This window comes from Asaia sp. As-1742 (assembly GCF_011753235.1).
Classification (GTDB): domain Bacteria; phylum Pseudomonadota; class Alphaproteobacteria; order Acetobacterales; family Acetobacteraceae; genus Asaia; species Asaia bogorensis_B.
Window position 1 is genome coordinate 111,351 of the sequence record NZ_VWWA01000002.1, and the last position, 230,686, is coordinate 342,036.

The 230,686-nt window shown below is 59.4% G+C and carries 198 protein-coding genes, 1 pseudogene and 1 riboswitch (2 of these 200 only partly in view); of the genes and pseudogenes, 89 read left to right on the forward strand and 110 right to left on the reverse strand.

What is annotated here, in order from left to right; all coding sequences use genetic code 11:
- The 4 genes from mtnC to F3J08_RS03260 all read left to right on the forward strand — a co-directional run.
- Nucleotides 1–333 carry the 3' portion of an acireductone synthase gene (mtnC, locus tag F3J08_RS03245; protein ID WP_166928426.1) on the forward strand. The gene continues 360 nt to the left of window position 1, outside the view, so 333 of the gene's 693 nt are visible here — the last part of the coding sequence; the start codon falls outside the window, past its left edge; it ends in the stop codon at nt 331–333.
- Entirely contained in the window at nt 330–1,259 is a 930-nt protein-coding gene (locus tag F3J08_RS03250; protein ID WP_166928427.1) for a bifunctional riboflavin kinase/FAD synthetase, read from the forward strand. The genes mtnC and F3J08_RS03250 overlap by 4 nt, the downstream gene beginning before the upstream one ends.
- A 37-nt stretch (nt 1,260–1,296) precedes the next feature.
- Nucleotides 1,297–1,692, forward strand: a complete 396-nt coding sequence (locus F3J08_RS03255) for a fosfomycin resistance glutathione transferase (protein WP_166928657.1) — start codon at nt 1,297–1,299, stop codon at nt 1,690–1,692.
- A gap of 123 nt (nt 1,693–1,815) precedes the next feature.
- A complete protein-coding gene (locus tag F3J08_RS03260; RefSeq protein WP_122040401.1) occupies nt 1,816–2,028 on the forward strand; it encodes a hypothetical protein in 213 nt (70 codons plus the stop codon).
- 44 nt (nt 2,029–2,072) lie between these two features.
- On the opposite strand, the gene F3J08_RS03265 is transcribed toward F3J08_RS03260, so the two are convergent.
- Nucleotides 2,073–2,594: a hypothetical protein gene (locus F3J08_RS03265; protein ID WP_166928428.1), complete on the reverse strand. Its 522-nt coding sequence runs from the start codon at nt 2,592–2,594 to the stop codon at nt 2,073–2,075.
- Nucleotides 2,595–2,710: 116 nt separating this feature from the next.
- Between F3J08_RS03265 and ileS the strand changes: the two genes are divergently transcribed.
- The 4 genes from ileS to mutL are packed head-to-tail and all read left to right on the forward strand — an operon-like array spanning nt 2,711 to nt 8,647.
- Nucleotides 2,711–5,599, forward strand: a complete 2,889-nt coding sequence (gene ileS / locus F3J08_RS03270) for an isoleucine--tRNA ligase (protein WP_166928429.1) — start codon at nt 2,711–2,713, stop codon at nt 5,597–5,599.
- Entirely contained in the window at nt 5,596–6,177 is a 582-nt protein-coding gene (gene lspA, locus F3J08_RS03275; protein WP_166928430.1) for a signal peptidase II, read from the forward strand. Before ileS ends, lspA begins: the two co-directional genes overlap by 4 nt.
- Before the next feature lie 43 nt (nt 6,178–6,220).
- A complete protein-coding gene (locus F3J08_RS03280; RefSeq protein ID WP_166928431.1) occupies nt 6,221–6,757 on the forward strand; it encodes a DUF3035 domain-containing protein in 537 nt (178 codons plus the stop codon).
- Between the two features lie 9 nt (nt 6,758–6,766).
- The gene (gene mutL / locus F3J08_RS03285) at nt 6,767–8,647 is read left to right on the forward strand and encodes a DNA mismatch repair endonuclease MutL (protein ID WP_166928432.1); all 1,881 of its coding nucleotides are present in this window, start codon (nt 6,767–6,769) and stop codon (nt 8,645–8,647) included.
- Nucleotides 8,648–8,730: 83 nt separating this feature from the next.
- Here the strand turns inward: mutL and F3J08_RS03290 are convergent, their stop codons facing one another.
- From F3J08_RS03290 to F3J08_RS03305, 4 genes are all read right to left on the reverse strand, one after another.
- On the reverse strand, nt 8,731–9,465 hold the full coding sequence (locus F3J08_RS03290; protein ID WP_166928433.1) for a YfdX family protein: 735 nt from the start codon (nt 9,463–9,465) through the stop codon (nt 8,731–8,733).
- Between the two features lie 125 nt (nt 9,466–9,590).
- On the reverse strand, nt 9,591–10,496 hold the full coding sequence (locus F3J08_RS03295) for a DMT family transporter (RefSeq protein WP_122040394.1): 906 nt from the start codon (nt 10,494–10,496) through the stop codon (nt 9,591–9,593).
- Entirely contained in the window at nt 10,496–12,514 is a 2,019-nt protein-coding gene (parE, locus tag F3J08_RS03300) for a DNA topoisomerase IV subunit B (protein WP_166928434.1), read from the reverse strand. The genes F3J08_RS03295 and parE overlap by 1 nt, the downstream gene beginning before the upstream one ends.
- Nucleotides 12,515–12,578: 64 nt before the next feature.
- Complete coding sequence (locus F3J08_RS03305) at nt 12,579–13,136, reverse strand: hypothetical protein (protein WP_240149107.1); 558 nt, start codon at nt 13,134–13,136, stop codon at nt 12,579–12,581.
- 362 nt (nt 13,137–13,498) lie between these two features.
- Here F3J08_RS03305 and F3J08_RS03310 point away from each other — a divergent pair, with 362 nt between their 5' ends.
- Nucleotides 13,499–14,035 (forward strand): hypothetical protein, encoded by a 537-nt coding sequence (locus tag F3J08_RS03310; RefSeq protein WP_122040392.1) that lies wholly within the window; start codon nt 13,499–13,501, stop codon nt 14,033–14,035.
- 131 nt (nt 14,036–14,166) lie between these two features.
- On the opposite strand, the gene F3J08_RS03315 is transcribed toward F3J08_RS03310, so the two are convergent.
- Nucleotides 14,167–14,616, reverse strand: a complete 450-nt coding sequence (locus F3J08_RS03315) for an Rrf2 family transcriptional regulator (RefSeq protein WP_122040391.1) — start codon at nt 14,614–14,616, stop codon at nt 14,167–14,169.
- Nucleotides 14,617–14,745: 129 nt separating this feature from the next.
- Here F3J08_RS03315 and cysK point away from each other — a divergent pair, with 129 nt between their 5' ends.
- Nucleotides 14,746–15,747, forward strand: coding sequence for a cysteine synthase A (gene cysK / locus F3J08_RS03320; protein ID WP_023979356.1), 1,002 nt, complete (start codon nt 14,746–14,748; stop codon nt 15,745–15,747).
- A 121-nt stretch (nt 15,748–15,868) separates the two neighbouring features.
- Here cysK and F3J08_RS03325 read toward each other — a convergent pair whose 3' ends face one another.
- The 9 genes from F3J08_RS03325 to gltX all read right to left on the reverse strand — a co-directional run bounded on the left by F3J08_RS03325 (nt 15,869) and on the right by gltX (nt 27,662).
- Nucleotides 15,869–17,008, reverse strand: a complete 1,140-nt coding sequence (locus tag F3J08_RS03325) for an OmpA family protein (RefSeq protein ID WP_166928659.1) — start codon at nt 17,006–17,008, stop codon at nt 15,869–15,871.
- 319 nt (nt 17,009–17,327) lie between these two features.
- Nucleotides 17,328–17,645 (reverse strand): DUF1491 family protein, encoded by a 318-nt coding sequence (locus F3J08_RS03330; protein ID WP_240149108.1) that lies wholly within the window; start codon nt 17,643–17,645, stop codon nt 17,328–17,330.
- Nucleotides 17,646–17,656: 11 nt separating this feature from the next.
- Nucleotides 17,657–19,291: a S41 family peptidase gene (locus F3J08_RS03335; protein WP_166928435.1), complete on the reverse strand. Its 1,635-nt coding sequence runs from the start codon at nt 19,289–19,291 to the stop codon at nt 17,657–17,659.
- Between the two features lie 189 nt (nt 19,292–19,480).
- Nucleotides 19,481–22,210: a type I DNA topoisomerase gene (gene topA, locus F3J08_RS03340; RefSeq protein ID WP_166928436.1), complete on the reverse strand. Its 2,730-nt coding sequence runs from the start codon at nt 22,208–22,210 to the stop codon at nt 19,481–19,483.
- A gap of 41 nt (nt 22,211–22,251) precedes the next feature.
- Entirely contained in the window at nt 22,252–23,379 is a 1,128-nt protein-coding gene (dprA, locus tag F3J08_RS03345; RefSeq protein WP_166928437.1) for a DNA-processing protein DprA, read from the reverse strand.
- 6 nt (nt 23,380–23,385) lie between these two features.
- On the reverse strand, nt 23,386–24,036 hold the full coding sequence (gene plsY, locus F3J08_RS03350) for a glycerol-3-phosphate 1-O-acyltransferase PlsY (protein ID WP_166928438.1): 651 nt from the start codon (nt 24,034–24,036) through the stop codon (nt 23,386–23,388).
- The gene (locus tag F3J08_RS03355) at nt 24,036–25,325 is read right to left on the reverse strand and encodes a dihydroorotase family protein (RefSeq protein WP_166928439.1); all 1,290 of its coding nucleotides are present in this window, start codon (nt 25,323–25,325) and stop codon (nt 24,036–24,038) included. Before F3J08_RS03355 ends, plsY begins: the two co-directional genes overlap by 1 nt.
- On the reverse strand, nt 25,322–26,263 hold the full coding sequence (locus F3J08_RS03360; RefSeq protein ID WP_122040384.1) for an aspartate carbamoyltransferase catalytic subunit: 942 nt from the start codon (nt 26,261–26,263) through the stop codon (nt 25,322–25,324). The genes F3J08_RS03355 and F3J08_RS03360 overlap by 4 nt, the downstream gene beginning before the upstream one ends.
- A complete protein-coding gene (gene gltX / locus F3J08_RS03365; RefSeq protein ID WP_166928440.1) occupies nt 26,256–27,662 on the reverse strand; it encodes a glutamate--tRNA ligase in 1,407 nt (468 codons plus the stop codon). Before gltX ends, F3J08_RS03360 begins: the two co-directional genes overlap by 8 nt.
- Nucleotides 27,663–27,991: 329 nt before the next feature.
- Here gltX and F3J08_RS03370 point away from each other — a divergent pair, with 329 nt between their 5' ends.
- Both F3J08_RS03370 and F3J08_RS03375 read left to right on the forward strand, forming a co-directional pair.
- On the forward strand, nt 27,992–29,062 hold the full coding sequence (locus F3J08_RS03370; protein ID WP_166928441.1) for a purine nucleoside permease: 1,071 nt from the start codon (nt 27,992–27,994) through the stop codon (nt 29,060–29,062).
- Nucleotides 29,063–29,119: 57 nt separating this feature from the next.
- Nucleotides 29,120–31,234, forward strand: coding sequence for a ComEC/Rec2 family competence protein (locus F3J08_RS03375; RefSeq protein ID WP_370458657.1), 2,115 nt, complete (start codon nt 29,120–29,122; stop codon nt 31,232–31,234).
- 3 nt (nt 31,235–31,237) lie between these two features.
- Here the strand turns inward: F3J08_RS03375 and F3J08_RS03380 are convergent, their stop codons facing one another.
- On the reverse strand, nt 31,238–32,488 hold the full coding sequence (locus F3J08_RS03380) for a sodium:proton antiporter (protein ID WP_062165348.1): 1,251 nt from the start codon (nt 32,486–32,488) through the stop codon (nt 31,238–31,240).
- Nucleotides 32,489–33,304: 816 nt separating this feature from the next.
- Here F3J08_RS03380 and F3J08_RS03385 point away from each other — a divergent pair.
- On the forward strand, nt 33,305–35,011 hold the full coding sequence (locus tag F3J08_RS03385; protein ID WP_166928442.1) for a Hint domain-containing protein: 1,707 nt from the start codon (nt 33,305–33,307) through the stop codon (nt 35,009–35,011).
- 209 nt (nt 35,012–35,220) lie between these two features.
- On the opposite strand, the gene nth is transcribed toward F3J08_RS03385, so the two are convergent.
- On the reverse strand, nt 35,221–35,913 hold the full coding sequence (nth, locus tag F3J08_RS03390) for an endonuclease III (RefSeq protein ID WP_240149109.1): 693 nt from the start codon (nt 35,911–35,913) through the stop codon (nt 35,221–35,223).
- A gap of 154 nt (nt 35,914–36,067) precedes the next feature.
- Here nth and F3J08_RS03395 point away from each other — a divergent pair, with 154 nt between their 5' ends.
- Together F3J08_RS03395 and F3J08_RS03400 are read left to right on the forward strand one after the other, a co-directional pair.
- Nucleotides 36,068–37,843, forward strand: a complete 1,776-nt coding sequence (locus F3J08_RS03395; protein ID WP_370458666.1) for an ABC transporter ATP-binding protein — start codon at nt 36,068–36,070, stop codon at nt 37,841–37,843.
- Nucleotides 37,844–38,120: 277 nt separating this feature from the next.
- Nucleotides 38,121–38,750 carry a LysE family translocator gene (locus F3J08_RS03400; protein WP_166928443.1) on the forward strand — a complete coding sequence of 210 codons (630 nt, stop codon included), beginning with the start codon at nt 38,121–38,123 and terminating at the stop codon, nt 38,748–38,750.
- On the opposite strand, the gene F3J08_RS03405 is transcribed toward F3J08_RS03400, so the two are convergent.
- The 4 genes from F3J08_RS03405 to F3J08_RS03420 all read right to left on the reverse strand — a co-directional run bounded on the left by F3J08_RS03405 (nt 38,733) and on the right by F3J08_RS03420 (nt 41,891).
- Nucleotides 38,733–39,449 (reverse strand): hypothetical protein, encoded by a 717-nt coding sequence (locus F3J08_RS03405; protein ID WP_166928444.1) that lies wholly within the window; start codon nt 39,447–39,449, stop codon nt 38,733–38,735. The two genes, F3J08_RS03400 and F3J08_RS03405, sit on opposite strands and share 18 nt — an antisense overlap.
- Nucleotides 39,450–39,470: 21 nt before the next feature.
- Nucleotides 39,471–40,094 carry an RdgB/HAM1 family non-canonical purine NTP pyrophosphatase gene (rdgB, locus tag F3J08_RS03410; protein ID WP_166928663.1) on the reverse strand — a complete coding sequence of 208 codons (624 nt, stop codon included), beginning with the start codon at nt 40,092–40,094 and terminating at the stop codon, nt 39,471–39,473.
- A 20-nt stretch (nt 40,095–40,114) separates the two neighbouring features.
- Nucleotides 40,115–40,876, reverse strand: coding sequence for a ribonuclease PH (gene rph, locus F3J08_RS03415; RefSeq protein WP_166928445.1), 762 nt, complete (start codon nt 40,874–40,876; stop codon nt 40,115–40,117).
- A gap of 226 nt (nt 40,877–41,102) precedes the next feature.
- Entirely contained in the window at nt 41,103–41,891 is a 789-nt protein-coding gene (locus F3J08_RS03420) for an MOSC domain-containing protein (RefSeq protein WP_122040377.1), read from the reverse strand.
- Between the two features lie 102 nt (nt 41,892–41,993).
- Here F3J08_RS03420 and hrcA point away from each other — a divergent pair, with 102 nt between their 5' ends.
- Both hrcA and F3J08_RS03430 read left to right on the forward strand, forming a co-directional pair.
- Nucleotides 41,994–43,040, forward strand: coding sequence for a heat-inducible transcriptional repressor HrcA (hrcA, locus tag F3J08_RS03425; RefSeq protein ID WP_035444483.1), 1,047 nt, complete (start codon nt 41,994–41,996; stop codon nt 43,038–43,040).
- Between the two features lie 114 nt (nt 43,041–43,154).
- Complete coding sequence (locus F3J08_RS03430) at nt 43,155–43,385, forward strand: bacterioferritin-associated ferredoxin (protein WP_122040456.1); 231 nt, start codon at nt 43,155–43,157, stop codon at nt 43,383–43,385.
- 182 nt (nt 43,386–43,567) lie between these two features.
- Here the strand turns inward: F3J08_RS03430 and bfr are convergent, their stop codons facing one another.
- Nucleotides 43,568–44,059, reverse strand: a complete 492-nt coding sequence (gene bfr / locus F3J08_RS03435) for a bacterioferritin (RefSeq protein WP_023979379.1) — start codon at nt 44,057–44,059, stop codon at nt 43,568–43,570.
- A gap of 344 nt (nt 44,060–44,403) precedes the next feature.
- A complete protein-coding gene (locus F3J08_RS03440; RefSeq protein WP_166928446.1) occupies nt 44,404–46,251 on the reverse strand; it encodes a DEAD/DEAH box helicase in 1,848 nt (615 codons plus the stop codon).
- 253 nt (nt 46,252–46,504) lie between these two features.
- Here F3J08_RS03440 and F3J08_RS03445 point away from each other — a divergent pair, with 253 nt between their 5' ends.
- From F3J08_RS03445 to F3J08_RS17370, 3 genes are all read left to right on the forward strand, one after another.
- Complete coding sequence (locus tag F3J08_RS03445; RefSeq protein ID WP_166928447.1) at nt 46,505–48,667, forward strand: FUSC family protein; 2,163 nt, start codon at nt 46,505–46,507, stop codon at nt 48,665–48,667.
- A 174-nt stretch (nt 48,668–48,841) separates the two neighbouring features.
- Nucleotides 48,842–49,411, forward strand: coding sequence for a sugar phosphate isomerase/epimerase (locus F3J08_RS17365; protein ID WP_205206693.1), 570 nt, complete (start codon nt 48,842–48,844; stop codon nt 49,409–49,411).
- Nucleotides 49,408–49,803: a sugar phosphate isomerase/epimerase gene (locus tag F3J08_RS17370; protein WP_205206695.1), complete on the forward strand. Its 396-nt coding sequence runs from the start codon at nt 49,408–49,410 to the stop codon at nt 49,801–49,803. Before F3J08_RS17365 ends, F3J08_RS17370 begins: the two co-directional genes overlap by 4 nt.
- A 62-nt stretch (nt 49,804–49,865) precedes the next feature.
- Here the strand turns inward: F3J08_RS17370 and F3J08_RS03455 are convergent, their stop codons facing one another.
- Nucleotides 49,866–50,513 carry a class I SAM-dependent methyltransferase gene (locus F3J08_RS03455; protein WP_166928448.1) on the reverse strand — a complete coding sequence of 216 codons (648 nt, stop codon included), beginning with the start codon at nt 50,511–50,513 and terminating at the stop codon, nt 49,866–49,868.
- 140 nt (nt 50,514–50,653) lie between these two features.
- Nucleotides 50,654–51,280, reverse strand: a complete 627-nt coding sequence (locus tag F3J08_RS03460) for a hypothetical protein (protein ID WP_166928449.1) — start codon at nt 51,278–51,280, stop codon at nt 50,654–50,656.
- Nucleotides 51,281–51,390: 110 nt separating this feature from the next.
- Here F3J08_RS03460 and dapF point away from each other — a divergent pair, with 110 nt between their 5' ends.
- The 6 genes from dapF (at nt 51,391) to F3J08_RS03490 (ending at nt 60,482) form a co-directional block, all read left to right on the forward strand.
- A complete protein-coding gene (gene dapF, locus F3J08_RS03465; protein ID WP_166928664.1) occupies nt 51,391–52,191 on the forward strand; it encodes a diaminopimelate epimerase in 801 nt (266 codons plus the stop codon).
- Entirely contained in the window at nt 52,188–53,432 is a 1,245-nt protein-coding gene (mtaB, locus tag F3J08_RS03470; RefSeq protein WP_166928450.1) for a tRNA (N(6)-L-threonylcarbamoyladenosine(37)-C(2))-methylthiotransferase MtaB, read from the forward strand. The genes dapF and mtaB overlap by 4 nt, the downstream gene beginning before the upstream one ends.
- Before the next feature lies 1 nt (nt 53,433).
- Complete coding sequence (gene ftsY, locus F3J08_RS03475; protein WP_166928451.1) at nt 53,434–54,381, forward strand: signal recognition particle-docking protein FtsY; 948 nt, start codon at nt 53,434–53,436, stop codon at nt 54,379–54,381.
- Nucleotides 54,382–54,939: 558 nt separating this feature from the next.
- Nucleotides 54,940–57,669, forward strand: coding sequence for a TonB-dependent receptor domain-containing protein (locus tag F3J08_RS03480; protein ID WP_408863202.1), 2,730 nt, complete (start codon nt 54,940–54,942; stop codon nt 57,667–57,669).
- A gap of 189 nt (nt 57,670–57,858) precedes the next feature.
- On the forward strand, nt 57,859–58,671 hold the full coding sequence (locus F3J08_RS03485; RefSeq protein ID WP_166928452.1) for a hypothetical protein: 813 nt from the start codon (nt 57,859–57,861) through the stop codon (nt 58,669–58,671).
- Entirely contained in the window at nt 58,668–60,482 is a 1,815-nt protein-coding gene (locus F3J08_RS03490) for a ShlB/FhaC/HecB family hemolysin secretion/activation protein (RefSeq protein ID WP_166928453.1), read from the forward strand. The genes F3J08_RS03485 and F3J08_RS03490 overlap by 4 nt, the downstream gene beginning before the upstream one ends.
- Before the next feature lie 26 nt (nt 60,483–60,508).
- On the opposite strand, the gene F3J08_RS03495 is transcribed toward F3J08_RS03490, so the two are convergent.
- The 3 genes from F3J08_RS03495 to gap form a co-directional block, all read right to left on the reverse strand.
- Nucleotides 60,509–61,033, reverse strand: a complete 525-nt coding sequence (locus F3J08_RS03495; protein ID WP_122040366.1) for a hypothetical protein — start codon at nt 61,031–61,033, stop codon at nt 60,509–60,511.
- Between the two features lie 166 nt (nt 61,034–61,199).
- Nucleotides 61,200–62,417 (reverse strand): phosphoglycerate kinase, encoded by a 1,218-nt coding sequence (locus F3J08_RS03500; RefSeq protein ID WP_122050608.1) that lies wholly within the window; start codon nt 62,415–62,417, stop codon nt 61,200–61,202.
- Nucleotides 62,418–62,443: 26 nt separating this feature from the next.
- The gene (gap, locus tag F3J08_RS03505; RefSeq protein ID WP_035444442.1) at nt 62,444–63,463 is read right to left on the reverse strand and encodes a type I glyceraldehyde-3-phosphate dehydrogenase; all 1,020 of its coding nucleotides are present in this window, start codon (nt 63,461–63,463) and stop codon (nt 62,444–62,446) included.
- Nucleotides 63,464–63,634: 171 nt separating this feature from the next.
- Here gap and F3J08_RS03510 point away from each other — a divergent pair, with 171 nt between their 5' ends.
- Both F3J08_RS03510 and F3J08_RS03515 read left to right on the forward strand, forming a co-directional pair.
- Complete coding sequence (locus F3J08_RS03510; protein ID WP_146926520.1) at nt 63,635–64,120, forward strand: hypothetical protein; 486 nt, start codon at nt 63,635–63,637, stop codon at nt 64,118–64,120.
- A gap of 209 nt (nt 64,121–64,329) precedes the next feature.
- The gene (locus F3J08_RS03515) at nt 64,330–65,247 is read left to right on the forward strand and encodes a formyl transferase (RefSeq protein ID WP_166928454.1); all 918 of its coding nucleotides are present in this window, start codon (nt 64,330–64,332) and stop codon (nt 65,245–65,247) included.
- Nucleotides 65,248–65,421: 174 nt separating this feature from the next.
- Here the strand turns inward: F3J08_RS03515 and F3J08_RS03520 are convergent, their stop codons facing one another.
- Entirely contained in the window at nt 65,422–66,825 is a 1,404-nt protein-coding gene (locus tag F3J08_RS03520) for an RtcB family protein (RefSeq protein WP_166928455.1), read from the reverse strand.
- A gap of 185 nt (nt 66,826–67,010) precedes the next feature.
- Between F3J08_RS03520 and F3J08_RS03525 the strand changes: the two genes are divergently transcribed.
- On the forward strand, nt 67,011–68,585 hold the full coding sequence (locus F3J08_RS03525; protein ID WP_166928456.1) for an RNA repair transcriptional activator RtcR family protein: 1,575 nt from the start codon (nt 67,011–67,013) through the stop codon (nt 68,583–68,585).
- A gap of 131 nt (nt 68,586–68,716) precedes the next feature.
- Here F3J08_RS03525 and F3J08_RS03530 read toward each other — a convergent pair whose 3' ends face one another.
- The 3 genes from F3J08_RS03530 to F3J08_RS03540 form a co-directional block, all read right to left on the reverse strand.
- Nucleotides 68,717–69,784, reverse strand: a complete 1,068-nt coding sequence (locus F3J08_RS03530; protein ID WP_166928457.1) for a thioredoxin family protein — start codon at nt 69,782–69,784, stop codon at nt 68,717–68,719.
- 85 nt (nt 69,785–69,869) lie between these two features.
- The gene (locus F3J08_RS03535; protein ID WP_166928458.1) at nt 69,870–71,336 is read right to left on the reverse strand and encodes a PLP-dependent aminotransferase family protein; all 1,467 of its coding nucleotides are present in this window, start codon (nt 71,334–71,336) and stop codon (nt 69,870–69,872) included.
- Nucleotides 71,337–71,351: 15 nt separating this feature from the next.
- Nucleotides 71,352–72,005: an FMN-dependent NADH-azoreductase gene (locus F3J08_RS03540; RefSeq protein WP_166928459.1), complete on the reverse strand. Its 654-nt coding sequence runs from the start codon at nt 72,003–72,005 to the stop codon at nt 71,352–71,354.
- A gap of 197 nt (nt 72,006–72,202) precedes the next feature.
- Between F3J08_RS03540 and F3J08_RS03545 the strand changes: the two genes are divergently transcribed.
- Nucleotides 72,203–72,655 (forward strand): carboxymuconolactone decarboxylase family protein, encoded by a 453-nt coding sequence (locus F3J08_RS03545; RefSeq protein WP_166928460.1) that lies wholly within the window; start codon nt 72,203–72,205, stop codon nt 72,653–72,655.
- A 249-nt stretch (nt 72,656–72,904) separates the two neighbouring features.
- Here the strand turns inward: F3J08_RS03545 and F3J08_RS03550 are convergent, their stop codons facing one another.
- On the reverse strand, nt 72,905–73,390 hold the full coding sequence (locus tag F3J08_RS03550; RefSeq protein ID WP_166928461.1) for a hypothetical protein: 486 nt from the start codon (nt 73,388–73,390) through the stop codon (nt 72,905–72,907).
- 205 nt (nt 73,391–73,595) lie between these two features.
- Nucleotides 73,596–75,026 (reverse strand): YdiU family protein, encoded by a 1,431-nt coding sequence (locus F3J08_RS03555; protein WP_166928462.1) that lies wholly within the window; start codon nt 75,024–75,026, stop codon nt 73,596–73,598.
- A gap of 222 nt (nt 75,027–75,248) precedes the next feature.
- On the opposite strand from F3J08_RS03555, the gene F3J08_RS03560 reads away from it, so the two are divergent.
- Complete coding sequence (locus F3J08_RS03560) at nt 75,249–76,667, forward strand: lipopolysaccharide biosynthesis protein (protein WP_166928463.1); 1,419 nt, start codon at nt 75,249–75,251, stop codon at nt 76,665–76,667.
- 41 nt (nt 76,668–76,708) lie between these two features.
- Here F3J08_RS03560 and F3J08_RS03565 read toward each other — a convergent pair whose 3' ends face one another.
- From F3J08_RS03565 to F3J08_RS03595, 7 genes are all read right to left on the reverse strand, one after another.
- Nucleotides 76,709–78,109 carry a hypothetical protein gene (locus tag F3J08_RS03565; protein WP_166928464.1) on the reverse strand — a complete coding sequence of 467 codons (1,401 nt, stop codon included), beginning with the start codon at nt 78,107–78,109 and terminating at the stop codon, nt 76,709–76,711.
- Nucleotides 78,106–79,263, reverse strand: a complete 1,158-nt coding sequence (locus F3J08_RS03570) for a hypothetical protein (RefSeq protein ID WP_162922335.1) — start codon at nt 79,261–79,263, stop codon at nt 78,106–78,108. The genes F3J08_RS03565 and F3J08_RS03570 overlap by 4 nt, the downstream gene beginning before the upstream one ends.
- Nucleotides 79,256–79,810 (reverse strand): hypothetical protein, encoded by a 555-nt coding sequence (locus F3J08_RS03575; protein WP_166928465.1) that lies wholly within the window; start codon nt 79,808–79,810, stop codon nt 79,256–79,258. The genes F3J08_RS03570 and F3J08_RS03575 overlap by 8 nt, the downstream gene beginning before the upstream one ends.
- The gene (locus F3J08_RS03580; RefSeq protein ID WP_166928466.1) at nt 79,807–80,715 is read right to left on the reverse strand and encodes a hypothetical protein; all 909 of its coding nucleotides are present in this window, start codon (nt 80,713–80,715) and stop codon (nt 79,807–79,809) included. Before F3J08_RS03580 ends, F3J08_RS03575 begins: the two co-directional genes overlap by 4 nt.
- Entirely contained in the window at nt 80,712–82,340 is a 1,629-nt protein-coding gene (locus F3J08_RS03585) for a hypothetical protein (protein ID WP_166928467.1), read from the reverse strand. The genes F3J08_RS03580 and F3J08_RS03585 overlap by 4 nt, the downstream gene beginning before the upstream one ends.
- A 276-nt stretch (nt 82,341–82,616) precedes the next feature.
- Nucleotides 82,617–82,892 (reverse strand): hypothetical protein, encoded by a 276-nt coding sequence (locus F3J08_RS03590; RefSeq protein ID WP_122040349.1) that lies wholly within the window; start codon nt 82,890–82,892, stop codon nt 82,617–82,619.
- A 122-nt stretch (nt 82,893–83,014) separates the two neighbouring features.
- A complete protein-coding gene (locus F3J08_RS03595) occupies nt 83,015–83,860 on the reverse strand; it encodes an aldo/keto reductase (RefSeq protein WP_166928468.1) in 846 nt (281 codons plus the stop codon).
- A gap of 183 nt (nt 83,861–84,043) precedes the next feature.
- Here F3J08_RS03595 and F3J08_RS03600 point away from each other — a divergent pair, with 183 nt between their 5' ends.
- Both F3J08_RS03600 and F3J08_RS03605 read left to right on the forward strand, forming a co-directional pair.
- A complete protein-coding gene (locus tag F3J08_RS03600; RefSeq protein ID WP_166928469.1) occupies nt 84,044–85,066 on the forward strand; it encodes a cupin domain-containing protein in 1,023 nt (340 codons plus the stop codon).
- A gap of 330 nt (nt 85,067–85,396) precedes the next feature.
- On the forward strand, nt 85,397–86,812 hold the full coding sequence (locus F3J08_RS03605) for an L-serine ammonia-lyase (RefSeq protein ID WP_166928470.1): 1,416 nt from the start codon (nt 85,397–85,399) through the stop codon (nt 86,810–86,812).
- A gap of 83 nt (nt 86,813–86,895) precedes the next feature.
- On the opposite strand, the gene F3J08_RS03610 is transcribed toward F3J08_RS03605, so the two are convergent.
- The 3 genes from F3J08_RS03610 to F3J08_RS03620 all read right to left on the reverse strand — a co-directional run bounded on the left by F3J08_RS03610 (nt 86,896) and on the right by F3J08_RS03620 (nt 89,771).
- Complete coding sequence (locus F3J08_RS03610) at nt 86,896–87,675, reverse strand: acetoin reductase (RefSeq protein ID WP_166928471.1); 780 nt, start codon at nt 87,673–87,675, stop codon at nt 86,896–86,898.
- 153 nt (nt 87,676–87,828) lie between these two features.
- Nucleotides 87,829–88,275 (reverse strand): DNA polymerase III subunit chi, encoded by a 447-nt coding sequence (locus tag F3J08_RS03615; protein ID WP_166928472.1) that lies wholly within the window; start codon nt 88,273–88,275, stop codon nt 87,829–87,831.
- A complete protein-coding gene (locus F3J08_RS03620; RefSeq protein WP_166928473.1) occupies nt 88,272–89,771 on the reverse strand; it encodes a leucyl aminopeptidase in 1,500 nt (499 codons plus the stop codon). Before F3J08_RS03620 ends, F3J08_RS03615 begins: the two co-directional genes overlap by 4 nt.
- Nucleotides 89,772–89,969: 198 nt before the next feature.
- On the opposite strand from F3J08_RS03620, the gene F3J08_RS03625 reads away from it, so the two are divergent.
- Nucleotides 89,970–90,755 carry a sulfite exporter TauE/SafE family protein gene (locus tag F3J08_RS03625; RefSeq protein ID WP_023979414.1) on the forward strand — a complete coding sequence of 262 codons (786 nt, stop codon included), beginning with the start codon at nt 89,970–89,972 and terminating at the stop codon, nt 90,753–90,755.
- A 10-nt stretch (nt 90,756–90,765) separates the two neighbouring features.
- Here the strand turns inward: F3J08_RS03625 and F3J08_RS03630 are convergent, their stop codons facing one another.
- From F3J08_RS03630 to F3J08_RS03650, 5 genes are read right to left on the reverse strand one after another with little or no spacing between them, the layout of a single operon-like run.
- Nucleotides 90,766–91,200, reverse strand: a complete 435-nt coding sequence (locus F3J08_RS03630) for a molybdenum cofactor biosynthesis protein MoaE (protein WP_205206697.1) — start codon at nt 91,198–91,200, stop codon at nt 90,766–90,768.
- Nucleotides 91,201–91,202: 2 nt separating this feature from the next.
- Nucleotides 91,203–91,472: a MoaD/ThiS family protein gene (locus tag F3J08_RS03635; protein ID WP_240149111.1), complete on the reverse strand. Its 270-nt coding sequence runs from the start codon at nt 91,470–91,472 to the stop codon at nt 91,203–91,205.
- A complete protein-coding gene (gene moaC, locus F3J08_RS03640; protein ID WP_166928475.1) occupies nt 91,465–91,965 on the reverse strand; it encodes a cyclic pyranopterin monophosphate synthase MoaC in 501 nt (166 codons plus the stop codon). The genes F3J08_RS03635 and moaC overlap by 8 nt, the downstream gene beginning before the upstream one ends.
- Before the next feature lies 1 nt (nt 91,966).
- Nucleotides 91,967–93,040: a GTP 3',8-cyclase MoaA gene (moaA, locus tag F3J08_RS03645; RefSeq protein WP_166928476.1), complete on the reverse strand. Its 1,074-nt coding sequence runs from the start codon at nt 93,038–93,040 to the stop codon at nt 91,967–91,969.
- Nucleotides 93,030–94,256 (reverse strand): molybdopterin molybdotransferase MoeA, encoded by a 1,227-nt coding sequence (locus tag F3J08_RS03650; RefSeq protein WP_166928477.1) that lies wholly within the window; start codon nt 94,254–94,256, stop codon nt 93,030–93,032. Before F3J08_RS03650 ends, moaA begins: the two co-directional genes overlap by 11 nt.
- Before the next feature lie 491 nt (nt 94,257–94,747).
- On the opposite strand from F3J08_RS03650, the gene F3J08_RS03655 reads away from it, so the two are divergent.
- The 22 genes from F3J08_RS03655 (at nt 94,748) to cobJ (ending at nt 120,809) form a co-directional block, all read left to right on the forward strand.
- Nucleotides 94,748–95,869 (forward strand): HlyD family secretion protein, encoded by a 1,122-nt coding sequence (locus F3J08_RS03655; RefSeq protein WP_122050635.1) that lies wholly within the window; start codon nt 94,748–94,750, stop codon nt 95,867–95,869.
- Complete coding sequence (locus F3J08_RS03660) at nt 95,866–97,446, forward strand: DHA2 family efflux MFS transporter permease subunit (RefSeq protein WP_166928478.1); 1,581 nt, start codon at nt 95,866–95,868, stop codon at nt 97,444–97,446. Before F3J08_RS03655 ends, F3J08_RS03660 begins: the two co-directional genes overlap by 4 nt.
- Before the next feature lie 62 nt (nt 97,447–97,508).
- A complete protein-coding gene (locus F3J08_RS03665; RefSeq protein ID WP_240149141.1) occupies nt 97,509–99,062 on the forward strand; it encodes an efflux transporter outer membrane subunit in 1,554 nt (517 codons plus the stop codon).
- Nucleotides 99,063–99,158: 96 nt separating this feature from the next.
- Nucleotides 99,159–100,664 (forward strand): glucose-6-phosphate dehydrogenase, encoded by a 1,506-nt coding sequence (gene zwf / locus F3J08_RS03670; protein ID WP_166928479.1) that lies wholly within the window; start codon nt 99,159–99,161, stop codon nt 100,662–100,664.
- 161 nt (nt 100,665–100,825) lie between these two features.
- Entirely contained in the window at nt 100,826–102,634 is a 1,809-nt protein-coding gene (locus tag F3J08_RS03675; protein WP_166928480.1) for a glycoside hydrolase family 15 protein, read from the forward strand.
- A gap of 272 nt (nt 102,635–102,906) precedes the next feature.
- Nucleotides 102,907–103,362: an NADH-quinone oxidoreductase subunit A gene (locus F3J08_RS03680; RefSeq protein ID WP_031241229.1), complete on the forward strand. Its 456-nt coding sequence runs from the start codon at nt 102,907–102,909 to the stop codon at nt 103,360–103,362.
- Nucleotides 103,363–103,364: 2 nt separating this feature from the next.
- Nucleotides 103,365–104,006: an NADH-quinone oxidoreductase subunit B gene (locus F3J08_RS03685; protein ID WP_023979422.1), complete on the forward strand. Its 642-nt coding sequence runs from the start codon at nt 103,365–103,367 to the stop codon at nt 104,004–104,006.
- A 13-nt stretch (nt 104,007–104,019) separates the two neighbouring features.
- Nucleotides 104,020–105,798 carry an NADH-quinone oxidoreductase subunit C/D gene (gene nuoC, locus F3J08_RS03690; protein ID WP_370458658.1) on the forward strand — a complete coding sequence of 593 codons (1,779 nt, stop codon included), beginning with the start codon at nt 104,020–104,022 and terminating at the stop codon, nt 105,796–105,798.
- Entirely contained in the window at nt 105,785–106,294 is a 510-nt protein-coding gene (nuoE, locus tag F3J08_RS03695; RefSeq protein ID WP_023979424.1) for an NADH-quinone oxidoreductase subunit NuoE, read from the forward strand. The genes nuoC and nuoE overlap by 14 nt, the downstream gene beginning before the upstream one ends.
- Nucleotides 106,294–107,610 (forward strand): NADH-quinone oxidoreductase subunit NuoF, encoded by a 1,317-nt coding sequence (gene nuoF, locus F3J08_RS03700; protein WP_166928481.1) that lies wholly within the window; start codon nt 106,294–106,296, stop codon nt 107,608–107,610. The genes nuoE and nuoF overlap by 1 nt, the downstream gene beginning before the upstream one ends.
- 13 nt (nt 107,611–107,623) lie before the next feature.
- Nucleotides 107,624–110,335 (forward strand): NADH-quinone oxidoreductase subunit NuoG, encoded by a 2,712-nt coding sequence (nuoG, locus tag F3J08_RS03705; protein ID WP_166928482.1) that lies wholly within the window; start codon nt 107,624–107,626, stop codon nt 110,333–110,335.
- Nucleotides 110,332–111,294 (forward strand): NADH-quinone oxidoreductase subunit NuoH, encoded by a 963-nt coding sequence (gene nuoH, locus F3J08_RS03710; protein WP_166928483.1) that lies wholly within the window; start codon nt 110,332–110,334, stop codon nt 111,292–111,294. The genes nuoG and nuoH overlap by 4 nt, the downstream gene beginning before the upstream one ends.
- Before the next feature lie 13 nt (nt 111,295–111,307).
- A complete protein-coding gene (gene nuoI / locus F3J08_RS03715; protein ID WP_166928484.1) occupies nt 111,308–111,820 on the forward strand; it encodes an NADH-quinone oxidoreductase subunit NuoI in 513 nt (170 codons plus the stop codon).
- A 2-nt stretch (nt 111,821–111,822) separates the two neighbouring features.
- Nucleotides 111,823–112,326, forward strand: coding sequence for an NADH-quinone oxidoreductase subunit J (nuoJ, locus tag F3J08_RS03720; RefSeq protein ID WP_023979430.1), 504 nt, complete (start codon nt 111,823–111,825; stop codon nt 112,324–112,326).
- 1 nt (nt 112,327) lies between these two features.
- Entirely contained in the window at nt 112,328–112,639 is a 312-nt protein-coding gene (nuoK, locus tag F3J08_RS03725) for an NADH-quinone oxidoreductase subunit NuoK (protein ID WP_023979431.1), read from the forward strand.
- Entirely contained in the window at nt 112,608–114,482 is a 1,875-nt protein-coding gene (gene nuoL / locus F3J08_RS03730; protein ID WP_231944577.1) for an NADH-quinone oxidoreductase subunit L, read from the forward strand. The genes nuoK and nuoL overlap by 32 nt, the downstream gene beginning before the upstream one ends.
- Complete coding sequence (locus F3J08_RS03735) at nt 114,479–115,981, forward strand: NADH-quinone oxidoreductase subunit M (protein ID WP_346426169.1); 1,503 nt, start codon at nt 114,479–114,481, stop codon at nt 115,979–115,981. Before nuoL ends, F3J08_RS03735 begins: the two co-directional genes overlap by 4 nt.
- Complete coding sequence (locus F3J08_RS03740) at nt 115,981–117,429, forward strand: NADH-quinone oxidoreductase subunit N (RefSeq protein ID WP_166928485.1); 1,449 nt, start codon at nt 115,981–115,983, stop codon at nt 117,427–117,429. Before F3J08_RS03735 ends, F3J08_RS03740 begins: the two co-directional genes overlap by 1 nt.
- Nucleotides 117,430–117,554: 125 nt before the next feature.
- The gene (locus F3J08_RS03745) at nt 117,555–118,658 is read left to right on the forward strand and encodes a hypothetical protein (protein WP_166928486.1); all 1,104 of its coding nucleotides are present in this window, start codon (nt 117,555–117,557) and stop codon (nt 118,656–118,658) included.
- Between the two features lie 38 nt (nt 118,659–118,696).
- On the forward strand, nt 118,697–119,332 hold the full coding sequence (locus F3J08_RS03750) for a precorrin-8X methylmutase (RefSeq protein ID WP_166928668.1): 636 nt from the start codon (nt 118,697–118,699) through the stop codon (nt 119,330–119,332).
- Entirely contained in the window at nt 119,329–120,051 is a 723-nt protein-coding gene (locus F3J08_RS03755; RefSeq protein WP_166928487.1) for a precorrin-2 C(20)-methyltransferase, read from the forward strand. Before F3J08_RS03750 ends, F3J08_RS03755 begins: the two co-directional genes overlap by 4 nt.
- On the forward strand, nt 120,048–120,809 hold the full coding sequence (gene cobJ / locus F3J08_RS03760; RefSeq protein WP_166928488.1) for a precorrin-3B C(17)-methyltransferase: 762 nt from the start codon (nt 120,048–120,050) through the stop codon (nt 120,807–120,809). Before F3J08_RS03755 ends, cobJ begins: the two co-directional genes overlap by 4 nt.
- A gap of 28 nt (nt 120,810–120,837) precedes the next feature.
- Here the strand turns inward: cobJ and F3J08_RS03765 are convergent, their stop codons facing one another.
- Entirely contained in the window at nt 120,838–121,581 is a 744-nt protein-coding gene (locus tag F3J08_RS03765; protein ID WP_166928489.1) for a cobalt-precorrin-6A reductase, read from the reverse strand.
- Between the two features lie 3 nt (nt 121,582–121,584).
- Between F3J08_RS03765 and cbiE the strand changes: the two genes are divergently transcribed.
- From cbiE to cobM, 3 genes are read left to right on the forward strand one after another with little or no spacing between them, the layout of a single operon-like run.
- Nucleotides 121,585–122,820: a precorrin-6y C5,15-methyltransferase (decarboxylating) subunit CbiE gene (cbiE, locus tag F3J08_RS03770; RefSeq protein ID WP_240149112.1), complete on the forward strand. Its 1,236-nt coding sequence runs from the start codon at nt 121,585–121,587 to the stop codon at nt 122,818–122,820.
- Nucleotides 122,817–123,200, forward strand: a complete 384-nt coding sequence (locus F3J08_RS03775) for a cobalamin biosynthesis protein (RefSeq protein ID WP_162922333.1) — start codon at nt 122,817–122,819, stop codon at nt 123,198–123,200. The genes cbiE and F3J08_RS03775 overlap by 4 nt, the downstream gene beginning before the upstream one ends.
- Nucleotides 123,197–123,994: a precorrin-4 C(11)-methyltransferase gene (cobM, locus tag F3J08_RS03780; RefSeq protein ID WP_122040323.1), complete on the forward strand. Its 798-nt coding sequence runs from the start codon at nt 123,197–123,199 to the stop codon at nt 123,992–123,994. The genes F3J08_RS03775 and cobM overlap by 4 nt, the downstream gene beginning before the upstream one ends.
- Nucleotides 123,995–124,106: 112 nt before the next feature.
- Here cobM and F3J08_RS03785 read toward each other — a convergent pair whose 3' ends face one another.
- Together F3J08_RS03785 and F3J08_RS03790 are read right to left on the reverse strand one after the other, a co-directional pair.
- Nucleotides 124,107–124,490 carry a helix-turn-helix domain-containing protein gene (locus F3J08_RS03785; RefSeq protein WP_122040322.1) on the reverse strand — a complete coding sequence of 128 codons (384 nt, stop codon included), beginning with the start codon at nt 124,488–124,490 and terminating at the stop codon, nt 124,107–124,109.
- A gap of 86 nt (nt 124,491–124,576) precedes the next feature.
- A complete protein-coding gene (locus F3J08_RS03790; RefSeq protein ID WP_166928491.1) occupies nt 124,577–125,497 on the reverse strand; it encodes a LysR family transcriptional regulator in 921 nt (306 codons plus the stop codon).
- A gap of 88 nt (nt 125,498–125,585) precedes the next feature.
- Between F3J08_RS03790 and F3J08_RS03795 the strand changes: the two genes are divergently transcribed.
- From F3J08_RS03795 to F3J08_RS03810, 4 genes are all read left to right on the forward strand, one after another.
- On the forward strand, nt 125,586–126,299 hold the full coding sequence (locus F3J08_RS03795) for a pirin-like bicupin family protein (protein ID WP_166928492.1): 714 nt from the start codon (nt 125,586–125,588) through the stop codon (nt 126,297–126,299).
- 146 nt (nt 126,300–126,445) lie between these two features.
- Nucleotides 126,446–126,712: a metal-sensing transcriptional repressor gene (locus F3J08_RS03800; RefSeq protein ID WP_122040320.1), complete on the forward strand. Its 267-nt coding sequence runs from the start codon at nt 126,446–126,448 to the stop codon at nt 126,710–126,712.
- Between the two features lie 12 nt (nt 126,713–126,724).
- Complete coding sequence (locus F3J08_RS03805) at nt 126,725–127,918, forward strand: efflux RND transporter periplasmic adaptor subunit (RefSeq protein WP_166928493.1); 1,194 nt, start codon at nt 126,725–126,727, stop codon at nt 127,916–127,918.
- 7 nt (nt 127,919–127,925) lie between these two features.
- Complete coding sequence (locus tag F3J08_RS03810) at nt 127,926–131,021, forward strand: efflux RND transporter permease subunit (RefSeq protein WP_166928494.1); 3,096 nt, start codon at nt 127,926–127,928, stop codon at nt 131,019–131,021.
- On the opposite strand, the gene F3J08_RS03815 is transcribed toward F3J08_RS03810, so the two are convergent.
- Nucleotides 131,006–131,386 carry a VOC family protein gene (locus F3J08_RS03815; RefSeq protein ID WP_166928495.1) on the reverse strand — a complete coding sequence of 127 codons (381 nt, stop codon included), beginning with the start codon at nt 131,384–131,386 and terminating at the stop codon, nt 131,006–131,008. The genes F3J08_RS03810 and F3J08_RS03815 overlap by 16 nt on opposite strands.
- A gap of 259 nt (nt 131,387–131,645) precedes the next feature.
- A complete protein-coding gene (locus F3J08_RS03820) occupies nt 131,646–133,814 on the reverse strand; it encodes a TonB-dependent siderophore receptor (RefSeq protein WP_240149114.1) in 2,169 nt (722 codons plus the stop codon).
- 160 nt (nt 133,815–133,974) lie between these two features.
- Here F3J08_RS03820 and F3J08_RS17105 point away from each other — a divergent pair, with 160 nt between their 5' ends.
- Both F3J08_RS17105 and F3J08_RS03825 read left to right on the forward strand, forming a co-directional pair.
- Nucleotides 133,975–134,211 carry a hypothetical protein gene (locus F3J08_RS17105; RefSeq protein ID WP_240149115.1) on the forward strand — a complete coding sequence of 79 codons (237 nt, stop codon included), beginning with the start codon at nt 133,975–133,977 and terminating at the stop codon, nt 134,209–134,211.
- A 666-nt stretch (nt 134,212–134,877) separates the two neighbouring features.
- Entirely contained in the window at nt 134,878–136,968 is a 2,091-nt protein-coding gene (locus F3J08_RS03825) for a S46 family peptidase (protein WP_166928496.1), read from the forward strand.
- Nucleotides 136,969–137,262: 294 nt separating this feature from the next.
- Here F3J08_RS03825 and F3J08_RS03830 read toward each other — a convergent pair whose 3' ends face one another.
- Nucleotides 137,263–138,126 carry an SDR family oxidoreductase gene (locus tag F3J08_RS03830; RefSeq protein ID WP_166928497.1) on the reverse strand — a complete coding sequence of 288 codons (864 nt, stop codon included), beginning with the start codon at nt 138,124–138,126 and terminating at the stop codon, nt 137,263–137,265.
- A 205-nt stretch (nt 138,127–138,331) separates the two neighbouring features.
- Complete coding sequence (locus F3J08_RS03835) at nt 138,332–139,702, reverse strand: NAD-dependent succinate-semialdehyde dehydrogenase (protein ID WP_166928498.1); 1,371 nt, start codon at nt 139,700–139,702, stop codon at nt 138,332–138,334.
- A 200-nt stretch (nt 139,703–139,902) separates the two neighbouring features.
- A riboswitch (cobalamin riboswitch) is annotated at nt 139,903–140,118 on the forward strand.
- Between the two features lie 153 nt (nt 140,119–140,271).
- On the opposite strand from F3J08_RS03835, the gene F3J08_RS03840 reads away from it, so the two are divergent.
- Nucleotides 140,272–141,306: a HoxN/HupN/NixA family nickel/cobalt transporter gene (locus F3J08_RS03840; protein ID WP_166928499.1), complete on the forward strand. Its 1,035-nt coding sequence runs from the start codon at nt 140,272–140,274 to the stop codon at nt 141,304–141,306.
- 62 nt (nt 141,307–141,368) lie between these two features.
- Here the strand turns inward: F3J08_RS03840 and F3J08_RS03845 are convergent, their stop codons facing one another.
- The 8 genes from F3J08_RS03845 to frc form a co-directional block, all read right to left on the reverse strand.
- Nucleotides 141,369–143,750 (reverse strand): TonB-dependent receptor domain-containing protein, encoded by a 2,382-nt coding sequence (locus F3J08_RS03845; RefSeq protein ID WP_370458659.1) that lies wholly within the window; start codon nt 143,748–143,750, stop codon nt 141,369–141,371.
- Between the two features lie 168 nt (nt 143,751–143,918).
- On the reverse strand, nt 143,919–144,668 hold the full coding sequence (locus F3J08_RS17110; RefSeq protein WP_240149143.1) for a TonB-dependent receptor plug domain-containing protein: 750 nt from the start codon (nt 144,666–144,668) through the stop codon (nt 143,919–143,921).
- A 476-nt stretch (nt 144,669–145,144) separates the two neighbouring features.
- Entirely contained in the window at nt 145,145–146,449 is a 1,305-nt protein-coding gene (locus F3J08_RS03850) for a hypothetical protein (RefSeq protein WP_240149116.1), read from the reverse strand.
- A gap of 667 nt (nt 146,450–147,116) precedes the next feature.
- Nucleotides 147,117–147,425, reverse strand: a complete 309-nt coding sequence (locus F3J08_RS03855; RefSeq protein ID WP_166928500.1) for a GNAT family N-acetyltransferase — start codon at nt 147,423–147,425, stop codon at nt 147,117–147,119.
- A complete protein-coding gene (locus F3J08_RS03860; RefSeq protein ID WP_166928501.1) occupies nt 147,422–148,153 on the reverse strand; it encodes a YoaK family protein in 732 nt (243 codons plus the stop codon). The genes F3J08_RS03855 and F3J08_RS03860 overlap by 4 nt, the downstream gene beginning before the upstream one ends.
- Nucleotides 148,150–149,373, reverse strand: a complete 1,224-nt coding sequence (gene yfdE, locus F3J08_RS03865) for a CoA:oxalate CoA-transferase (RefSeq protein ID WP_166928502.1) — start codon at nt 149,371–149,373, stop codon at nt 148,150–148,152. The genes F3J08_RS03860 and yfdE overlap by 4 nt, the downstream gene beginning before the upstream one ends.
- A 9-nt stretch (nt 149,374–149,382) precedes the next feature.
- Nucleotides 149,383–151,116, reverse strand: a complete 1,734-nt coding sequence (gene oxc, locus F3J08_RS03870) for an oxalyl-CoA decarboxylase (RefSeq protein WP_166928503.1) — start codon at nt 151,114–151,116, stop codon at nt 149,383–149,385.
- Nucleotides 151,117–151,230: 114 nt separating this feature from the next.
- Complete coding sequence (gene frc, locus F3J08_RS03875; protein ID WP_166928504.1) at nt 151,231–152,541, reverse strand: formyl-CoA transferase; 1,311 nt, start codon at nt 152,539–152,541, stop codon at nt 151,231–151,233.
- Between the two features lie 384 nt (nt 152,542–152,925).
- Between frc and F3J08_RS03880 the strand changes: the two genes are divergently transcribed.
- From F3J08_RS03880 to F3J08_RS03890, 3 genes are read left to right on the forward strand one after another with little or no spacing between them, the layout of a single operon-like run.
- Nucleotides 152,926–154,632 carry an NAD(P)-binding protein gene (locus F3J08_RS03880; protein WP_166928505.1) on the forward strand — a complete coding sequence of 569 codons (1,707 nt, stop codon included), beginning with the start codon at nt 152,926–152,928 and terminating at the stop codon, nt 154,630–154,632.
- 23 nt (nt 154,633–154,655) lie between these two features.
- Nucleotides 154,656–158,279: a pyruvate:ferredoxin (flavodoxin) oxidoreductase gene (nifJ, locus tag F3J08_RS03885; RefSeq protein WP_166928506.1), complete on the forward strand. Its 3,624-nt coding sequence runs from the start codon at nt 154,656–154,658 to the stop codon at nt 158,277–158,279.
- A gap of 59 nt (nt 158,280–158,338) precedes the next feature.
- A complete protein-coding gene (locus F3J08_RS03890) occupies nt 158,339–159,304 on the forward strand; it encodes a bifunctional enoyl-CoA hydratase/phosphate acetyltransferase (protein WP_166928507.1) in 966 nt (321 codons plus the stop codon).
- A 668-nt stretch (nt 159,305–159,972) separates the two neighbouring features.
- Here F3J08_RS03890 and F3J08_RS03895 read toward each other — a convergent pair.
- The 6 genes from F3J08_RS03895 to F3J08_RS03920 form a co-directional block, all read right to left on the reverse strand.
- Nucleotides 159,973–160,665 carry a response regulator gene (locus tag F3J08_RS03895; protein ID WP_166928508.1) on the reverse strand — a complete coding sequence of 231 codons (693 nt, stop codon included), beginning with the start codon at nt 160,663–160,665 and terminating at the stop codon, nt 159,973–159,975.
- A gap of 126 nt (nt 160,666–160,791) precedes the next feature.
- Nucleotides 160,792–163,515, reverse strand: a complete 2,724-nt coding sequence (locus F3J08_RS03900; protein ID WP_166928509.1) for a sensor histidine kinase KdpD — start codon at nt 163,513–163,515, stop codon at nt 160,792–160,794.
- A gap of 103 nt (nt 163,516–163,618) precedes the next feature.
- Nucleotides 163,619–164,239, reverse strand: a complete 621-nt coding sequence (gene kdpC, locus F3J08_RS03905) for a potassium-transporting ATPase subunit KdpC (protein WP_166928510.1) — start codon at nt 164,237–164,239, stop codon at nt 163,619–163,621.
- Nucleotides 164,240–164,249: 10 nt separating this feature from the next.
- On the reverse strand, nt 164,250–166,367 hold the full coding sequence (kdpB, locus tag F3J08_RS03910) for a potassium-transporting ATPase subunit KdpB (protein ID WP_166928511.1): 2,118 nt from the start codon (nt 166,365–166,367) through the stop codon (nt 164,250–164,252).
- A 14-nt stretch (nt 166,368–166,381) separates the two neighbouring features.
- A complete protein-coding gene (gene kdpA, locus F3J08_RS03915) occupies nt 166,382–168,088 on the reverse strand; it encodes a potassium-transporting ATPase subunit KdpA (RefSeq protein WP_166928512.1) in 1,707 nt (568 codons plus the stop codon).
- A gap of 2 nt (nt 168,089–168,090) precedes the next feature.
- Entirely contained in the window at nt 168,091–168,180 is a 90-nt protein-coding gene (locus tag F3J08_RS03920) for a potassium-transporting ATPase subunit F (protein WP_023978830.1), read from the reverse strand.
- A gap of 589 nt (nt 168,181–168,769) precedes the next feature.
- Between F3J08_RS03920 and F3J08_RS03925 the strand changes: the two genes are divergently transcribed.
- Nucleotides 168,770–168,931 carry a DUF3309 family protein gene (locus F3J08_RS03925; protein ID WP_023978831.1) on the forward strand — a complete coding sequence of 54 codons (162 nt, stop codon included), beginning with the start codon at nt 168,770–168,772 and terminating at the stop codon, nt 168,929–168,931.
- A gap of 94 nt (nt 168,932–169,025) precedes the next feature.
- Here the strand turns inward: F3J08_RS03925 and F3J08_RS03930 are convergent, their stop codons facing one another.
- Nucleotides 169,026–169,802: an AraC family transcriptional regulator gene (locus F3J08_RS03930; protein WP_166928513.1), complete on the reverse strand. Its 777-nt coding sequence runs from the start codon at nt 169,800–169,802 to the stop codon at nt 169,026–169,028.
- Nucleotides 169,803–169,874: 72 nt separating this feature from the next.
- On the opposite strand from F3J08_RS03930, the gene F3J08_RS03935 reads away from it, so the two are divergent.
- Nucleotides 169,875–170,576: a DUF4410 domain-containing protein gene (locus F3J08_RS03935; RefSeq protein WP_166928514.1), complete on the forward strand. Its 702-nt coding sequence runs from the start codon at nt 169,875–169,877 to the stop codon at nt 170,574–170,576.
- A 32-nt stretch (nt 170,577–170,608) separates the two neighbouring features.
- Here F3J08_RS03935 and F3J08_RS03940 read toward each other — a convergent pair whose 3' ends face one another.
- Nucleotides 170,609–173,026, reverse strand: coding sequence for a penicillin acylase family protein (locus F3J08_RS03940; protein WP_166928515.1), 2,418 nt, complete (start codon nt 173,024–173,026; stop codon nt 170,609–170,611).
- 72 nt (nt 173,027–173,098) lie between these two features.
- Nucleotides 173,099–174,301, reverse strand: a complete 1,203-nt coding sequence (locus tag F3J08_RS03945) for an FAD-dependent oxidoreductase (RefSeq protein WP_166928516.1) — start codon at nt 174,299–174,301, stop codon at nt 173,099–173,101.
- 260 nt (nt 174,302–174,561) lie between these two features.
- Between F3J08_RS03945 and F3J08_RS03950 the strand changes: the two genes are divergently transcribed.
- Together F3J08_RS03950 and F3J08_RS03955 are read left to right on the forward strand one after the other, a co-directional pair.
- Entirely contained in the window at nt 174,562–175,743 is a 1,182-nt protein-coding gene (locus F3J08_RS03950) for a serine hydrolase (RefSeq protein ID WP_166928517.1), read from the forward strand.
- A 2-nt stretch (nt 175,744–175,745) separates the two neighbouring features.
- The gene (locus tag F3J08_RS03955; RefSeq protein WP_240149117.1) at nt 175,746–176,636 is read left to right on the forward strand and encodes a LysR family transcriptional regulator; all 891 of its coding nucleotides are present in this window, start codon (nt 175,746–175,748) and stop codon (nt 176,634–176,636) included.
- 15 nt (nt 176,637–176,651) lie between these two features.
- On the opposite strand, the gene dacB is transcribed toward F3J08_RS03955, so the two are convergent.
- Nucleotides 176,652–178,181: a D-alanyl-D-alanine carboxypeptidase/D-alanyl-D-alanine-endopeptidase gene (gene dacB / locus F3J08_RS03960; RefSeq protein WP_166928518.1), complete on the reverse strand. Its 1,530-nt coding sequence runs from the start codon at nt 178,179–178,181 to the stop codon at nt 176,652–176,654.
- 5 nt (nt 178,182–178,186) lie between these two features.
- Complete coding sequence (locus F3J08_RS03965) at nt 178,187–181,114, reverse strand: TonB-dependent siderophore receptor (protein ID WP_166928519.1); 2,928 nt, start codon at nt 181,112–181,114, stop codon at nt 178,187–178,189.
- A gap of 252 nt (nt 181,115–181,366) precedes the next feature.
- On the opposite strand from F3J08_RS03965, the gene F3J08_RS03970 reads away from it, so the two are divergent.
- A complete protein-coding gene (locus F3J08_RS03970; protein ID WP_205206699.1) occupies nt 181,367–182,458 on the forward strand; it encodes a catalase family protein in 1,092 nt (363 codons plus the stop codon).
- A gap of 89 nt (nt 182,459–182,547) precedes the next feature.
- Nucleotides 182,548–182,943: an MAPEG family protein gene (locus tag F3J08_RS03975; protein ID WP_166928520.1), complete on the forward strand. Its 396-nt coding sequence runs from the start codon at nt 182,548–182,550 to the stop codon at nt 182,941–182,943.
- A 156-nt stretch (nt 182,944–183,099) separates the two neighbouring features.
- Here the strand turns inward: F3J08_RS03975 and F3J08_RS03980 are convergent, their stop codons facing one another.
- From F3J08_RS03980 to F3J08_RS03990, 3 genes are all read right to left on the reverse strand, one after another.
- Nucleotides 183,100–183,462 carry a pentapeptide MXKDX repeat protein gene (locus F3J08_RS03980; RefSeq protein WP_166928521.1) on the reverse strand — a complete coding sequence of 121 codons (363 nt, stop codon included), beginning with the start codon at nt 183,460–183,462 and terminating at the stop codon, nt 183,100–183,102.
- A gap of 108 nt (nt 183,463–183,570) precedes the next feature.
- On the reverse strand, nt 183,571–184,320 hold the full coding sequence (locus F3J08_RS03985) for a molybdopterin-dependent oxidoreductase (protein WP_166928522.1): 750 nt from the start codon (nt 184,318–184,320) through the stop codon (nt 183,571–183,573).
- Complete coding sequence (locus F3J08_RS03990) at nt 184,317–184,940, reverse strand: cytochrome b/b6 domain-containing protein (protein ID WP_166928523.1); 624 nt, start codon at nt 184,938–184,940, stop codon at nt 184,317–184,319. The genes F3J08_RS03985 and F3J08_RS03990 overlap by 4 nt, the downstream gene beginning before the upstream one ends.
- Nucleotides 184,941–185,103: 163 nt before the next feature.
- On the opposite strand from F3J08_RS03990, the gene msrB reads away from it, so the two are divergent.
- Genes msrB through F3J08_RS04010 form a run of 4 tightly spaced genes read left to right on the forward strand, consistent with a single transcriptional unit; the run spans nt 185,104 to nt 187,557 of the window.
- Nucleotides 185,104–185,565 (forward strand): peptide-methionine (R)-S-oxide reductase MsrB, encoded by a 462-nt coding sequence (msrB, locus tag F3J08_RS03995; protein ID WP_062164583.1) that lies wholly within the window; start codon nt 185,104–185,106, stop codon nt 185,563–185,565.
- Between the two features lie 8 nt (nt 185,566–185,573).
- Nucleotides 185,574–186,365, forward strand: a complete 792-nt coding sequence (gene msrA, locus F3J08_RS04000; RefSeq protein WP_240149118.1) for a peptide-methionine (S)-S-oxide reductase MsrA — start codon at nt 185,574–185,576, stop codon at nt 186,363–186,365.
- 30 nt (nt 186,366–186,395) lie between these two features.
- Entirely contained in the window at nt 186,396–186,926 is a 531-nt protein-coding gene (locus tag F3J08_RS04005; RefSeq protein ID WP_255493436.1) for a sigma-70 family RNA polymerase sigma factor, read from the forward strand.
- Nucleotides 186,913–187,557: an NrsF family protein gene (locus F3J08_RS04010; RefSeq protein ID WP_166928525.1), complete on the forward strand. Its 645-nt coding sequence runs from the start codon at nt 186,913–186,915 to the stop codon at nt 187,555–187,557. Before F3J08_RS04005 ends, F3J08_RS04010 begins: the two co-directional genes overlap by 14 nt.
- Before the next feature lie 48 nt (nt 187,558–187,605).
- Here F3J08_RS04010 and yghU read toward each other — a convergent pair.
- The 8 genes and pseudogenes from yghU to F3J08_RS04050 form a co-directional block, all read right to left on the reverse strand.
- A pseudogene (gene yghU, locus F3J08_RS04015) lies at nt 187,606–188,491 on the reverse strand (glutathione-dependent disulfide-bond oxidoreductase).
- Nucleotides 188,488–189,204 carry a glutathione S-transferase family protein gene (locus F3J08_RS04020; RefSeq protein WP_166928526.1) on the reverse strand — a complete coding sequence of 239 codons (717 nt, stop codon included), beginning with the start codon at nt 189,202–189,204 and terminating at the stop codon, nt 188,488–188,490. The pseudogene yghU and the gene F3J08_RS04020 overlap by 4 nt, the downstream one beginning before the upstream one ends.
- Before the next feature lie 106 nt (nt 189,205–189,310).
- Nucleotides 189,311–190,060, reverse strand: coding sequence for an SDR family NAD(P)-dependent oxidoreductase (locus tag F3J08_RS04025; RefSeq protein ID WP_166928527.1), 750 nt, complete (start codon nt 190,058–190,060; stop codon nt 189,311–189,313).
- A gap of 150 nt (nt 190,061–190,210) precedes the next feature.
- Nucleotides 190,211–190,627 (reverse strand): carboxymuconolactone decarboxylase family protein, encoded by a 417-nt coding sequence (locus F3J08_RS04030; protein WP_166928528.1) that lies wholly within the window; start codon nt 190,625–190,627, stop codon nt 190,211–190,213.
- Nucleotides 190,628–190,694: 67 nt separating this feature from the next.
- Nucleotides 190,695–191,369 (reverse strand): peroxiredoxin-like family protein, encoded by a 675-nt coding sequence (locus F3J08_RS04035; protein WP_062164577.1) that lies wholly within the window; start codon nt 191,367–191,369, stop codon nt 190,695–190,697.
- A gap of 112 nt (nt 191,370–191,481) precedes the next feature.
- Nucleotides 191,482–192,585, reverse strand: coding sequence for an alkene reductase (locus F3J08_RS04040; protein WP_166928529.1), 1,104 nt, complete (start codon nt 192,583–192,585; stop codon nt 191,482–191,484).
- Nucleotides 192,586–192,615: 30 nt separating this feature from the next.
- Nucleotides 192,616–193,251 carry a glutathione S-transferase family protein gene (locus tag F3J08_RS04045; protein WP_166928530.1) on the reverse strand — a complete coding sequence of 212 codons (636 nt, stop codon included), beginning with the start codon at nt 193,249–193,251 and terminating at the stop codon, nt 192,616–192,618.
- Complete coding sequence (locus F3J08_RS04050; protein ID WP_158625400.1) at nt 193,244–193,405, reverse strand: hypothetical protein; 162 nt, start codon at nt 193,403–193,405, stop codon at nt 193,244–193,246. The genes F3J08_RS04045 and F3J08_RS04050 overlap by 8 nt, the downstream gene beginning before the upstream one ends.
- A 118-nt stretch (nt 193,406–193,523) precedes the next feature.
- Between F3J08_RS04050 and F3J08_RS04055 the strand changes: the two genes are divergently transcribed.
- Nucleotides 193,524–194,408, forward strand: a complete 885-nt coding sequence (locus tag F3J08_RS04055) for a LysR family transcriptional regulator (protein WP_166928531.1) — start codon at nt 193,524–193,526, stop codon at nt 194,406–194,408.
- Nucleotides 194,409–194,911: 503 nt separating this feature from the next.
- On the opposite strand, the gene F3J08_RS04060 is transcribed toward F3J08_RS04055, so the two are convergent.
- Nucleotides 194,912–195,436: a hypothetical protein gene (locus F3J08_RS04060; RefSeq protein WP_166928532.1), complete on the reverse strand. Its 525-nt coding sequence runs from the start codon at nt 195,434–195,436 to the stop codon at nt 194,912–194,914.
- Between F3J08_RS04060 and F3J08_RS04065 the strand changes: the two genes are divergently transcribed.
- The 3 genes from F3J08_RS04065 (at nt 195,413) to F3J08_RS04075 (ending at nt 200,814) form a co-directional block, all read left to right on the forward strand.
- The gene (locus tag F3J08_RS04065; RefSeq protein ID WP_166928533.1) at nt 195,413–197,662 is read left to right on the forward strand and encodes a hypothetical protein; all 2,250 of its coding nucleotides are present in this window, start codon (nt 195,413–195,415) and stop codon (nt 197,660–197,662) included. The two genes, F3J08_RS04060 and F3J08_RS04065, sit on opposite strands and share 24 nt — an antisense overlap.
- 130 nt (nt 197,663–197,792) lie before the next feature.
- The gene (locus F3J08_RS04070) at nt 197,793–200,240 is read left to right on the forward strand and encodes a dynamin family protein (protein WP_166928534.1); all 2,448 of its coding nucleotides are present in this window, start codon (nt 197,793–197,795) and stop codon (nt 200,238–200,240) included.
- A gap of 40 nt (nt 200,241–200,280) precedes the next feature.
- On the forward strand, nt 200,281–200,814 hold the full coding sequence (locus F3J08_RS04075; RefSeq protein ID WP_166928535.1) for a hypothetical protein: 534 nt from the start codon (nt 200,281–200,283) through the stop codon (nt 200,812–200,814).
- Nucleotides 200,815–201,121: 307 nt separating this feature from the next.
- Here the strand turns inward: F3J08_RS04075 and F3J08_RS04080 are convergent, their stop codons facing one another.
- The 5 genes from F3J08_RS04080 to F3J08_RS04100 all read right to left on the reverse strand — a co-directional run bounded on the left by F3J08_RS04080 (nt 201,122) and on the right by F3J08_RS04100 (nt 205,265).
- Nucleotides 201,122–202,162, reverse strand: coding sequence for a YafY family protein (locus F3J08_RS04080; RefSeq protein WP_205206700.1), 1,041 nt, complete (start codon nt 202,160–202,162; stop codon nt 201,122–201,124).
- Nucleotides 202,163–202,693: 531 nt separating this feature from the next.
- Nucleotides 202,694–203,767, reverse strand: coding sequence for a flagellar biosynthesis protein FlhB (locus F3J08_RS04085; protein ID WP_166928536.1), 1,074 nt, complete (start codon nt 203,765–203,767; stop codon nt 202,694–202,696).
- A gap of 35 nt (nt 203,768–203,802) precedes the next feature.
- A complete protein-coding gene (locus F3J08_RS04090) occupies nt 203,803–204,588 on the reverse strand; it encodes a flagellar biosynthetic protein FliR (protein WP_023979284.1) in 786 nt (261 codons plus the stop codon).
- Nucleotides 204,589–204,641: 53 nt separating this feature from the next.
- Nucleotides 204,642–204,917 (reverse strand): flagellar biosynthetic protein FliQ, encoded by a 276-nt coding sequence (locus F3J08_RS04095; RefSeq protein ID WP_023979283.1) that lies wholly within the window; start codon nt 204,915–204,917, stop codon nt 204,642–204,644.
- A gap of 12 nt (nt 204,918–204,929) precedes the next feature.
- The gene (locus F3J08_RS04100) at nt 204,930–205,265 is read right to left on the reverse strand and encodes a flagellar hook-basal body complex protein FliE (protein ID WP_023979282.1); all 336 of its coding nucleotides are present in this window, start codon (nt 205,263–205,265) and stop codon (nt 204,930–204,932) included.
- Between the two features lie 404 nt (nt 205,266–205,669).
- Between F3J08_RS04100 and F3J08_RS04105 the strand changes: the two genes are divergently transcribed.
- Nucleotides 205,670–206,101: a hypothetical protein gene (locus F3J08_RS04105; protein ID WP_122040271.1), complete on the forward strand. Its 432-nt coding sequence runs from the start codon at nt 205,670–205,672 to the stop codon at nt 206,099–206,101.
- A 63-nt stretch (nt 206,102–206,164) separates the two neighbouring features.
- On the opposite strand, the gene F3J08_RS04110 is transcribed toward F3J08_RS04105, so the two are convergent.
- Nucleotides 206,165–207,148: a flagellin gene (locus F3J08_RS04110; protein WP_062165239.1), complete on the reverse strand. Its 984-nt coding sequence runs from the start codon at nt 207,146–207,148 to the stop codon at nt 206,165–206,167.
- Between the two features lie 339 nt (nt 207,149–207,487).
- Between F3J08_RS04110 and F3J08_RS04115 the strand changes: the two genes are divergently transcribed.
- Both F3J08_RS04115 and F3J08_RS04120 read left to right on the forward strand, forming a co-directional pair.
- Nucleotides 207,488–209,815, forward strand: a complete 2,328-nt coding sequence (locus F3J08_RS04115) for a glycosyltransferase (RefSeq protein ID WP_166928537.1) — start codon at nt 207,488–207,490, stop codon at nt 209,813–209,815.
- 138 nt (nt 209,816–209,953) lie between these two features.
- Entirely contained in the window at nt 209,954–210,682 is a 729-nt protein-coding gene (locus tag F3J08_RS04120) for a glycosyltransferase family 25 protein (protein ID WP_166928538.1), read from the forward strand.
- A 61-nt stretch (nt 210,683–210,743) separates the two neighbouring features.
- Here F3J08_RS04120 and F3J08_RS04125 read toward each other — a convergent pair whose 3' ends face one another.
- Complete coding sequence (locus F3J08_RS04125; protein ID WP_062165239.1) at nt 210,744–211,727, reverse strand: flagellin; 984 nt, start codon at nt 211,725–211,727, stop codon at nt 210,744–210,746.
- Between F3J08_RS04125 and F3J08_RS04130 the strand changes: the two genes are divergently transcribed.
- From F3J08_RS04130 to F3J08_RS04140, 3 genes are all read left to right on the forward strand, one after another.
- A complete protein-coding gene (locus F3J08_RS04130) occupies nt 211,711–212,004 on the forward strand; it encodes a hypothetical protein (RefSeq protein WP_166928539.1) in 294 nt (97 codons plus the stop codon). The two genes, F3J08_RS04125 and F3J08_RS04130, sit on opposite strands and share 17 nt — an antisense overlap.
- Before the next feature lie 606 nt (nt 212,005–212,610).
- On the forward strand, nt 212,611–213,456 hold the full coding sequence (locus F3J08_RS04135; protein ID WP_166928540.1) for a MotE family protein: 846 nt from the start codon (nt 212,611–212,613) through the stop codon (nt 213,454–213,456).
- 81 nt (nt 213,457–213,537) lie between these two features.
- Nucleotides 213,538–213,900 carry a flagellar biosynthesis regulator FlaF gene (locus F3J08_RS04140; RefSeq protein WP_240149119.1) on the forward strand — a complete coding sequence of 121 codons (363 nt, stop codon included), beginning with the start codon at nt 213,538–213,540 and terminating at the stop codon, nt 213,898–213,900.
- A gap of 39 nt (nt 213,901–213,939) precedes the next feature.
- On the opposite strand, the gene F3J08_RS04145 is transcribed toward F3J08_RS04140, so the two are convergent.
- From F3J08_RS04145 to fliF, 16 genes are all read right to left on the reverse strand, one after another.
- Nucleotides 213,940–214,284, reverse strand: coding sequence for a hypothetical protein (locus tag F3J08_RS04145; RefSeq protein WP_162922324.1), 345 nt, complete (start codon nt 214,282–214,284; stop codon nt 213,940–213,942).
- Between the two features lie 137 nt (nt 214,285–214,421).
- Nucleotides 214,422–214,844: a chemotaxis protein CheD gene (locus F3J08_RS04150; protein ID WP_240149120.1), complete on the reverse strand. Its 423-nt coding sequence runs from the start codon at nt 214,842–214,844 to the stop codon at nt 214,422–214,424.
- A 137-nt stretch (nt 214,845–214,981) separates the two neighbouring features.
- Nucleotides 214,982–215,371, reverse strand: coding sequence for a response regulator (locus F3J08_RS04155; RefSeq protein WP_023980065.1), 390 nt, complete (start codon nt 215,369–215,371; stop codon nt 214,982–214,984).
- A 79-nt stretch (nt 215,372–215,450) separates the two neighbouring features.
- Entirely contained in the window at nt 215,451–216,542 is a 1,092-nt protein-coding gene (locus F3J08_RS04160) for a chemotaxis response regulator protein-glutamate methylesterase (protein WP_370458660.1), read from the reverse strand.
- Nucleotides 216,494–217,333, reverse strand: coding sequence for a protein-glutamate O-methyltransferase CheR (locus F3J08_RS04165; protein WP_166928542.1), 840 nt, complete (start codon nt 217,331–217,333; stop codon nt 216,494–216,496). Before F3J08_RS04165 ends, F3J08_RS04160 begins: the two co-directional genes overlap by 49 nt.
- Nucleotides 217,330–217,800, reverse strand: coding sequence for a chemotaxis protein CheW (locus F3J08_RS04170; RefSeq protein ID WP_023980062.1), 471 nt, complete (start codon nt 217,798–217,800; stop codon nt 217,330–217,332). Before F3J08_RS04170 ends, F3J08_RS04165 begins: the two co-directional genes overlap by 4 nt.
- Nucleotides 217,801–217,839: 39 nt before the next feature.
- Entirely contained in the window at nt 217,840–220,161 is a 2,322-nt protein-coding gene (locus F3J08_RS04175; RefSeq protein ID WP_166928543.1) for a chemotaxis protein CheA, read from the reverse strand.
- 15 nt (nt 220,162–220,176) lie between these two features.
- Nucleotides 220,177–220,560: a response regulator gene (locus F3J08_RS04180; RefSeq protein ID WP_122040249.1), complete on the reverse strand. Its 384-nt coding sequence runs from the start codon at nt 220,558–220,560 to the stop codon at nt 220,177–220,179.
- A gap of 2 nt (nt 220,561–220,562) precedes the next feature.
- Nucleotides 220,563–220,847, reverse strand: coding sequence for a hypothetical protein (locus tag F3J08_RS04185; RefSeq protein WP_166928544.1), 285 nt, complete (start codon nt 220,845–220,847; stop codon nt 220,563–220,565).
- Nucleotides 220,847–222,406 carry a methyl-accepting chemotaxis protein gene (locus F3J08_RS04190; RefSeq protein WP_166928545.1) on the reverse strand — a complete coding sequence of 520 codons (1,560 nt, stop codon included), beginning with the start codon at nt 222,404–222,406 and terminating at the stop codon, nt 220,847–220,849. The genes F3J08_RS04185 and F3J08_RS04190 overlap by 1 nt, the downstream gene beginning before the upstream one ends.
- A gap of 588 nt (nt 222,407–222,994) precedes the next feature.
- The gene (locus F3J08_RS17490) at nt 222,995–225,178 is read right to left on the reverse strand and encodes a methyl-accepting chemotaxis protein (protein ID WP_166928546.1); all 2,184 of its coding nucleotides are present in this window, start codon (nt 225,176–225,178) and stop codon (nt 222,995–222,997) included.
- Between the two features lie 502 nt (nt 225,179–225,680).
- Complete coding sequence (gene fliP, locus F3J08_RS04200; protein WP_370458668.1) at nt 225,681–226,424, reverse strand: flagellar type III secretion system pore protein FliP; 744 nt, start codon at nt 226,422–226,424, stop codon at nt 225,681–225,683.
- 489 nt (nt 226,425–226,913) lie between these two features.
- Nucleotides 226,914–227,267 carry a flagellar motor switch protein FliN gene (fliN, locus tag F3J08_RS04210; RefSeq protein WP_370458661.1) on the reverse strand — a complete coding sequence of 118 codons (354 nt, stop codon included), beginning with the start codon at nt 227,265–227,267 and terminating at the stop codon, nt 226,914–226,916.
- Nucleotides 227,268–228,011, reverse strand: a complete 744-nt coding sequence (locus F3J08_RS04215; RefSeq protein ID WP_166928549.1) for a hypothetical protein — start codon at nt 228,009–228,011, stop codon at nt 227,268–227,270. It lies immediately after the preceding gene.
- Nucleotides 228,011–229,060: a flagellar motor switch protein FliG gene (locus F3J08_RS04220; RefSeq protein WP_240149121.1), complete on the reverse strand. Its 1,050-nt coding sequence runs from the start codon at nt 229,058–229,060 to the stop codon at nt 228,011–228,013. The genes F3J08_RS04215 and F3J08_RS04220 overlap by 1 nt, the downstream gene beginning before the upstream one ends.
- On the reverse strand, nt 229,057–230,686 hold the 3' portion of the coding sequence (fliF, locus tag F3J08_RS04225; protein ID WP_122040243.1) for a flagellar basal-body MS-ring/collar protein FliF. It continues 35 nt past the right edge of the window; 1,630 of the gene's 1,665 nt are visible here — the last part of the coding sequence; its start codon lies off the right edge, out of view; it ends in the stop codon at nt 229,057–229,059. The genes F3J08_RS04220 and fliF overlap by 4 nt, the downstream gene beginning before the upstream one ends.

Consider the following 230,686-nt stretch of genomic DNA (forward strand, 5'->3'; position numbering starts at 1 on the left):
TACTCTTCGGGCTCCGCCAGCGCGCAGCGCCTGCTTTATGGCTATTCCGATGCGGGTGATCTGACAGATCTGTTCGAAGCATTTTACGACCTCGATATCGGCGGCAAGAAGATTGCCGAAAGCTATCGCGAGATTGCTGCCCGTGCAGGTGTTGCCCCCGAAGAGATCCTGTTCCTTTCCGATATAGGGGCTGAGCTCGACGCCGCTCTTGAGGCCGGGCTCACGGTGTGCCAGCTTGTTCGTGCCGAGGATGGCACCCAGCCTCATGCAGGTGTTCGTCAGGCTATCGACCTGGCAGGTGTCAGCCGACAGTTCGAGCTGCCGGGTTCATGACCCTGTACGAGAACTGGACGGCGATACCCGCAAAAGCCCGTGGTGCCGCCGTAGCTCTCGGTAATTTCGATGGTGTGCATCTCGGGCATGTCCATCTTCTCAGATCCCTCCATGGTGCGCGGCCCGATCTGGCGCTTGGGGCAGTCACCTTCGAGCCGCATCCACGCGAGTATTTTCGTCCTCAGGACCCACCCCTGCGTCTCATGCTGCCCGAGACAAGAGCCCTCTTTCTGCATGAGCAGGGCGTACGCTCCATCTTCCAGCTACCGTTCGATGCCGATTTCAGTCATCTGAGCCCGGACCAGTTCGTCGAGGATGTGCTTCACAACGCGCTGGGCGTGCAACATGTGGCGTGCGGGCCTGACTTCGCTTTCGGCCATCGCAGAGCGGGCAATATCGACTACCTTGCGCGCAAGCTCGAAACGCTCGGTATCGGGCTGACTGTGGTGCCGCCCCTGACTGATATCGGCGGTCCTTTTTCGTCCTCACGAATCCGGCGTCTGCTTCAGGAAGGCTACCCCGAGCGCGCTGCTGAGGAGCTTGGTCGGTCATGGTTCATCCGGGGCGAGGTCACCCATGGGGACAAACGCGGGCGCCTTCTTGGTTTTCCTACGGCCAATATTCCCCTTGGACGGCATATTGAACCCGCACGTGGTGTTTATGCCGTGACAGTGCGCCACCCTGACGGAAGGGTCAGTCCGGGTGTCGCGAATATCGGACGCCGTCCGACAATCAATGACGGGCAGGAAAGTCGGCTTGAAGCGCATCTTTTTGACCTGAATGAGGATCTCTACGGTCAGACGCTTGAGGTCAGCCTGCACAAGCTTCTGCGTGATGAGCGTCGGTTCAACGGCCTTGACGAACTGAAGGCACAGATTGCCGAGGATGCTGCAAGCGCACGTCTCGTGCTTTCCGCCCTTCCTTGATTGAACACGCGAGCCCCTGGGTTTGTCTGACAGAAGTCTGATCAGGGGCATCAATCACGTGACGCTCTGTGTTCGCGATCTTGATCGGTCGATCCCGTTTTACCGCGATCTTCTTGGCTGCGCCCTTCGTGAGAGATGGGAGAAGGGAGCGTATCTCGAGGCTGGCTCCCTTTGGCTTTGTCTTGAGTTGCTGCCTGACTCTCAAGCCATTTCCCGGCGTGATGACTCCCATCTGGCTTTCACTGTCGACCCCGCAGGATTTGCCCCAATGTGTGAGAGGCTCTTCGGCAGGGTGACGCTGTGGAAGCAGAACAGAAGCGAAGGCGATTCGCTCTATTTTCTCGATCCTGATGGTCACAAGCTCGAAATCCACGTGGGATCGCTGTCGACCCGTTTGCAATCGCTCCATGCCGCATCAGGCGGGGATCATTGAATGATGACCCCGACAAGGCAGAGTCTAAGGAGGACTTGCCTGTTTTGTGAAGTTTTTGATGTTTTATCTCACATGACATGATGTTATAGATTACCCACGGTTAATGAGGCGTGGGAGGCTGTCATGTTCGGTGCGATGCAAATGTATCAGATGCAGGCAATGGAACAGCATATTGCCCAAAAAGAGAACCGCCGCCGTGAAAGCGTTTCACGCTTGGTGCGCCTGCGCGATTTCCTGCGGCAGGACTTGGCTTCACTTGGTGAGCAGATCGACACGACACTCGATGCTGTCTGCTCCGGGCCCGGCCTTCCGACGACGAGAATTCGCCGCTCGTAAGGCCGATAGAGCGCAGGCTGGCGTTGTGATCGGGGTGCGCCTGGTCAGTTGACGATTGTGCATGAAAACGGGGTCTGGAGAACGCGATAAAATTCCTTGCCATGCAGGAAAAAAATCAGCCTTAGCGACACGTTGCCGTCCATCAGAAACTTCAGATTGGTGTTGCAGTAACGATTGGCTGTCGCGTCATAGAGAAGCTGTTTGAGCTTGTCTTTGGAGAACGCCTGAATACAGTTGTCAGCCTCCCGGGTCAGTTCGATTTCCTCAACGAGGATCCGCCCATCGCGACTGGCCGCCGTGATCGTTTCCATCTCATTTTCATAAGCGGGCGCTTTTTTGTTGAGAACGGCAACCACCCTGTCGATCTGCCCGATCGTGATTTCAGTATCGAATTTGAACTCTCCAGCACGAGATTCTGTACATGCCAGGCATGACACGATTGAAAGAGCGAGCAGGATAAGGTTCTTCATCGGATTTTCCCGTATTTTCAGTAATGGTAACATCAAATACAGATTGATGACATGCCTCCTGACAGTGAAGGCAGCGTATATCGTCGACAGATCCATTCCTTGGCTGACCGTTATCCAGCCCCGATCATCGCCGCATTGCACCTCGGCACTTGACCCGTGCGCCTCCCTATTCGCATAACTCCCGGTTCCCTGACTCCGTCGATTGATCGAAAATGCCTGATTCCAAAAGCCAAGATCCTCAGGACCGTTATCGCGACACGGTCTTTCTGCCCCGTACCAGCTTCCCGATGCGTGGCAATCTGCCGACGCGTGAGCCGGAAATTCTGGCGCGCTGGGAGTCGATGGGGCTGGATGAGAGCATTATCGAGGCAGGCAAAGGCAAGCCGGTTTTCACCCTGCATGATGGCCCGCCCTATGCAAACGGTCACCTGCATATCGGTCACGCCCTGAACAAGATCAACAAGGACGTGATCAACCGTGCCCAGCGCATGAATGGCGCCCGCGTGCGCTACGTGCCTGGCTGGGATTGTCATGGTCTGCCGATCGAATGGCGTGTCGAGGAAGAATACCGCAAGGCAGGCAAGAACAAGGACGATGTGCCTGTTCTGCAGTTCCGCGCCGAATGTCGCGAGTATGCGCGTCGCTGGCTCGACATCCAGGCCGAGGAATTCAAGCGTCTGGGCGTGCAGGGCGAGTGGAAGAACCGCTACGCCACCATGGATTTTTCATCCGAATCTGCCATCGTGGGCGAGATCGGCAAGTTCCTGCTGAATGGCGGACTGTATCGCGGCCTGCGCCCGGTCATGTGGAGTCCGGTCGAGAAGACCGCGCTTGCCGAAGCCGAGATCGAATATCACGACATCACCTCCACCACGATCCATGTAGCCTTCCCCATCGAGGCAGATCCGACGCCCGGTCAGGCTCTTCAGGGGGCTTCTGCGGTTATCTGGACCACCACGCCTTGGACGATTCCGGCCAATCGCGCCATCGCCTATGGGCCTGAAATTGCCTATGTCGTACTGCGTGCCGACATCATGGAAGAGGACAGCCTCGTTGCTCCCGGCTCACGTTTTCTGGTCGCGGAAGAGCGCGTAGGCGATTTCTGCAAGCAGGCCGGTATCCAGGACCATCACATTCTCTACACTCTGCCCGGTGAGGCGCTCGAGGGCACGATCTGTGCCCACCCGCTGCGTGGCTGTGGCTATGAATTCGACGTGCCAATGCTGCCCGGCGAGTTCGTAACGACCGATGCCGGTACGGGCCTTGTGCACATGGCCCCGGCTCATGGTCAGGACGACTTCCTGCTGACACGCCAGTACGGCATTGAAGTGCCCGAACTGGTGCAGGATGACGGCACCTATGCGCCGTGGGTTCCCCATTTTGCCGGTATCCACGTGTTCAAGGCGGCTGACCCGGTCTGCAATGCCCTGACCGAGGCGGCGCAACGCTGGGCTGCCAATGGCGATGCCGCTGCGGGCCTCGTGGCCCGGTCGAGCATCGTGCACTCCTATCCGCATTCATGGCGCTCGCGTAAGCCTATCATCTTCCGCGCCACCCCGCAGTGGTTCATCCGCATGGATGGCGATCAGGCCCTGCGTCGCAAGGCGCTGGATGCGCTGGCAGATGTCACCTTCGTGCCGGAGGCCGCTCGCAACCGCCTCACCTCCATGATCGAACAGCGCCCTGACTGGTGCATCAGTCGTCAGCGTGCCTGGGGCGTGCCGATTGCCGTTTTCGTGGAAAAGAGCACGGGCGAGGTGCTGCGCGATCCGGCGGTCATGCAGCGTATCGTGGATGCCATGGCCGAGCACGGTGCCGATATCTGGTACAGTGCTGACCCCGCCACCTTCCTGGGTGAGGGACGTGACCCCGCGCAATACGAACAGGTGTTCGACATCGTCGATGTCTGGTTCGAAAGCGGCTCGACCCATAGCTTCGTGCTGGGTCAGGACGGCCTGAACTTCCCGGCCGATCTCTACCTTGAGGGCTCCGATCAGCATCGCGGCTGGTTCCAGTCCTCGCTGCTCGAGAGCGTCGGCACACGTGGTGTGGCCCCCATGAAGGCCATCGTCACCAACGGCTTCGTGCTCGATGAGCAGGGCCGCAAGATGTCGAAGTCGCTGGGCAATGTGATTGCGCCCAAGGAAGTGACCGACAAGCTCGGCGCGGATATCCTTCGCCTCTGGGTTGTCAATTCCGACAGCAACGAAGACCTGCGTATCGGTAACGAGATCCTCAAGCAGCAGGGTGAACTTTATCGTCGCTTGCGCAACACGCTGCGCTGGCTGCTGGGCGCACTCGACGGGTTTACCCCTGAAGAGGCGGTACCTTTCGAGCAGCTTCCCGAACTGGAGCGCTATATCCTGCATCGCCTGAGCGATCTGGGCGGTCTTCTCAAGCAGGCGGTCCAGACCCATCAATGGGTGGGCGTGTATCCGATGCTGCACGGATTCTGCACGACCGATCTTTCGGCCTTCTATTTCGACGTGCGCAAGGATGCGCTCTATTGCGACGCGCCATCTTCACTACGTCGTCGTGCTGCCCGCACCGTGCTCGATATCCTGCATCGTGCCCTTGCCACCTGGCTTGCGCCGGTTCTGGTATTCACGGCTGAAGAAGCCTGGACATCGCGCTTTGGCGAAGAGAGTTCGGTGCATCTGCAGGCATTCCTCGAGCCCGATCCCGCTTGGCATGACACGGTGCTGGGCGAGCGCTGGAACCGTATCCGTGCTCTGCGCCGCGTCATCACGACCGAGCTTGAGGGCGCGCGTCGGGGTGGCGTGATCGGCTCGTCTCTCGAAGCCCGTCTCAGCCTGCCTCTGACCGAACAGGAACAAGCCGTATTCGGCGACGTGGACTGGGCCGAACTCGCCATTGTCTCGCAGGCCGATATCCAGCTCCTGACCAATGTGCCGTCGCTCTATATCGATGACAGCGCCACCACCGAGCACGAGGGCGTTGTCAGCGCTCATCCGGGGCCGGGTGTGGGCGAGGCAGAGGGCAGCAAGTGCCTGCGTTGCTGGCGTGTCCTGCCTGAAGTCGGGAGCCAGACGGCCCATCCGGGTCTCTGCCTGCGCTGTAGCGATGTGGTGACAGCGTGAAATCAGCCAAAGTCACGCTCTCCTTCGGTCGGCCGGCAACCTTGCTGGCCGGTCTGGCAGCGTTCATCATCGTGCTTTGCGCCGATCAGGGCAGCAAATGGTGGATCCTGAACGTCTTTGACCTTCCCGCAAAAGGGAGCGTGGTCATTGCGCCGGGGCTGAACTTCACGATGGTGTGGAACCACGCCGTGACGTTTGGCATGCTCGGCGGCGTCGGCCGTTACGGGCCGTTACTGTTTTGCACAGTGGCTCTTGTCGCCGTCTTGGCCCTGCTATGGCAGACATTACGTACATCGCGCATGGTCGTGGCCATTGCCTCGTCTGCCATCGCCGGCGGCGCGGTCGGGAATGTCATCGACCGTATGCGCTTTGGCGCTGTGGTCGATTTCATTCATGTCCATGCCTATGGCTGGAGCTGGTATGTTTTCAACGTTGCCGATTCGGCCATAGATTGTGGTGTTGTCGCCTGGGTGATCGACTCCATTCTGGCGGATCGTCGCCAGGCAGCCGTCGGCGGAAAGCCTTCACCTGTTTCGGGTGGCGCCTCCGATCATGGTTCGGTACATCGCGAGCATTGATCTCTTGTCGATGCCGAAACGCTCATTTAGGATCGGGTCCGATATGGCTCAGCTTTTCCTTCCGTCCGTCCTCCGCGTGCTGCCGGTTCTCGGCCTGACAGCGCTCCTTCCGGCCTGCTCCGGCTCTGACGTCTCGCGCGCGTTCGGTCTCGAACGCTCGATGCCGGATGAGTATACGGTCACGACCCGCGCCCCGCTCTCCATGCCGCCGTCAGAGCAGTTGAGTCTGCCGGGACAGGGTGACCATACAGCGGAGGAAAACCCCCGCATGCAGGCACTCGAAACCCTCTCGCCCAATGCGGCTCTGCACACCACCTCCGGTAGCAACAGCGCTGGTCAGCAGGCTCTGGTCGGTCAGGTGGATCAGGCATCGAAGGCCCCCAACAATGCCGAGCTCGGCGCTGCCGGTGCTGGTCTGACTGATGAACTCATGTTCTGGCGTGGTGGCAATGCAGGCAGCGTTGTCGATAGCGAAGCAGAAAACCGCCGTATCCAGCGTGCTTCGGCTCTGGGTCAGACCCCCTCCACCGGTGCCACGCCTACCAAAAAGTCGAAGAGCGCATTCCTCGGCGTCTTCTGATGCCAAGTCATGACGCCGTCTGAGCGACCCCAGCTTCAGCCCAGACTACGCCGCCTTTCCAGCCATGTGATCGATCTGATCGCGGCAGGCGAGGTGGTGGAGCGTCCGGCTGCTGCCCTGAAAGAGCTGGTCGAGAATGCGCTTGATGCCGGCGCGACCCGTATCGAGGTTGCTCTGGCCAGTGGCGGGTGCGACCACATCGAGGTTCTCGATAACGGTTGTGGCATGTCGCCCGATGACATGCTCATGGCTGTCGAGCGACACTGCACCTCCAAATTGTCCGATGAGACACTGACCCGTATCGTCACGCTCGGCTTTCGTGGTGAAGCCTTGCCCTCCATCGGAGCCACAGCCAGACTGAGCCTGACCTCACGGTCGCATGATGCCGATACCGCATGGCAATTGCGCCTTGAAGGCGGTGTCCTGACCCCTCCATCCCCCGCGCCCGGTGCACCCGGAACGCGTGTGGTTGTGACCGATCTGTTCTTTGCGACACCAGCACGACGCAAGTTTCTCAAATCTGCCCGCGTGGAGGGCAGCCATGCCGAGGCGGTCATGCGCCGACTGGCGCTGTCAGCCCCGCATTGTGCCATGCGTTTCACGCTGGATGAGCGTCTGGTGTTCGACTTCCCCGCCCACTCGACTATCGCCCGCGTTCAGGCGGTTCTGGGCGAAAGCGACTCCCTGATCGCACTGGATGAGGAGCGTAATGGCCTGCATCTGAGCGGTTTCATCTGTGGGCCTGCGGCAACGCGGGCCACGGCAGCCGCCCAGTTTCTGATCGTGAACAACCGCCCGGTTGCTGACCCGCTGATGAAGACGGCCATACGCGTCGCCTATCGACCCGTCATCGAGCCGGGACGTCATCCTGTTCTGGCCTTGCATCTGCAACTGCCTCATGACCGCGTCGATGTGAACGTGCATCCGTCCAAGACCGAACTGCGTTTTGCCGATGAGGCGGATGTACGCGGTCTGATGATCGGTGCCATGCAACGCGCTCTGGGGCACGGCGCGGGTGAGGGCGGCGTGAGGATACGTTTTGCCGCTCCGTCGCGTCAGGCCATCCACTATCCACCGCCCGACCCGATGCGCCTGACGCCGGGTTTTCTGGCAAGCCATGCCGCGCTCACCGGAAATGGCGCTCCCACGGCAACGGGGTCTGTCAGCCCGTATGGCGGCTTTCAAGAGCCGGACAGTTCTCCGGATGACCGCTCACTCGTCGCGCCGCTGAATGTGTTCGAACCGTCATCCCGCCCGCTGGTTCAGCCAGATGCCGCTCAAATGGCGCGCTTTCCCCTCGGCGCGCCAGTCGCACAGGTTTTCGACACCTATATCCTTGCTGTCGGTCAGGATGGCGATCTGATTCTTGTCGATCAGCATGCCGCTCATGAACGTCTGACCCATGAGAAACTGCTGGCTCAGTACACCAGTGGGTCGCTCAAGGCGCAGCGCCTCCTGCTTCCTGAGGTCATCGATCTGCCGCCCGGTCAGGCGGGCAGACTCATGGAATGGAAAGGGGCGCTCGAGGCACTGGGACTGGAGATCGAATCTTTCGGGGGGGGCAGCGTGCTGCTGCGCACGATGCCCGTACTACTTCAGGGTGGTGACGGGAGCGCCTTGCTGCGCGATCTTTCCGAGGAACTGGCGGCAGATCCCGACCTGACGCCGGGGGACAGTGCGGCTCTGGAGCGTCGTATCGATGCCGTGATTGCCCGCATGGCATGCCACGGCAGCATTCGCGCCGGGCGACGGCTACAGCAGGACGAGATGGCGGCGCTCCTGCGACAGATGGAGCAGACGCCGCGCGCGGGTACGTGCTCTCATGGTCGGCCAACATGGCTGCGTCTTGGACGGGACGAGCTGGAAAAGCTCTTCGGCCGGATACGCTAGACTGACCTTCGTTTCCGGAAACCCTGCCCCGTATGCCCTGCCAGAGCACGGGCGTACGGGGTAGAGTGCCCCGGGGCAGGGGATCAGGAGGGGCTATGAGCCATCTTGTGACGCTTGGCGGCAGACGGATGTGTGACTGCCACGACATCACCGGAAACGAACAGGATTGAGTCGACAGCGTTCTGCAGCGCATCGGCAGCCGATTTCGTATCGCCGCCATCCATGAATACGGAAGCGCGATGCACGTCGCCCGAGATCATCTCCAGCGGCGCCAGAGCCACAACGTACTGCACGCTTGTGCCGACAACCTGAAGATCCTGATTGACCAGCTTCGTGTCACCTGCCTTGAGATGCTGGTTCGCATTGGCAAGAGCGGTCTGCTGCGCCGGGGCCAGCGTGTCGGTCACGGCATATTCGCCGCCAACAGGCAGCCAATGCAGGGGCACGCCACTGGCAGCAACACGCTTGGGCATGCCGTGGCTCGGCACAGGTTGCATGGCATCCTCGGCCTTGATGAAGGCCTTGCTATCCTTCGCAGCCTTATCCAGACGGGCCTCGGCATCGTTGATCAGGCTTTGTGCCTGCCCGTTCTGATTATTTGTCAGGGCCTGTTGCGCCAAAAGGATGTTAGCAAATGCCTTCTGCCCGTCTTTGGACAGGCGACCGAAGTCACGGGTGGCATTCACCTGCTCAGCCTTCATCATGGCAACGCTGCGGGCGGAGCTATCATCACCGGGGGCTGCGGCAGAAGCCGGTGTAACAGCAAACCCGGTGGACAGTGCAACAAGGGCAGCACCCGCACTCATCAGTCGACGCATCAGTAATCTCCTCAATACATATCCCGCAAAGCGGAATTTCGAGGATCAGAACGATGTCTTGAGCAGCTTGTTGCATGACAAGGCCGTTAACACGACGCCATCATAGCGCGGATGTCTGTGTTTCTTCAGGTGGGAGGAACGGTTTCGCCATCCGGAGGGGGCTTACGCGAGGTCAAAACATTGCCTGCGGAAGCCCCCGCAATGCACAGCACCCCCATCCATCGCGCCACGGAGAGTGATTCACCCAGCAGCAGAAGGCCGGAAATGGAACCCAGCACGGGCTCCAGACTAAGAAGGATACCCAGATCCCTCGGCCCCAGGCGCCGCATGGCCATCATGTCGAGAATATACGGCACGGCGGAGGAGAGAACCGCCACACCCACGGCCTGCATCCCCTGATGCGGATGCGTGATGGCAGGGGAGATGGCCGGTATCAGCCAGGGCAGCAGCAGGATGCCCGCTGTGGTCATTCCCAGTGTCGTGGCCTGTGCCGCGGGCATGACACGTCCGATACGTGTTCCTGTCAGGATGTAGACGACCCAGCCAACGGCGCTAGTGAGCGCTGCGATCACGCCAATCGGGTCCAGATGGCCTTCTACATGGTCAGGGCGCAGCAGCAGATAGAGGCCACCCAGAACCATACCCGCCCATAGCAGATCGAGCAGGCGACGTGAGCCGATAAGCGCAAGCGAAAGCGGTCCCATGAACTCGAAGGCAACGACGAGACCAAGCGGCAGTCGCACCAGAGCGATATAGAACGCGAAATTCATGACCGCCATCGAGGCGCCATAAGGCAGCAGCAGCTTCCACATGCCCGGTTTGAGCACGGACGGGCCGGGTCTCATCACGGTGAGCAGAATGACGGCGGCCAGACAGACGCGTAGCCCCACCATACCTTCCGCACCAAAAAGCGGAAACAGGCTCTTGGCGAGCGCCGCGCCAACCTGAAAGGAGGAAATTCCACCAATCAGAAGGGCGAGGCCACCAAGTTTGTCGAGACGGGTTGAAGTGGGGTGATCGAAAGCAGCCATCAGACGTCGAGCAATTCCGCCGTGCGGGCGTGCTCCTGAATGAAGCGAAAGCGCAGTTCAGGCTTGCGTCCCATCAGGCTCTCCACGCGATCGCTCGTGAGTGCCCTGTCCTCCGGCGGGGTCACAACGCGCAGCAGCGTGCGCTTGGCCGGGTCCATGGTTGTCTGCTTCAAATCCTTCACGGGCATTTCGCCAAGCCCCTTGAATCGCGAGATCTCGACTTTTGCGCCTTGTTTGAAGTCGCGCTTGAGGCGGCGCACGCGGTCATCATCATCCATCGCATAGACGGTCTTGGCCCCATGCGTCAGGCGGTAAAGGGGCGGCTGGGCGAGGTAGAGATGGCCCTTGCGCACCAGATCGGGCATTTCGCGGTAGAAGAAGGTCATGAGCAGAGATGCGATATGGGCTCCATCCACGTCAGCATCGGTCATGATGATCACGCGTCCATAGCGCAGTCGGGCGACATCGAAGCTGGAGCCCGATCCACAGCCAAGCGCCTCGACCAGATCGCGCAGTTCCTGATTGGCCTTGAGCTTGTCCGCCGTGGCCGAGGCCACGTTGAGAATCTTGCCACGCAGCGGCAGCACCGCCTGCGTTTCACGATCACGGGCCTGACGGGCTGAACCACCAGCCGAGTCGCCCTCGACGAGAAAGATTTCAGTGTCGGCGGCATTTTCGCGCGTGCAGTCTGTCAGCTTGCCGGGCAGGCGCAGGCGACGCGTGGCGCTCTTGCGCGGTGTGTCCTTGCTTTCGCGTCGGCGCAGACGCTCTTCGGCGCGTTCGATGATGAAGGCCAGAAGATTATCCGCCTGAGCCGGGTTGCCGCCCAGCCAGTGATCGAGCCGGTCGCGCAAGGCGCCTTCAACGAGGCGGCTGGCTTCCTGCGTCGTCAGCTTTTCCTTGGTCTGGCCCTGAAAATGCGGGTCACGAATAAAGACCGAGAGCTTGACCGCCAGCGCACCGAGCGCATCTTCCGCCGTTACTGCCGCCGCACGCTTCATGTTGCGGCTCTCACCCCAGGCGCGCAGCCCCTTGACGAGAGCCGATCTGAAGCCGGCCTCATGCGTACCGCCCTGAGGGGTTGGAATGGTATTGCAATAGGAGGTCATGCTCGACGCTCCCTGCTCCAGAAACGCCACGGCCCATTCCAGCTTGCCCCCGGTCCGGCCATCAGCCGCCTGGGGCAACTCTGCCTCACCCGCCCAGACCGGTGCCAGCAGGGCGGGGCTGGCACCCAGCTCTGCATTCAGGCTGTCTGCCAGACCATTGGGAAAGTGAATGGTCGCCTCGGCCGGTATCTCGTCTCCCGCCTTTAGCAGCGAGGGATCGACACTCCACCGGATCGTGACACCGCGAAATAGCGCCGCCTTGGAGCAGCAGAGGCGATAGAGCCGCAGAGGGGAGAAGCTGAGCCCGCCGAAAATCTCGGGATCGGGGGAGAAGCGTATGGTGGTCCCTCGGCGATTGGGTGCATTGCCAACCTGCTGGAGCGCCGTCACGGGTTTGCCGCGGGCGTAATCCTGACGCCATAGCAGCTTTTCGCGGGCGACCTCGACTTCGAGCCGGTCCGAAAGGGCATTGACCACTGATGAGCCAACGCCGTGCAGACCGCCCGACGTGTCATAGGCCTTGCCCGAGAACTTGCCACCTGCGTGGAGTGTGGTGAAAATCACCTCCAGGGCCGAGCGGTCGCGAAATTTGGGATGGGGATCGACCGGGATGCCGCGACCATTGTCGCGCACCATCAGCAGATGGGGCCCCTCAAGGGCAAGATCGATGACGCTGGCATGGCCTGCCACAGCCTCATCCATCGCATTGTCGAGAATTTCGGATGCAAGATGATGATAAGCGGTGTCGTCGGTTCCACCGATATACATGCCCGGGCGCCGTCTGACCGGTTCGAGCCCTTCCAGGACTTCAATCTGGTCAGCGCCATAATTTTCCGGCACGGGGGCCTGCGCGGCCTTTCTAGGCCGACGCACGGGCTTTTCATCGCTCTTGAAGAGGTCGTCGTTCATATTGCGTTCTTGACGGCCTCGCCGGGGCGTCGTCAAGCGCCCCGTGCAGGAAGAGGATCAGATTTTAGGCGCGTGTCTTGCGATGGGTGCGCCGTGTGGTGGTGCTGCGGCTATGGGAGACTGCTTCGGGGGCCGAGCAGGTTTCGAACGAGGCCGGCTGAACCACGTCCTTCGCATCGGCGTAATGCGCAAGATCGGCACCATCATCGAGGGCATCGACCTCGTCGAACATCGCGACCCGCTGCTGACAGAAGATCGTACCTGCCTTGAGGCCGCCTTCCGACTGCACATTGGCAAGCTGCGTGATGTAGTCGTCATGCGCCTTCATGGCGTTACGGCCATAGGCTGACTTGAAATAGGTGTTGAGGCGTTCTTCCTCGGCAGCCAGCTTGGGGCGGAACTTCGCTACGAACGCGTTGTAGCGGTCCTGTGCGCTGCACGAGAGCGCCGTGACCATCAGTTCGCTCTTGAGACCCTGCACATTGAAGGCTTCATGGGCGGGGGACTCGCTGCACCCGGCGGCGTAAGCAGCACCGGAGGCGAAAAAGCTGCCAGCAATAAAGGCGCAGGCGGTGAGACGCGCAAACGGGCGCAGGAGGCGTTGCCGGGCTGAAAACGACATCAAGAGACTCCACAAGGGCAGAAACTGGAAAGCCGGAGATTCTCCGGGCAGGGCAGGCATGTGGCGGGCCAGATCAGGAGGCACGCGGGAATACGGAACTTTATCCGATTATGTCGCAGCAATTGCGGCGAGAAAATGCTCGCAGGCAAGCGTTTAGACTGATTCGGTGAAAAAAAACCCGCGCACCCTTTTCTTTTGATTCGGGCCCTGCTTCCCCCTTCCTGTGGGGCGCGGCTTGCGCTAGGGCCTTGGATGAATTTGTTTTCAGGTGCGTGAAACACGCTCCTGAACATCTTGTGTCGGGCCTGCTGGTGCAAAACAAGGCAGAATCGATTTTCGATGACATGTGATCAGTGGAGTTGATGGTGCGACTGCGTGGTTCTGCAATTACTCTCGTTTCGGCCCTGACCCTGGCGGCCTGCGCACAAAAGCCTGTTGTACAGCGCGTCGTGCCCCCCAATCCCTTCGGCTATCAGAAGGTCTCTGCTGTCTGTAAGACGACGCCGGTCAAGACAGCCGCTGATGGCAGCATGTCCGTCGATATGACAGTCCGTAGCGATGACGGGCTCTGCGCTCTTTCTGTTCAAAAGCCAGGGAATACGAATTACCGCTCCTTTGGCGTGTCACCTGCGCCAGAGCACGGCAAGGCCTTCATCTACAACTTCGATGACCATACCTATGTGACGTATACGCCCAGCACGGCCTATGCGGGCAAGGACAGCTTCACGGCGATCCTGATCCCCGGCGGTACCGAGCCGCGTACGAAGCTGACCGTCAACGCCATGGTCGATGCAACCGGCGTGACCGTTGCTGCCCCGCCAGCGCCTGTTCTGGCCCCTGCGGCCAAGAAGCCGGTTGCCAAGCGTACAGCGACACGCCGCAAGAGCAGCAAGAAGTAAGGGTTAGAGCCGGGGGGCTTTTCCGGGAGCCCCCACCGGTCGAACCTTCCATAGGCGGTGTCAGCCCGCAGGCCTGAGGGCGGCGGGATTGTTTTCCCCGGCGTGTTATCAGCCCCGACCCTGAGTTTTCTTCAGATCGAAAATGAAATCGGCTCGTGGACGGGCCGTCGGAGGCCTGCAGCCTCGGCGCGGCGCACCATTTCCTCAAGGGTCAGTGCGGCCATTTCACTGCGAACCGTCTCATCCAGAACCTGCCAGCATGGCTCGATAACGCTGCGAAAGAGCGCTCCCTGAGCGGTCTCCTCGGTCCCGGTATCTTCCGATACAACCACGCGGACAATCTCATCGAGGCCAATATCGCGTTGTGGCCGCCCCAGGCGATAGCCACCACGGGGCCCACGCACGCTTTCCAGCAATCCCGAGCGTGATAGAGCCTGAAGCAGGGGCTCGATCCCACGGCGGGCCAGCCCTGCGCGTTCGGCGATATCCCCACCGCTCACCAGGCTTGAGCGCCCTGCATGGAAGGCCACATCGACCATGATGATCACGGCAACCATCGCCCTGTCCCTGCGGAGATACATGCAGATTTTTCCTCAATGACAAATTACGCGTAATATAGCAGTTATTGCCTGCAAATCACAGACCGGCATCGCAGGAAAGCCGACATTGCAGGAAACATCGTCCTGCCATCTGATACGAGGGACCCAACTATGACCATTCGACACGAAAAGGACGAGGCGCGTGGTTTTGCATCGCGCTATGCCGCACCGAGGGGTCGTGTCTATGAGTCGATTCTGGAAACGGTGGGCGGTACGCCGCTGGTGGCCGTGCCGCGCCTGACCGAGGCTGACAAACTTCACGCCCGGTTGCTGCTGAAACTGGAATTCTTCAACCCGCTTGGCTCGGTAAAGGATCGTATCGGCCTTGCCCTGATCCAGCAGGCCGAGGCCCGGGGCGACATCACACCGGGGCGTACCGTTCTGGTGGAACCGACCTCAGGTAATACCGGTATCTCCCTGGCTTTCGCCTCGGCGGCTCTAGGCTACAGGCTGATCGTGACCATGCCGGAAAGCGCCTCGATCGAGCGACGCAAGATGCTGCGCATGATGGATGCCCAGCTTGAACTGACGCCTGCGGCGCGCGGCATGGCCGGGGCCATTCTTCGCGCGGAAGAACTCGTCGCCTCGCTGCCCGATGCCTGGATGCCAAGCCAGTTCGATAATCCCGCGAACCCGGAAATCCATGCCCTGACCACCGCCGAGGAGATCTGGGAGGATACGCAGGGCAAGGTCGATCTGGTGGTCGCAGGTGTCGGCACAGGTGGCACACTGACCGGGATCGCCCGCACCTTGCGTCCCAGAAAGCCCGAAATGCAGTTCTGGGGCGTCGAGCCCGCCGAAAGCGCCGTGCTGAATGGCGATGATCCCGGCCCGCATGGTATCCAGGGTATCGGTCCTGGCTTCTGCCCGAATACGCTCGACTCCTCACTGCTCGATGGCGTTCTTGCGGTGTCCGAGCGCGATGCGATGGCTGCGGCCCGGCGCTGTGCACGCATTGAGGGCATTCCCATCGGTATTTCTTCCGGCGCCTCGCTCCATGCAGCTCTGGCGCTGGCACAGCGCGAGGAAAACGCCGGCAAGACGATCGTCTCGATCGTACCGTCCTTTGCGGAACGCTACCTCTCGACGTCGCTCTTCAACGGGCTGGTCTGATCACCAGGCATAAAAAAGCCCTGAAACCGCCATGCGGCTCAGGGCTTTTTTATCGTCATTCGATCATGTCCGTAGCACGTCGATCCATCACGCGGCCCCTCAGGCAGCGTGATGGCCCTGATCAGTGCAGGATGATCTCTACACGGCGGTTCTGCGGTTCACGCGTGTTGGGGCCGGTCTGGACAAGCGGGTTGCTTTCACCATAGCCCTTGACCGCAATCAGCCCACCGGCCACGCCGTCACGGATCAGCTCAGCACGCACGGCATCGGCACGACGTTGTGAAAGCTTAAGGTTGTAGCTGGCACCACGGGCGCCCGGATGAGCCGCGCTGTTATCCGTGTAGCCATTCACCTCAATGCGGGTCAGCTGCGTGTGGGTTGAGTTCTGCGCGGCCGTGCCGACAATCGAACGCGCCCTGTCCGTCAGATCCGCACGATCCCAGTCAAAAAACACCAGATAGCTGCGGGCCGGTGCTGGGGCGGGCGCTGTCATGACGGGAACACTGCGCGGCGGCGGCGGGGCAGGATTGAACTCGTAGCGCAGGCCCAGCAGCAAGGAATGGTTGAAATCATTGCGGGTGACACGATTGCCATCCATCGCCCCTGCAGGGCGTGGGGTGTCGTAACCACCAATGCTGCCATACCCCGTTGCGTGATGGCCGTTGGGGCCAAGCAGCGAATAGAAGCGATACTCGGTGGTGAAAGACAGACCGACGGCGAAAGGTACGGGGAAGGACAGGCCGAAGATGCCCTGATAGGCAAAATTGCTCGTTGTCCCGCCAATTTTCTGGCTAAGATAGTTGTTAGGTGCCCGCACCGAGGCGTTCATGGCCTGCCAGCCATAGCCGATACCAGCGCCGAAATAGGGATAGACCCAGTTGGCACCGATATCCATATCGAACAGGGCATTGGCCATCACGCCATAACCCTGCTGACGACCACCTGCTGCCGAAGGGAAGTAGCTGGACTTGAACTGCTGCAGGCGATTGTTGCGGTAATTGCCTTCGACTTCAACGCGAAAGCCGTTACCAAGACCCCAGCCGACCGAGCCCAGCCCTGTTACACCAGCGTCATAATGGTCACGACCGCTCGGCAGAACAGGTGACAGACGCACGGTCTGATCCTGGTTGAAGCTCGCGCCACCGGAACCAGCCACATACAGGCCCTTGACGACCTGTGCCTGGGCGGGGGCTGCAGCGAGGGTGAAACCGACAAATCCAAAGCCGGCCAGTGCTGTCAGACTCTGCCCATGTCGGCGCATGAGGCGGGAGAAGGATCCGACCACCTGCCGGACATCGTAAAACGGGCGGCAAACGGCTTTACCGCGCGTTCGGTGTTCCAGCGTCATATCGTCTTCTCCATCCTTTTCACGCGGCAGACTGAGAGCAGGCCAGTCTCCTGGCCGTCCGCAGCGATCTGAATGCCGTCTTTTCGCTGAACTGTCATCCCTGTGCAACGCATGTTTCCTCTCCCGGTGCGTTCACCAAGTGAGGCACTTCCTTCTTCCTGCCCCGAGTGTGGGATGGCTGCAACACTCCTCGTGACGATGGCTTGTCGCGTGTGCCGCCCGTAAGACTGACTCAGCCTCCGCGATCTGGCAGGATATGTTCTATGGGCTCGTCTATGCTCCCGAGGGTGAACTCAAGAACCCACAGGTCAGGATCATAACGTTTCTGGCGCTCGAGATAGGCGTCCAGCGCGAGGGGATCGCTCATGCAATGACGCTCCCAACCCTGTCCCAACCCCGCAACACGTAGCACTGCAAGGCGGTTCTCCTTGTCAGTCAGTACAATCAGCAGCGCCCCGGCATCTTCATCGCCTCGCTTGAGCATCATCGCGCCATGACCCTGACTTTGCACGAGCCGCATGAGCGCGCGCGCCCAAAGGCCTGTTTTCAAGCGGGCTTCCGTCACGGTGAAGCGTCGTCCATATCATCTGGCATGGCGGCCAGGGCAGCGCGATAGCTCGCGGGTCGATGCAGGAGCAGGGCAGCTGTATCGAGGTCCGTATCTGTGCCAAGAGCTGCAGGGCAGTGACGACGGATATCGAGAATTCTCGACACGCTGACCGGAAAGCGGATTTCGCGACTGGCTCGTACGGTGTCGGCATCCTGCAATCTGCCCTGCGCAAGAGCGCCCAGCTGTTGTTCCAGGGAGAAGGCTCCGCGCGATGTGCAGATCTGTGGCGTAACACCCAGTCCCTGCAGCGGCCAGCCAAGCGGTGCCAGCACGCGGCTCCATGTCACGAACAGCTCGCCGCCATCAGGCATCTGGCCAATGGCCTGCACCAGGCCTTTGCCGAGGGTTGCGCTGCCAATCACAACTGCGCGTCGATGATCGGACAGGGCAGCTGCCATGATCTCGGCCGCGCTGGCCGTTCGTCCATCGACCAGAACCGTGATGGGCAGGCCATGTGTCATGTCACCGCCCTGCACCGCCCAGATATGGTTCGATTTCGGATCCCGCCCTTTCGTGACAACGGCAATGCCCTGATCGAGAACCAGCGCAGTCGCGGTCACGGCCTGTTGCAGTACTCCGCCGCGATCACCACGCAGATCAAATATCAGCCCGACCAGCTTCTTGTCCTGCAGGGCCTGATCGATATTCTGGCTCAGTTCCTCGGCTGTATCCGATGAAAACGACGAGATACGCATTACGGCGATATGGTCGTGAGTACTGGCAAACACTGTCTGGGGCGGCACGATCTGACGATCGAGGCGCATGATCGCCCCATGACGCCCGGGATCGGCCAGCAGCAGCTTGACCTTGCTGCCGGGTGCGCCAACCAGCCAGCTTTCCACGCTCGCCGGGTCCTGGTTTCGAGTCGATTTCCCGTCAACAGCGAGGAGCTTCTGACCAATGTTTGCTCCAGCTGCCCAGGCTGGCCCATTGGCGTTGATCGCCCCGATCACCAGCGCAGTACCGTCCCGCACCAGTGAGATGCCGACCCCTGCCACATCACCTGCGCGGTTTGCGCGGTCGTTACCGGCGGATGAAGGCGCTACATAACGTGAGTAGGGGTCAAGGTGGTTGAACAACTCGTCAAAAAAGCTCTGTAGCAGGGCGTCGCGGCCGGCGCTCCTCAGCGCGGGTGAGGCACGCCATGCCGCATTCATGATCGAGACCAGAACACGTATCCAGTCGCCTGTCTCGTTTTCGCCCGGCTCGCGGAACTCCGCGATGGTTTTCTGGCTCAGGCTCAAACGAATGAGCGGCGCTTCACGCGGTGCTGGCGATGGCTCCTCAATCGTTATGGAGGGATCGATCGCTGTCAGGCCATCAAGGCCCCATAGGCTGTACGTGCGGCTTGAATGGGCATCCAGAGTTCGTGGTGTGAGAAACCGGAATGCGCTCGACAGGACAGAAGCAAGGAGTCCCGTATCCAGCGATCGAGAAGTCTGGGCGTTGCTGGCTACAGGATCCTGCGCACTCTGCGACAGGGTCGCTTGCGCAAGTTCTGTCTGGGGAGCGCCTCTTGAACGAGAGTGGGCGGCTTCAGCGGGATATGGTCCAGCCAGAGTGGCAAAGGCAACGGCCAGCCCCATTGCGCCCACAAGCCCTCGTGAGGGCGCGCCAGTCAGGAAAGGAACGTTGTTCAGAGCCGGTGACCTTGACCATCAGGGCGATGGCTTCCCCCATCGAGTGCCGCTTTAACGGTCCTGCCTGGACCGCGAAAGGGAGCCTAACAGGGAGAGCGACGTTTTTGCCACGGTCTGTGGCATCAAAAACGCAAATTACGCGGCGTCATCACCATCTGTTGTCCTTGAAGCGCGTGATTTCCTCGCTGGTTTCTCACCCCCCGCCTTTTCTGGGGCTTTTTTTCTGGCGGGTGCCGCCTTTTTGGCTGCCGGTTTCTTGGCGGCAGCTTTCGGCGCGGCCTTCTTGCGAGGCGTGGCCTTTTCGGTCGCTGCGTCGCCCGACGCGGCTTTGGTCGTGGTCTTGCGTGTGGTCTTGCCCTTGGCCTTCAGGGGTTTCCCCTTTTCAGCCAGAAGCGCCAGAGCCTCATCGAGGGTCACGTCATCCATCATCTGGCCCTTGGCCAGATTGGCCACGACCTGCCCATGCTGCACGTAAGGGCCAAATCGTCCCTTGCGGACCATCACGGCCTCGCCGTCCTTGGGATGAGCACCGAGATTGCGAATCGATGCCAGCTTTTTGGCCAGCGAGTCGATGGCGCGATTGAGCCCAACCGTCAGCACGTCATCGTCGGCATCAAGCGTACCGAAAATGGACCCCATCTTCACATAGGGGCCAAAACGCCCCAGCCCGGCCTCAATCATCTCGCCGGTTTCAGGGTGAGGGCCCAGCTTGCGCGGCAGGGAGAGAAGGCCGATCGCCTTGTCCAGCGTCAGCTTGTCGCCCTCCAGCCCCTTGGGAATGGTGGTGCGCTTGGGCTTGATCTTCTTGTTTTCGGGGTCGGCCTCGCCGCGCTGGATATAAAGCCCGTAGGGGCCGCGGCGCACGGTCACTTCCTCACCCGTTTCCGGGTCCTGACCGAGGCTCTTCATTCCCTCCTTGAGCGTCTCGCCCTCAGCGCCATCTTCGGCCACGAGGCGACGGGTGAACTGACAGGTCGGGTAGTTCGAGCAGCCGATAAAGGCCCCGAACTTGCCAAGACGCAGCCCCAGGCGCCCCGTGCCACAGGCCGTACACTGCCTTGGGTCACCGCCATCTTCACGCGCGGGGAAGAAATGCGAGCCCAGATCCTCATCGAGCGCATCGATGACATCCGAGATCTTGAGGTCCTTGGTCTGTGCTACGGCCGCCGAAAAATCGCGCCAGAACGCAGCCATGATGTCGTGCCAGTCGGCGCGACCATCGGAGATGTCATCGAGTTGTTCTTCGAGCGTCGCCGTGAAATCGGTGTCCACGTAGCGTTCAAAGAAGGAGGTCAGGAATGCCGTGACCAGCCGGCCGCGATCCTCGGGAATGAAGCGCCGCGCATCCAGACGCACATAGTTGCGGTCGCGCAGAACGGTCAGGATCGAGGCATAGGTCGAGGGACGGCCAATGCCGATTTCTTCCATACGCTTGACCAGACTGGCTTCCGAGAAGCGCGGCGGCGGCTGGGTGAAATGCTGGTCAGCCTCGACACCACGGGTCGAGAGCGCGTCGCCCTCGCTCATGGCTGGCAGGACACGACCCTCATCCTCATCCGATTTGGTATCGTCACGCCCCTCGCTATAGAGCTTGAGATAACCGTCAAACGCGATGATCGAGCCATTGGCGCGCAGAATGGTGCGCTGCGCGGCATCGGACAGATCGACCACAACCTGATCGAGCTCTGCCGACTGCATCTGTGACGCGACGGCGCGTTTCCAGATCAGCTCGTACAGGCGCATCTGTTCACCCGAGAGATGCCGGGCCATTGACTCAGGCGTGCGCGTGACATCGGTGGGGCGAATAGCCTCATGCGCTTCCTGCGCATTCTTGGCCTTGCTGGTATAGACGCGCGGTTTTTCCGGCAGATAGGGCGCGCCGTAACTGCTTCCGATCATGTCGCGGATGGCGTGGACGGCTTCGGCCGCCATCGTCACACCATCGGTACGCATATAGGTGATCAGACCGACCGTCTCGCCGCCCAGATCGACACCTTCATAGAGCTGCTGGGCAGCACGCATGGTCGATTGCGCGCTCATGCCGATCTTGCGCGAGGCTTCCTGCTGCAACGTTGAGGTGGTGAAGGGCGCGGGCGGGTTGCGTCTGGCCTTCTTGCGCTCGACGGAGCGGACCTTGAAGCCTATTGAGGCGACGAGATCGCGCGCCGCATGGGCTTTCTCGGCATTGTCCAGATCGAACTGATCGAGCTTGCGGCCATCAAGATGCGTCAGCCTTGCCGAAAAGGCAGCGTTGCGCGGTGTCGCGAAAGACCCTGTGACCGACCAATATTCGCGGCTTTTGAAGACCTCGATCTCGGCCTCGCGCTCGCAGATCAGACGCAGCGCAACGGACTGTACGCGACCGGCGCTGCGGCTGCCGGGCAGTTTGCGCCACAACACGGGCGAGAGGGTAAACCCGACCAGATAATCGAGCGCACGGCGGGCCATATAGGCATCGATCAGAGGCTGATCGAGCGCACGCGGATTCGCCATGGCCGTCTGCACGGCTGATTTGGTGATTTCATTGAAGGTGACGCGCTGCACGTTCTTGCCGCGCAGCAGGTTCTTCTCTTCCAGTGCGGCACGGACATGCCAGGAAATGGCCTCGCCTTCGCGATCCGGGTCAGTGGCGAGATAGAGCGTATCGGCGTTCTTGACCGCTTTCGCGATAGTGGCGATCTGCTTCGCCCCACGCTCATCGGTCTGCCAGTCCATGGCGAAATTCTCGTCAGGCCGCACGCTGCCGTCTTTGGGCGGCAGATCGCGGACATGGCCGAAGGATGCCAGAACGATGAAATTATCGCCCAGATATTTGTTGATGGTCTTTGCCTTCGCCGGGCTTTCGACCACTACGACATCAGTCATCTCTACTCCAGAACCGCTCCGGCCTGTTCGTAACCGTTGGGTCAGGCTGTCAGGACAACCTGCCCCCCGGGAAGGAAGGTCGCTGTGCCGCCAAGTTCGAGTTCTGACAGGGCGGACAGCACCGTGGAAACCGAGAACTGGCAGTGCGCCACGATATCGTCAACTGCCACAGGCGTCGGAGAGAGAAGCTCACATATTCTTTTTTTGACGTTCTCGGGGTCCGGAGGCGGTGAAAACCCTGCGCTTTCGGGCTCTGAAAAGCCTGGCAGACCTGTCCAACGAGGTTCGATACGGGTGCGGGCGCCGCTTTCGATCTGGTTCAGGACATCCTGCGCCGTCTCGGTCAGAATCGCGCCCTGTCGCAACAGGTCGTTGCCACCGCGTGAGCGTGGGTCGAGTGGTGAGCCCGGAACGGCAAACACGTCCCGTCCGTAATCGAGGGCAAGGCGGGCGGTGATCAGTGTGCCTGAGCGCATCGCGGCCTCGATCAGGATGACACCCAGAGAGAGGCCGGCGATCAGACGGTTGCGTCGCGGGAAGTGACTGGCTTGGGGAATCGTACCGAGAGGGGCCTCGGTCACAACGCAGCCCCGTTCAGCAATGGCGCGATAGAGTGCCTCGTTTTCGGGGGGATAGAAACAGTCGAGGCCGCCCGCTGCGGCACCAACCGTCATGCCCTGATGCAGGGCCGCACGATGAGCGACAGTATCGATCCCGCGGGCCAGGCCCGACACGATCACGCAGCCCTCTTGGGCAAGAACCCCGCTCAGGCTCTCGGCAATGCGCAACCCTCCGGCTGAGGCATTGCGTGCGCCGACAATTCCAATGGCCTTCTGTGACAGTTTTTCAGCCTGGCCCCATAGGCTCAGAACGGGGGGAGCATCGGTAATGCGTGAGAGGAGGGTGGGGTAGTCCGGGTCGCCAAGAAGCAACATGCGCCCACCGTGTTGCGCCAGCCTCTCCTGCTCAGCTTCGACACTGTCTCTCGTCGGGATGGCAATGGTGGCGCGCCGTCCCACCTTGCGCACGCGTTCGGGCAATGCCTCGATGGCGGCGCTGGCAGTCCCGTGCTCATTCATCAGCCGTCGGAAGTTGACGGGGCCGATGCCATCCGTGCGGGCCAGGCGCACAATGTCGAGCCGTTCATTTCCCTGGGGTACGGCCGACATGATGGGTCAGATTTCCCGCTTGGTCTGGGGCGGCGGGTCAATATTGATTCGCGATTCCCGCCCCGTGAGCAGACGTCGGATATTACTCGTGTGACGCAGGAGAATGATAAGTGTCAGGATGAGTGTCGCGATGGAAAGCGGGCTGTGCAAGGGCTGTTCACTCAGCGGGGCCATGATGAACGGTGCCACGGCAAAAGCAGCCAGCGCCCCTGCTGATGAGATATGGGAGAGTTTGGCAACCGCCAGCCAGACCAGACAGCAGGCAATGCCCACGGGCCAGCACAGGGCAAACAGCGCCCCCAGCCCGGTCGCAACGCCCTTGCCCCCGCGAAAGCCAAGCCAGACCGGAAAGCAATGGCCAATCACGACACAGACTGCGGCGACAGCCATACCTGTCTGGATGCCGCCATCAAGCAAAAGCCGGACCAAGAGCACCGCCAGTGCCCCCTTGAGTCCGTCGAGCAGCAGGGTTGCCGCAGCCAGACCTTTGCGACCCGTGCGCAGGACGTTCGTCGCGCCGATATTGCCCGAGCCGATCTTGCGTATGTCACCCGCCCCGCCGACACGGCTGATCAGCAACCCGAAAGGGATGCTGCCCAGCAGATAGGCGATACCGGCACACAGCAGGAAAGGTGGCGTGAGCAGATGATGGATCATCAGGCAGCACCATCAAAAACGCGGTGCCCGTTCTTCCATGTCCCCAGCACACGCCCCTTGAGACGCTTGCCATCAAAGGGTGTGTTCTGCGCCCGTCCGGGCTGTTCGCCCGCTTCAACCACCCATTCAGCTGCGGGGTCGAACAGGCACAGATCGGCGCTTGCGCCGTCGTCCAGCGTTCCGGCATCGCTGCCCAGCAACCGGGCAGGGCGGCGGGTGAGCAGCGCAATGAGTTGCGTCAGGGTAAGCACGCCGTCATGCACCAGAGACAGACCGACACCCAGCAGCGTGGTCAGGCCTGTCCCGCCTGCGCAGGCCTGAGCGAAAGGCAGGCGCTTGTCATCGGCGTCCCATGGCGCATGGTCCGAGGCAATGGCGTCGATTGTCCCATCCGCGAGCGCCGCACAGACCGCCAGACGGTCCTCTTCTGCACGCAACGGAGGCGAAAGCTTGGCGTAGGTACGAAATTCGCCAATCGCCTCTTCATTCAGCGCAAAATAGGGGGGCGCCGTGTCGCAGGTAATGGCCAGACCCCGGGCCTTGGCCTGACGGATCAGATCGAGCCCTTCGCCGGTCGAGACATGGCCGAAATGCAAGGGGGCGCCGGTCATTTCCGCAAGACGGATATCGCGGGCAATCAGAATGGCCTCAGCAGCGGCAGGTATCTGGGGCAGGCCCATGCGGGTTGCCAGTGCTCCCGCCGTGGCAGCGCCCCCTTTTGCCAGAGACGGGTCTTCCGGGTGCTGCACCACCAGAGCGCCAATCCCCTTGGCATAGGCCAGAAGCTGGCGCATGCGCTTGGTGTCGGCAATGGCATGAATACCATCGGTAAAGGCAACCGCCCCGGCTTCGCGCAACATGCCAAGCTCGGCCATTTCCTCACCCTTGCAGCCCTTGGTGAGCGCGCCGTAGGGCAGGATGGTGACGAGGCCTGTTTCCTCGCCACGGCCACGCAGCAGGCGCACCAGAGCGGGCTCGTCGATGGCAGGTTTGGAATTGGGCAGGGCCGCCAGCGTTGTCACGCCACCGGCAACCGCGGCGCGGGCGCAGGAGGCGATGGTTTCACGATATTCAAAACCCGGCTCGCCGATCGCAACACGCATATCGACCAAGCCGGGGCAGAGAACCGCGCCCTGACCATCGATACTCTGGGCCCCTTCCGGCGCACCTTCGGCGCCAGCCTTGTCACGCCCCGCGATGCAACCATTTGAAATGCGCAGGCGCGAAAGCGACTCCTGACCCGTTACCGGATCGATTAGCCGGACATTTTCGAAAATGAGATCGGTCATGACGCTGTCCGCATACGTGAGAGTCGGTCGAGCACAGCCATGCGCACGGCTACGCCCATTTCGACCTGTTCCTGAATGACGCTCTGCGCTGAGTCCGCCACGTCCGAGGCAATTTCGACACCACGGTTCATCGGACCCGGATGCATGACCAGTGCGCCGGGTTTCGCCAGGGCGAGGCGGCGGCTGTCGACGCCATAGAAACGGAAGAACTCACGAGCACTCGGCACCAGCCCGGCGCCCATGCGCTCGCGTTGCAGGCGCAGAGTCATGACCACATCGGCATCACGCAGGCCGCTTTCCATATCGTGATGGATCGTGACCGAACCCAGCGAAGCCATCGCCGCAGGAACGAGGGTGGGCGGTCCCACCAGACGCACCTTGCTGCCCATGGCGGTCAGCAGATGGATGTTCGAGCGCGCGACACGGCTATGGCCGACATCACCACAGATCGCGACAGTCAGCCCGCTGAGTGTGCCAAGATGGCGCTTGATGGTCAGGGCATCGAGCAGGGCCTGTGTCGGGTGCTCGTGCATGCCGTCACCGGCATTGACCACACTGGCCTCGACCTTCTGGGCCAGCAGGGCTGGCGCACCTGAGGCCGCGTGACGGACCACCAGCAGGTCGCAGCGCATGGCGTTGAGCGTGGCCGCCGTGTCGAGCAGCGTCTCGCCCTTGTTCACCGAGGAGGTGGCGACCGTCATATTGATGACATCCGCCCCCAGACGCTTGCCCGCCAGTTCGAAGCTCGTGCGTGTGCGGGTGCTGTCCTCGAAGAACATGTTGATCACCGTCCGGCCGCGCAGCGCATCACGCGGTGCGGTGCGTGAACGGCTCAGCAGGGCATAATTGGCCGCGAGATCGAGATAGGGGGTGATCTCTTCGGCGCTCATGCCCTCAAGGCCGAGCAGATGATGCCGTCGGGTGAGCGTGTCAGCCATGCGCGATCGCGGCTCCTATACGGGCCAGAACCTCGTCCCGGCCAAGGGCTTGCAGTGTCAGGTCGATACCGGGCGATACCGTGCTGCCGGTCATGGCCGCACGCAGGGGCTGGGCAACCTGACCCAGCTTGATGGCTTTCGCCTCGGCGAATTCGCGAAGTGCGCCATCAATGGCCGACGCTTCGAATGGCTCCACCAGAGCGAGGGCCTGCGCCACACCGCGCAGCACATCCTTGCCTTCTTCCGAAAGCTGCTTCTGTGCCTTGGCGTCATAGGTAAAGGGCAGGGAACGACCCAGAAACGCCGCGCTGTCGGCGAGGTCTGTCAGAAGCTTGGCGCGCTCCTTGAGGCCCGGCATCAGCGTCAGCACGCGGGCGTGCAGCGCATCATTCACAGTCACATCCTCGCGTTCCTTCAGGCGTGCGATCACATCGTCGGTCAGACGTGCATCATCGGCCTCACGCATATAGACACCGTTCAGATGCGTCAGCTTGACGTAATCCATGCGTGACGGCGAGCGACCGACGCCATCCAGATCGAACAGACGGATCTGCTCTTCACGGTTGAGGATCTCGGCATCGCCATGCCCCCAGCCCAGACGCAGCAGGTAATTGCACAGCGCCTCCGGCAGAAAGCCCTCATCGCGGAATTCGACCACTGACTGTGCGCCATGACGCTTGGACAGCTTCGCGCCGTCCGGTCCGTGAATGAGCGGCAGATGGGCGAAATGCGGCAGATCCCAGCCCATGGCGCGATAGATCATCGCCTGACGAAACGTGTTGGTCAGATGATCGTCACCACGGATCACATGGGTGATCGCCATATCATGGTCATCGCACACCACGGCATGCAGATAGGTGGGTGTGCCATCCGAGCGAAGGATGATCAGATCATCCATTTCGGCATTGGCGACGCGGACCTCGCCCTGGACCAGATCGTTGATAATTGTCTCACCCTCGCGCGGTGCCTTGAGGCGCACGGCGAAAGGCGCTCCCTCGGGAGCTTCAGAGGGATCACGGTCACGCCACATGCCGTTATAGCGCGGTGGCTGGCCGTTCGCGATTGCGTCCTCACGCATCTGCTTCAGTTCGTCTGCCGTGCAATAGCAGCGATAGGCCAGACCTTTCTCGAGCAGTTCCTGCGCCACTTCCGTATGGCGTCCCTGACGCGTGGACTGGAATACAGGCTCCTCATCCGCCGTGATGCCCATCCAGGCCAGCCCTTCGAAAATCACATCCACCGCGCGCTGCGTCGAGCGCTCGCGATCCGTGTCCTCGATTCTGAGCAGGAATTGCCCACCGTGATGGCGGGCGAAGAGGAAATTGAACAGGGCCGCACGGGCATTGCCGATATGCAGCAAGCCGGTGGGAGAGGGGGCAAAGCGTGTGCGAACGGTCATGGCGGCTGCATAGCATGATTGCGTTCGCCACACTACCGGATGGCGATTTGTTGTCCGGGTATCATGAGAGGTAAGTCATGCCTCATGAGTGTGCTGTCTCATGCCCCGCCAAAGGACAGTCACCCTTATGGAAACCTGTCTGGTGAAAATCTGGCACAGGGGAGGCTCGCCCCTCCCGGGCAGCGGGGCAAGCCCCGTGGATGCTGCGGATTGCCGGGTGCCTTGCAAGGGGCATATCGGCCAGATGTCTGCCGGGTCAGGTTCCAGATCGAAGCAGTATCCTGCGAACAGTATTTGCAGAAACCTGTATTCGATGTAACGATCCCGATATGAAAAAACGATTGCTTCCCGCCTGCCTCGCATCTCTCGCCTGCGTTCTCGATCTGGGGGTGGCGTCTGCCCATGCTGCACCCGTCGCACCGCGCGTCATTATTGTCGCAGGCTGGGAAAACGGTGCAGATACAGGTGATGCGCCGGGCGAATATCAGGACTGGGTCGAGCGTGAGCATCTGAGCGAGACAGTGCCGGTGCGTGGCGTGAAGGAGCCCATTCTGCGGCGCAATAACGACGGGGTATATGGCATTGTGCTGCGCTCCGGCCCGTCGGAACTCATGGCTCTGGCGCTCGACCCGGCATTTGACCTGAAAAAGACCTACTGGATCTTCACCGGCATTTCCGGCGTGAACCCCAATGTGGCCTCGGTCGGAAGCGTGGCCTGGGCGCGCTGGGTGGTGGATGGCGATGCCTTGCGCGAACTCGATGACCGCACCATTCCCAAGGACTGGCCCTATGGGCTTTACGCCATTGGGGCAGATCGCCCGAACACCCTGCCGAAAGATCCCAATCACTATGGCTCGGTGACGGATGTCGCGCAGTTGACCAAGGCCTATGCGCTCAATCAGGGTCTGGCGCGGTGGGCCTATGGTCTGAGCAAGGATGTCAAATTGGCCGACGACCCGGAAATTGCCCGCCGACGCGCAGCCTGGCCTGCGAGCCTTCCTGCCAGCAAGCCCCCGATGATCCTGATGGGCGAGACCTTGGGGGCCTTGCGCTACTGGCATGGCGAGGCACGCAATGACTGGGCGCAGGACTGGGTGAAACTCTGGACGAAAAACCAGGGCGTTTTCGTCATGACCAATGAGGAAAGCCAGACCAACCAGAAGCAGATGCGCCTGCTGGCAAAATGGGGCTATGTCGATCCGGACCGGGTGATGGTGCTGCGTTCGGGCTCCAACCCTTCCATGCCGCCCCCGCATGTTTCCCTGACCCAGTCGATGGGCGATGAAGGGCCCGGCCAGAATATCGCTTTCGACAATAATGAGCGTGTCGGGGCACCTGTCGTGGCGGAGCTGGTCCGTCATTGGGATCACTATCGTGACCATGTGCCCTCCGCCCCCTGAAGGTGCAGGACAGGGTACCTTTGACAGGTGTGCCTTGCCCTGTCGGGGCAGGGGGATGTGACGCTTTCCCGCCTTGCCGGGTCTCTTGAGAACATTCTGCTCTCGCAGGGGCGCGGGCTTGCAGCCTGGCTTGCCGTAGCATGGGCCGCAGGATGCCTGATCTATTTCCTGCCCCGTTACGAGCCCGGTTTCTGGTGCGCCAGTGCCTGCGTTCTCGCGGGGCTGGGCATAGTGCTGTCAGGGTGGTCCCGTATCAGTGCCAGAAGCCTTGGCTTCGTCATGGTGATGGCTGGCGCGGGGTTTCTGCTGGCGCAGGTGCAGGCAGGGCGGCAGCCTCCCATGCCTGCGCTTCCCTCACTGGCCGTCGTGTTGCATGGCAGGGTGATCGATGTCGCTACGACCACAGAGCCTGGCCAGATCCTTCAGCGCTTGCGCGTAAGAGATGCCGTGTTCGAGAGCGGGGTCGATATCGGCATGGCCCCGCTACAGCGGGATTTGCTGCTCTTTACCCATGAGGGCCAGACCTATGTTCCGGGCATGGTGCTGCGCCTGCGGGCTGTATTGCATCCGCCCGACTGGCCGGATTTCCCCGGTGCGCGCGATCGGCAAAGAGAGGCGTGGTTCGATGCGCTCGCCGGGTCCGGTCGGGTGCTGGGCGTGCCAGAGATCATCGCTGCACCGCAGGGCTACAGGCTGGGGCGCTGGCGCGCCTCGATCACGTCAGAAATCATGCACCACCTCGAAGGGCAGCGCGCCGCCATTGCCGCTACCCTGCTGGCCGGGCATGGCGAGGGGATAAGCCAGCAGACCAGACAGGCCTATGCGGCATCGGGGCTGGCCCATATCCTTGCCGTAGCGGGGCTGCATCTGGGTCTGGTCATGGGCGCCCTCTTTGCGGCTGTGCGGATGGGGCTCGTCCTTTGGCCGTGGCTCGGCCTGCGTCTGCCCTGTCGGGAAATCGCTGCTTTCGCGGCGCTGGCAGGGGGGGTGATCTATGTGGCGCTCACTGGGTTCCATCTGCCAGCCTTGCGCAGTCTGGGCATGGCGGGTCTGGCAACCCTTGCCCTTCTCAGCGGGCGTCGCGTGCTCTCCATGCGCTCGCTGGCTCTGGTGGCGCTGGTCCTGCTCATGGCGTCTCCGGTGCTGGTGCTCGATCTGTCATTCCAGATGTCGTTTGCAGCCGTCATGGCCCTGATTGCGGGCTACGAAGCTATGCGGCCGTGGTTTGTCCGGCGAGCCGAACAGGGGCATCAGGGCGGCATCGGCCATCATCTCGTGTTGCTTTCCTTCACCAGTGCGTTGGCGGGAGGGGCGACTCTTCCACTCGTCATGGCGGGCTTTGGCAGTTTTCAGCCCTGGTTCATCCTGGCCAATCTTGTTGCGGTGCCGATAGCGGCATTCTGCATCATGCCCGCAGGGCTGTGCGCGTTGCTGCTCATGCCATTGGGGGGCGCTGGTGCGCCTCTCTGGGTCATGGGCCAGGGGATCGGGCTGGTTTCGTCATTGGCAGCCCATGTTGCAGCATGGCCAATGGCTCATATCGCTGTGCCCCATATGCCTTGCTGGGCCCTGGTCCTGTATATGGCCGGGCTGGTAATCCTGTGCCTCTGGCGTGGCAAGGCCCGTTTCATGGGGCTGTCTCTCATGCTGACCGGAGTTGCGTCACCGCTTTGTTTGTCAGCGCCTGTGCTGCTTGTCTCGCCCGATGCCGGTCTCATTGCTTTCCGACAAGGGAATGCCTGGGTTGCAGGGCCGCATGGCAGCCTTTCGGCCCATACGCTCTCTGCCTGGGTGCAGGCCTGGCCCCGGTCTGTCATATCATCGGCACAGCTGCCGGATTGCGATGCTCAGCGGTGCCATATTGAGTGGAGAGGCCAGAAAATCGCCATCCTGTTCTCCAGGCTCCGCTCAGTAGACCCACCTTCCGAGTGTACGGGCAACGCGCTCGTGGTAAGCGCTGCTCCCCTGCCATCGGCGTGCAAAAGTGGCATCTATGTCGATCGCTTCACGGTCTGGCGCGATGGCGCGGTCATGGTGCGCGATGGCGCAGATCGGAGCCGGGGGCGCGCCTTGGAGATCATATCAGACCGCTCATGGCGCGGTGCGCGGCTATGGGTACCGCGCCCCGGTTTCAGGGGCGTACCCAATCTGCCTCTGGCAAAGGCTGAGTAGCCCTCAGCCCTTCTTTGGATAGAAATGAAGAGCGACACGCTCCATGCTCAATCCCTGCACCAGAATGGTAAAGACCACGATGCCGTAGCAGATCGGGGCAAGAACCTCCTTCATCGGTCCGGCAGGCAAAGTGAGCGCGAGCGACAGAGAAATGCCACCGCGCAATCCGCCCCAGGTCAGCACGGCCAGCATGCGCCCGCGATCTTCTCCATAAAGGTGGATCGGCAGGATGGCGAGAAACACGCTGAGCGCCCTCGCTGCAATTGAAAGCGGGATACCCAGAAGCAGGGCCACGAGCGCACGCTGGCTGGGAATGGCGGCCAGCACCTCAAAGCCGATCATTAGGAAAAGAAGGGCGTTCAGGATCTCATCAACGAGTGTCCAGAAGCTGTTGAGTTCCTCCCGCGCATGGTCGTCCATGCTGCTCTTGGCGCGTTCGCTCCCCAGGCAGAGGCCTGCCACGACCACGGCGATCGGGCCTGACATGCCAAGCGCATGGGCAAGGCTGAATGTGCCTGCCGCCAGGCTGAGCGACACCAGAAGCTGCAAGTGGCTGTCGCGTGCCGCGCGAAAGCAGAGAAGAGCAATCAGACCGGCCACAAAACCAAGCCCCGCGCCCCCTACAGCCTCGATCCCGAAAGCCTCGGCGGCATCCATCAGGGTCAGGTGATGCGCCTCGCCTGTGACCAGCGTCATGGCAAGGCCGAAAATCACGATGCTCACCCCGTCATTGAACAGGCTTTCTCCGGCAAAAATGGCCTGAATGGGCCCCGGCAGACCCAGACGGCGCAACATGCCCACCACCGAAACCGGGTCGGTTGGCGCGAGAATGGCCCCCAGCACCACGCACCACAGGAATGGCACGGGCAGTCCCACCTGCGCCATGACCCAGTACATGGCCCCACCCAGCATGAACACCGCCAGTATCGTCCCCACGATGGCGAGGAAGAATACCGAGAATTTCCGCTCCATCAGATGGCGTGTATCGACCTGCAGGGCACCGGCGAAAAGCAGGAAAGACAAGGCACCGTCCAACAAATTGCCGGGCAGGTCGGCCGAGGCCAGAAGCGTCATGGGCAGAGTGTGTAGATCGACACTGGGCAGGGCCATGTCCAGCCCCTTGACCACAAGCGACACGATCAGGGCAATCAGCAGGATGCCGATCGTCATGGGCAGGCGCAGCAGCTTGTAGTTGAGGATGCCGCAGGCCGTGCAGAGTGTAAGAAGAATCGCGAAGAGGCTGAGGGAGGACATAAAATCTCTTTGCCGATGATGCCGGGATGAGCCGTTTTACCGCATGAGAACGTGAACGCACGCCCTTCGTCCAGCTTCTCACATTATGTCATCCACGGGGGAGGGGAAGGGATTGAGGCCTATAACCCAGAGCCTTGGTGAGATGGGACCATACCAAATGGCGTACGCCCCATTGCTGAGGGTTACTGCGCTGGCCATAGTATTGGCTAGCACGACTCGGTTAGGTAGAAGGCCAGAGCCCATGTGCAGGAAAACGCCAGAGAAACAGGCCTTTCCGGTGTCCGCTCGCCCAAATTCGCTATGCGCAGGGCAAGGTTTCTGCATTGTTTACGGAAACGTACAATAAATAATAACTATTCCACAGTATAAAACTCTAAATATATAATAAGTTTTGAGATAATTATTATATATTACGATAAATATATTATAATACGTGCGAACTGGTCTACTAAAGAAATAGATAATTGATACATATTACGGATGCTGCAATAAGTTCATATTTTCACTGTATCATGTCAAATATTATCCGTTTATAAGATATATAATAGATCAGTATCATCAATGTTTGTGCTAAGTAATTTATTTTGCAAACGAACAGGAAAACTAGGAAATTAGAAACATTTTAAAATGATACCGTTCGTTACCCCGTGATATGTTTTGGAAAAAACAACGGGGCAACTCATGGTGACGGATCTAAATATTACCTCGAAACTGCGGTGGGTCGACTGCAATGTTTCAGAGGGCGATGTTAAAAACGTCACCGTCGACTCGGGTTGCAGAGGCATTATTACCGGATCGACTTACCCGAAGAGTGCCTTGGCTCCACTCAAGGTTTCTGGCGCGCTGAATGTTACGTTTGGTACCGGGGTGAAGTACTTTGGCTACGGCACGACTTCGACCGGATGCAGCCCGAATATTACCTCCACCGGCTCGGTTACCCTGAAGGGGACTGGTAGCTGGGCCTACGCTGACCGGCTTATTCTACAGAACGACATCTACAACGACGGAACGCTCTCGTTCGAGAAAGTGAATATTAATGCGCAAGCGGGCGCAGATCTTAGCGGATCGGGGACGCTGAACCTTACATCTGTTCGTACCCCCAGTGCGACCGGCGTCACGCTGGCCTATCCGATGTTCGGCAATATCACCGGTCAGACCATCAACATGAACGGTGCCGATCTCACCATCGCCGGAAGATACGTCAATACGACAATCAATCTGGCGCCTGGAAAAGAAAATTTCATTGGTATCAAAGGCAAGTATCCGCCCTCTAACCTGAAAATAAGAGGCTTGGGTGTTGATACCTATATCACGCTGGAAGAGGTCCAACAGGCCACCTGGTCCTACGATCAGGAAACGGGTGTATTGACGATTGGGCCGGGCCCGAGCGAGGCTGGAAAGGTATCGAGTGTCATGGTCGATATTGGTCTCGGATATGACCCTTCGAAATTCCTGATCGTAACGTATCCAGGGGGCAAGGGTGCATCTGCCATCGCTTATAATGCGTCGGCGCCGTGCTTCCTTGCGGATACGATGATTGAGACGCCCGATGGCGCGCGCCCGGTGCAGGATCTTGTGGCAGGCGACCTGATCACGACGCTCGAAGGCGGCCACAGGGTGGCACGTCCCATCATGCGCATGGTGTCCCGGCAGCAGATCGTCAGCCCGACACTGCCCGATGACCTTGCCGGTTATGCCGTTTGTGTGGCGCGCAATGCCCTGGCCGACAACCAGCCCTGCAAGGACATGTATCTGACCAGCGAGCATTGCCTGCATCTGGACGGTGGCCTCGTGCCGGTCCGCATGCTCGTCAATGGCCAGTCAGTGCGTTACGATCGTGAGCGTCTGGACTACACGTACTACCATATCGATATGGGTGAGCATTACATCATCCTGGCCGATGGCGTTGAGGTGGAAAGCTATCTGCCCAATCTCGATGAACTGCGTATCTCGGGTGCAGACAGCCTGAATTATGCCCGCGTGCTTGTCACGCCTGCCGCACCGCTGCGTGTCGAGCAGGATTTTGTCGAGCCGCTTCATCGTCGCATTGCTGCCCGTGCAGGTATCAAGGCTGTGGCAGCAAAGCCCCGCAAGGCCTCGAACCTGCAGGTCATGACCGTCGATGGCAGGGTGCATCAGCCCATGGGCACAGCGCAGGGTGTGGCTCATTTCAAGCTTCCGGCAGGCACAGAGCATGTCACGCTCATCAGCGAGACCATGCGCCCCTGTGATCTCTACGGTGCCTTTGTGGATGACCGTCGCGCTTTCGGCACGCTGATCGGCGCAGTGTCGCTGCGCGATGCACAGGGTGAGATCGCTCTGACCACGCATCTCGAGGGCGGCTCACTGGCCGGCTGGCACGATGCGTTCGCCGCCGGTTATCGCTGGACCAATGGTTATGCCGCACTCGCCTTGCCTGCCCGTCAGGCACAGGGACGTGACATGGTGCTCAGCATCCACTTCATGGATGAACCGCAGGCACAGGATAACAGGGTTCTCGAAGCCTCACGTCGTCGCGCCTGATACGATCCGCCTGGTGGCGCCCGTTCCCAAATCAGGGAACGTGTCCCGCTGACAGGCGGTTCAGCGATCGTTGGCGCGTATCGTCGATCATGTCTGCCAACAGGGCCGGGAAGGGGGAACCTTTCCGGCTCTGTCGCTATCTGCACACCCGCAGAGCCATTGTCACCGAGACCATCATATAATCTACGCGAGGGGCCAGTCTCAGTGCGTCACGCAGGGTTTGCGGCGGCGGTTTTCTGCTGCAACTGGTCCTTCAGGGGAAAGCGGCAAGGATCAAAGGCAACGCAGCGTCCGCATTCCGGGCTGCGCGCCTTGCACACATAGCGCCCATGGAGGATGAGCCAGTGATGGGCGGGACGCAGCATGTCCTTCGGGATACGTTTGATCAGCCCATCCTCGACTGCGCGCGTGGATTTTCCGGGCGCAAGCCCTGTGCGATTACCCAGGCGGAAAATATGCGTGTCCACAGCCATCGCGCTTTCACCGAACATGACATTCAGCACCACGCTGGCCGTCTTGCGCCCGACACCGGCCAGAGCTTCCAGAGCCACGCGATCGGAGGGGACCACACCGCCATGCAGCGCCAGAAGTTGCTCGGAGAGTTTGAGCACGTTTTTCGCCTTCGCACGCCATAAGCCAATCGTGCGTATATGGCCCGCAATGCCCTCCTCACCCAGTGCCACCATGGCCCTTGCATCCGGTGCGGCTGCAAAGAGACCTGCCGTCACCTTGTTGACCGATTTATCGGTTGCCTGGGCCGATAGCACGACCGCGACGAGCAGGGAGAAAGCGTCGTCATAGACCAGTTCACTCTCGGCATCCGGGTTGGCCTCGGCCAGTGCCGTGATGAATTGACGTGCCTGCGCGAGGGTCATGGCCCTTCTGGCCGAGGGAAGAGACATCAGAACCATTTCATCATGTTGCATAAGGGCGTTTGAAGCCCCACAATAAGCGCTTCCCGCCCCAGACTACCAGTATGCCCGCCCAGCCGAACGTCTGGCGGAGGAGCTTTCTTTCGTGTCCAATACCGACAACACCCCGACCCGGCCGCGCGATATTGCCTTTGTCGATATCGTGCGCTTCGTGATGCGCCGATGGCTTGAGCATCCGGCCTTTCTGACACGCACCGTGCTCGGTATTGCGCTCGCCACCATTGCCGACGTGGCAACGCCGGTCCTGTCGGGTCGACTGGTAACCGATATCTCCAGCCATACTGGCGGTGCCCCTCACGATGCCGCACAAATGGCCCTGCGCAATGATGCGCTGTTCATGGTGGGTGGGCTGATCGCGCTTGGGCTGGTGGGGCTTCTGGGGCGGCGTTCCTCCTATCTTGGCATTACGCATCTCAGCCTTGCCATCATGCAGCGCGCCCTGTCTCAGGGTTTTGCGCGTGTGCAGCGCTTTTCGACCGACTGGCACGCCAATAATTTCGCAGGGTCCACCGTACGCAAACTGACCCGTGGCATGTGGGCCATCGACACGCTTGACGACACCTTGCTGCTGCTGATCGCCCCGGAGGTGCTGGTCCTGAGCGGCACCACGCTTGTTCTGGCATGGCACTCTCCGTTCATGGGGGCCGTGCTGGCACTTTCTGTTGTGCTGTTCACCTGGCTCTCCGTCGTGCTGACACTGCGTTACGTGGCGCCTTCGGCCCGCGCGGCCAATCGCTGGGATACGAAAGTGGGTGCGGCTATCGCTGATGCCGTGACCTGCAATGCCGTGGTCAAGGCTTTCGGCGCCGAACATCGCGAGGAACGCCGGCTGGACCGCGTGTTGCGTGCCTGGAGCGGGCGCACGGCGCGCACCTGGATCAGGGGGACCAACAGCGCCAACCTGCAGGGCTTTGCCTCGCTGGTCATGCGTATGCTTCTGGTGGCGCTGATCGTCTGGGAATGGTGGCAGGGCAAGGCCGGACCCGGCGATGTGGCCTATGTGCTGACGATGGTGTTTCTTGTGCAGGGCTATCTGCGAGATCTGGGCCAGCAGGTCAGCCAGGTCCAGCGTTCTGTCAACGAGATGGAAGAGCTTGTTGCCATTTTCGATCAGGCGCCCGGCGTTCAGGACTACAAGGGCGCGGGCAAGGCCGCCTTCACGCAAGGTGACGTTCGTTTCGAGAATGTGACGTTCCAGTATCCCGGTCAGGATACGCCGCTTTATCGTGATCTGGATCTCTCGATCACCCCCGGTTCGCGTGTTGCCCTTGTCGGGCCAAGCGGCTCGGGCAAGACGACCTTCACCAAGCTCATCCAGCGTCTCTATGACACAACCGGGGGCAGGGTGCTGATCGATGGCGTGGATGTGCGCGATGTCACACAGGACTCATTGCGTGCCCACATCGCCATCGTTCCGCAGGAGCCGATGCTATTCCATCGTTCCCTTGCGGAAAATATCGCTTATGCCCGACCGGGGGCAACGCAGGCCGAAATCGAGCGTGCCGCGCAGCTGGCCAACGCGAGTGCGTTTATCGAACGTCTGCCGGAAGGCTACGCTACGCTCGTTGGTGAGCGTGGGGTCAAGCTGTCGGGCGGTGAGCGTCAGCGCGTGGCGATTGCCCGTGCGTTTCTAGCCGACGCCCCCCTGCTGATTTTCGATGAGGCAACGTCCAGCCTCGATTCCGAGTCCGAGGTTCTGGTGCAGGACGCCATGCATCGCCTGATGGCCGGTCGCACAGTGATTGTGGTGGCGCACCGGTTGTCCACGGTGATGGAGCTGGACCGTATCCTCGTGTTCAGCAAGGGCGCGCTGAAGGAGGATGGCTCGCATGCCGAGCTGGTGCGGCGTGAAGGGGGGATCTATCGCCGCCTGTTCGAGTTGCAGTCTCTGGAAGGATAAGGGCGCCGCCCCCCTCCACAGTGGACGCAAGCAATATCCTGATACGGCCGTGTCAGATCGCGGTGGTTCAAGATCTGATTGTGAGAGACCTGATGCTTATGGTCGCCGGTTATCCATCAGCCCTTGTTGCGTTATTCATGGGGCGTGCCTGCGCCCAGTCCCTGGAGCCACCCTGTCAGCATTGATTTCCCGGCGATGATCTTTGCGCTTGGTGCGCGCGCGTGCTCCGTTATCCTTGCGCTTCGCACCAACGCCCAAATCCGTGATGGGACCTCGCATGACCCTTCAGACATGGTGGCTTTTCGTAGTCACCGTCTTTTTCATCTCGGCAACACCCGGCCCGAATATGATGCACGCCCTGGGCCGTAGTGTTCAGGTGGGTTTCCGCCGCAGCCTTGCGGCCATGGCCGGGTGTATCACTGCGCTACTGCTGGCGCTGGTACTGTCGGTCATGGGTATTGGCGCGATTCTGATCGCCATGCCCCGGCTGTTCGATATTATCCGCTACGCTGGCGCGGGCTATCTGATTTTTCTGGGAATTAAGGCATGGCGGGCGAGTGATTCACCCGATCCCCCCGGAGAGACCTCAGGAGCCCCGCTGCATGTCAGCCGTTGGGCATTGTACCGCACCGGGTTTCTGGTCGGTATCAGCAACCCCAAATTACTGCTTTTCGCGGCTGCCTTCTTCCCGCAATTCATTGATCATCATCAGCCGGTTCTGCCGCAATTCGGCATACTGGTTGTGACCTATCTTTTCTCGGACGGGTTGTGGCTCACACTCTACGGCCTCGGCGGCCGGTCACTCTCGCGCTTTCTGTCGCGCCGGCCGGTCAGACGGGCTTTCAACCGTCTGACCGCCATCGTGTTTGTCGCCTTCGGGATCGTGATCCTACGAGCGAAGGCCTGATTGTGCGGCACCATGATGAACGCTCAGACCTGTCAGTGTCACCGCAATCTGGTCTGGCGTCGTGCCAATATCATTGATTGCGTGGGCGCCGGTGCGGAACATCACAGGAATTGCCATCGCCTGAGGTGACAGGCGGAATGCGCTGGGCGTTCCGTTGGCCGCTACTGTCATCATGCCGTCAGGGCGTGTGTGAAGCACGATATGGGCGGTGTGGGTGTTATCCAGCGTGCCGAGCACAACGCCATTTTCTGGCGCATTGTCGACCTGACCATGCAGCACCAGACGGTCGCCATCAACCAGAATGCGCAGGATCGGGGTCGCATCCTCATCGGCGGTCAGTTCGGCCAGAACGACATTCCCGCTTTTGGGGAAACGATCGATATGAATCGTCGCATCAAGCATGGCTTCGGCGTCAGCCACACGCCAGGGACGGGATTCGGAAAACTCCGTTCGTGGCTGGCGCGCGTGATAGGCCGTTGGCTTGCGCGCTTCACTGCTCAGGGCAACGCCGCCCGGCGTCAGACGATATGGGGCATCGGCCTTGGGCTGCCCCAGTGCAGTGGCGGGCAGCACCGACATGCTGAAGGCCTTTGTTTCACGCAGGTCAAAGCCGGTCGGATCGAAAACGGGCGCCGCATGGACTGCCGCCACAAAGGAGGCGAGGGCGCAGGCCGGAAAAAGGAACAAGCCTTTCTTCATGACGGGTACTCCTGTTGGAATTCAGTCGCCATCGGGTGCGACGCAGGTCTCCAGAAACCGGGCCAACGCACGACCTCTATGGCTGGTCGCGTTCTTTTCTTCTGCCGAGAGTTCGGCAAAACTGCGGCAATCACCTTCGGGGATAAAAATCGGGTCGTAACCATGGCCCTGCGCGCCGCGTGGCGGCCAGCAGACCGCCCCTTCGCAACGGCCCTCAGCAAAGCGTGTAACACCATCCGGCCAGGCAACGCAGAGCACAGCCACGAAGGAGGCCGAGCGATCGGCCGCGTCGTTCATTTCGTCATGAACGCGCTGCATGGCCACCTGCATGTCACCACCCGGGCCGGCCCAGCGGGCTGAATAGACGCCGGGACGCCCTTCGAGGGCGCTGACGCAGAATCCGGAATCATCAGACAGGGCAGGCAGCCCCGTCGCGCGCGCTGCAGCAAGCGCCTTGATGGCGGCGTTGCCCTCAAAACTGTCAGCCGTCTCTTCCGGCTCGGGCAAAGAGAGCTCCGCCGCCGAGACGATCTCGATGCCGCTATCGGCCAGCAGAACCCGGAATTCAGCCAGCTTGCCTTTGTTGTGGCTGGCGAGCACAACGGGCTCGCCCCGCCTGAGAACCCGCTGGCCGGGCTCGGTCATGTCGGCTGGTGCCGCGCTGCTCACGCCGTTTTTCCGTTTGCAGCGCTGCTGTTTGTAACGCTCTCAAGCGCCTTGCGCTGGGCAACGAACAGGCGCGACGTGCCCAGCTTGGCAAGCGCCATCAGCGAGGCGAATTCGCTCTCGCTGAACGGTGCGTCTTCTGCCGTGCCCTGAATTTCGACAATGCCGCCTTCGCTGGTCAGAACGAAATTCGTATCGGCCTGGGCTGAGCTGTCTTCGATGTAATCGAGATCGAGCACGGCGCCGGCATCGGTCAGACCGCAAGAGACCGCAGCCACCTGCGCACGCAGGGGCGAGCGCTTGAGCACGCCAGCCTTGATCTGCTTGTCGAGAGCAATGGCAAGGGCCATCCAGGCGCCTGTGATGGCGGCGCAGCGCGTGCCACCATCGGCATTGAGCACGTCGCAATCGAGCGTGATGGTCATCTCGCCCAGGGCACGCAGGTCCACACAGGCGCGCAGGGCGCGGCCGATAAGGCGCTGGATTTCCTGCGTACGGCCCGACTGCTTGCCCTTGGCCGCTTCACGGTTGCCACGGGTATGCGTCGCGCGCGGCAGCATGCCGTATTCCGCGGTAATCCAGCCCTGCCCCTGACCACGCAGGAAAGGCGGCACGCGGTTTTCGATCGAGGCTGCACAAAGAACCTCGGTGCCACCCACGCGGATCAGCACGGAGCCCTCGGCATGGCGGGCAAAGCCCGGCTCGATGGAAACGACGCGGTTCTCGTCGGCCTTGCGGCCTGAAGGGCGGGTGCTGGACATGGAGCGTTTTCCTCGTTTCAAGCGCAGAAGATGCGGTCGGGTGCAGCTTTAGCGCCTGGGGCCCTGAATGACAAAGCCGAATGACAAGGCAGAATCATGCGGGTCAGGTCCGTCCGGGACCCTGCCGTCACCGCCATCACCCAAGGCAACGGGTGAGGCACGCGTCCTCCGACCAGGGGCAGATTGTCAGGATGACCGGGCGCGGCGTCGTGCCCAGCCGACCCGCTCAGTCGATCAGTTCAACCGCATCCCCAAGTCGGATGGTCCCTGCGTGGCGGATGACCGCATTCTGGCCGAACATGACTCCACCGGGACGGTGGCGAAATCCGGTCATGGTCTTGAGTGGCTCGCGCGGAACAGGAATCGTCCCGCTTTCCTGATCGATGGTGGTGACGATGCAGCGGCTGCAGGGTTTGACCAGGTCGAGTTCAACTGTACCGATCCGGATGGAGCGCCATTCATCCTCAGCCCAGGGCTGATCGGTCTCGATGACGATATTGGGCCTGAAACGCTCCATCGGCACGGGCTGATCAAGACGGGCATTGAGGTCGTCGAGTGATGCCGTGTTGGTGACGAGCAGGGGAAACCCGTCTGCAAAGCTCACGCTACCAAAATCGGTCGGTCTGGCATGGGCCGGGTCGGCCATATGCACGAGCCTGCACGCTGTGCCGAGAATAGCGCTCAGCCATGCCGCAGCCTCGTCTCCGGCATCCCGTGCCGCAATGGCATGGTCCTTCCAGACGCTCACCGTCATTGCGGGTGCCTGAGGGGCAGGCGGATCGATCCTCAGTTCCGAGCCGTCGCTACCGGTCAGGTGAAGTGTCTCACCGTTTAACGCCGTCAGGATGCGTGCCATGGCCGGATGCTGGCGCTGCGTCATGAAGCGCCCATCCGGCGCAACCACGAGCCAGCGTCGGTCGCCACGCGGCCCCCAGGGGTCGAGTTCGAGTGCCGTCATATCAACCCGGTGCAGGCTTTTGACAGGATGGATATATAAGGCTGCAAGGCGGGTCATCGGCACGACTCCGGAGTGGATGGACAGGACACGTCGTGACAGGTCTAGTCGCTCGGGACGGTGACAGGAAGCCAGCTGGCGCGTCGGAAAAAGGGGCAGGGCATGATCGATCTTTCAAACCTGCCGGGTGGCATGGATGCCCGGTCGGCTAATGTGCTGCGCGAGATTGTCGAGCAGTACATGGAGACGGGTGATCCCGTGGCCAGCAAGACGCTTGCCCAGCGCCTGACGCCCTCGCTTTCTCCCGCGACCATACGCAATGTCATGGCGGAGCTGACCCAGGCCGGATTGCTGTTCAGCCCCCATGTCTCGGCGGGTCGCCTGCCCACCGAGAAAGGCGTGCGACTATTCGTGGATGGTCTGTTGCAGTTCGGCGCGCTCGATGAACTGGAGCGCGCCCAGATTGCCGGGCGTCTGGCGCTCAAGGGGCGATCCATGCAGGAGACGCTGGCTGAGGCCTCCTCCATGCTTTCAGGGCTTTCGGCAGCAGCGGGTCTGGTTCTGGCCCCCAAGGGCGATGGTGCCCTCAAGCATATCGAATTCGTCGCGCTCGGGCCGGGCAAGGCTTTGGTGATCCTTGTGGCAGCCGATGGTCAGGTCGAGAACCGCGTGATCGAAACGCCACCGGGTCTGCCGCCGTCAGCCCTTGTCGAGGCGGGCAATTATCTCAACTCCCTGCTTGGCGATGTAACACTGAGTGCCTTGCGCCAGCGCGTCTCGGAGAATTTACAGCAGAACCGCTCTGATCTGGATGTGCTGGCGACCAGCGTGATCGAGAGTGGTCTTGCGATGTGGGATGAGCAGCATGGCACGCTCTATCTGCGCGGGCAGGGCAATCTGCTGACCGACATCACCGAAATCGAGAAACTCACGACCATCCAGATGCTCTTTGAGCGTCTGGAGGCGCAGGAAACGATGCTGCGCCTGCTTCAGCTGGCCCAGGAATCGGACGGTGTCCGGATCTATATCGGTGCCGAGAGCGGGTTTTTTGGCATGTCGGGCGTATCGATGGTCGTGGCACCGGCGCGCAACGAGACGAATCGCATTGTCGGTGCCATCGGGGTGATTGGCCCGACACGGCTCAATTACGGGCGGATCGTGCCTGTGGTGGATTACACGGCCCGTGTGATCGGTCGCCTGCTGAGCTGAACAGGCAAGCTCTGACACCGCTGTGACATGTTTTTTAAGAATCACTCGCAATTTATCATTGAGAATTATTCTCAAACGCTGTTAGGGTCGCGCCGTTCTGAAGTGGAATGGCTGATGATCGTCTGTTCGTGTAACGCCCTGACCAATCATGATATCGCTGATGCCGTAAACAGAGGGGCCTCGCGCGCGCGGGAGGTCTATGCCTCCAAGGGGTGCAAGGCCCAGTGCGGCAATTGCGTGCCCGGCGTGGTGTGCGCCCTGCGTAGTCTGCTGCGCGAGAGAAAGGAGGCCGCGATGGCCTTCAACACCGTCGATCAGGGTGCTGGCAACGCCGCTTACGCCTGAGTGGGGGCGCTCGCACCGGGCTGCGCTGATGGGCCATCATATCGGCAGGCTTGTCGATCTGCCTGTAGGGGGCCGGACACACTCGACCGGCCATAAAAAAACCCGCCAGCCTGCGCTGACGGGTTTTTTCGTTTCCGGGGTCCTGTACGGGCAAGCCCGGGGCAGGTGTGTCCGGTTCTGTCTTACTCGGCGGTCTGATCGGGAGCCGGCGAGGAGTTCAGCGTGATGTAGCGCTGGATACCAACCTGCTTGATCAGATCGAACTGACGGTCGATGAAATCTTCATGCTCTTCCTCATTGGCGAGGATACGAATCAGCAGATCACGTGACACGTAATCGCGTACGCTTTCGCAATAGGCGATACCTTCACGCAGATCGGCCAGCGCCTTTTCTTCAAGCTTGAGATCGCAGGCGAGGATTTCCTCAACGCTTTCACCCACCAGGATCTGGTTCAGACGCTGCACGTTCGGCAGGCCACCCAGATACAGGATGCGCTCGATCAGCCAGTCGGCATGACGCATCTCTTCGATGGATTCGTCATATTCCTTCTTGCCCAGCTTGGTGACGCCCCAGTGATTCAGGGTGCGGGCATGAAGGAAATACTGGTTGATGGCCGTCAGCTCATTGGTGAGCTGGATGTTCAGATGCTCGATAACCTTCGGATCTTTAAGCATGGTTGGCTCCTTTTTCTGTCCTGCACGCAGGAGGGGCGCATGGCCACTCCCCGCAGGCTGTGTGACGCTGTTCAAGCATGGAAAAGAAGCGGGTGCAATAGAAATAACGTTGATCAGTATTGAAGTATCGAAGTTGAGAATGACTCTCTCTATTGGTGTGGAGTCAGTAAATGTTGTTGCAATTTAATTGCAACAACGAAGTCGCCTCAAATCATGGGCGCAAAATCAGGCCCCTTGACGCAAAACACCCCGCGCAAGGCGGGGTGCAGCGGGACAGAATCCCGTCAGATCGCGAGAGCCGTCGCCCGGTGGCACAACCGCCCGGACGAACGCTTCTTATCCGATCAGTAGCGCTTGCGCGACGAGCCCTTGCCGTTGCCGACCGAGTTACCCTTGCGGAATGAAGGGCGGTCGCCGCGATCACCGCGATCACCCCTGTCACCACCACGCTCACCTCTGTCGCCACCGCGATCGCCGCCACGGTCACCACCGCGGAAGCCGCCCTTGCCACGAGGAGCAAAGCCACCCTCACGCGGGCGGCGCGGGCCGCGCGGCGGGGCGGAAGGGCCAGTCGGGGCGGAAGCCGGCTCGATCTTGGCTTCATCCGCATCGGCACCGGCAACGCAGGAGCGGAAACGCTCGGCGCTGTCAGGGGCAATCTCGAAGAGTGTGTGATCCGTGTCGATATGGATCGCACCGATCTCGCTCTTGGTCACACCACCCAGGCGGCAGATGAGGGGTACCAGCCATTTCGGGTCGGCACGCTCGGTGCGACCAATGGCGAGGCTGAACCACTCACCGCCCATACGGTCCACCCGGCCTGTGAACTCGCGGGGTGCACGATCGTCGCGCATGCCACGGGCAGGGGCGTCAACGCTGACCGGACGGATCGACTCGACGCTCGGCAGGCGGCTCTTGTAGAGGCGCACGAAGGCCGTTGCGAGCTGATGCGCGTCATGCGCATTTGCCAGCTGCGATGCCAGGGCATCTTCATTGGCCTGCGACGGCGCGAAAAGCGTCTCGTCTTCCATCAGGCGCTTGGCGTCCTGCTCAAGAATGGCATCGGCCGAAGGGACGCTCTCCCACTCGGCATTGCTGATCTTGGCAAAGGAGAGCAGGCGCTCAGCCTTGCGACGCTGGCTGACAGGCACCATGACCACGCAGGTGCCCTTGCGGCCTGCACGGCCCGTACGGCCCGAACGGTGCAGCAATGTTGCTGCTTCGCTCGGCATATTGGCATGGATCACGAGTGAGAGCGCCGGAATGTCGATGCCACGTGCGGCCACGTCGGTGGCCACGCAAACGCGTGCCACACCCGAACGTAGGGCTTCGATGGCGCGCGAACGCTCGTTCTGGCCCATTTCGCCGGAGATGGCGACCGAGGCAAAGCCACGCTCGACCAGCGCTGCCTGCACCTGCGCGACCATGGCGCGGGTGTTGCAGAACAGCATGGCGGTCGGACTCTCGTAGTAACGCAGAACGTTGACGACACCGCGACCGATGTCATTCGGCGCTGTCAGCACGCATTTATACGTGATGTCATCATGCTGCTTGGACGTGGAGACCGTGTTGATGCGCTCGGCGTTCTTCTGGAAGCGGCGCGCCAGATTGGCGATTTCCTTGGCGATGGTCGCCGAGAAAAGCAGCGTACGGCGTTCGACAGGCGCGGCATCCAGAAGCTGTTCCAGCTCGTCGCGAAAGCCCAGATCGAGCATCTCGTCGGCTTCGTCCAGCACGACCACGCGCAGATCGGACAGGTTCAGGGCACCGCGCGACAGATGATCGCACAGGCGGCCTGGCGTCCCCACAACGATATGGGCACCGTTCGACAGGTTGCGGGCTTCGCGACGGGCATCCGTGCCACCAATGCAGCTGACGATACGCGCACCGGTCTCGGCATAAAGCCACTGAAGTTCGGTCTGCACCTGCAGGGCCAGTTCGCGCGTTGGGGCAACCACCAGAGCAAGCGGGCTGTTGGCGGGGGGAAGGCGCTCACTGCCTTCGGGAATGAGGGTCGGGGCAAAGGCGAGACCGAAAGCAACCGTCTTGCCCGATCCTGTCTGTGCGGAAACGAGGAGATCCCGTGTCTCAAGGCCTGGCTGCAGAACGGCTTCCTGCACGGCGGTCGGTGTTTCATAACCGCGTGCCGCCAGAGCGCGGCTTAGAGACGGTACGGTATCGGGAAAGGGCATGCGGTTCGGACTCAATCAGGATCGTGCGAAGAGAGAACGCCGAGACAGGAATGCGCTGTTCGAGCATGGCTCGCGGCGTAAGGAAGGCGGTCAATAAAGAATATGCGAGCTGAAATCTAGGATTAAACGGCACCCGTGCTGAAAACGCTTCTACGGGAACCTGACTCGGCACACTCCCAATATATGGGACATGCGCGCCAAATTGAAGCGATTGCTGCCACACAAACCGTTAAATTCGGGTAAGACGCCACGTATGATCGCCGCGTTCTTCTCCCGTCAAAAGGGTGCGTTTCTGCGCCTGCACGCGCAGCAATGGCCTTTGAAATGGCTTTTTGCCCCCAGCGGCAATGCGTTCGAATTCGCCTTGCGCAACACCATCGCCTCGCTCGTCGCGCTCGGAATCGCGTTCTGGATGGAACTGGGCGAACCGCAATGGGCCGCCATGACTGTATGGATCACGGCGCAGGGCTCACGTGGCGAGAGCCTCTCCAAGGGTCGGTGGCGTCTGGTCGGCACCGTGCTGGGCATGGCTGGCGCGGTGGGGCTGGTTTCAGCGTTTCCCCAGGCTCCGTGGCTGTTCATTCCTGCTCTGGCGCTCTGGGCCGGGCTCTGCACGGGGCTGGCGACGCTGTGCCAGAATTTCCGCGCCTATGCCTTTGTGCTGGCGGCCTATACCTGCGCCATTATTGCAACCGGCGCCCTGAACGCGCCCGATCATGTGTTTGAAATCGCCATGGCGCGCGGCACTTATATCTTTCTGGGTGTCGTATGCGAGATGGTGGCGGGGCTGGTCTTTTCGGCTTCTCTGGCGGTCAAGGCCAGACGCACCATGCGCGGCTGGCTGATCGAGGCTATAGGGGCCGCCTCAAAGGTCATTGGCGATGTGCTTGATGGCGCCCCGCCGCCCGAGGCGGCGATACGTGCCGTATTCAGCCGAACGCTCAGTCTTAACGAGCAACTCGAATTTACCGTGGTTGAGGTCGGGCGCAGTGACCATGCAATCGCCTGCGCCTATGCCACGATCGGCATCCTGTCGCGACTCGTCTCGCGTGCGTTGGGGATGCAGGCGCGACTTTCCACACAGCTTGTCCTTTCCGAACGCGCCAGAACGGGGCTGGCCGAGGTGGCGCGTTTTGTCCGGAACGTACCGGCAAGGCTGGACGATGCTGACACGCTTCTGGCGCTGCGTCGGGATCTCGAGGCGCTCGCTGCGCGCTGCGACATCCTGCATGACGAAGCTGGCGCGACCGATCATCCGGGAGAAGGGTTCAACCCCGCTGACGCGATCATCCTTCAGGGTATGCGCCTGATTCTGGAGGAATATCGCACGCTGCTGATCTATTTCGAGGCCCGTCCGACCGAAGCCACGACTCCTGCGCGGTATCGGCTGCGACGCGTGCTGCATTTTCATGCGGCATTCCATAACGCCATGCGGTCTGCCGCTGCCATTTGTCTGGCCGGACTGGTATGGGAGGTCACGGCCTGGCCACAGGGGGCAGCGTTCATCTCGTTCATCGCTGTGGTGGTGGGGCGGTTTGCCACCACCGATAATACCGTGCTCGTCAGCAACCGCTTTTTCTACGGTGCCTGTCTCGCCGCTCTGGCTTCCATCCTGCCGGTATTCTTCCTTATTCCCACCGGGACGGGGTTCGAGGCCCTGATCGTGGCTCTGGCCCCTTTGATGTTCATCGGTGGCCTTGCGGCACGCAACCCAGCCACTGCCACCGCGGCGGGGTCATATAATACCTTCCTGCCCGCGCTGATTGGTCTCGATAACCATATGCGCATGAACGAACTGACCTGGTTCAATGCCACGATCGCCCTGCTGCTCGGGCTTGGGGCAGGGGTGCTTGTGTTTCGTTGTATCCTGCCATTCAATATCTATCAGGTATGTGCCCTGTTGCGACGACGTGCCCTGTACGGATTGCAGCGTATCTGTGCGACGCCGCGGTTTCTGCCGGCCGAGAATCGCTGGATCGGGCTCATCACCCAAGGCATGGAACGTGTCATCCGTTATGCAGGCGCCTCGCTCACCCCGTTCATGGAACTCAACCTGCATGGTCTGCTCTCCACCATGACCCTTGGGCGTAACCTTCTTTTTCTGCGTGGTGTCGCGGCACGGCCTGTACTTCCTGCGGCGCTGCGCGACATTCTTACGCAGTTCTTTACTGGGCTCGGTCCCCATTGGCTTCGTGGCCCCGGTGTCGAAGCCGCCGTGTTCACGTCGCGGATCGAAAGCGCCATCAGCGTCATTCATCAGCATGCGGCATCGGCGGATAACCGGGAATGTCCGGCTTATGCGGAGGTGCTCGGGAGCCTTCTTGTGGTGCGGCACGAATGGCAGGGCAATCAGGACTGGCTGAATGACCGGCACTTCAGGCGTTGCCTGCAACTGGCCCGTGCGACCGGACAGTAATCTGCGCCACCGGACCAGCTTGTCCGGAGGGCAATAGATGGAATGTTAGTCGATCACAGCCAAATGATCATTTCATAACGAATTTATGTTCCGATTCGGGTGTGAGAAGAGAATATAAATTCTCTCATGCGGGCCATTCCACCAGTCCCGTCACACTGAAAGGGTCGTCATGCCATGAAGATCGGTTTCGTTTCCGACAGTCTCGGCAAGCTTTCTTTCGAAGCCATGCTGGATCAGGCCGTTGCGCTCGGCGTGTCGGGCGTGGAGGTCAATACGGGCGGGTGGTCACCGGCGCCGCATGTCGATCTCATGGAACTCAGGCAAAGCGCCGAAGCTCGTCGGCGTTTTGTGCGTGCTTTCGAGCAGCGCGATCTCGAAATTATCGCCCTGAACGTCAACGGCAACCCTCTCCACCCGGTGGATACGCGTCAGGGTCAGGATCTTGAGGAGACGATCCGGCTGGCGGGTGATCTTGGTATCGGCACGATCTGTACCATGTCGGGCCTGCCGGAGGGGCAGGAGGGGGACCGTTTGCCCAACTGGGTGGTGAGTTCATGGCCGCCCGAAGGTCAGGTTGCCAAGGAATGGCAGCTGCGTGAGCGTTTGCTGCCCTATTGGGAACGTATCCTGCGTATGGCGCCTGATCACGGTATCACGCGTATCGCGCTCGAACTGCATGGCGGACAATGGGCCTATAACGTTCCCAATTTCCTGCGCCTGCGCGCGAAGTGCTCGACCCGATGATCGGGGCCAATCTCGACCCCTCACACATGTTCTGGATGGGGGCTGACCCGATCGCCGCTATCGATGCGCTGGGTGACGCCATTTTCCATGTCCACGCCAAGGATGCCGGTTTCAATGAGGCGAGGCGGGGGGTGACATCGAATCTCGAAAACGGCCCGCTGGGTCTGCCTTCGGCACGTGCCTGGTCGTATCTCACGCTTGGCTATGGGCATGACACGCTATGGTGGCGTCAATTCTGCTATCGTCTGCGCATGGTGGGCTATGATGGCTGGCTGTCCATCGAGCATGAGGACCCATTGCTGGATGCAGTGGAAGGGCTTGAGAGATCAGTCGCCCTTCTGCGTGAGGTCATGCCAGTGGCCCTTGGCGGCTTTAATCAGATGGATATCTGAACGGTGCCCCTTTTGGGGTTTACCCAAAGGCCGGCCTCGGACATGCGGTCGAACGCAGCCGATCAGGCCGCGAGTTTCTTGCGGCCAATCACGGCATGGACGGTATCATTCCACGCCGTAAGGTCCTCGGGGGGCACGACCTCACCGGTGTCCAGATCACCAAAACCTGCCTTGTCGAGCAAGAGCGTGACAAGACGGGTGCGGTCGGCGGGCTCAAGCGCCTGCCACAGGGCCACGGCTTTCTGCGCGATGAAATTGTCGGAAAAGGTGATGATGAATGGCGCACCGGGTCGCAGCACACGGTTGACCTCCTCCAGCACGGCCAGCGGATTGGTCAGATAGGCAAACCCGTCGCACAGGCACACGGCATCGAACGTATCGTCAGGCAGGTCGAGTGCCGGTGTTTCGTTCAGATCCTGCTCGATCCGTCGTGTCAGGGCGATATTGGCCTCAAGGGCCTTGCCGTTCACATCCAGCCCAAGCACGGTTTCAAGCTGCGCCTCCGCAGGGAGGTGGCTCATCGTCCCGGCCATGAGGTCGAGTATGACACCCGTGGCAGGAAGCGCGGTCTGGTAAAGGGCCGTGACCGCAGTGCGGGCGCCTGCATCCATCTGCGTTGAATCGCCACGACCAGCGTAAAAACTGCGGTCGGGGTCGTTATTGGCGCGGGTGAAGGCTGCCGGGTGCAGCCCTGACGGGGTATCAGTCATCGGACCAGTCCTGCCTGTCTCTGCTCTGGCGTGCTCGCAGCATTGCGAGGACCCGCGCAGGGATGACGCCATGACAGGCACACGTCAAGACAAACAGCCTCTCTACGCGCGCTGCCCGCCCAGGCGATGTGAGGCCGGATTCAAAGCGCTGCGCCGTGCCACTCGAACGGACCATCGGAAATCCCGGCGATGCGGGCGTGACGGTCCACAGGGATAGCCTGCTGGCGCAGGAGCGGCTGCAGCGCCTCGCTCACCTCGCGATAGGGCGCACGGGATGGCGGCGCAGTGAGGATGACATCAAACAGCCCAAGCTTGCGATAGTCATTGAGGCGCTGCGCGACTTCCTGTGCGGTACCTACGAGCGCCGAGGCAGCCACCTGCGAAGGGAGTCCCTGATCGATCAGGGTTTCGGTTTCATCCCAGGCTTCCTCCGTGCTGTCCTTGAGCACGATGTCCAGTGCCACCACGGAGCGGGCCGGGTGGTCGACAATCTGCGATGGCAGGCAGTGCTCGTAGAGCGCCATGGTCTCAGCCACGCTGCCATCGGGCCTCAGCCGCTCGATGCCGCCAGGGCCCTTCCGCAGCAGATTATGCTGCGCGGCATGACCATGCATCCAGTCGATCATGTCATCACGAACGAGCAGGCTGCATCCGGTGGGCAGTTGCGTCAGGCATTTTTCAAGCGCCTCCCGGCTCATATCAAGGCACGACCAGATGAGACGGACATGGCGTGCAATGGCGGGGGTGTCGTAGGAGGCGATGAACATGGGTCTGTTATCCTGCATCGCAACGGGCGATGCGTCGGCTTTGAAAATTTACGTCAAGAAACCGGAGGTTTCCCGTGCCGTGGCGGCCCGGACCCACTATAACTGCCCGTATGATGATCCGGTTCCATAAGATGCAGGGCCTCGGCAATGACTTCGTCATTATCGACAGGCGCCACGAGCGTTTCGACGCCACATTACATACCATGTCCAGGCTCTGTGACCGTCGCTTTGGCGTCGGGTGTGACCAGCTTGTGCTGCTCGATGCGCCAGATCGCGATGGGGCTGATATCCGGGTGCGTTTCTACAATCCTGATGGGTCCGAAGCAGGGGCGTGCGGCAATGCCTCACGCTGTGTCGCTGCCCTCATTGGCAATGCGCCGGTATTACAGACAAGTGCGGGATTGCTGCCGAGCTTCATCACGCCCGAGGGCGAAATCGGGGTGGATATGGGTGTGCCCGCGCTGGACTGGCAGCGTGTCCCCCTGTCGCAGGCGATGGACACCGTCGAACTGCCCCTGCCGGGCAGCCCTGCGGCCTGCTCGATGGGTAATCCGCATGCGACCTTCTTTGACGGGATGGACCGTGCGGACCGCGAGGGCGCCGCGCTGGAGCGCGATGCGCTCTTTCCGGAACGCGCCAATATCGGCTGCGCCGAGATCGTCTCCCGTGATTTCATTCGGCTGCGCGTCTGGGAGCGTGGCGCCGGGCTGACACTGGCCTGCGGGTCCGGAGCCTGTGCTGCCGTGGTCAATGGTGTGCGTCGCGGCCTTCTGGACCGGGAGTGCCGGGTGGAAATGGACGGCGGTGCGCTGCGTATCCATTGGCGCGAGGCAGACGGTCATGTCCTCATGATTGGCCCGGCGACCCATGTTTTCGAGGGGCTCTATCCTCTCGGGACGCATGACGGATGAGCGGTGCCCGTCTCCTGACCTTCGGCTGCCGCCTCAATCTGCATGAAAGCGAGCGTATGCAGGCCCTGACTGGCCATTTGCCGGATGTCGTGGTGGTCAATACCTGCGCGGTGACGACAAGCGCTGAACGTCAGGCGCGTCAGGCCATCAGACGTGCCCATCGTGATGACCCCGGCAAGCGTATTGTGGTCACGGGCTGTGCGGCCCAGATCGCGCCGCAGGACTGGGCCAGCCTGCCCGGCGTGTCGCATGTGATGGGCAATACCGAAAAGCTCGAGGCCGCCAGCTGGACGGAGACCGCCCTGAAGCAGCGGGGGGCGGTTGCTGATATCATGCAGGCCGCACCCAATCCCGCTTCCCCCGTGGTCGAAACGGGAGGGCATGTGCGTGCCCTGCTTCAGGTGCAGCAGGGCTGCGACCATCGCTGCACATTCTGCATTATCCCGTATGGGCGCGGCCGCTCGCGTTCGGTGCCCACCCGGGACGTGATCGCCCGCGCCCGGGCGCTGGTCGAGGCGGGCCATCATGAAATCGTTCTGACGGGTGTCGATATCGCCTCCTGGGGGCGGGACCTTGATGGCACACCTGCACTGGGCACGCTTTGCCGTGACGTGCTGTCAGCCGTGCCTGAACTGCCCCGACTGCGCCTGTCCTCGCTCGATCCGGCCTCTGTCGATGCCGATCTGTGGTATCTGCTGGCCGAGGAGCCCCGTTTTCTGCCGCATCTGCATCTCTCGCTACAGGCAGCGAGCGATATGGTGCTCAAGCGCATGAAGCGCCGCCATTCGGTGCAGGATGCCGCCGATCTGATCGCGCAGGCGCGGCGCCTGCGCCCCGATATCGCGATCGGGGCCGATCTGATTGCCGGATTTCCGACTGAAACCGAGGCTCAGGCGCAGGAAACGCTCGATTTTGTCGTGCGTCATGAACTGCCCTATCTGCACGTCTTTCCCTATAGCGAGCGCCCAGGCACCCCGGCGGCCCGTATGCCCAGCGTCCCCAATGCAAAACGTCAGGCGCGTGCGGCGGCCCTGCGTGCGGCAGGCGAGGCCAATCGGCAGGCCTATTGGCGCGGTATGATGGGGCGCCCTCTCGATGTTCTGATGGAGGGTGCAACCAAGGGCCACTCGGCCCATTTCGTGCCGGTGCGTCTGTCTCGCGGGCAGGCAGTTCGTGGCACACGCCTCACCCTTGTCGCCCGAACCCTTGACGAAGCAGGGCTGGTAGCAGAGATCAACTGACATGGCCGGATTTTTCTCACGTCTGAAACAGGGGCTGACGCGCTCGACGCAGAAGCTGAATGCTGCTCTCACCCATCGCTATCTCGACGAGACAGCGCTGGAGGAACTCGAGGACGAGCTGATTGCGGCCGATCTCGGCCCCGCAGTGGCCGGGCGTGTGATCGAGGAGTTCCGCACGTCGCGTTTTGGTCGCAATGTTACGACCGAAGAAATTCAGGAGGCTCTGGCCACCGAAATCGCCCGCGTGCTCGAGCCTGTGGCTCAGCCCTTCGATCTCAAGACCGAGCACAAGCCGCATGTCGTGCTCGTGGTGGGCGTCAATGGCGTGGGCAAGACCACGACCATCGGCAAGATGGCCAAATGGTTCCGGGATCAGGGACGCTCGGTCATGATGGTGGCGGGTGACACGTTCCGCGCCGCTGCTGTCGAGCAGTTGCAGGTCTGGGGTGAGCGCACCGGCGCGCCTGTCATTGCGGGCAAGCCGGGTGGGGATGCCGCAGGCCTCGCCTATGAAGGCATCAAACAGGCGCGTGAATCAGGAACCGACCTGCTGTTCGTCGACACGGCCGGGCGTCTGCACAACAAGGGCGCGCTGATGGAAGAGCTCGCCAAGATCATCCGCGTCATGAAGAAGTTCGACGAAACCGCTCCTCATTCAGTGTTGCTGGTGCTCGACGCCACGACCGGACAGAATGCAATGGAACAGGTGCGTGTTTTCCGTGAACTCGTGAATGTAACGGGTCTGATCGTGACCAAGCTCGATGGCTCCGCACGGGGTGGTATCGTTGTGGCACTGGCCGACGCCTTCAAGCTTCCGGTGCATCTGGTGGGCGTGGGGGAGCAGGTCGAGGATCTGCGTCCCTTTTCGGCGCAGGAATATGCGCGCGGTCTTGTGGGCGGAAGCGGTGCCGATCTGACCAGCCATCTGATCGACGAACCTCAGGATTAAGCCAGCGACCCGGCTTGACCATGCGTGGCCTGTGGTGGCTACGCCATCATTAACTTTCCGGCATGCCTTTCGTGTGGAAAGGCCTGTATCGGTCATCACAAACCCGAGCGGGCGTCTGCTGAGCAACACCGATTGCCGCCCAGTTCGGCACCTGACCTCGTCGGCCTCCGGGTGCAGGAGCGTTACCGTGCCCCAGAGGCGATTCCCGCTCCACCCCTGACTTTGCGCCTGTGTCGCAATGGGGGTCGTGGATCGTTTTTTGCGAGGCTTCCCTCCATATCGTGTCATTTTCGCAACGAAGATTCGACGACTGATATGGGGATTAACGATGCGATAACGAAATAACGCTGATTCAATTAATTTTTAAAGTTCGACACAAAACAGAAATATTTCGTCGCACTCGCGAGTTTCTCGTTATGCCAGCGTTACGTTTCAGATGAATTACGTTACGTGTGGAGCGTGTGACCTATGGCGTTGAGCCTGCGCAGATCTTTCCTTTTGACATTTACGGCAGTGGCCGGACTATCCACCTCGGCAGCCATGGCGGCCACTGTGCCGATGGACGCAACTGCCACCAAGAAAAAGACCCTGGTCAAGACCAAACAGGCCACACCCAAATCAGAAACGATCATGGTAACGGGATCGTATCTGCGTAGCTCGAACAACAGCTCGGCCAACCCCGTCCAGATCGTGACTGCCAAGCAGATCCAGCAGACTTCGGCTGTTTCGCTGGGTGACTATCTCCAGCGCCTTCCCTCGGTCGGCTCATCGGGTACGCCCAACCAGCAGACCAATGGCGGTGGTGGTGTGAGCTGCACCGATATCCGCAACTTCGGCTCCAAGCGTGTGCTCATCCTGATTGACGGCAAGCGCACGGCAATCAACGCGGCCACATCCTGCGTGGATCTGAACACGATCCCCATCGAGGAAATCGCCAGCGTCGAAATGCTCAAGGATGGCGGCTCCGAGCTTTATGGTGCGGATGCCGTCTCCGGCGTGATCAACATCAAGCTGCGTCATGACGTCACCAAGGCGACCATCACCATGCGTGGCGGGATCTCGCAATACGGCGATGCCAAGACGGGCCTGCTTTCCGCCATGAAGGGTTTCAACTTCGATCACGGCAAGGGCAACGTCACCCTTTTCGGCCAGTACAATACATCTGGCGGCATCATGAGCCAGGACCGTGCCTGGGCAGCGAACCCGCAGCAGAGCAACCCGGTGACCGGCACGCCGCTTTATGGCTCCTCCATCATTCCGGCAGGCCGTGTGACCGACCCGCGCACAGGGGCCAATCTGGTCTCGAATGGGGATGGTACCTTTCACCGTTACAGCAATGCCGACCGGTATAATTTTGCCAAAGACACGATGGTGCAGAATTATAACCAGAATTCAGCCCTGTCCGGCGATGCCCATTACGACCTGGATAGCCATTTCAAGCCCTACGCCAACGTGCGGTACAGCCACACGACAACGGCACGGCAGATGGCTGCAGCCCCGGTCTCCGGTGGTATCAAGCCGTCTCCGCTGCTGTCGTCCTGGACCATCCCGGCAGGGAGCCCCTATAATATCTGGGGACGTGACGCGATCATGTCGCGCCGTATGAATGATCTCGGTCCGCGCAAGATGGATTACGCGACCGATACCTGGACCGTTATCGGTGGCGCCAAGGGCAAGATCTGGCGTGGCTGGGAATATGATGCGTCCATGACATACGGCCAGAGCCGCTGGACCGCGAACACGCAGAACATGGGCAATTATCGTCATCTGCTGCAGATGACCGGTGTGCGTCAGCTCGACCCCACCAATCCGGGCAGCAAGATCGTGTATGACCCGACCGTCTGCACCAGCCAGCCGGGCTGCGTCTTGTCCAACCCGCTCGCGCCGCTTTCACCCGAGGCTGCCGCTTATGGCAAGTTCACACAGCACGATCATGCCGAATATCAGCTGCGCGACTTCAACCTGCGCATCAATAACAGCAGCGTCGTCAAGATGCCCTATGAGCATGGCGGCAATGTCGGTATCGCCTTTGGCATGGAGCATCGCAGCGAGCAGCTGAGCAGCAAGCCCGATCCGATCGTTGTGAGCGGTGATTCCACGGGCAATGCCTCAAGCTATAGCGGCGGTGGCTTCAATGTGAATGAAGTCTATGCCGAAGGTCAGATTCCGCTGCTCCAGAACGCATTTCTTGCCAAGGATCTGACCATTGACGGTCAGGGCCGCTGGTCAGACTACAACACCTTCGGATCGACCAAGAACTGGAAGGTCTCGATCAACTGGGCCCCGGTGCGCGATATCCGCTTCCGTGCGACACTCGGAACGTCCTATCGCCAGCCCAACGTCTACGAGCTCTATGGCGGTCAGAGCCTCGGCTATCCGTCGGCATACGATCCCTGCAGTGCCGTTTCCAGCTACGGCGTACAGGCCGCCGCTGTCCAGGCCCGCTGCGCAAGCGAGGGGATCAATACGGCGACTTTCGTTCCGCAGAACACGGGGCAGGTTCCGACGGTTTCCGGCGGCAACGCCAAGCTGCAGCCTGAGAGCGGTCGTACCTATACGGTCGGCACCGTTGTCACGCCACGTTGGGTACCGGGTCTCTCCGCCTCGGTCACGTACTGGCATTATTCGCTCAACAACACGATCAGTACGCTGGGCACACAGTATATTCTCGACCAGTGCTATACCGGTGCGGATACCAGCAATTGCGGCGCTATCGCTGCGCGCTCTTCCTCGCAGCAGCTGACTTCGGTCAACGCATTCTATCAGAATCTGGGTGGAATCCGCACCAGCGGCATTGATTTCGACCTCGACTATCATGTGCGTCTGACGCCCCATGACAGCCTCACCGTCTCAAACAACATGCAGCAGCTTGTCAGCTACCTGCAGCAGAACGTGCCGAATGGTAAGTGGTACAACTACACCGGTCGTCTGTTCTATGCCGGTGGAAGCGGCCAGCCGCGCGTAAGCGATTATGCCCAGGCGACCTGGCAGCATGACGATTTCAGCTTCACCTACATGATGCGCTATATCGGCGGCATGGTGTGGAATAACGGTGTGACCGATCTGACGGCCAAGACCGCCGGACAGTACAAGACGCCCGGTATCTTCACGCATGACATCACGCTGGGCTATCGCCTCAACCGCTGGAACTTCCAGGCGGGCGTAAGCAACCTGCTCGACAAGAAGCCGCCCTTTGTCATGGATGCGGCCACTAACACCAATATCTATCAGTATGGCAGCCTCATTGTTGGCCGCTATGCCTTCCTGCAGGCTGGCGTCAGCTTCTGATCTGGCCCTGTCACCGGTCGGGCCATGCCTGATGCATGGCCTGACCTGAGCAGGCTTCGAGATCTGTATTCTCGTTATCCGGCCTGTTCGTTACAGGTCGGGGGCGGCGGAAGAAAAACCTGGAACGATCAGCACTGATCACGGTTTGGTGATATACTGAACCCTTCCTCGTCTTCCTGCCCGGTTACCATGCGCCGCCCTCATGCTCTTCGCCGTCTCTGGCGGTCATCGCTTCCTGTTGTTCTCCCCGGCATCATGCTGCTTGGCGCAGGGGTAAACCCATGCCACGCGCAGCGGGCGGAGGGAGCGCAATCGGCGGGCGGTTTCGCTCCCGGAGCGCGTGCCTCGGCCTCGGCCAATGGCACACTCGATAGCGTCGTTGGCAATCGGCCCTCTCCCGTCAAGGCAGAGGTCGGGCTGAATGGCGAGACCTATCGTGTCACCCCTGCCGGCACATTGATCGGGCCTGACGGACAGGCCGTGTCTGGCGGCTGCCCGGCACCCGACAGCGTCGCGTCAGGCCAGTTCATTGCGGGCGGTGCGCCATCCGAACCGGCCCTGGAGGGAAGTGCCGGCGCAGGGATTGGCGCGCGCAAGGACGAGGCTGTCATGATTGGTGTGACGGATCAGGCTGCCCCCCTGAAAACAACTCGTGACGAAAACGAACGCGCAGGGAATGGCGGAACACGCCCGCAGGCCACCATGAACGCCTCTTTTGGACCCGCAGGCGTGTATGTGCTGCCCGAGCCATGCCGTCATCATGGCGCGGGTGACAAGGCCATGATTCATGATGCTGCGGCTTCGCTCGCTTCAGCCGGAGGCAATGTGTTTGCTCTGGCGGGTAATCGCAATGGAATGCGACAGGCCAATCGTGCCGTTGCCTTGCCCGATGGCGATGTGCTGCTGACGACAGAGCGCCCCGACCATGCAGAGCCGCGTCTTGCACCGGTTGCAACGGACGACCGGGTTGCCGCATCCACCCGGCAGGAAGCCAGACCATGAAGGGGCTGCGCGGGCGAGCTTTGGGTCATTCGGGACAGAAGAGGGCAGGATGCACGCCATTCACGGTCAGACTCCTCAGGGCCGGTGCTCTCTGCTGCGCCGCCATCGGTATGGCCAATTCCCCCTTGGCGCAGGCTCAGACGGTTTTTCATTCCGGCGCAACAAGCCGCAGCGCAAATCTTCCAGATCTGTCAGCGCCTGCGAGCAGAACCCACGATCTCGCGCCCGTTGCCCTGCAGTCGGACCGCCTGGTGCTGCCCCAGCTTCGTGCACTCATCATCCAGCCTGCAGGGCGTATCAGCGAACAGGACGGGCGCTCCTCCCTGACCACTACCGGGCTCGATATTCTCCGCTCTCCTGATTTCATAGCCATCATGATGCCGTTCATCGGGCAGGCTCTTCGCTTCGGGCAGATGCAGACGCTCATCGATGCCGTGGTCGGGTATTATCGCGCCAGGGGTCATGCCTTCGTGACGGTCAGCGTACCGCCCCAGAAGATCCATCAGGGTATCTTGCATATCGATGTGCTCGAATATCGCATCGGTGCGATACGGGTCGTCGGCAATCAATGGTTTTCCGACCGCACCATTCGCAACCAGAGCGGGCTCCGAACAGGTCAGACACTTTCGCTGGATAGCCTCCAGACCGATCTGAGCTGGGTCAACAGCAACCCGTTCCGGACCGTTGATATGGTCTATCGCCCCGGTGCCGCGCCGGGTTTGACGGATGTCGATCTGAAGGTTGCTGATCGCCTGCCGCTCTATGTTTACGGGGCCTACAACAACCAGCTCGATCCCACGCTGGGCCGCGTGAACTGGGATCTTGGCATATCATGGGGCAATGCCTTCAATCTGGGGCATATCCTTACCTATCAGTTGCAGCGCAGTGTCTCGGGGCGTTTCACGGGGCATAATGGCAGCTGGGAAATTCCGTTGACTTCCCGCGATGCCCTGCTGGTATTCGGAAGTTATTCGGTCTCTTATCCGGTGGCCGATCAGCCCCTTACCAATAAGGGCATTTCAGGTCAGGCATCTCTACGCTGGCAGCATATGTTGCCCCATATCGCCCTTGGTACGTTGTTCGGCCTCGATGGCACGACACAGCTTGGTTTTGACTGGAAATCGACCATCTCGGACCAGTTTAGCGCGGCTGTGCCACTCATTCTGGCCAATGCCGAGACCAACCAGTTTGTCGCCGGGTTCATGGGATCGCTGCAGGACCCTCTGGGCAAGACCGAGATCAACAACCAGATCGTCTACGGGCCGCCCGGCATTTCAGCCTATAACAAGCGGGGCTGGTATGAGACGATTTTTCCCAACGCCAAGCCGAATTATGTCTATGACCGCCTGACCCTGAAGCGCGCCTTATCGCTCCCCTGGGGGTTCAAGGCCAACACGCGTGCCGCGTGGCAGGGTGCGACCCATAATTTGCTGTATAGTGAGCAGCTGATGATTGGCGGCATGGGCACGGTGCGTGGTTATTACGTCAACACGTCCTTCGGCAGTCGTGGCCTGATGTTCAGCGAGGAGATCAATACCAAGGGCTTCTCGCTTGGCAAATGGACGGGGTTCAATGCGTTGGAAGACACGAATACGCTCGGCGCCTTCTGGGACTGGGGCGATAATTCGCAGGTTCATCCGGCCGGTATCGGGCCGCGTGTGGTAACGCTTTCCAGCATCGGGGCCGATCTGAACAGCAAGATCAATCGGCATCTCAACATGACGGTCGATGCAGGCTGGCGTCTGCGCCGCGCAGCCAGTCGCGGCGATCGGGGCGTGTTCTGCGATTTCAATCTGGTGGCAGGGTTCTAGTTTGCCTGATAGCCCTGCTGTCGGGTTCAATCCATGGGGATTGCGACGGCAACGCCCGCGGCCATCGATCCATGCCCGCGTCTCTGGTCGTTGGCACCCGCGCCGCCGGCCAATGCATCGCCAACCTGATGATGGTTACGCTGGAAGAAATCGGGGCGCAGTTTCGTATCGTCATCCCCGCCACGCTCTTTGGGGGCGTCGAGCGAGTCATCGGGCAAGGGCGCTTCGGTAAAGCCGTCATGCGATGCCGGTGCTTGCGCCCTGACGGTTAGAGAGGCCTGTCTGATCAGGGGGGCGTCTGCCGTTTCGGGCTCCAGTGAGAAAGCCGAAACCGTGTTGAGCCCTGAGTGGAGAGACCGCGCATGGCTGGGTGTTTTTCGCGTCTCGGCTTCGGGCGTCACCGCCTTTTTGGGGGCGGGGCCATTGCCTGGCTGGGCCGGGGAGGCGTCAGGCGGCGCAGACTGTCCTGCGACACCGGTTTCCGCTGCATGAAGCGGGGCGATGGAGGCGCAACTCACAAGGCCGAGTATCAAGGCAGAATAGAAACGCAACAGCGCGATCCTCTTTCCGTTGGTGCAGTATTTCACGAAAATACCGGACTCGATTACCGGCTGACGCGACTGTATCCAGGTCAGAAAATCTTATGCAACCGAAACCCGCCGATTGTATCACGATGTCATCAAACGTGATGCAACCCGGCGGGTAAGCTTTTCCCGATCAGATCGGGAAAGCGTTGTGGGCAGCGTCGGTGAGCACTGCAATACCGGGCAGAAGCTTGCCCTCAAGCCATTCGAGGAAGGCACCGCCAGCTGTCGAGACATAGCTCATCTGGTCGGCAGCCCCGGCGTGGCGCAGCGCCGAGACGGTATCGCCACCACCGGCGATGGTCTTGAGCTTGCCTGCCTTGGTCAGTTCAGCCGCCTTGCGGGCGACAGAAACCGTGGCCGTATCGAAAGGCTTGATCTCGAAGGCGCCGAGCGGACCATTCCAGACAAGGGTCTTGAGACCCTCGAGCTTGGCGTTGATCAGCGCGATTGTCTTGGGGCCAGCATCGAGAATCATGGCATCGGCCGGAACGGCGTGGATGTCACAGACTTCCGAAGGGGCACCCTCGCGAAATTCGCGGGCGATCACGGCGTCGACCGGCAGGATGATCTCGCACTTGCCGTCATTGGCCTGTGCCATGATCTTGCGTGCTGTCTCATGCATGTCGGCTTCCTGAAGCGACTTGCCAACAGCAACGCCCTGCGCCGCAAGGAAGGTGTTCGCCATGGCGCCGCCAATGAACAGCACATCGACCTTGCCCAGCACGTTCCCGATGAGATCGAGCTTGGTGGAGATCTTCGCGCCGCCAACAAGCGCACCGACAGGGCGCTCAGGCAGTTCAAGCGCTGCAGTCAGGGCGTTCAGTTCGGCTTCCATCAGGCGACCGGCATAGGCCGGCAGATGATGGGCCAGACCTTCGGTCGAGGCATGAGCGCGATGGGCCGCCGAGAAAGCGTCATTGACATACACATCGCCCAGACGGGCCAGCATGTCTGTAAAAGCCGGATCGTTCTTTTCCTCACCGGCATGAAAGCGGGTGTTTTCAAGAACGCAGACTTCGCCATCCTTGAGGTTGGCAACGGCTTCTTCCGCTTTCGGTCCAACGCAGTCGGACACGAAATGCACCTTGTGCTGGATTTTTGACTCCAGCATTTCGGCAACAGGGGCGAGTGACATGCTGGGCACGACCTGGCCCTTGGGGCGGTCGAAATGGCTCAGGATGATCACGCGCGCGCCCTTGTCGGCCAGCTCGCAGATGGTGGGAATGACGCGATCGATACGCGTCGTGTCCGTGATGGCGCCATCACGCACCGGCACGTTGAGGTCAGCGCGCAGAAGGACGCGCTTTCCCTCAGGAGACAGGTCATCGAGCGTATGGAAACTGGCCATGCTCTTTTCTCCCGGTTTCTTGTTGCTTACAGGCTGCCGAAAAGCGCTGCCGTGTCGGACATGCGGTTCGAGAAGCCCCATTCATTGTCGTACCACGAGCAGATGCGCACCATCTTGCCGCCATCGATCACGGCCGTCTGCGTGGCATCGAAGGTGGAGGAGGCATAGGAGTGGTTGAAGTCCGTGCTCACCAGCGGGGCTTCGTTATAGTCCAGGACGCCCTTCAGCGGGCCTTCGGCAGCGGCGCGCAGGGCGTCGTTGATGGCCTGGACAGAACCCGGTGCGCGGCTCGGGATGAAGTCGAGCGAGACAACCGAAACATTCGGCGTCGGCACGCGGATCGACGTGCCATCCAGACGGCCCTTGAGGTGCGGCAGAACCAGGCCGATGGCCTTGGCAGCGCCCGTCGAGGTCGGGATCATGTTCAGGGCAGCAGCGCGGGCGCGGCGCGGGTCGCGGTGGTGGGTGTCAACCGTGCGCTGGTCACCGGTGTAGGAGTGGATGGTCACCATGTAGCCGCATTCGATACCGAAAGCCTCGTCCAGCACCTTGGCAACCGGTGCCAGGCAGTTGGTCGTGCAGGATGCGTTGGAGATGACCGTCATGTCCTTCGTCAGCATGGCATTGTTCACGCCATAGACGATGGTGGCATCGACATCGGTGCCCGGAGCAGAAATCAGGACCTTGCGTGCGCCAGCCTTGATCAGGGCCGAAGCCTTTTCCTTGCTGGTGAAAAGGCCGGTACATTCCATGGCCACGTCGACGCCTTCGAACGGCACCTTGGTCGGGTCGCGCTCGGCGGAAACACGGATGGGGCCATAGGTGCGGCCATTGGCTTCGATGATCAGGTTGCTGCCATCAACGCGAACCGTGCCGGGGAAACGGCCATGAACGCTGTCATAAGCCAGCAGATGGGCGTTTTCTTCAACCGAGCCGAGGTCATTGATGGCGACCGGCACGACATCCGTACGTCCGCTTTCAATGATGCCACGCAGCACCAGACGTCCGATACGTCCAAAACCGTTGATCGCGATTTTCACAGCCATTGTAGTCTCCCGGCCAGTAGGCGGTTTCGTTATAAGAGATGAAACCATAGCACCCTTGGAAGACGAGACGAGAGGGGGCTACCAAGAATCTTATCGATATTTTCGTGAAAACTGGTCTTTCTGTTCCCGCTCTCTTGCTTGTGTGCGGTCTTCCTGCAAGTTCTTTAGGTCATGACGATGACGAATGCTTCAAATTGTGGTTTCCTGAAATTTCGGTCTTTGGCGATCGCCGGTTTGTGCCTCGTCTCGGGGGCGCTCACGGCCTGTACCCCGCCCGATCAAAGGCTCTTTAACCCCAATGCGGGCAAGCCACCCAAGCCCCATTATCCGCCTGCGCCTCCGGGCAAGCCTGCGCCCGCACCCTTCCTGCAGATTGTTGCAGGCACACCCAAGGCGGAATGGGCCCCAGCTGTCTCACGCAGTACGAAGCTCGCTTTGTCACGCAAGCCCGACCTTCTGTTTGTGGTCACCGTGCTCTCCCCCGAGACGGGCAGTCCGGCAGCGCAGGTAAAATCGATCGAGACACTGACCGAGCAGGACGGCAAGGATGTGGCTGACCAGATCGTGGCATCGGGCGCACCGCCCAATCAGGTCCAGATTGAGGCCAAGACCGATGGTTCCAGCCCCAAGGGGCGTATTCGCGTCGATCTGCGCTAGGCCGCACCACATTTCTGCGCCTGCTGCTTCAAGGCAGGCGGTGCCTTCATGATCGTCCGGGGTGACGCTGGACAAGCCTTCAATGCAGCAGCGAGCGTGGATACCTTCCGGGCAATCCTGCCTGTTTCTGTCTGCTGTCACCCCCTGACAGGACACCCGCCCCGTTGCAGTCAGGTCGGGTGGCGTATTGATTACCGGAGAGACATCACATGAGCTTGCGAAAGGATATCTGGCGAACCGGCATCTTGCAGGCCCCGCTTGCAACGTTGCTCGAAAACCCCGACTGGACAGATATTCCCTGCCACTTTCTGCCGGACATGCCGCGTGACTTCCAGTTTCGCGCCGACCCGTTCGGGGTGTGGCACGAGGGCAGGCTGCACGTCTTTGTCGAGATCTATGACTACCGCAACCGCATCGGCGAGATTGAGGTGCTCATCTACGACCAAGAGTATCGGCTTCTCAGCCAGCAGATCGTGCTGCGTGAGCCCTGGCATCTTTCCTACCCGCAGATCATCGAGGCAGAGGGCGCGTTCTGGATGCTCCCCGAGGCGCATCGCTCGGGAACACAGACACTCTATCGTGCCACGCGCTTCCCCGATCAGTGGGAACCCGTCTGCCAGATCGATCTGGGCGGTGAAGTCGCGGTTGATGCCACGCTCTGCTTCCATGACGATCTGTGGTGGATGATCTACACCCCTGTCGAAGCCGCCAAGAAAGCCCCAAGCCGTCTGCATGTCGCCTACGCCAAAAGCCTGACGGGCCCCTGGACGCGTCATGGTCAGAACCCGATACGCCTCGATCCTTCCAGCGCACGGGCGGGAGGCACGCCGGTCACGATTGATGGAAAGCTCATGCTGCCGGTTCAGGATTGCGCTCATACCTATGGTGGCGCCATCCGTCCCCTCTGGTTCGATGTGCTCACCACCGAGCGCGTTGTAACCCGCAGCGGGCCAGCCTTGCCCATACCGTCGGTTTACGCACCCTATGATGAAGGCATGCACACCCTGTCTGCGGCAGGCGATGTCACGCTGTTCGATATCAAGCGAACAGTTCTGTCGCCGCATGGCCTCATGATTGAGGCTGGACGCGAACTGCGCAAACTGCGCAAGCGCGTGGGTCTGGCCTGATTCATCTCCTCCCGTCCCGAGGGTGAGGCGCGCATGGTATGAGCGCCTCTTCGCCGGCCCGTGCGGAGCCGGAGGTGCCGGTCGTTCCATACCGGCTATACCGACCGGGAGGCTGTCGTCAGGGGTGATATCCTGCGGTGCCGTGCCCGCAGGATACTGGCAGCGCGGTTCGCGCTAGTTCCGGCGACCCGAGCGGTGGCCATTCAGCCAGGGCGGCGCCATATCACCGGCCATGATGCAGCCGACAGGATCGATATAATCCTCGATATCCGCCAGATCATAACGCCCGATCTGCTCCACGACACTTGAAGCCCGTTTGTAGCTCGATGGGAGCTCCGAGACATCGATCCTCCCCCCGAAGAACCGGACATCCAGCCCCTGTGTCTCGGCGGCAAGCAGCGCTTCCGGGGTTGTATCACCCATGCGGCGGCGATGCTCGGTGCGTGACATGTTACGGCCCGCACCATGGGGCGCAAAGCCCAGGGCGTGACCAGCATCGCGCCCCCGTGCGACCAGAACCGGCTCGGCCATGTTGAGCGGGATCAGCACCTTGCCTGTCGCATCACTGGCATAGCTGCCCCAGGCCGGGGTTGCTCCCTTGCCGTGATGGTACAGCCCGTCGCGCTCGAACACGAAATTATGCTCGTTCCAGAAACGCTCTACCGGCGTGGCGCGCAAGCTTTCCGTTACCGCCTGATGAATGGCGTTATGGTTGGCCTTGGTCCAGCGGCGTATGATCTGGAGCGCCTCCCAGTAATCGCGCCCTTCATCACTATCCGCAGGGATCCAGGCATTCTGCCGCGATGTCTCGAGCGACAGGCGACGCCTCCAGCGTTCAGCGACCTCCACACCGGCACGGTAGAGCTGGGCACCTGGCCCGCGTGACCCGTGATGCGTCACGATGGCGGTATGACCTGTCGCACGGGACCGCCCCACAAACAGGAAGTGATTGCCATCCCCCTGCGTACCCATATGGGACTGCGCCGTGTGCAGCATTTTCTGGTGGCTGAGGAACGGATTGGCCCGGAACGCATCAAGCAGATCGAGCGAGAGCGTGAAGCGCCGCCCCTGATCGCGCCCGCCCGCACCGAAATGCGTAACTCCGGAGGCCGCATCGAGCACAGCTACAGGATCGACCATTCCCAGATCCGTCATCATCACCGAACAGCAGATATCGGGTGAATGCATGCCGGGATGGATGGCATTGCGCGTGCTGACAATGCCGCCGACCGGAATAGTGCCGAGCGGCCCCGCCGGGCAGGCATCGGGCATAATGGCTGCCGCTGCCACCGTGGGCGTGCGCATCAGCGTTCGCATCGTCTCGATGACACGCTCACGGTTAAGCGCCTCATCGGGTGTTTCGGCATCCAGCGAAACATGAAGCGGTACTGTATCGGCGTCCTGAAGCGCAAGTTTGGGCGGTAATGGCGCCGGGGCCACGGCAGCGCGTATGGCGGCCTCATCACGCCCTTCTGCTGCCAATGCGCGTGCCTGCTCAAGCGCTGCGCCAAACGCGGGCCCGGGCGTGTGGCCCCATTCAATCAAAATCTTGCCGTCGATCTCTACAGGCGCGCTCATGGCCATGTCCTTTCTTTTCGTCGCTTGCATCTGGCTCAAGCATGGACGGCAGGAGGTTTGGCCGAAAGAAAACCTGCTTTTCAGGATAAGGTACTGATCCGAATAGAGAAAATATATTTATTCGCTAAATTACTCTCTCCGGTTCTGATCTGTACGTATCGTCTTTTATCTGGAATAATCGTCTCATGAGAAACGTGGTTATCGGTCTGCTTGGCGTCAAAATCGATCGCACACGCGGAGTCGGGTCGTGGCAGCCAAGCGCCAGGCTTTGCGGCCATGATTCCCTGCCGGTCGATCGCTTCGAACTGCTCTATCCCGGATATGCCGAGGCACTGGCCCACCACGTTGCACGTGACATCGCGGCCATTTCGCCGGATACCGAAGTGCGTCTGACCGTGCTTGATTTCGACAATCCCTGGGATCTGGAGGAGGTCTATGCCAAGCTCTATGACTTCGCTCTCGCCTATGGTTTCGATGAGGACCGGGAGCGTTACTTCGTCCATCTGACGACAGGCACGCATGTCGCGCAGATCTGCTGGTATCTGCTCACAGAAAGTCGTTATGTCCCGGCGCGCCTTATCCAGATGGAGCCCCCGCGTCCCGATACGGGACCCAACGGGCGCCTGACACTCATCGATCTCGATCTCGCACGATATGACGCGATCAGGCATCGCTTCGAGATCGCCTCTGCCGAACATTCCACCTTGCTGCGTAGCGGTATATCGGGTGCCGACCCCGCGATTGATCGCCTGATCGGGCGGCTTGAGCAGATAGCCCTGAGGTCAGAGGCCCCCATCCTGATTACCGGCCCGGCGGGCTGCGGCAAGAGCACGCTTGCGGCCAATATTCATGACCTGCGTATCCAGCGCCGTTTGCTGCGCGGGTCGCTCGTTCGGGTGGATGGCAGTCTGCTTGCCACGCAGGATGGCACCGCGTTGCTTCTGGGTCAGAAACGAGGCCTCGGCAGCGCGGCCGGGACCGAACGGGCAGGGTTTCTGGCGCAGGCCCATCGCGGCACGCTTCTGATCGACGGCATGGAAAATGTGCCACAGGCCCTGCGCGACACTCTTTTTCGCGCGGCGGTGGTAAAACGCTACCGTCCTTTGGGTGGCGAGACCGATCTGGATGCACAGTTCAGCCTGATTGCGACCGCGCGGGACGGTGCGGGCATGGAGTCCGTTTTTCCCTGGATCATACGTCTACCGTCCTTGCGGGAACGTCTTGTAGATATTGAAGCGGCGTTTGATCACGCGCTTGACACAGCCGAACGCCGTTCGGGAACCAAAACCGGCTTCGCTCCGGGCGCACGGGCGCGCTATATGCGTTTTGCGACATCGATCGATGCGTCCTGGTCGGGCAATTATCGCGATTTGACGGACTCATTGCTCAGGCTATGCACGCTGGCTGAGCGCGGTCGCATCACGGTACCGATGATCGACGAGGAAATTGCAGAGCTGTCGGCGCGCTGGCGCCCCGCAAGGCACGATGCTGCGGGTTCTGTTGCCACAGACGATATGGCCATGCTGGCCGATATCGTTCCGGATCCGGCCGCAATCGATATGTTCGATCGCATCCAGTTGGCTACGGTCGTGCGGATATGCCGCATGTCGTCCACTCTGTCTGACGCAGGGCGAACCCTGTTCTCCGTCTCTCGTACGCAGCGTTCGAGCCGCAATGATGCAGACCGGTTGCGCAAATATCTGGCACGTTTCGATCTGGATTGGGACGCCGTCAGGAAAGGTGGAAAAACGCTCACCTGATCACCAGAATCCTGAACACTGGTGACCATAGCGTCTTGATTCTGGCCCACAGGGGGTTGTTTGCCTGCAACAACTCTCACCCCGAGGGCGCAGATGCTTCCGGGGCGTCCGGCAGCCATCAGGGGGCAGGCTTATTGTTCCTGTCGCGCAAATGCCTTGATCTGCAAGGCCAGATCGGGATCCGATCCGTCGATTATCCGTGACAGGCGGCCGTCTTTCGTAATGAGTGCCACGGCCGGAATCTGACGCACACCAAACCGCGTGAAAGCGAGATTATCCCGATCGAGCAGCACGTGAAATCCGGGGCCGTAAAGGGTCTGGAACGGGCCCATGTCTGCAGGCTCTGTCCAGAGCCTTGCCCCCACGACAACCCAGTCTGCTGCGATGTGCCCAACGAGTTTTTGCGTCACGCGACGTGTGTTGACGCAAGCGCGGGCGGTCGGCGGGTCCATCGTGGCGAGATAGCTTTCGCACCAGGGCGCCGTGAACAGGACAATCTGGGGTTTGTGGCTTCCGGTTGCGCCAGACTGGCGCAGAGGCACCGTGGCACCTGTCGCATCGCTCAGTGTGATCTCGGGAACCCGTTCCCCGGTGGTCAGCGGTGGTGTGGGGGTTATGTCGGCGAAGTGGATCTCACCGGCTGTGCGTGGTCTGGCCGATACCCGCTCAAGCGCTGCATCGAGGGCTGGGCCATCCTGATGGCCGAGATAGGCCAGTCGTCCATCGCGGTCGATCAACACATGCAGGGGAGTGGCACGAATCTGTAGCCAGTCGCTCAGCTTGCCGTCATCCATCACGACCGGCATTGTCAGTCCGGTCTTTTTGACAAAAGCGGCAACCTTGTCCCGGTTTTCGCCAAAGCCGATATCGACGGCAATGACGCTCATGCGTGTCTTGTAGCGCTGATAAAGCGCTTCAAAGCCGGGCATCTGGGCGCGACAGGGAATACAATAGGTGGCCCAGAGTTTGAGATAGACAGGCCCCTTGCGGGTCAGTGCCGCGAGATCCAGCGTCTGCCCGTCCAGCGTTTGCCATTGCAAAGCCGGAATGGCGCGGCCAACCATTTTCGACAGGGCCGGATCTTCGGCAATGAACGCTGCTGAGTCAGGAGCAGGCGCTGTGTCGGCACGCGCCTGACTGGACCCCCAGATTGGAAAAAGAAAGGGAAGAGCCAGAAGGCCGCGTCGGAAGTCCGGCATGGTTGATCGTCCTTGTCCTGAAATTGAAAAGGGGAGGGGGCGTGGGTAGCTGGGTGCGCAAGGAAGCGGGGGCTGTGCCCCCTTGTCAGGGCCCCGTGCCCATAAGGCTCAGGAGTGTCTGACAATCGGCCTCGACCTGCTCGGGGCGTATATTGGCCACGCCCAGCAACACGCCTGACCGGGCGCGTGACCCCTTGGCGAACCACGCCGAGAGTGGCGTAATGCCGAGGGACGCTGCCCGAGCCTGCTGTGCCAGCCGTGCATCATCATAGCCCGAGGGGAGTGGCAGGATGACGGACAGCCCCGCATCATGGGCCACGGGCGCCCGGCAATGCCGCAATGTCTGGTGCAGCAGGTCACGCCGTTGGGAATAGGCCTCGCGTGTGCGTCGCAGATGTCGGAAATAATGCCCTTCGCGCATGAACCGCGTCACGGCAATCTGCACCGCGTTATTGGGCGGGGTGGCCAGCCACCAGGCGGTTTCGGTCAGGCGTTTGAGCAAGCTGGGCGGCGCCACGACAAAGCCGAGCCCGACCATAGGGGCAAGTGTCTTGCTGAATGTGCCGATATGGATCACGCGATCAGCATGCTCACCCGAGGCCAGGGCCGGGGGCGAGCGGCCGTCCAGATGCAGTTCAGCCAGATAATCGTCCTCGATAATCCAGCCATTGCTTTGTCGCGCCCAGTGCAGCAAGGCACAGCGACGCGCTGTACTGAGCGAAACCCCCATGGGTGCCTGCTGACCGGGGGTAACAAGCGCGAATGCTGCACCGGGAGCGGTGGCTTGCCCCTGCGCGACATCCAGCCCTTCGTCATCCACCGCAATCGGTACAGGGTGCACACCGGCACTTTCGAGCGCCATACGCGTGATGGGAAAGCCCGGATCTTCCACCCAGGCCTGTTTGCCTGCGCAATCAATGGCACGCAGGACCATGGCAAGCCCACTGCGAAATCCCGTTGTGATCAGGATCTGATCAGGGCTGCAATCCAGCCCGCGGGCCAGAGCAAGGTGAGAGGCCAGTGCGGTCCGTAATTCTGGCAGGCCGCGCGGGTCCATGACGCCTGTATTGAGCGCAGAAGCCTGCACAGCCTGCCGGTGCAGACGCGCCCAGAGCGTGGCAGGAAACACATCATGCGCGGGAACACCCATCTGGAATGATAGTGGCCGGGTATCCCTCTGCCGGAAAAGGGCAAGAGACCCGTAACCGCTCTCGTCATCCGGGCGCGATGCCGCAGCAGACATCGATGGGTTGGCCGTATCGGCCTGTTTCATTCGGCTTGGCCATTCCGGCGGGGAGGCTATGCGTGTTCCAGCTGCCCCGGCAGTATAAAGCAGATCGCGATCAATGAGCCGATCATAGGCGGCACGCACGGTCCCACGGGCGACGCCAAGTTGCGTCGCCAGATCACGCCAGGACGGCAGGCGACTGCCTTCGGGCAAGGCGCCAGAGCGTATGGCACTTTCGATATGCCCCGCGATCTGCTCGCTCAGGGTTCGCGTGCTCTGCCTGTCGAGTATGAGTCCCGCGAGCGGGACCGTGGGTGCGGTCATGCGTGGAAGCCCGTCTCAGACATGTGGCGCCGGGATGTCGCGTGAAAGTTCGGCCTCGGTGCAGGCGGAAAGGACCGGTGAGAGCGCCGACAGGGCGTTCTCCAGGGCTGCGGCCTTCGCGGAGGCATCGCTAAAAGCCGTACCCTGAACCGAAACAACATGCAGGTTGTGAAGTCCGATACAGCCCAGAACTGCCCTGAGATACGGGGTGAAAAAATCCGGCTGCTGGGCATCGTCGCCAAGAATGACGCCACCTGCCGCGACACCCACAAGCACAGGCCGATCCGTCAGAAGTCCCTTCTTGCCTTGAGCACTTAGCGCAACCGTCCGGTTCACGCGCACGACATGGTCCAGCCAGGACTTAAGGGCGGCGGGAACCGTGAAATTATGCACGGGCGTACCCAGCACCAGAATATCGGCATCCTCGATTTCCCTGATGAGTGTTTCTGACAGGGCAATCGATCCCCGCGCAGCAGGAGGGGGCGTCACATCATCAGGGTGTGCCAGAAGCGCAGCGTAGGGGGCATCGGGCATCGGCAGAGCACTGATATCGCGCCAGACAATGGCAGCACCGGGTTCGAGCGCACGGAGACGCGCAACAATGGCCGCCGAGATAACCCGGCTTTGCCCGTCAGGACGAGGGCTGCAATCGATATGAAGAATTTGCATCGCTTGGGCACCGCAGGACGAGAGAAGAAGAGTGATGGTTCTTGGGTCTATCCGCCCTGCGACGACAGGACCAGAAACCTGTTCTTCGCGTGTACCAAGATGGGAGGTCCAGCTGAAAACATCATTCTTCGTCCTGTCCGATGGTGCAGGACCCATGGGAGGAACGTCGGGACACATCACTACCGGGAGACAAAAACATGCCGCAGCGTCTGGATTATGAAGCGATTGCCCCGCAGGGTGTCAGGGCACTGGGTGACGTCTATCGCTACATTGCCCGTTCGGGACTCGATGCGCTTTTAGTCGAGTTGATCTATCTGCGCATTTCGCAGATCAATGGCTGCGCCTATTGTCTCGATCTCCATACGAAAACCCTGCTCGAAAAGGGCGTTTCCCCACGTAAACTCGGTGTGCTTCAGGCATGGCGTGAGATGGAGGCAACATTCAGCGCGCGCGAATGTGCGGCCCTTGCCTGGGCGGAGAGTGTTACCAGCGTACGAGAGACGGTCATTCCTGATGCCGAGTTTCGTGCGCTCTCCGAGGTGTTCTCTGAAAAGGAATTTGTGGACCTGACCATCGCTGTCGGACTGATGAACCTGTTCAACCGTTTGGCAATCGGTTTCAGGCGCACAAGCGACCCGTTTAACTCATAAGTCCGGATGCCGCGCGGTAATGGCGCATGATGGCCCCGTGACCTTGCATCAACTTCGAGGGGACACGAGGCTCCTCAATTCAGTGATGGGTGCGCATGGTACAAATCTTTTTCGCAGCGAGCCGGTCCGGTTTACACCGAATGCCGCTTGTTACGGTCATTATGTTGCAATGAAATGCTTCTGAAGTGGACAAAAAAAACGACAGTCAGCGTCAACAGTGAAAGAACCGGTTTGTTTTTCCTTTCCTGATCATCGTGGCACGGTCAGAGCGTGCCAGACCCTGCGCCAGAAACGAGCTTCTGCAAGCATGGCCCTGACGACAAGAGGCGGTAATCCAAGATCATTCAGCTTATCTGGATCGCCAGTTTTGCCGAATACAAGTCGCATGGCAGCAATCAGGACGATGCTTTCGCATAGAACGGCGAGGCCGACGCTGATGAAGCGGACCCACCCGATATGAGGGGTTGCACCCTCATCGAAGCCGGGCAGTGTATGGCGTGCTATCCATAAGCCGGAACCTCCAAGAGCAAGGCTGCGCACAAGGCCACGCATGAGCGTGGGAGGGCGATCGCACACCCAGCAAGCAAGGACGAGCGTGCCTATCCACGTCGCACCAATGAGCGTCTGGTGGGCCGCCTTCACTGGGGAATTCTGAAAACCTGAGAGCCACAGAAACACAGCGATGTAGGACATGACGATATAGGGATAGAACCAATGCTTACGCATCAAGGTCATGAGTCACTCCGTTGCGGGTCCGCATCGTATCGCCTTCGATCCTGTAGCGCCAAAATGATGAGCTTCACGATATCGCTCGACTTTCGAGTTCCAATACGGGTGTCGAGCCGGTCCGGAGATGACCGGCGCGCAATCACTACGGCAAATGGGGGCACCATCTTGTGATGCGTCTGAGTCAGTCATCCCCCCTTTGAAGAAGCGGGGCCTATGTACCGCAGAATGTCGCCTGCACGACTTCCTCGGGGCGCGGTGGGGTTTCATAGATGGCATCGTCAACGAAGGGGCGTTCCAGTCGGGAGAGAAGGGCATGGAACACCGATAAATCACCGCTCTCCGCAGCGTCGATCGCCTCGGCAATCCGATGATTGCGCGGAATGACTGCGGGGTTGATCTGGCGCATGGCATTCTCACGGACAATGGCGGATACGCCTTCCCGTGCGCAACGTGCGTCCCAATCCTGCAGCCATTGCGTCATGGCTGGTGAGTTCTGTGCATCGCATGACAACTCGCGGCGGGTCAGGCGTCGGAAACTCAGTGTCCAATCCAGTCTGTCCTGCTCCAGGATCGCCAGAAAACGCTCGATCAGAGCCTTGTCATCCGGTTCGCATGTTGTGAGCCCGAATTTCGAAAGCATTCTTTCGAGCCATGCATTTTCGTAAAGCGTGGCAAACGTGCCCAGTGTCTCCTGTGCCCATGTCAGGGAACGCGCTTCGTCCGCATCGAAAAAGGGAAGCAGGGTTTCGGCGAGGCGGGCCAGATTCCAGCCTGCGAGTTTCGGCTGGTTGGCGTAGGCGTAGCGACCGTTACGGTCGATGGAGCTGAATACCTTGTCCTGGCTGTAGACATCGAGAAAGGCACAGGGACCGTAATCGATCGTCTCTCCCGAAATGGCCATGTTGTCAGTGTTCATCACGCCATGCACAAACCCGAGGCTCATCCACTGGGCGATCAGCCTTGCCTGAGCCGCGACCACATTTTCGTAGAGGGCTCTTACAGGATTTTCGGCTGTGGCTGCGTGCGGATAATGGCGCGTGATTGCCAGATCACAAAGGAAGCGCAGCGCCTCATTGTCCTGCCGTGCAGCGAAATACTGGAATGTACCGACACGTAGATGGCTTGCAGCAACCCGAGTGAGAATGGCACCCGGCAGGGGACGATCACGCCAGACAGTCTCACCGGTCAGGACAGCCGCAAGGGCGCGGGTCGTTGGAACGCCGAGCGCGGTCATGGCCTCACTGACGAGATATTCGCGCAAGACCGGCCCGATGGCGGCCAACCCGTCGCCACGCCGGGAGAATGGTGTGGGGCCGGAGCCTTTGAGCTGAACATCGAAAACACGGCCTTGCCGGTCGGCTGCAACCCCGAGCAAATGGGCGCGTCCATCGCCCAGTTGCGGCACGAACTGGCCGAATTGATGGCCGGCATAAGCCTGTGCCACAGGGGCAATACCGTCAGGCCGCGTCTGCCCACCCAGAAAATCGACACCCTCGGGAGTTTCGAGCCATGCGGGGGAAAAGCCCAGTGATTCAGCCAGCGCAGCATTCAGGGCAACAAGTTTCAGCGCGGGAAATCGGGCGGGGTCAGCCTGCACGGCCATGGTGGGGGGGAAGGGTGCCGGGCTCAGGGGCAGGGACATGGGACCTCGCTGGTGGGGCCGATACGAAAGCGGCCCTGTTGAAGTGGCACCCGAAACGTCAGGGGTGAAAAGAACAAACTCACCTTTGACAGAGAGTCCTGTGCTTCATCAGATGGTTTCTCGCGCATTTCAGGCAAGGCAGTCAGGGCTCGAAGAGCGAAACCTGCAAGTTTTTTCGACCCCTCCCTTCCCATTTCATGGCCGGACGTTCAAAACCCCTGCATGTCGACCCACCCCTCTGCCGCCAGACGGATCTTCCACAATGTCAGTTTCCTGACATTGGGGCGCATTGCGACAGCCATATGCAGTTTTGCCTATATCGCCTTTGCCGTGCGGGCACTGGGGCTGGCGTCGTTCGGCCTGCTGATCCTGATCCATTCTCTGGGTATCATGGCCTCGACCTTCTCGCGCATGCAGTCATGGCAAACGCTCATCCGCTATGGAAATGACCCTTACGCCAGACGCGACCTGGTTCTTCTGCGTCAGATCATCGGGTTCTGTATCAGGCTCGATCTGATTTCCGCGGTGGTGGCGGTCTGTATCGGAGTAATCAGCGTCACGTTTTACGCGCATGTGGCGCACTGGTCGCATTGGGTGACCTTCCTGGCCTATGGCTACGCGCTGATCTGCCCATTTATGTATACCGGGTGGAGCAATGGCGTTCTGCGTCTGACAGAGCGTTTCCATCTCGTGCCGGTCAGCGATACCTGTACGGCCATTTTCCGTACGGCGGGTACGGCTGTCGGCTATGGGCTGCATCTTGATCTCGGCTTTTTCGTGCTGGTCTGGGCCGGGGCCGTGCTGATGGATTATGGCCTGTTCCTGTATTTTGCACTTTCCACCCTGCGTCGGAAAATCGGCCTGCGCCTGCGCTGGCGCGATGTGCTTGGGCAATGGCGCTGGCAATTGCCGGGCATGTGGGCCTTCACCCGCTCGACAAGCATCAATCAGACCCTCGGGGCAGTGTCTGGCCATATCAGCACACTGGTCGTGGGGTCGTTACTCGGCTCTGCCGAGGCCGCCGTATTCAGGATCTGCCGCCAGATTGCCGACGGGATCGTCACACCGGCGCAGATGCTCTCGCCTGTGCTTTATCCCGAACTGGTCAAGATGCGTGACCGGCAGGACTGGAGCGGTCTCAAGCGCCTGACATGGAAGATATTCGGTATCCTCTGCGCTGTTTCGATCGCACTCCTTCTGGTGGCGGCTTTCTTTGGTGGGCGAATTTTCTCGCTGATGCTGCATATCCATCTGCATGGCACCACCTATTACATCTCGATCATGCTCGTCTCCGCGGTGCTCACCCTCCTGGTCGTGCCGCTCGAACCCTTGCTGACTGTCATGGGACAGATCGGCTTTCTCATGGCCAATCGTACCTGGATTACACTGGCTTATTTTCCCGTGCTTTATGGTCTCACACGCCATTTTTCGCTGGCTGGCGCCTGCTATGCGACCGCGCTCAGCAGCTTTGTAATGTTCGTGACGCGTCTGTGGCGAGCCGTGGCCAGCTCCCTGCGTCCACCGGCCGATCCGCTCAAGCCAGCTTCACCAGCAATCAAGCATACCGAAGAGACCGTGCCCGAAAGCGCCACGGGTCATGCCGGGGGCGAGACGCAAAGCAGGGTTGTCGTCGAGGCTTGAGGCGTATGGCGGCTGGGCCAGAGTAATCCCCTGATCGGGGGTTATTGCTCGGCACCGGCAGGATCGAAGCCCAGCGACGCCAGAACGAGCCTGTCCCCCCAGACATCATGCATCAACGCGGGGAGAGAACCCAGCGTGGCAAGGGCAGGATCACGCAGCATGATCCCGTCAAGGCGTGACTCCTTGAGGCGCACCCAGCACCATATATCGCCATGAGGGCCCTCGACAGCGCCAATACCCTCCCCGGACCCGGATGTGTTCGCAGCCGGTGATGGCAAAGGCACGCCGAAATTTGCGGCAATGCGGTCGATGCGTCTGAGAGAGTCACGTATCTCATCGAGGCGCAGGCATTGTCTGGCCCAGCCATCGCCGCCGAGGCGCGAGCCTGCCCGGCCGGGAACGTGGCGCATGTCGTCTTCAAGCTGGCGCAGGTCGAATGAGCGTCCGGAAGCCCGGCCGACCAGCCCACCAAGGCACAGGGCCTGGGCACGGGCAGGGGGTATCGTGCCAAGTCCCTCCAGCGTCTCCGCCATCTGGAAATGCAACCCCTCGATCACGGGCAGGCGTGGCATCAGGGCGTCATGGATGGCATGAGCAAGGCCGCAGATGTCGACCCCTGCTGCAATCCCCTGCGGTGTGATCATATCGGTCAGGCGGCGGCTGGCCCCGTGATGGGCGCATAGCCCTGCACAGAGATCCTCAGCAAGACTGGCGTGAGTGGCAAGGAGGGCAAAGCCCGTTAACTGCGCCATCTGGGCAATATCACGGCAATGCACGACAATGCGTTCGATCTCCAGAAGGATCGTGCGGGCATCGCGTGTCGCATCATCGGGGATGATGCCGAGCGCGTTTTCGATCGCACGCGAGTAGGTAAGCGGGGCTGCGACGAAAGCCGATCCGTTGCTGCGACCAATCAACCTCAATGCTTCCTCGGGCATACAGCCCTTGAGGCGATGCATGAGGCCGATATGCGCGGCACCCGGCATGATCTTGCCACGCCCCCACATGAACGGCGCCATATCATCGTGAACGCTCTGCGCAAATACGGATGGGGAAGGCGTATGATCAGCCGAAACAGGCGCGGGAACGGACCGCGCGGATAGAGGCGCGATACTGGCCCAGCCACCCCGATCCAGAGCAGGTTCGGTATCGCTGGCGCCCAGTGGCAGACAACCCCACAGATCCTGCGCGATGCGCTCTGGCCAGGAGGCGCAGGGAAGAGCCGCCGACAGGGCGAAATAACGCCCCTCAATCAGGGGGGTGCTTACCACAAGCGGCGTTTCCTGATCGAGGAACAGGGCATAGGCGCGCAGATCGTCACACCAGTGAGCGATGAACCAGCCCGGCGCCGCAGCAATCATTTCGCGCCATTGCCCCTCATCAAGGGTGTAGTGGTGCGGGGAAAGACGTTCGCCGGCCCGGATACGGGCGATCATGCTCATGGGGCGCTCCAGGAGAGGGGCCCTATCGGGTTGCCATGGGGGCTGAGCCCCAGCACGAGCGGTGCGATGACCCCCAGACCGAGAAGAGTGAGGACAAGCGCCCGGTCGCGCCAGCCGAGCGGCATGCACCATGCGAGCGTCGCGCGGCTTGCTGTAAGCCCGAGGGCAACCAGCACGATGACAGTGGGTATAAGGCCGACTTCGGACAGCCCTGCCAGAATGAGGCCTCCAGCTGCGAAGCCCGGCCACGGGGGTAAACCGCTTGTCATCCAGCGTCGCATGGCGTCGGGAATCTGCGGTTCGGCTGCCAGCACCATGCCAGAACTGAGAAGGAGCAGTGAGGGGAGCGGGCCTATGGGCAGGGCAGCGGCAATGGTGGCGAGAGAGACAAGAAGCCGTGCCCCGTCCTGACGGGCCAAAACGCACAGCCACAGTCCAGCCAACCCGGCGAGCAGGAGCACTACGTGGGTAACTTCACGCGTTGGCAAGCGTAGCATAAGGCCCACGGCGCTGAGGCACAGAAGCATATCAGGCAGGGCGGTAGCGCGATCCTGCCGTTCAGGAGCACTGCCATGGTGCTGGTGCCTTGAGAGGCCTGGAGAGGGTAATATTGTACCGAGCCCTGCGAGCAGGCACAGACCAACGGCAAGAAACAGGTCGCCAAGACGCAATATGGCCAGGTCAGGGCTCATGGTTGTCAGGCTGGTCCCAAGCAGGGCCAGGATCAGGCCGGCCAGACGCATGCGCATAGAGTCCCAGGCTTGGCGTGCACGTGTGGTAGCCAGCGTTTCACGATAGGCAAGACTGAGCGTCGCGCAGGCGGTGAGACAAACAACGCCAAGCACGTTATGGGCGCAGAGGGCCAGAGTAATGATACAGCTCGATATGAAATCAAGGCACAGTGTCAGACGCGTTTGTCCCTTGCCCAGCGCGAGAAAAGGCGTGGCACCCGCAAGCAGACAACCCCAACGGCTCAGCAGATCCTGTCCCGGAAGGAGTGGGGTCAGAAAAAGCGTCAGGGCAAGCCCGACAAGGGCAAAATGCCTGGCTGAACGCGTCGCGTGTGCCTCGGGCAGGAGTGCCATCAGGCTGGCTGCCAGCAATGGCCATGCAGGCACGAGAAAGCGGGCAAGCTGATGGATGGTTTCAGCCATGTTCAGGGCCATTGACGCGATGCCAGGCGAGGCGTGGCATCAGCCAACTGCCCAACAATAAAAGTCCAACCCAGACCAGCGCTGTGCCCAGAACAAGCGGCCAGCTATGGACGTAACCGCCCAGCAGAAGAAGCCCGTTGAGGGTGCATAACAGGGCAACCAGTTGCAAAAGAGGCGCAGGCAGGGCCGCGCCGCATAGACCAGCCAGTACGATGCCGATGCAGATCAGTACCGGTATGCCAGGGGTTGCGACCAGGGCCGTGAGGAGTACGAGAAAAATTGCGGCGCAGACGGCAAGGCCCGCAGCTTGCTGAGATGTTCGTCGCTCATGTGGCTCTCCCGAGCGCCAGGCTACGTGACGACGCAACACGATAAGGCCGGCACCGTTGACTGCGGGGAGGAACACAAGAGCCGCGAGAGCCGGGGCACCGTGACCGATGCCAGAGACGCACGCTGCGGCACAGGTGCCATGAAAAGGCAGGATACGGGCATCGCGACCGATCGCTGCAAGAGCGATGAGCAGGGTCAGACCAAGAAGAACGATCATGAGGCCAGCCTCCCCGCAACCACCAGCAGAATGGCTGCACCAGTTAAAACCAGGGCCAACATCGCCGATGGTAATGGACGTATCACGCGCCACGCCGTGGCGAAGACGACCAGAAAACCCAGTTTGGCCGGAGCGGCAAGGCACCAGAGTAGCAAGAGATGGCCTGGAGTTGCTGCTGCTGTGGCGATCGAATCTGGCCAGATAAGGTCAGCCATCAGCAGATACCAGCATAGAGCAGACAGGTCATGCTGGTAACGTAGCAGACTGCGATGACGCCCCTCGGTGGCGGAAATCAGCCTTTCATGCCAGGAATCAGAGAGCAGGCGACGGTTGAGGATCAGTAATATTGCCCCGGCAATGAAGACAAGGCCACCAAGCAGGGCAGGCGAGGGCTGTAGAAGGCGTTGTTGCAATAATGCGACGAGTGTTGCCGATCCCGGCAGTCCCACGGTGATCAGGGTACCCGTCAGGGCAAGCAGAGGAACTAGAAAAAGCAGATCATGCCCAAGCGCGCCCAGAGAGCTTGTCAGGCGGAGCCGCAACAGGCGCGTCGGGGAATGGGTCAGAGCTTGAATGCAGACCGAGATGCTGGTGACAATCAGTAGCACGCCGCAGGCCAGGGGCTCCGAGAGAAAGTGGAGAGGGATCTGGGTTGATGCAAACGGAATACTGAGCCCGGCGAGTGTCGTGGCGCACAGTCCCATCCAGGACAGAGACGATATCGCCGTATTCTGCCGCCAACCAGCACGCAATTGCCGCCATCGCTTGCCGGGCCAGGGACCAGGGCGCCCTGCCATCGTGTTTTCAACAATACATTCCAGATCGGTAAGGAATGGCGCCAGAAGGGCCACCGTTACGATCTGGGCCAGTAAGATGCATAGCTGCAGGGCGACAGCAGTGATCATCCGGTCCACCCCAGCCACGATAAGGCAATGGCTATCAGCAGCAGCCAGAGCACGAGAGCGTGCCGAGCAAGGAACATGTCGGGCTGGAGAAGGATGAATCCTGTAGAGTCGGGTTTCTCAGGATCAGCGCCAGTCTGGCGCAACAGTGCCTGTCGGGTCAGGATAAATCGCCTACGCCCGGCAGCGAGCAGGCGCCTTGCTGCCCATGGAAGGCGGATCTGTGGAGCGACGCAGGGCCAGAATGGGACAGGCGTGAGTAGGGCCGGAATATGGCTGATGAACGCTGGTGCCACGAGCGCAGGCACAACGAAGACAAGAGCTGGATACCAGAAAGCGCCATCACCCCCTGCGACTGACCAGACCGGCCAGCTACGCCATATCTCCTGCGGCGCACCGGCAACGATCAATGCCGCGTCATGCACAAAGCCGAGCAGTAATCCGGGGCATACGGACAGACACAGGCCAAGGGTGAGGGACGGGATTTTATGCAGACCAAACGAGAGAGGCGTACTCGCCATGCTCCCTGCCTGGAGGCCTTTTCCGGCAAGAGATAAGCCGGTGCCCGGTAAAGACACCCCACCCAGGGCCTGCCAGGAGGCAAGCCACGCCTTTACCATGAGCACGCCGATCGCAAGGCTGAGAATCATGCCTCCAGCAGTCCATGCAGGAGAGAGGCCGGTCAGTCCGTTCACCACATGCAAACTCAGCCAGAAAGGGAGAAAACCGGCGAGCGGTGGAAGGGGGGCTTGCAGGAAACCTGCTCTCCCGCCCAACCCGTGCAGGGCAAGGGAGAGAATGAAGGCCTCGCTTCCTGCAAGGGCGCAGTCGGCAAGCCCGCCTGCGCGTGCGCTTTGTGTCAACCCCAGCAGAAGAAGCGGCCAGAGGGAAAGCGTACGTTGTAAAGGCAGAAAAAGGGACAGGCCTCCACCAATCACAACAAGGCTGACAGGCCAGAACGCGCCAGACTGTGCGATCACGGAAGGAACGATCAGGGAATAGGCCAGTACCGGCATGGCAGCAAAGGCAGGCAGGAGTGCCAGCGTTGCGAGGGGAACAAGAAAGTCAAAAGACGTTGCTCCCTGTAAACGGGCATTGGCTGCCACGCCAGAGCCCACTTCAGAGAGAATGTCCGGCGTCACGCCCTGTCCGGTCAAGGCATCACCATGCACATGCTGGGGAAAAAGCGCCGCAGCCGCGAGGCAGCATGCGGCAGGAGCCAGAAGGCCCAACTGCCATGACGCGCTCTGCCAGAGGCCGTCAGGCTTTTTCTCCGGCCATTTTTCTTGCTGTCTGTGCGCTGGGGCAGAGGAGCTGCGATTATCCGTGCCCTGTTCCTTCGCCAAACGGCGAAAAGGCAATCGACGGTGGTTTTCAATGAGGCTGGGTATGAAGCAGATCAGAGCCAGCGCCTGATTGTGACACAGAAGACCGAGGGCGCCGCATGCCTCGCCGGTCGGCCCGCACACCCGGTCGGAGGCAAGTTGACCCAGACTCCAGAGTACAACCCAGCAGGCGGTGAGCGGATCGAGCGTCAACGGCCCCAGTGTCGTATGATAGCCGCAAAGAGCAACCCAGCATGCCAGGAGGATCTGAAGCGCAAGCAAGCCCGTGCGCAGGGCTGTCAATCGAGGATCATGTACATTCTGTAGCGCCAGCCTCAGGATGACGCATGCAGACAGCATGATAAGGGCGATGGTTGCGAGCAGGGGGAATCCTGACAGGAAAGTGCGCTGAGGGCTCTCTTCTTAACTCAGTTTCACCCATCGCCCAATCGTCTGATCTGCCCGTTCCCAGGAGTGGGCCACTGAAGCCCGGGAGAGCGGGCAAACACATCTATAGGCTGGTGAGACAAAGGGCTGGTTTGTGACGGTCGAGATGAGTTTGTTCGATCATGCCGGGGGTCAGAGGCTTACTGTATCTCCGGCACGCTCATGGGAGAGATCAAGCAACTCGTTGTCTGAATTGCCCGCTGCTTCGGGATCGTAAAAGACAAATTCCAGTTCGGGCTCGATCTGTGTTGAGAGCAGGGGGCATCCGAACAGCTTGCTGAGGTGGTCGGTGAAGCTGCGTAGCTGGACGCTGGGAATGTGCGATACCCAGATACGACGATCCTTGTGAAACTGGTCGATGAGTCCGGGGTGCACGGCCATGAATTTGTCGAATTCTTCTTGTGTCATCTGGCTTTCCTTCCAAACTACCGAGACGAATAAATAATTTCACAAATATATCGTTCCGCGGCGCAATATATCAAATCAACTGTGCCAGCGTATAGTCTGGCACAACTGGTGCGTTGGGCAAATCAGATCATTTCGAGGGGTGTCTTATGCCGGGGTGGCGGGAAATGGTTGTCCAGACGAGCCAGATCCTCCGGGCGCAGGGTTATTGAGAGGGCAGCAATGTTCTCCTGCATGTGTCGGCGCGTACCAGCCTTGGGAATTGCAAGGATGCCAGGCTTTGCAAGGGTCCAGGCCAGAGCAATCTGCGCTGGTGTGGCCGGGCCGGCTGGGGTCTCGTGCTTTGCGGCAATTTCATCAAGGACGGAAGCATTCAGTAACTCCCCTCCTTGTCCGAGAGGGGAATAGGCGATCGTGACAATATCGCTGGTGCTGTCCTGATCGATCAGATTGAAGTCGGCTCCGCGTGCCTCCAGATTGTAAAGAATCTGGTTTGCGGCGCATCCCGGCGTCGTGCTCTCCAGTTCGATCATATCGTCGGTATCGAAATTCGAAACGCCCCACTGCCGAATGAGGCCGCGTTCGACGAGGTTTTCAAACGCATCAACGGTTTCCGATAGTGGAACCCCGCCGCGCCAGTGCAGAAGATACAGGTCAAGAAACCCTGTGCCCAGTCGTTTGAGTGACGCTTCGCAGCTTTTGAGGGTGCCTTCATAGGTTGCGTTGGAAGGCAGGACCTTGCTGATCAGGAAAACGTCCGACCGACGGTTGACGATGGCCTCTCCCACAAGGTGCTCAGAACGCCCACTGCCGTACATCTCGGCAGTATCAATGACAGTGAGGCCCTGATCCAGGCCTGTGCGCAGGCTGGCGATCTCTTCGGATCTGCTCGCAACGGAATCGCCAATATTCCAGCTACCCATACCGAGCGCGGGAACCACGCAACCATTCTTGAAGCGGACGGTTTTCATCAGAATTTTCCTTTTATCCTTCCAGATCAAGCGTCACAGGGTCAGTGCCGTTTGCCAGTCTCCATATCCGAGTTATCACGAATTGGTGATGTGGTGAGGTCTCTGTCCTCTTTGGCGTTAACGTGCCTGGAGAGGCAAACCGCCCCGCGTACAATCTTCGCGTTCTCGGAAAGGAGGCCAATCATGGCGTCTTTCGATCATACCATCCTGCACCGCATTCTTGGCGCTGTACCTGGAGGTGGTGCGGGTTTGTTTTCCGGGCGGCGTGTGGCGGGTAGCAGCACTCAGGTCAGGCAGGAAGAGGCGCGACGCTCAAGGGAGTGCCTGACCACACCGCAGGAGGAAGGCTGGCTGTGGTCGGAGCGTATCGCGCCTTTCGGCATCAGCGATGTGCGGGTCACCCATCATCTGCTGGGAGCATTAACGGGCGGCGCAGCAACCGCCTGTCCGGCTCGAGGCTGGGGTATGGTGATCGCCGGGTGCGCCACGCTCAACATGCGTCGCCATACGAATGCCGCTATACATAGCGAGACACTGGCTGAAGGTGATGTATGGAGCATCCCGGCATCGGCAGTCGCATGGTTTCATTGTCACGAAACGGAACAGGCCAGTGTTGTTGCGTTTATCGGTGGTCGCGAACCCGAGGATATCGCAGGCCACTGGCCTGAAGTCTGCCCCGACTCAGCGTTGCCTCCTCCCGGGTTTCATCATCGTCTGTTGCAACAGAAGGCGCAGCGCACCTTCTGGGGTCGTCTGCGGGTTGTCGAGGCAGATGCGTTCAGCGATCCTGATGCTCTTTCAGCGGCGTTGGTCGAGGTCGATTCAGGCCGCCGCACCGATTTGCATTGGCATCTCAACACGTCTGTCTGGCAGATATGCCTGGAGGGAAGTGGTCAGCTAACCCGGATGGTAAAGGGTGCGGGGCAACGGAGTTCAGCGCTCCGCCCGGGGATGATGGCCTATATTCCGCGTGGAGAAGGCTATCTCATTCACAATGATGGTGACGGGCCCCTCAGGTTGCTCGAAATCTTCCGGTCGGATCACTACCATGATCTGTCCCTGTCACAGTGGCTGGCGGCCAGCTCGACTGAGGATATTGCTGCACAGCTGCACGTGGATGTGGGTGTTGTGGCCAATCTGGTTAACCAGGACAGCAAATCCTTCGAGCAGGTCAGTCCGGTTCCTTCAGGGCATGGCCCACACTGAAGTCGCATGGCGCGAAGCTGGCGCGCCCTGCTGAGCAAGGATCATCCACGCTACGCGTCAACCCTGTTTTTCCCCGCGGTCTGACGGCAAAGATATCCGGTTGCTACAAGAGTGGCACTGCCACGTTCGGACTTTGTCAGGCTGGCTACGGTCGACTATAAACGGGGCGCGAAACCCAACATATGGTGGATGTCGCTCTGCATCACGCGTCAATCATCGAGAGAGACGGTCGAGGTTAAGCGTGGCACGGGTTTTCCACACGGCAGGTTCACCAGATGAATGGTTTCCTGGCCGACATCCACCCCGAATGAAGCAGTCCACGAGAGATCAATGATCAGCCTGTTCGACCTTTTCAAGATCGGTATCGGACCGTCGTCCTCTCATACCGTTGGTCCGATGCGCGCCGCGCAACGCTTCATGGTTTCGCTGATGGAGACCCGGCTCCAGACGGGAGACCCGTCTTCTTCAGATATTGTTTGCCTGACCGACATTGCGCGCCTGCGGGTTACGCTCTACGGCTCCCTTGCCTGGACAGCCCAGGGGCATGCGACTGACAAGGCGGTTATTCTGGGCCTGTGCGGTGAGCTGCCCCAGACGGTCGATCCCGATCAGGCGGACGGCATTGTCGAGCGCGTCATGCGTACAAAGCACGTTGGCTATGGTGACCGGGTGCTTCCCTTCGACCCGGCTCATGATCTGGTGCTCGATCGGGAGAGTGTGCCGCCTGTCCACCCCAACACCCTGCAATTCGAGGCGCTTTCGGCCGAAGGAGGTATACTTGAGTGTGCCCGTTTCTGTTCGGTCGGCGGTGGATTTATTGTTTCGGAAAGCGTAACGGAGAGTGCAGGCTACGCGCAGCCTGATGTGCCCTATCCCTTCACCAGTGGGGCCGGATTGCTGGAACAGACCCGTACCCACAATCTGAGCATTGCTGCGCTGGTTATGGCCAATGAATGTGCCCTGCGCCCCCGTTCGGAAGTGGAGCGCTATCTGGACGAGATCATCGCGGTCATGCTGGCCTGTATCGAGCGTGGCATCATGCAGAAAGGAATTTTGCCCGGACGACTCAAGGTGCGCCGTCGTGCCCATGCCCTGCACGAAAAGCTTTGTGCGCATGAACGCAGCAATATGCGCTCGGCCCATGCCATCATGGACTGGATCAGCCTGTTTGCCATCGCCGTGAATGAGGAAAATGCAGCCGGAGGGCGCGTCGTCACGGCGCCCACCAATGGGGCAGCAGGCATCATTCCCTCGGTCCTGCGCTATTACCGTGACTACTGCGCGCCGCTCGCATCGCCCGGGACGACCCAGGCCATGCGGGAATTTTTGCTCACTGCCTCGGCCATTGGCGGGCTATTCAAACTGAATGCCTCGATTTCCGGCGCCGAGGTTGGCTGTCAGGGTGAAGTGGGCGTTGCGTCATCCATGGCGGCAGCGGGATTGGCAGCCGCTCTGGGAGGAACCCCCGAGCAGATCGAGGATGCTGCCGAAATCGGAATGGAACATCATCTGGGCATGACATGCGATCCGGTCGCCGGTCTGGTTCAGATCCCCTGTATCGAGCGTAATGCCTTCGGTGCGGTCAAGGCGGTGAATGCAGCCTCACTCGCCCTGAATGGCGACGGGGCCCATCTTGTCTCGCTGGATCAGGTCATTCGCACGATGGCGGAAACAGGTCGTGACATGAACCAGCGTTATAAGGAAACATCGCTTGGCGGCCTTGCAGTGAACCTGCCGGAGTGTTGATCCGGCCTCGCCTGACCAAACGGGACGGGCCCAAGACCCGGAGCCGTCAGCCAGATGTGTGACCGGGCTGACGGCCGGGATGATCAGCGATAGACGATGCCGCCATCCGTCAGGATCGACTGACCTGTGATGTAGTCTGAATCGTCACTCGACAGAAAGGAGACGAGAGCCGCCACATCGTCCGGCGTCTGGGCACGGCCCAGCGCGATGCCTTCAACGAACTTCTCGTAGGTGCGGCCCTTTTCTGCGCCGGTCAGTTCGGAGAACCGCTCGTCGATTTCGACCCACATATCGGTGCCGACAATGCCGGGGCAGTAGGCATTTACCGTGATGCCAGCGCTGGCATATTCCTTGGCGGCGGCCTGTGTCAGGCCACGTACGGCAAATTTGGTGGCGGAATACACACCCAGCATCGCAAAACCGTCATGCCCGGCAATGGACGAGGCATTGATGATCTTGCCCTTGTGGCCTCGTGCCTTGAACTTGGCCGCTGCAGCCTGAATGCCCCACAGAACGCCCAGGATGTTGATGCGCAGGATACGCTCGACTTCCTCAGGCGCCACATCGGCAATCGGGTTCACCTGCGCGATACCCGCATTGTTGATCATGATGTCAAAACCGCCCAGTTCCGCTTCCGCGTGATCAATCGCGGCATAGACAGCATCGCGCTGGCTTACATCGGCCGCCGAGACACTGGCCTTGCGTCCCAGTGCCTGGACCTCACGACGAACCTGCGCAAGCCGCTCCGTATTGAGATCCACCAGAGCGATATCGGCGCCATCGCGCGCCAGCCTGAGCGCAATACCGCGACCAATGCCCTGAGCGGCGCCGGTAACGAGGGCGACTTTTCCATTGAGTGACATGGCTGTTCCCCTTCTTATGCGGGCGGGCAACAGCCGGAAAGGCATGTCACATGGCCCTTTATCAGGAGCATGAACGGCCAATTGGGGGAGAGGATCGAGAGGTTAACTCTCTTGTGACAAGCGAAACGTTTCGTGTCTGGTCGGGTCGCGGGCCTATCCCGCTTTCTGCCAGCCGCGCTCCTGCTGCTGCCAGTAGGCCAGATTATGACCGGCCTTTTTGACAAGGCTCCAGCGTGCCCGAGCCCTTGCAACAGCCTCCGGATCATTGCCGTCGAACAGGGTGAAGATACGCTCGAACGTTTCCAGCCCGTCCTCGACACCGCCATCAAGCAGGAAGAGGAAGCGCGCGCCGTTGGGAACATCGTCTCCCCTGGTCAGCCAGATGGGCTGACGCGGCCCGAACCCCATGCGCTGGCTGCCATGAGGCAGCCAGAGGGGTGATTTCGCCTTCCAGAGAGCCTCGTCCAGCGCCTTTACCTGTGCCGCGTCGCCACACCGGATCACGGCACGCCGCCCCGCTTCGAGCGTACGGCCCAATAGCGGCGGCAAGGCGTCTTCCAGCGTCGTGCGCGTCAGATGATAGAAGCCGATATCGCTCATGAGGCCTTGTTGTCTGCCTCTTCATGATGACGTACGAGCGCGTCCAGCAGACGCACGCCAAACCCGGTTGCGCCCTTGGGGCATTGCGGTGCCGCGTCGCTGCGCCATGCCACACCAGCGATATCGAGATGCGCCCAAGGTGTGTCACCCACGAAACGCGCCAGGAATTGCGCGGCCGTGATCGAACTGCCAGGGCGGCCCGTGATATTCTTCATATCGGCGATGTCCGAGCGCAATTGCCGATCATAGGCCTTACCCATCGGCATGCGCCAGACGGCCTCACCTGTGGTTTCTCCGGCCTCGAAAAGCGCGTTGGCCAACGCGTCGTCATTGCTGAACAGCCCGGCACGCACATGGCCGAGGCTGACGACAATGGCACCGGTCAGCGTGGCCAGATCGACCATCAGACGCGGCGCAAACCGTGCCTTGGCATAGGCCAGAACATCGGCGAGAACCAGACGCCCCTCGGCATCGGTATTGAGCACTTCGATGGTCTTGCCAGCATAGCTGCGCACAACATCGCCGGGGCGCTGGGCATTGCCCGAGAGCATGTTCTCGACCAGTCCCACCACGCCGATCACATGGACGCCTGCCTTGCGTCGTGCCACGGCCTCAAGCGCACCGACAACGGCGGCTGCGCCGCCCATATCGGTTTTCATCTCATCCATACCGGCAGCCGGCTTGATGGAAATTCCTCCTGAATCGAAGGTCACGCCCTTGCCGATGAAGGCAAGCGGTGCCTCGTCCGAACCCCGATAGCGCATGATGGCCACGCGGGCTTCCTGATCGCTGCCCTGCGCCACGCCCAGCAGGGCGCCAAAGCCGAGTTCGCGCAATGCTGCTGCGTTGAGAATTTCCACCTCGACCCCCAGATCGCGCAAAGTCTCGATGCGACGGGCAAATTCGGGCGGGTTCAGAACGTTGGGCGGCTCACTCACCAGATCACGGGCGCGGAACACACCTGCCGCCACAGCCTTCAGGCTCTCCCATGCTTCACGCACAGCGTCGATCTCGGCGACACCCAGATGCAGGCGCTGAAGCTGCGGTGCGTTTTCCGCTTCGTCGGTATGATACAGGTCGAAGCTGTAGCGGCCCAGAGCGGCGCCATAGGCAGCATGGGCGGCGAACGCGGCGCAGCGCCCCGCAAAGGCAAGATCGGCATGGGTGGTGTCACGCACGGCACGTGCGGCCTGCCCGCCAGCGGCTTCCATCGTCGGAATATCAAGCTCGTCCTCGGGACCGCAGCCGATCAGGACGATTCGGGCCAACGCCGCACAGGGGGCAAGCAGGACACAGCTCTGGTCGCGCTGCCCCTTGAAGCGCGAGATGGCAACAGCCCGGCGCAGCGCCCCGCCCGTTGCCGCATCGAGGTGCGAGAACGGACCATCAGCCACATCGAATTCCGGGCCAGTCAGCAGGACGAGGGTCTGCTCCGATTCCGGGGCGCCCTTGCCCTGCAGGATTGGAAAAGGGGCCTGGATCTGGATATCGAGCATGATCTTTCCGGTCTATAGCTGAGAAGGCCCTCACTATCGTCATCGCGACCGGATAAGGCAAGGCGCAGTGCCGCCTTCAGGCTTTTAACAACGATACAAAATCGTTTATTGAATTCAAACCACTATGAGCGTTGATTGTTGCCCGGAAATATGGCCTAGTCCCGTCTCTCCCATCGCTTCGTGCTTCAAGGCCCGTTCATGTCACTGCTTGCCGACCTCAATTATCTCTACGTGCTCTCCGGTCTCGGTGTGGGTTTTCTGGTCGGCATGACCGGTGTGGGCGGTGGCTCCCTCATGACACCGTTGCTGATTCTGCTGTTCAAGGTGCATCCTCAGGCTGCTGTGGGCACGGATCTGCTTTATGCGGCCATCACCAAATCAGTTGGCACATTGGTGCATGGTCATCGTGGTGCGGTAGAATGGCGTGTCGTGTTCCGCATGCTGGCCGGCAGTCTGCCTGCGACGTTGGTCTCACTGCTGTTTCTGCACTGGTATGGCAGCCCGTCTCACGACACGACGCGTCTGGTCTCGACAGCCCTCGGCGTGGCCCTGCTCATTACGGCGCCCAGCGTGTTTTTTCGCAAGGAACTGCAGGCCTGGTCCCATCGCCATGCGGGCGAGCTCTCCTCCGGCGCGGCGGCGGCGCTCACCGTGGTGCTTGGCGCTGTGCTTGGTGTGATGGTCACCCTGTCTTCTGTTGGCGCAGGGGCGATTGGCATGACTGTGCTGATCCTGCTTTACCCCTCGCTCAGCACTGCACGCCTCGTGGGGTCGGATATCGCCCATGCCGTACCGCTTACCCTGATTGCGGGCATGGGGCACTGGTATCTGGGGGCGGTCAAGATTCCGATGCTGGTCTCGCTGCTTTGCGGCTCGATCCCGGGCATCGTGCTCGGCAGCCTGTGCGTGGGGCAGGTCAATGAGCGCGTACAACGCTCCGTTCTGGCTGCCGTGCTCTTTATTGTCGGGTGGCGCCTCGTCTGAGGCCCGCCGATCACAGCTCGGGTGAGGGCTCGGTGTCGTGGCAGGCAATCCACTCGGAATGGCCATCGGCATAGCGCTCACGTTTCCAGATGGGCACACGGCGCTTGATCTCGTCGATCACATAGCGGCAGGCGACGAAGGCTGCATCACGATGGGCGGCTGAAACCCCGATCCATACCGCCATATCCCCGAGCCCGAGACTGCCGATACGATGAATGGCCGAGACGGCCACGATATCAAACCGGCTTTCTGCTTCCTGCAGGATGAGCGCCGCCTCCGCCTCTGCAAGGGGGCGATAGGCCTGATAATCGAGGCCAAGCACGGCCTGTCCCTCGCTATGGTTGCGCACCCATCCCTCGAAACTGCAGTAACCGCCCGCCTCGTTGCGCCGCAAGGCGCATGCGGCGCTGTCTGGCTCGATCGGGGTTTCGGTCAGAAGGAACATGGTCAACCTCCCGAAACTGGCGGGATGAACACGATATGGTCGCCATCGGCGGGCCTGCGCTCCCATGGCGTGAAGGCGGCGTTGACTGCCACGCGAAGCCGCATCCGGGCGAGGCTGAAGCCGTGCCGGGCAGAACATTCGTCATAAAGCGCGGCAAGCGTCGGCGCTTCTGTGGTGACGGTTTCAGTCGGGCAACCGGCCTCATCGCGTAGCTGGGCGAAATATTCCAGCGTCACGCAGGCCGGTCCGGTCATGGTGGCGGCTTCAGACATTGCCGGACCCGTGGCCGGGTTCGTGGCTGAAATCACGCTTGCCACCGCTCTTTCCCATCAGGCGAACCTCGTGAATGACCATGTCGTGGCTGAGCGCCTTGCACATGTCATAAAGCGTCAGGGCTGCGACCGTGGCACCCGTGAGCGCTTCCATCTCCACACCGGTCTTGCCTTCGCATTTCACCCGGCAATCGATCACGGCATCATGACCGTCGATCGTGATGTCCACCTTGCATCCTGTGAGCGAGAGCGGATGACAGAGCGGAATAAGCTGTGATGTCGCTTTCGTTCCCATGATACCGGCAAGCTGCGCCACGGTGAGTACCGCGCCCTTGCTGGTCATGTAACCGGCATCAGCCAGGGTGTTGGCGACTTCCGGGGGAAAGCGCAGACGTGCCTGGGCACGGGCCTCACGGCGGGTGACTGTCTTGTCACCGATCTCGACCATATGGGGCCGCTCGCCTTTTTCATCCACATGGGTCAGGGATGTCACATCAGCCTCCGATATAATACATTTCTATTTTCCGGTCGCCCGTCTGTCCGGTCCTGTGTCCGTCTTCCGGGGGCGCTGGCTGCACCGGTGCAGGATGACGCATTTCACTATAACGATCGCTGCGCTCATGCCAGATGTCGCGCAGGGCCGTACGCAAGGCCTCATCCGACTCATCTGCCAGCGCGGGCCGGAGATCCGTACCTTTTGTGGCGAAGAGGCAAGTGAAGATCTGCCCATCCGATGACAGCCGCGCACGCGAGCAATCGCCACAGAAGGGCGCCGTGACCGAGGAAATGAAACCAATCTCACCTGCGCCATCGGTAAAGCGATATCGGCGGGCGACCTCCCCCCTGTAGCGGGGGGCGATGGCCTCGACTGGCCAGCGGGTGGCAATACGCTCAAGGACCACCGCCGAGGGGACGACGGCACTCTGCGACCAGAGGTTGCGCGTACCAACATCCATATATTCAATGAAGCGCAGCGTGATGCCGGTATGGCGGAAGCGGGCAACGAGCGGCAGGATCTCGCTCTCGTTCACTTCGCGCTGCAAGACGGTATTGATCTTGATACCGCCGGGAAATCCCCGTTGTGCAGCCTTGTCGATGGCCGCCAGAACGGTTTCGACCACGGCGCGTCCGCCGCTCATGCGGCTGAATATTGTCGGGTCAAGACTGTCCAGACTGATGGTCAGGCGCGTCAGCCCGGCGTCATGCAGCGCGTCCAGATGGCGTTCGAGCAGAACCGCGTTGGTGGTGAGGGCCACATCATCAATGCCCTCGATGGCTACGAGCCTTCTGACAAGACGGGAGAGATCGGGCCGTAAAAGCGGTTCGCCACCTGTCAGACGCAGCTTGCTGACACCAAACCCGGAGGCCACGCGGGCCACGCGCTCGATCGCTTCGAAGCTCAGGCGGGCGTCAGGGGCGAGAAAGGCGAAATCATCATGAAAGACCGATTCCGGCATACAATAAGGGCAGCGGAAATTGCACCGGTCCATGACCGAGATGCGCAGATCATGCCAGGGGCGTCCGAGCCGATCGCGTGGTACGCTGGTCTGTGACGCCTCACCAGTCATGGAACAGCACAACCGAGCCGGTATCCAATGTCGCTTCGCCGGGGGGCAGGCTGATCAGCCCCTGCGTTGCACCCAGCCGGTTGAAATCTCCCGAGGTCGGCATGGGGCGCGGTATCGCAATGACCGTGCCGGTATCGTCCTGAACGAGCTGGGCGGGAACAAGTCGGGTCATGGTGGCCAGCGGTGCCAGAGAGGCCCCCAGCCGGACAGGGCGAGGGGTTACCGAAAGTCCCTGGGCACGCAGCAGGGCAGGCACGACATGGCGACTGCAACAGGCGAGGGCCGAGACAGGATTGCCCGGTAAAGCAAAGACAGACTTGCCCCTGGGTGAGACGCCGAACCAGAATGGTTTGCCGGGGCGCTGTGCCACCTTGTGGAATATGGTGCGCACGCCCAGCGCTGAGAGGGCCTGCGGGACGAAATCGAACTGCCCCATCGATACGCCCCCGCTGATGACCAGAACATCCTGTTCCGCCAGAAGCGCGCCAAGCTGATCGGTCAGCGTTGCCATATCATCGGGTAACACCGCAAAGCTCTGACGGGTGAAGCCCTTGCGGGCAAGCGAGGCGGCTATGGCATATTCATTCGAGCGGCGGATCTGCCAGTCTGCAACAGGCGCATCGGGGGCTACAAGCTCGTCGCCTGTCGAGATGATGGCGACCGAGGGAATCTGCGCGACGAGGGGATGGCTGACTCCATTGGCGGCCAGCACGGCCAGATCGGGCGGGGAAAGGCTGATGCCTGCGCGCAGCAGGATGTCGCCCGCGGCGCAATCCGCACCCTGACGATGGATATGCTGTCCGGTTTGCGGGTGAGATGAATCGTGGAGGGCGATCAGGTCGCCCACCACGCTGTAATGCTCACGCGGGATGATCGTGTCCGCGCCGGTCGGCAGAACAGATCCTGTCATGACGGCAATGCAGGGCGCGACAGACGATCCTGCGTCTGCTGAGACAGGCTGAGGGGGCAGGGTGAGGGGAGGATGTCCGGCAGGTTGCGTGGCTGCCAGCCGGAAAATCCGGTCCTGCGCCTGCCAGCGCACCGCGATGCCATCAAGAATGACGCGATCATAAGGCGGGAGCGCACGTTCGGCCTGAACGTCCTGACGTAGCACGCGCCCGGTGCATTGGGCGAGAGGCACAGCCTCGACAGGAAACGGCACAAGCGTTTCGTCAATCAGACGCTCGGCGGTCTCGATATCCAGCAGATCACCCATGAACGCCCTTCCAGAAACCCAAATAACGACAATACATGAAAGATACGCAGTTCGGCACCCGCGCTTCCGATCGGATGTAACGATGGCGAGTGCGAATCTCTCTAAATCCGGTTGTGGCTTTTCCGTAACAGAAACACCGGAGATATCTGTCGAGGCAAATTGCTTCGCAACCCCGAAACGTTCCTGAAGGTTGTTGGCTTTGGTGTGGCCCAGACACAGGCCGCGTGAGATGATCAAGCGCGCGCAGGCATTGGCGCGCAAAGGTTTTTCGCCCTCTGGGCCCCGGGTTAGGGTGGGGTTAGGAAAAAGCCAATTAAACCCGTGCAACCACAGACATTGTCTGAAACAGATGATTGAAGGCCCCGGAGACCTATGCTAGTCCATGACCGAACCGAACGGTCATTTTCAGCTCAGGCGATGAGAATTCGGGATTACAGAGCCAAAAACTGAGTTGCTGCGCGCAAGGGCGGGGCAACGCCGAGAGGATGCACATGGCGCAGGGCGACGAGCAGGATAATCGCGCATCGCAGGGTGATGACGATAAGAACGGCAAGCAGGACAAGAAAAACGGGGGCAAGAAACGCAGCCCCCTTTTGCGTATCATTCTGATTGCTGTTGTCGTTGTCGTGGTGATCGTCTGGATCGCCTACTGGCTGCTGACACGCAACCAGATCGAAACGGATGATGCCTATACGACAGGACGCAAGGTTTCGATTGCGCCCCATGTGAACGGCTATGTCACCCAGCTTCTGGTGAATGACAACCAGTTCGTCCATGCCGGGCAGCTTCTGGTCAAGATCGATGACCGCGACTACATCGCCTCGTTGCACAAGGCCGAAGCCAGCATTGCGCAGGCTCAGGCCAATTTTGCCGCTGCCACGCAGATGGTGATGGTCGCCAAGCAGAACTTCCCCGGTCGCCTGATTGCGGCCAAGGGGGCTCTTGCTTCGGCGCAGGCCCAGCTTTTCAAGGCCGAAACGGATTATCGTCGCCAGCATAGCGTATCCCGCGCTGCGACCACACAGCAGGATATCGATTACTCGAAGGCCGCACTCGACCAGGCTCACGCCGAAGTCATGCGCGCTGAAGGTGAATTGCAGCAGGCTACCCCGGTCAAGCCGAACATCGAGAACCAGGAAGCCACGATGAAGCAGCAGAATGCTGCCCTCAAGGCGGCCGAGGCTGATCTTGTTCAGGCACAGCTGAATTACGGCTGGACCGAAGTGCGCGCGCCGCATGATGGCTGGATTTCACAGCGTAATGTCGAGCAGGGCGATTTCGTCCAGACCGGCCAGAAGCTGTTTTCTGTGGTCGAGCCTGAAGTCTGGGTTGTTGCGAACTACAAGGAAACGCAGATCCAGAAGATGCGTCCCGGCCAGAAGGTCGAGATCGAGGTCGATGCCTATCCCAACCTGACCCTGCATGGCCATGTGGATTCCATCCAGCTTGGTGCAGGTGCCGCGTTCAGCGCCTTTCCGCCCGAAAATGCGACGGGCAACTTCGTGAAGATCGTCCAGCGCGTCCCGGTCAAGATCCTGATCGATAGCGGGCTTGACCCCAATGTGCCGCTGCCGCTTGGTGTCTCTGTCGTGCCGACGGTGACCGTCCAATGAGCGACGCGTCCAGCGAAAACAACCATGCCGACTGGAAGCCCAAAGCCAACCCCTGGTTGATTGCAGTGGTTGTGACGCTGGGCGCCTTCATGGAGGTGCTCGACACCACCATCATCAATGTAGCGCTTCCGCATATTTCGGGCGCGCTCGGCAGTTCCTATGACGATGCCACCTGGGCGCTCACCTCCTATCTGGTGGCAAACGGTATCGTGCTGACAATCTCGGCATGGTTCGGCAAGCTTCTGGGGCGCAAGCGCTACTTCCTGATCTGCATCGCCATGTTCACGGTGTCGTCGTTCCTTTGTGGACTATCAACAAGCCTGCCCATGCTGATCGTTTTCCGCCTGATGCAGGGTTTCTTCGGGGGTGGGCTTCAACCAAACCAGCAATCCATCATTCTGGACACGTTCCCGCCTGAAAAGCGCGGTGCGGCTTTCGGTCTGACCGCCATTGCCACCATCGTGGCCCCCATCCTTGGCCCGCTGCTTGGTGGTTATCTGGTCGATAACTATTCCTGGCGCTGGATTTTCTACGTCAACGTGCCTTTCGGTATCCTGACCCTCATCGGCGTTTCGGCGCTCGTGGAGGACCCGCCATGGGAAAAGCAGAAGCGCGAAAAGGTCGATGTCATCGGCATCTGCCTGATCTCGCTCGGTCTCGGCTGCCTCGAAGTCATGGCCGATCGCGGTGAGGACGATGACTGGTTCGGCTCGAACTTCATCATCATCATGGCGGCGCTTGGCGTGGCCGGGGTGGTGGGTGCTGTGATCTGGCTGCTGCGCGCCAAGAACCCGCTGCTCAATCTTGCCATCTTCAAGGATCGCAATTTCGCTGTTGGGACATTCCTGATGGCGATGGTGGGTGGTCTGCTTTACGCCTCAGCCATTATCGTGCCCCAGTTTGCCCAGCAGGTCCTTGGCTATACGGCCACGATCTCGGGTGAGGTGCTTGCACCGGGCGGAGCTGTAATCATCTGTCTCATCCCGATTGTGGGCAAGCTGATGGGCTTCGTTCAGGTGCGTAACCTGATTGCGTTCGGCTTTTTCTTGATGGGGCTGGCCATGTTCTATTCGGCGCAGCTCGTGCCGACCACGAGTTATGCCCATCTGGTGGAATATCGTATTTTCCAGACGTCGGCTCTGGCCTTCCTGTTCGTGCCCATCTCGACCATCGCCTATTCGACCCTGCCCAAGGAGTTGAACTCCGATGCTTCGGCCATGTTCAGCATGTCGCGTAACTATGTGGGCTCTCTGGCAATCTCGCTCGCCACGGCAGCGATTACAGAAACCAAGCAGGTGCGTCAGAGCCTGATGGCGCATTGGTCGTCCGACTATAATGCCAACGGACAGGATTACCTTAACACAGTGCAGAAGGTGGCGACCGATGCCGGTCTGACACAGTCGGCCGCGCATCAATATGCCGTACACAGCTATTATCAGAGTTTCCTGCAGCAGGTGTCGATGGTGGCCTACAACCAGACCTTCATGGTGATTGGCATCATGGCGTTCTTTGTCGTGCCCTTCTGCTTCCTGTTGTCCCCGGTGGCCAAGAAAGGCCCGGCCGGAGGTGCCCATTGATGACCCGTTTCATGATTTCCCGGAGCCATGACTTGAAGACTGGCCGTTCCCCGCGTGCGCTTATGCTGTGCGGTGCTTCCCTTGCCGTGGTCCTTTCGCTGCCGGGCTGCGTTGGGCCAAAATACCAGAAGCCTGATCTGTGGTCGCCCACCCAGTATGACATGCATGCCCATGCCGGCCAGAAGGGAAGCCTGACCACGCCGGACGCGCCCGATGTCAACTGGTGGAAGATCTTCAACGATCCGACCCTGACCTCGCTCGAAACGCGACTGGCGACCCAGAACCTCGATATTCAGCGTGCCACGGCGCAGCTGGCGCAGAGCCGTGCCCAGCTGCTGATGGCTGGTGCGGAGCGCTTTCCCGGGCTTTCTGCCAGCGGGTCCTACACGCGCTCGCAGTACAGCACCAAATCGCTGCAGCGCATCCTTTCCGGTGTCGCCAAGGATAATGCGACGGCGCTGGGTCAACAGAATGCCACGCTCCTCGACCAGAGTGTGGGCTCTGCCACGATCCCCGTTCTGAACCAGTGGAAATATTCCATCGACGCCTCTTACGAGCTCGATATCTGGGGGCGCGTGGCGCGTCAGTACGAGGCCGCCAAGGCTGATCTGCAGGCAACCGATGAGGAGCGCCGCGGCGTCCTTATTGCCCAGCAGGCCGATATGGCGAATGACTACCTGACCCTGCGTGGGTTGCAGGAACAGCTTCGTATCACCCAGGCCAATCGTGACACACAGGCCCAGACGCTCGCCCTTGCCAGGGAGCGTCAGAAAACCGGGCTCGTCACCGAACTGGACGTGACCAGCGCGGAAAGCCAGCTTGACTCCACCACGGCCCAGATCGCACAGCTCGATCAGCGTATTGCGCAGCAGATCAACGCCATCAGCCTGCTTCTGGGATCGCCGCCCGGTACTTTGAACGATGAACTGACCCGTACGGCGGGCATACCGGTTGTGCCGCCGCGCGTGCCGGTCGGTGTGCCGGCTGAGCTGGCCCAGCGTCGTCCCGATATCCGTCAGGCCGAGGCCCAGCTTCATGCGGCTGTGGCCAATGTGGCCGAGGCGGAAGCCGAGTTCTATCCGAAGATCACCATCAGCGCCGATTTCGGTCTGCAATCGCTTTCGTTCCGCGATCTCGGTTTCTGGAATGCGCGTGCCTGGAATCTCGGTCCGTCCATTTCACTGCCGATCTTTCAGGGTGGGCGTCTGCGTGGGCAGTTGATGCTCAACCGTTATGCCCAGAAGGCAGCGGCCATTACCTATCGGCAGACGGTGCTGGGCGCCTGGCGGGATGTGGATAACGCGCTTGTGGCCTATCGCGACGAGCAACGCCGGCGCGACGGGTTGCAGGCAGCGGTCGGGGCGGGCCAACGTGCGCTCAAGCTGTCGCAGGAGCAATATCGCAGCGGGCTGACAACCTACCTCAACGTGCTTTCGGCGCAGCGCGACCTGCTCTCGGCGCAGTTGCAACTGGCTGACAGCACAACCACCATCGCAAGCAATCTGGCGCGTCTTTACAATGCGTTGGGCGGCGGCTGGGAGGTGCAGTTCCCGCAAGACAAGCCCGAAGACGCCACGATCCGGCAATTGGGTGAAGACAGTCCCCGTCATGGCTGATCACGTTATTGTTTGAACTTAAGAAAATAATTAGGTGATCTATTAGGGCTCTGTAAGCTTTTTCATCCTGCTCATTGAGAAGGATGGAGAAGTACCATGACGAGCCCTGCTGACCAGCTTCAGAATGTTCTCGGGCAAACTTCCGCCTCTCAACCCTGCAAGCTGGTCATTTTCGGAGCCGGGGGCGATCTGACGCGCCGCCTGCTTCTCACGTCGCTCTATGATCTGGCTGTGGCAAACGCCCTTCCAGCCGGATTTCAGATCATCGCGATTGATCGCGGCGAGCAAAAGGCCCAGGACTGGGCCGACCGTCATTTCGCTCTGGCAGAGCAGGATGCAAAAGATCCCTCTGCCGAATTCTCATGCCCTCATCTCGATCGTGGGGCGTGGGACAGGGTGACCCACAATGCACAATATATAGCGGGCGACTTCACCCGGCCCGAGCTTTTCACCACCCTGTCCGAAACCCTCGGTGGGGACAGTGCCATTTTCTATTGCGCGGTCGCGGCCCGCTTCTTTGCGCCGATTGCAACCGCTTTGGGTGAGGCAGGGCTTCTTGCGGAGAAGGCGGGGTTCAGGCGTATCGTGATCGAGAAGCCCTTCGGCCACGATCTGGCATCGGCGAGGGCGCTCGATGAAGCCTTGCGTCGGCAGGCTCGTGAAAGCCAGATCTATCGCATCGACCATTTTATGGGCAAGGAAGCCAATCAGGGTATCCTTGTCGCGCGCTTCTCCAACGTCCTGTTCGAGCCTATCTGGCGCCGTGAGTATATCGACCATGTGCAGATCACGGCTGCCGAGACGATTGGCGTTGAAAGCCGGGGCGCCTTCTATGAGCACACAGGCGCTCTGCGCGACATGGTGCCCAACCATCTGTTCGTCCTGCTCAGCCTTATCGCAATGGAGCCACCATCCTCTCTGGCCGCTGAGGCCATACGACAGGAAAAAACGCGATTGCTGGAAGCCATACGCCCGGTGCGAGCGCAGGATTACGTGGCGGGCCAGTACGGAGCAGGCGAGATCGCCGGATCACCCGTCGCGGCCTATCGGGGCGAACCGGGTGTTGCGCCCGATAGCCAGACAGAAACCTACGTCGCCATGCGACTGGATATCGATAACTGGCGCTGGGGTGGGGTGCCCTTTTATCTGCGCACGGGCAAACGCATGAAGGCCCGACGCACCGAGATCAACATTGTCTTTAAAAAGCCGCCTTATGCGCTTTTCAATCAGGATATGAACGACCCGCGCACAGGCAATGTCATTCGCTTTCTTCTCGATCCTGTACGGGGCGTTTCCATAGGGTTTGATGCCAAGCAGCCCGGCCTGGAAGAGGTGATTGCCCCCGTGAACAGCAGTTTTCTCTACGACTCGTTTTTCCCAAAGGCGCCGAATGTCGGCTACGAGGCGCTGCTGCATGACTGCATGGCGGGCAACCAGATGCTTTTCCAGAGCGCGGGCACCATTGAGGCCGCCTGGGCGGCGATTGATACTGTCGCTACCACCCCTGTCGCGCCCTGCCTTTATGAAGCGGGGTCACAGGGGCCGACCGAGGCGGACGCCTTGCTTGCCCGCGATGGGCGTCAGTGGCTTCCGGTAGCCTGATTGACGCCGGGCCTTTCCTCCCCGCGCGGTCACTGTTCCAGCCGGCCAGATGCTATTGGCCAGCTTTGCGGGGGCGGGGGTCATCCATGGTCGGGATGGCGCCTTGTTCATATTCCTGTTTCACATAGGGTTTTACCAGCCTCGGGTCGAAAGAACTGCGAATGAGTATGGCAATTGAGAATCATGCCGTGATTGGCGATCTGCGCACGACAGCGCTCGTCGCGCTGAATGGATCGATCGATTTCATGTGCTGGCCGCGTTTCGATAGTCCAAGCGTTTTTGCCTCGCTGCTCGAGCCCAGCGCCGGGTTCTTCGAACTTGCGCCCGTTCTCGAAGGCGGGCGTTTCCGGCAATTCTATGTGCCGGATACGAATGTCCTGCTGACACGCGTTCTGTCACCGGAGGGCGTGAGTGAAATCTCCGATTTCATGACGCTGGCTCCTGATTATCCTGAGCAGCGGGTGATAAGGCGTGTGAAAGCTGTCCGCGGCACGCTTCGCTTCAGGCTGCATTGCGCCCCCCGGTTCGACTATGCCCGTGTCGGCCATAAGGCCCGTGCCCTGAGTGACCGGGTGATCCTGTTCGAGCCTGAGCGACCCGACCTGCCGAGCCTGCGTATCAGCTCGACCATACCCATGACGATCATCGGCGATGATGCCTGCGCCGAATTCGTGCTCGACCTGAATGAGACGGCCATTTTCATGCTCGACAGTGTGACGACGGACGAGAATCTCTGTCTCGAGGACCACTGGACATCCAATGCCTTCAAGGCAACGGCCAATTACTGGACCGACTGGGTGGCGCGCGCCAAGTATCACGGGCGCTGGCATGATCACATCACGCGCTCGACCCTCGCCCTCAAGCTGCTGACCTCGGCCGAATATGGGTCGATGGTTGCAGCCGCGACTTTCGGCCTGCCGGAGGATCCGGGCGGGGTGCGTAACTGGGACTACCGTTATTGCTGGATCCGTGACTCATCCTTCATGGTCTATGCTTTCATGAAGACGGGTCATACGGAAGAGGCGACTGCCTTCATCCGCTGGCTGCATGAGCGCCGACTGGACGCCCGGCCGGGTGAGGCGCGGCTGAAGGTCATGTATGCCATCGATGGCAAGGCCTTCGTGCCCGAAACAGACCTCGCGCATTTCCGCGGCTTCAGGGACTCGCGTCCCGTACGTATCGGCAACGGGGCGGAGGACCAGCTCCAGCTCGACATCATCGGTGAGATGATGGACGCGGTGTATCACGCCGATCGCCACTGCGAACGGATCAGCTGGAAGGCATGGGAGTCTATCGCTGAGGGGATTGACTGGCTCTGTACTGCGTGGAACCAGCCTGATGAGAGTATATGGGAGGTGCGTGGCGGCAAGAAGCACTTCCTGTTCTCGCGCATCATGTGCTGGGTAGCCCTCGATCGCGCCATTCGTATGTCAGAAGAGCGTGGTCTGCCTGCTCGTATTGCTGTATGGATCCGTGAGCGCAACGCTATATATATGGATATCCAGAATAATTTCTGGAATGAAGACCTGCAATACTATGTGCAGTACAAAGGTGGCACTGCAATAGATGCTTCGTGTCTCCTCATGCCGCTTATGGGTTTCATAGGCGATTATGATCCAAGATGGGTTGCTACACTGAAGGCTGTGGGTGACCAGTTGCTCGATGACAGCCACGTCTTTCGCTATCATGTGGCCGAGGGTGATAATGAGGATGGTCTGGAAGGCCGGGAGGGAACTTTTACGATGTGCTCGTTCTGGTACATCGAATGTCTCGCCCGCTCAGGCGACCTGCTGATGGCCCGCTTCCTGTTCGACAAGACCCTTTCATACGCCAACCATGTCGGTCTTTTTTCCGAGGAGATTGGCCCGGCGGGCGAGCATCTGGGCAATTTTCCTCAGGCTTTCACGCATCTGGCGCTTATCAGGGCAGGACAATATCTCGATCAGGCCCTGTCACGGCAAGGTGTTTGAAGTTAAGAATAAGTATCAACAAGTCATCGCGGCGGGACCGCGATGACAGGTGAGGAGTTGATAATCAATATCAACAAAAACAGGACTGTTTGAATACTAATAATCACGGGTTCGTGTGCTCCCCTTCAGGTGATAGGCAGGGACTTGATGTGATGCTAGGCAATGGCGCAGAAAAAAACCTCACGACCACTGGCTTTTTAGTTCCAGACCGGTGTTACACGCCGTGATGGCACGCAGGCCTTTGGTCCCGTCGGGAATAGGTGGTTGCGCCAGTGTCTCAGTTTCTCGCAGATCATGCTTTAGCGATCTACGTGGCCTTTACGGTCATTTTCCTTTGCATCGTGGTGGCGCTGTCAGCTGCTCTCGGCCCTCGTCGTGTTGGTGCGGCGCGCGGTCGCTCCATGAGCCTCCCTTATGAATCGGGCATCCTCTCCACCGGCTCGGCGCGTATACGCCTGCCGGTGCAGTATTATCTGCTCGCCGTCTTCTTCGTTATTTTCGACGTGGAAGGCGTGTTCATCTACTCATGGGCTCCCGTGGTGGTCGAGGCTGGTTGGGCTGCCTTCATCTCGGTTGTGACCTTTGTCGTCTTTCTGACGCTCGCCCTGGTCTATCTCTGGCGCAGTGGTGCCCTCGAATGGGGCCCCAAGCACCGCCGCATGCCGGTCAAGGTGCCGCCCAATTCCCCCGTCGAACTTGTCAAAATCCCCGAGCGCGAGGTCGTATAACGATGACTTGGACTCTTACCTCCGCCGTCGGCGAGCCCCGTCTGCAATCCCCTGAGGAACTTCTGGCGCACGAGGACGTGCGCCGTAATCTTGTTGTGGGCAAGCTTCAGGATTTCATTTCCTGGGGGCAGAAGAACTCGGTCTGGCCGTTCAATTTCGGCCTGTCCTGTTGCTACGTGGAAATGGCGACGGCTTTCACGAGCCGCTATGACATTGCGCGCTTTGGCTCCGAAGTGCTGCGCGCCACCCCGCGTGAAGCCGACCTGATCGTGATTGCGGGCACCGTGTTCCGCAAGATGGCCCCTATCGTGAAGTATCTGTACGACCAGATGCTCGAGCCGCGCTGGGTCATCTCCATGGGCTCCTGCGCCAATTCGGGCGGCATGTACGACATCTACAGCGTCGTGCAGGGTGTCGACAGCTTCCTTCCTGTCGATGTGTATGTGCCGGGCTGTCCGCCGCGCCCCGATGCCCTGCTTGAGGGGCTGATGCTGCTGCAGGACTCCATCGGCAAGCAGCGCCGTCCGCTCAGCTGGATGGTGGGCGATCAGGGTGTGACCAAGGTGACGCCTGCCAGCATGCGCGACCTCAAGCGTGAAGAGCGCATGGCGGTCACCAAGCTGCGTACGCCCGACACGATCTGAGGAGCCTGCAGCCATGAGCGAAGTTTTCGATAACAGCCGCGCAGCAGGCATGGGTACGGGCAGCATGGGGGCCTCGGTCGCCGCTTTCCCGCCGCACATGGTCATGATGGAAGAAGCCACGCGTGATGGCGTGCCGACTTTCTGGGTCTCACGCGGCCAGATCCGTGCCGTGCTTCAGGCGGTCAAGGCCGGTGGCGCGCTGCGCATGCTGCTCGACCTGACCTGTGTGGACGAGCGCCAGCGCATCCATCGTGACAATCTGCCGGCATCCGACTTCACGGTCATCTACCACATCCAGTCCTTCGACGGGCCGATCGATGAAGTGCGCTTCAAGGTGCCGCTTGCAGTCGATGATGCCAATATTGCCTCCATCACCGATATCTGGCCGAATTCGAACTGGCTCGAACGTGAGGCATGGGATCTTTTCGGTGTCGTGTTCGAGGGGCATCCGCATCTCTCGCGCATCCTGACACCGCCGACCTGGGTCGGGCACCCCCTGCGCAAGGACCATTACGCCCGCGCGACCGAGCGTCCGCCCTACACGCTCTCGGAAGATCAGGTTTTCGACGAGCAGGAAGCGCTGAAGTTCGACCCCGAATCCTGGGGCATGAAGCGTCATTCCGACAATAGCGACTTCATGTTCCTCAACCTTGGCCCGAACCATCCTTCGGTGCATGGCGTGTTCCGCGTCGTGTTGCAGCTTGAGGGTGAGTTCATTGTCGATGCGGTGCCCGATATCGGGTTCCATCATCGCGGTGCCGAGAAAATGGCCGAGCGTCAGACCTGGCACAGCTACATCCCCTATACCGACCGTATCGACTATGTCGGCGGGGTGATGAACAACTTCCCCTATGTGATGGGTGTCGAGAAGCTGGCAGGCATCACCGTGCCGCCGCGCGCTCAGCTCATTCGCATCATGCTGGCCGAGTTCTTCCGTATTTCCAGCCATCTCGTGTTCTACGGAACCATGGTGCAGGACCTGGGTCAGCTCTCGCCGGTCTTCTACATCTTTACCGATCGCGAGCGCGTTTTCGAGATCATCGAAAAGATCTGCGGCTTCCGCATGCATCCGGCCTTTTTCCGCATCGGCGGCGTGGCGATGGATCTGCCGCAGGGCTGGGACGGCGAGGTTCGCGCCTTCCTCGATTATCTGCCCAAGCGTCTGGACGAGTACAACGAACTCGTCATGAAGAACCCGATCTTCAAGGCCCGTACGAAGGGCGTGGGCGTCTACACGACCGAAGAGGCCGTGGATTGGGGTGTGACAGGGCCGGGGCTGCGCGCCACGGGTCTGGAATGGGATTACCGTCGCAAGGCGCCCTATTCGGGCTATGACCAGATCGACTTCGATATCCCGACCGCCGTCAATGGCGATTGCTATGACCGCGCTGCGGTGCATATCGAAGAGATCCGCCAGAGCCTGCGCATCATCCGCTACTGCCTCGATAACATGCCGGGCGGGGCCTACAAGGCCGAGCATCCGCTGGCCATGCCGCCGCCGAAGCCGCGCACGATGCATGACATCGAAACGCTCATCCATCACTTCGTGGGCGTCAGCTGGGGGCCGGTCATTCCGCAGGGCGAAGTGCGCTCCTGCATCGAGGCGACCAAGGGCCTGAACCAGTATTACCTTGTGAGCGATGGCGGCACGATGTCCTACCGGACGCGTATCCGCACACCGTCGTTCATTCATCTGCAACAGCTTCCGATGCTGTCACGCGGCACCATGATTGCCGACCTGATTGCCATCATCGGAAGCATCGATTTTGTGATGGCCGATGTCGACCGCTGAACTTACGGCGCAGGACGCCGAACTCCCCAAGGATCTCGTCGATACCTTCATCGACATGGCGGCCCATGAGCATCACCCGCGCGGCGCCGCCATTGAGGCGCTGCGTCTGGTGCAGGAACGCTTCGGCTGGATCAACGACGCGCATCTTGCCCATACGGCACGGATCCTGGGCATGTCCCAGGCCGATCTGGACGGGATTGCCACCTATTTCAACCTGCTGTTCCGCAAGCCGGTCGGCAAGAACGTGGTCATGCTCTGTGACTCCGTGTCCTGCTACATCATGGGTGCGGAACAGACCCGCGAACGCCTGTGCAAGAAGCTGGGCGTGAAAATGGGCGAGACGACGCCGGATGGTGAATTCACCGTTCTGCCCATCGTCTGCCTTGGTCACTGCGACCATGCGCCGGCCATGCTGGTCGGCAAGGACCTGTTTGGTCCTGTCCGTCCGGAAGATATCGACGGGATCATCGACGACATTCGGGCGAGGAAGAAGTGATGACTGGTCTCAACCCCGAAAAGCAGCCGCTTCTGGCGCTCGTCAATCGCGAGACGCCCCTCGATCCGGCTGGCTATGACAGAAAGGGCGGCTGGCGCGGTCTGCGCCGCGCCCTTGGCATGAGCCCTGCGGAGATCATCACCGAGGTGACGGACTCCAAGCTGCGCGGACGCGGCGGCGCCGGGTTCAGCACCGGCATGAAATGGAGCTTTGTTCCCAAGGAATCCTACAAGGATCGCCTGAAATATATCGTCGCCAATGGTGACGAAATGGAGCCGGGCACCTTCAAGGATCGTATCCTTGTCGAGGGCAACCCGCTCCAGCTTATCGAAGGCATGATCATCTCGGCCTATGCCATCCAGGCACGGCACGGCATCATCTTCCTGCGCGGTGAGTACCATCTGGGTCTGGAGCGCCTGCAGCAGGCGGTCATCCAGGCGCGTGAGGCCGGCTTCCTTGGCGAGAACATTCTCGGCTCTGGTTTCGATTTCGATCTTCACGTCCATCCCTCCGCCGGTCGCTATATCTGCGGTGAGGAAACGGCCCTGATCACGGCACTGGAAGGCCGCCGCGCCAACCCGCGCGCCAAGCCGCCATTTCCCCAGATCGGTGGTCTGTGGGGCGCGCCGACGGTCGTGAACAACATCGAGACCTTCAGCAACATCCCGCATATTCTTGCCAATGGCACGGAATGGTATCTGGGGCTGAGCGCCTGCGCCGATGGTGGCACCAAGCTTTACGGTGTCAGCGGTCGCGCCAAGCGTCCGGGCGTGTTCGAGCTGCCTCTGGGCACGTCGCTTGGCGTGATCCTGAACGAGTGTGCCGGTGGCATGCAGGACGGCTACAAGCTGCGCGCCTTCCTGCCCGGCGGCGCCTCGACAGCGTTCCTTGGGGCCGAGCACGCTGACATCATCATGGACTACCCGACGCCGGAAAAGGCAGGCAGCCGCCTTGGTACGGGTCTGGCCATCCTGCTCGATGACAAGACCAGCCCGATCGGGATGATCCGCAATCTCGAGCATTTCTTTGCGCAGGAATCCTGTGGCTGGTGCACGCCCTGTCGTGACGGCCTGCCCTGGGTCGAGCGTCTTCTGATTGCCATCGAGGAAGGGCGCGGCACGCCGGAGGATATCGATCGCCTCCATGACGCGGCCCGCCTGATCGGCCCGATGGGGCGCACCTTCTGCGCCCACGCGCCGGGTGCGATTGCGCCTCTGGTCAGCGGCCTGAAGATGTTCGCCGAGGATTTCCAGCGAATGGTTAGCAAGCCCACCTCCGGTACCGCAGAGAGCGGCGCCGCAGGGCAGGCGGCGTAGGAGGAACGGCCCGATGGCAAAAATCGTAATCGACGGCCGCGAGGTTGAAGCACGTTCAGACGTGAACCTTCTGCAGGCCTGTCTCGAGGCAGGGGAAGACCTGCCCTATTTCTGCTGGCACCCGGAACTCGGGTCTGTCGGTGCGTGCCGCCAGTGCGCCGTCAAGCAGTATGCCAATGTCGACGACACACGCGGTCGTATCGTCATGGCCTGCATGACGCCGGTGACTGAAGGCGCGATCATCTCGGTTGAAGACCCCGAAGCCAAGGAATTCCGCGGCGAAGTGGTCGAGTGGCTGATGACGAACCACCCGCATGACTGCCCGGTTTGTGAAGAAGGTGGCGAATGTCACCTCCAGGACATGACCGTGATGACCGGTCATCGCGAGCGTCGCTATCGCTTTGACAAGCGTACCCACAACAATCAGGAACTCGGTCCTTTCGTGAAGCACGAAATGAACCGCTGTATCGCCTGCTATCGTTGTGTGCGCTTCTATCGCGATTATGCGGGCGGCCAGGATCTGGGCGTGTTTGCCTCGCACAACAACGTCTATTTCGGCCGTCACGAGAGCGGCACGCTGGAGAGCCCCTTCTCGGGTAACCTCATCGAGGTCTGCCCGACCGGCGTGTTTACCGACAAGCCGTTTTCGAAGATGTACAGCCGCAAATGGGACATGCGCGGTGCGCCGTCTGTCTGCTCCAACTGTGCGACGGGCTGCAACACCATCATCAATGAGCGCGCTGGCAAGGTTCGCCGCACGCTCAACCGCTATAATGATGAGGTGAACCGCTACTTCCTGTGCGATCGCGGTCGCTTCGGTCATGGCTGGGTCAACGCCCCCACACGCCTGCGTTCAGCTGGTTATGTGATCAATGGCGACATGACGCCGGTACCGGCCCAGGCCGCGCTGGATCATTTCGGCAAGATCGCGGCTTCGGGCAAGATGGTGGGCATCGGCTCGCCGCGCGCCTCGCTGGAATCCAACTACGCCCTGCGCAAGCTCGTCGGTGCCGAGAACTTCTCGACCGGCATGGCCGAGCCGCAGCACAGCCTCGTCAAGCTGGCCGTGTCGCTTCTGGCCGCTGGCCCGGCGCGCATCGCCACCATGCATGAGATGGAAACCGCTGACGGCGCCCTGATCCTGGGTGAGGATGTCTCGGCAACCTCGCCGCGCATGAGCCTGGCACTGCGCCAGATCAAGCGTACAGCCTTCAACAAGGCAGCCGATCAGGCCCGTGTCCCTCACTGGATGGACGCCTCGGTGCGTACGCTGGGTCAGGACACGATTTCGCCGCTCTTCGTGGTGTCACCCACAGTGACCGATCTGGACGGTTTCGCGCAGGACGCCATCCGCGCCATGCCGGAAGATGCGGCACGTCTCGGCTTTGCCATTGCGCATCGCATCGACGCGTCGGCACCCGATGTGACTGGTCTGAATGAGGCCGAGGCGGCTTCCGCTTCGCTCATTGCTGAAGCCCTGCTGGCTGCCGAGAAGCCCCTGCTGGTTTCGGGCCTGCAATACGCTTCGGCTGCCCTGCTTCAGGCAACGGCCAACATTGCCTCTGCTCTGGCTGCCAAGGGCAAGGCGCCGCTCATCAGCTTCGTCCTGCCGGAAGCCAACTCGATGGGCCTCGCGCTGATGGACGGGCTCTCGCTCGACGAGATCGCGGTACGCGCCGCCGATGCCACGCTGATCGTTCTCGAAAACGATCTGAGCCGCCGCCTCGATGGTGCGCAGTTCGAGGCACTGGTGGGGAGTGCGGCCAACCTTGTGGTGCTTGATCATTCGGTCACCCCGACGGCTATCCGCTCTCAGGTTACCTTCCCCTCGGCAGCCTATTCCGAGACGGACGGCACGCTGGTCAGTGCCGAGGGCCGCGCCCAGCGCTTCTTCCAGGTGGTCTATCCCGACGCCCCGCTTCAGGCGGGCTGGCGCTGGATTGCCGATATGGCGCAGGCCGCTGGCCTCAGCCATGTGCAGCCATGGGGCAAGCTGGACGATCTGATTGCCGAGATTGCCGCGACGATGCCGGTTTTCGCCCGCATCCCCGAGGCAGCACCGGGTTCGGACTATGAACTCGAAGGCACGCCGCTGCGCAGCCAGACGCATCGCGTCAGCGGACGCACGGCCATTCGCGCCAATATCAGCGTGCGCGACATTCCGCCGCCGAGCTCGCCCGATACCCCGCTGCATTCCACAATGGAAGGCTCCTACAGCACCGACATGCCCGGCACGCTCGTGCCGTTCTATCAGGTGCCCGGCTGGAACTCTGAGCAGTCGCTGAACCGTTTCCAGCAGGAAATTGGCGGCAAGATGCGTGGTGGTGATTGCGGCGTGCGTTTGGTGGAAGGGGTGGCCAATGCGGCAGGCTCCTATGCCATGGACGTGCCGTCGGCTTTCGCCCCGCGTGCCGGTCAGTTCATGCTTCTGCCTGAAGCCCGCGTATTCGGCACAGATGAAATGAGCATGATGGCCCAGCCGATTGCCGAGCGTGCTGCCCCTGCGGTGGTGCGTATCGGCGGTACCGTGGCCAAGGGTGCTCAGGTCCGTCTGTCGCTGAATGGCGAAGTGTTCACGGTCGATGCCGTCTCTGACTCTTCTCTTCCCGAAGGTGTCGCCACATGCCCGCCGCATATGGTGTCCCGCTCCTGGTCGGCACCGGGCTGGGTTTCTCTTGAAATCATGGCGCCTGCCGAGCGTATTGGAACGGAGAGCGCGGTATGATGCCCATCGTGTGGCCAATTCTTGTGATCGTCGTGACCGTCTTTGGCGTTCTCGGCGTCGCAGCGGTCTCGACCATGCTGGAGCGCCGCCTGCTTGGCGTGTTCCAGGATCGCCCCGGCCCTAACCGCGTCGGCCCGTTCGGCCTGTTTCAGGTCATCGCCGATGCGATGAAGATGCTGTTCAAGCAGGACTGGATTCCGCCTTTTGCGGACAAGCCGGTCTTTCTTGTTGCGCCGATCATCGGCTTTCTGGCCGTTCTGCTCTGCTTCGGCGTCGTGCCCATCACCCCCATCTGGGGTGTGGCGGGTGAGCTGAATGTCGGCCTGCTCTTCATCTTCGGCATGCTGGGCCTTGGCGTCTATTCGGTGGTTCTCGCCGGCTGGTCGTCCAACAACAAATACGCCCTGCTTGGTGGCATGCGTGCCGCCGCCCAGATGATCTCCTATGAAGTGTTCATGGGCCTGTCGGTCATGGGCGTTGTCATGGCGGCCGGTTCGTTCAGCATTCGCGACATCGTGGAAGCCCAGACCCATTGCTGGTTCATCATCCCGCAATGCCTGGGTGCCGTGATCTTCCTGCTTGCCGGTATTGCCGAAACGCATCGTCTGCCTTTCGACTTCCCGGAAGGTGAAAACGAAATCGGTGCCGGCTTCCATACCGAGTATTCGGGCATGAAATTCGGCATGTTCTACCTTGCCGAATATGCCGGTGTCGCACTCAGCTCGGCCCTGATCACCACGCTCTACCTCGGTGGCTGGCATGGCCCGTTCCTGCCGCCCGTCCTGTGGTTTGCGATCAAGGTTTTCCTGCTGATCTGCTTCTACATCCTGCTGCGCGCAGCACTGCCCCGTCCTCGTTACGACCAGCTGATGTCCTTCGGCTGGAAGGTGCTGCTGCCGCTGTCTCTTCTTAACATTCTGGTCACCGGCGCGGTCGTTCTGCTGCGCGCGGGCGTCTGAGAGGGGGCGCGCCATGCTTGGTATTCTCCGCACCATATGGATGACGTTCCTGCACATGTTTCATCGCAATGAAACGGTGCAGTATCCGGACGTCAAACCGTACCTGTCCCCCCGCTTTCGCGGTCGTATCGTCCTCACCCGCGATCCGAGCGGCGAAGAGCGCTGCGTGGCCTGTAATCTGTGCGCCGCGGCCTGCCCGGTAGATTGCATCAGCCTGCAGAAAGGCGAGAAGGAAGGGCGCTGGTATCCGGAATTCTTCCAGATCAATTTCTCACGCTGCATCTTCTGCGGTTTCTGTGAGGAAGCCTGCCCGACCTACGCCATTCAGCTCACGCCCGATTTCGAGATGAGCGAATATGTGCGCCAGAACCTGGTTTACGAGAAGGAAGACCTCCTGATCAGCGGACCCGGCAAGGTACATGATTACAGCTTCTATAATGTGTCGGGGCTCAAGATCCCGGGCAAGAACAAAGGTGAAGCCGAAAATGAAGCCAAGCCTATCGACATTCATGCACTGATGCCCTGATCATGAATATCATGCTTGAACTCTATGGGCTGATCGCCATCGGCGCGACCGCGTTGGCGATTACCCGCACCATCCCCGTTCACGGCCTGCTTTACCTTGTCGTGTCGCTTCTGGCGCTTGCCTGCATGTTTGAAGAGCTGGGCGCGCCTTTTGCTGCCATGCTCGAAATCATCGTCTATGCCGGCGCGATCATGGTCCTGTTCGTGTTCGTGGTCATGATGATCAATCTGGGCCAGCCCGACCAGCTTCGTGAAAAAGGCTGGTTTGCCGGTGGCGCCTGGATTGGCCCCAGCGTGATTTCGCTGCTGCTGATGGGTCTGCTGGTCTATGGCGTGAGCCACAACACCATGGCGGTGGGCACTGTTGGCGCGCCGATCGGCCCCAAGGCGGTCGGTCTGACGCTTTATGGCCCCTATATCCTGACCGTCGAGCTCTCCTCGTTCCTGCTTCTGGCAGGGCTTGTGAGCGCCTATCACATCGGCCGCCGGATCGGAGGGAAATCCTGATATGACTGCTGCCGATCCCAATGGCGCGCTCATTGTCGCCGTCATACTCTTTTCACTCGGAGCGTTGGGCGTCCTTGTACGCCGCAACCTGCTCTTCATGCTGATGTCGACCGAAATCATGCTCAATGCCGCTTGCCTCGCGTTCATCGCGGCGGGCAATCGCTGGCATATGGCGGATGGTCAGGTCATGTTCATCATGGTGGTCGCCTTCGCTGCTGCGGAATCCGCAGTTGGCCTGGCCATCATCCTGCGCATGCATGCAGCCGGACGCTCCACGCTAGATGCCGATACCGGCAATCGTCTGGGGGGTTAGTCTCGTGGCCATGCTGCTTCCGCTTGTCATTTTCTGCCCCCTGGCGGTCTCCATCATCCTGATGCTGACCGGGGGCAAGCTTCCCGCACGGGCGACGACGCTTCTCGTCGGCGCCGGTATGGGGCTTTGTGCGCTTTTCGCCGTCATTTCGGCCTATAGCTTCCTTTCCGGTCCGGACTCGCTCGGTTCGCTGCACGTCGTGCTGTGGAACTGGATGAATGTCGGCTCCTTCAACGCCCAGATCGCGCTCACGCTCGACCGGCTCTCGCTGGTCATGATGCTGGTGGTGTCCTGCGTCGGCTTCCTCATTCTCGTCTATGCCTGTGCCTACATGTATGACGACGAGGACATCGCGCGTTTCTTCACCTACATGACCCTGTTCGTTGCCTCCATGCTTCTGCTGGTGCTGGCATCGGATCTGCTGGGCGTGTTCATCGGGTGGGAAGGCGTGGGCCTTTGCTCTTATCTGCTCATCGGCTTCTGGTATGGCGAACAGGCCAATGCCATCGCCGCGCGAAAGGCCTTTGTGGTTACGCGTGTGGGCGATGCATTGTTCCTGCTGGGTATGCTGCTGATGGCAACAGCCGTTGGCTCGCTGGACATCCCGACGCTTCTGGCCGTCGGCCCCCATGCCGCACCGCGTACGCTGACGCTGGGCATGTTCCTGCTGCTGGGTGGTGCAATGGCCAAATCGGCCCAGGTGCCGCTCCAGACCTGGTTGCCTGACGCCATGGCCGGCCCGACGCCAGTCTCGGCGCTCATTCATGCTGCGACCATGGTCACGGCGGGTGTCTATCTTCTGGCGCGTCTGCATGGTCTGTTCGTTCTCACGCCGCTGGCGATGTTCGCCTGCGCCATTGTGGGTTTCGTGACCATTCTGCTCGCTGCGGGCAGTGCTCTGGTCCAGACCGACATCAAACGCATCCTTGCCTATTCCACCATGAGCCAGCTCGGCTACATGTACCTCGCGCTCGGTTGCGGCGCCTGGCATGCTGCCATGTTCCATCTCGTCACGCATGCCTTCTTCAAGGCTCTGCTCTTTATGGCGGCGGGTTCGATCATCCTGCGCGTCCATCACGAGCAGGACATCTTCAAGATGGGTGGTCTGCGCAAGGACATGCCCTGGGTGTTTGCAGCCTTCCTGATTGGTTCGGCTGCGCTGGCAGGTCTGCCGCTGATCACCGCCGGTTACTTCTCGAAAGAGCTCATTCTGGGCAGCGCCTATGATCTGAGCCCGATCTTCTGGGCCGGTGCGCTGTTTGGTGCCTTCCTGACCTCCATCTATATCTTCCGCTGCGTGTTCATCGTGTTCTGGGGCGGTCATCGCACCCATGCACATGGCAAGTCGGGCATCGCCATGGCCCTGCCCATGGGGATCCTGTCCGTGCTCGCCATTGCGGGCGGCTGGATGGAAATGCCGGATGCCATCGCACACGTGCATATCTTCTCCAATCTTCTTTCCCCCGTGCTCGGTGCCCTGCCTGAAGAGCACAATACCAGCCTGCTCATTCTCGGCTCTCTCGTGCCGATTGCCGGCGTGACCATCGCCTGGACGCTGTGGCGCCCGAAAGGCGAAGCACCGGTTGCTGCCGAAAGCCCTGCCATTTCGACGCTGCGCGCCGATTGGGGTTTCGACACGCTGTATGACCGGGTTTTCGTACGGCCGTTCATGGTGCTTGCCCATCTGAACCGTCGTGATTTCATCGATCGTTTCTATGATCTGGTTGCAGCCCTGACCCAGGGCGGTGGATACGCTGTTGCGAAGCTGCAGAGCGGCCAGGTGCGTCGCTATGCCGGCTGGATCGCAGCAGGAACGGTTGCAGCTCTTTGTCTGGCGGTATGATGATGTTGGCACTTCCCGCTCTTGTTCTGATCCCCTTCATCGGGGGTCTTGCAGCCTGGCTTGTCGGGCTGCGCGGCGCCTCGCGCGCGGCGTCGGTTTCCTCACTCATCACGCTTGTGCTGATGGTGATCCTGCTTGCGCAGGTCACACTCAGCGCATTGTCAGGCGGTGCCAGCGCCGGGGGATGGCTTGGCCATTTCTCCATGGCCTGGGTGCCGATGCTGGGCATCAATGTCCGGCTCGACATTGACGGTCTGAGCCTCGTCATGCTGTGGCTCAACGCGCTGATCTCCCTGCCTTGCGCGCTGCTCAGCGCACGCAATGTGGCAGATCGCGCAGGCCTGTTTCACTTCCTGCTGCTGGCAACGGTGGCCGGGATCAACGGCGTCTTCATGGCGACCGACCTGTTCCTGTTCTTCTTCTTCTGGGAGCTGATGCTCCTGCCGCTCTTCGGGGTTATCCTGATCTGGGGTGATGCAGGGCGCCAGCGCGCTGCGCTGAAGTTCTTCCTGTTCACGCAGGGAAGTGGCTTGCTGATGCTGCTGGCCATTCTTGGCCTTGTCATCGTCAACGCCCAGCGCACCGGCGTCATTACGTTCGACTACTTTGCCCTGTCGCAGACGGCGCTGATTGCGCCCATCGCCCCGGTGCTGATGCTTGGCTTCTTCATCGCTTTTGCGGTCAAGCTGCCTATGGTGCCTTTCCATTCGTGGCTGCCAGACACCTATGCGGCATCGCCTGCCGCTGCGAGCATTCTGCTTTCGGGTGTTCTGGCAAAGACAGGTGGCTATGGCCTGATCCGCTTCGTGGTCATGCTCTTCCCCGGTGCTGCGGCGCATCTCGCACCCATCGCCATGACGCTTGGCGTGGTCGGTATCCTGTACTGCGCATGGCTTGCCGTGGCGCAGGATGATATCAAGCGCCTCATTGCCTATTCCTCCATCAGCCATCTTGGCTTCATCCTGCTGGGTGTGTTCTCGGGCACACGCATCGGTATGGAGGGTGCCATCGCCCAGATGGTGGCGCATGGTCTCAGCACGGGTGCTCTTTTCGTGATCGCAGGGCTTCTAGAAGATCGTCTGGGGACGCGCGACATGTCGCGTATGGGTGGGCTCTGGCCTGCCATGCCGCAGTTCTCGGCATTTGCCATGTTCTTCGCTGCGGCCTCGCTTGGCCTTCCGGGGCTGGGCAACTTTGTCGGTGAGTTCCTGGTGCTCATGGGCACATGGCAGGTCAGCCATACCATGACGTTCTTCGCAGCGGCTGGTCTGGTGCTGTCGTCGGTCTATTCGCTCACCATGATGCTGCGCGTCTTTTATGGCCCGAAAAAGACCGATGCCGTGGCACCGCTTGGTGCGCCTTCCGTGCCGCATCTCGCTGTCCTTGGTGTGGCAGCCCTTCTTCTCCTTGCGCTTGGCGTCTATCCGCAGCCGGTTCTCAACCTGTCGGCACCGGCCAGCCCCCATGTCGTGAGCATCGCTCAGGAGCAGGCCCAGTAATGTCTTTCTCGTTCCTCCCCAATGCGGTGCTGGTGCTGTGCCTCGGAAGCCTGGTGCAGCTCGCAGCCATCTCCTGGCGGCGTCATGTCGTTCGTGATGCCATTCTGTGCGTGATCGTTCTTCTGGCGTCGCTGGCCTCGATCATGCTGCCGACCGTGCTCGTCATGACGGGTGCCACCCCGCTTTTTGCCCCTGATACATGGGCCTCTTTTGCCGGTGCGCTGATCATTCTCTCAGCACTGGCAATCGTGCTGATGTCGCGCCATGGCGCCATCAGCGCTGACCCGAGTGTGAACAGCGAGTATTTCCTGCTGCTCACACTGGCCACACTGGGTGGCGTGGCCATGACCGGCGCGGTTCATTTCGTGTCGTTCTTCCTTGGTCTCGAAACGCTCAGCCTGGCCCTGCTTGGCCTGATCGCGTTCCACAACCAGCGTCTCGACGCCGGTGAAGCCGCGATGAAGTATCTGCTTCTTTCGGGTGTCGCATCGGCCACGATGGTGTTCGGTTTTGCGCTGATCTACGCCGAGACCGGATCGCTGCGTTTCGCAGCCCCCGATCTAAGCCATGTTCCCGAGCCGATCATTGGTGTGATGGGGGTTATCCTCATCCTGTCAGGCATGTTCTTCAAACTGTCTGCCGTGCCGTTCCATCTCTGGCTGGCCGATGTGCTTGAAGGCACGTCCGTACCGGTGGCGGCCCTGGTGGCCGTGACATCCAAGATCGCGCTTTTTGCGGCCATGCTGCGCTATTTCTCCGCCGTCAATCTCTATGTGCCCAGCGCACAGGTGAACGAGATTCTGATCGTGGCCGTGCTCAGCATGCTGGGCGGTAACCTGATGGCCGTGGTGCAGACGGATCTGCGTCGCCTGCTTGCCGGGTCGTCCATCGCGCATGTGGGCTATCTGCTGGTGGCTTTCCTGTCACCGGGGCCGTTTGGCGTGGCTTCGGCTGCCTTTTACCTGGCGGCCTATGCGATCTCGACGCTTGGCGTGTTTGCCATCATGAACGGTGTGCTGCCCCAGGGTACCGATATCCGTGAATGGCACGGGCTGTTCCGTCGCAAGCCTGCCGCTGCGCTGGCCATGTCGATCATGCTGATTTCGCTGGCAGGTATTCCCCCGGCAGTCGGCTTCTTCGCGAAGTTCTATGTGGCGGCTGCGGGCGTTTCGGCCCATCGCACGCTTCTGCTCTTCGTCCTGATCGCCAGCAGCACGATCGGTCTGTTCTACTATCTGCGCCTGATCCTGATCATGCTGACGCCTGCGCCAGCAGATCGCGAGACCCGCGCGGAGCTGACGGCACCTACGCCGGTCAATGCAGCACTGATCACTGTGCTGGCCTGCGCCACCATCCTGCTGGGCATTTGCCCCAGCACGCTGGTCCAGCGCAGCCAGTCTCTGGTTGTGGCCCCGCCTCTCCCTGCGGCGCCAGCAACCTTGCCCTGACGAAGGCTCTCCCGAGCTGGCGACTACATGGCCGCCAGTTCAGAAAGTCGATGAAAGCTGCATGTCCGTCGGGCGTGCAGCTTTTTTTATGCGCATTGCCCGGTCAGGAGAGGTATCACCGGGTCATGAGTTCCGCCCCCATTCGCAAAGGCTGGTGTCCAGCCCTTCATGCCCCAATGCAAACGCATGATGGCTGGCTGGTGCGTGTCACCCCGGACCCCACAGGACTGAACCCCGGGCAATCGACCTTTCTGGCGGATTATGCCGCGCGTCATGGCAATGCGCGCATCACGCTCACCCTGCGCGGCAACCTCCAGCTTCGGGGGCTCGATCATCAGGCGGCGCTCGATTTCACGTCGCTTGCTGTGGCGCATGGTCTGGGCCTTGAGGCGCCACAGCAGGAAGCAAGGCGCCGCATCCTGTTTGCATCACCTCTGGCTGGTCTCGATCCCGATTGCGCTGAAGACACCTTGGCTCTCGCGCATGAAATCACGCAGGCGATGCAGGATTTGCCGCCCTCATGGCGTCCGCCGGAGAAATTCAGCCTTGCTGTCGATGGTGGTGGACTGGTCCCCTCAGGGGCGCTGCGGGGTGATCTGGCCCTGCGCCACGAGGCAGGGGCGTGGATTTTGTACGAAGGTGCCCTGAGGCATCAACCGGACAGGACAGATCTGGTCGATGAAGTGCTGGCGGCGCTCCAGCGTTCTGCGCATCGGGCCATTGCAGATCGGGCATTGCATCGGGCGGCACCATTTAGAGGGACGATACCGCCCTTGCTTGGTCCCTTCCTGCCCGGGTGTTTTGGTGCTGTGGCGGTGCTGGGTGAAATCAGTGCCCAGACTCTTGCCTCCATCGCTTCTGCCGGCGCGGCGATACGGCTGACACCCTGGCGGGGGCTGGTGCTCGATCGCCCTGTTGCAGCCCATGACCTGATAACCGACCCTCAGGACAGGCGAGCGGACCTCATGGCCTGTCCGGGCGCAGGGCGCTGCGCACAGGCCCATGCGCCAACACAACGCGACGCGCTGTCGCTAGTGACTGAACTGCGCGGCAGACGGCTCCATGTCTCGGGCTGCGCCAAGGGATGTGCTTCGCGCGGTAGTCATGATGTGACACTGGTGGCGGGGCCAAAAGGATATGATCTTGTCTGGCAGGGGAGTGTCTCTGATCGACCTGCCGAGTCTGGTCTTGACATCGAGGACGTGCGAAGGCGTTTGCGTCGGGCATGACAGGAAGAAACGAGACGGCCCATGACCGGGGAGAGCGCATGACCGAAGAGAGTTACGACTATATCCGCGACGGCGCTGAGATCTATGCCCGGTCCTTTGCGACAATCAGGGCTGAGGCCGATCTTTCGGCTTATGATCATGATGAGGCACGCGTTGCGGTCAGGGTTATTCATGCTTGTGGCATGGTCGATATCACCCGCAATCTTGACTTCGCTCCCGGCTTTGTCGCCGCGGCGCGTACCGCGCTGCTGGCTGGAAAGCCTGTCCTGTGTGACTCTGAGATGGTGGCTCACGGTGTGACGCGTGCGCGGTTGCCAGCCAATAACCAGGTCATCTGTACCTTGCGTGACATGCGTACACCGGAGCTGGCCAGATTTATCGGCAACACGCGATCGGCGGCGGCGGTCGATCTTTGGGGGAGCGACCTGGAGGGCGCGGTCGTGGCGATCGGCAATGCACCGACAGCCCTGTTTCGCCTGCTGGAACTCATCCGGCAGGGTGGCAAGCGTCCCGCAGCCATTATCGGCATGCCGGTCGGCTTCATCGGCGCGGCAGAGTCCAAAGAGGCACTGGCAGCCTTTAATGAAATCCCTTGGGCTATTGTACGGGGCAGGCAGGGGGGAAGCGCCATGGCGGCTGCCTGTGTCAACGCGCTGGCCAGCGAGAGCGAATGACCGGTCTCTGCCAGATTCTTGGCATGGGGCCGGGTGACCCGGAATTGCTGACCCTCAAAGCGGTGCGTTACCTGCAGGCTGCGGATGTGGTGGCGTGGTTCGCTGCGTGCGGCAAACCGGGCCATGCGCGTGTCATCGCCGGTGATCATGTGCCCTCAGGCGCGGAAGAACTGCGGTTCGACTATCCATTCACCACGGCTGTGCCGGTGGAGGACCCGCGTTATCTGGTCGATATGGCCGCATTTTACGACCGTTGTGCCCAGAGGCTTTCAGAAGAGCTGGCGAAAGGGCGTCGGATTGCGCTTTTGTGCGAAGGCGACCCGTTTCTGTACGGCTCGGCCATGTATCTGTTTGACCGCCTCAGTCCGCATTTTCGCTGCGAGATCGTGCCGGGCATTACCGGGATGAGCGGCTGCTGGTCAGCCGCTCATCTGCCGATGGTGCATGGTGATGATATTCTCAGTGTATTGCCTGCAACGCTCGATGAAGCCAGTCTCTCCGCGTGGCTCGCACGGGGTGATGCGCATGTGATCATGAAGATCGGGCGCAATTTTGCGAAAGTGCGTGCAGCCCTGCAGCAAAGCGGGCGCCACGAGAAGGCGGTGTATGTCGAACGCGGCACACAAACCGGGCAGGTCTGCCTGCCGCTCGATCAGGCGCCGGAAAAAGCTCCTTATTTCTCCATGGTCCTCGTGCCGGGGCGAAAGCGGGCCCGATGAAGCCTGTCCTGTATGTAGTTGGTCTTGGGCCCGGTGCGACGGGTCAGATCACGGCCGAGGCACGTGAGGCGTTGGCTGCGGCAACCGATGTGCTGGGTTACGGGCTTTATGTCACCCGCGCCTTTGCGTTGGGTGCAGGCGAGCATGCAACGCCCCATGTGACGGATAATCGCGAGGAACTCGATCGCGCCCGCCATGCGCTCGATCTGGCGATGAGCGGGCGGTTGCCTGTGGTCGTCTCGGGCGGGGACGCGGGCGTTTTCGGCATGGCGAGTGCCGTGTTCGAGGCCGTGGCAGGCGGGCCACCTGCCTGGCGTGCTATCGATATACGCGTCGTACCCGGCATCAGTGCCGTGCTCGCCGCGGCAGCGAGGCTCGGGGCGCCGCTTGGCGGCGATTTCTGCGTGATATCGCTGTCGGATAATCTCAAGCCCTGGGACATCGTGGCGCGCCGTCTGAAGGCTGCGGCCGAAGCCGGATTTGTGATTGCGCTCTATAATCCCCGTTCCTTGGCGCGCCCCGGCCAGCTCGATCAGGGATTCGAAGTGTTGCGTCGGGTGCTGCCAGGGGAGACACGTGTCGTGTTTGCCCGCGCCATAGGTCGCCCCGGCGAGCATGTCCTGCATGTGTCCCTGGCTCAGGCAAGAGGCGAGGATGCGGATATGAGCACGCTGGTGCTGATTGGCTGCGCCTTCACTCATCTGATCGAACGCCCCGGCGAAACCCCCTGGCTCTACACGTTGCGCCGCGTGCCCTGAAGCCGGGATTGCCGCAGGTTGCGCCGACTCATGAGCCGCGAAGCCTGATCCGTTCCAGCCATGTCATGGCGGCCTCGACCGTATCAAGTTCCTCGGCAGGCGGAAGAGGCGGGCGATCGACCATGATGACCTCAACACCAAGTTGTCGGGCCGCCTCCAGCTTGGGGGCTGTAGCCGCCGCACCGGCATTTTTTGTCACGAGACAATCGATACGATGCTCGCGAAACAGGGTGAGTTCGTCATCAAGCCGGAAGGGGCCGCGTGCGAGTAGAACGGTCGCGCCGTCTGGCAGCGCATCGCCGGGCGGATCGATACTGCGCAGGAGGTAGTGATGCGGCGTATGCCTGAATGGATCGAGATCCTTGCGACCTGTCGTCAGGAAAACCCGGCGCGGGGTCGTTCCCAACATGGCGGGAACGGCACTGATACACGGCGCATGGCGCCATATCGCGCCTTCTCCGGCTTGCCATGCCGGGCGGGTGAGGCGCAGCAATGGGCGCGAACAGGCCTTCGTAGCCGCAACGGCATGATGGCTCATGCGCGCAGCGAACGGATGGGTGGCATCGATCACCACGTCAGCCTCATGGCGGGTCAGCCAAGCGATCAGCCCGGCGATGCCGCCAAACCCCCCCATGCGCATACGGGACGGAACAGGCATTGCCGACGCCGTGACACCCGCCAGAGAAAACGTGATATCATCTTCCCCCTGGGACTCCAGCGCGTGACAGAGTTGGCGCGCCTCGGTGGTGCCCCCCAATATCAGGATATGCATTCCTTGCCCTCACTCTCTCCTTGTTCAGGCGCCAAACGCTGGCTGACGATCATCGGCCTGGAAGAGGGCGGGTTTGAAGCGCTTTCACGCAAGGCGCAACGGGCAATTCTCAAGGCCGATGTTCTGGTCGGCGGAAAGCGACATCTGAGTCTCGTGGAGGGAAGGGGGCAGGCGCTGCGCGAGACCTGGCCGTCGCCCTACTCGCAGGCCATGCAGGCCCTGGCCCGTCATGAAGGACGCGATGTCGTCGTTCTGGCCTCGGGGGATCCGTTCTTCTTCGGGATTGGCAAGCAGATTGCTGCGCATTTTGGCTATGATGGGCTCCAGGTCATACCCTCACGCTCCTGCCTGACCCTGGCCTGCGCCAGAACAGGATGGTCAGCACAGGATGTCGGCCTCGTCTCGCTCTGCGGCCGGCCCATAAGCCGCCTTTTGCCGCATTTGCAGCCGGGTGCAAGGCTTGTCATCCTTTCGGCAGATGAGACAACGCCCGCCTCTCTGGCCGCATGGCTGGACGAGAAGGGATGCGGTGAGAGCGTGATCCATCTGCTCGAAGCGCTCGATGGACCCGAAGAACGACAGCGGGTGTTTTGGGCCCGCGAAGGCGCACCCGGCGATGTGGCGCGGCTTAATATGATGGCGGTGGAGATTATGGCCGGCAGGGGCGCGTCATTGCTGCCTCTGGCCTGCGGTCTGCCTGACCATTTTTTCGAACATGACGGTCAGATCACCAAACAGGAGATACGCGCGATCACCCTCAGCGCCCTTAGCCCCCATCCGGGGCAGATGTTATGGGATCTTGGGGCAGGATCGGGGTCGATCGGTATCGAGTGGATGTTGCGCCACTCCTCGAACCAGTGCTTTGCCGTTGAACGCAATGCAGAGCGTTGTGCGCGTATCGCGCGTAATGCAGAAGCTCTGGGTGTCGATCAGCTTCACGTGGAACAGCGTGACCTTTCTGCGCCCCTGTCTGATATGCCGCCGCCCGATGCTGTGTTTGTCGGCGGCGGTATCAGTACGCCCGGATTGCTCGACAATGCGTGGTCTGCGCTTCGTTCTGGCGGCAGGCTGGTGGCCAATGCTGTCACGCTTGAGGGCGAGCAACGGCTTTTCGAGGCTTTTCAAGCATGGGGCGGTGCGCTATCGCGCATCAGCATGGAGCGTCTAGGACCAATAGGGACCATGCATGGATTCAGGCCGGCCATGACGGTCACACAGTACAAGGCTGTCAAACCATGATCATGGGAGGATTGGGTTGCAGGCTCGAGGCATCCCCCGAGGCCATGATTGATGTGGTGAGGCTGGCCATCGAGCGCTGGGGCCTGCCGCATGGTTTTGCCGTTCCGGCATTCCGACAGAACCACGCCGCTGTGCAGGCTGTGGCCCAGCTTTTCAAATTGCCTGTCACGGTGGTCGATCTCCTGTCTCTTGCCTCGGCCCAGCCGCGCTGTCTGACCCACTCCGAGCGCGCCCGTATGACAATGGGGTTCGGCTCAATCGCGGAAGGCTGCGCTCTGGCCGTTCTGGGGCCGCACAGCCAGTTGCTGGGGGCGCGACTTGCCGGAGACGGCGTGACCTGCGCCTTTGCCATGATCAAGGCCGGATCGCTGAGCCAGTGACCGTTCATTTTATCGGGGCGGGGCCGGGGGCTGCTGATCTGATGACGCTGCGGGGCCGCGCCATTCTGGAACGCGCGCCGCTCTGTCTTTACGCGGGCTCGATCATCCCACCCGAGATCCTTGCTTTCTGCGGGCCTGAAGCCAGACAGATCGATACGGCGCCTCTTTGTCTCGATGAGATCGAGGCCTTGTTCGTTGCGGCTCATGAGGCCGGTGAGGATGTCGCCAGGCTCCATTCAGGCGATCTTTCGCTCTATAGCGCCGTGGCTGAGCAGGTCGCGCGGCTGGAGCGTAGAGGTATTGCCTACACGCTGACACCAGGTGTGCCGGCCTTTGCCGCAGCCTCTGCCGCGCTTGGGCGCGAGCTGACTGTGCCGGGTGTAGCGCAGAGTCTGGTCCTGACGCGTCTGTCAGGGCGCGCTTCGGCTATGCCGGAGGCAGAAACTCTTGAAGCTTTCGCTGCGACCGGCGCGACACTGGCGATCCATCTTGCGGTGCATCGACTGGAAGAGATTGTGAGCCGCCTGCTACCGTTCTATGGCGCAACCTGTCCTGCTGCCGTGGTCGCGCGGGCGAGCTGGCCTGATGAACATCGCGTGCAGGGAACGCTCGCTACGATTATTCCCCTGATGGCGGCTGAGCCCGAGGCTCGTACAGCACTTGTACTCGTCGGCAGGGCCCTTGATCCGGGGATGTTTCGGGAGAGCGCGCTCTACGATCCCGATTATCAGCGGCGGTTTCGTGGGCGCAACAAGGATAATATCCCTCTCGAAACCTCGCGCCCGGTGATCTGAGAGCGAGGGCCTTTTGGTCCGCGCGGTACGATATGGAGATGTTTAGGCTCGCCATGTGACAAGCGCGCCCCGTAGATCAGGCATGCACGCCAGCGAATAAAGCCGTTTGCGCTCAGGCGATGACTTTTTCGGACGCGTTCTGCTTGTGAACCTGCCGTTCCATCCACTTCTGGGCAGTCAGTTTCATTTCCGGATTGAGCAGACGGTAAAGACGGAGCAGATCATCCTCGTCAGGCGTGAGAACAGCAGGAATGTCCTCCTCAATCATGCCGGTCAGGAAGGCCTCGGTCGAGACGCCAAAGAGGTCAGCGAGTTTCGGAATATATTTTCTCAAACTACCGACACGCCCCGTTTCCCAAAAAGCAACAGCAGAACGTGATACTCCCAATGTATCGGCAAGCTGTTGCTGGCTCATGCCTTGGCTTTTTCGGAGCATCGCAATGCGCCTCGTGAGAGCAAAGCTTGGTGATATCTTTTGGGGTCGTTCGCTGTTCATATTTTCTTCGTCTCTATTCTTCCGGGACACGCCCTTGATCAGCGTAGCATTGAAGTTAATAAATGATTACCCCGTGCGTCGTCAAATTATGTGGATTCACGCCAAGGAGATAATTTTAACGCTCCGCCGATATGGCTGAGGAAAGCGGATACCCTTGCGGGATGAGAACGTCCGGGAGGTGTCAGCAGGCAGAGTTCTGTTTCGGGCAGGGACCATTCCGGCAGGAGCCTGATCAATGTGCCATTTTGCATGTCCTGTGCGATCATGAATTCCGGGAATATTCCGATACCGTGCCCGGCCCGCAGCGCGGGCAAAAAGGCTTCAGCATTGTTTGAGCGGTAACGGCTCGTCGGTGGATCGACCTGCATGGTTTCCCCGTCGCAGCTCATGCGCCATGCTCCCGGTGATTGTGTGCCTTCATAGATCAGCCCGTCATGCTGCCTGAGATCTCTGGGGTGTGATGGCGCACCATGCCGGGCGAGATAGGCCGGTGCAGCCACCAGAAACAGCGGTATGCGGCAAAGGCGCAAAGCACGCAGCGATGAGGGGGCGTGAGCCGCAATACGTATGGCGATGTCAAACCCCCCACCGATCAGGTCGAGCTGGGCATCCGTATAGGTCATGGCAAGATGGATCTCGGGATACCGCGTCAGAAAATCCGGGAGCAGGGGTGCCACATGATTCAGACCGAAAGAGATCGGGGCGGTAAGGCGCAACAATCCATGCGGGTGATGAACCGCCTGGCGCAATTCGGCCTCGGCAGCTTCGCCCTCGCCGAGAATTCGGTTGGCGTGGGTCAGTACCCGCTGCCCGGTTTTAGTCAGGGCGAGCTGGCGTGAGGTCCGGTTTAGCACATAGGTGCCCGTGCTATGTTCCAGACGCGCAATGGCCTTTGAAATGGTGGGGCGCGAAAGGCCAAGAGCCTGCGCCGCAGCACTGAAGGAACCAAGCTCGACCACACGGGCGAAGATGGCCAGAGCCTCGAAGTCAGGCAAGCGTTGTGTCATGAAATGGAACCGATCTGTTTCCATTATTTCTATATATTGACGTACATCCAATTGCCTATGGTCGATCATCACTCAGGAGGATCATTTCATGATCGACTACCGTCCATTTGCGTCGATCGGCCACGCCGACCATGGCTGGCTCAAGGCCGCGCATCATTTTTCCTTTGCCGGTTATCACGATCCTGCCCGCATGGGCTGGGGTGCGCTGCGCGTCTGGAATGATGACGAGATTGCACCGGATAGCGGTTTTCCCTCTCATCCGCATCGGGACATGGAGATCATCACCTATGTTCGTCAGGGGGCCATTTCACACCGTGACTCGCTGGGTAATGAGGGCCGGACCGAGGCAGGACAGGTGCAGGTCATGTCAGCCGGCACAGGGATCGTTCATAGCGAGGCCAATCTTGAGGCCGTGACCACCACGCTCTTTCAGATCTGGATCCAGCCCGACCGGCGTGGTCACGCGCCCACGTGGGGGACACGGCCTTTTCCGGTCGAGGCACGGGCCAATCGGCTGGTGACGCTGGCCTCTGGTGTTGAAGGTGACGACGATGCGCTGCGGATCAATGCCACGGCACGGGTCCGGGCAGCGACGATCGAGAAGGGCCGCGCGCTTGAGTGGCAGCTCGAGCCCGGTTGGTCGGGCTATGCCGTTCTGGCCTCTGGCGATGTCACGCTCCTCACTCCCGGATCGCGCGTGAAACTCGCTCCACGCGATGGGGCTGCGCTGCGTGACGAGGCTCTCGTGACAATCGAAGCAGCCAGCGTTTCGGAAATCGTGATTGTCGAAACACGCGACTGATCATCAAGGGCATGATGGGGCTTGGGCAGGCATCGCACCCATCATGCCAGGCAGTCTGGCAGGACCGCCCTTCGCCGGCGTCAATTGTGACGCACGATGTCTAAACGTTCTTCCCTATACCCTCCCCCCTAGGGTATAGGGAGTATATGAGTCCGCCGAATCATCGAAAAATCGCCCTTCGCCTCAAGCAGGCCCACGGCCATCTGGCGACGATCCTCGACATGATCGAGGCCGATCGAAGCTGCGCCGATCTGGCCCAGCAGATTCAGGCCGTCGAACACACCCTGCGCAATGCCAAGCGTGCCCTGATTCAGGACCATGTCGAGCATTGCGTGATTGAAGCGATGGAAGATGGCGGAACCGGGCGTGACGATGCCATGCGCGAATTTGCCCGTCTCGTTAAATATCTCTGACAGGGGCGTCGCATGATCAGATGTCTCGCCTCGACGCGCAGCAGGATTTTGGCTGTCTCTGTCGTTCTGACAGGTCTTGCGGCTTCATCGTGTCTCGGCGGCACGGCACAGGCAGCAGAGGCCTGGCGTCATGTCTTCACGCTGCCTGAGGAGGCGCAGCGCAACGAGCATGTCGTGATCGTCTCTTTGTTACAGGGCGAGGTGTTCCCCTCAGTGCAGGCGATGGCACGGGTCGATGCCGATACGAGCCGGGTTATCGATATCCATGCAGCCGGTGCAGGCAAGGTCATGGCGGTGCATGTGACACCCGGTCAGCCTGTCAAACGCGGCGAGGCTTTGATTTCCTACACCGATCACTCCCTGCATGAGCTTCAGCTTCAGCGTGAACAGGTCGATGCCGCCCTGGCTTCGGCGCGTGCCGGTGAGGCGGAGGCGACGATGCTCTATCGTCGCGGTGCGGCGCTTGTCGGGAGTGCGGTCTCACGCGGGGAGCTTGAACGACGCCGGATGGTGCTCGAACAGCAGCGTGGACTGGTGAAAGCTCGAGAAGCGGACCTTGCGACGCTCGAACACAGGCAGACGGAGGAATTCACCTCCGTAACCGAGCGGATCGTGCAGGACGAGGCATCGGATCTGATCAGCCCGGTCGATGGCGTCGTGCAGGCTGTGCGCACCTCTGTCGCAGCCGATATCAATGCTGGCGACAATCTCGTGACCGTGGTCGATCTCTCCCGCCTCTGGCTGAGCGCCGATCTCTCGCCCGAAGATGCTGCCGGACTGGCGCCCGGAGGCAAGGCGCGGTTTCGCCCGGCCAGTCAGGAAAAGGGACGGGTAATCGAGGCGCGGATCACCACCGTGGCGGGGCTCGCCGATCCTGCCACAGGGCTTGTGCGCGTGGTCTGCACCCTCGATCATCCACCTTCTTCACTGCGCCCGGGCATGATGCTCGATGCGGCTTTCCAGACCGGCGAGGGGACGCAGGGGCTGCGTGTGCCGGTGGCAGCGCTTCAGCAGATTGATGGTGAGGATGTGGTATTCCTCCAGCAGGATGCCACGCATTTCATGCCCGTTTCCGTGCAGGTCAAGGCGCGTGACGACGAGCAGGCCATTGTGAGCGGGGCCTTGCACGATGGCGACAGGCTGGTGGGCGAAGGCAGCTTCACGCTCAAATCAATGGCGCTGCTCTCTTCCATGACAGCGGACTGAGCGCGCCATGTGGGAATTCCTACAGCGCAGCAAGCTTGCTATACTCGCGCTTTGCGCGATGCTGGTCCTGGCCGGGCTGATGGTGGTGCCGGGACTGCCGGTCGAGCCCGTCCCTGATATCTCGCCCCAGCAGGTGCTTGTTTCGGTCACATCGCCGGGCCTTGCGACGGAAGAAGTGGAAAAGCAGATCACCTTTCCGCTCGAAGCGAGCCTGACGGGACTGCCGGATCTGATCGATCTGCGCTCCGTTTCGCGTACGGGGCTTTCGGTCGTCTATCTGCAGTTCAGCGATACCTCCAATCTCGATCTCGACCGGACACGGGTCAATGAGCGTCTGCAAAAGGCCCGTGAGGCCATTGCCGTACCGGTGAGTGTTGCGATGGGGCCTCTGGCCACTGGCATGGGCGAGATCATGCAGATGCAGATCGATGGCGACGGACGTTATTCGCCGCTCGACCTCAACAGGCTCATGACCTGGTCCGTGGCTCCGCAGTTAAGGCTCGTGCCGGGCGTGGCTGATGTGAATGTCAATGGCGGGGCCGAGGAGACCTATACGCTGACCCTTGATCCGGCCCGCCTGCGTGCCCATGACATCGCGCTTGGCAGGATCTATGCCGCGATAGAAAGCAATAATGCCTCATCGGGTGGGGGCTGGATTGCACGCGGGGCGGAGCAGCAGGTGGTTGTGGGTCGCGCCCTTGTCGGGTCGCTGGCCGATTTCGGGGCCATCCCTGTGGCGATGGGGGCCAACGGGCTGGCCATTCGCCTGCGCGATCTGGGCCGCGTCTCGCTTGAGGCGCGCCTGCGCCTCGGCGCTGTCACGCGCGATGGCAGGGGTGAAATCGTCAACGGTGTCGTTCTCATGCAGAAAGGCGCCAGTTCCAATGCGACGCTCGATGCGATCGATGCTGCGTTGCCAGCCATCCAGCAGACGCTGCCCCCGGGCGTGACGCTAAAGCCATTTTACCGGCGCTCGACCCTGACTGACGAAACCATACGCACCATCAAGGAAAACCTCGTCCTCGGGGCGTGTCTGGTTTTTGTGACGCTGCTTGTCGTGCTGGGGAACTGGCGTGCCGCGCTGGTGATTGTTTCTGTCATCCCTGTCTCGCTCGTCATGGCTTTTGTCGGAATGCGTGTTTTTGGCATTTCGGCCAATCTGCTCAGCCTCGGCGCGATCGATTTCGGTATGATCGTGGATGGCTCGCTGGTCGTGGTCGAGCATCTCATGGTCGAGCGCGCCCGCAACAGATCGGGGGAGAGCCTCGATTCACTGGCCATTCACACCGTGCGCACCGTGCTGCGACCGGTCAGCTTCGCCATTTTCGTGATTATCATGGTCTATCTGCCCATCCTGACCCTGCAGGGGGTGGAGGGCCGTATGTTCAGACCCATGGCGCAGACCATCATCATGGGGCTCGTGACCTCGCTCATTTACTGCTTTGCTGTCGTGCCAATCCTCTCTGCGCTCTTGATGCGTCATGCGCCGCAGGACCGCGAAACGCGTGTCGTCCAGTATCTCAGGCGCCGTTATGAGCCGGCTCTGGACTGGTGCGCTGCGCATACACGCAGTGTTTTCATGGGAACAGCCTGTATCTTCCTGCTCGCGCTCGTGCTCGCCTCACGGCTGGGCGGCGAATTCGTGCCCCAGCTTGAGGAGGGGGCGCTTGTGGTCAATGCCATGCGCCTGCCAAGCGCCTCTCTGCCGACTGTTCTGGCATCGGTAACGCAGGAAGAGCGCCTGCTGCGCAGTTTCCCTGAAGTCGAGACCGTGGTGAGCAATACCGGTACCGCCGCCATCCCGACCGATCCGATGGGAACGAACGAGACGGACAGCTTTGTGTTCCTCAGGCCACGTGATCAGTGGCGTGCGGGGATGACCCAGTCGAAGCTTGTGAGCGCCATGAGCGCCAAGCTCAGTCATGACCTTCCCGATGCGGCCTATTCGTTCACCCAGCCGATCGAGATGCGCATGGACGACCTGTTGTCGGGTGTGCGTACACAGCTGGCTATTTCGGTCTATGGCGATGATCTGTCGATGCTCGACAAGCTGGCCGCGCATCTTGTGAGCGTGATCGCCTCGGTGCCGGGCGCTGCCGATGTCGCCCAGCAGGGTGAGGGGACGGTGGCGTATCTTCATATCGACATCAACCGCGATGCTGCGGCGCGACTGGGCGTTGCGGTGCCGGAAATTCTCTCCACCATCGAGGCGGTAGGTGGCCATATCGGGCGGCCGGTGATTATCGATAATGCCCTTATACCGACACAGATCCGCTTTACCGGCGGTGCAGTGGCCAGTGCAACCCGTATCGGCGGGTTGCAGATCAGGCGCGAGGACGGGCGCGGCTGGGTTCTGCTCAAGGATGTTGCGCATATTACTGTTGATGAAACGACGGCGCGTATCGACCGGGACAGTCTGCGCCGTCGGGTGATCGTGCAGGCCAATGTGCGCGGGCGCGATGTCAAATCTTTCGTTCTTGCTGCACAGGCGAAGGTCGGGGCATCGCTGCATCTGCCTCCGGGCTACAGGCTCGAATGGGCGGGCCAGTTCCGCAATCTGGACTCAGCCATGACGCGCCTCGCGCAGGTTGTGCCCGTGGCTCTGGTTATGATTTTCGTTTTTCTGGTGCTGGCTCTGGGCTCACCCCGGGCGGCGCTGCTGGTTTTCATCAACCTGCCGATTGCCGCCACAGGGGGTATTTTTGCCCTCGCCATCAGGGGGCTGCCATTCAGCATTGCCGCCGGAATCGGGTTCATCGCGCTGTTCGGGGTGGCCATTCTCAACGGTGTCGTGCTGGTCAGCCAGATCCGTGATTACCGCCTGACGGGGATGGGCGCTGCCGAGGCGGCCTTTGCCGCGGCAAAGGCCCGCTTTCGCCCGGTTCTGGCCACGGCTTCGGTGGCCAGTCTCGGCTTTTTCCCCATGGCGTTTTCCGGCAGTGCCGGGGCCGAAGTCGAACGCCCTCTGGCAAGCGTCGTGATTGGAGGGCTGATCACATCAACCCTCCTGACCCTGCTTGTGCTGCCGCTGCTCTATGCACGGTTCTTCAGCCGGGAGGATGCGTCGCGTCCGGCGCAGGAGGTTGATCAGCCCATGCGGTGAAGGGCGCAGAGCTTGTTGCCGTATGGATCGCGCAGATAGGCGAGATAGAGCGTACCGATGGGAGATTCGCGCGGGCCGGGGGGATTTTCGATGGCGGTACCGCCATGCGCGACACCGGCCTTGTGCCACGCATCGACGGCTTCGGGTGAGTCCGCCTTGAAACCGATCGTTCCGCCATTGGCGCCGGTTGCGGGTTCGCCATTGAGCGGCGTGGTGATCATGAGCCTGCCACCATCATGCGTATAGAACAGGCGGTTCGGGGGCACCATCTCACCTGGCGGACAACCAAGCGCACCCAGAGCGGCGTCGTAAAACGCTTTCGAGGCTTCGAGGTCGTCACTGCCTATCGTGATATGACTGAACATGAACTCTCATCTCCTGATGATGAACCCGAATGTGAGGTTGCGTGTGACGTATCCTATCCACCATCCGGGGGCAGAAGGCTCTGCCGCGGGGGAGGATCGGGAGATCGGGCGAGGCTGTCAATCCGGCCCCCATCCCGCTTGGAGGCGGGCGGCGCAGGAAAAAGGAAGTAAGGACGGGGCCATGCGGCAAAAAGGCCGGGAGCGTTTCCGCACCCGGCTTGATTAGGCGATTGGCGCTATGAGGCTGGTCGCGCTGCGCTCAGAGGCTTGCGCTGACGCGCCCGAAATAATAGCCGCCGGTGAAGGGCACCTGATTGGAGAACTGATCGTACATCGACCCACCTGCCGGCACGAGATTGCCGGGCAGACGACGAGGGCGGACGTTGAACACGTTGTTCACGCCGATGGAGGCATGGACGCGCGAGGTGATCTTGTAGCCCACCTCAAGATCGGTCAGCCAGCGGGGTGTGTTCTTGAACTGGCCAAAGCAGGAATTGGAGTAACGCAGGGCGCCACCGCTGTCACAGGTTGCCGAGGCCGGGGTCCAGTCCTGATAGGTCATCATGTTGGTGGTTTCGCCATAACGGCTCTGGCGGATATTCACATCCCACCTGCCGATGGTCCACAGCGCGTTGAGAATGATCTTGCTGCGGGGTGTGGCGGTGGTGATGTAGGCGATGGTCTGCTCGTTCAGCAGCGGCTTGCCGATGGTCGAGATGCCATTGTGATGCAGGCGTGTGCGGTTGAGGTTGAACGCCGCCATCAGCGCCAGATTGCCGTAATCATGCATGTGCACAAGATAATCGGCCTTGATATCCAGACCCTGCGTGCGCGTGCTTGCCCCGTTCGACAGGAAGTAGGCCGAAGACGCTGCCGCATTGGTAGCGGTCGGCGAGACATCGAAGCCGAAAGAGCGGATGGCGTCCAGCGCCTGTGCGCCGCGCTCCGTGCCACCCTGCACGATACGGTCACGCAGATTGATCTGGTACACATCGGCTTCGACATGCAGGCCGCGTACCGGCTCCATGGTGAAACCCGCACTGGCATTGACCGAGCGTTCCGGCTTCAGGCCCTGAGCACCCAGCGAGCGGGCGGCGGTGGACTCCACCGGGAGCTGACCGCCAACGCTGCCGGTACCGGCAAAGATGTTCAGACGACTGAAATGGGATTCCTGCAATGTCGGCGCACGGAACCCGTTGGCGATGGTGCCACGCAGCGCGAAGCGTCTGGTGAAATCATAGCGCGCTGAAAGCTTGCCGTTTTCGGTGTTGTCAGTGTCGGTATAATATTCGTAGCGGCCTGCCACATCGATGGAGAGCTTGCGCGTGGGGCGGAAGGTCGCATCCACATAGGCCGAGTAGATGTTGCGATACCATGTGCCTGCCGATTGGGGCGGGATACCGGCATGTTCCACCGGGCCGCCATCGAGATAGGACTCCGGATTACCCGAGATGATCTGATAGGAGTCCAGACGGTGCTCACCGCCGAACGCCAGGCTGACCGGCATGGACCAGATATTGAACCCGCGACGCAGGTCGAGATTATTCGTCCATTGCGTGTTCTTCTGGGTGTAGTCCCAGAACTTGCTGGGTGAATAGCCTGTGCGGGCAAGTTCGCCCAGATTGACCACATCGCGGATGCTGATGCGCGAATTATCGCCGCCATAGACTGTTGAGAGATTCCAGTCGAAGCCGAACAGGTTCTCGCCCTTGAGGCCTAGCTCGGCGGCGTAATCCAGTTCATCATCCCCCGTGATGGGGCGGAGTTCGCTGATGCCTGCGGCGGGAACAACATAGGGGTATTTATAGGCGCGCATTTCGGCATGGCGATAGCCGAGCGTGGCCTGTCCGTAGAGTTCGATACCGGCAGCAAGCGGCTTGCCGAAATTGAGCGCGAAGGTCTCGCGTGTTTCTTTCGGTGTGCTCAGATAATCGGTCTTGCGACCGCGCCAGCTTTCGGAGCCTGGTTTAACGCCCACAAAGTAGTTCTTGGTATCGGCGCCGGCTGGCCAGTAGCCAAGCAATGCATGATCGGGGCCCCAGGCAATAGCGTGCTGTGTCTGATAGAACTGCGCGCCCAGATGGACATAACCATCCTTGCCGAGTTTGAACCCGCCATCAGCGTCAAGCTGGTATTGCTCGCCACTGCCGAGATAGGCATTGGCACCGCCCTGACCGCTGAGCGTCAGACCGTGATCCTTTTTCTTGGTAATGATATTCACCACACCGGCGATGGCGTCTGAACCATACATGGCGGCGGCGCCATCCTCGAGCACCTCGATATGGTCGATCATGTTGCCAGCCAGCATGTTCAGATCGACGCCTGACGAGGCAAATTGCGGCCCCGGCTTCTGCACGATATTGGCGGTGGAATGACGACGCTTGCCATCGACCAGAACCAGCGTCTCGTTCGGCCCCAGCCCACGCATCTGGATGGACGACACCAGCGAGTTGGTATTGGACCCGCGCGCTCATGGTGATGGAGGGATAGGTGCGCGTCAGCGCATTGGCGACGTTCAGCTCGCCCGAGCGCTCCAGCGTCTTTGAGGAGATCACCACGACGGGGCTGATGCTCTGGCGGGCCTTCACATGGCTTTCACGCGTGCCTGTCACGACCACCTGCTCGGCATCGTCGGTGCTTTTGACGAATTTGTTTTTCTTCGTCAGGGCCGTGGTCTTGTCGGCTTTTTTCTGTGCGACGTCCTGCGCCTCGGCGGCGCTTGCGGCATCGGCAGCGCGGCTCACGAAGGGCGTGCAGGCAGTCGTTGCAACGAGGAACAGGGCAAGTCTTTTCACCGGTCTCTCCGACACGTGTCTTGGATGTAACGGGTCGCAAAAGCGTTACCGGGAGCGTTTGAGTAAAGTTAAGCTTTTATGGCAGTATGTCGAAATATTTCTGTTGTATAATCATCTGTTTCTGCAGAAGATTTGAATGTCCGGAGACAATTTGTATATGGATCATACTATAAGAACACCCATATAAATTTCATGTATAGATTATGGGATAATTTCCATACGCAAGTCTTGGGGCGGAATGGTCAAGCCATGATCAGGTTGCGTCGATACCTGAGGCCTGTGTTCGTTCCCATCCTGGCCATGGACTGTCATGTCAGGAACTGATGAAACAAGCCGTGATGTCGTGTCGAACATGTAACTACTTTGTAAATATATTTTCATTCTGATTGGCGATTGAACAAGTTGGGAGGCGTCTTGCTGTACCTCGGTGGGGCAGCAGAGTGGGATGTCATAAACTTGTCATGGATTGGATCATGAAAGCTGACAGGCTTTTTGCCCCTCGATATGCGGTGTTATAAAGTCAGCCGATCAATCGCGCCGCGCGGACGATACCATGGGTGGGCCATCCTTGGCCCGCTCGCTATGGCGTTCGAGGCCCAAGCAACAAGGGTGTCGGCCTTTAGCTTTGCGATTTGCAAAATATCGTATGTTATGGATTGATACATTATATCATTATCCAGAGCTGAGCTGCTGCCCATGACCCGTGCCCGTCTATCGCTTTTCCTCTCATCGGCCCTGTTCGGTGCCGTAACGCTTGCCGACGCTGCACGCGCCGATGAAGGCATGTGGACATTCGATCATCTGCCCAACGCTGCTCTGCAGAAGACCTATCATTTCAAGCCTGATGCCGCCTGGATCCAGCACGTCGTGCAATCTTCGGCACGTCTGGCCGAGGGATGCTCTGCCTCCTTCGTGTCAGGCAACGGCCTGGTCATGACCAATCATCACTGCGCCAATTCATGCCTTGCAGCATTGTCCGACAAGGATCACGACTATTTCCGCGACGGGTTCTACACAAAGGACCTAGCCGATGAGCGCCAGTGCCCCGGTATGGAGCTCGATCGCCTCGACACCATGAAAGACGTGTCTGCCCCTGTGGCTGAAGCCACCAAGGGCAAGCAGGGAGCCGCCTATTCGGCAGCCCTGCAGGAAGTGGAAAGCAAGCTGACCAAGGATTGCGTGGGCGGTGACGACGCGCATTGGCGCTGCGACATGGTCTCGCTCTATCATGGTGGACAGACCGCGCTTTACCGTTATCGCCGCTACAACGATGTGCGCGTGGTGATGGCCCCCGAGCAGGGGATTGCTTTCTTTGGCGGTGATCCGGATAATTTCGACTATCCCCGCTACGATATCGATCTGTCGATGCTGCGCGTCTATGAGGGCGGCAAGCCGGTTAACACGCCGTTCCTGCAGTTCGATCCGAACGGCCCCAAGGCGGATGATCTGGTTTTCACCTCCGGCAATCCGGGGCGCACGCAGCGCGGGCTGCCTGCTGCAGCCCTTGCGTTCCAGCGTGATGTCGCCAACCCGGCAATTATCGCCATGCTTTCGGTGCGTGAGGGGATGCTGTGGCAATACAGCCGTGAAAGCGCCGATCACGCGAAACAGGCAGAAAATACGCTGTTCGGTATCCAGAACGGTCTGAAATCCTATTCCGGCACTCAGGCAGCACTTCAGTCAGGCGATATTGTGAGCCGACGTGAGAAGGAAGATGCCGCCCTGCAACGCTGGATCGATGCCGACCCGGCGCGTCGTGCTGCTTATGGTCAGCCTTTTGCCATGGTGGACAAGGCTGTTACGCTTGAGAAGGATCTGTTCACGCGTAATCTGGCCATCGGTATGGTTTTCCGTGGTTTCCTTGATGACGTCATGACCCTGGTGGAAGGGGCCCATGAGCGGGCCAAGCCCGACGCCAAGCGTCATGCGGGCTTCCATGATGCCCAGCTTGGCGAAATCGAGACCAGCCTTGGTGCGAAAGAGCCCTTCTATCCCGACCTTGAAATCGCCTCTCTGGCACTCAGCCTGACCAGCCTGCGTCAGGTGGCAGGTGCCGATGACAGTCTTGTCCATCTGGCCCTTGGCAATGATGCACCGGAAGATGTGGCGGCGCGCCTTATCAAGGGGACGCATCTGGCTGATCCGGCGCAACGTCTCGCTCTGTGGAAAGGGGGTCTGAAGGCCATCGAAGCCTCGACTGATCCGCTGATCGTCTTTGCCCGCAAGCTTTATCCCGATTATGCGTCACTCCACGATCGTATGCGTGACGACGTTGCGGCCCCGCTGCACAAGGCTCAGGGCGATATCGCCCGCGCACGCTTCGCTCAGGCCAAGGCCGAAAATCGCCTCGATGCGTTGTATCCTGACGCCACGTTCTCGCCCCGTCTGTCTTATGGCACCGTCAAGGGCTGGCGTAAGAATGGCACGGATGTTGCGCCCTTCACGGATTTTGCGGGTATGTACCGTCACGCCACCGGCAGCGAACCTTTTGCTCTGCCCAAGCGCTGGCTGGATGCGAAGGCCAATCTGGATCTGGCAACGCATCTCGATTTCGTTTCGACCAACGACATTGTGGGGGGTAACTCCGGTTCTCCGGTCATTAATCGCGAAGGTAAGGCTGTCGGCCTGATCTTCGATGGTAATCTGCCGAGCCTTGCGGGTGATCTCTATTACGACATCAGCAATAACCGTGCTGTCGCGACCGATACGAGCGCCATCATCACCGCGCTCAGAGTGGTCTATAACGAGAAGACACTCGCCGATGAGCTAACCAACGGCCATCGCTGATCTTCGGTTGTACCAGTGCAGGAAGCGGGTAGCGCGCGGCGCTGCCCTGCTTCCTAGGGAGGTAGAAACCTCTTCCAGTCCATTCGTCTGGGTTCTGTAGCGGCGATGCCATCGCGGCTGCTGATAAGGTAAAGTTACCCGACGTACGAGCCTCTGGCCCAGGTTGCGGCATAACCGCAATGCCGCGTGCGGCCGCAGCCCAAGTCAGAGCTTTCTTCTCGGTAATTCCAGCATCCAGGGTTTTCAAAGGGCGACGGCCCTTTGGTAGGGTGTGGGGCAAGGCCCCACTATCCCTCAGATGACAGGCGTACCGCCCGTCACGGCGATGGTAGCACCCGAGATATAGCTGGCCTCGTCGCTGGCCAGCATGACGTAAGGCGCGATCAGCTCGACAGGCTGGCCAGGGCGGCCCAGAGGGGTGTCCTCGCCAAAGACATGCACATGGTCGCCATGCATGGTGGCAGGAATGAGCGGTGTCCAGATCGGGCCCGGGGCAACGGTGTTGGAGCGAATACCCTTCTCACCAAGCAACTGCGCAAGTCCGCCGCTGAAGTTCTGGATGGCGGCTTTGGTGGCAGAATAAGCGAGCAGACGCGGCTTGGGGCTGTCCGCATTGACCGAGATGGTATGAATGATCGAGGCGCCGCGCTTCATATGGGGAACAGCGTGACGGGTCAGACGGAATGTCGCGCCGATATTGGTGGCAAACGTATCGTCCCACTCATCTTCCGAGATGTCCTCAAGAGCGAGGCGTTCGACCTGGAAAGCGGCGTTGTTCACCAGAACGTCGATGCGGCCGAAGGCCGAGACTGTCTCATCGATCACGGATTTGCAGATCTCGCGTGACTTCAGGTCGCCGGGGAGCAGCAGCACCTTGCGGCCCGCCTTTTCGATCCAGGCAGCTGTTTCCGCGGCGTCGTCGGCTTCCTCGTCAAGATAGGACAACGCGATGTCGGCGCCTTCGCGCGCAAATCCGATGGCGACTGCACGACCTATGCCTGAATCGCCACCTGTAATGAGGGCAATCTTGCCCGTGAGACGACCTGAGCCCTCGTAGCTCTCCTCACCATGATCGGGGAGGGGCGTCATGGCTTTGGTCTGACCGGGGATGCGATCCTGAAGAGGGGTATCGAAGGGGGGCTTTGCGTAATCGGTCATGGTGAGGCTCCGTTTTCCGGGCAGCGGTCAATTGCCACAGGCTGCGCGTTGCACCCTATTCATCGCGAAAACGTGAGGTCTAGTTTCATGGCAAAGCGTGTCGCGGCGCTCATGAGGTCAGGAATGGGCTTTCGTAAGGCCTTGCACAGGGCATCCTGAGGGCCTGTCACGGATCAGCTGGACGATCGTGACAGGCCGGTTTTCATCAGGCTGAACGGATCAGCTTGTGATTGACGAATTCCTCGATCCCGTTGGAGGAAAGCTCGCGGCCATAGCCGGAATTTTTGACCCCGCCAAACGGCAGTTCCGGAGCGGTGCCCGTCACATCATTGATGAACACCATGCCGGTCTCAATGCGCTCGGCAAGCTTGCGACCACGCTCGACCGAAGCCGTATGAACGGAACCTCCCAGACCGAACGGAGAGTCATTGGCAAGCGCGATAGCGGCATCGTCATCGGCCACCGGGTAGACAATGGCGGCGGGACCAAAGATCTCTTCGTAGAAAATCGGGTTATCCTTGGTGACATGCGTCAGCAGGGCCGCCTGCATGAAAAAGCCCTCGCGGTCGAGCCTCTTGCCGCCGGTGACGAGCTTTGCCCCGTGATCCACTGCCTTTTCGACCTGGCTCAGTGCGAGCTTCATGGCGTTTTCGCTGCTCATCGGGCCGTGAGTGACGCCCTGTTCCAGCGGATCACCATAGCGGAATTCGGCCAAGGCGTCGGAGAGACGACGCACGAATTCGTCGGCCAATGATTCATGAACGATCATACGCTTGGCGGCGGTGCAAACCTGACCGTTATTGGACATGCGCCCTGCCACGGCACGGGGGATGACCTCATCGAGATTGGCATCGTCGAGCACGATGAACGGATCGGAGCCGCCGAGTTCGAGCGTGGTCTTTTTCAGGGCCTTGCCAGCCTGTGCGGCGACAGCACTGCCTGCACGCTCACTGCCGGTCAGGGCCACGCCACGCACTTCAGGGCGCGCAATCAGTTCTTCCGACACATCATTGTCGATGAACAGATTGGTCCAGGCTCCTTTGGGTGCCCCGGCTTCGAGGAACAGCGCCTCGAAGGCGAGGGCGCATTGCGGCACACCCGGTGCATGTTTGGCGAGCACGACATTGCCGGCCATCAGGTTGGGACCTGCCACGCGTGCAAGCTGGTAGTAAGGGAAGTTCCAGGGTTCAACGCAGTAGATGACACCCAGAGACTGGCTCAGAACCGTCGCACGACCTTCCGAGACAGGGATCTCACGCGGGGCTAGGAATTTCTCGGCGTTTTCGGCGTAATAGGCGAGGATCTTCGCAGAAAGTTCGGTCTCGGCGATGGCCTCAGGCAGAACCTTGCCCATTTCGATGGAAATCAGTCGGGCGTATTTTTCCTTGTTTTGCTCAAGGATCTGCGCCGCCTTGCTGATGATGGCCTTGCGCTCGGCAAAGCTGCGGTGACGCCAGTCACTTCTGTAGAATTCATGGGCAGCCTCGAGCTTTTCAAAGGCCTGTGCCTTGGTGTGAAGGTCGAACTCGCGCTCGGTTTTGCCTGTGGCGGGGTTGATCGTACGATAGGCGCTCATCGTTTTCTGCTCCCGTTTATCTGATGTCCGACGCATGGCCGAACCAAAGTCACGGTCCAACAAATGCCTGGAAAGGCGCATGGTTTCCCTCGATGGAGTAGCAATATCGGTCGGGCAACCCCTGAAACGCACGGTTTGGGCATGGAAGAGACACTCGCATAAAGGCCGTTGAATGCTGGCTTTCGCCTGGTTGAAACGGTAGGGTCGAGCCCGTCGAGGGTCTTGCGCGAGTGAGTGAAAAGGGAATGTCGGACGGGCTGGCTGATCCTGAAAGGATCGGGCACGAGGCGGCAGCTGTCCCCGCAACTGTGAGCGGTGAGCGCCCTGCCGGAACCACTGGGTGCAGGTCATCCGGGAAGGGGCAGGGGAGCGATGAACCGTGAGCCAGGAGACCTGCCCTTGTCATGTCTGACGGCCAGACCGGACGGGATGATCCGGTTGTTGCGGAGAGCCCTTCTCGTGAACGAGTTTACCCTGCCTTCTGACGTGCCGCGACGTGCACGAAATGCTGTCAGGCCTGCATTGAGTTCTCATCGGGGATCTTTGATCGGGCACAGAGGGAGCCAGAGATGAGCGCTGAAACCTTGCCGGTGTCTCCGCCGTCGCTGCGCTGGCGCATTTCCCTGCTGGGGATTGGTCTGCTTATGGCCAATATGGCGCTCTGGGTCTGGACCTTCGTGATGTTTCGCGATCGGCCCTTGCTGCTTGGCAATGCCCTGCTGGCTTATGGTTTTGGCCTGCGTCATGCTGTCGATGCCGATCATATCGCCTCGATTGACAACGTGACACGCAAGTTCATCCAGATGGGGCGTCAGCCGCTGCTGACAGGGTTCTGGTTTGCCATCGGCCATTCCCTGATTGTTGTGCTGGCGGCGCTGGGTACGGCGTTGCTGTCACAGGCGATGCAGGATCGTTTTGGCGCGTGGCGTGATATCGGTGGCATTGCCAGCACGCTTGTCTCGGCGGGCTTCCTGTTTGCCCTGGCCATCACGAATTTCATTGTCCTGCGCGGCGCCTGGCGCGCCTGGCGTCACATACGGGCAGGCGGGGCGATTGAGGAGGTCGACCCAGAAGCACTTCTGAACCGGGGCGGAGTGCTGTCGCGCCTTCTTTATCCGCTGTTCAGACTGGTCTCGCGCAGCTGGCATATGGTGCTGCTTGGCTTTCTGTTCGGCCTCGGCTTCGATACCGCGACAGAGGTTTCGCTTCTGGGGCTGTCTGCCTCGCAGGCGAGCCGGGGTGTTTCGGTTGCGGCGATCATGATCTTTCCTGCCCTGTTCGCTGCGGGCATGGCCCTTGTCGATACGGCAGATGGGGTTCTCATGCTTGGGGCCTATCGCTGGGCCTTTGTCGATCCGTTGCGCAAGCTGCGCTATAACATCATCATTACCCTGATCTCGGTGATCGTGGCTGTCGGGATTGGCAGTATCGAGACGCTTCGCCTGCTGGGTGACCAGATCGGTTTTGAAGGATGGTTCTGGGGCATGGTGGCCTCTGTCAGCGACAGTTTCAACCAGATCGGGTTTATCGTGATCGGGCTGTTCGTGCTGGCCTGGATGCTGTCCCTGATTTTCAGCCGGGTCGATGCACGGCGCAAAAACTGACGAAGAACTCATGGTCTCGCCACACCAGCAGCCGAGACCACAACCGGCCACGGGCGTTCCGTTCAGAAATGGGCGCCAATGCGCATCTGAAAGGCGCGACCAATAAGCGCCTCATAATAACGTCCTACGCTATAGATGCCTGCATCGCGTGGCAGGGCGTCGGTGATGTTGTTCACCACGAAGCTGGTTGAGAAATGCTCGGTTACGGCATAGTCGAGTGAGAGATTAAAATAGGCGAAGGCCGGGCGTTTGTTGCCCTCGAAGCGCGTGGTCGGTACCTGAAGGGCCACGAGGCTCGGGCCATACCAGATGGTCTGCCACTGGGCGTTGAAAGGGCCGCGTATCCACGTGGTGTTAAGCGTGAAATTGTCATTGGGCGCGGCGATATCACCCGAAAGCAGATAGGTGCTTCCGGCATAATTGCGCGTGCTCTTGACGTAATGCACGTAGTTGCCCCGAAGGTCGATTGCCCCCGAGCCCTCAGGCAGACCCAGACGGGAGAGGGGGGTGTTGTACTCTATCGTCGTCTGAAGGGCCTGGGTCTCGTAGCTGGCGATATTGTAATAGCCGGAGCGGAAAGAGGAAATCTGGCCAGATGAATCCCGGGTGAATGTCGAGCAGAAGCGATTATTCGGGTAGATGCCGGTGTCGTAACAAGCATTGAGCAGGTCATTGGCGCTCAGATAGGTGATGGCATCAGAAACCCTGACATCCACGAATGAGGCTTTGACATCGAACCCGCGTATGAAATGCGGCCTGAATTCAAGGCTGCCCGTATAGCTTTTGGAACGTTCATTGGAAAGATTCCGGTTCCCTCCGGCTGTACCTTCGACGCCGTAGGAATTGAAGTTCGAGACAAAATTCTGAGGCAGTCCGGCGCGTGCGCAATTGGCGGCTCGCAGGGCCGGGTTGGGGCCAGACGCAAGGCCTGTATCGGAACAGGGATCGACACCGTTCTGATAGGTTGAGGATTGAGGGGAGTAGAGTTCGCCGATGGCTGGATTGCGCACCGATACAGCGTAATTGCCGCTCAGACCGATATCACGTGTGGGCCACCAGGCCGCACCGGTCATATAGGTCCAGTAGGTGCCGGTGATACTGTTATAGGTTACGCGTCCATTGGCTGTCAGGGAGAGATGATAGGCACCCGGGAGGTGCATTGCCGGTGAGATCAGGGGGATATCGAGTTCGCCGAAGCCCTCATGCGTATGATAGGCGCCACCTGTATAAGGGATCGAAGCGCTGTTGCCGTAGGGGAGATAGCTGCCATCGCCCTGTTTCCAGCCAAGCAGATAGGCGCCGGGGTCAAAATGATAGGCCTCGCGCCGATGTTCGTAACCCAGATCCCACCGTATTGCCCCTGCTGGCAGGCTCGCCACGGTCGAGCTGATTTCGGCCTGCAGATCGCGTTGTGTGTTGCGGTTGGTCGAGCGTGACTCCGTTGTGACGTAGTCGCGCGCGGCCGGCGTCATCTGGTTGTAGCCAAACGGGTTGAGCGGGGCACATACCGCGCTGCGCGTGGCAATCGGAGCATTCTGGTAGCCGGGAGCACACTCGATTGTGCCGTCAGCGGCGGTGACAGCGTTCAACGCGTTGACCAGGTTGGGAATAACGAGCGACGGGGCCGTCGTGGCATTGGTATTGCGCGTATACTCGCCCTGCAGCTTCCAGTTGAACTGACGACTGAAGGCCCGGAAATCGCCATTCAGCCCGCCTTGAAAACGAAACATCTGCGATGTGGTGCGAAACAGGCCCTGATCGAGATCCTGATTGAGGCGGTTGAGATAGAATGTATCGGTTGGCAGGCCATTTTCAGCCAGAGCCTGCTTGATGGTGCTCTGTTCGGCACTTGTGAGGAACGGGTTGCTGGTGCTCAGGGCGTAAGCGCCAGTTGTGACACCGTATTGATAATAGCTGCTGCTATAGGGGCCGGCATTGTTTGCCGTCAGCGCATCGTTGAAAAGCGTGCTGCTCCATGTTCCCTGACCCACCTGGTTTTCTGCGCTGCCGCGCGCGTACCAGCCTTGCCAGCGGGCGTGGATGTGAGGGTCAAAATCGTAATGGCCAAGCAAGGTCAGGTTGAGCTTGTCGTTCGGCGTGACGATCTGGGTGTAGTTGCGCAGAGAGATACCATCACCCCCTACGGCCTGAGCGGTGTCACCCTTGAGCAAGATCCCCGCATTGAGCGGTACGAGCGACTGGCCGTTCTGGCTGAAGGTCAGGGGAATGCCATTCGCATTGGCGATGCCTGACGCAGCGAGCCCAGCCCAGGTCGCACCATAAGCGCCGCCATACACGGGAAAGTCGCCATAGGCGCCGGTCAGGGATGGCATACCGGTGAGTGATGCCTGAATGAAACGCAGGTCAGGGGCCAACACATAAGTGTAAGGAGATGTTTCACCCAGTGCTGGTCGGTGATAGGCGGCAGCATTGGCGCCGAACACATCCGGACGATCACTGGCGACGACACCGGCCTGATTGCGATATTCGACATCGAAAACCAGCCCTCCCTTGTCGTGATCGAAACCGGTCCCGGCCTTGAACGCAATCTTCTCGCTGGCGGCATCGAGTTGCTGTGTCCAGCCGCCCTGACCGTCAAGCGAAACACCCTTTTAGTGGTCATCGAGCGTATAGTTGATCACACCAGCCACGGCATCGGCACCATAAGCTGCGCCAGCACCGCCCAGACGGGTATCCACCGACTTGATGAGCGAAGTCGGCAACGTGCTCACGTCAACCTGTGAGCCTGATCCCACGCCATAGATCGAAGCCGTAGCCCCGCCACCCATGCGCATGCCATCAACAAGGGTGAGGGTACGCTGCGAGCCCAGATTGAGCAGGCTCACAAAGGATTGCCCGGCACCAAACATGTTCTGCGTGCCAAGTGACGAATTGTCAGGCACGCTGACGGCAGGGTTTTCGCGCAGAAGGGCAAGCCCGAGATCGGTATAGCCCCGGCGGCCAATCTGCTCGCCACTCAGTGACGACCCGGCCATGACATTGGTCAGACGCGATTGCGTCAGGCGCGTGCCAGTGACGAAGATCGTCTCTGCAGGTAGGACTTTCTGTTCTGCGTCCGCATTCAGCGCGTCGCGCTTTGATGGCACCGAATGTGGCAGATCATGTTTGTCGCTTGTCGATGGCGCAGGCTTGCGTGGCGGGTGCTGCAAAGGAGCCTGATTCCGCAGGGCACGGGATTTCCTCTGATCTTGAGAAGCTGCGTCGGATTGTTCGTTGGCTTTTTCGGACGCCAAAGCAGACAGAGGGACAAAGGCCATTGTGCCGGCAGTCAGGGTAAACAGGAGACGCAATGACCGTGTGGGGGTGAAAGCACGTGTCTTCACCCTTGCGGGAAATGGCATCAAGAACACCCCATCGTTTGCGTGCCGTTACCCGGCACATCATGTCCGTTCGTCTGTCGTCTCCTTGCGCTACACCATGCGGCACAAGTGCTTTCGCCGGAAGATTGTACAGTGTAACCGGGCGAAAGTCCCTTTCCCCTATTATCACTGTCTCCAAAACGCGAAGGTGTATTGCGGTAGAGCGCTGCAAACAGGGTGCCCTGTTGTACAATGGCAACAGGGTGTCACACGTGATGTCCATCTGATTGATATAATTGTTAAGTTTTCGGTTTATGAATGGCCACGTAGAGTCTGTTGCGAGGGCGATTGCCCTTCGAGGCGATCTTCATGAGGAGATGAAGTCATCCCCAAGACGGATACGAAAAGGAGGATGAGATCACTCCGGCGCAGCACCGTGATCTCGCAGGGGAGAAGCCTTTTGCTCAGGCATATTGCTTGTCAGTATCGTATGCCCCGTCGAGGAGGCGAGGTGATGCTTACTGGAACGGCAGATAGCGAAAGGTAACGTATACAGTATTGCCGAATGTGGTTGGATAGACCGAGCCGCCCTTGCCATCAGATCCGCGGAAGGCGAATTTGCGGATATAGGTATACTGCACGCCCCCCATCAGACTGCCATATGTGCCGTCGAGAAAATGCCACCAGCCACCGGTTGTCATGGAAGCAAGGGTTCGGGTTTGTGCCGTGCAAACTCCGAACTCGACTGAGCATCCGGCCAGGTTATGGTCGTTCACGCCATAGCCATATTGCATCCCGTCGGCGGCGATGTAGCGTCGTTTACTGCTCGCCTCAATGCCACCATAGACATACAGCAGAACCGAGGGGTCGGGATGGCCAATCAGCCCAAGCGCACCACGTATTTGCGGAATGGGCGACAGGCCACCCTGGCCATTGAATGTGACGTCTGGTAGCTGGGAGGCTCCGTATCGTCCGATACCCTGACCAGCAATGATGTTGCCGGTCAGTTGCAGATCCTTTGTAAACAAGGATGTAGTCAGACCGGCACCAATGCCGCCGCCGAATTTTGTATCCTTGTGACTATGGGTGTCATCAGGTGACTGGATGACTGAGCGGAACCACCTGCCAAGACCGAAAACCTCATAATGTCCCAGACTGGTATCGACAGCGCCCTTCACAATAAGGTCGGGAACCGGATTATCGCTATATTGAGCGCTCGGGTTGAGCAGAAGGCCACCAGCATTCTGATAGAATACACGTGGCCCCTGTGTGTAGCCCCTGAGGGCAGGAAGACGGCCACCAGAGGCAAGATCCGCTGAATAGGCGATTGTTGCCTGCGGGTCCTCTACCGATAGAGCCAGCCAGTATTTCTCTCCCCAGTTTTTGCCGATACGAATCTGGGGAACGCGGAGGAAGGTAATACCCGGGATCTGGTTATTGTCGGTCACAGCGGGTAATTGCTCGCTACGGGGCGTTACACCTTTTGCATAGTTGGTAGAAAGACTCCAAGCCTGCCCCATAAGCACGTGGAAACCCCAGTCTTTCTTCGAAAAAGTGAAGTAACCTTGCCGCAGTCTCGGGGTGTACCCGCTTATCTGTACGGAATTGGTGGTACCTGCCGCTCCGCCGAGATCGGACTCGATATAGGCCTGCAGGCGTATATCGTTGGTCGGATTGGCTTCTAGCAGGGTGGACAGACGTGTGAGCTGAGCTGAGAGGCGTTCCTCACTCAGCCCGTGATTCGGGCTGTTGGCGTAAGGGAAGTTGTTCCAGGCAGTCGCAGGACCGCTCGTAAGGTTTGAGTCGCGCCAGATATTCGACATGTCGATGAAGCCGCCAAGACGCACCGAGATATTGCCGATGCTGAAGATTGGCGGGAGATGATCAACAGATGTTTGTGTAATGGCGAGCGGGCTGGACGAACTCAGATCGATGGCGGAGCCGCGCCTTGTTGTTTCGTTTCTTGCCAGATCGCTCGATGCTGGTGTGGTATTTGCCTGAGCAGGATCCGACTGCCTGGTGTCCGCCTGTTCGGATCGGGTACCAGGTGCGCGAGCGAGATGCGGGTCGACAGGCGTGGAGAGGATAGGAGTGAAACGCTCTGATACGCGACGTGGGATGGTCGCGTCGGTCCTTGTCGACCTGCGGCTTTTGCCTGACGGCGTTGCTCGATTTTGATGACCCGGTTCTCGAGATCCCGGATCTGTGCCTTGATCAAGGCGAGTTCTTCGTCCTCTGGCGAGGCTATCGCCGGGAGAGGAAACAGGCTTGTACCCAGACTCGCCCCGAGCAAAGACAGTCTGAGGGTAAACCTTAAACGTTCGCTCACCGTGAGTGCGCCTTGATTATTTTTGTTATTGATCTTTTGGCCCGCCCAGGCGGATATGCATCATTATCAGAGAGGTAAGATTTACAATAATTATTTTTGATTTCAGAAAATATTATTATCCACAATCTGATTTTCGCGGGTGATGCGCTTCGATTGCCGGTTCAATGTTCGAGAAGGGACCGATAGGCCTCATTGCCGGAAATCACGTGTTCGATAAAATCACAACGGACAGCGATCTTTCGATCGGACCGAAGCAGTTCGTCGAGCGCTGCCTTGACCATTCGCGACCCAACGCCTCGTCCAGCGAGGTTCTTTGGGACGAAGCTGTGATCGAGTACAAGGAGACCGCCGGCGTGATGATAGGTGATATAGCTGGTTCCATCGGCTTCATGCCATTCGAAACGGTTGAGCGCCTCGTTATTGCTCAAGGCTGACAGGTTAGGCTGACCCTTGTTCTGTGTCTCTGTCATGAGTGGGCTCCACAAAGGTTGATCTTATGACCCCGATGCAGGTCCCATACCGTGAGGACCAGCATGATCGTGGTCAGGAACAGCACAAGATTGGTAAACTGTCCCAGCCAGGCCCCCAGCATCGCCGACAAGACGTAGGTCAGCCAGGAACACGCAGGCAGAGCCACTTCCTTCAGGGCGGGTCTTTTTCCATCCGGTTTCACGCGGCCGAGCCAGAGCAGAAGGTAGCGTCCAGTGAAAGCCTCGGAAAACTTGACGATGTTGTTTGTCACCACGATCGTCTGGAGCGACACCCCGCCGAATTTGGCCAGTGTCTCGCCCTGAATGCCCAGCGACAGCGCGACGAGAGGCAACTCGACCGGCAGGCGCAACCCTGGGGAAAGCCGGATGAAACTGACGATAAAGAGAATGGCGGCCATGATCAGGAGGCCCCAATAGGGCCAGCTGAGGAATTTCTTGATCAGGCTTGCCCCGATACAGCCGAGAAAAAACAGACCCACTGCCGTGCCGATCGATCCTGCATTCGACCAGTGATGCAGTGCCACAGCGCGGCCGAGCTGCACGGTATTACCCGTCATGATGCCGGGGTAGATACCGCCGACATCGATATAGGTCGTGACTTCCACCACAGCCACCACGAAGGTCAGGCAGAAGACGCGCCGCAGCAGGGTGGCAAGAGAATCCTCCTGCGCGGCCGGTGTGGATACTGTCACGTTTATGGTGGTCATGATGGCTGCCCGGGGGCGAACTCCGCACACAGGGCGGCGCCATGTTCATCCAGCCTTGGCGCACCGGGGCGTGTCAGCGGATCGTCATAGCCGCTGATCTTCACCGGGTTGCCCGGCATTTTGAGCCCCCCGGCATCAATCACCATGTTTCTGGCGGCTGTCTGTGGCAGAGCTGCGGCTTCTGCAACATTCAGCATCGGGCCAACCGGCACACCGGCCTTCTCGATAGCCTCAAGCCAGTAGGCCGCGTCGCGCTGTGTCAGAGCCCCCTCAATGGCCTCCTTGAGCGCATCGAGATTGTTCATGCGGTCGCTGTTGTTCAGAAAGCGCGGGTCCGTTGTGAGAGCCTCGATGCCAAGCGTCTGGCACAGGGCACCAAACAAATGGTTATTGCCGCAGCAGATCACGATATGGCTGTCGCGTGTGCGGTAGACATCGAACGGCGCCATGGATGGGTGGCGATTGCCGATACGTGGCCCGGCGGCACCCGTAGCCGACCATGTCATGAGCGCATGTTGCAGGAACGCGAACGTGCCGTCGAACATGGACACATCGACATGCGCCCCTTTGCCGGTGCGTTCCCTCGCGTAAAGCGCGCTGGCAATGCCGCAGAACATGAACGTGCCGCCACACAAATCAGAAAGCGACGTTCCGCCGACCCGCGTGGGAGGACCATCAGGAAACCCTGTCGCCTCCATCATGCCGCTCATGGCCTGCACAATCGTATCATAGGCCGGATAATGGGCGAGTGGACCGGTATGTCCAAACCCCGATGAGGAGGCATAGATCAGTCTGGGGTTGAGGGCCGAGAGTGTCTCATAGGAGAAGCCGAGACGGTCCATCACACCGGGGCGGTAGTTTTCGCACAGAATATCGGCGCGCTTGACCATCTCGAGGAAAATACCCCGATCATTCTCATCCTTGAGATTGAGAACGATGCTCTCCTTGCCGCGATTGACGAAGGAGAAATACAGCGAACGATCACCGACATAAGGCCCATAGGTGCGCGTATCGTCACCATGCCCCGGCGCTTCCACCTTGATCGTGCGGGCACCCAGATCGGTCAGGATGGTGGTGCCGAACGGGCCGTTCAGCACATGGGTCAGGTCGATGGCCAGCAGCCCCTCGAAAGGGCCGCTGGGGGGACGGGACGCCGTCACGGGTGCCTTTGCAGAACCTGCGACTGCATCCCCTGTGTTGCGTTGAACATTTTCAGCCATGGAGCTGCCTCACTTTGAACCGGCTTTGGGGTTGAGCTTGCTCAGATGGCCGCTTTCCGTACCGACATGCGGGTCGATGGAGGCTGTGATCATGGCAGGGCCACCGCAGGCCAGAGCGTTCTCCAGCGCAAGCGAGAGCGCCTCGTGATCGGTCACGTAGTATCCCTTGCCCCCAAAGGCTTCGATGATCTTCTCGTAATGACCATTGGCCTCCAGAACCGTTACACCCGGATCCGTGCCCCCGCTGCGGTTGATGTCATCGCCACGATAGATGCCGCCATTATTGAGCACGATCATCACAACGGGCAGACGGTACCGGCAGATTGTTTCTACCTCCATACCACTGAAGCCAAAAGCGCTGTCACCCTCTATTGCAACGACCGGCCTGCCGGTGGTGATGGCAGCGCCAATGGCATAACCCAGCCCGACGCCCATCGTTCCCCAGCTGCCAGGGTCCAGGCGGCGGCGCGGTTTGTCCATATCGATGACGTTGCGGGTAATATCGAGCGTGTTGGCCCCCTCGTTCACCAGTACGATGTCGCGCCCCTCCAGGCCCGTCTTGATGGTGCCAATCGCCGTGTAGAAGTTCATCGGCGTGGTCTTGTTGGCCAGACGTTCGGTCATCTTCTGGGTGTTGACGTCACGCTTGGCCGCAATCGCAGCCAGCCATTCTGCAGGCGCGCAGATCTTTTCCCGTTTCAGTGCGGCGGCCAAGGCCTGCACCGTCAGGCCAAGCTCACCGGCCAGCGGGGCGGCAATAGGGCGGTTGCTATCAAATTCCTCTGGGTTGATGTCGATCTGGATGAAGCGTGCGTCAGGCGACCATTGCGGCGGTTTGCCGTGGCCAAGCATCCAGTTGAGGCGTGCGCCCACCAGCACCACCACATCGGCCTGTCCCAGAACCAGCGAGCGCGCCGTGGCGGCAGAGGCAGGGTGGGTGTCGGGCAATAGCCCCTTGGCCATCGACATGGGCAGAAACGGGATGGAGGTGCTTTCAACGAGATCTCGTATGGCCCCCTCGGCTTGGGCATAGGCTGCGCCCTTGCCGAGCACGATCAGGGGCTTGCCTGCCTGTTTCAGAAGCGAAACCGCACGGGCGATCGCATCGGGGCAGGGTGGCAGGGCCGATTCCGGAGCGACAACCGTGATCAGGGAGTCCTGACCCGTTTCTGAATCGAGCGTCTCGCTCAGGACGGCAGCAGGCAGGTCGAGATAGACACCACCCGGTTTTCCTGAAAGCGCAGCGCGTATCGCGCGCGCTACCCCAATGCCGATATCGGCCGCACGGTTGACGCGATAGGCGGCCTTGGCGAAGGGGCGGGCGGCGGCAAGCTGATCGAGCTCCTCGTAATCACCCTGCTGCAGGTCGACGATAGCGCGATCGCTGGACCCGCTGATGAGGATCATTGGATAGCCATTGGTCGTGGCATTGGCGAGGGCAGGAAGGGCATTGAGAAAGCCGGGGGCCGACGTCGTCAGGCAGAGCCCCGGCTTGCGGGTGAGATAGCCCGAGATCGATGCGGCGTGCGCGGCGGGCTGCTCATGTCGGAAACTGATGAAGCGCATCCCCTTCTCCTGGGCGAGGCGCGCAAGATCAGTGATGGGGATGCCAACAACGCCGTAGAGCGTGTTCAGACCGTTGCGCTGCAGGGCTTCAATGACAAGGTGAAAGCCGTCCGTGCTGGATGCGAGGGGGGATTGTGCGGGTGCCGATGCGTTGGCGGCCAAGGGGGCGTCTGCCATGACTCACTCCTTTTCCCTGCGCCGGCCCGAAAAGCAACGGCGCAGAAAGGGCTTGCTATTCTTTGAGGGGAGACAGGACCGGAATGTCTTTCTCAGGACATTCCGGTAAGTTTGTCAGGCGCAGACGATCTTTTTCGAGCGTAGATCGGCAATCTGGTCTGCCGAATAACCGAACTCGGCAAGGATCTCATCCGTATGCTGCCCCAGCAGCGGGGCAGCGGTAATCTCCGGGGTGAAGTCGCTGAACTTGATCGGATTGATCGTCAGGAACGATCCACGCACCGGCTGCTCGACCTCGACAATCGTGCCAGCGTCACGCAGGTCCTTGGACTCGGCAATTTCCTTCATCGACAGCACCGGCGCGCAGGGCACACGGAATTTCGAGAGATGGGCTACGGCCTGGTATTTATCCTTGTCGGCAAGCGAGGCCTCAATGGCAGCGAAGATCTCGAACATGTGGGTCTCACGTGCCTTGGTCGTGCAATAATGGGGGTCGGTAGCCCATTCAGGCTTGCCGATGGCCTCGCATGTCGGCCCCCAGTTCTGCTCCTGCACGGTGCAGTAGATATACGCGTTCTCGTCCGTCTCCCAGCCCTTGCATTTCAGGATCCAGCCTGGCTGGCCGCCACCGCCTGCATTGGCACCACGCGGCACGGTGTCGCCAAATTTTCCGTCCGGGTATTGCGGGTATTCTTCCAGATAGCCCACACGCTCCAGACGCTGCTGGTCACGCAGCTTGACTCGGCACAGATTCAGTACGGAATCCTGCATCGAAACGCTGATTTTCTGGCCTTTTCCGCTGCGCTCGCGGGCAAACAGGGCCGTCAGAACACCGATCAGCAGGTGATTGCCTGTGTTGCTGTCACCGAGAGCCGCGGCTGAAATGAGCGGGCCATTCGAATTACCGGGGGCCTGACCATCGACATGCGGCGCACCGTTCCAGTAACCCGTGGTCGAGGCCGAACCACCGGCGCATTGTGCGACGTTTTCATAGGCGCTGATATGCGACCAGGGAGAGGCGTCGCCAAAGCCCTTCACAGTGCCGTAAATCAGGCGAGGGTTGAGCTGATGGAGAACGTCCCAGCCAAAACCCATGCGATCCATGGCGCCAGGGCGGAAATTCTCAAGCAAAATATCGGCCCATTTGAGAAGCTTTTCGAAAACCTCACGTCCTTCGGGGGTTTTCGTGTTGAGCTCGATCGAGCGCTTGTTGCTGTTCAGCATGGTGAAATAGAGCGCGTCGGCATTCGGGATGTCGCGCAGCTGACGGCGGGTCACGTCACCCACGCCGGTCCGCTCAACCTTGATGACATCGGCACCGTACCAGGCCAGAAGCTGGGCAGCAGAAGGGACCGATTGCACACCGCCGAAATCGATGACCTTGATTCCGGCAAGCGGCTTTGTGTTGTCTTGTGCAGTGCTCATGAGGGCAACTCCGTTGTGGTTATTCTTGTCGTTTTTCGGGAAGCGCTTTTCGAACGAATATGTCCAATATGGGCGAGGAGCGGCTGGTGTGAAGCATATTCGCTCGGTAAATCATCACAATAAAACTTGATTAATATTTTTGATTTCTTTTGAAACTTTGCTGGTTCTGTTAAATTTGATCGGCCTATTTATGAATACTGATGTCGCCTTCAATAATGTGCTGAAGGATTGATGTGCCTCAATGACGGTTTTCCGTGCCCGGATTAGCTCTCGTTAACCTGAGCAAGAGGGATGGTTGCCTTGTTCCTCTTCACAGGCAGGATATTTCCCGAGCCATGCGGTCATCCGGATCAGTCTGGCCGGAAGAGAGAATGAGGTTCTTCCATGGCGCTTAAGCTGCGTGAACTCAATCGGGCGCTGCATGTCGGCACACGTGTCGGGGTGGGAAGTGTGCGGTCACGCCGTCCTGACTACGTATCGCTTATGCCGCCCTGCAATCATGCCTGCCCGGCAGGGGAGAACATCCAGGGGTGGCTTGCTCTGGCACAGAGCGGCGCCTACGAGGCCGCCTGGCATCTGCTTAAAACGGAGAACCCGTTTCCCGCCATTCACGGTCGTGCCTGTTATCACCCTTGTGAAAGCAGCTGTAACCGCGCCGAGATGGATGACGCTGTGGCTATCCATGAAGTCGAGCGGTTTCTGGGTGATATGGCCGCCGAGAAAAACTGGCGGGTGGTCTGTGAGCCTGCCACGGGCAAGAAAGTGCTTGTTGTTGGTTCGGGGCCTGCGGGTCTGTCCTGTGCTTATCATCTGGCAAGGCGGGGGCATCAGGTTGAAATTCGCGAGGCCTCGGCTCACGCGGGCGGCATGCTGGCCTATGGCATTCCGGCGTATCGCTTGCCGATGGATATTCTCGAACGTGAAATGGGTGATGTTCTGTCAATGCCGGGCGTGAGTCTGCACTGCAATGCGCCTGTAACAGATCTCGCTCGAACCATGAAAGAGGGCGCTTTCGATGCAGTCTTTCTGGGCGTTGGGGCGGCGCGCGCCCTGACGATGCCGCTGGCCACCGAGACGGGATATCAGCCTGTTGAGGCGATCGACCTTCTCCATGCCGTGCGTGAAGGAAAGCGGCCCGAGCTTGGCCGTACTGTGGTGGTGGTTGGTGGCGGTAATGTCGCGATGGATGCCGCCCGTACGGCACGCCGTCTCGGCGCGGAGAAGGTCTTCATGGTCTACCGACGGGATGAGGCCCATATGAGCGCCCTGCCCGAGGAGCGCGAGGCCGCCGAGGCCGAAGGTGTCACCATACGCTATTGCAGCGTCGTCACCCGCTATGGGCATGATGGTGTCGAGATCGAGCATGTTGAACTCGATCCGCAGACCGGTGCCATATGCCCTCCAGCAGATGGGCATGCGCCGGATAGAGAGTTACTGGCGGCCGACAGTGTCATTCTGGCGATTGGCCAGCATAGTGACTTCTCGCTCTGCTCTGGCATGAGTGACATCGCAATCGACAAGGCCGAGAGGCTGGAGATCGATCCGTCTTTCATGACGGGCGCACGCGGCGTGTTTGCCGGTGGCGATTGTGTGCGGGGAGCACGCACCATGACCACCGCGACCGGCCATGGCAAGAAGGCCGCCCGGGCGATTGATGCATATTTGCGGGCAGAAAAACCGGTGCCTGACGCGCCGGCCGAGATCGTGACCTTTGACATGCTCCACATGCCGGCCCTGCTGATGGCCGTGCGCGAAGAGGGTGCCGAATTGCCCACGTCGCTTCGCACTGGGTTCGAGGAGATTATCGCGGGGCTGAACGAGACGCAGGCGCGTCATGAGGCGGGTCGCTGCCTGTCATGCGGTAACTGTTTTGAGTGCGATAATTGTTTTGCTGCCTGCTCCGAGCAGGCCATCACCCGGTTGGGTCCGGGCAGGGGCTATGCCGTGGACGAGACCTTGTGCACCGGCTGTGGCGATTGCGCCGGACAATGCCCGTGTCATGCCATCGTGATGACGCCTGAACACAATGATGCCGAGTGCGCGGAGGCTGCGGTCACCCTGACGCCGCAGCGCTTCGTGGTGCGCGCCTGAAGGCGGGAAAAGAGAACAAGACGATGAGCCATAACGCAAACACCACCCCGCAATCCGACAAGTCCCAACCTGGTGAAATGACCACTCTGGACGGGAATTCCGCTGTTGTTCACGTCGCGTATCGCGTGAACGAGATATGCGCAATCTACCCTATTACGCCTTCCTCACCTATGGCCGAGACAGCCGATAGCTGGGCCAGTGAAGGGCTGAAAAATCTCTGGGGCAATGTGCCTATCGTGCAGGAAATGCAGGCCGAGGGCGGTGCGGCAGGCTGTGTGCATGGCGCCTTGCAAAGCGGCGCGCTGACAACCACGTTCACGGCCTCGCAGGGCCTGCTGCTGATGATCCCCAATCTGTACAAGATTGCGGGCGAATTGACGTCGACCGTGGTGCATGTGGCAGCACGCGCCCTCGCAGCCGGCGCATCGTCTATTTTTGGCGATCATCAGGATCTGATGGCCGTTCGCCAGACAGGTTTTGCCCAGCTGGGTGCAGCTTCGGTGCAGGAAGCACATGATCTGGCAATTATCGCCCAGGCTGCCACGCTCGCTTCACGTGTGCCATTCATCCATTTCACGGATGGTTTTCGAACCTCTCACGAGTATAATTCGCTGAAACTGGTTCCTGATGACCAGATCCGGTCGATGATCGACGAGACGCTTGTACACGCGCATCGTGCCCGCGCTCTGACGCCGGATAATCCGTTCATTCGTGGCACCTGGCAAAACCCGGACACGTATTTCCAGACGCGTGAAGCGGTAAACACCTATTATCTGCGCACGCCCTCTCTCGTGCAGTCTGCCATGGACCGCTTTGCAGCACTGACGGGGCGCCAGTACGGGTTGTTCCGTTATGATGGCCCGCAGGATGCGCGCCATGTCATCATCGCGATGGGGTCGGGTGCCGAAGTGGTGCGCGAAACAATGCGATGGATGAACGAACGCTACCCAGAGGAGAAACGCGGGGCCATTCAGGTGCTCCTCTACCGGCCTTTCGACGCGGCAGCCTTTCTTGCAGCATTACCGCCGACAGTAGAACGTATTGCGGTGCTGGATCGCACCAAGGAGCCGGGCGCACCGATGGAGCCGCTTCATGCGGATATCGTGGGTGTACTGGCCGAAGCGGTGGCTACGGGGAAATTCCCTCACATGCCGCGTGTTATTGGCGGGCGTTATGGCCTGTCATCACGCGATTTCCACCCCGGTATGGTCAAGGCGGTTTATGACGAACTGACGAAGCCCGACCCTAGCCCCGTCTTTACGGTCGGTCTCATCGATGATGTGACGAATCTCAGCCTCGAATTCGACGAGACGATCGATATCGAACCCGGGAACATGACGCGTTGTCTGTTTTATGGGCTTGGCGCAGATGGCACGGTGGGCGCCAACAAGAACAGCGTTGAGATCATCGGTGAAATCGACGGGCATTATGCCCAGGCCTATTTCGATTATGACTCCCACAAATCGGGCGCAGAAACGGCATCGCATCTGCGTTTTGGCACCAGCCCCATCAACGCGCCCTATTTGATTCGGCATGCAGATTTCGTCGCGTGTCACAAATTCGAGTTCCTGTTTCGGCGCGACATCCTGGGTGCCGCCAATCCGGGGGGTATTTTCCTTCTGAATTCGCCTTTCGGTCCGGACACGGTCTGGGAGCGCCTGCCGCGCAAGGTTCAGGATCAGATTATTGCCAAAAAGTTGCGCTTCTATGTGATCGATGCGTCCAGTGTCGCGCTCGAGATCGGTCTCGGGCCACGCATCAACACCCTGCTGCAAACCTGCTTCTTCCATCTCGCAAAGGTTTTGCCCGAAGCAGAGGCAATCAGCGCCATCAAGGCTTTCATTCGCAAATCCTACGGCGCAAAGGGCGAGAAAATTGTCGCCCTCAACAACAAGGCTGTTGATACCGCCTTGTCAGCGCTTCATGAGGTATCTGTCCCGGCGCAGGCTCAGGGAACGCGCCCGGTGCCTGCCATTGTGCCCGCCGAGGCCCCGGAATTTGTACACCGGGTCACAGCAGAGATTATGGCGGGGCGCGGTGAACTGATACCCGTCAGTGCCATGCCGGTTGATGGCACGTTTCCCGGGGGCACGACGCGGTATGAGAAACGCAATATCGCTATCGAGGTCCCTGTATGGGAGCCGGATTCCTGCATCCAGTGTGGGCAGTGCAGCATTGTGTGCCCTCATAGCGTGATACGGGCCAAGACCTATGACGAGGCCCAGCTGGAGGGGGCACCCACGGGTTTCCGGTCAGCGCCGGTCAATGCTCGTGGTTACCCGCAGACGCGCTATACCCTTCAGTTCTATGTTGAAGATTGTACGGGTTGCGGCGTGTGCGTGGATAATTGCCCCTCGATCGATGCACAGACACAGAAGCGCGCCATCAACATGACTGAAAAGCTGCCTCTGCTCGACCGTGAGCGGGCCGGCATGAGCTTTTTCGAGACCATTCCGGAAATGGATCGCAATCAGGTCAATCCCACCACCGTAAGAGGCGTACAGTTTTTCGAGCCGCTTTTCGAGTTCAGTGGGGCGTGTGCCGGGTGTGGTGAAACACCCTATCTCAAGCTTGTCTCGCAGCTTTTCGGCGATCGTCTCCAGATTGCCAATGCAACAGGCTGCTCTGCCATTTTTGCGGGTAACACGCCGGCCCATCCATGGAAGGCAAATGCGCAGGGCCGTGGCGTAGCATGGTCGAACTCGCTGTTTGAGGACAATGCGGAGTTTGGCCTTGGCTTCAGGCTGGCTATCGACAAGCAGACCGAACTGGCGCGCGATCTGGTTGCAGGCTTGCGTGAGACGATCGGTGGCGATCTTGCCGATGCCTTGCTCGATGCCCCGCAGGAAGATGAATGGGACTATGCCATCCAGCGCGACCGCGTGGCAGCCCTGAAGGGAAAACTCGAGGGCTCTGCTGATAAATCGGCGGTCATGCTGCTGTCGGTTGCCGATCACCTTGTAAAACGCTCGGTATGGATCATCGGCGGTGATGGCTGGGCCTACGATATTGGCTATGGTGGCCTCGACCATGTTCTGGCTCAGGACCGGAACGTCAATATTCTGGTGCTGGATACCGAGGTTTATTCCAACACGGGCGGGCAATCCTCCAAAGCCACGCCGCTTGGTGCCTCGGCAAAATTTGCCGCCTCCGGCAAGCGCGTGCCGCGCAAGGATCTGGGTCTGCAGGCGGTCTCCTATGGCAACGTATATGTGGCGCAGATCGCCCTTGGGGCCAACCCCGAGCAGGCTTTGACGGCCATACGCGAAGCCGAGGCGCATGACGGTCCGTCGCTGATCATTGCCTATTCGCAGTGCATTGCCCACGGCATCGACATGCGCGACGGCATGAAGCAGCAGGCCAGGGCGGTGGCCAGCGGATACTGGCCGCTCTTCCGTTTCGATCCGGCCATGCGCAAGGCAGGGCTCAACCCGTTCCAGCTCGACTCAACACGCCCGCGTCTGCCGTTCGAGGAATATGCCTATCGCGAACTGCGCTACAAAACCCTGTCGCGAACCAATCCGGAGCAGGCAGAGCACTTGCTGCATCAGGCGCAGGCCGCCGCGCTGGAACGCTATCGCCTGTATGAGGACATGGCCTCACGTGATGGCAGGCGCTTCCTGCCCCACTGGGAGGATGTGCAGTGACCGCACAAACCTGCCCTCCTGAGACCAGACAGAGAAACGAACCGGAAGAAGGTCGCGCGATGACGACAGTGCTTACCCCTGCCTCCTTTACGCGCAGGACGATTTTCGACGGGATGATTGCCAAAGCTGCCGGGCTGGGTGCCGTACCCTATGCGATTGTGTGGCCCTGTGAGGGGCATGCCCTTGCCGGTGCCATTGAGGCGGCCCGACATGGCGTGCTGGAACCGGTTCTTGTGGGTGATCCTGCCCTTATCGCCGGTGCGGCGCAGGAGGCTGGGCTTTCGGTGACGTCTTGCCGGATTGTCGAGGCCGAAACACCAGAGCGCGCCGTGCAGGTCGCGATTGGCCTTGTTCATGCAGGCGAGGTCCAGGGTCTCGCCAAGGGCAGCTTGCACACAGACACATTGATGCACGGTGTGGTTGCACAGGAGAGTGGCCTGCGGACATCACGCCGCATGAGCCATGTGTTCATGGTCACGGTAGCGGGGCGCACTGACCCGCTTTTCGTGACCGATGCCGCCATCAATATTACCCCCGACCTCGTGACCAAGCAGCACATCGTGCAGAATGCGATCGACCTTCATCACGGTCTTGGCTATGGCACGCCGCGTGTGGCGATCCTTTCCGCTGTGGAGACCATCAATCCGCGTATTCAGGGTACGCTCGATGCCGCCTGCCTGAGCAAGATGGCCGAACGCGGCGAGATAACGGGAGCAGTGCTCGATGGACCGCTTGCGATGGATGGTGCGGTGGATCCGCAGGCTGCATCCATCAAGAAGCTGACCTCGCCCGTCGCTGGCCGCGCCCAGATCCTCGTTGTACCGGACCTCGAAGCCGGGAACATCGTGGTCAAGGCGCTCAGCTTTCTCGGGCAGGCGAGTTCGGGCGGTATCGTGCTTGGTGCCAAGGTGCCCATCCTGCTGACCAGCCGGGCCGACAGCATTGAGGCGAGGCTTGATTCAGCAGCGCTGTGCGCTCTGTACGCGCGGGCTTTGGCAGGAGGCGGGGAGCGCGAACGGAAATAAGATTTCAAGGCGCGACAGGATGTAAGATGACTTCCAGTTTCCCGGCACATCTATAACGAGAGGAAAATCTGGCTGTCGTCTTGACACTGTTGTCGGAGGGCTCCGTTTTTTACGCCAAAATGGCGGGGAGCTTTAATTTCATCAGTCAGATACGCGACCCGGTGATACTGCAGGCTGTGCAGCCTGAGCGGAATTATCTCTCCTGCTCTCAACTTATGTGCGGCACAGTTCATGTCGACAACGAGCATAAATCTGGGAAAGAGTTCGGAAATTACGGATCCGGGATCGTTTGTCCCCGGGACCTGACCAACCATGAGCAGATTGCGCGCAGCGGACCGTCTTTTTCAGTTCCATGCGGTTATTTTTTGGTCGGCATAGCCTCGATGTATCAGCCCTGAAAGATCAATCTTCTCTTATAACCGGGGATTTTATTGAGCCTACTGCACTATCCGCCTCGTCCTTTATGTCGTCTGTTTCCTGAGGTCTATCGGGCGCAGGATTGCCCGGTCGCACAAATTGATAGGGCTGCCTGCTTTCTCTCGTCGTATCGGGAACGAGAGAGAAAGGTCTCATGGCAGGAGGGTGAATATGCTTGAGAAGGAGAGGCCCCTCATGTGGAATACGCGACCAGGTCGCTCGTGATCCGCCAGCGATCTGCCATCCAGTCTCTACAGCAATTCCGTCTGAACCAACCGATAGCCAATGCCTGTTTCGGTGATGATATGGCGAGGCTGTTCCGGGTCGGTCTCGATCTTCTGCCTGATTTGCCGGATATAGACCCGCAATTGCTGCACATCGCCGCTTGCACCCCATAATTCGCTCATGATCGTGCGATGCGTCAGAACGCGCCCGGCATAGCGCACGAGCATCCTCAGGATATCCCATTCCCGTGGGGAGAATTTCAGCTCAACCCCGGCACGGAAGATTTGTCGTTTCACCAGATCGATCGACAGGTCACCTGAGGTGAAGAGGGGCGTTGTTCCCTGTTGCTGCAAGGCATGGCGCAGCGCATTGCGCAGGCGGGCCACGAGTTCTGCCATGCTGAACGGCTTGGTCACATAGTCATCGGCTCCTGCCTCAAGGGCTGCAACCTTTCCTCGCTCATCATCGCGTACGGAAAGGATCACGACAGGAAGCGCCGGGTGCATTTCCCTCAGCCTGCGCAGGATTCCAATCCCGTCATGGTCGGGCAGACCCAGATCCAGCAGGACAAGGTCAGGTGGCGTTTCACTGGCCACGCGCAGCGCGTTGTCGCCTGTTCCGGCTTCGAGTACGCGCCATGACTGACTGGCAAGCGTGGTGCGCAGCAACCTGCGGATGGCGGGTTCATCGTCAACAACAAGAAGGATCGGGGCACTCATGAGGCGGGTACTTCAGGCAGGATCGGATAAGGCATGGGCCGTGTCTCTGGCGCTGTTGATGTTCACGGGACATACCCTGCGACAAGATTGCCCGCAGGGGAACCGCTTCGCCTGAGAGGAGGGCTCTCACGAGGACCTTCCTGTGTCACGTGTCTCCACACCGGCCATGATCGGGCTTATCGCCTGTGCGGCTGGTAGCGGAAAGTGCAGCGTAAAAACTGCTCCTTGCCTGTCCGTTCGGTTCGCAGCCTGAATGTCGCCGCCCATTGCCTCTACAAAGCCACGTGCAATGGCGAGTCCGAGGCCCGTCCCTGCGCGGGCCGTATCGGCAGCGGCAAAGCGTGTAAACTTGCCAAAAATCTCTGCTGGATCACGATCACCAAATCCCGGCCCTTCGTCTTCAATCGCGATCACGAGCCGTGAATGGCGCGTGGTAAGACGCAGGGTGATAGCAGTTTCTGCGGGAGTATATTTTGCTGCATTGTCGAGGATATTGAACAGACATTGCTCCAGCAGCACGGCATCGAGATCGAGCATGGGGAGGGTCGAGGCGGTATCGAGGGTGACGTGATGATGCTCCAGTAGTTTCGCCGCGCGTGCGAGGGCTGTCGCCGCCACCTCGGCGCAGTCCACACTGTCATGGCGCAGGGGGAGGGCGCCGGCTTCAATCCGTGTCATGTCGAGTAGATTACCCACGAAGCGGTTCAGGCGTTCGGCCTCATCCGTCAGGGTCGAAAGAAGTTCGCCTCTACCATCCTCTCCCAGTACCTCGCCATAATCGCGCAGGCTCGATGCCGCTCCCAGAATGGAGGCGAGCGGGGTGCGCAGATCATGGGAGATGGAGGTCAGAAGGGCCCCGCGCAGCCTGTCCGTCTCGGCTTCCAGCCTGACCCTGTCGAGATCGCGGGTCAACAACAGGCTCTCGATGGCCGAGGCCGTCTGGTCCGCCAGTGCGTCCAGCAGGCCCAGCTGCTCGGCATCGAGCAGCTGGCCCTGTTTCTCGCGGTACAGGCCGATCACAGCCACGGGCCCACGTGCGGTGCGCAGGGGAATGAACAGCCATTGCACGCCGGGAAGGCTGTCAGACCCGCGCCCGGCCAGACGGCTATGCTTCCAGGCCCAGCTTGCCGCCGCCAGATCGTCCTCTCCCGGGGGGTGGGCTGTGTCCGATTGCGCCTGCACGGCCAGCCTGCCGCCATCGGGCATGAGCAGCGCGACATGACAATCGAGCAGGGTCGCAATCTGCCGGGTGACAGAGCAGAGCAGGTCGTCGAGCGTGGACATGCCGGTGATGGTGCGGCTGAAACGATAGAGTGACTGGGTAATCTCTGCACGGTGGCGCGCCACAACAGCCTGACTGCGTACGCGTGCGCCCAGATTGCCTGCAATCAACGCCGTCGCAAAAAAGAAGAACAGCGCAACAACATTATCGGGGGCCGCAATGGTCAGGGTATAAAGCGGCGGCAAGAAAAAGAAATTGAAGCACAGCATGCCGAAAATGGATGCCCAGAGCGAGGGACCAAGCCCGTAGGCCACGGCCACCCCCAATATGGCGGTCAGAAAGGCCAGTGACACATTACTGACCTCGAAACCCTGCCGAAGCAGCAGGGCCAGCCCCAGAGCACAGAGGACGATGGCCGTGCTCGCCAGATAGGGGGAAAGGCGCGGGGGGACATTTTCGTAGATCCGGTGGTCCATCGCCTCGCCTGAACGGGGTACGACATGAACCGGAAAATTCTCCGAGCGCTGAATCAGTCGTTCGGTCGTTGATCGACCGATAAGCTGCCTCAGCCGGCCGAGCCAACCCGTGCCCGCCGGATGCGCCGCGACGATCTGCGTTACATTCTGGGCGCGGGCATAGGCCAGGGCATCAAGGGCGATATCATGCCCGGGCACAGTTACCGTCTCTGCACCGAGCGATTGCGCGAGATGCATTTGTGAGGCCATGCGTGCGCGGGCCTCCTCGGTCAGGTCGCGGCTGGTTTCCACATGCAGAACGATCCAGGGCGCATGAAGCCGGTCGGCCAGTCTCTTGCCGTAGCGCACAAGACCCGCATCGCCATCCTGCAGGGTCAGGCAAACCATCACGCGTTCACCGGCCGCCCAGGGCCCGGCTATGGCGTTGGCCTTCATGTGATCGACCAGCTGTGCGTCCACCTGCTGGGCCGTCTGGCGCAAGGCCAGTTCGCGCAGGGCGGTCAGGTTGCCGGGCGAGAAATAATGCAGCAGGGCCCGGCCTGCCGTTTGGGGGGCATAGATCTTTCCATCGCGCATGCGCTGCAGCAGGTCGCCCGGTGTCAGATCAACCAGTTCGAGCTCATCGGCGCTCTCGATCACATGGTCGGGCACGGTCTCGCGCACGCGCACCCGGGTGATCGAGGCTACGATATCATTCAGGCTTTCAAGGTGCTGGATATTGACGGTGGTGAAAACATCGATCCCCGCATTGAGCAGCTCCTCGACGTCCATCCACCGCTTCGGGTGGCGGGAGCCGGGCGCGTTGCTGTGCGCCAGTTCATCGACGAGAGCGAGGGTGGGGCGCCGGGCGAGAATGGCATCAAGGTCCATCTCGCGCAGGATCTGACCGCGATAGGCGACGGAACCGGCCGCGATGACAGGCAGGCCCTCGACAAGCGCCTGTGTTTCAGCACGGCCATGCGTTTCCACTACGCCGATTGCCAGGTCGACCCCCTCCTGCATCAGATGCCGGGCGCTGCTCAGCATTTCGAATGTCTTGCCGACACCTGGCGCTGCGCCGAGAAAGATTTTCAGCCGGCCCCGGCGTCTTTCGCCGCAGCCCTGACGCAGCAGGGCGTCAGGGTCGGGGCGGTCATAATCCTGTCTCGTCATCGCGTTCCCTGGCCCGGTCTAGCGGCTGCGCCTGTTCATAAATCTGATGATTGTCATGGCTTGCCCAGGTGCCGCGATCTGGCATCTGGGCAGGTTGGACCGGCTATTGCGCCATTCTATCGAGCGCCCGGTTGAGTGCCAGAACATTCACATGGGGCTCACCGAGGAAGCCAAGAAAAGGCTGGCTTGTCTGCTGCAGCACCAGATGACGGATACGGGCTTCATCAAGGCCCCGAGCCTCCGCTACGCGCAGGACCTGAAACAGCGCTGCCTCGGGTGAGATGTCAGGGTCAAGGCCACTGGCCGATGTGGTGACGAGGTCAATCGGGATATGCCAGCCCCGTGCCATGGCCTCAGGATTTTCGGCACGCAATGCGGCGGCGCTCTGGGTGACGCGCTCGATGAGGGCCCGGGATGTCGGGCCGGCATTGGAAGCCAGAGAGGCAGCCCCATTATAGGGCATCGGGATTGTTTTGCCGGGGTCCTTTGGGTCTGGCCCCATTGTGGCCGAAGGGCGACCGTGGAAATAGCGCGGGGAGGTAAAATTCTGTCCGATCAGGGCAGAACCGACAACATTCCCCTTGTCGTGGATCAGGCTGCCCGCCGCCTTGTCGGGAAGGATCAGGCCTGACAGGGCGGTCATCCCAAGAGGGTAGGCCAGACCGGTGAGGGCAGAAAGAAGGAGAAACAGAACGAGCGCAGGGCGCAGCTGGGACAAAACCATGATGGCCTCCTCAGGCCAGACCGATATGGGTGATGAGCAGATCGATCAGCTTGATGCCGATGAACGGTACGATGAGTCCGCCAACACCGTAGATGAGCAGGTTGCGCCGCAGCAGCGCCGCCGCGCCTACCGGGCGATACGCCACGCCACGCAATGCAAGCGGGATGAGCGCGATAATAATCAGGGCGTTGAAGATGATCGCTGAAAGCACGGCGCTTTCCGGGGTGGCCAGATGCATGATGTTGAGGCTGGACAGAGCAGGATAGAACCCGACGAACATCGCAGGAATGATGGCGAAATACTTGGCCACGTCATTGGCGATCGAGAAGGTCGTGAGCGCACCGCGGGTCATGAGCAGCTGCTTGCCGATACCGACGATCTCGATCAGTTTTGTCGGGTCACTGTCGAGATCGACCATGTTGCCCGCCTCGCGGGCGGCGACAGTGCCGGTATTCATGGCAACGCCTACATCGGCCTGAGCGAGGGCGGGGGCATCGTTCGTACCATCGCCGCACATGGCCACGAGCTTGCCCGAAGCCTGTTCGCTGCGGATCAGGGCCAGCTTGGCTTCCGGTGTGGCCTGGGCCAGGAAGTCATCCACGCCGGATTCGGCGGCGATGGCGGCGGCAGTCAGGGGGTTGTCACCCGTAATCATGACCGTGCGTATGCCCATGCGACGCAACTCGGCGAAGCGTTCGCGTATGCCGCCTTTCACCACATCCTTGAGATGCACCACACCAAGCAGATGCGTGTCATCCATGACCGCAAGCGGGGTGCCACCCTGACGGGCGATACCATCGGCGATACTGCGTATCTGGGCGGTGGAGGGGGCGTTTGGCCCTGCTGCCTCCAGGACGCTCTCAACCGCGCCCTTGCGTATCTGTCTTGTGCCGATATTGACGCCGCTCATGCGTGTCTGTGCCGTAAACGGGACGAACTGTGCACCCGAGGCATTGAGTTCGCGTCCACGCAACCCGAAACGCGTCTTGGCCAGCACGACAATGGAGCGGCCTTCCGGCGTTTCGTCGGCCAGCGAAGCCAGTTGTGCAGCATCGCCAAGCTGTTGTTCGGTCACGCCCGGCACGGGCATGAAAGCGCAGGCCTGGCGGTCGCCGATTGTGATGGTGCCGGTCTTGTCGAGCAGAAGCGTATCCACATCGCCCGCGGCTTCAACCGCACGGCCCGACATTGCGAGCACATTGAAGCGGATCAGCCTGTCCATGCCGGCAATGCCGATTGCCGAGAGAAGCGCCCCGATGGTGGTAGGAATGAGCGTGACGAACAGGGCCACGAGCACCATGACCGAAATCGAGCCACCAGCGTAATGCGCAAATGACGGAATGGTCGCCACGGCGATGATGAAGATGAGCGTCATGCCAGCCAGAAGGATGGTCAGGGCAATCTCATTGGGTGTTTTCTGTCGCTGCGCGCCCTCCACGAGAGAGATCATGCGATCAAGAAAGGTCGAGCCCTGGGCTGCCGTGATGCGCACGATCACCCAGTCCGACAGCACACGTGTGCCGCCTGTGACGGCCGATCGATCGCCGCCACTTTCGCGAATGACGGGGGCTGACTCACCCGTAATGGCTGATTCGTCAACCGAGGCAATGCCTTCAATTACCTCCCCGTCGCTCGGGATGAAATCGCCCGCCTCGACCAGGACCACATCGCCCACAACCAGCTCGGGGGCAGGAATTTCCTCATACAGCCCGGCAGGACCGAAAGCGCCTGTATCATTGGGCAGAAGGCGCTTGCCACGCGTCTCCGTGCGGGTGCGACGCAGTGAGTCGGCCTGCGCCTTGCCACGCCCTTCAGCGATGGCTTCGGCAAAATTGGCGAAAAGCAGCGTGAACCACAGCCAGAGCGTGATCTGCAGCGCAAACCCGGTATGGGAGACACCTTTGATGAGGTCGCGGAAAAGCAGCACGGTTGTCAGACAGGTGACAATCTCGACGACGAACATGACCGGGTTGCGGATCATGATACGCGGGTCGAGCTTGCGCAGGCTTTCAGCCAGTGCGGGAAGCACGAGCGCCGCATTCAGCACACCCGATTTCGGGCGTGAGGGCGGGCGCTTCGATGGTGCCTCGGCATTGGACCCAGGCGCGGGTGAGGGAAAGGAGATCATCGTATGGGCGCCTTTCAGTAGGTCGTGCCGTGGAGCATGGCGAGATGCTCGACAATCGGGCCGAGAGCGAGGGCAGGGAGAAAGGTGAGGCCGCCAACGATCACGATCACCCCGGCGACAAGCGCAATGAAGAGGCCGTTATCGGTCGGGAAAGTGCCGGGTGTGGGGGCAGCCACTTTCTTGGCAGCCATGGAGCCGGCAATGGCGAGTGCTGGAATGATCACGAAAAACCGCCCGATCATCATGCCGATGCCCAGCGTGACGTTCCAGAAACTGTTCGCTGTCAGCCCTGCAAAGGCACTGCCATTATTAGCGGCGGCCGAGGTGTAGGCATAAAGCGCTTCGGAAAAACCATGCGGACCGCTGGCAGACAGTGCCGAAAGGCCCGCAGGCAGCACGACGGCAAGCGCCGTGAAGCCCAGCATGACAAGTGGCAGGCAAAGCACGGCCAGCATGGTCATCTTGATTTCACGCGCCTCGATTTTCTTCCCCAGATATTCGGGGGTGCGACCGACCATCAGGCCCGCCATGAAAACAGCAATGAGCGCAAAGAGGAGGAACCCGTACAGCCCCGAACCGACGCCGCCGAAAATCACCTCACCCAGCATCATGTTGATGAGCGGCACCATGCCGCCGAGCGGGAGAAAACTCTCATGCATGGCATTGACCGCCCCGCAGGAGGCATCCGTCGTGACCGTGGCAAAAAGCGCGGAGGCCGCAATGCCAAAGCGCGTTTCCTTGCCTTCCATATTCCCCAGCGTGCCATCCAGGCCCAGCGACGCAAAGAGCGGATTGGCGTGGGCCTCCGACCAGTAGAGAACGCCCGCGCCGATGAGAAAAAGTGCCGACATGGCTGAGAAAATGGCCCAGCCCTGCTTTTCCTGCCCGATCATGCGACCGAACATGTTGGTAAGCCCTGCTCCCAGCGCGAAGATGCAAAGCATCTGGACGAAATTGGTCAGCGCATTCGGGTTTTCGAAAGGATGAGCAGAGTTGACGTTGAAATAACCACCGCCATTCGTGCCGAGCATCTTGATGGCTTCCTGTGTCGCCACAGGCCCCAGCGCGATCGTCTGTTTCACGCCTTCGAGCGTGAAGATGGAGGCCGATCCTGTCAGTGTTTGCGGAACCCCTTCCAGCACGAAAAACAGGGTGAGCAATATGCAGGCGGGCAGCAGCACATAAAGAGTGACACGCACCAGATCGGCCCAGAAATTGCCGATTGTGGAGGCGCTGCGTCGCACGAAGCCGCGCATGATGGCGGCTGCAATGGCGATGCCCGCAGCAGCGGAAACGAAGTTCTGAACCGTGAGGGCCAGCATCTGGCTGAGCGGGCTCAGCGTGGTCTCACCACCGTAGCTCTGCCAGTTGGTGTTGGTCAGGAAGCTGACAGCCGTATTATAGGCCAGGTCGGGTGATACTGCACCCAGACCCGCCGGATTGAACGGCAGGATTCCCTGAAGGCGCAGCAGGGCATAGACGGCGACAAAGCAGAAAATCTTGAACAGGATCACGGCCAGCGCATAATGCGACCAGGATTGCTCGCGCTTCGGATCAACGCCTGCAAGGCGATACATGAGGCGTTCCAGCCCGCCGAAAGGCCGCTGGAAAAGATGCTTCTCACCTTCGAGCACGCGTTTGAGAAAGCCACCCAGCGGGCGCGTAATGGCCACCACGCACAGAAAGAACACCGCAAGGGTGATCCAGCCTGAGAGGGTCATGATCAGAACCTTTCGGGGCGGATAAGGACGGCGGTGACATAAGCCAGCAGGCCAAGGGTCACGAGGCCCGCCAGAACGAAATCGGGCGTCATGTCAGATCCTCTTGCAGACCGAAATGAAACCGAGGCACAGCGCAAAACCCATGAGGCCAAGCGCGCAGTAAAGACTGTCCAGCATAGGAAAGCTCCCAGAGTGAGGGGGGCATTATCCGGCTGGGGGGCGTAGGGATGACAGAGGAAGAGACCTCATGCCGTATAGGAATCTCATAGGAGAAACACCGCAGGATACGGGCTGCCCAGCCGAAGCTCGGGAGCGAGGGCGAGGCGTGGTCAGTGATACCCATCCGGATGCGGGCCGATGCACAGCCTCAACGATACGGGCGCGTGGATCAGCAGAGTGTTTATTCCGGGGAGGGGCATCGTGACACAGGGAGGGCGTTAACGAACAATCCGGTTGCGGCTATGAATCAGGTAAACCAGCACTGTCATGATTGAGAGACGCAGCATGAAATGCGCCGTGCGCGATGGGGCTCTCTTCCAGCAATCTTGTAACAGCTGTGGCAGGAATACCCGGCAAACCTAAAATATGGGCCGCTGGGGGTCATAGGGCGAACTTGCCAGCCTTTGGGGCGTGATAGGATTACGGTGGCGCAATCAAGGCTACCGATCAAAGGGGCTCGCCATGAATCTCATCGTCATCATCATCATCGTTCTTCTTCTGCTCGGCACATTCGGTGGCTATGGCGGCTGGTATGGCACGGCCTGGACCGGTTATGGCGCTGGCGGCGGTGTAGGACTGATTGTTCTCGTTCTGCTGATTCTTATCCTTATGGGCCGCCTCTGACAGGTCATCCCGTATTGATCGGACGGGATATGGGCGGGGGAGAGCACTCTCCCCCTGATCCAAAATCACGGCAGGTATCAGGGCAGGTCGCCTTTCAGATTTTCTGCCGGAGTGTTGTCGGATTGAACCCGGTATGGGCCCGACACAGCGTGACAAAACTCGTCACGCTCTCATAACCAAGCATGAGCGCAATTTCAGTAACCGGTAATCCGGCTGCCAGAAGCTGGCAGCCTCGTATGATGCGGGCAATCTGCATCCATGCGCCCGGCGACAAGCCTGTTTCGGCATGGAAACGACGCGTGAAGCTCCGCCGGGACAGGCCACATTTCGATGCAAGGTCATCGAGCGACAGTTTTTCCTCACAATGGCGGGCCCAGTCCGATAGCACAGCGCGTGTCAGGGCATGACGCGGCATGGGCAAAAGCACGGGGCTCGCAAGATTGGTCTCGATTTCATCACGCATGACAGCCAGAAGATGATGGTCAATTGGGCGCACGGGGCAGGGGGCCTGCAGATCGCGCTCCCAACGTGATATCAGCGCTTCCATCAGAGGTGTCGCGGTCAGGGCAGCAGGTTCACCCGGCATGAGCGCCTGGGCGAGAGAAGTGGATATATAGAGCCGGCACCCATCGACCCCGGCCATGTCGCCACCATGGGCCATGTAAGGTGGAACCCAGTAGGCCTGACCGGCGGGGATCATCCATCGCGCCTGTTCGGTAGCCGTGACAATATGCCCGCGCCTTATCAGGCCGAGTTCACCGTGCGGGTGCCGATGAAGGGCAATACTCTCAGTGCGATCACGATCGCGGTCGAGAAACAGATCAGCCTCGCTTCCGATACGGTCGATCAGCAGGGGTGCGTTTATACCCATTATGGCCCGATCCTGTTGGTATATGCCCTGATCATGTTAGCGGGCCAGCGACGCGCTGGCGATACTGGCTGCATGAATACCGTAAAGATGTGTCTCAGGGCGCTGCAGGAATGGCTTGCCATCCTGCTGCCCCTTCTCCTGCTGGCTGGCTGCGCCGGAACGCATGTGGCGTCCGAAGTCACGGCCAGTGATCCTTCCCTCCTGCCACCCCATCAGATTGCCCTTGTGATCGACGATGAAAGCGTGCCGCCCCGCAGGGCCGATCGTGCCCGGCGTCATGACGCAGCGGTGGCGGCAACCCGCGTGGCACTGATGAACGATTTGCAGAAAATATTGGCTGCCCGCCATCTTGCTGTGGTGGCAACGGGACAGCCCGCCGATATGACCCTGACCTGCACACTGACCAAAATCCGGCCCGGCAGCACCGTGGCGCGCCTGCTGATCGGCTATGGTGCGGGCAAGGCAGAGCTGCAGGTCAGGACCATTCTGGCGGAGGTGGGCAGTCGACACACATCTTTGCTGAGCTTCGTCACGACCAGCACCACAGGGGCCATGCCGGGTGCCGGTATTGGCGTGGCGTCGGCTGCGTCTGCAGCGGGGACAGCCGTGCATATGGCAGGGCCGTTGCTGGGTGTGCCCGGAACCCTGCGTCAGGGGTTGGCGCAGGAGGCACAGCAGACGACAGACCGCATCGATGAACGATTGGCTGCGTATTTTCAGGCCAGAAACTGGCCCTATCCCCGCCCGCCAACCTCGTGGCTCTCACGCCTCTGAAAAGCCCGGCCTGCATGGCACGCGGGCAAATCTTACCCTCTGGGCGTCAGAAGCGCGCGTTTGACGCCCAGGCGATCCACCTGGGCAGAGGAAAACGGCAAGCGCTGCATCTCGCCCTTGTACCAGGGCGAAAACAGATCGGCATAATGGGGCGAGGCCGGATCGCCCGATTGCCCGGGGAAATTGAGAAAGAGCGAATTATCCCATGCACCTACATCGCAAACCATCAGGAAGCTCGCCCCGCCCGTTACGGCATAGGGGTTGTCCTTCACGTGACCGGGATCGTACCAACGCGCCATGACGGTGTAGTGGTCTCCGCCCGAACCAAAGGCAGGACCACCCGGCGAGGGAAATCTGGCGGCGATGGCCGGGTCGTTTTCCAGAGCATGATGCAGGGTCAAATTATGCAGGCGCCCCCATTGCCAGGCAGCGGGCAATGGCCCCATCAGTGAGACACATTCGGCATAGGCCCGGTCGAGTTGTCCCAGCATGAACACCTCGCGGCTCTGCTCTGGTGACGTGCCACCGAAGTTCCGGGCGTTTTCCAGCAGACCAAGCTGCGTCACGGGGCTGAGTTCGGCTGCGAGAAGATCGTTGAGTCCGGAGGGGATGAAGCGCTCATGCAGAGCCTTGCCGAGCCGGGTCACCCAGACTTCGTAAAGCGCTGCGGCAGCACTGCTGGCCGTCACATGACCGTCCCAGTTTTTCAACAGGGGCAGCGCGGGCCGGGAGAGCGTATCACGCGTGTCATGCTCCGGTAGCAGCGCGACCATTCGCAGCGCCAGAAGCGAAAGCGTGTCGTGCTGCAGAGCGATGCTGTCCGTCAGGCTGGCCCGAGGGGTGGCATCGAGCACCTGCTCGACCCGTTCATGGCGATAGGGCGGGCTCCATTCATGGCTGATGGTGAAACCCGGCGGCTCTGGCAGGTTCATTTCATTGGAGGTGCTGAACCAGCCCTTGGCCGGATTGAACTGGTGGGGCAGGTCCTCAAGCGGACGTAATCCCAGCCAGTCGAAACTTCCATCGCCGGGGGCAGGCATGAGGCCATCATGATGCGGGCGACGGCGGGGAAGCCCGCCAGCAGCCTGCCAGCCAATATTACCGTGCCGGTCTGCATAGGTGAAATTGGTCGGGCTTGTGTGATGGCGCAAAGCCTCACGGAACTGGGGCCAGTCCCTGGCAAGATTGATGCCGATATTACCCAGCAGGGCATTGGCCCCCGGTGCCAGCCATGTGGCGGATACCGCAATGGCACGTCGCCGGGAGAGATCCTGTGCAATCACCGGCCCCTGCGCGGCGTAGCGCAGCACGATTTCCCGAGGGGCGGCACCGCGTATGGCAATGGTCTCGCGCCTGCGTGTCATCTCCCGCCATGCTCCGTCATGCCAGTAGCGGTCCGGATGATCGGGATGGGTGTTCAGAACGAACAGATCCTCCTGATCGATATGGAAATTGGTACGCCCGAAGGCAATATCGGCATTATGGCCCTGCATGATGCCGGGCATTCCCGGCGTACCTGCCCCGATCACATCCAGACCCGGTGCTGTGAGATGGATCACATAACGAGGGCCTGGCACGCCGAAGGAGAGGTGCGGGTCATTGGCCAGGATGGGGCGCCCCGTCGCCGTGCGATGCGGGGCAATACACCAGGCATTGCTGCCCTCATTGGCGCGGCGATGGCCCATATCGCCATGCAGGGTTGCGGCATGAATCGCTCCAAGGGGCAGGCGCTTTTGCAGCACGCCCAGCGCGCCAAGATCGTCGTGTGACACGGCGCTCGTATCCAGCCCCTGCGGGACAACGAGCGGGCTGTCGGGTTCGCGGGGGGTGATGAGGCTATCAAGACCGAGGAGTGCCTCGCCCCTTGCCGCAAGACGTGCCCTTCTGATCTCAAGCGCGGTGTTGCCTGTGGGCTCAGCCCTCATGCGGATCAGGTCATCCAGTGACCATTCCAGAGGGCGATAGTGATAAAGCGCGAATTCCGGCGGGAGCGTCTCCTCGTCGGTCAGGGTGCGAATAAAGGCGTTGATCCCGGCAACATAGGCGCTTGCGGCCTCGCGTATGGCCGGGTCGTATTGCGCCCATTCGGCCTGACAATCACCCTGAAACAGAAACAGCCTGTTGGCCTGATCGGAAGGTAGGAAATCGGGGCCGAAAACCTCTGCCAGCCGACCGATCGATTGCCGGTACCCAAAATCGAGCTGCCACAGGCGATCCCGGGCGATCAGATAGCCATTGGCAAAGAAGGCATCCCCTAACGTCTCGGCACGCACGTGCGGGACACCCCACTGATCCTCGATGACCGTGACCGGGGCTTGCAATCCTTCAAGACCCTGCATGGAGGCAGTTTTTGCGCTCGCACGGGCATGGCGTGGCAGGCAGGCAGCCAGAGCCGCACAGGCGCTGGCCTGCAGCAGGGCGCGCCGACCTGTGAGGGGGGAAGAGGGCATGGCGCTTGTCCTTTCCAAGGGTGTTGTTGGTCGAGAGCGAGGGTTATGGGAGCGAGGGCGTAGCACCACGTATCACGTGGTCTGGGCAGCGAGCCTTGCAATCCGGCGGGCCGATCCGGCGGCCAGGGTAAAGCCGAGCGCCCCGTGACCGACATTGAGCAACAGGTTTTCGCACGGGCCGCGTTCGATAATTGGCACACTGTCTGGTGTGGCGGGGCGCTGGCCAATCCAGCTTTCGGCCTGTTCATAAGGGCCTGCGCCGGGCAGGGCTTCCTGCGCGAGGTGACGCAGCTGCATAACCCTGTTCGTATCGGCTCGCGGGCCTGCCTGACCGATATCGACCATGGCAGCGATGCGCAGTCTTGTACCGTGGCGGGCATAGACCACGCGCCGGTCATAATCGGTGACGCTGACGGCAGGCAGATGGCTTGGCGCGGGCGTGAGGGTGAGTGAATAACCCTGCAACGGATAGAGCGGCAGGGTGAGCCCGATCTGGCGTGCCAGTGCTCTTGATCCCAGCCCCGCTGCCAGCACCACCAGACGCGAGGGTAATGCCCTGTTGTCGATGTGCACGATGCAGCGTGTGCCCTGTCGTGACAGACTGGCCTCGCCCTGAACCTGCCGGAAGCGTTCTGACTGGCGCATGGTCTCGATCAGTTTCAGGCAGAAGGCATGACAATCGGCCACCTCCTCGCCCTTCGTGAAGAGACCACCAGCCAGCCTGGGCCGGAGTGCGGCAAAAGCCGGTTCGAGTTCTAGGCATGCATCAGGCGACAGGACGCGCTGATTCTGCGGATCGGCCAGATTGGCCACATTGCGCTGCATGCTGCGCGGATCGCGAAACAGAATGAGTTTCCCCGGCCTCTCCCAGTCGAAACCGCCCAGACCTCCGTTGCGCCATGTCGCGAGTTCGCTCCGGCTTTCGAGGGCCAGAGCCAGCAAGGCCTGACTACCCATACGGAACCTGTCCGGGGTGCAGGCCCGCAGGAACTGCGCGAGCCAGACCCATTGTGCCGGGCTGGCATTGGGGTGCAAGGCTACAGGCGAGCCGTGGCGCCCCAGCCATGACAGTGCCTCGCGCGGGGCCGATGGGCTGGCCAGCGGGGATACGTAACGATAGCTGAGTTGGCCCCCATTGGCCCGGCTGGCACCGCTGGCGGGGGTGTCGTGACGTTCGACAAGGGTGACATGATGCCCGTCGCGCCAAAGGGCAAAAGCGGTTGAAAGGCCGATGACACCGGCCCCGATAACAGTAACGGACTGACGCTGCGCCACGGGCCCTGCCTTTGTTTCTCGTGTAACAGGTCAAGCCTAGGGGGCATGGGGCGGCTCATCCATTGGGAAGATAATGCCCCCCCTTAACCTCAGGTTATGACCCGGAGCACGTCATTCGATCCAAGTGGCTGAGAGTGCTGGTAATCTACCCTGTCGGCGTGTCGCACGGGCAGGGCTTGTGCCGTATTGCGGGGCTATCACGATGTCGCAGGGTGTGGTGATGTTGCGCAACCGAACTGGATCGTCATACCGGATGCGACATGATCACGAAGCCTGAGACAAAAATGGTTCTGCCCCGCCGTGCTTTGCTGTGCGGGGGCGTGGCGTTGTTCGGTCTTGCTGGCTGTGAGGCGCCCTCTGCTTTTGCGGGGGTGGACCGCCTGGCGCGGGATGCTGTGAAAGCCGGTCAGTGCCCCGGTATCGTGCTGGCTATCGGGCATCAGGGGGCCATCGTTCACCGTTTTGTCTATGGTGCCCGTGCGCTGGTTCCCCATCGTGAGGCCGAAAGCTGGGATACGCGCTTCGATATGGCCTCCCTGACCAAACCGACTATGACGGCGCTCGCGATCATGCAGCTTGTCGAGCAGAACAGGCTCAGCCTCGACCAGCCTGTCTCATCCGTGTTGCCCGGTTTCAAGGCTGGTGGGAAAGGCGCTCTGACCATACGCCTGCTGCTGACCCATTATTCCGGCCTGCCTCCCGATATCGATCTGAGTCAGCCCTGGCAGGGCAAGGAGGAGGCGGTGAGACGCGTCATGGCCATCCGCCCCGCTACCATACCGGGCAATGCCTTTGTCTATAGCGATGTGAACTACATCACGCTTGGGCTGGTGGTGGAAAAGCTGAGCGGTCTCGCGCTCGATACCTATGTCGCCCGCTATATCCTCGGGCCTATAGGCATGACGCATAGCGGATATCAACCTGACCCGACGCTGGGTGCCCTGATCGCCCCGACCCAGTACGACGAAAAAGGCATCATGCTGCGTGGCGTGGTGCATGATCCAACCGCACGTCGCATGGGCGGTGTGGCGGGACATGCCGGGCTTTTTTCCGATGCGCATGACATGTGTCTGTACGCTCAGGCCCTGCTGGACCGGCTGGCCGCTCGTGCCAGCACGTTCCCGTTGCGTCGTGAGACGCTGGAAATGATGACGACGCCGCAGCAGCCTTCCGGCAAGAGCGATCTGCGCGGTCTGGGCTGGGATATTGCCACCCATTATTCCACACCGCGCGGTGATTTGTTTTCGCCCCGCTCCTTCGGGCATACGGGTTTTACCGGCACGTCTCTCTGGATTGATCCGGTGAGCGACAGCTATGTGCTGATCCTCACCAATCGTGTGCATCCCTCAGGCGGTCACAGCGTGGTGGCGCTTCGGCGCGCAATTGCAACGGAGGCCGCCCGTGCGCTCGGCATCGACAGAACGGGCAGGGTGCAGGGCTGATCATGGCACTGCGCCTGCGCTCCATCGAACTGGTGTATTACGTCATGCGAACGGGTTCGCTGCGTCAGGCCGCCGAGGCGCTGAACGTGTCGCAACCCGCTGCCAGCAAGGCGCTGCGCTATGCTGAGCAGTCTCTTGGTTTTGCGCTGTTCGATCGCGTGAAAGGTCGTCTTGTGCCCACACGTGAGGCACAGATCATGCTGCCGCGCATTACAGCCCTGTTCGATCAGTTCGCCGATCTCTCCCGTCTGGCCGAAAACCTGCGCACCGGCAGAGGAGGGCATGAGTTGTCGATTGGCTGCGTGCCGAGCCTTGGGCTCAGCGTAGTGCCACGCGTGATCAATCGCTATCGCGAGAAATCGGGCGATAACATGCTCAGTGTGGATACGCTGCATGGGGCCGAGATTATTGCGGGCCTGCGCAAGCGCGATCTCGATTTCGGGATTATCTTCGGCGTGACCGAAGAGCTGGGGCTGATCTGTGAGGCGCTGGCCGAGATACCTCTGGTGCTGCTCGACAGTACGGCAGCCGAGGGGCCGGTGCGGCTTGAGACGATTGACCCGGCGCGATGGATCGGGCTGGCCGATCACGACCCGACATCATGGGCGCTCAGCAGTGCCTGGAAAAAGGCGGGCTGGGAAGTGTCTCCTGCCATCAGGGTGCGCACGCATTACATGGCGGCAGAACTGGCAAGGCTCGGCGCAGGATGGGCGATTGTGGACGCTTTCACCGCCCTGCATGATTCGAGCCTGCCCACAGCGCGTCGCCTTGATCCACCCATGACGATTACCTGTTCTGCCGTGTATCGCGAAGATCATGCCCTGCGACGCATCGCCCGCAGTTTCATCCAGATCCTGCGTCAGGAATTCACACGCGAGATGGCGCGGCTCTAGAGAACGCGGCTGTTGTCACTCCACGGCAGCAAGCGCTTCCACCACGCGGTCGATGGCGTCGGTGGGACGCTCACCGACCGCCGGGCGTGGGGCAACGTCGCTCAGCGGTTTTGCAGGTACGGTTGCGACGGAGAGGAGTTCCGGCACGTCATTGAGCAGGATGGACAGTATAAGCCTGTGTCCGCTGGTCGTGACGAGATAGCCGGAAAGGGCGTGGGTGCCGTTGAGCGTGCCGGTTTTGGCGTGGAGCCTGCCTGCGACGACGGTGCCCTCAAAGCGATGAGACAACGTGCCATCGGTCGCGGCAAGAGGAAGATCATCGGCCCATTCACCGCCCCAGCGCTGGTGTTGCGCCCAGAGCAGCAGCGAGACGATATCGCGTGGAGTGGCACGGTCATAGGGCGACATGCCAGAGCCATCGGCCAGCGAAACCCGGCTGAAATCCACGCCGCTTGAGGCCAGAAGCTTCTCGCGTTCCTCCAGCCCGGCCTGAACCGTTCCCTTACCGGCCAGAAGGCCGAGCCGGCGCAGAAGAAGTTCGGCGTGAAGGTTCTGACTGTCCTTGAGGATATGCCTGATATCGATGGCAAGCGGTCTTTGCGGCATGACACCCAGACGGACAAACGAGAGGTCCTGTGGGGCTGCGTCCTCACCCTCTGGGCGATGACGGGCTTTCGTTTCATCAACGCGCACCCCACGGGCGACCAGCATGTCCGCCAGTTGCCTTGCGGCAAGTTGTGCCGGGTCGATGATGCTCGAGTGCACAGTCAGGGGAGTGGAACCCGGCTTGATGGTGCCCGTGAGGGTGCCGGAACCGTGCTCCGTGTCATTGCCGGGAAAGAGCCTTATTGCCGGCGCCTCGGCCGCATCACGACGTGTCACGACATGGTTCACCACGCGATAGGCCGGGGTGATGACCGATACAGTGGCGGGTGCGCCCTCGCCTGGGCCGGGTGTCACGATCAGAGAGGCGACATTATCGTCAAGCGTCAGGGCTGAAATGGCTGTGCCATAGCGGGTGGAGAGATTGTTCCAGCTCCAGCCATCGCCCCAGCGCGTATCGGCAAACAGGGTGTCGTCACCGATCACGGCATGAACGTGTTTGAGGCCAGCTCTGGCGGCGGAATCGGCAAGATCGGTCAGGCATTGCTGCGCGCAATCCTGCGCGGCGGAGAGAAACGGATCTGCCGCGCCGCGCAGGATGAGATTGGGCGCTCCGTTGTTGCGTGGTGCCAGAAACAGGGCCGTATCGAGCTGATAGGGCGGGCGTGTGAGTGTGTCATAGGCGACGAGCGCAGCAGCCGTCGTGAAAAGCTTGGCGTTCGAGGCTGGAACGAAGCGCTGCCCTTCATGGCGCGCGTAGAGCACGCGCCCCGTATCGTCAGTGACCAGTATGCCCCAGCGGGCGCCTCGGGCCTCCATCGGGGCCAGCAGGGGGGCGAGGTGGGCGGCCAGCCTGTCGTGACCGGGGGCAGGCACACAGGCGGAGAGCCCGAGCGCCGAGGTGAGGGAAAGAGGCGCGAGAAACAGGAGGGCAGGGCGCATGAGCATCAGAATTCCATGCGTATGCCGCCGCGATAGGTCCGCCCTAGCAGGCTGCTATAGGTGGAATCCGCAGCCAGTCCGCTGGTGGGCAGCAGGATCGGCGGGGCGTTGCCCAGATTGGTGACGTTCAGGAAAATCTGCATCTGGCCAATATTCTGAACAGGCAGTTTGTAGGTAAAGTTCATGTCGAAATAGAAGGTGCCTGCCACCCGGTTATTGTTGATCGATGGGTAATTGGCGTTATACACGCCGCAGGTTGTCGTGCACTGCACATAACTGTTCGAGTAATTCCCCGCGCTGATGCCGCGGGCCACTGCTGTGATGCTGTAGCTCTCCGCGCTATAGGTGGCCGAGAAACGATAGATCCATTTTGGTGGTCCGTTGGTGATGTCACCTGCCGTATCGACCACATAACCTACACCCGAGTCAGAAACGTATTTGAGGTAATTGCTGGCCTGACCATGCAGTGTGAAGGCGCCTCCTGCCTTGGGCAGGATGCGACGCAGCGGGAAGGTATAGGAAGCGTCGATATCGATACCGCTGGTTTCGAGTTTGGCGAAGTTGAAGGGCGAGGCGCTGATCAGCAGGTCACGCGTGCCGCTCGGGTCGGGGCGAATGGCGGAACAGAAAGTCGTGTAGCCCTGATAACACTCGTCGATGATCGATTGCGGGTAGAATTGCTGGATAGCGTGTTTGATCTTTGTGTGAAACCAGTCGATGGAAAGGGCCAGCCCCGGTACGTAGCGGGGCGTGATAACGGCACCCACCACGGTTGTATTGGCAGTCTCGGGCTTCAGGTTGGGGTTGCCTGTCGTGGTGGATAAAACCGTGTCGGTCTTGCCCGTGGCCGGGTCAAGCACCGTGGTCGTTTGCGACGTGCCTGCGTTATAGAGTTCGTTGATGTTCGGCGCGCGGATGTCATGGGACTGCGTGGCGCGAAAGAGAATATCGCGTATCGGCTGCCACGTGCCGCCGATCTTCCATGTCGTGACATAACCCGATGTGGAGTAGTCGGTCGCGCGCACCGCGCCATTGGCGGCCAGCCCGCGTGCAAGAGGCACAGCGGTTTCGACATAGGCCTCCTTGACGTTGTAATTGCCGAAAGTGGGCAGGTAGTTACCGACCGACCAGCCCTTCTGATATTCCGTCGGCACATAGCCTGAGGCGCGCTCATCGCGATATTCGCCGCCGATCGCCACATTCACGTCGCCGGCCCAGGTGGCAAACGGAATGGTGGAGAGATTGACGCCTGAAACGATTTCCTGAAAACGCTGCTCGCGCCATGGGTTGCCCAGCACATAGCTGATGGCGGCCTGTGACATGACGCCTGTGCCGAGCCAGTCGATGGGCGCGCAGCCATTGCCGGGATCCGTCAGGCTGGATCGACAGACAATCTGGCCGGAGGCATTGCGCACCGCATCTGTCGCGTTGGCGATCTTTGCTGTGTTCATCACATTGTTGATCTGCTCATGCGAATGCGTGACGCCATATTGAGCATAGGCCGTCCATGAGGCTTTGCGTCCAAAAAGCGTGAAATTACCCTCGCCACCAAAGGTATAACGCTGCACATCGCGCGTGTTGGTGATCTGGCGATAGGGCATGTCGAGCGCGGTTGTGCCCACGGTGACGCCCGTCACGTTCCTGAGGGCATCCGCGCCCAGCGCGTCGATCAGATACGGGTTGGTGCTCTTGATCGCAATGGAGGTCAGGTATTGCGGCCCGGCGTTATAAACATAGTTGCTCTGGTTATAGGCACCCTCGGCATAGAGGGTCATCCATGAGGCAACGTCATAGCTCAGGCGCCCATAGAGGTTCTTGCGGTCGCTCTCCGGTTGCAGGCCGAGATTGACGTTATTATTGGCAAGACCTTCATCCCCGCCGACCGACACGCTGGAAGTGGAGGGTGAGCCGTAATTGTAATGATTGACGCTGCCGCCCTGGCCGAAATAGACGCCACGCAGGCTGTTGGCCACAGCGCCTGTCGAGGCGTTGATGATGCCGCCGGGCAGGGCGTTGTTCGTGCCAGCATTGCCCACGCGGATATAATAGGGCTGGCCGTTTCCGGCGACATAGGCGGGGTTGGCAATAATGCGCTCGCCATTCTGGTTCCAGCCGCGCGTGATCTTGAAAATACCGTCCTGATGGGCGTAATCGCCACTGAGAAGGACATGGCCCTTGCCCCTGGCGAACCCGAAGCCGCCGGCAATGGCAGCATGCTCGTTCTGGCCATCACCGTAATTGGAAATGCCTGAATCGGCATCGACCTTGAGCCCGGTATAGGTCTTGTCGAGAACGAAATTGGTCACGCCCGCTACAGCATCGGACCCGTACTGCGCCGAGGCGCCTCCGGTAACGACATCCACGCGCTTCACGAGTTGCTGGGGCAGGGTATTGATATCGACGATACCCGTAATGGCAGACGGCGCGGTGCGTCGCCCATCAATCAGAACCAGCGAGCGCACGGCGCCGAGGTTGCGCAGGTTCAGCGCATTGATACCGGCCAGACCCGAGCTGAGAGCTAGGGTGGAGTTTTGCGGTGTGGTGCTGCCTGCAAATTGTGGAAGCTGGTTGACCAGATCGGCCAGATTGTTGGTGGGGGACTGATTACGTATCTCCTGCGCGCTGAGCGTGCTGACCGGCGTGGGCGATTTGATACGGCTATTGGCGATATGACTGCCGGTGACAGTCAGGACCTCACGATTGCCGGATGGGCGATCACCGGCCTTGTCTGCCCTCTTTTGCGCGATGGCGGGTGACTTGGCGGTCCCCGCCTTGGCGCGCTTGCCTGAAACTGTGCCGGAAGGCGCACCCTGCGGCGCAAGCGGCGTGATCTGAGCCTGTGCCGTGTCGATAAGGCCCCCGCTCAATTCATGGGGGACGGACAGGATAGTGAAAGCCAGAAGCGCGCTGCGAATGTGATGCCTTGATGTCATGACGCTGCTCCTGGGGCCGGTAACAATCGCAACATTGCGATATCGAACCAATATGGGCAACCCGCTGCTCTCGTGTCGATTTCGGAACGACACCCAACCCATAACTTTCTGTTAAGGGTTGGCAGTCCAGCCGCGCACCTTGCAGGGATCTTGCCCGGCAGGGCTTAACCGAGTGGCAGGCATTATTCCCTGCGTGCAACTTGTGCAGGTTCTGCCTGTTGGAGGAGCAGACTGGCACTGCAGGAACTTCAGATGATGCTCAACCCGCCTTTGCGCTTTTCCCCGGATGTCGAAACGCCGGAGGAAGACGAGCAGCATGTCATTCAGGGCATCATTGATGGCATGATTGAGCAGAGCCGTGTGGTCGGCAAACGCGAGGGCCGCATGGTGCGTGCCAGCCATGCCAAACCGACGGCGCTGGCCGTTGGCACACTCGATGTTGCAGCGCATCTGCCAGCTGAACTCGCCCAGGGCGTTTTCGCCACGCCAGGCCAGTATCCCGTAGCGGCACGTTTTGCCCAGGGGGCGGGCGAGACACTGGGCGATCGCGTCTCCATTCACCGTGGCCTTTCCCTCAAATTGTTCGGGGTGAAGGGGGAGAAACTGCCCGGTCATGACACCGAGACGCAGGATTTCATCCTGGCGTCAGGCCCGACTTTCCCATCGGGCACGGCCGCGGGGTTCCTGCGTGATGGTGGGGTGATTGGCAAGGCCGCCGCTTTGCCTGAAGGGGTGAAGAGTGCGGTCTCGTCTGTGGCGCGTGGTCTCAATCATGCCCTTGGTCATGTGGGTGCGCAGAGCCCCATGGCGGATTTCCTTGGCCATCCCTACTCCCACCCGCTTTCCGAGCCATATTACAGTCAGGCCCCCCTGCGTTATGGTGCCTATGTCGCCAAGATCGCGGCATTTCCGATAATGCCGGACCTCGAGGCCCTGCAATCATGGCGGCTCGACCCCCATCATGATGAGGACGGGTTCCGACATGAGACGGTCACCTATTTCGGTGGGCGTGAGGTGGTGTTCGACGTTCGCGTTCAGCTCTGGAACAACGCCGAAACGCAACCTATCGAGGATGCCTCAATCATCTGGTCGGCCGATGAGGCACCCTTTCGGTCAGTAGGCAGGCTGAGCTTCCCCGTACAGAACGCCTTCAGTGCCCAACGCGCGGCCTTTTTTGAGGATCATCTGGTTTTCCGCCCGTCACAGGGGCTGAGTGCGCATCGTCCACTGGGTTCGGTCATGCGCGCGAGGATGCAGGTCTACAAAGCGCTATCTGCCTTTCGACACGGTGGGAACGGACAAACCGAAATCCAGCCGGTCAGCATCGAGCAAATCCCCGCCTGAATTTTCGGACAGGCCATCGGAAATATGCCGGCTTCCCGCTCTCCGGTCCTGCGCGGTGAAGCTACCAACTGAAGGAAAGACCCCTGATCATGCGTATCGAATTCTATGTCATTGCGGGGCTGGTTCTGCTGGCACTGGTGAACATATTCTGGGCAGGAGCCGCCAAGACGCGCCAGTATGGTACGGAATGGAATATGGGCGCACGAGACGGCAAGATGCCGGAATTACAGCCTGTACCGGCACGTCTGGCGCGCGCGCAGGCCAATCTTTTCGAGACGCTACCCCTCTTCCTTGCGACGCTGCTGGCGGCGTTGCTTGCGGGTCATGCGGGGTGGAAGACGCAATGGGGCAGCTGCATCTATCTTGCAGCAAGGGTGATCTATCTGCCGCTTTATGCCGCCGGTGTCCCTGTTGTGCGAACCGTGGTTTTCATGATCTCGCTTCTGGGCCTGCTTCTCACGCTCTGGGCGCTGGTCGCTGGCTAAAAAGGACAAGCTACCTTTGGAGAGCGCTCATCGAATGGCGTGAGCGTTTGCGGTCCGCTTGAGTGCCTTGGTTTCAAACCATCATGGTCAGGGGCGGGCGCGACGGAGGGGTGTTCTGACACGAACACCCCCAGTCACGTTATCCATTTGTCCCGATCAGTTCGGCTTGGTCATGCCATCGTGCGTTTCAGCCGGTTTCTGGTTCTGATTCATTGTGTCATGCCCCATGCTGCTATTGCCCATCGAGCCATGCGACATGGCATTATTATGCGCCATTCCCATACCATCAGATTTCATCATGCTGCCATGCTTGCTCATTGACTGCTTTGACATCTCGTGGGGTGCCATCGTGTCTTTTGTCATGGCGTGCTTCTTCATGCCGTTTGAGGACATGGCATTATGAGCCATACTCTCATGTGACATCGCATCATGCGACATGGTGTCCTGTGCCTGTGCAGAAGCGCCAAGGATCAAGGCAGCTGAAAAGACTGAGGCGAGAGCGATTATGCGGTAAGACATGATTGATATCCTGTGTTTTTCAGGTTGTCCGGCAGGCGGTTGTTTTCTTCTGCCGATATCTTTTCTTTCGCATCAGCCTGCCCGCAGGTTACATGCCTGCGTGATTTTTTATGAGCCGCCGAACCAGTCATAGCCCTGGTCTTCCCAATATCCGCCCGGGAAATGGTTCGTGACCTCGATAGAGGCGAGATATTTCGGGTTTTTGTAGCCGAGTTTTGTAGGGATGCGGATTTTCATCGGGGCGCCATAGGCGGGTGGGAGAGGGTTCCCGCCGAAATCCAGCGCCATGATTGTCTGCGGATGAAGTGCCGTCGCCATATCGATACTCGTGCTGTAATCATCAAAACAGCGGAAATTCACATATTTTGCCCGTAGATCGGCCCCGACATGTTGCAGGAATACAGAGAGCGGAACCCCCGACCAATCTCCGATAGCGCTCCAGCCCTCCACGCAGATATGTCGCGTGATCTGCCTTTTCTGCGGCAGGGTACGAAACCGGGCGACGGACCAGGGGCTCTTGTCTGAAACAACCCCGCTCACCTCCAGCCGCCAGGATGAAGTCTCGACGAGCCTTATGTCGCTCTCGTCATAATAGGCATTGAATGGAAAGGGATGTGTGATGCGTGACGGGTCAAATTCCCTTGCGAGGCGCTGACGGCTGAAAAGAAGCGCCTGCATCCGGTCGGTGAAACGTGACATCAGGCTGAGGGCGTGTTCCACCGACGCATTATCGTCCAGTGCGCAGCCTGACAGCAGGGAAAGCCCACCAAGCGAAAGACTGTTCCGCAGGAAGAGCCTGCGTTCGAGCTTGCGCAACTCAGGCGCGACACCGGCGCGGTCGATTTTCGGCGGGCTCATGATGCGCTCTCCTTGTCGCTATCTGGCATGCGTCGCCCGAACACCATGCCCCACAAGGTGGCAGGCACCATCAGGGCAAGCGCGACATGAAGTAGAAGAAAGCCCACAATCAGGCTCATCATGGCAAAATGGATGCACCGGGCAATGTCGTAGCCTCCGAACAACCAGGTCAGCCATCCAAGTTGCACGGGTTTCCAGATCGAGAGGCCCGTCGTGACCGTCAGCACAGCCACCACAAGCACGCCCGTGTAGAGCGCACGTTGCACGGCGTTGTAGTGACCGGCCTTGTGGGAGAGCTTCAGGCGCAGGGCCTGCCCTATATCCCTCATCACAGATCGCGGTCCTGCGGGGCGCAGGTCATTGCGAAAATGCCCGCTTGCGACGCCATACACGACGTAAACCAGCCCCGCCCCCATCAGCACCCACATGGCAGCAAAATGCCAGGCAATGCCGCCGCCAAGCCAGCCTCCAAGAGTGATGGCAGCGGGGAATTCGAAAGGCAGGATAGGGGAGGCGTTGTAGATCTGCCAGCCACTACCGATCATGACGAGCATGGCAAGCGCGCCTGCCCAATGGGTGAGGCGTATGATCGGTGCGGGCGCGCGTCGCGATCGTGACATGGCAGTTCGTTCCCTGAGTCTTCTGGAGGCTGGCAGAGCTTCCTTCGTGCGCAGGCCCCTAAAAGTTACGGCACGGGCTGAAAAAAAAACGGTGTGGCTGCCCGTAACCTCTGCACGGTGCAGCACGAAGGATAGAGTGAAATTCAGCAAAAGGGCGAAGTTCATGACATCGCGTCGACAATTCTGCCTTGCTTCAGTCTGTCTGGCTCTGTCGGGCCGCGCCTGGGGCGCAGAACCTTATCCCGTGACGCATAGTGCTGCAGAATGGCGGCGCCTGCTCACACCGGAGCAATTCGAGATTCTGCGCGAGGCTGGCACAGAGGCACCCTGGTCCAGCCCGCTCCTGAACGAACACCGACAGGGGCGGTTTGCCTGCGCAGGCTGCGCAACGCCGGCATTTGACTCACGCAGCAAGTTCGAAAGCGGGACGGGCTGGCCAAGTTTCACGGCAGCGCTGCCCCATGCTGTTCAGGAGCGTGGGGATGACAGTCTTGGCATGGAGCGCACGGAGGTACGGTGCGCGACATGCGGTGGTCATCTTGGCCATGTCTTTGATGACGGTCCCCAACCGACCGGATTGCGCTACTGCATGAACGGCGCAGCCCTTACCTTCAGGCCAGTCTGAAAGTTCGCATGATGATCAGAAAAAACGTGCTTGGCGTCGCGCTCGCCACATTCAGCCTTTATGGAATTCTGCACGAGGTCACCTCAAGGGCGTCTGCCTATCCGACCTTGCCTGAGCCCGTTATCGTGGCAAAGACCGGTAACGACAAACCCTTCGGGCAGATGACGGCACCCCCCGATGATTCCCGTCCGGGGATGACCCCATCCAGCGTCGTTTTTGCGGGAGGGTGTTTCTGGGGGGTGCAGAGCATATTCCAGCATGTGCGAGGCGTCACGGCTACTCGAGCTGGATATGACGGTGGAGCGCGTGACACGGCCCAGTATGAACGCGTCAGCGAAGGCGATACCGGTCATGCGGAATCGGTTGAGGTTGAGTATGATCCGACCCTTGTCAGCTTTGGCACGCTGATGCGGATATTCTTCACCGTGGCACTGGACCCGACGCAGATCGACCAGCAATTCCCCGATACGGGGCCACAATACCGTTCCGTCATCTTCACGCGCACAGCGCAACAGGCGCGCGAGGCAGAGGCCTATATCGCGCAACTCGATGCCGCCCACATTTTTGCCCAGCCCATCGCAACGCATGTTCAGCCTGACAAGGCGTTTACCGGGGCGGAAAGAGAGCATCAGAATTTTGCCGCGCGTTATCCGCATAATATCTACATCGAGACCTATGATGCCCCGCGGCTGGACGCACTGCGTGCCAGCTTTCCGGCAAGCTGGCGGACAGAGCCAGTCCTGGCACTTTCTACGGCGCCTGGGTCTTTACGTATGTCAAATGATAGCGGTAGGAAATGATCTCCGGTCACGCATGAAGGCAGCAGATTTTTGACAGAAGCGGATTGGAGCCGTTGGATGGAGGCCGCGCAGGCAGGAGATGCACAGGCTTATCGCCTGGTGCTGGGCGAGGCACAGGCATGGCTGCGCCGTTTTTTCCTTAAACGCCTGCCGCCCTCAATGGTCGATGACGCCGTGCAGGACACCCTTATGGCAGTGCATGAGAAGCGTCACACCTTCGATCCTTCCCAGAAATTCGGCCCGTGGATTGCGGCCATTGCGCGTTACAAATGGATTGATCGCCTCCGGGCCGCGAGACGTACACAAACGACCCTGCTTGATGAGACGGTGGCTGTGGGCGATCACGAGGAACAGGTGACCACGGCTCATGCACTGGAAAAGCTTCTGGCGCAGTTGAAGCCGGGGCCAGCAGAAGCGATCAGGTTGGTGAAGTTGCAGGGTTTGAGCATAGAGGAGGCAGCACGTCGCACAGGGCAATCCGCGACGCTGGTGAAGGTCAATATCCATCGTGGGTTGAGTCGTATGAGCACGCTGGTGATAGGAGGCAATGATGGTGAATGATCCCCTGATCGAGCAATTTGTAACCGATCTTCGCCCCGTCCGGAGGCGCTCGCTCTGGCGCGATGCCTTGACCCTCGCGGTTCTCGCCGGGGTCGAGATTGGTGCAGTGCTCGGGTTTGGCCTGATGCGCCCTGACATGCCCCATGCCATGCACATGATGAGCTTCTGGTGGAAGACAATCGGGCTGCTGCTGATCGTCGGGCTGGGCGTTGCTTCGGCGCTGGTCTCGCTCGACCCGACGCGTTCGCCCCGGCAGGGGCTGCGTTGGCTGGGCGTGACCGCTCTTGTACTTTTTGCTCTTGGCTGGCTTGTGGATGCGCTTCAGGCTGGGCCAGAGGCCTTATGGCTCAGGCTTGATCCGGCGCACGGCATGGTCTGTGCACGCAAGATCGTAGAGCTTGCTCTGCCCGCTGTCCTCGCGCTGGGTGTTATCGTGCGCCGCGGCGCACCGGTTGATGTGCGCGGAACGGCGTGGGTCACTGGCATTGCCGGCGCGGCTTTTGGTGCGCTCGTCTTTGCTTTGGCCTGCCCCTTTGATGACCCGCTTTATCTCGTCGTCTGGTATTCATTGGCCTGTGCGCTGGTGGCCTGCGGCACGCGTCTGGTATTGCCGTGGCTGATACGCTGGTAGTTCCGGGCGATGCGGGGTGCATCGCCCGATGCGGCAGGGTGGAAGCGATCAGATCGCGCTGTCTTTCGGCAATTTGTCCTGCGTTCTAAGCTCGAAATCCGAGCTGTCATGGCGTTCGCGAAGCTGGGAAGAGAGCGGGCCTGAGAGCCTGTTCACCATCCGGCCCCGCTGGACAGCAGGGCGCTCAAGCAACCGGGCTGACCACGCCTGCACATGGGAATACTCCTGAACGCTTAGAAACTGTGCAGCATCATTATAGAGCCAGCCTTCAACAAGGCCGCCATACCAGGGAAAGATTGCCATATCGGCGATTGTATAGGTGTCGCCTGCTATATATTCATGCCTGGCAAACTGCCGGTCGAGAACGTCCAGCTGGCGTTTGGTCTCCATGGCAAACCGGTTGATTGCATATTCGATCTTCTCAGGGGCGTAGGCATAGAAATGGCCAAAGCCGCCGCCGAGATAGGGTGCGCTGCCGACCTGCCAGAAAAGCCAGTTCAGACAGGCCGTGCGCGATGGAACATCCCGAGGCAGAAAAGCCGCGAATTTCTCGGCGAGATAAAGCAGGATCGATCCTGATTCGAAGACGGGCAGGGGGGGTGCCCCCGCTTTGGTCAACCAGCGCCGGGATCTTGGAATTCGGGTTGATGGCTGTAAAGCCCGATCCGAACTGATCGCCATCCCCTATATTGATCAGCCAGGCATCATATTCCGCCCCCTCATGTCCCAGGGCCAGGAGTTCCTCCAGCATGATCGTCACCTTTACCCCATTGGGCGTACCCAGTGAGTACAGCTGGAGCGGGTGATGCCCTACGGGGAGGTTCTTTTCATGCATCGGCCCGGCGACAGGGCGATTGGTGCTGGCAAATTTGCCACCATTCTGTTTGTCCCATGTCCAGACGCTGGGCGGTGTATAGTTTTCCGAAGCAGTCATGAGCGCTGCTCCCGACTGTGGATAGGGAAATTGGATGGGAAGAGGGCCCGTTGTGCCTGATCGTCCATATCTGTCTTGAATGCGTGCCTCTTCATGAGCGCCTGCACGCGCGACACAGCCGGTCGGGCATTGATGTCGTGCATGAAGCGATCAAGCGCAGGCCAGCGCTCGAGCGGATAATCTTCCTTGAGCACACGGGGCGCACGCTCCAGCCAGCCCCAGGCAGACATATCGGCAATCGTGAAAGTATCGCCCACGATGTAACGGCGGTCCGTGAGGTGCTGGTCGAGAACTGTGTAATGTCGTTCGACCTCGCGCCTGTACCGATTGACGGCGTAGTCCAGCCCGGCGGGCGCTGCATGCTGAAAATGCACGGCCTGACCGGAAAAGGGCCCCAGACCGGATGCGATAAACATCAACCATGACAGCAATTCAGGCCGGTCCGCGGGGGTCCCGAGATATTGCCCGGTTTTTTCAGCAAGATAGATCAATATTGCATTGGAATCGAACACGCGTGTTGCCGGGCCCGCAGGACCTTCGGTGTCGATAATGGCAGGCACCTTGCCATTGGGGTTGATCGCGAGAAACGCCGGGTCATGCTGATCACCCTTGCGGGTATCGACCGGTATGGCCTCATAGGGCAACCCGGTTTCCTCGAGCATAAGGGCGATTTTCGCCGGATTGGGCGTGGGATGGAAATAAAAACGGATCATGATAGCTCATCCTTGCGAAACCATGTCAGTCTGATTGGCAGTATGGGCGGGTTCTGCTGACGCTCCACCGTACTGGTGATCGCAATCCTGTGGTTACCACGGAGCCCTAGACCGCGGCCGCACCACCGTCGACAATGAGGTCAATGCCTGCAACATAACTGCTTTCATCAGAAGCCAGAAAGAGCGCGGCCGCAGCAAGTTCCTCTGGACGCCCCAATCGCTTCATGGGCACGGCCGCGGCCCATTGACGCTTGACGGCTTCGGCACCTTCCGGCGTATCGGCCTGGCTGTCCATGATCGGTGTGTCGAACGGTCCGGGGCTGAGGGTATTGATCCGTATGCCGCGTTCGACCAGTTCGGCCGTCCAGGTTCTGGACAGGCTGCGTATTGCAGCCTTGCTTGCGCTGTATGTGCCATAGCCAGGCACACCCTTATTGGCAGCGATGGATGAGACAAGGATGACTGAGCTGCCAGATCGCAACAGGCCAAGTGCCTTGCTGATCGTGAAATACAGGCCTTTCACGTTGATATCGAACGTCCGATCGTAATTGGCTTGTGTTGCCTGTTCGAGGGTTTGAGGCAGAACGATACCGGCATTGGCGACCAGGATATCGATAGCCCCATGTTCACGCAGTATCGTTTCCACCATGCGTTCGATATCGCCGGGAAGACTGACATCGGCCTGTATAGAGGCGGCCTGACTGCCCAATGCCGCTACAGCCCGCTCAAGCTCGGCCTGTCGCCGACCGGTGATATAGACAAATGCGCCTTCAGCGATGAAACGCGTTGCGATGGCAAGCCCGAGCCCGCTGCTTCCTCCGGTCACAAGGGCCGTTTTTCGATGCAGTTTCGTCATAACTGGTCCTTTTCGAAGGCAGATCGCCGTGAAGTACTCACGAAGCGCTAGAGGGGCGCAGAGAGGTTCGTGAACGCCGCAGGCTGGATGTCATCGGGAGCGCGAGACGCGGCCCGTTCTACCGGTAGGGTGCAGTACTTGGGTGAGGGATCAGAGCAGACCGCGATGGCCTTCATACTCTTCGCTTTTGTCGAGTCCACGCTCAGCAATGATCTTCGCAGCGACAGGCATGACACCCGAAATGGCGGGGAAGCCCACATAAGGAAGCATCTGTATCAGAGCCTCCTCAATTTCCTTCAGCTTCATACCGTGATCGAGCGCAAAACCCATATGGAGGCCGAATTCATGGGGCTGGCGCAGCGCAACCATGACGGTCATGGTGATGAGACTTCGACGCGCCTGATCGAGCCCTTCACGTGTCCAGATGTCCTCGAAAACATGATCGACTGCATACCCGGCTATGGCTGCGCCAAAAGTGCCTGACTGTGATGCCGAAATGAGCTTGGCGGATTGTTCGTCACCCATCAAATGGCGTGTGAAGCGATTGCTCATGTCATTGGAGCGCATATCTCTCTCCGTATCCTCAGTGAAAAACTCCGCCCCTGCGCGAGCCGGGGCGGTATGGATGGAGCGATCAGTCGGCCGACTGGGTAGCGTGGCGCAGGGCAGGAAGCATGTCGGCAGGTTCCGGGCGACGCGTATAATCCGGGTTGACCTCGGCATAGAGAATGACGCCGTCCTGACCAATGACGAAGCGGCCAGGCATAGGCAGCGTCCAGCTGTCGTCACCATTGAAACCGGGCAGATCGTTCTTGAGATTCTTGTAAAGCTCAATCAGATAATCAGGCAGGGTGAAGCGAAGGCCAAACTGCGCGGCGACGTCATTATGCGTGTCAGACAGGATCGGAAATTGCAGTTCATTCTGGCGGACTGATTTTCGGCTATTCACCGCCGTTTGCGGGGAGATCGCGATCAGATGGGCGCCAAGCTCACGAAATGAGGGAAGTGCCGCTTCGAGAGCCTGCAATTCCATGTTGCAGTAAGGGCACCACACACCGCGATAAAAGCTGATGACCAAGGGCCCCTTGGCCAGAAGATCAGCAGAAGAGACAGGGTTGCCCTCAGGGTCGTTCAGCGTAAAGACGGGTGCCTTGTCTCCGGCTTTGAGGGCTTTTTCCGCAGCGCCGGACGCAACCAGCTCGGCGGTGGCACGGTGCATGGTTTCGATGACGCTATGCGGAACGTTATAGGGGGGCTTTCCGGCTTCGAAATCGGTCTTGAAGGCGTCGAGCTTTGCCTGAAGTGTCATGGGTTCGTTTCCTTGAAATCTGGTGACGGATCTAACGATAGGAGGTCGCCGTACCGGAGGGATGATGGCAGGGGCGACTAATGGTCATTCCCTGGTGGAATAACCGCGGTGGTTATTGCTCTGCTGTCGAGGCGTCGAAGAAGGGATAATCGGTGTAGCCACGAGCATCGCCGCCGTAGAAGGTCGAGCGGTCGTAATTTGTCAGAGCAAGGTCCTCGCGAAGGCGCTCAGGCAGATCGGGATTGCTGATGAAATGCCGGCCGAAGGCGACGGCATCGGCATCACCGGATGCGAGCACGGCTGCGGCACTGTTTTTGTCGAACCCACCTGCCGCGATCAGCGTGCCCCGAAATCTCTCGCGCAGATCACGCGCGGCCACAGGTTCGCTCTCGGCGATGAGTTCCGTGCCCTTGATGCGGGGTTCAACCACATGCAGATAGGCGATGCCGAGCCTGTCCAGCTGCTCCGCCACATAACCGAAGGTTTCTTTGGGGTTGCTGTCTGACATCGAGCCGTAGGTGCCACTTGGGCTCAGGCGAACACCCACGCGGTCTGCCCCCCAGACGGACATGACTGCCTGGGTCACTTCCAACAGAAAGCGGGCGCGGTTCTCGATCGGGCCACCATACTCATCGGTGCGGTGGTTGGTACCGTCCTGCAGGAACTGGTCTGGCAGATAGCCATTGGCGCCATGAATTTCCACGCCATCAAAACCTGCCTGCTTTGCCCTTGCGGCACCTTTCCTGAACCGCTCGATCACCGCAGGAATTTCCTCCAGCGAGAGGGCACGCGGCATGGAAAACGGGGCAGGGCCACTGGGCGTATAGGCGTCGCCTTCTGCCTTGATTGCAGAGGGCGCGACCGGGGCTGCACCACCTGGCTGCAGATCAGGATGCGACTGTCGCCCTACGTGCCACAACTGCATGACAATCTTGCCACCGCGTGCATGAACGGCTTCGGTCACCTTGCGCCACCCGTCTATCTGGGAGTCGTCATAGATGCCCGGCGCGCCGGCATAGCCGTATCCTTCGAGCGCAACGGGTGTTGCCTCTGAGATGATAAGACCGCCGGGTGAGCTGCGCTGGCTGTAATACAGCGCCATGAGGGCATTGGCCTCGCCAGTATGGTCCGACCGCATGCGCGTAAGGGGTGCCATGACGATTCTGTGGCCGAGCGACAGCGCCCCGGCATCGAAGGGCGTAAAAAGTTTGTTCATGGGAATGACCTCGGAGCGATCAGAAAAGGATCAGTTTGGGGCGGCGAGCGTCTCAACCCGGGCGATACCGCGCTGAACGCCAGGTCTGGCCGCAATCCGCTCGTACCAGCGGGCGATATGAGGGGTGTCATCGAGGGTGAGGCCGGGAAAACTGCGCCGCCAGAGCCAACCGAAATGGGCAATATCGGCGATAGTAAAATGATCGCCTGCCACGAAATCCCGGTGCGCCAGCAAGGTGTCGAGCGCTTGCAGGACGCGTTTTGCCTCTTTGTCGAAGCGCTCGATCGCGAGAGGCAGGTTCTCGCTGGCGAAACGCTGGAAGAAACCCGATTGGCCGAAGGCGGGGCTCAGGGCAGAGGCGTGAAAGAAAAGCTGTTCGAAAACGCGCGCCCGTTCGGCCCCGGTTGCAGGGAGAAGGCGGCCGGTTTTTTCAGCTAGGTACACGAGTATGGCTGCAGACTCTGTGAGGACGAGCTTCTCATCCCTCGCGTCGTGATCAACCAGTACGGGAACCTTCTGGTTGGGATTAAGCGTCGTAAAGGCCGTGGTACCCTGTTCGCCTTGCCGGATATTGATGCCGTGTAGCGCATAGGCGAGATCGAGCTCTTCCAGCGCGATGGTGACCTTGACGCTGTTTGGCGTCGCGAAAGCGTAGACCTCAATCATGAGCGGTTCCTCCATCAGGTTTTGCAAGAAGAGCGGAGAGCGCCGGGAGAAGGGCAGCGACCATGGCTTGTGGCAGGTCACCGGTGAGCTGATAGGCCGAGATGAAATGCGACACCGGTCGTGTTGATACGGCGTTAGTGAAATGAACGATCATCCTGAACCCTGCTCCATCCTTCCCCGACGCTGACCGGGTTGCAGGCCTGGTTTGCCTCTGTTTCACTGGGCATGGCAGATGGCTCGATGCGATAAGCATCATTCCCGGGAGGAATAGGATGGACCGATATCAGGCGATGACCACGTTCGTGCGTGTGGTCGAGACGGGTTCATTCTCAGCGGCGGCAAGGCAGCTTCATGTTGGTCAGCCCGCTGTGTCGAAAATCGTGGCACAGCTCGAAGCGAGGCTACAGGTCAGCCTGCTCATACGCTCCACTCATGGCCTCACACCCACCGAAGCAGGGCAGGCATATTATGAACGCGCACGCAATGCGCTTCAGGAGGCCGACGAAGCGGAGCTGGCCGCGCGCGGTGCAGGGAGCGGCCTGTCCGGGCGCCTGCGTGTATCGGCGGCGACAACATTTGCACGATTGCACATCATACCGCGGCTGCCAGCGTTTCTCGATGCGCATCCGCAGCTCGATGTGGATATTCTGCTTGATGACCGGATGATCGATCTCGTGGCCGAGGGGGTCGATATCTCGCTGCGTATGGGGGCTTTGGTCGACTCCTCGGCGGTCGCGCGCAAGCTGGCGACGGGCAAACGTTCGGTGCTGGCCACACCAGCCTATCTGGCGCGTGCGGGCATGCCGTTGGTCCCTGCCGATCTGGCTGCTCACAACGCGATCGTTTACAGTCAGCTCCCCAATGTCTGGTCATTTCACAGGGATGGCTCGGCTGTCTCGGTGTCCGTTGCGGGGCGTCTCAGGGTCAGCGCTGCCGAAGGCTTGCGGGCAGCCATACTCGCTGATATGGGCCTGACCATCACCTCGGACTGGATGTTTGCCCCTGAACTGGAGAACGGCGCCGTAACGCGCCTGCTTCCGGCGTGGTCTTTGCCTGATATCGACCTGTGGGCTGTATTCCCCACGGGTAGAATGATGACCGCAAAGGCAAGACAATTTGCAGATTTCGTGCAGTCTCTAATGGCGCCGGTTTCCTGATTCTGGATGGGGCACCGTCGGCCTTGAGAGTCCCTTCCTTATGGTTATCGGCCTCACGATTCTTGGTGTGGGGGCAAACATGGATCGCTGGGCGGCTCGTGGAACACGATCTCACATTCGGATACGACAGGACCGGTAGTCAGAAGCCTCTGCACGGGTTGGTAGCGTTGACGTCGTGATGCCATGCCATTCGGCCCTGCGTTGCTCTTTTGCCCACTGGACTGGGGACATCCTTGGCGCGACGCCCGGGTCTGCGCCTGATGTGTACGGCCAGCTGCTTCCGGTTGTTGGGTTGTTGGTACGGGGGAAGGCAGCAACCAGCTGCTCAGGCTTTTTTCATGCCTGTCGAGGGGGTGATTACCTTATTGACTGGTACGCTTAGCACACATTGCCGGATGACGGGGCATTTCATGCTCAAGATACGACCGGATCTGTCGTATCAAACGCTTAGATGTGTCTGGCGGGCAGATCTTTTCAAATATTGAGTACCCCATATTAGACAATTAACGATTTCGATGTATCTCGACTGCCGTGAGTTCGGTTTGACGGCCCAAGAAGCAAGATAGGAAACGACTGAGATGACGACTGCATGTTCCGATAGCCTTGGTTCCGGTCTGGATAGACGCTCGGGAGCGGGAGTGCAGCAGGAAAGTCAGTTGTCCCGTCCCCTTCTCGAGCAGTATCGTGAGGTTCTCTTTACGAGTCTCATCACCAGTTGCGGGCTTGATGCCCTGCTGTTTCGCGATGACGAGGCGAATGGACACGTCGATACATTGCACAACGTGACCGAAAGTCAGAAAAACGGCCAGGAACCAATATTCTAGAAAGAGGCCCATGCCCAGGCCCATAAGGCGCGGGGCGAGTACAACAGCGCTGAATATCACAGCGACAAGGCCTATATCGCCAAGGGCAAGGAATTCAATGCTCTGCGTGATCAGGGCAAGCTGATTGATGGTCATACTGGTCAGCCGATCCTGCCGGGTCAAAAATTCGATCGAGATCATGTGATTGCCGCTAAAACGCTCCATGACGACGGGCGTTTTGCACTATCAGGTCTCGATCCTCGTGTGCTGGCCAATCAGGACAGCAATCTCGTGCCGACCGACAGGTCCGTGAATCGTTCAAAGAAGGATATGCCGGCGACTTCTTACGCCGAGAAGTTGAGTCGGCAGTACGAGGCCCGAACCGAATATGTACGTCGATTAAAAGCTGAAATCCAGAATGGGACTGCCCCGGATGGGGCTGAAAAAACACTCCACAAGGAGCAGCAGAAGCTTCTGGTAGACAAGAAGAGGATGGAAGAAAACGAGAAGGCAGCAGAGCGTCGTCATAGGAGTGAACATAACCGGGCATATTATACCAGCCGGGATTTTCTGGGGACAACAGCGCTCAGTGCTTTGAGTAGCGGCGTCAGGATGGCCAGACGTCAGGCACTTGGTCTGATTCTCATGGAACTGTCTGCCGCAGTCTATGCGGAAGTGCCTGCAATGTTACACGACTGGAGGTCCGCTCCGGACTGGAAAACAAAGCTGGACCCCAGGCCATTTCTCGCTCGACTGGGTAATGCGCTTGCAGCAGCATGGGAACGCATCAAGGCGAAGGCGGGGCCTATCTTCAAGGCGGGAGTGAGCGGCTTCGGTGCCGGCGTGCTCGCCGAAATTATTACCACGGTTATCAATATATTCGAGGGAACTGCAAAGTCCGTCATGCGGCTGATGAGGAATTTCTGGGCTGGCATCATGCAGTCAGTCGAAATTATCCTCTTCAACAAGGATAACCTGGACCCCGAGGCCCGTCTCGCGGCGGTAATGCGTATTCTTTCGATTGCCGTGGGGGGCATGATCCAACCGGTTATTGCGGAAGTACTCAACAAGTTCATGGAGACGCACGCGACGGTTATCCCCGCATTTGTGCGCGAAGTTGTCTCGGAATTTGCCGGTGCTGCCGTGGGCGGGTTGGTGAGCGTGACTTTGGTTTACGCCATTGATCACTCGCCGGTTGTCCATGCAATTATGGTGGTTGCGCGAAAAGCCGGGGCACTGACGCAGGAGGTATATCGTCAGGTTGCTCACTACGCCGGAATGACGTGGGAGGCGCTTGAGTCTGCAACGCAGGGATTACGCGAGATCGGGAAATCCCCGGCATTTAATATGGCAGTTCTATTCACGGCCCCTCCGTTGGGTATTGCTCTTGCCGCGTATAATCATCTCTCAGCGATAAAAGAGGACACGGCGAAAACCCTCGAACATGTCGAACGAGTGGAAGCAAAGATCGTGGATCTCGAGGCGAATATCCAGTCGGGATTCAGAAATATCGATGCTCTGGTGAAAGAAAGCAATGCGATGCTCCATTGCGTTCTGGCCAACCAGGATCAGCAGATGACAATGTTGACCGAGATACGTCAAGAAATGCGGACCGGTTTCGAAAAGACTCTGGTCGCCATCCAGGAATCTGCTGTCCATGCTGCAGGCCTCGTCACCTTGCGAGGGATCCAGGAAACGCTTACCCAATTGATGACACGCTATCGCAACTGCACAGAGGTGTTGAGGAGAGGGGAGTTGCCGTCCTCGCGGGAGCTCGGTGCTATTGATGAGCTCGCATCAGTGCTTTCAGGGAAATACGAAACCAGTCTTGGTGAGCAGCCTGCGGGTGCCGCAAGCCGTTTTCCGTTACTGAGCGGCATGGCTATCGCGCTCAGCGTACGTCACGACGTAAAAAATCTGATGCAGGAACAACTGGCAGATTGTCATGCTGAGGGGCAAAGACTAGCAAATATTGCACGCAATGAGCTTCGTATTCTCTGGAGCAAGGCAACATTTTGGGAGCGTACGCAGGAACGTGCTTGGCTGATTGGCCAATATGCAATCCTTCGTCGTACCTTGTCGACGATCACGCAGACCCGGGATGATTTCGCGTGGTCTGCGAATGACAACGACATAATGACGGCGCCTTCTTTTGGTGTAACGGGTTGGAACGACGGATTGGACGTTGCTCGTGACGTATTCGAAGCCTGCAAATATGAGCGACCGGAGACAACCATCAGCCTCCGGACATCGGAAGAGCGCGAGGGCTGGCGTCAGCTCGCAGGTCTGCCACGTGCGATGATCGTCAATGAAATTCCCATGCAGGTATTTCGCGAGCAGTTGGGCATTCCGGCAGATGTCCCTCTTGGCGGAAGGGTGATCGAACTGTTGCGCGCCGCGCCTCAGATGATCGCTTACAACCATGATCTGCTCATTTCGGAAATTGGCTAACGCCCGGAAATCGAGCGGCTCCGCGATTGTTTCCTGTCGCATGGGAGGGCGTTTGGAGTGATGGCCCGCCGCACCTGTGTCCAGAAACGATCCTGCCGCGTGAAAACAAGTCAGAGAGGAAAATTACGAAATGAACGAAATCAAAAGCTCTCCAGCACCCGATCTCAGAGACCTGTTCAAGGATTGCGCCACGCACTGGCAGCAGCGCGTCAGGGACATATCAGCTGTCACACAGGATATCGAAAGCGCGTTTGCTACTGAGCTCGATCCATCGAGGCGTGAGAGCCTGGCGCGAAAGCGCGAAGCGCTGGATAATGCTTTTCAGACTCTTTTGGAGAATGCCCGGTCGCCGGAACTGGTTATTGCGACAACGGGCACAACGAGCTCTGGCAAAAGTACGCTTGCAAATTTCCTGATTGGCGACAGCATCCTGCCGTCTGCCGTGCAGGAGATGAGTGCGGGTCTGGTGAAGATCCGGCATTCTCCCCATAGGCATACGCTCAGGATTATGTCCACACGTGGCGCTACCTGGGAAACCGGAGAGTGGGATAATCTGGATGCGGAAGAGATGCGACGCCGTCTCGAAGAGACAATGGACGCATTTCGTGAGGCTGAGCGGACAGACCCGTCGCTGGGTGCGCTTCATTTCGAGATCGACTGGCCCATTCGTATTGCTCTGATGAAGCGGCATTTCGGCCTGCCTGAGGAGACGAGGATAACCATTCTCGATTTGCCGGGCCTGAAAGCCATGAATGATGAACGCAACGGCCCTGTTATCCGTGAGAACATCACGCATGCCCTTTGTCTCGTCGCTTATAATGCTGAAGAGACTGATGACAAGAAACAACGGGAATTGCTGAATCAGGTCGTCAGTCAGGTCACGTCCATGCGCAAGACGTCAGCCGTACTGGGACGCATGCTTTTTCTTCTCAATCGTATCGATGCTTTCTCGAGAAGCGATAGCGATCCGACAGCCAGTCTTGCCCGCTTCAAGTCATTTGTAACGGATCAGCTGCGTTGCGGCCTTAAGGCAGAGCTTCCGGAAGAGGCGGATGTGATTGAGCAGATTGACGTCGGAACCATCTGCTCACTACCTGCGCTCCTCGCTACGAGTGCTGCGAGCGCATGGTCGGACAAAAACCTGCAGAGCAGCCTTTTCAGCAAGGTAGAGGCCGGGTTCAAGGCCATATTTCCCTCTGAATACTGGGATGATTATCCACGCAAGCTGGATACGCTCAAGGATGATCAACGCCGGCATCTGATTGAGGATACCTTGCGGTATTCCCATGCGATTGACTTCGAAAAGAGGCTTGGCAAGCACATAGCAGCGAACCTCCCGGAGATCGCTCTGGCTGGGCCCATGAACGACGTTACAGAGCGTGCCCGTGAATTGCTGGTCGATCTGGACCAATTGCTACAGGCCTGGACGCTTCGGTCCGAAAATGAGGCGGCTGACCTCAAACAACGCCTCTCAGTGATTGAGCAAGTTCTCTCGCAGGAAGCCGATGAGACGATTTCGGTACTTAGGAAGATAGAGCAGGTTCAGTCTGGGCCGGAGAGAGGCAAGGAGACTGGCTTTACTCTGGGCATGGTTCTTGAGGAGATTGAAAAACGGGCCGGGAGCGAACTCCGGCTAACAATGCCGATCAAGGATATCTACGAAGGCGCCTTCACTCGTCCTTTTAGGGAATTGGCTGACTACACGGAGGCCGTCCTGATGGGAGAGACACCCGTCATCTCTCCTCTGATGACGGCGGCACCGGCCCTTTCAGAATTCACTGACTCAATCGTTGCCCTTCGCGCATCGCCGTACGGGCGTGTCTGTTACGCGGGCGGCCGATTCAATGATGGCGCAGAGGCTCAGGCGGTGGAAAAGGCGCTTCAGGCGTTTGCAGAGCAGCTGTCCGAGATTGCAAGCTATGTCATCCCGCTTTCCGCAAACTGGAGTGGAGATCGTGCAGTCATTGCTTTTCGTGAGTGTGCTTCCCTGCTTCTGGCTGCGATAGAGAGACGGGGGGCCGTCGCGCTCAAGGATGAATTGCAAGATTTCACCGGGCTGAAGACGATTTTCGAAGGTGAGATAACGTTCCCGTCCTTCAAGGGCAGGAAGATCAATCTCTTCAGTGAGGCTGAGCGTTGGAGCGAGGTCGAGACGCGAGAAGAACAGGAGATCCTCTATCAAAGATCGATACGTACCTTATTTCTCTGGCGTCATCGGATAGAAGTGACCGTTCAGAAGGAGTATCAGGTCAGCGGCATTCATGTTCCTGGGCTTGGCGACTTGTTCGCCGATTTCCAGAAAAGCCAGGACTTTGCACACTGCCAGAAGGACGTGCAGGAATACGTTCTGTCGCTCGTGGAAGTGTTTTCCAAGAACCTGCGAACCAGAATAAGCAAAGGTATCGATGGCTATCGTCAGGCAATCGACCAGAGTTTGCACGAGATAAATCAAAAGAATAAGGCAGATGTCGTCGAGGCCGGTAATCATAGAAGTAAAGTCAGAAGACTGCTGAATGTCTCTCCTTATGTTCCATGCTGGACCAGAAACGAGCAGGATTGCGTCCGACATGACATATGATTCGACACGACATTCGCGTTTGGCTGCAAAGGGAACTAGAATGAATGGATCAGGATCCACCCCGGCGGATATGGGCGTTGTTCTGGCGGTGATTGCTGGCGTGCTGGTAATGATCGTGGGTGGTGTCATCGTCAAGATAGTCAGGGATCATATTGGCATGTCACCCAACCGGGATTTGCAACGCTCCTCCACGCCGCCGAAGGGCGAACTTGTCCGGGTTTGTTTTGCTGCAGTCGTCAAGGCAAGACGGTTACGCGATATTGGGGCGACCACCGGCGTTGCGGCTAAACTGTTTTCTGAAGCGTCGCTACGTTGGGCTGGTGCCGAAGCTCTATGGGCGAACAAGTGTGCTCGTATGGGAATCAAGCCTATAGATACATGTCCGCAAAATGAAGATTGGGACGTGGTGGTGGCTTTTACGGCAATACTGCCCGAGAACGCTATCCCGCAGAACAGACTGAACATGCGTGCCGTCCTGAAGAACGCTGCGGAAAACAATACTCTAAAATATGAGGGTCTCTATGATTGCCCTCTCGCGCTTGATCCCCTTCGTTTCGGGTTCCAGGCCGGGTGAGGAACTGTTGTCGAAATTACCCTGCATTTTCGAATGCGGGGTGGTTCTCTTGCCTGCGCCAATGTTCCAGCCCGAAAGGTCTTGGATCAGCCATGTGCGGGCTCGACCGGCGAGGACGTAGATCGTGTCCGCCTCGAAATTGCCTGGGGAAACACGGCCCCGCATGCGGATGAAGATCTCCGTACCCTGATGTTCGGCGCAGAGTGTATCCCCGACTTTTTGCCGTTCAGGATGAAATTGTCGATGCTGCGTTCGTGGGGCAGATAGGAAGTAGAAACGAAGTCTCCGGCGCTAAAATCCTGGGCCTTCAAATCGACAGAAGTGCCTTCTCTAGACGTTCGCGCATGGTTTTTCGCAGTTCCTCGGGCGCCTCAATCCGGATCTGACCTCGCCAGGTGAAGATATGGTCTGCCAGTTCCTGCAGGCCTCCCGTTCTGAAGCTGACCACAAGCTCCGTACCATCATCGATGAGATGCTGGGCGGGATGGAACCGCCATTTTCGGGCCCGGTCGCGGGCCTCGGCCGAGACCCGCAAAATAACCAGATAATCTTCTTCTCGCCATATGCCAAAACTCCGCGCCAACCACTCGTCGAGATTCCAGTCCTCGGGTGCGCAGCCAAGGCGCTTTGACAGGGAGGCGTTGCTCATACGATCCAGTCGGTAGAAGACAGGTTCGTCCAGCGGTTGATTATTCTTGCTCGGGAAACAGCCAATCAGGTAAGTGGTTTGCCCGTAGAGTAGTCCCATAGGGATGACTCTTCGCCATTGGCTAATCTGGGTACTCTCGGAGCTATAGTCGAATTCGACGCAGCATCCTGCAAGGATTGCTGATTGGATTGTGGTTAAGATATCTGTTGTAAAGTCATTGAGGGGACCGGCCATTACCCGGCTGCGTTGCAGGCGTGCCAAGGCCTCAAGATCCGGTGCAACGCGTCTTCGTTCGCGGTCATTGAATGATGACTTTATCTTGCCTAACAGGCTTTCAATCTGGGGGGCGTGCTGAGCCCCGGCCTGGCTCAGTGCAGTGGCTTCGAGCTGCAGTGCCGCGACTTCGCTCACCAAGGGTTTGACATAGACGCGTCGCAGGCTTTCCTTGATAAAGAAGCGCTTGGAGCGGTCGTCGAGACGCTCCTCTATGTCGAATTCGCTTCGCAAGGTATCGCGTAAACGCTCGGCGGTACGCCGGTTTACACCAAGATGATGGGCGATTTCGTCGAGCGTGAGCCCCTCATCTGTCTCAGACAGAAGATGGACCAGCATCAGGGCACGACGCAATTTACCCATTCTGCGCGTATTTTCTGACGGCGGGGTTCTCTTGGGCATCTGGTGATTACAATCGTTGCTCATGGGGTACTTCGCAAAGCTTCGTGGAATCGCCTATTCAAGTCTGGGAAGGGCTGGAAGGTCTCACGGTGGTTGACGTATATCGAATGTCATTCATCCCTGACCCCTCGAAAGGCCGCGGGCTATCTGGGTGAGGGCGATACCGGTTGTGCATGCCCGTCTGTGGTCTGGCAGTAAACTGCCTGAAGCGCTCTTATCATATAGGTGGGTGATCCCGATATCTCGCATCACATATGTGAACCTCGCCTGTGCCGCTGTCCGTCCGAACAGGAGGGCAGGATCATCTGTCGCCTCGTTCTGCTTGCGATGAAAGAAGCTGGGCGTTCAACCTTCCGATGTTCGGTCAGCGCTCCATCATCTCCGGGACTAGCCAAGTCTGAGCGGTGCCCCGTGTCGACCTGTGGACGATCAGGCAGTTCCCAGAATATTGACGGTAATGAATTGGCCTTGCCGGAAAGCGGAGCAGCGTCGCAAAAATTGCTGAGAAGTCGCAAGAACCGTTAATACTATCCGAGCGCATGCAAACAGCAGTGTTTATCGCCTCGACCCTGGTGTCTTCAACTTGATGACATAGGCGATGATGGCCGCGACCGGCTTGAAAAACTCTGGCGGTATTTCGGTATCCAGCGGCAGTGTGTAGAGCCCGCGTGCGAGAGGGGGGTTGTTGACGATTGGCACACGGGCGTCATCTGCTGCGGCACGAATGCGTGCTGCCAGTTCGTCGGTGCCTTTGGCTACGATTTTAGGTGCGGCTGTGGAATCGCTCTCATATGCAAGGGCTACCGCGTAATGAGTGGGGTTGGTGACAATAACGGTTGCCGTTTTCACCGATTGGAGCATGCGTTGTCGGGCGCGACGCATCCTCAATTGATGTCTTTTGGCCTTGATCTTGGGATCACCGTCTTCCTGCTTCGTCTCGTCCTTTATATCCTGGTGACTCATCCGTAGCTTCTGGAGGCGACTGTATCGCGTCCATAATTCATCGAGTACAGCGATTAAAACCTGAACAGCGAGGATAACGAGGGTGGCGTAGACAAACCAGGAAACGAGCTCCTGTGTCAGCCGACGAATAGTCCATCTCTCCGCTTCAGGGGCAATATGCAGCGTTCCGCGTGCTACGTTGTATAGCACAACACCAAACACCAAAAATTTTGCCAGACTCTTGAGGAGTTCGACAAGATTTCGGGCACTGAACACACGTTTGACCCCGGCGGCAGGAGACAGCCGTTTGAGGTCGGGAGCAAGCGCCTGAGGCCTGAACAGGAACTGTGTCTGGAAGAGACCGAAACCTATGACAGCTGCCATGCATGCCCCACCGAACGGAGCGATCAGGAGGATTCCTTCAGCAAACGCCTGATGGACGATACGCCCGATCGTTGCTGTATCGTCGATCGGGGTGGAGAAGTGCTCCAGCAATCCATGCATATGGGTGATGAAGCGATATCCCGAAGTCGCCCCGGTCATTGAGAATACCGCAAGGAATATTCCCAGCACGAGCAGCATCTGTGTTTCACGCGACTGGGCAACATTTCCCTCTTCCCTTGCTTTGGCAAGGCGGCGCGGGGTAGGGGCCTGTGTGCGATCTTCGCTGCTTCCTTCCTCAGCCATAGACTGGGCGCGAAGTACGAGTTGGGAGGGCTAGGTTATTGGAATGCATGGATGCCAGGAAGCTGAAGAAGTGTTTCCTGCATACGTTCCTGCCAGACGCCAGTGATGACCTGAATCAGGAGAGCGATCAGGAATACGCCGCCCAGAAGCTGGGCAGGCATGGCAATTCCGTAAACCTGAATAGCAGGCATCAGTCGGTTCAGTACGCCGAGAAGCGCAGGCCACAGGGTGCCGACAAGAACGAACGGAGCAGCGTATTGAAGGCCAAGCCTGAAGCTCAGTGATACGCTCATGACAGCAGCCTGCGCCATATCATTCAGAAAAGGGAATTGGCCCGGCAAGAACACTTTGTAAGAGCCTGTGAGCGCGGCGAGGGGCAGGATATACAATCCTGTCGTCAGAAAAAGTACCGGGATGAGGAAAGAGGCCATATGACTGATGGCGGTACTTGAGGCGCCCAAGTCCGGGTCGGGTTGTAAAACACTCGCCAGACCCGTGAAAGTTGCAATGAACTGCATAGCGATGATGAGTGACATCGCGATCAGTCGCGCCATCCATCCGATGAAAGTCCCTATAAGCAATTCCTGAGCAATCATGACGATCAGGAGAGCCGGGCTCTTGAGGGCTGGCGTCACCACGGGGGTGAGCACAGGCTCCAGCAGCGGGACAAGCAGGAAAGAGATCGTAACAGCTATACCTGCGCGCACTGTCATGGGTGATGTGGATTCACCCAGCCCTGGCGCTACCATGACAAGTGTACTGACACGGCACAGGATCATCAGATAGACGGCTACCACATCGGGGGATGGAAGAGCCAGCATCTACCTATTCCGCAATATTCCGAACAACGCCCGCAGTGTCGACATTGCTCTGTTCATGATCCGCCAGCGATGACCATCTGATCGAAAATCTGCATCGCATAATTATGCAGGGTTGCGTAAATGAACGAGCTTGTCAGCATAAGGGCAAGCATTGCAGCGACAAATTTGGGTACAAAAGATAGCGTTGCTTCGTTGACTTGGGTAACTGCCTGAAAAAGCGAGATCAGGATGCCTGCGGCAAGCGAGGCGAGAAGCGACGGGGCACCCATCTTGACCGCTACGAACAGGGATTCCTGCAGGATCTCGTGAATGTCTACCGTATGTTGCATGCCGTTCTGCGTTCAGATCGACATTTTCATTACATCTTGATAGGCTTGCACAAAGCGATCACGAACTGCCGTTACGGTCTGCAGCGTCAATTTTGCCTCAGCGACAGATGTCGCGATCTCAGTCATATCGCCATGCCCTGAGAGACCGGCCGCGGTCTGGGTTTCGGCAACTTTTCCGGTATGCACCGCATCCTGCAGCGCACCACTGAGTGCGTCACTGAAACTTCCGGTACCAATGCTGGAGGTGTCAGCTTGTTTGGCCGGGCCCGTTGCGGATTGCAGGCTACGCTGAACTTCTCCATACGCGTTCATGGCGTCGAAACTACGGGTGGTGACGTCGCTGATCATGAGCCTCTACCGAATCATCTGCCGCAGGGAGGGCAGATTGTTGCCAAGGTCGTTCGTAACGTGAACCGATCATGACAGCAATATCTTTCGGCAGCGTTATCGGTGCGCCCACTGTGTCATCACTTTTCCGGCGTCGGGCTTTTTGAGGAAATTTGTCGTGTCATGCTTCTGCTGTGCGACTTTTCGGGTATCGTGGCCCAACCATCGAGCGAACCTTCACGAAGGATATGAAAGTGGTTTCACCGCGAGGCTTGTTCCTCTCTGCGCGCGCGGTCTTGTGCGCTACGGTACCGTGTCTGGCGACGGGGTTAACAGGAATGTCGGCTCCGGCTTACGCTGGTACAGTGTTGCCCGGGAATGGAGACAGCATACGTTGTCCCTCTGGAGTTGTTCGGATCGCCGAGGTGCAGGCAATTGTCGATTATGTCGGGCAGGAAGCAAAAAACAGGGTGATCGGATCGGCCTCAATCGAGGTGTGTTCTGATAACGAGACAAAATATATAGATATCATAACACGCGGCACGCCTGACGACGTTTCGAACAATGGTCAACAGGGACAGAAAAGCGGGATAGACGGATCAATCCAGATTCACGGCCGTACTGCGCAGCTCAATACCAACGTCTATATTCCGTTGACGGAATCCGATGCCATGCAGTGCAACAGGCAGGAGGAATCACAACCTGATGGCGTTTGTAAACCACATGCCCAAGTGGCCAGTTTTACCGGCACGTGGGTTTTTTCTCTTGGAAAATGGAGGATGTTCCGGACCGGCGCTGAAACCGAAGGGGGTTCGGTCATCGTGGCGGCGCGTATACTCAACGGTCCGGTTGAGTAAGGCTCTAGCTACCCATGGGATGAACAGGCCCCTTGCCGTTGGAGGCGAGGGGCCTTTTTTATTTTACTGGAAGAGAGAGAGGATGTTCTGCGACTGTGAGTTGGCGATGGTAAGCGACTTGATGGCGAGGGACTGCTTGGTCTGAAGCGATGTCAGCTTGGCGCTGGCTGCGGACATGTCTGCGTCGGTCAGGGAGCCGATACCGTTGGTGAGGTTGTCGGAGATGCTTGAGCCGTAGGTGCTCATGTTGTTGATGACGTTGGTGTTTGCGCCCAGGGTGGAGGTCACGAAGGTCATGGCCTTGATGGCGGCCTGAACCTGCGAGATCATGTCGGAAACGCTCTTGTTGCCGCCGAGTACGCCACCGGTGGACTCGAACACGTTGGTGGTCGGGTTTGCACCGCTCGTGCCGCTGCCCGTGGTGAGGCCCAGTGCGTCGGTCAGGCTTGTGCCGGCGATGCCGCTCTGGAAGAACGAGGAGGAAACGGCCGGTGCGCCAGCGACGCTGCTTCCGCCCATGTAGGAAGCGATGGCGGCGTTGAAGCCTGTGACGGTCGTCTGGTCGCCCTGAAGGCCGGTGATGTAGCTGAGGTTGCTGGACGTGATACCCAGGCCGTCGCTTGTGCTGCCCGAGATCAGGTTCACGCCGTTGAAGGTTGCGTTACGTGCGATGGTATCGATCTGCTGGAGCAGGCCGGTGATCTGGGTGCCGATCTGGTCGAGAGCGGCCGGGCTGCCCTGGTTGTTGCCAAGGGTGGTCACTGCGTTCTGGACGCTGTTGAGCACGCTGATGATCTGGTTGACGGCGGTGCTGGTCGAGCTGACCGTCTGTGCGGCGAAGGAGAGGCCGTCATTCACAGCGGACTGGCCAGAGACGTTGCCCTGCATCTGCTGCGCGATGCCGTAGGCAGCGGCGTTGTCGGCAGCGCTCGAGACCTTGCGGCCGGTCGAGATGGTGTTTTCAGCGTTGCTCAGGGCCGTCTGGGTGGCGTTCAGGGTCTGAACGGCGACCATCGCCGAGGCATTGGTGTTGATTGAAAGGCTCATCGAATTTCTCCTGGTGCTCGCCCAGATATCGGGCCACGCAAGCATCATAAAACCCGAAATGGATAAGAGAAGATTACCAGAATGGAAGAACCCAGATGATACCCGTACAGGCATCACGTTCGATCAGACCACAGACGATACAGCAAACAGAGATAACCGATACGTCTCATTAACGATCTCAGGGGAATCCATCATCAAGACATGGCGTGCGCCCGAGTGGAGGAGTGTTGTCTCGGCTGTGATCCTCGGTCATACAAAGACAAATCCGACTGTCTTGAGATCCATGTGGCAATGGCCAGACAGCACTTTCACAGTACGAGTCGATACGGAAGCAGGACGATGGTTCTTCGCGTGATCTCCAAAGCAGATGCTGAAACACTGAGAAAGTTCAGAAAAAGAAATCCTGCGGCTGACAATCTGGAAGTGGTACCGTCATTTGACGTGCTCGCACTCGACCGCAGTTATATGGTGGAGAACGGCCTTCTGGATGTTAATATCCGGGCGTCGGACGATCAGGTGGCCGAAATCTTTTCCCATGTCATTCAGTGGAGTCAGTGTGTTGCTGACGGTGTGCCGCGCACAATCTTCAGCGATAAATCATCGATACCAGATAATTTTGGGGAACTGGCGAACGCGCTCTTGCAGACGCTTCCCGAGGATTGGGACCTGATTGTTTGGGGCGTTGATTACAACGGCCTGATGATTGTCAAAATGCCCAATCAGATGGGTGACTGTATCCTCAAATGTGACGACCATCCATCAACCGGCCCTACAGGTCCTCTGGGAGACCGTAAAACCCCTGCGTTGCTCTTGAAGCTGAGCGCAATCGAGGGAATGTCCGGATATACGGTTTCGCCACGTGGCGCATCGATCCTGATGAATTCGCTGCCAATCCGAGAATATAGCTACAGGAGCAAGCTGGCGGGGCGCGAGATGAGGGGCGTCTCTCTCAGCACCCTCTTTTCGAGTTTGATCGAACATGGTGCTATGGCTGCGCATGTCTCATTCCCCCCGCTGGTTGTTGGCCGGCTACCAGAAGACGTTTTCAAGTCTGTTGGAGCTGTCGATGAGTCATTTGACTATGCGTATATCAATGTCAGGCAGCTTTTCGATGATTGCCTGAGCAAAAGTGCATGTCGTCCTATCTGTTCGAATGAAGCTGGAGCTTTTCCCAAGCTCATTCATTTTGTCGAGACCACTCCTGAAAAAGTCGTCTTTGATGACGTGAATTACTTCTCCGAGAAAAAGCCGCCTGGTATCAGGCCTTTTGGCTTCAGTCATTATATGGCTGTGCTTTCCGCAGCGACTCATCATCCGGGGTTCAGGATTGTCCTCTGGTGCATCGCCGAACGTGAAGGGCCCTATTGGGAGGCAGTAAAGCATATAGCGGATATTGTGATCGTACCTGCGCCGCAGCGTATTTTTGGTAATCCGGTCATGCATCCTGCTCATCAGTCAGATATCATCAGAATGAGTGTCTTGCGGGCATACGGTGGAATTTATCTCGACCTGGATACGATCACCCTCAAAAGTCTGGAACCCCTCTTCTCCGCGACGCAAACTGTTATGGCTCGCGAGCTCATCTCAACAGATCCAAGGGTGGAAGCCGAAAGTCTGGGCAATTCAGTTATACTCTCCCCACCAGACGCCCCGTTCATGGCTGCATGGTGGGACAGCTACAAGCATTTCGACTCCCGGTATTGGGCGCATTCTTCGACAAAGATGCCCCACCTTTTGAATGCAGCGCGACCTGGTCTGGGGGCCATTCTTGCTCCGGAAGCTTTCTTTGTACCTTCCTGGGACCGAGCAGGGCTTTCCTCGCTTTTCGAGCAGGCTGTCGCTTTTCCGGACGCATACGTTTTCCATCTGTGGGAAAGTATGTCGTGGCCAGTCCTAAAGGAAATAGACGAAGCCAATATCTGGTCGCGGTTCGATACCTATTCGCTCGCCTGCCGTGCGATTCTTTGCAACGGCCATATCGAACACCTTGCTGAGCTACGCGATAGGTGCGCTGCATTTCCTCTCGTATCGACGGAAGATCATGGATTGCAATCTGTATTTCAGCAGATTTACAGAAACAATGATTGGGGAAGTTCCGGTCGCGTATATTCCGGGGTTGGGTCAGATCCTGATAAATGTAGTGATTATATAAACTTTATCTGTCACTATATTATACGCAACAAATTCCGGACAGTGCTAGATATTGGCTGTGGAGATTTCCGAGTGGGGGCCGAAATCGCACGGCGTTGCCCGGACACAATGTTCGTCGCGATGGATCTTGTGCACGAAGTTATTGCTGTAAATAAACGTACCTACTCCAATCTGACGAATGTGCATTTCGGCGTAATCAATCTTGTCGAGCAGGTTCCCGTTGCTGACGGGGATTTGGTTATCGTGAAAGATGTATTGCAACACCTTTCAAACCAGTCGATCATCAAGGCGATCAGTAATATCTCGCGATACCGAGAAATAATTCTGGTTAATTATATGCTGCCTGACTATCCCGTCATCAACGAAGACAAAGTTGATGGCAAACATATCCGAGGTGGTCGCCTCGATTTTTCACTTCCGCCTTTTGGCTTCACAACCGAAACATTGGCTAGGTTGATAATCAAGGGTTCTCCGGGCCTTACTGAGGTCGTGCGCTATCGTCCGGCAACGGGCTAGATAACGATAGAGCTGACTTCGGGCGCCGCAGGTGGAGATGCGCTTTCGCGGTCCACGTCTTTCATCGACTCGCGGTTATGTTTTCGTGATTCAAGAAGTTTCTGTTCATCAGATTTAGAGCGTGTGGAAACGGAACGTATGGACAAATGGCTTATTACACTCGCACGCACGCCTGAACGACTGGAGGCCTTTCGCCGCGACAATCCTACCTTCACAGATGTACGGGTTTTTGAGGCAATCGACGGTCTGAGGCTCGATCGCGCAGTGCTTATTGCACAGAAGATCCTGGATCCCGCTTTGCAATACAGCGTTGGAGCGCTTGGCTGCGCCATGTCTCATCTCACGATATGGACGAACGCCCTGCAAGAAGGGCAGGGATGCACAGTTTTCGAAGATGATGCGATCATCAGCGAGAGTTTCGATGAAAAAAGCACTGACCTCTTTGCCACGCTGCCTGAAGATTGGGATCTGGTATTGTGGGGATACAACACAGATGCCCACCTCACATTTAGAAATGCGGAGACAGGGTTTTATTGCACGTCGCGCTTTGATCATCAAAATCTTCTGAAATACAAAGAAGATTTCAGAAAAAAATCGGGGCAGTCATTGCTGTTTGGCTTGCTGCGCGCTCACGGGCTGATTGGTTATTCCATCTCACCCGGCGGTATTTCCAAAATGCTGGCACATGTTCTGCCATTGCGGCCGATGCAGACATTTTATCCTGGTCTGGAGAAGAACAAGGAAAATACTGGCATCGATGATATGATGGCGGCTTGCTACGACAAGATGCAGGCCTGGGTTGCTTTTCCACCTCTCGTTCTTGCCAAGAACGATGTGGCCAATAGCACTGTGCAGACACAACGTTGATTTTTTAGATGTGCCGTCAGGGCGGGCCCCTTGCCGTTGGAGGCGAGGGGCCTTTTTTATTTTACTGGAAGAGAGAGAGGATGTTCTGCGACTGTGAGTTGGCGATGGTAAGCGACTTGATGGCGAGGGACTGCTTGGTCTGAAGCGATGTCAGCTTGGCGCTGGCTGCGGACATGTCTGCGTCGGTCAGGGAGCCGATACCGTTGGTGAGGTTGTCGGAGATGCTTGAGCCGTAGGTGCTCATGTTGTTGATGACGTTGGTGTTTGCGCCCAGGGTGGAGGTCACGAAGGTCATGGCCTTGATGGCGGCCTGAACCTGCGAGATCATGTCGGAAACGCTCTTGTTGCCGCCGAGTACGCCACCGGTGGACTCGAACACGTTGGTGGTCGGGTTTGCACCGCTCGTGCCGCTGCCCGTGGTGAGGCCCAGTGCGTCGGTCAGGCTTGTGCCGGCGATGCCGCTCTGGAAGAACGAGGAGGAAACGGCCGGTGCGCCAGCGACGCTGCTTCCGCCCATGTAGGAAGCGATGGCGGCGTTGAAGCCTGTGACGGTCGTCTGGTCGCCCTGAAGGCCGGTGATGTAGCTGAGGTTGCTGGACGTGATACCCAGGCCGTCGCTTGTGCTGCCCGAGATCAGGTTCACGCCGTTGAAGGTTGCGTTACGTGCGATGGTATCGATCTGCTGGAGCAGGCCGGTGATCTGGGTGCCGATCTGGTCGAGAGCGGCCGGGCTGCCCTGGTTGTTGCCAAGGGTGGTCACTGCGTTCTGGACGCTGTTGAGCACGCTGATGATCTGGTTGACGGCGGTGCTGGTCGAGCTGACCGTCTGTGCGGCGAAGGAGAGGCCGTCATTCACAGCGGACTGGCCAGAGACGTTGCCCTGCATCTGCTGCGCGATGCCGTAGGCAGCGGCGTTGTCGGCAGCGCTCGAGACCTTGCGGCCGGTCGAGATGGTGTTTTCAGCGTTGCTCAGGGCCGTCTGGGTGGCGTTCAGGGTCTGAACGGCGACCATCGCCGAGGCATTGGTGTTGATTGAAAGGCTCATCGAATTTCTCCTGGTGCTCGCCCAGATATCGGGCCACGCAAGCATCATAAAACCCGAAATGGATAAGAGAAGATTACCAGAATGGAAGAACCCAGATGATACCCGTACAGGCATCACGTTCGATCAGACCACAGACGATACAGCAAACAGAGATAACCGGTGGTTGGCCGGAAGGGCTTTGATGAAGCGCGTTGTTAATTTCGATATAGCGCAGCAAGGTGCCTCGATCACCGATATCGAGGCGAGAGGGTTTCCTGACGATTGGCATGTCTTATGAAAGGCAGATCACACCACATCGCGGAGGGCCCGGTTCGGTGCGCTACTGAGGCCATCATCATGGTTACACTGCATGGTTCGAAGCTAAGATTGATGCGCGATTCGACTGTTCTCGTCAGAATGCTGGCTTGGGGGGCTGGATGTGCAGCGCCCGAGACGACCAAGACTTGTGGTGCGGTGCAGGCTCTAATCTGAGATTAGTTGTCTTGAGCCCGTCGTTGCGTGGAGGGCCGTGCACTACGAGGCGCCGAGACAGCAGGTCTCGTATCACGATCCCTGTTGGAGTGCGGCCTCCTCGCGGGTGCCCAGTCTCAACCCTCTCTTTGCCAGGTGAGAGACGGGCGAGGTGAGTGTAGCAACTCTTCGTGATAAAAGTGCTTGCCAAATCGGGCAGGCATAACTATTACGTGATACGAATGTTATCGATATTTTGACCTTTAACGGGCAAAGTATCATCGCAGGACAAATTTAAATATATAAACTAATGTAGCTAAGTAGTTAGTGTATATATCGGATTATTTTTTCTGATCTGTCTATTTGAATTTTGGGTTTCTTGGTCATGCCGCGAATTCCACTTGGGCGTCTACTCCATGTGTCGACCATCTTTATGACACTAGCGCTTGCGATGAATGTGCATGCGCTCGCCAGTCGTATGGGTGAAGATGACCGCAGCACCCAGCCTGAAAACACCGATACAGCAAATCTGACTGCCAAGCTTCAGGCACCACTTCCCAAACCTCATCATGAGCAGCCTTCGGTATCTGCGGTTTCGGCGAATACGGAAGGGTGGAAGACCATCCCTGTGACATCGGAAGGGATCCGAGCTGACGACGATGCAATTCCGGTCGACGCAGCCTTCCTGAAGAACGATGGTCCTGCTGCATCCTGTATCGGCATATCCTGTGTGCCGGGTGGTGCTACGGACATGACAGATACACCGACCACAGATCAGGCCCAGGCTGAACTGGTAAAGCGTCTGCTGTCGCACCAGGGATCCATAGAGGATGAACGTCGCAAGCTTGAGGAGCAGAAACACGTTCTGGACTCGGCACGTATCGTTCTTGAGGAGAAGATGCGCGCCATTGATAATTCGATGGCCGAACTTGCTGAAAAACAGGCGCAGCATAAAGAGATGATGGTCGCAGAGACCTCGCGTCTCGTGAAGATCTACGAGGAAATGCCGCCGAGAGAGGCCGCTGCGGTTTTCAATATCATGGATATCCACGTGCTCGTGTCGATTGCAAACAGCATGAACCCGCGGAAGATATCAGCGATTATGGGATACATGTTTCCCGAGCGGGTCAACACGGTGTCGCAGTATCTGGCTGGCGTACGTAATTTCCACCTTAACCGGAGTGGTCCTGACAGCGTGGCTGGTCATGCGGGTAGTGTGGGCACACTCTCATGGCTCCCAAGTGTAGGCTCAGATCATCCACCTGTTCCGAAAGAGTAGATCCTACGCATAGAATCTTGATGTTCAGCCTGACTGAGATAGTAGAGTTAATCACCACCGACCTGCCGCAAGGGCTGAAAAATGAACGCCATGCACCCTGGATTACGCGCCTATAAAGCAGTCGCAGAGACAAGCCTGTCCGGTAGAGAAGCGGAGGTGGTCGCTTTCACGATGATGATCGAAGAGTTGCAAAATGCAGAGGCAGATGCGAGCCTGCGCGCCAAAGCTCTCGACCGACACCAGAAATTATGGTCGCTTATCATGAAGGCCAATATCATTGACAGCGGCCATACGCCGGATGATGAACGGGCATTGATTGTAAACCTTGCGGATAAAGCTCAGAAATACGGGATCCAGGCTATCCTGAACGATAAGCTGACTCTATTTCCCCTTATTGATATTTCCCGGGATGTGCTTGACGGATTAACAGGAGTGACGGGCTGATCAACAGCCCGAACACACTGATCAGACCAGAGATAACTCTCAGAAGAAATCTATTTCGCCGGCGGCGGCTGGTGAAGGGGCATTCCTGCCTGTAAAGAGACCCTGCACACTTCCAAGTTGGACATCTTTGAGAAGATCTTCGAGATTCAGCTGTGTGTCATCATCACGGCACGCAGTGTGCATGAAGTTGCGTAGTATGATAGTGATCGCGTCCACAAACTGGGTCGCGTGATCGAGCTTCTGCAGATTTCTGATCTCGCTTTCATGAAAACTCATATTAAGCGCGGATCTCTCGATAGCTGCCTGGACACTTAGCAGATCGCCATGTGTGATAACCAGTTGCGCAACAATATTGGATATAAATTCGCGAGGCTCGGTGTTCATCGATTGCATGAATCCCAAATAGCTTAAGCTGGGAGGTATTTCCCGTAGATTGGCAGGCGCGTAAAAACTCTGAACCTCATTTGCTGCGACTGGAGGGGGTGTCGCGTCAGCACCTGGACGATCGGATCGGCGATCTTTCAAAATAGCTCGACATGGGTCTTGTCGTCAGTTTTCCACTTTCTTTCGAAAGCGGCTTCTTTCTTGTTATAGGCCTGCTCCTGAACACCGATTGCGCGGCCATCCTCGACAAGATTTTGCTGTGCGCGCCCGGTGGCTGGCCAAAAGCGTATGCGTCTCGCCTGGGTGCCCCCCAGACTTTGCGCGACGCAGGATATTCTCTCGTTTGCAAGGTATCCCATCACAAAGAGGCTGTTTTCCTGACCGATCTTGCCCAGGGAAGGCACGATCGCAGCGCCTCCAAATGCCTTGCACAACAGGCGGTCTCTCTTGCCGCCAGAAGTCAGGATGCCGTTTATCAGCTTTTCCATAGCATTTACCCCAAAACGAAGGGCCGTGCTGTTGTCGCATCCTTCTCCTGTAGGAAGGAGAAAGTGATTCATGCCACCTATCCCGGCAAGTGGATCGTACATGCATACGGAGATGCACGATCCCAGCAGGGTGGTAAGTAGAGTGTCAGCCCCCCCGGCAACAACGACATCACCCTGAATGACGGTTTGGGTAAGCATTTGCTGTTGCATCAGGTGATAGGTCCGAAGACCTTCTCCAGTACTTCGCGTAGCTTGGCGACGGTATAGGGCTTTGCGAGGAAATTATTCACGCCCGCTTTGATTGCCTCTTGTACGAGATCACGACTCGCTTCGCTCGTGAGAATGACAAAAGCTGTTTTCTGTGTCTTGGGATTTTCTCGCACTGCGCGAAGCAATGCGAGGCCGTCCATGACAGGCATGTTGAAATCCGAGATCACCAGGTGGGTGGGATTCTGCCCCAGATACTCAAGTGCCTCCTTGCCGTCTTTGCGCTGGGCTACTTGCGTGAAACCAAGCTGGGCAAGATTGTTGGCTAGAACCTGACGGATAGAAGCCTGGTCATCGACAATCAGAGCTCGAATTTGAGAGGCTGCGGGCATATCGGGTCCTTAGGGCTTCACGCTGAGAGAAGGTAATGTGTCAGGCTTTGATAATTGGCGAATAAAGCGGATCATGGTGTTAACGTACCCGAGCGGTCATCGCGGCATGGCTGATCTGGTTGAGCGGCACGATCTGCGCCGCTGCCCCGATTTCAGCAGCGACGCGGGGCATTCCGTACACCACCGAGGTCGCTTTGTCCTGCGCAATTGTCCATGCCCCTGAACGGCGCATCGCTAGCAACCCTTCTGCACCATCCTGCCCCATACCTGTCAGAATGATGCCAAGCGCCGCCTTGCCCACCTGTTCCGCAACCGAGTCGAACAGTACGTCGACAGACGGCGTATGTCCGTTGACGGCGGGACCCGTATACAGTCGTGTCGTGACAGTTTGAGCGTTGAGGGTAACCGTCACATGATGAGAGCCACCGGGCGCAATTCGGACATCGCCCCTTTGCAGGACTTCGCGATCCTGTGCTTCGCGTATCGATAGCGCCTCTATTTTCTTATCGAGACGGGCAGCGAAACTTGCTGTGAAAAATGCTGGCATATGCTGACATATGACAATGGGTGGGCTGTCAGGAGGGAACCCGCTCAAGACCTCCTCAAGTGCCTCGACGCCTCCGGTCGATGAGCCTATGGCGACAACGGCAAAATTCTGAGACCAGACAAGGCGCTCAGGTGTCGATGCTGGCAGCTTCGTCTCTTTGGCGCGTGTTTCCGGCTTGGACTTTGCCGCCTGGCGGACGATCCCTGGCAGGCCGGCATAGGCGTTGACTCCGGGGGCGGATGACATTGCCTTGGGGAAACAGTCGAAGGCACCCATCTGCAAGGCAGTGAGTGCCAGTTCGGCATTCCGCTGTGTCAGGCTCGAGACCATGACGACCGGGATCGGTCGCAACCGCATGATCTTGTCCAGGAACTGTAGCCCATTGATATTCGGCATTTCGATATCAAGCGTAATGACATCAGGCTGGTCCTTGATGATCATAGCCTTGGCTTCGAGGGGATTGGAGGCTTCGCCTGTGATCAGCAGATCAGGATGCCCCTGAAAAGCATGGCGTATCATCGCGCGCGCCGTCCGGGAGTCGTCAACTACAAGTACTTTCACCGGGGGGGACAAGCCTAGCCCTCCTTTTTGTATATGGTCGGTGCAATATTGATCAATCCGCACTGCGCAGCATTGGCGACGCGTTCCGAATGACCGACATAAAGGAAGCCACCCGGCTCGAGGCGTTCGGCAAGACGAGCCCACAATGCTTCGCGCGTTGTATCATCGAAATAGATGACAACGTTGCGGCAGAAGATGACTGAAAAGCTGCCGCGGAAAGGCCATCCAGCATTCAGATTGAGGACCCGGAAGCTTGGTAGGGCACGCAACGAGGCGCTCATGCTTGCCGAACCGCCGTGGTCCACAAGATAGAGAGAACGTTCCCGCTCCGGAATTCCCTCGAGTTCGTCGCGAGCATAAATGCCTTCGGCGGCACGGGCCACGACTTCGCTGTTGATGTCTGTCGCCAGAATGCGGAAATCAAAGGACCCTATTTCCGGAAAGCTTCCTAGCGTCGTCATGGCGATGCTCCACGGCTCCTGCCCTGTCGAGCAGGCCGCTGACCACATACGTATCTTCTTTCCCTGACGAAGCAAGGGAATCAGGGAGGGCATGACTTCGGTGCGCAAATGATCGAAGTGATTCCGCTCACGAAAGAAGCCCGTTACGTTCGTTGTGAGAGCGCAGATCAGCTTTTCGAGCTCGACCGTGCCGGCAGGGCTGGTGGCAAACTGCAGATACGCCTCGAAGCTGCCCATCTGCATTTCGCGCACACGTCGCGACACACGTGCATAGACGAGCGCCTTCTTGGTGTCTGGCAGGCAGATACCAGCTTGTTCTTGTGCGATTCCCTGCAGACGTCGAAAATCGCTGTCTGTATATTCAGGGGCAGTGAGGGTGATGGAGACGGTCATTCTTTGGGGGATTCGCCAACAAGCTGTTTGACGACCGTATCAAGCTTCAGAATTCCAATCATCCGGTTATCGACCAGCACCAGACCGTGCAAGCATCCACCCTCATCGGAGGTCGGCTGGATATCAGTCGATTTGATATCGGCGAGATCGATAACCCGGTCCACCAGAAGGCCATAAACCACACCGCCTCTTGATTCGACAATGACAACGACACGCCGGGCATTCTCAAGTTCCGGAGCAATGTTCAGGTAGGCTGCGAGATCGATAACGGTCAGGATAATGCCGCGCAAGTTGATCGCACCGCATACGTAAGCGGGGGCGAAGGGCAAAGTTGTGGTTTTTTCGAAACCTCTGATTTCGCGTACGCTAAGGATGGGTATGCAGTATTCCTGTGCACCGACTGCAAAAACGATCATCTTGATCGACGAGACACCGGGCCCTTCAATGGTTGTCAGTTGTTCGGTCATCGGAAGTTCCTGATTGATACTGAGCATGTTCATGAAGATCTAGGCTACCAGCTCGGACAATCCGAGCATCGATTTGTTGTCTGTCTGGCTGAGTGCTGCTGCGATGAGGGCCGAAACGTCCAGAATAAGCGCAACGCTTCCATCCCCGAGAATTGTTGCGGCCGACACACCGAAAATATGGCGATAGTTCTTTTCCATGCTCTTGATGACGACCTGCGTCTGACCGCAGATTTCATCAACAATGAGTGCTGCGCGGCTACCCGACTCATTTTCGACCACAAGCACGACAGCGCCTTCGAGCGTCTCCTGCTTGCGTGGCGCGGCAAGACCGAGAGTCGCGGCAAGTGGTAAAAGCGGGATACATTCGCCGCGCTTCGAGATGATACTTGTACCATCTGGCAATGCGTATACATCGCCCTCACTAACGATAATGGCTTCAGAGACGGCCGAGATCGGGATGACCATTGTTGTTTCAGCGGCGTTGATAAGCATCCCGTCGAGAATGGCAAGGGTGAGGGGAAGGCTGAGACTGAAGGTTGTCCCTTTGCCTGGCACACTGCTGATCACTACGCGGCCACCAAGGCTCATGATAGCCTGCTTGACCACGTCCATTCCAACCCCTCGACCCGAGAGATCCGAGACTTCTGAGGCCGTTGAGAAGCCTGGGGTAAAGATGAGATTGTTGATCTCGTCTTCGCTCAGGGTTGCGTCGTGTGGGATGATCCCCCGCTTCACCGCCGTCTCGAATACACGCTGGCGATTGACGCCCGCGCCGTCGTCCTTGATCGTGATCAGAATGCGCCCCGAGCGGTGCTCGGCAGAGAGTGTGATATTTCCCTCAGATGGTTTGCCCGCAGCCAAGCGATCTTCGATAGACTCTATGCCGTGATCGACAGCGTTTCGCAGCATATGTGTGAGCGGTGCCGCCAGCTTTTCGATCAGGGTGCGATCAACTTCGGTATCCTCTCCCTCCAGCTCGAGATTGACAGCCTTGCGCGTCATGGCGCTAGCCTCGCGCACGACGCGTTGCATTCGCTGGAAGACGCTCCGCACCGGCTGGGCGCGCACAGACATTACGGCATCCTGTATGTCCCTTGTAAGGGTTTGCATGCCCTCAATGCTCTGTATCAGCTCATGATGGCCGGATACGGCGCTCTTTTGGCAAAGTGACTGCACCGCAGCCTGGGCGATGACCAGTTCACCTACGAGATCCATAAGATCGTCCACACGCGAAAGATCGACACGGATGGATGCTGTCTCGGTCTTGCGTGTCCCACTCACCGCAGCGGTGGAAGGCTCTTCCTCCCTGAGCGTTTGCGAAGTCGATGCAAGAGCTTCAAGAATTTTCTCTGCCGGAGGACGGATGTCGACCGCCGGTAACTGGGGTGTCTGCTCATCATCCGTACGTGTTGGCGGGATGATTGCGAGATCGGCGCCTGAGGGCTGAGCAGGCTGTTCCTCGGGGCTGACAATCGCACCCTCATCCGAATCAGGAGCTATATCAGCCTCCGGGTACGCCTTGGGCGCCTCCGTCGGGATAGAATTTCTGTCGTCCCGACTGATCGTAAATGTGCAGCTGTCAACGACCCAATCGAAAACATCGCGTATTGCTGCCTCTTCAACCGTAAGAGGCAACAGGATCTCCCAACTGAGATAGGATTTTTCAGCATCTATCGCATCGAGATCAGGTAAAGAATCTGTTTCGCAAGTGATCAGAGCCGTTTCATTCTTGCTCTTCGCAAGATTCGAGAGCGCGGTCAGAATATTCCGCGCATCGTCACCGCAGTGATACATCTCATCATGGGGGCGGAAAGAGACACACCATTTGGCCGGTATTTCACTTTCTACAGCCTCAACGCCGAAATCGTCGTCGAAGCTGAAGGCGACAGGCTCGAACTCCATGGGGACGGGGCAGAAGCTGTCCTCGACGGCCCCTGCATCTGTAGCCTGGCTCGCTTCGGTATGGCCAGCCCCGGAGGCATTGACACGCTGGAGTTCGCCCAGGTTCTCGTCAATGCGAACCGCATCGACTGCCACGCCTCCGCGCGCCTCGACGACGAGGTCGCTCAGAACATCCATGCTTTTGAGGAATACGGCAATGACGTCGCGTGTGGGGGCGATCCGGTCCGACCTCACACCGTCAAGCGAGTTCTCATACACATGAGCGAAGCGGACCAGATTCTGAAGACCGAACGAAGCGGCACCGCCCTTGATGGAGTGCACGGCACGGAACACCGCATTGACTGTATCCGCCTCCGCACGATCTGCATCGAGCGCAGACAACCCTGTTTCCAGCTCCTGCAGCTGCTCCTCGCATTCCTGAAAGAAAATCTCCAGGATTTCGTCCATGTCTGAGCTCATGCTGATCCTGCTTCTCTACTCTGTGACGCGACGTATGGCGGAGACAAGGCTTTCGGAGTTGAAGGGTTTTATGATCCACCCGGTTGCGCCGGCGGCTCGGGCACGAGCCTTCTTTTCCTGGTCGCTTTCAGTTGTGAGGACGATGACCGGCAGGTGACGGAACGGCTCAAGGCCGCGCACCGTCTCGATCACGCCGAAACCATCCATACGGGGCATGTTGATGTCGGTAATGATGACATCCGGCGCGGGGGTCGCTGATTCGAGAACGCTGATACCCTCCACACCATCATTCCCCTGAATAACGTCGTATCCAGCGCCTTCTAGGGCTGTGCGGAGCATACTCTGCATCGTTCGGGAATCATCAATCGTCAGAACGCGCACAGTCTTTGTATCGCTCATGTCTAGGTCTCGCTGGATGTTGTGCGGGGTTCCCGCAGGAGGAAAGGCACACCGAAGAGTGCCAGAGCTTCAGCCAACTTTTCGGATGGGTTGATAATCTCGCGTTTGCCAGCAAGGAGAATCTGGAGGCAAAGACCTCCGAGATAAGTGACTGCCGATCCATCCAGGGGAGTGCCATCATCCACCATGAGATCATCGCGCAGCGCTGCGGCGGCCTTGGTGTCAAGGCGCGGAGGAAGCATGATCTGATGAGGCATCGTCTCCGGGGGTACAGGTATGACGGACATCAGAAATCCTCCCAGCCCTGGTCAGAAGACGTCACTTGCAAAGCAGGCCTGGGAACTGCCGCCTGTTTGGCAGGTGCGGGGGAAGGGGGCTGCGCCGGATTTTTCACCACCGGAGGGACGACAGCAGTCCTCGTTGTGACGGCTGGTTTGACGACCGGAGGTCTGGCCATTGGCGGTCTGGGAGGAGATGTTTTCGGCTTCGCGTTTGTATCCACGTGGAAGCGTCCGAGCGTTTCTGAAAGAGTGCGGGTCTCGGCGCTGAGGTTATGGCTGGCGGCTGTAGCCTCTTCCACCATGGCTGCGTTTTGCTGGGTTACCTGGTCCATTTCGTTGATCGACGTCGTGACCTCTACGAGACGCGCTGCCTGATCTCGCGTTGTGACCGTAAGGCCATCAATACGCTGGGCTATGTTCGAAACGCTTTCGGAGAAATCGCTGAGATATTCACTCGTGCGCTGAACGAGAGTTACGCCCTTGTCGACCTGCTCTGCGGAAACAGATATGAGACGTTTGATCTCATTCGCTGACTTGGCCGATTTCTCTGCAAGTGACCGTACTTCCTGCGCCACCACGGCAAAGCCGCGTCCTGCGTCGCCCGCTCGCGCAGCCTCGACACCAGCGTTCAGCGCGAGAACATTGGTCTGGAATGTAATTCCGTCGATGACGGAAATGATCTCGCTTATTGCTGTCGAGGACTTCTGAATGCCGACCATTGCGGCATTGGCATCCGCCATGATTTCTGTTGCGAGCTTGACCTTGTCGAGCGTTTTCTTGGTCTCGAGGCTGGAATCGGAACAGACATCGGCAGTTGTCTGAATGCCGTTGCTGATCGTACGTACCGAGGCAGCCGCCTGGCCAAGATTCTCAGCCTGACGCTCCGTTCTTCTGGCGAGATCGTCCGAGGCCGTGGAAATCTCTGCAGCCCCGGTCGTAATGAACTCCGAGCTTTTTGCCATTGTCTGCAGGATCTGTTTCCAGCTTTGGCATGCTTCGTTGAAAGCCTCGCGGATCGGCGCGAATTCTCCCTCAGCCGCCTCGGCCGGAATGCGGCAATCCAGATTGCCCTGCGCAACGGTTTTCAGTGCGGATACGAGGGTCTCCGCCCCTGACGCGACGCTTTTCTGCCTGTTGGCAGCGGTGCGCTTCAGCTCTTCAATCTCTTCGCTCATATGCTTGTGGGCTGCCGCCCGGTCAGCATCGTCATGCGTTTGGTTGTGAAGGCGTTCCAGTAGAGCCACAAGGGAGCCGCTATCATCTCTGAAGCCAGTGTAACGCGTGCGCGTACGTGTATCTCCACGGAGGAGGGCCTCCCCCATATTGAGGATTGCCTCCACCGGCACCGAGATTGTCTGGTTGAGTATCTGCCATCCTGCAAAAACAGCTGCCGCTGTGATCAGTGTGAGTGGCAGCAGGAAAGAAAAGGCGACTGACGTCAGGGCCCCGGCGAGAAAAGCAGCGACTTCGCCGAGCACGATCGCGGCAAGCAGGATTTCGGAGCAAAGCATGACCGTACCAATCTTGGACCGGAATGATGCTTCTCGATACAGCCAGGTTTTCATTTTTTCCTACTCTGCGATCGTAAGTAAATTATATGAAATTATTGTTTCGATAGTCATTTATGATGAGTGGCGGGCAAAGTGTCTTTTCGATCTCGTCTTTATCCTTCGGCCGCAAAGATCAGAGACTTTACGCTCACACGAAGCCATTAAGAACAAGTTAAGCGTATCGCGTACGATGATGAGATCCCGAAAATTGTCGGCTAGTGGGTCATGATATCAGGGAGTTATTACCTCTCAGGCACTATCTGCCGGAGAGAGGCTTTCCGCGCTTTTCGCGTTATCCTGCCGTATCATCAGAAAGCGCCCATGTCTCATGCTGTCGTCTGAATGAGCGTTTCTGGTGCAGCGCAAGAACTGAAGAAACCTGATCGAGGATCGACGACCTCCCGTTGGTGGCTGAGGGGGGCGGCTGTCAGAGGCCAGCCGCCATGGGGAGTCGTCGCTTGTCACCCTGTAGTCCCGGCGACGACCTGATTGTGGGCGTCCACTCCAGGTGTGAGCGGTAAGCGCCTGACGATATTTTGGCCCTGTAAGGAGACCACCCGCCTCGATGCAACATGATGCGCTCAAGGCAGGAGGGTGTGACCTTCAATAGGTCGCCGCGCTCGTTGCCGGGAGCGAAAAACGCAGGATCAGGTGAAGCATGGAGTGTGTTTCATCCGACAGGCTTCTGGAAGCAGAACGTGCCTCATCTGCGATACCGGCATTCTGCTGTGTCGTGCGATCCATGACCCCGATGGCCGAATTGACCTCCTTCAGGCTTACCGCCTGTTCGCGCGCATTTCGAACGATGGTGGTCAGTCTTTCACCCATCGTTGTGACAAGGCCGGAAATCGTGGCAAGCGCATGTTCTGTTTCATGCACACATTCGGCGCCGATATGTATCTCGTCGGATGTTTTCCCTACGAGCGCACTCACACTTTTGGCCGCTTCGGTGCATCGCTGCGCCAGAGTTCTCACTTCGTCAGCCACGACGGCAAAACCGCGACCGGCGTCGCCAGCCCGCGCCGCTTCGATGCTGGCATTCAGGGCAAGGACATTGGTTTGAAAAGCAATGTTCTCGATGATCGAGACGATGTCGACAATCTGGGACGAACTGTTCTCTATCCGCGACATGGCGTCACGTGTGCGGCGCATGATATCGGCTGAAGCTGCGGCAGAGTGGCAGGCTTCCTCGCCGATCGACTGGGCGCTGGTGATCAGCTCTTCCGAATGAGAGGCACTGCTCGCGATCTGACTGATCGCAGCCGTTGTCTGCTCAAGAGCAGCCGCCTGTTGTTCGGTGCGTTGTGCCAGATTCTCGGCACCGCCATGGACGGTTTCGCTCCCATCCCGGATGGTCTGTGCAGCAGTCGAGATACCTGAGATGGTATTTGCGAGTTCCCTGATCGACCTGTTGAAATCCGTCCGTAAAATTTCGAACTCATCGGGAAGAGGCTGACGCAGTTCTGAGGCGAGATCGCCGTTCGAAAGGGCCGAAAGCGCCCCGCCAATCTGCGCAACGACCTTTCTTATGTCATCCAGCCTGCGTTCATCCTGCTCATGCCGCACCCGCTGCGCTTCTTCGTTACGGCGTCGCTCCCCTTCCAGAAGCAAGTCGGCTTCCTGGGCCTTCAGCAATGATGAGCGGAATGCGTCCAGCCCGCGTGCGATTGCACCGAGTTCATCCTGGCGCTCTGTTCCGAAGACACGTGCCTGATAGTGGCGGTTTTCCAATTCAGAGACAGCATGAATCAGGCTGCCTAGCGGGTTGCTGAGAAGCTTGCGGAAGATGAGCCACATCAGGACGAGCGAAATGACGATCAGCACGATGCCCGGAATGACGAGAGTGAAAATTGTATGCCAGACCGGTGTCGTGATGGCCTCACCCGGGAGGTCGACCACGAGGGTCCAGTAAGTGCCGAAACCATCCACCGTGATGGGAACCAGGATACGGTCTGCACTCCCACCGTCAAACCCGGGGATGATGGTGACATCGTGCGCAGAGAGGGCCTTGCTGAAAGCTCTGGAGGCGTCATCATGGAAGTGCTGCATGATCTGGGCAGGTGTAGGGCTTACGACCCAGAAGCCCTGGCTGGACAGAAGCGAAATCCTGGTGCCCGGTGCGATCTGGACTTCCTTGAGCATAGGGGCAAGCCAGTCCAAGGGGATATCCGCCCCTACGACGGCGATTCGTTTGCCATTGAACGTGATAGGAAAGGTCGGGGAGACCATGGGAACACCGGAATCGTGGTCGATATAGGGTTCAAGGCCATCCGGGTTGCCCGTTCTGATTATGGCCTTGTAAAAATCGCTATAGTGGGCGGAAGGGGTCCGCACGGCGATATTTCCATGACCGTCACGCACGACATAAGGGAAGAATATTCCCTCCGGGTTCGTTCCTGGACCGCCCGGAAGCTGCGTCCCATCGAAACCGTGTGGGACCTCCTTGAAATCCATGCCGAAAATCGCTGGAAAACGCCGCATATCCTCGACCAGAAGGTCAACAATGAACTGCTTGTTCAAGACGCCCGTCTGATGGCCGCTTTCGATGGCGCTTTGAATGCCTCGTACAACCAGGCTCTGCTCAGCTATTGATCGGGCGATCTTCTGACCCAATATCTGACTTTTCTGGATTGCTTGCGAGTAGATTTTTTTCTCTACCTCTTTCTTCATCATGAACCCGGATATGGATACGGCGACGATCTGGATTGCTACGAAGCAAATGCCGCAGGCCAGAACGATTTTGCTGGCGAGATTGAAGGCAGGATGATGAAGAGATTTTCTGCGCACGGGGACTGCTTTCCGTTTTTGGAGGCATGAGGCTGGAAGGAGGGGTGAAAAGACTCATCGATAAAATTTGCTAGAGCGGAGACTCCCGACGGGCGTGAAGGTGGGCGCTGGGGCATGAGGCGCGTTTGCGGGCAAGCCCGCTCCCGCAACGTTAGATTCAGGTTAATCATTCACGCCGGATGTTATGCGTCAATATATTCCGTCATCGTTATGTTTCATTCTGGACGAGATTTTTGTTCAGATTGGTAAACAGGTAACAGCGTGAGAAGAATTCCGCGAAGCAGCGTTCTGTACTCATTGCCGTGGCCGACGACAGATCGTAACGAATGGAATCCGTACTTTTAAGCTTTATCGGGGTGCGCGCAGGGGTGAGGTCAGGGCTTCCATGGTTGAGGCATGCGACGGCATTTGCGTCTCAACCCTTACGGCGTGAATGGTTGGACTGAGCTTCGGTTTAGAGCGGGAATAGCCGGCTGGTGGCGTCATTGCTGAAACGCGCCTGTCAGGAGCCGAAGCTGCGTACCAGGCCGCCTGCTACCATCTGCCACCCATCAATCATGACAAAGAAGATGAGCTTGAATGGCAGCGAGATTGTTGCAGGGGGCAGCATCATCATGCCCAGACTCATCAGCACGCTTGATGTGACGATATCGATGATCAGGAAGGGCAGATAAAGAAGGAAGCCCATTTCGAAGCCTCTGCTCAACTCGCCAATCATGAAAGCAGGCATCAGGACCCGCCATGGGGTTTCCGCAGCGGTCTTGGCAGGTGTGAGATTGGCCAGATGATAGAAAGTTGCGAGATCGCCAGGCCGGGCATGCGCAACCATGAAGCCGCGGAATGGCTCTGCTGCAGCCTTGAGGCCGTCTATCTCCGACATGCTCCCACTGATCATCGGTGCGATCCCCTCTGACCAGGATCGTTCAAAAGTAGGCTGCATCACGAAAAACGTAAGAAATAGCGAGAGGCCGATGATGATTGTGTTCGGTGGGGTGCCTTGTGCGCCAATTGCACCCCGAAGCAGCGACAGGACGATCACGATACGCGTGAAAGCAGTCACCATTACAAGAAGGCTCGGTGCCAGAGACAGCAGAGTGATGAGAGCAGTAAGCTGGATCAGGCGGCTCGTTGTTCCAGGGCTGCCGCCACTACCGCCAAGATCGATAGAAAGAGACTGCGCGTGCGCGATGCAAGGGGCACAAAGCAGAACGGCTGTGAGGGCAACAAGCGTGAAACAATGGCCGATGGTTCGACTCTTGCCAGAGGTCGTAGCTTTGGTATTACATGAGCTCACTACGCGGGATTTTATCGCCCGGATTAAATGAATCACAAAATTATTCATGAGCTACGCTCGACGGAGAGATACTGGCTGAAACCCGAGGCAGGTTCAGGATTAGCCTGGACGAGACCGTCGTTCGAGCCGCAATCGCCCTCAAGCCAGCCGATGAACGAATCTCCATTTAGCCCGGTGAGTAGAAGGCCTTCGCGCCCTCGACAGGAAAAGACGACCAGTCGCCTTTTCGGATCAAGAGGCAGTGCTTCCACAATCTGTAAACTTCTGGTTGTATTCCGTCTGGTCAGGCGGGGTTCAAGATAGCGCACAACAAATCGCAAAAGGAATATCAGCGATATTACCAGTGCAAACGATGCACCATAGCTCACCCATGACAGGAGGCTCATCCGTGCTGCCCGTTGCATGCGTTACATTGGCCCTGAGCAAGCATGGTGTTCACACTCAGGAGGACGAAGACGACAGGATTTCAGTCATTGTCACGCCTATGTTGTTGTCATCAACGACAACCAGCTCGCCACGTGCAATGAGACGGTTATTGGCGTAGATATCGACAGCTTCGCCCAGTTTCTTGTTCAACTCGACCACGGCGCCGCGCCCCAACCTAAGAAGTTGGCTGACCGGCATGGTGGCAGTGCCGATCACTGCAGTAATCTTGACCGGGATATCGTAGACGGCTTCGGTTCGAGGCGCGGTGGAGCTGCCGGCAGCTGCTGTCTCGGTTGTGGAACCTGAAGAATCGAGAGGCTCTGAGGCAAAATCCTCGAGCCCCATCATTCCGTTATCTGCATTCATCATTTACGGTCCGTTTGTCGTCTTGGGTGAGGCAGTTGGTGAACGCTGCAAAGAGTTGAGTGAGGTCAGCACCTTCTCAATTGCCTTCCTGCGCCATTCTTCCGGGTCGAGGACGATCGTGTTGGTCTCAGTGCTGATTCTGATACGTGAATCCCCGGGAACAGCACAAGGCTCAAACCTTATTTTGTCAGGCTGGGTAATCGCGCTTCTGAGGCGGACTTCGTCATCTGCGGTGCAAGTCACCTCAACCACTGTCTCGGATCCCAGAATCAGATCGATTGCATCCTGCAGAAGATCGCGATGGATACCATTCAATTGCTCCGGGGGGAGGCGGGTCAGAGCGCTGACGATGTCGACCAACGCCTCGGCAAAAATTTCCCCCGCCTTTTGCGCCAGGCTGAAGTGGCGGGCGCATACATCTTCGTTCTGACGGATCATGTCCGCCAGTGTAGAAGATAGGTTGGCTTCGGCTCTGGCCTGCTCCGAAGCCGCGCCTGCTGCAAAACCAGCGTCGTAAGCGGCACGCTGCAGCGCATCAATCTCGTCCTGAGCCAAGGACACCAAAGGCTTCGCTTGCCCGTCTGCCGGAGCCGAATCCGATTGATCGGTGGCGGGAGGCGGTGCCGGGGGCATTGGCTTGGCATCGAAATCAACAAGGTGGCGGGCGAGCGGCAGGGTGGCGGTATCAGCGTTACTCGCCTGGTCCTCTCGTCTGGACTTGAGTGAAAAAGGAACGAAGTCTCGCATCAGGAGATGAATTCGTCGCTTGCGGAGTTATCGCTTATATCGATTTCCCCCGCGTTCATGAGATTCTTGATGGTCGTTACGATTTCTGCCTGTGCAGCTTCCACGTCCTTGACACGTATGGGGCCTAGCGATGCAATTTCTTCCAGGAGGATATTGCCTGCCCGTTTTGACATGCACTGAAGGAAGAGTTTGCGTTCGCTGTCCGTCGCTCCCTTCAGGGCAACCGGGAGGCGATCCCGATCCACCTCGGTCACAACTCGCATGAGGGATTCCTGTGAGAGACGCGCGATGTCCTCAAAGGTAAACATCAACGATTTGACCTTCTCCATATCCTCATGGCTCTGACGATCCATGAGCTCTGTAAGGCGCCCCTCCGTCTTGCGATCGAAATTATTGAATACCTCGGCGAGGAGTTCATAACTGTCCCGCTTGGATGACCGTCCGAGGGATGAGATGAATTCGGATCTCAGGGTCGCCTCGACACTCTCAATCACTTCGCGCTGCACCGTTTCCATATGCAGGATACGCATCATCACATCTGTCGCATAATCCTCAGGCAGCAAGGCGAGGACACGTGCTGCATGCGCGGGCTGCAAACGACTCACGATAACCGCAGCCGTTTGCGGATACTCGCTCTTCAGGTAGTTGGCGAGAATTGACTCCTGCACATTTGCCAGTTTGTCCCACATATTGCGGCCAGCGGGACCACGGATCTCGTCCATGATCTTTTCGACCTGCTCGGCACTGAGTGAGCGGCGCAGGAAAGCTTCGGTTGTCTCAAAAGTCCCGACGAGACCATCGGCCAATTCGAAATTCTCGACAAACTCCCGACACACCGATTCGACCATGGCGGCCTTGACGACGCCCAGTCCCGCCATGGCGATCGAGATGTCACGTATTTCATCCTCGTGCAGGGACTGCATGAGTGCGGCGCTTCGGTCACGACCGATTGCCATGAAAAGAATTGCTGCCTTCTGTTTGCCGGAGAGGGAAAATTCCGGCGCTATGGGAGCTGCGGGAGGCATATCGGGGGGGCTGGCGTTATTCATGATGAAGCTCCCGGACGTGGCTCGGGTGCCTCGAGCCAGTTTCGGATAATGCTCAGGCTGCTTTCAGGGTTTTGATCGATACGGTCAGCGACCTTCGAAATCGTTCCTGCACGCGCTCTCCCCTCAATTCCATCTATCGACACGGTATCGGTATCAGTGCGAAGAGCTAGGCTGTTAGACGAACCCTGTCCGAGAGCCGCGTGATCAGGCTCTCCCTCCCTATAGGAACCGGAGCCACCAAGCGCTTCCAGATGGGTGGGGCCAGATCGCGACAGGGCAGGGTGTGTCGTCGTTTTGCGGCGGAGGAGTGGCCTGAGCGCGAAGAACCCTGCACCCAGAGCGAGGAGGATCGGTATGATCCATTCTGCCAGATATATCAGGTTAGCGCGCGAGAAGAAGCCTGGCGCAGCCGGGAGGGGTTCGACACCTCCATCCGGCATAAATCGCATTGATACGACCTCGACCTGATCTCCACGGGCCTTGTCATAACCGACTGAGGTTTTCACAAGTGTGGTGATGCGGTCGATTGCGGCTGCATCGAGAGGCTTCCACACTTCTGTTCCGCTCTTATCCCTCGTGTAGGAACCATCAACCATGACCGCTATGCTGATTCGTGCCACACGTGGGTGAGTTTGGTTAACGACCCGGACGCGCTTGCCAATTTCATAATTATTGGTTTCTTCGTCACGCGTATCACTCGATCCGTTTTTGTCGGTTTGCCCGGCATTTGCGTTCGGCAGGTTGTTCGCGACAGATGTGTTGGGGGTCGACTCAGTGTTGACGCTTTTGTCTGTACTGGTTTGTTGCGACCGCAGTACCTGCTGGTTCGGATCGAAGCTTTCTTCTGTTTCGTGCACTTCGTCATTGTTGATGACGACTGCGGCCCGCGCCCTGACATGCGCCGTGCCCAGCGTAGGGATGAGCATCTCCTCAACAGACTGAGACAGCCGTGTCTCCTCGGCATGACGGAACTTCTCGAATGCGCTCTCCTGGCCGTCCTCGCTGTTCGGCTCTCCCGGTTTCGCCAGAACATCGCCGCGTGTATCGACAATCGAGATGGATTGCGGCCTCAACCCCGGCACTGCGGCGGCAACAAGGTTCTGAATCGCCTGTATGCCGTCAGGTGCGATGCGTCCTCCGTGGCCGATATCGATAACGACGCTCGCTTGAGACGGGTTTGTCTGCACCGAAAACAGGTCACGATGAGGCAATACGAGATGCACCCGCACATTGCGTATTCCCTGAAGGAGCCGGATCGAGCGCTCGAGTTCGCCTTCCAGGGCGCGGGTTTCGTTGATGTTTTGCTCGAATTGGGTACTCGTCAGGGTCGCGCTCTTGTCGAACAGCTCGTAACCAACGCTTCCACCATTGGGAAGGCCATCCTTGGCGAGAAGGAGGCGAGCTTTTGCAACCTGGTCGCTGGATACGTAAAGGCTCGTTCCATCCGGGGAGGTCGAACTCGGAATATGGGCCTTTGACAGGTCTTCGACCATCCGGGCTGCCTCGTTGAGGTCCAGATTGCCGTACACCAGTGCGTTGGGCTGCCCAGAGCCACCAAGCGCGAGATACCCCAGAAGTCCGAGCAGCAGAGCCCCTGCGGCGCCCAGGGCAATCAGCTGGTTACGA

Bases quoted from the DNA above. Each gene is read 5' to 3' on its own strand.
- F3J08_RS03815 (WP_166928495.1), bottom strand. From the start codon at position 131,386: ATGTTCAGTCATATCACGATAGGCAGTGACGACCTCGAAGCCTCGAAA.
- kdpB (WP_166928511.1), bottom strand. From the start codon at position 166,367: ATGATCTCCTTTCCCTCACCCGCGCCTGGGTCCAATGCCGAGGCACCA.
- F3J08_RS03625 (WP_023979414.1), top strand. From the start codon at position 89,970: ATGTCACTGCTTGCCGACCTCAATTATCTCTACGTGCTCTCCGGTCTC.
- F3J08_RS03570 (WP_162922335.1), bottom strand. From the start codon at position 79,263: ATGGCTGAAACCATCCATCAGCTTGCCCGCTTTCTCGTGCCTGCATGG.
- F3J08_RS04135 (WP_166928540.1), top strand. From the start codon at position 212,611: ATGACACTAGCGCTTGCGATGAATGTGCATGCGCTCGCCAGTCGTATG.
- F3J08_RS04115 (WP_166928537.1), top strand. From the start codon at position 207,488: ATGGTTCTTCGCGTGATCTCCAAAGCAGATGCTGAAACACTGAGAAAG.
- F3J08_RS03665 (WP_240149141.1), top strand. From the start codon at position 97,509: ATGCTGTGCGGTGCTTCCCTTGCCGTGGTCCTTTCGCTGCCGGGCTGC.
- F3J08_RS03370 (WP_166928441.1), top strand. From the start codon at position 27,992: ATGAAAAAACGATTGCTTCCCGCCTGCCTCGCATCTCTCGCCTGCGTT.
- F3J08_RS03630 (WP_205206697.1), bottom strand. From the start codon at position 91,200: ATGTTCCTTCTGACCGAAACCCCGATCGAGCCAGACAGCGCCGCATGC.
- cobJ (WP_166928488.1), top strand. From the start codon at position 120,048: ATGAAGCCTGTCCTGTATGTAGTTGGTCTTGGGCCCGGTGCGACGGGT.
- msrB (WP_062164583.1), top strand. From the start codon at position 185,104: ATGACATCGCGTCGACAATTCTGCCTTGCTTCAGTCTGTCTGGCTCTG.
- F3J08_RS03755 (WP_166928487.1), top strand. From the start codon at position 119,329: ATGACCGGTCTCTGCCAGATTCTTGGCATGGGGCCGGGTGACCCGGAA.
- nuoJ (WP_023979430.1), top strand. From the start codon at position 111,823: ATGAATATCATGCTTGAACTCTATGGGCTGATCGCCATCGGCGCGACC.
- F3J08_RS04120 (WP_166928538.1), top strand. From the start codon at position 209,954: ATGGACAAATGGCTTATTACACTCGCACGCACGCCTGAACGACTGGAG.
- nuoG (WP_166928482.1), top strand. From the start codon at position 107,624: ATGGCAAAAATCGTAATCGACGGCCGCGAGGTTGAAGCACGTTCAGAC.
- rdgB (WP_166928663.1), bottom strand. From the start codon at position 40,094: ATGACCGAGCCCGGCCAGCGGGTTCTCAGGCGGGGCGAGCCCGTTGTG.
- F3J08_RS03295 (WP_122040394.1), bottom strand. From the start codon at position 10,496: ATGGCTGCTTTCGATCACCCCACTTCAACCCGTCTCGACAAACTTGGT.
- F3J08_RS03510 (WP_146926520.1), top strand. From the start codon at position 63,635: ATGACGATGACGAATGCTTCAAATTGTGGTTTCCTGAAATTTCGGTCT.
- F3J08_RS03290 (WP_166928433.1), bottom strand. From the start codon at position 9,465: ATGCGTCGACTGATGAGTGCGGGTGCTGCCCTTGTTGCACTGTCCACC.
- F3J08_RS03920 (WP_023978830.1), bottom strand. From the start codon at position 168,180: ATGACGCCCGATTTCGTTCTGGCGGGCCTCGTGACCCTTGGCCTGCTG.
- kdpC (WP_166928510.1), bottom strand. From the start codon at position 164,239: ATGGTTTTGTCCCAGCTGCGCCCTGCGCTCGTTCTGTTTCTCCTTCTT.
- F3J08_RS03740 (WP_166928485.1), top strand. From the start codon at position 115,981: ATGTCTTTCTCGTTCCTCCCCAATGCGGTGCTGGTGCTGTGCCTCGGA.
- F3J08_RS03490 (WP_166928453.1), top strand. From the start codon at position 58,668: ATGAAGGGGCTGCGCGGGCGAGCTTTGGGTCATTCGGGACAGAAGAGG.
- F3J08_RS17105 (WP_240149115.1), top strand. From the start codon at position 133,975: ATGGCTTTCACGCGTGCCTGTCACGACCACCTGCTCGGCATCGTCGGT.
- F3J08_RS04140 (WP_240149119.1), top strand. From the start codon at position 213,538: ATGAACGCCATGCACCCTGGATTACGCGCCTATAAAGCAGTCGCAGAG.
- F3J08_RS03580 (WP_166928466.1), bottom strand. From the start codon at position 80,715: ATGATCACTGCTGTCGCCCTGCAGCTATGCATCTTACTGGCCCAGATC.
- F3J08_RS03545 (WP_166928460.1), top strand. From the start codon at position 72,203: ATGCCGCAGCGTCTGGATTATGAAGCGATTGCCCCGCAGGGTGTCAGG.
- nuoI (WP_166928484.1), top strand. From the start codon at position 111,308: ATGCTTGGTATTCTCCGCACCATATGGATGACGTTCCTGCACATGTTT.
- F3J08_RS03985 (WP_166928522.1), bottom strand. From the start codon at position 184,320: ATGAGCCCGCCGAAAATCGACCGCGCCGGTGTCGCGCCTGAGTTGCGC.
- F3J08_RS03795 (WP_166928492.1), top strand. From the start codon at position 125,586: ATGATCGACTACCGTCCATTTGCGTCGATCGGCCACGCCGACCATGGC.
- F3J08_RS03460 (WP_166928449.1), bottom strand. From the start codon at position 51,280: ATGTTCATCGCCTCCTACGACACCCCCGCCATTGCACGCCATGTCCGT.
- F3J08_RS03800 (WP_122040320.1), top strand. From the start codon at position 126,446: ATGAGTCCGCCGAATCATCGAAAAATCGCCCTTCGCCTCAAGCAGGCC.
- F3J08_RS04170 (WP_023980062.1), bottom strand. From the start codon at position 217,800: ATGACCGAACAACTGACAACCATTGAAGGGCCCGGTGTCTCGTCGATC.
- F3J08_RS03655 (WP_122050635.1), top strand. From the start codon at position 94,748: ATGGCGCAGGGCGACGAGCAGGATAATCGCGCATCGCAGGGTGATGAC.
- F3J08_RS03685 (WP_023979422.1), top strand. From the start codon at position 103,365: ATGACTTGGACTCTTACCTCCGCCGTCGGCGAGCCCCGTCTGCAATCC.
- F3J08_RS03485 (WP_166928452.1), top strand. From the start codon at position 57,859: ATGCGCCGCCCTCATGCTCTTCGCCGTCTCTGGCGGTCATCGCTTCCT.
- F3J08_RS03935 (WP_166928514.1), top strand. From the start codon at position 169,875: ATGAATACCGTAAAGATGTGTCTCAGGGCGCTGCAGGAATGGCTTGCC.
- F3J08_RS04025 (WP_166928527.1), bottom strand. From the start codon at position 190,060: ATGACGAAACTGCATCGAAAAACGGCCCTTGTGACCGGAGGAAGCAGC.
- F3J08_RS04150 (WP_240149120.1), bottom strand. From the start codon at position 214,844: ATGAATCACTTTCTCCTTCCTACAGGAGAAGGATGCGACAACAGCACG.
- mutL (WP_166928432.1), top strand. From the start codon at position 6,767: ATGACGCCGTCTGAGCGACCCCAGCTTCAGCCCAGACTACGCCGCCTT.
- F3J08_RS04125 (WP_062165239.1), bottom strand. From the start codon at position 211,727: ATGAGCCTTTCAATCAACACCAATGCCTCGGCGATGGTCGCCGTTCAG.
- F3J08_RS03900 (WP_166928509.1), bottom strand. From the start codon at position 163,515: ATGACGAGACAGGATTATGACCGCCCCGACCCTGACGCCCTGCTGCGT.
- F3J08_RS03675 (WP_166928480.1), top strand. From the start codon at position 100,826: ATGAGTATGGCAATTGAGAATCATGCCGTGATTGGCGATCTGCGCACG.
- F3J08_RS04095 (WP_023979283.1), bottom strand. From the start codon at position 204,917: ATGCAACATACGGTAGACATTCACGAGATCCTGCAGGAATCCCTGTTC.
- F3J08_RS04045 (WP_166928530.1), bottom strand. From the start codon at position 193,251: ATGATTGAGGTCTACGCTTTCGCGACGCCAAACAGCGTCAAGGTCACC.
- F3J08_RS04090 (WP_023979284.1), bottom strand. From the start codon at position 204,588: ATGCTGGCTCTTCCATCCCCCGATGTGGTAGCCGTCTATCTGATGATC.
- F3J08_RS04060 (WP_166928532.1), bottom strand. From the start codon at position 195,436: ATGGAGCGTTTTAGCGGCAATCACATGATCTCGATCGAATTTTTGACC.
- kdpA (WP_166928512.1), bottom strand. From the start codon at position 168,088: ATGACCCTCTCAGGCTGGATCACCCTTGCGGTGTTCTTTCTGTGCGTG.
- nifJ (WP_166928506.1), top strand. From the start codon at position 154,656: ATGAGCCATAACGCAAACACCACCCCGCAATCCGACAAGTCCCAACCT.
- gltX (WP_166928440.1), bottom strand. From the start codon at position 27,662: ATGACCGTTCGCACACGCTTTGCCCCCTCTCCCACCGGCTTGCTGCAT.
- F3J08_RS04145 (WP_162922324.1), bottom strand. From the start codon at position 214,284: ATGAACACCGAGCCTCGCGAATTTATATCCAATATTGTTGCGCAACTG.
- F3J08_RS03835 (WP_166928498.1), bottom strand. From the start codon at position 139,702: ATGAGCGCCTATCGTACGATCAACCCCGCCACAGGCAAAACCGAGCGC.
- F3J08_RS03635 (WP_240149111.1), bottom strand. From the start codon at position 91,472: ATGTCTGAAGCCGCCACCATGACCGGACCGGCCTGCGTGACGCTGGAA.
- F3J08_RS04110 (WP_062165239.1), bottom strand. From the start codon at position 207,148: ATGAGCCTTTCAATCAACACCAATGCCTCGGCGATGGTCGCCGTTCAG.
- F3J08_RS17370 (WP_205206695.1), top strand. From the start codon at position 49,408: ATGATCGGGGCCAATCTCGACCCCTCACACATGTTCTGGATGGGGGCT.
- nuoE (WP_023979424.1), top strand. From the start codon at position 105,785: ATGTCGACCGCTGAACTTACGGCGCAGGACGCCGAACTCCCCAAGGAT.
- F3J08_RS03360 (WP_122040384.1), bottom strand. From the start codon at position 26,263: ATGGCTGACACGCTCACCCGACGGCATCATCTGCTCGGCCTTGAGGGC.
- F3J08_RS03790 (WP_166928491.1), bottom strand. From the start codon at position 125,497: ATGACACAACGCTTGCCTGACTTCGAGGCTCTGGCCATCTTCGCCCGT.
- dacB (WP_166928518.1), bottom strand. From the start codon at position 178,181: ATGCGCCCTGCCCTCCTGTTTCTCGCGCCTCTTTCCCTCACCTCGGCG.
- F3J08_RS03590 (WP_122040349.1), bottom strand. From the start codon at position 82,892: ATGACACAAGAAGAATTCGACAAATTCATGGCCGTGCACCCCGGACTC.
- nth (WP_240149109.1), bottom strand. From the start codon at position 35,913: ATGTCTCTTCCCTCGGCCAGAAGGGCCATGACCCTCGCGCAGGCACGT.
- yfdE (WP_166928502.1), bottom strand. From the start codon at position 149,373: ATGGCTGAAAATGTTCAACGCAACACAGGGGATGCAGTCGCAGGTTCT.
- F3J08_RS03315 (WP_122040391.1), bottom strand. From the start codon at position 14,616: ATGTATCTCCGCAGGGACAGGGCGATGGTTGCCGTGATCATCATGGTC.
- F3J08_RS03620 (WP_166928473.1), bottom strand. From the start codon at position 89,771: ATGCTCGATATCCAGATCCAGGCCCCTTTTCCAATCCTGCAGGGCAAG.
- F3J08_RS04185 (WP_166928544.1), bottom strand. From the start codon at position 220,847: ATGTCCGTCATACCTGTACCCCCGGAGACGATGCCTCATCAGATCATG.
- F3J08_RS03855 (WP_166928500.1), bottom strand. From the start codon at position 147,425: ATGACAGAGACACAGAACAAGGGTCAGCCTAACCTGTCAGCCTTGAGC.
- F3J08_RS03560 (WP_166928463.1), top strand. From the start codon at position 75,249: ATGTCGACCCACCCCTCTGCCGCCAGACGGATCTTCCACAATGTCAGT.
- F3J08_RS03750 (WP_166928668.1), top strand. From the start codon at position 118,697: ATGACCGAAGAGAGTTACGACTATATCCGCGACGGCGCTGAGATCTAT.
- F3J08_RS03605 (WP_166928470.1), top strand. From the start codon at position 85,397: ATGATCAGCCTGTTCGACCTTTTCAAGATCGGTATCGGACCGTCGTCC.
- F3J08_RS03990 (WP_166928523.1), bottom strand. From the start codon at position 184,940: ATGTCACGATCGCGACGCGCGCCCGCACCGATCATACGCCTCACCCAT.
- F3J08_RS03925 (WP_023978831.1), top strand. From the start codon at position 168,770: ATGAATCTCATCGTCATCATCATCATCGTTCTTCTTCTGCTCGGCACA.
- F3J08_RS03250 (WP_166928427.1), top strand. From the start codon at position 330: ATGACCCTGTACGAGAACTGGACGGCGATACCCGCAAAAGCCCGTGGT.
- F3J08_RS03820 (WP_240149114.1), bottom strand. From the start codon at position 133,814: ATGCGTGGGCTGGGGCCGAACGAGACGCTGGTTCTGGTCGATGGCAAG.
- dprA (WP_166928437.1), bottom strand. From the start codon at position 23,379: ATGTCGGCCGTACCCCAGGGAAATGAACGGCTCGACATTGTGCGCCTG.
- F3J08_RS03615 (WP_166928472.1), bottom strand. From the start codon at position 88,275: ATGAGCGATATCGGCTTCTATCATCTGACGCGCACGACGCTGGAAGAC.
- F3J08_RS04055 (WP_166928531.1), top strand. From the start codon at position 193,524: ATGGACCGATATCAGGCGATGACCACGTTCGTGCGTGTGGTCGAGACG.
- F3J08_RS04010 (WP_166928525.1), top strand. From the start codon at position 186,913: ATGATGGTGAATGATCCCCTGATCGAGCAATTTGTAACCGATCTTCGC.
- F3J08_RS04020 (WP_166928526.1), bottom strand. From the start codon at position 189,204: ATGATCCGTTTTTATTTCCATCCCACGCCCAATCCGGCGAAAATCGCC.
- F3J08_RS03765 (WP_166928489.1), bottom strand. From the start codon at position 121,581: ATGCATATCCTGATATTGGGGGGCACCACCGAGGCGCGCCAACTCTGT.
- cysK (WP_023979356.1), top strand. From the start codon at position 14,746: ATGACCATTCGACACGAAAAGGACGAGGCGCGTGGTTTTGCATCGCGC.
- parE (WP_166928434.1), bottom strand. From the start codon at position 12,514: ATGAACGACGACCTCTTCAAGAGCGATGAAAAGCCCGTGCGTCGGCCT.
- F3J08_RS03735 (WP_346426169.1), top strand. From the start codon at position 114,479: ATGATGATGTTGGCACTTCCCGCTCTTGTTCTGATCCCCTTCATCGGG.
- F3J08_RS03955 (WP_240149117.1), top strand. From the start codon at position 175,746: ATGGCACTGCGCCTGCGCTCCATCGAACTGGTGTATTACGTCATGCGA.
- ileS (WP_166928429.1), top strand. From the start codon at position 2,711: ATGCCTGATTCCAAAAGCCAAGATCCTCAGGACCGTTATCGCGACACG.
- F3J08_RS04220 (WP_240149121.1), bottom strand. From the start codon at position 229,060: ATGAATAACGCCAGCCCCCCCGATATGCCTCCCGCAGCTCCCATAGCG.
- F3J08_RS03355 (WP_166928439.1), bottom strand. From the start codon at position 25,325: ATGACCGATCTCATTTTCGAAAATGTCCGGCTAATCGATCCGGTAACG.
- nuoL (WP_231944577.1), top strand. From the start codon at position 112,608: ATGCCGATACCGGCAATCGTCTGGGGGGTTAGTCTCGTGGCCATGCTG.
- F3J08_RS03455 (WP_166928448.1), bottom strand. From the start codon at position 50,513: ATGACTGATACCCCGTCAGGGCTGCACCCGGCAGCCTTCACCCGCGCC.
- F3J08_RS03525 (WP_166928456.1), top strand. From the start codon at position 67,011: ATGAGAAACGTGGTTATCGGTCTGCTTGGCGTCAAAATCGATCGCACA.
- F3J08_RS03600 (WP_166928469.1), top strand. From the start codon at position 84,044: ATGGCGTCTTTCGATCATACCATCCTGCACCGCATTCTTGGCGCTGTA.
- F3J08_RS04040 (WP_166928529.1), bottom strand. From the start codon at position 192,585: ATGAACAAACTTTTTACGCCCTTCGATGCCGGGGCGCTGTCGCTCGGC.
- F3J08_RS03785 (WP_122040322.1), bottom strand. From the start codon at position 124,490: ATGAACAGCGAACGACCCCAAAAGATATCACCAAGCTTTGCTCTCACG.
- ftsY (WP_166928451.1), top strand. From the start codon at position 53,434: ATGGCCGGATTTTTCTCACGTCTGAAACAGGGGCTGACGCGCTCGACG.
- F3J08_RS03825 (WP_166928496.1), top strand. From the start codon at position 134,878: ATGACCCGTGCCCGTCTATCGCTTTTCCTCTCATCGGCCCTGTTCGGT.
- F3J08_RS03530 (WP_166928457.1), bottom strand. From the start codon at position 69,784: ATGCCGGACTTCCGACGCGGCCTTCTGGCTCTTCCCTTTCTTTTTCCA.
- F3J08_RS03805 (WP_166928493.1), top strand. From the start codon at position 126,725: ATGATCAGATGTCTCGCCTCGACGCGCAGCAGGATTTTGGCTGTCTCT.
- F3J08_RS04085 (WP_166928536.1), bottom strand. From the start codon at position 203,767: ATGGCTGAGGAAGGAAGCAGCGAAGATCGCACACAGGCCCCTACCCCG.
- F3J08_RS03840 (WP_166928499.1), top strand. From the start codon at position 140,272: ATGAGCGCTGAAACCTTGCCGGTGTCTCCGCCGTCGCTGCGCTGGCGC.
- F3J08_RS03480 (WP_408863202.1), top strand. From the start codon at position 54,940: ATGGACGCAACTGCCACCAAGAAAAAGACCCTGGTCAAGACCAAACAG.
- F3J08_RS03420 (WP_122040377.1), bottom strand. From the start codon at position 41,891: ATGACCCGCCTTGCAGCCTTATATATCCATCCTGTCAAAAGCCTGCAC.
- frc (WP_166928504.1), bottom strand. From the start codon at position 152,541: ATGAGCACTGCACAAGACAACACAAAGCCGCTTGCCGGAATCAAGGTC.
- F3J08_RS17110 (WP_240149143.1), bottom strand. From the start codon at position 144,668: ATGCCATTTCCCGCAAGGGTGAAGACACGTGCTTTCACCCCCACACGG.
- F3J08_RS03890 (WP_166928507.1), top strand. From the start codon at position 158,339: ATGACGACAGTGCTTACCCCTGCCTCCTTTACGCGCAGGACGATTTTC.
- F3J08_RS03610 (WP_166928471.1), bottom strand. From the start codon at position 87,675: ATGTCACTCAATGGAAAAGTCGCCCTCGTTACCGGCGCCGCTCAGGGC.
- F3J08_RS03380 (WP_062165348.1), bottom strand. From the start codon at position 32,488: ATGTCCTCCCTCAGCCTCTTCGCGATTCTTCTTACACTCTGCACGGCC.
- F3J08_RS03405 (WP_166928444.1), bottom strand. From the start codon at position 39,449: ATGAAGAAAGGCTTGTTCCTTTTTCCGGCCTGCGCCCTCGCCTCCTTT.
- F3J08_RS03305 (WP_240149107.1), bottom strand. From the start codon at position 13,136: ATGTCGTTTTCAGCCCGGCAACGCCTCCTGCGCCCGTTTGCGCGTCTC.
- nuoC (WP_370458658.1), top strand. From the start codon at position 104,020: ATGAGCGAAGTTTTCGATAACAGCCGCGCAGCAGGCATGGGTACGGGC.
- F3J08_RS03895 (WP_166928508.1), bottom strand. From the start codon at position 160,665: ATGAGTGCCCCGATCCTTCTTGTTGTTGACGATGAACCCGCCATCCGC.
- F3J08_RS03950 (WP_166928517.1), top strand. From the start codon at position 174,562: ATGATCACGAAGCCTGAGACAAAAATGGTTCTGCCCCGCCGTGCTTTG.
- F3J08_RS03400 (WP_166928443.1), top strand. From the start codon at position 38,121: ATGACCCTTCAGACATGGTGGCTTTTCGTAGTCACCGTCTTTTTCATC.
- F3J08_RS03280 (WP_166928431.1), top strand. From the start codon at position 6,221: ATGGCTCAGCTTTTCCTTCCGTCCGTCCTCCGCGTGCTGCCGGTTCTC.
- F3J08_RS04050 (WP_158625400.1), bottom strand. From the start codon at position 193,405: ATGATCGTTCATTTCACTAACGCCGTATCAACACGACCGGTGTCGCAT.
- zwf (WP_166928479.1), top strand. From the start codon at position 99,159: ATGACGAGCCCTGCTGACCAGCTTCAGAATGTTCTCGGGCAAACTTCC.
- F3J08_RS03650 (WP_166928477.1), bottom strand. From the start codon at position 94,256: ATGGGTGATCTGCTGGATATCGAGACCGCCGAGCGTCTGATTGACGAA.
- F3J08_RS03830 (WP_166928497.1), bottom strand. From the start codon at position 138,126: ATGACCGATTACGCAAAGCCCCCCTTCGATACCCCTCTTCAGGATCGC.
- moaA (WP_166928476.1), bottom strand. From the start codon at position 93,040: ATGACTGGTGAGGCGTCACAGACCAGCGTACCACGCGATCGGCTCGGA.
- F3J08_RS03565 (WP_166928464.1), bottom strand. From the start codon at position 78,109: ATGAGCATGATCGCCCGTATCCGGGCCGGCGAACGTCTTTCCCCGCAC.
- F3J08_RS04030 (WP_166928528.1), bottom strand. From the start codon at position 190,627: ATGCGCTCCAATGACATGAGCAATCGCTTCACACGCCATTTGATGGGT.
- F3J08_RS03660 (WP_166928478.1), top strand. From the start codon at position 95,866: ATGAGCGACGCGTCCAGCGAAAACAACCATGCCGACTGGAAGCCCAAA.
- hrcA (WP_035444483.1), top strand. From the start codon at position 41,994: ATGATCGATCTTTCAAACCTGCCGGGTGGCATGGATGCCCGGTCGGCT.
- F3J08_RS03335 (WP_166928435.1), bottom strand. From the start codon at position 19,291: ATGGGGCTGGCCGTTGCCTTTGCCACTCTGGCTGGACCATATCCCGCT.
- F3J08_RS03535 (WP_166928458.1), bottom strand. From the start codon at position 71,336: ATGACCGCACCCACGGTCCCGCTCGCGGGACTCATACTCGACAGGCAG.
- dapF (WP_166928664.1), top strand. From the start codon at position 51,391: ATGATGATCCGGTTCCATAAGATGCAGGGCCTCGGCAATGACTTCGTC.
- F3J08_RS03440 (WP_166928446.1), bottom strand. From the start codon at position 46,251: ATGCCCTTTCCCGATACCGTACCGTCTCTAAGCCGCGCTCTGGCGGCA.
- oxc (WP_166928503.1), bottom strand. From the start codon at position 151,116: ATGGCAGACGCCCCCTTGGCCGCCAACGCATCGGCACCCGCACAATCC.
- F3J08_RS04075 (WP_166928535.1), top strand. From the start codon at position 200,281: ATGAATGGATCAGGATCCACCCCGGCGGATATGGGCGTTGTTCTGGCG.
- F3J08_RS03555 (WP_166928462.1), bottom strand. From the start codon at position 75,026: ATGTCCCTGCCCCTGAGCCCGGCACCCTTCCCCCCCACCATGGCCGTG.
- rph (WP_166928445.1), bottom strand. From the start codon at position 40,876: ATGTCCAGCACCCGCCCTTCAGGCCGCAAGGCCGACGAGAACCGCGTC.
- F3J08_RS03430 (WP_122040456.1), top strand. From the start codon at position 43,155: ATGATCGTCTGTTCGTGTAACGCCCTGACCAATCATGATATCGCTGAT.
- topA (WP_166928436.1), bottom strand. From the start codon at position 22,210: ATGACTGATGTCGTAGTGGTCGAAAGCCCGGCGAAGGCAAAGACCATC.
- gap (WP_035444442.1), bottom strand. From the start codon at position 63,463: ATGGCTGTGAAAATCGCGATCAACGGTTTTGGACGTATCGGACGTCTG.
- F3J08_RS03880 (WP_166928505.1), top strand. From the start codon at position 152,926: ATGGCGCTTAAGCTGCGTGAACTCAATCGGGCGCTGCATGTCGGCACA.
- F3J08_RS03850 (WP_240149116.1), bottom strand. From the start codon at position 146,449: ATGTCGAATATCTGGCGCGACTCAAACCTTACGAGCGGTCCTGCGACT.
- F3J08_RS04035 (WP_062164577.1), bottom strand. From the start codon at position 191,369: ATGACACTTCAGGCAAAGCTCGACGCCTTCAAGACCGATTTCGAAGCC.
- F3J08_RS03860 (WP_166928501.1), bottom strand. From the start codon at position 148,153: ATGACCACCATAAACGTGACAGTATCCACACCGGCCGCGCAGGAGGAT.
- F3J08_RS03515 (WP_166928454.1), top strand. From the start codon at position 64,330: ATGAGCTTGCGAAAGGATATCTGGCGAACCGGCATCTTGCAGGCCCCG.
- fliN (WP_370458661.1), bottom strand. From the start codon at position 227,267: ATGATGAATGCAGATAACGGAATGATGGGGCTCGAGGATTTTGCCTCA.
- F3J08_RS03595 (WP_166928468.1), bottom strand. From the start codon at position 83,860: ATGAAAACCGTCCGCTTCAAGAATGGTTGCGTGGTTCCCGCGCTCGGT.
- F3J08_RS04215 (WP_166928549.1), bottom strand. From the start codon at position 228,011: ATGCGAGACTTCGTTCCTTTTTCACTCAAGTCCAGACGAGAGGACCAG.
- F3J08_RS03260 (WP_122040401.1), top strand. From the start codon at position 1,816: ATGTTCGGTGCGATGCAAATGTATCAGATGCAGGCAATGGAACAGCAT.
- F3J08_RS04175 (WP_166928543.1), bottom strand. From the start codon at position 220,161: ATGAGCTCAGACATGGACGAAATCCTGGAGATTTTCTTTCAGGAATGC.
- F3J08_RS17365 (WP_205206693.1), top strand. From the start codon at position 48,842: ATGAAGATCGGTTTCGTTTCCGACAGTCTCGGCAAGCTTTCTTTCGAA.
- F3J08_RS03980 (WP_166928521.1), bottom strand. From the start codon at position 183,462: ATGTCTTACCGCATAATCGCTCTCGCCTCAGTCTTTTCAGCTGCCTTG.
- F3J08_RS03310 (WP_122040392.1), top strand. From the start codon at position 13,499: ATGGTGCGACTGCGTGGTTCTGCAATTACTCTCGTTTCGGCCCTGACC.
- F3J08_RS03265 (WP_166928428.1), bottom strand. From the start codon at position 2,594: ATGGATCTGTCGACGATATACGCTGCCTTCACTGTCAGGAGGCATGTC.
- F3J08_RS04080 (WP_205206700.1), bottom strand. From the start codon at position 202,162: ATGAGCAACGATTGTAATCACCAGATGCCCAAGAGAACCCCGCCGTCA.
- nuoH (WP_166928483.1), top strand. From the start codon at position 110,332: ATGATGCCCATCGTGTGGCCAATTCTTGTGATCGTCGTGACCGTCTTT.
- F3J08_RS03975 (WP_166928520.1), top strand. From the start codon at position 182,548: ATGCGTATCGAATTCTATGTCATTGCGGGGCTGGTTCTGCTGGCACTG.
- F3J08_RS04070 (WP_166928534.1), top strand. From the start codon at position 197,793: ATGAACGAAATCAAAAGCTCTCCAGCACCCGATCTCAGAGACCTGTTC.
- F3J08_RS03965 (WP_166928519.1), bottom strand. From the start codon at position 181,114: ATGACATCAAGGCATCACATTCGCAGCGCGCTTCTGGCTTTCACTATC.
- F3J08_RS03575 (WP_166928465.1), bottom strand. From the start codon at position 79,810: ATGATCGTTCTTCTTGGTCTGACCCTGCTCATCGCTCTTGCAGCGATC.
- F3J08_RS04190 (WP_166928545.1), bottom strand. From the start codon at position 222,406: ATGAAAACCTGGCTGTATCGAGAAGCATCATTCCGGTCCAAGATTGGT.
- plsY (WP_166928438.1), bottom strand. From the start codon at position 24,036: ATGATCCATCATCTGCTCACGCCACCTTTCCTGCTGTGTGCCGGTATC.
- F3J08_RS03940 (WP_166928515.1), bottom strand. From the start codon at position 173,026: ATGCCCTCTTCCCCCCTCACAGGTCGGCGCGCCCTGCTGCAGGCCAGC.
- F3J08_RS04165 (WP_166928542.1), bottom strand. From the start codon at position 217,333: ATGACCGTCTCCATCACCCTCACTGCCCCTGAATATACAGACAGCGAT.
- msrA (WP_240149118.1), top strand. From the start codon at position 185,574: ATGATGATCAGAAAAAACGTGCTTGGCGTCGCGCTCGCCACATTCAGC.
- F3J08_RS03325 (WP_166928659.1), bottom strand. From the start codon at position 17,008: ATGCGCCGACATGGGCAGAGTCTGACAGCACTGGCCGGCTTTGGATTT.
- F3J08_RS03550 (WP_166928461.1), bottom strand. From the start codon at position 73,390: ATGACCTTGATGCGTAAGCATTGGTTCTATCCCTATATCGTCATGTCC.
- F3J08_RS03970 (WP_205206699.1), top strand. From the start codon at position 181,367: ATGATGCTCAACCCGCCTTTGCGCTTTTCCCCGGATGTCGAAACGCCG.
- F3J08_RS03810 (WP_166928494.1), top strand. From the start codon at position 127,926: ATGTGGGAATTCCTACAGCGCAGCAAGCTTGCTATACTCGCGCTTTGC.
- F3J08_RS03930 (WP_166928513.1), bottom strand. From the start codon at position 169,802: ATGGGTATAAACGCACCCCTGCTGATCGACCGTATCGGAAGCGAGGCT.
- mtaB (WP_166928450.1), top strand. From the start codon at position 52,188: ATGAGCGGTGCCCGTCTCCTGACCTTCGGCTGCCGCCTCAATCTGCAT.
- F3J08_RS03745 (WP_166928486.1), top strand. From the start codon at position 117,555: ATGAGTTCCGCCCCCATTCGCAAAGGCTGGTGTCCAGCCCTTCATGCC.
- bfr (WP_023979379.1), bottom strand. From the start codon at position 44,059: ATGCTTAAAGATCCGAAGGTTATCGAGCATCTGAACATCCAGCTCACC.
- F3J08_RS03775 (WP_162922333.1), top strand. From the start codon at position 122,817: ATGATCATGGGAGGATTGGGTTGCAGGCTCGAGGCATCCCCCGAGGCC.
- nuoF (WP_166928481.1), top strand. From the start codon at position 106,294: ATGACTGGTCTCAACCCCGAAAAGCAGCCGCTTCTGGCGCTCGTCAAT.
- F3J08_RS03445 (WP_166928447.1), top strand. From the start codon at position 46,505: ATGATCGCCGCGTTCTTCTCCCGTCAAAAGGGTGCGTTTCTGCGCCTG.
- F3J08_RS03520 (WP_166928455.1), bottom strand. From the start codon at position 66,825: ATGAGCGCGCCTGTAGAGATCGACGGCAAGATTTTGATTGAATGGGGC.
- F3J08_RS04155 (WP_023980065.1), bottom strand. From the start codon at position 215,371: ATGCCCGCAGCCTCTCAAATTCGAGCTCTGATTGTCGATGACCAGGCT.
- F3J08_RS03500 (WP_122050608.1), bottom strand. From the start codon at position 62,417: ATGGCCAGTTTCCATACGCTCGATGACCTGTCTCCTGAGGGAAAGCGC.
- F3J08_RS03540 (WP_166928459.1), bottom strand. From the start codon at position 72,005: ATGCAAATTCTTCATATCGATTGCAGCCCTCGTCCTGACGGGCAAAGC.
- F3J08_RS04100 (WP_023979282.1), bottom strand. From the start codon at position 205,265: ATGATCAGCGACGTCACCACCCGTAGTTTCGACGCCATGAACGCGTAT.
- F3J08_RS04180 (WP_122040249.1), bottom strand. From the start codon at position 220,560: ATGAGCGATACAAAGACTGTGCGCGTTCTGACGATTGATGATTCCCGA.
- nuoK (WP_023979431.1), top strand. From the start codon at position 112,328: ATGACTGCTGCCGATCCCAATGGCGCGCTCATTGTCGCCGTCATACTC.